Genomic DNA, 179,701 nt, shown 5'->3' with positions numbered 1-179,701 from the left:
CTCGTCAGGCTCATAACCTGAAGGTCACAGGTTCAAATCCTGTCCCCGCAACCACATACTAAGCCCGCCAGTCCAACAGGACGGCGGGCTTTTTGATTCTGGAGCCCGCCGCGGAAACCATCGCCGCGACCTCGCAGACAAGCTCGAGTTCGAACCCGCCGCCCTCGCGGGGGTGCACCACCGCGCGCTCGATGAGCCCGCGCAGAATCCCGAGCGCCTCGGCGCCCGTCTCCTCCCGCTCCAGGGCCTGATAAAGCGCGGCGGCGCGCTCAGGGTAGAGCTCTGCCAGGTTGGGATGCAGCCGGACAGGGGAGGGCGGGGGCGCGGAAAGCTTGCGCGCAAGATCCGCTTTCTCCTGCTCCAGGGCGTCGAGGCGGGCCGGCAGGCCGGCGGAACGCAGGCCGCTGGCGATGGCGCGCGTCGAGGCGCCGTTGGCGAGGCATCGCGTTGCTGGTCGGATGAATACCGCGCGTAGATCGCAGCGCGGAGGGAGGAAGGGGAGGCCAGCATGGACGCAGGATGCCGCGGACAGCGCGGGAACGGAAGGGGAACGCCGGGTCAGGCATGGCCAGCATGGACCGCAGTTGACCCGAAAGAGGCGTTCACAATGGCTGCTTCGCACCGGCGGAAGGGTCCCAGGCGCGCAGCGAAGGCCGCGCGCCGGGACAGCTCTCGCATGCCCCCGATGGAAGGGAGAGAGGCACGGCACTGTCAAGGATGGAGGTAGAACACCTTGCTCACCACCTGCCAACGCCCATCGAACTTGAGCAGGTTGAAGAACCCGGTGAAGCGGTGACCGGTCCAGTTGTCCTCGTCGAGACGGACGTTGGCGCAGGTGCCCACGACATCGATGGAGCTCAGGCGGACTTGGATGTCTTTTGCGGGGCCGTTCTGGTCGTTCCAGTCGAACAGGCCCTGGATTGGGCCGCCGAAAAGGTCGGAGCCGACGTAGCCATAGATGGTCGCACCATCGTGGAAGGTCGGCTTCATCGCGGCCCCGCTCCCGGTGCGTGCCCCTTCGATGTAGGGCTTGAGGGTTGCGGTGATGGCATCGACTTCGTTGACGTAGGTGAGCTCGGTCATTGGAACGTCCTCTATTGGATTGCAGCGAGGTCCCTGCCTCGCCGGCGGCCGTCCTCTGAAACGCCGCAGGACGTGGGTACCAAGGGATCGAGTGGCCGTACTTAAGGGATCCAAATTCTTCCAAAGGCGCCCAGTGCAGCAGCAAAGCTACCCTTACGCAGCCGCGCACTAGGACTACGGGCTCGTTCTGACCGGTGGGTTGGTGCCCCCCGGAGAGCCTATCCGGGGAGGCCGACAGCACGCAGGGAGTGTAGATCGGCAGCGAGAGAGGTCTGGTCCTGGCGGAACTGCGTTTCCAGCCATGCCGCGATCCGGAAGTCGGGAAGAGCTGCAAGGAGCTTGGCGGCCCAGGCGTTTGCCACTGCGAGGTCGCCGCGCTGGTGGTGGATCGCGATCAGGTCCGTCACCCCTCGGCCGGCATTGACTGCCTGGTAGTTCGTGAAGGCGGCGATTGCCTCAGGGATGAGCCCCGCCTGGCGATAAGCTAGACCCATGTGGCCCCAGTAGAAGGGAGGAAACATCGGACAGAGCCGGATAGCTCGCTCGATCTGCACGACCGCCTCTTTGCCGAAGCCGGCGTTGGCCAGGACGAAGGCGGCGAAGGCGGCCACATCGGCTGATTGGGGACCGAGCTCAATGGACCGTCGCGTGGCCTGCACTGCGTCCCGATAGCGACGCTGCAGGAGAAGCAGAAGGCTCTGGACCATGTGGGCGTCAGCGCTTTCACCGTCGAGGGAGAGGGCCTGCTCCACTTGGGCGCTGCCCTTGTGCAGCGCCGTTTCCCTGTCGTTCCAGAACCCAAATCGTGCATCGAGGTAGTACAGCATGCTCAGCATGGCCGGGATCGATGCAGATGCCGGATCGAGCGCCCTGGCCTTCTGCCAAGCCATCAAGGCCGGGGTCATTCCCTCGCGCGACAGCACTGCCCGCCGATAGCACGAGAGTCCCCGCACCCAGTACGTCCATGCCTCGATGGATCGGACGGACGAGTATCGCAAGCGGGCTTGCTCACCCTCGGTGAGTTGCACCTGCAGTTCCGTGACCAGCACGTGCGTCAGTTCGTCCTGAAGAGCGAAGATGTCGCCCATGGGTCTGTCGTAGCGTTCGCCCCAGATTTGAGCGCCCGTTCCGGCGTCAACAAGCCGGAATGAGACGCGCACGCGGTCCGCGTTGTTGCGGACACTGCCTTCGAGCACATGGCCGACGGCCAAATCGCGGCCGACCTGCCGGACATCCACGACGCGTCCCTTGTACGCAAAGCTTGAAGCCCTCGCGATGACCGCCAGCCCTGACACCTTGGAGAGCGTCGTGATGATGTCCTCGACCAGGCCGTCGCCGAACACGTCCTGTTCGGGATCTCCACTCAGGTTGACGAGCGGCAGCACCACGAGCGATGGCGTCGTTGGTCGCGGCACCACCTCTTGGGGGTCAGGCGCACTTGTTTGCGCCACCTCCGCGGGCGCAACAAACCTGTAGCCACGGCCCGGAACGGTGGACAGGCACTCCGGGCCCAGCGCCTTTCGCAGTGCGGCCACGTGTACGGAGAGGTTAGCCTCTTCAACTGCGATGCCAGGCCAGACCTGATCGAGCAGTTCGTCCTTGCCTACCACGCGGTCGCGATGCTGTACGAGGTGGGTGAGCAGGTCGAAGGCCCGCGAACCCACGCGGATTGTTTCACCCCGGAAGGTCAGGCGGCGCTCGTTGACGCGCAGTTCGAACTCGCCAATCCGGACATTCTGCAAGCGACGAGCTCCGTTGGTGCTTGGGATTGCTTCCTCAGAAGGGTGGTCCGCTGGCCAACTGCGCCAGAACGATCCGGGCCTCGTCCACGATTTCTTTGAAGAAGGTGTTCGCCATGCGTGGCTCCCGGGAGGACCCGCATCGGCATTAAGCCGCGGCGAAGGCTCGGCAGCAAGGTCCACGGCAGGTTAGGATGTCATGGCTGGAGGGCGCCGTGGATCTAACGCCTGAACTCGTAGCTCTCTGCGAGAGAAAAGAGCCGGACCGTGGGATGGACCCGCGGCTGACCCCGATAACGCCGGCGCATGTCGAGGCCGTCACCAGCAGGCTTCTCGCGACAGGCCCCGGCGGACCGCTTTGGCTATTCGCCTATGGCTCGCTGATCTGGAACAGGCCGATTGATGTCGCCGAGCAGCAGGAGGGAGTGGCCGTGGGATGGCACCGTTCGTTCTGCCTGGAGATGCCATGGTGGCGAGGGTCACCGGAGCAGCCCGGCCTGATGATGGCGCTGGACACTGGCGGGCGTTGTCGTGGAATTGTCTATCGATTGGAAGATGGCAACCCTCAAGATTTAATAAGATGCCTCGTCCGCCGCGAGATCGATGCGCTTGAAGACATGGGAATGGCACGGTGGATCACGGTCACAACGTCCCGAAAATCTGTGCGGGCACTCGCGTTCTATGCTGCACCAAGAGGACTCTACGCTGTTCGCGGTCTGCCGCTTGAGACGGTAGCCTGGACGCTGGCGAGAGCCTGCGGCCCGGCAGGGTCCAGTGCCGCATACCTGTACAACACAGTGCTGCACCTGGAACAACACGGCATTCGCGACAAAAATCTGTGGAGGTTGCAGCAGCTTGTTGCCGCTGAGATCCGGAAGATTCACCTCGACAGGCGAGGCTAATGGCGGCAACTGGACTGAACGCGAATAGCTGACACTGAACAGACGTCAACAGGGTGTGCTTCAGCATCAGACGAATGGTTCTCGGACGAGTGGGCCATTTTATGAATCGGGCGCGTGCATGCGCTCAAGCCGCAGAGCCAGTTCTACGCCCTCGCGCAAGTGCTCCAGGTCCCTCACATGCTCGCATTCTATGCTATTCGCAGCGCCGAGCGGATCAAAGATTAAGTCTGAAACTCTCATGCGGCGAATATGTGTGGCTGCTTCGAGCTGCCTGCCCCCATGGCCGCCGCGGCAGCCTGCCTCAAGAGGTAAGAGGCTCTCGCCAGCGGTAGGCGAACCCCAAACATCGACCGACCCACCGTATCGCTTGGCAGCGTACAAGGCAGCAGCGCGATTGAAGTGAAACCAGTCCGGATGAAGGCGATTCAGGCGAATTGCTCGATCGATCGACATTAAGCCCTTCTCTGGCCAGCCTCGTATCGCATTCAGGTACCCGAACTGGACTAGGGTACGAGATTTGCATCGACGCCGCAGCCGCTCTGGCGCTCGCAGCTTCATGGAATCGATGTCCTCACAAACCTGGCGCATCGGCGTCCTCTTTTCGAAAACCGGTGTGACCGCCGGCATCGAGCGGACGCAACTGAACGCAACTCTTCTTGCCATCGACGAGATCAACGCCGCAGGTGGCGTCCTCGGCCGGCCGATCGAGCCGATCGCCTATGATCCGGCCTCAAACCCGAAAACCGCCCGTGCGCTGGCTGAGCGGCTTTTGAGCCTCGACAAGGTCCGCCTTGTCTTCGGCTGCTACATGTCGAGCACACGCAAGGCGGTGTTGCCCGTCGTGGAGGCGATGCGCGGGCTTCTTTTCTACCCGACGCTCTACGAGGGTTTCGAGTACTCCCCGAATTGCATCTACACGGGCGCCGCCCCGAACCAGAACTCGATCCAGCTCGCCAAGTACCTGCTACGCTTCCACGGCAGGCGCTTCCTGATGGTGGGCTCGAACTACATCTATCCCTACGAATCAAACCGCATCATGTCGGACTTCGTCACGCAGTCGCGGGGCGAGGTGGTGGACGAGCTCTATGTGCCACTGGAGGCTCGGGCCGCCGACTTCGACAAGGTGCTCCGCCGTATCGAGAAACACCGACCTGACGTCATCTTCTCCACGGTGGTCGGCCAGTCGACGGGCACCTTCTATACGGTTTACCGCGAGGCGGGCTTCGACCCCTCGACCATGCCGATCGCGAGCCTCACCACGTCGGAGGCCGAGGTCGCGGAGATGCCGCCGGGTGTGGCGGAGGGCCACATCACGGCCGCGCCCTTCTTCGAAGTCCTCGCCACCCCGGCGGCGCGACGCTTCGTTGCGGCCTTCAAGGCGCGCTGGGGAGCGGGCTCGCCCGTCACGGCCGGCGCGGAAGCTGCCTATTTCCAGGTCTTCCTCGCCGCTGCCGCACTGGGCCGCTCGGGCACGGATGATCCCGAGCGCCTCGGCCCCGCCCTGCGGGACGCTGAGTTCGACGCGCCGCAGGGCCGAGTGCGGGTCGACCCCGAGAACAACCACACGTTCCTGTGGCCACGGGTCGGGCGGATCGACGCTGCCGGGCAGTTCCAGATCGTCTGGAACCCGGGCGTGAGGGTAAAGCCTGATCCCTACTGCGTCGTGCAGCGGCTGGACGACTGGTCGGCCGAGGGCATCGCGCCGGATGACGGGCGATAGGGGCGCATGGCGATGGCTCTCCAGGTTCTCAAGGATCTGCGTGGCCTGAAGGTGCAGGTCATTCACCCGTCCGATGCGGAAGGGGTGAGCCTCATCGAGCATCTCAAGCGCATCGGTTGCGCGGTCGAGGCGGTGTGGCCGATCCCTGACGGCTTTGCCCCGGGCGCAGACATCGTCATGCTTGCGATCGAGCATGACTGCCGCGAAAAGACGCAGCGTCTGCTCAAGACCGCGGGCGAGCTGGCGCCGACTCTCATTGCCATCGTCGGCTACGAGGACCCGACCACGCTGCAGCTCGTGCTGGAATCCGGCGCGCTGGCGGTTATCGAGCGGCCGATCAGGCCCTTCGGCCTGCTCACCAACCTCACCATCGCCCGCAGCCTGTGGCTGGAGCGCGAGAGCGCGCGAAAGCGCATGCGCAAGCTGGAGAGGAAGGTGTCGGGTATGCAGAAAGTGCAGCGCGCCAAGGAAATTCTGATGTCTAATCATGGCATTAGCGAGAGCGTCGCCTACCAGACGCTCAGGGAGCAGGCGATGGCGAAGCGGGTGCCCATGGAAGAGATGGCGAACGCCATCATCAACGCAAACGAGCTCTTGAGCTTCCGTATGAAATGTGATTAGTATCTCCACGTAGCGAGAGCGGGGCCGACAGTCTCGTTTGCTATTTCCCTGCCCCACCAGTGACGTTGGGGCGGACAGGCTGAGCAGCCCGGTAGGTTCCACGCGAACCTGTCGGGCTTTTTTCGTTCTCACGCCCTTCGCCGGGACAGGGTTGTCGCGGCGAATACATCCAGAGATGACGTGCGAGCCCGCCGGTTCGCCGAATAGTTGAACTTTGCTTGCGCTGGCAGATCGGCCTTGTCGATCGCGGCGGCCGAGGGTCCGTGCCTTCGCAAATGATGCCTGCAGGAACGATGCCAGAGAGGGGAGCATCCATGACGATCGACCGCAGAACATTCCTCAAGACGAGCGCGCTCGGCGCGAGCGCCATCGTCACGCCGACCTTTTTCACGCGCACCGCCCAGGCGGCCGACACGATCGACGTGGGTGTGCTGTTCTCCCTGACGGGCGGCCTCTCCATCGTCGAGAAGTCGCTCTCCGACGCCACCCTGATGGCGATTTCGGAGATCAACGCCAAGGGCGGCGTGCTCGGCAAGCAGATCAAGCCGATCCTGGAGGACGGCGCCTCCGACCCGAAGACCTACAACGAGAAGGCGTCCAAGCTCGTCGTGCAGAACCGCCTGCCGACGGTGTTCGGCTCCTACACGTCCGCCAGCCGCAAGGCCGTGCTTCCCGTCTTCGAGAAGCGCAACAGCATGTACTTCTACCCGACCTATTACGAAGGGTACGAGTGCTCGAAGAACGTCGTCTATACGGGCTCGGTGCCGAACCAGCAGCTCTCGAATTTCATTCCCTGGATCATCAAGACGCTGGGCAAGAAGAAGTTCTTCATCGTCGGGTCCAACTACATCTACCCGCGCGAGATGGCGAAGGTCTGCAAGATCCTGATCGAGCAGAACGGGGCCGAGTGGGTGGCCGACGAGTACCTCGAGCTCGGTCACTCCGAGTGGGGCGCCATGGTCAACAAGATCAAGTCGTCCGGCTGCGACGTGGTGCTGTCCAACGTCGTCGGCGACTCTGTCGTCGCCTTCTACCGCGAGTTCAAGAACCAGGGCCTGACCCACGACAAGCTGCCGATTTGCGCCACAGTGACCTCGGAAATCGAGATCGCCGCCATGGGCGCCGAATACGCCGTCGGCAGCTTCACCTCCTTCCCCTACTTCCAGGCCATCGACACCGACATCAACAAGGCCTTCGTCGAGCGCTACCGCGCCTATGTGAAGGATCCGAAGGCGGTGACTCACCACGCGCTCGAGTCCTCTTACTTCCAGGTCTATCTCTGGGCGCAGGCGGTGGAGAAGGCCAAGCAGGTCACTCCCGACGCGATCCGCGAGGCGGTGCGCGGGCAGGAGTTCGACGCCCCCAACGGCCATGTGAAGATCGAGCCCAACAATCTGCACACCTGGCTGACGCCGCGCATCGCGCAGTGGCAGGCGGACGGTCAGGGCAAGATCGTCGACGCCTACAAGGCGCCGATCTTCCCGCTGCCCTACGCGGCCTATGGCGAAACGGAGACGAACCTCTTCTGTACGCCAAAGGGTCTCGATTCCAGCAAGCTCAAGGGCTGACCAGACGAAACGCGGCCGTCGCCCGGAGCGGCGGCCGCACCTTCGCGGCGGGCTACTCCATGATCGACACGCTGTTCATCGGGCTGAGCCTCGGCTCGATCCTTCTCCTCGTCGCGCTCGGTCTCGCCATCACCTACGGGGCGATGGGCGTCATCAATATGGCGCACGGCGAGATGGTCATGCTCGGCGCCTATGTGACCGTGTTGTGCGGGATCTGGCTGAACCTCGGCATCCTCGCCGCCATCCCGCTCGCCTTTATCGTCTCCGCCGCCATGGGTCTGCTCATCGAGCGCGTGGTGGTCCGCCGGCTCTACGGGCGGCTCCTCGACACGTTGCTCGCGACCTGGGGCGTCGCGATCCTCATCCAGCAGGCGGTGCGCCTGGAACTCGGCCTGTCCTTTTTCGGCATCCGCATCCAGGGCCTCGGCCCGGGCCTGCAAAAGGTCGACGTGCCCGAATGGCTCACCGGCACGGTCATGCTCGGCGGGGTCGAGATCCCCGTGTTCCGCTCCTTCATCATCGGCGTTACCGCCGCGCTGACTATCCTCACCTGGTTCCTGATGTACCGCACCACCATCGGGATGCAGGTGCGCGCCATCATGCGCAACCCGAAGATGGCGGCCGCGTGCGGCATCGACGTGCAGCGCGTCAACGCCCTCACCTTCGCCTACGGCTCGGGCCTCGCGGGCGTCGCCGGCGTCATGATGTCGGGCTTCAAGACCGTGTTCCCCGCCATGGGCACGTCGCTCGTCGTCGACGGCTTCCTCGTCGTTGTGGTCGGCGGCGTCGGCAGCCTCGTGGGATCGGTCCTCTCCGCCGCCGTTCTCGGGCAGATCAACGGCGCGGTCGCCGTGGTCACCAACGACATCCTCGCCCGTGCTGTCGTCTTCGGCGTCGTCATCCTGATCATCGTGATCAGGCCGCAGGGCCTGTTCTCCTACAAGGGGCGCTGAGCGATGACGAAGCGCCGTCTCGACTACGCGGCCTACGCGGCCTTCATCATCGTCATCATGTTCGCGCCGCTGGTGCTGGACGTCTTCTGGCTGAACCGGATCGCCAAGTACCTCGTCTTCGGCATGGTCGGCGTCGCGGTGGCGCTGTCCTGGGGCTATGCGGGCATCCTCAACCTCGGGCAGGGCCTCTTCTTCGGTCTCGGCGCCTACATGCTCGCCATGTCGCTCAAGCTCGCCAGCGCGACCAGCCTGCAGCAGGGCTCCGACAAGCCGGTTCCGGACTTCATGCTGTGGAACGCCGAGCCCGGCGCCAAGACCGACCTGTGCTGCATCAACAAGGCGTCCTTCCTCTGGATCCCGTTCCAGTCGCAGGGCTTCGGCATCGCCATGGGGATCCTCTTTCCCGTTGTCGTCGCCGCGCTGCTCGGCATGATCGTCTTCCGCAAGCGCATCGCCGGCGTCTTCGTGTCGATCATCACGCTGGCGCTTGTGCTGCTGGTGCGGCTGCTGATCATCGATGCGCAGCCGGTGACGAACGGCTTCAACGGTCTCACCGACCTCGGCTGGCTGACGATCGGCGGCTTCGAGTTCGACCCCTACGTGGTGCCGACCTACTACCTCGTCGCCATCACGCTCTCGCTCGTCCTGATCGGCACGCGTGTCCTGGTGGAGACAAGGGCGGGCCTGATCCTGCAGGCCATCCGCGACGACCAGAACCGGGTCCGCTATCTCGGCTTCGACGTCCCGCTTTACCAGATCTTCTTCTTCACCGTGTCGGCCGCCATCGCGGGGCTGGCCGGCATGCTCTACGTCGTCGTTTCCGAGTTCGCCTCGCCGACCTTCATGGACCTCGCCTTCTCCATCACCATGGTGGTGTGGGCGGCGGTCGGCGGCCGCAACTCGCTGCTGGGTGCCTGCATCGGCGCCATCCTCATCAACATCATCGAGGCAACGGTCTCCGAGACCGAGGGGCTGGTCGAGGCCTGGAAGGCCATCATCGGCCTGATCTTCATCCTCGTCGTCCTTTACCTGCCGCGCGGCCTCGCCGGCTTCGCGAGCGACGTGGCCGACCGGATCCTGGAGAAGGCCGGCCGCTCCAAGCCCACCAGCTTCACACCGGCTCGGGTCGAACCCGCGCCCGGCGCGGAATAGGAGGCGGCCATGGTGGCAGCGCTGACCGTGGACGGCATCGGCGTTAGCTTCTCCGGCTTCAAGGCCGTGGACGGCGTCTCGATGATCGTCGAGGAGGGCGAACTGCGTGTCCTGCTGGGCGCCAACGGCGCCGGCAAGACCACGCTGATGGACCTCATCTCCGGCAAGACGAGGAGCACGCAGGGGCGCGTCTTCGTCTACGACACCGACATCACCAACAGGGAAGAGCACGTCATCGCCCGCGCCGGGATCGGGCGGAAGTTCCAGATCCCCAGCGTGTTCCGGGACCTCACCGTCCGCCGCAACCTGGAGGTGGCGAGCTGCCGCGACGTGCGCGTGCTGCACAATCTCGGCCTCGGCTTCTCCCGCGAGTCGCGCCGCCGCGTCGACGAGGTGCTGGACCTCGTTGGTCTCACAGACAGCACCGAGACCGTCGCCGCCAATCTCAGCCACGGTCAGACGCAGTGGCTCGAGCTCGGTATCCTCATGGTGCAGAACCCGAAGGTACTGCTGCTGGACGAGCCGACGGCCGGCATGACGCAGGGCGAGACCCGCAAGACGGCCGCCATCATCAACGCGCTCAAGGGCAAGCACACAATCGTCGTCGTCGAGCACGACATGGCCTTCGTCCGCGAGATCGCCGAGCGGATCACGGTCATGCATCTGGGACAGGTGCTGGCGGAGGGCGGCATCGCGGAGATCGAGAACGATCCGCGGGTGCGCGAGGCCTATCTCGGCTCGGGGGGTATCCACTGATGCTAAACCTCTCCGGCGTCGACAGCTTCTACGGCCGCAGCCACGTGCTGCACGGGGTGTCGCTCGATATCCCCGAGCGCGAGATCACCGCCGTGCTCGGCCGCAACGGCACGGGCAAGACGACCCTCCTCAAGACGCTGATGGGGCTCACCGACCGCATGGCCGGCGTCATCCGGCTGGACGGCGAGGACCTCGGCACCCAGCCGACCTATCGCCGTGCCCGCGCCGGTATCGCCTATGTGCCGCAGGGCCGCGAGATCATCCCGGACTTCACCATCCGCGAGAACATCCTGATGGGGGCCTTCGCGGACCCGCAGCGCCGCCTCGCCATTCCCGAGCTGGTGCAGTCACTGTTCCCCTACCTGATGGCGAACCTCGACAGGCCCGGCGGAGTGCTCTCGGGCGGCCAACAGCAGCAGCTCGCCATTGCCCGGGCGCTGGCCGCGCGGCCGAGCGTGCTGCTGCTCGATGAACCGAACGAAGGCATCCAGCCCAACATCGTGGAGGAGATCGAGAACATCATCCTGCGCCTCAACCGCGAGGAGGGCCTCACGGTCGTCCTCGTCGAGCAGAACGTTCAGTTCGCACGCCGCGCTGCCCAGCGCTTCGCCATGATGGAGAAGGGCCAGGTGGTCGCCGCCGGCCCGATCTCAGACCTCACTGACGAGCTCGTTCACCGCCACATGGCGCTGTGACCGTGCCCGCGAACCTGCGGACGGGCGACGCCCCGCCCGCCACACAGCAGTAGGACGCAAATCCGATCCAAGGAGAGAGACATGTTGCACGGTGACATTACGAGCAGCAAGGACACCGTCGGCGTTGCCGTCGTGAACTACAAGATGCCGCGGCTCCACACCAAGGCAGAGGTGCTGACCAATGCCAAGAAGATCGCGGACATGATCGAGGGCATGAAGCTCGGCCTCCCCGGGCTCGACCTCGTCATCTTCCCCGAATACTCCACGCACGGGATCATGTACGACTCCAAGGAGATGTACGAGACGGCCTCGACCGTACCCGGCGACGAGACCGAGATCTTCGCCGAGGCGTGCCGCAAGGCGAAGGTGTGGGGCGTGTTCTCGCTCACCGGCGAGCGCCACGAGGAACACCCCAAGAAGGCGCCCTACAACACGCTCATCCTGATGAACGAGAAGGGCGAGATCGTCCAGAAGTACCGCAAGATCATGCCATGGGTGCCGATCGAGGGCTGGTATCCCGGCAATTGCACCTATGTGTCGGAAGGCCCGAAGGGCCTGAAGATCAGCCTCATCATCTGCGACGACGGCAACTACCCCGAGATCTGGCGCGACTGCGCCATGAAGGGCGCCGAGCTCATCGTCCGCTGCCAGGGCTACATGTACCCGGCCAAGGACCAGCAGGTGATCATGGCCAAGGCCATGGCGTGGGCGAACAACGTCTATGTCGCGGTGGCCAACGCGGCCGGCTTCGACGGCGTCTACTCCTATTTCGGCCACTCGGCGATCGTCGGCTTCGACGGCCGCACGCTCGGCGAGTGCGGCGAGGAGGAGTACGGCATCCAGTACGCCCAGCTCTCCGTCTCGCTGATCCGCGACGCCCGGCGCAACGGCCAGTCGCAGAACCACCTCTTCAAGCTCGTCCACCGCGGCTACACGGGCAAGATCAATTCGGGCGAGGACGTCAGGGGCGAGGCCGTGTGCCCCTACGACTTCTACAAGCAGTGGATCACGGACCCCGAGGGCACCCGCGAGATGGTCGAGGCCATGACGCGCACCACCGTCGGCACTGAAGAATGCCCGATCGAGGGAATTCCCAACAAGAAAGTCGCGCACCGCTAAGCGGGCCACGCCACCCAGGATGCCCGCGCTCCGGCGCGGGCCTTTCGCCGCCCTGTCAGGCAACGGACAGGGCAACCCCCGAAGCATGCCATCGCGAGGGACAGGACGATGAGCACCGCAACGACGCAGGTCGAAGCTGCCGAAACCGCAGTCGACCACATTCTTGGAGACGAGTACGAGCATTCCCCGGTGCCGATGTCGGCGCGCCGGAGCATGTTTTCCGTGGCGCTCGTCTGGGCCGGGTTCCCGATGATCATCACGGGCGCCATGACCGGATCGATCCTCGTGCTCGGCATGGGGTTCAAGAACGCCCTGACCGCCATGATCATCGGCAACCTGATCATGCTCGGATATGTCGGCGCGCTCGGCCTTCTCGGCACGCGAAAGGGCATCAACTTCGCCCTCCTCGCCAGCATCGTCTTCGGCCGGAAGGGCTACGTGCTCGCGTCCGGCCTGCTCTCGACGCTTCTCCTCGGCTGGTACGCGGTGCAGACCGGCATCACCGGCGCGCTGGTGAGCTCGACCTACGGGCTCAACTACGTGGCGATGACCATCATCGCAGGGCTGCTCTACATCGCCATCACCTTCGTCGGCGTCCGGGGTTTGCACTGGATCGGCATGATCTCCGTTCCGGCCTTCCTGATCCTCGGCCTGTGGGTTGCGCTCGAGTCTGCCTCGCATGCCGGCTGGGACGCGGTATTCGCCTTCCCGGGCGCCAACGGCGCGGCGACCATGTCGATGGGCGTCGGGCTCACCGTCGTCATCGCGCTCTTCATCGATGCGGGAACGGTGACGGCCGACTTTAACCGGTGGGCGAAGGACTCGACGTCGTCGCTCGTCGCCACCTTCAGCGCGTTCCCGGTCGCCAACCTCATCGCCATGCTGGTCGGCGGCGTGATGACGGCCGCGCTGGCGACGCCGAACGCCAATCCGTTCGGCAACGACAACATGTTCGGCTATCTCAACGCCAAGCAGATCGGCTTCGTGAGCGTCCTGGCCTTCCTGTTCCTCTACGTGAACCTGGGCTCGGTCTGCTCGCACTGCCTGTACAACTCCGCGACCGGCTGGTCGCGCATCGTCGGCGGCCACATGCGCATCGCCGCCGTCGTGCTGGGCGTGATTGGCATCGCCGTCGCGGCAGGCAACATCTGGGCGTTCTTCATCCAGTGGCTGTCGCTGCTCGGCATTCTCGTGCCGCCGATCGGCGCCATCATCCTGGTCGACCAGTACGTGACCCGTCCGGGTTCGGAGATCGACCGCGACTGGCGGCCCGACGCCTTCATCGCCTGGGCCATCGGCTCGGTCGTGGCCTGGGTGGTCGAGCACTACTCCTCGCAGTACTCGACCGCGATCTCGGCCGCGGTCGTCGCCGGCGTGGCTTACTTTATCCTCGCCAAGGTGCGGGCGCCGGAACTGCGCACCGCCTGACACCCGGCGGCGGCGGGCGATCCCCGCCGCCGCCCCACCGGACTTTCTGAGGAACACGCCATGGGCACCGACTACAACATCTTCGAGGCCGGCGACGTCACGCTGCAGCGCGGCGCCACCATCCGCGGCTGCAAGCTCGCCTACAAGACCTTCGGCACGCTGAACGCCGCCAAGACGAACGCCATCGTCTATCCCACCTGGTATTCAGGCCAGCACTACGACAATGAGTGGCTGGTCGGAAAAGGCATGGCGCTCGACCCCGAGAAGTACTTCATCATCATCCCTAACATGCTGGGCAACGGGCTCTCCTCATCGCCCAGCAACACGCCAGAGCCCTACAATGCCAGCCGCTTTCCGCTGGTGACGGCCTGCGACAATGTCAGGCTGCAGCACAGGCTGGTCACCGAGGTCTTCGGCATCGAGACGCTGCCGCTCGTCGTCGGCTGGTCGATGGGCGCCCTGCAGACCTTCCACTGGGGCGCGCTCTACCCCGACATGGTCCAGCGCATCGCGCCGTTCTGCGGCTCGGCGAAGTGCTCGCGCCACAACTTCGTGTTCCTCGAGGGCGTGAAGGCGGCGCTCACCGCGGACGCGGCCTTCGAGAACGGCTGGTACAAGACCAAGCCGGAGAAGGGCCTGCGCGCCATGGCCCGCGTCTATGCCGGATGGGGTTTCAGCCAGGCCTTCTACCGCGAAGAGCTCGACATCAAGACGCTCGGCTTCTCGTCGCTCGAGGATTTCCTCGTCGCTTTCTGGGAGGGATTCTTCCTGCCCAAGGACGCCAACAACCTGCTGACCATGCTGTGGACCTGGCAGAACGGCGACATCTCCGACAACGAGATCTTCAAGGGTGACTTCAAGAAGGCGCTGGGCGCGATCAAGGCCAAGGCCTACGTCATGCCGGGCTCGACCGACCTGTACTTCCCGCCGGAAGACAGCCAGTTCGAGGTGGCGCACATGCCCAACGCGAAGTTCGAGCCGATCCCCTCGATCTGGGGCCACTTCGCCGGCGGCCCGGGGACGAACCCGGTGGACGTGAAGTACCTCGACGACAAGCTTAAGGAGCTGCTGGCCAGCTGATGCGACGGACCGGGGCGGCTCCGGCCGCCCCCCACGAAACCAGCGGGATCGCGAACCATGCTGAGAATCGAAAGGGTGCTCGGGAGCCGTCTCGAGCCCGAACTGTCCGCGCGTCTGCACGATCTCGACCACGAGGGGCTCGTCGACGTGCTGCCAGTGCCGCCGACCGACATCGCGCGGCGGCGCATGGTGGCTTCGACCCGCCGCGGCGTCGAGGTCGCTATTGCCCTGCCGCGCGACCAGAAGCTGTTCGACGGTGCCGTCCTGCTGATGGAGGACGACCGCGCCATCGTGGTGAGGGTCGACGAGGAGACGTGGCTGCGCCTGTCGCCGCGCAACATCGCCGACGCGCTTGAACTCGGCTACCACGCCGGCAACCTGCACTGGCGCGTCCGCTTCGAGGGCGAGGCGATCCTGATCGCGCTCGAGGCACCGGTCGACGACTATCTCGCGCGCCTCGGCTCGCTCGCCTCGCCGGGCCGCGTTCCCTTCACGGTTGTGCGGGGAGACGGCCGGCCGTGCTGACCCTGCTGCGCGCGATCTGGCAGGCCGACCCCACCTTTCCCAGCGGCGGGTTCGCGTTCTCGAACGGGATCGAGGGAGCGCTCGCCTCCGAGGGGGATGCAGGCGGCGCGACGCTGGAGCGCCACGTGCGCGCCACACTCCTGCATCGCTGGGCCTGCGCCGACAGGGTCGCGGTCGTCCGCGCGTGGCGGTCGGCCGGCGACATCGGCTCGCTGTGTGCCATCGACGCGGAGTGGGAGGTGCTGGCGACGCCCGAGCCGCTCCGGACGGGGTCCCGCCGCAACGGCGTCGCGCTTGTCACCTCGCATCTGCGCCTGGAGACGCCGGGAGCGCGCATGCTGTCCGACGCCATCCGCGGCAAGTCAATGCAAGGGCATCTTCCGGTAGTGCAGGGCGCACTGTGGAGCGGCGCGGGCCTCGACGAACGAGGCGCCGTCGCAGCCTCCGCCTACGCCGCCGTGAATGGCATGGTGGCGGCCGCCATCCGGCTCGGCCGGGTGGGCGCGGTCGAGGCGCAGGCGGTGATCGCGGCCTGTCTTCCCTTGATCGGCGAGCTTGCCGAAGCACCCGTTTCCAACGGCACGCTCATGACCGCGACCACCCCCTTTCTCGACATCGCGGCGATGCGCCAGGCGCACGCAGAGCTCCGGCTCTTCGCCAATTGAACCGGAGGACACCATGCTCCTGACGCCCACCGAACTCGAACGGCTGACGATCTTCACGGCCGCCGAACTGGCCCGGAAGCGCCGCGCCAAGGGCCTGCGCCTCAACCACCCAGAGGCGGTCGCCATCATCACGGACGAGATCCTTGAGGGCGCGCGCGAAGGGCGCAGCGTTGCCGAGCTGATGGGCTTCGGCTCTACCATCCTGACCACGGACGACGTCATGCCCGGGGTTGCGGCCATGGTGCCCATCCTGCAGGTCGAGGGCATGTTTCCCGACGGCACCAAGCTCGTCACAGTGCACGAGCCCATCCGTCCCGCCGCGGGCGCCGAGGCCGACACGCTGGAGCCCGGCGAGACCTTCGCGGTCGACGGCGACCTGGAGCTGAATGCGGGGCGTGACAAGGCCACGCTCCTCGTCGTCAACACCGGCGACCGGCCGGTGCAGATCGGCTCCCACTTTCACTTCTTCGAGGTCAACAAGGCGCTCGACTTCGACCGGGCGGCCGCGTTCGGCATGCGCCTCGACATCCCCGCCGGCACGGCCGTGCGGTTCGAGCCCGGCCAGCGCAAGGAAGTGACGCTGGTGCGCTTCGGCGGCCAGCGCCGCGTCACCGGTCTCAACGCGCTCGCCAATGGCGGCACCGGCGACGACGCGAAGGCCGCCGCGCTCGTCCGCGCCAGGGCGGCCGGCTTCAAGGGCGCCTGAGGAGGACGACATGGCCATCATCCGGCGCCGGGACTACGCAGCGCTCTACGGTCCGACAGTTGGCGACGGGGTGCGCCTCGGCGACACCTCGCTCGTCGCCGTCGTCGAGAAGGATCACGCGGTCTACGGGGAGGAATGCCTGCACGGCGGCGGCAAGACGCTGCGCGACGGCATCGGCATGGTCTCCGGCGTCACCAGCGCGGGCGGCGCGCTCGACATGCTGCTGTGCAACGTACTCGTCATCGACCCCGTCGTCGGCATCGTGAAGGGCGACCTCGGCATCAAGGACGGGCGCATCGTCGGCATCGGCAAGGCCGGCAACCCCGCCATCATGGACGGGGTGGACCCGCGCCTGATCGTGTCGTCCGCCACCACGGTGCGCGACTGCGAGGGCCTGATCGCCACGGCCGGCGCCATCGACGTGCACGTCCACTTCGACAGCGCAGGCCTGTGCGAGCACGCGATTTCCAGCGGCATCACCACCATGATCGGCGGATCGCTCGGCCCAATCACGGTCGGCATCGATTCCGGCGGCCCCTTCAACGTGGGCAAGATGCTGCAGGCGAGCGAGGCGTGGCCGATCAATTTCGGCTTTCTCGGGCGCGGCAACTCGCACGTCGCGGCGCCGCTGGTGGAGCAGCTGGAGACGGGCTGCCTCGGCCTCAAGATCCACGAGGACTGGGGCTCGATGCCCGCCACCATCGATGCCTGCCTGGCGGTCGCGGACGACCTCGACTTCCAGGTCCAGCTGCACACGGACACGCTGAACGAGTCCGGCTTCGTCGAGGACACGCTTGCCGCCATCGGCGGGCGGACGATCCACATGTACCACACGGAGGGTGCCGGTGGCGGCCATGCGCCGGACATCATCCGCGTGGCGGGGGAGGGGCACTGCCTGCCGTCGTCCACCAATCCCACCAACCCCTACACGGTGAACACCTTCGACGAACACCTCGACATGACGATGGTGTGCCACCACCTCAACCCGGCGATTCCGGAGGACGTGGCCTTCGCCGAGAGCCGCATCCGGGCCCAGACCATCGCCGCCGAGGACGTGCTGCACGACATCGGCGCGATTTCGATGCTTGGATCCGACAGCCAGGGCATGGGCCGCATCCACGAGGTGGTCTGCCGGACGTGGCAGCTCGCCTCCAAGATGAAGGACCAGCGCGGGCCGCTGCCGGAGGACCAGCCGGGCCTCGGCGACAATGCCCGCATCAAGCGCTACATCGCCAAGTACACGATCAACGCCGCCCGCACCTTCGGCATCGCCGACCATGTCGGCTCGCTGGAAGACGGCAAGATGGCCGACATCGTCGTCTGGCGCCCGGCCTTCTTCGGCATCAAGCCCGAGCTCGTCGTGAAGGGCGGCTTCATCGCCTGGGGCGCCATGGGCGATTCCGCCGCCTCGCTGATGACCTGCGAGCCGCTGCTGCTGCGCCCGCAATGGGGCGCCTTCGGCAAGGCCGCCCCGGCGCTGTCGGCCTGCTTCGTCCACCCGATGGCGATCGAGCGTGACCTCTCGGGCTCGCTCGGTCTCTCCAAGAGCCTGCTGCCCGCCCGGGGCACGCGCAAGCTGACCAAGGTCGACATGCACCTCAACACGGCGCTGCCGAAGATCACGGTGGATCCGCAGACCTTCGACGTCTTCGTCGATGGCGTCCTGGCCACCTGCGAGCCGGCCTGCGAGCTGCCACTGGCGCAGCGCTACATGCTGAGGTGACCGCCATGAAGCCCATCGCCTTGGAAGGCGGGCTCGCCCCGCCCAGCCGCACGGCCGCGCGCATCGGCATCGGCGGTCCCGTCGGGTCGGGCAAGACGGCGCTGATCGAGGCGCTCATCCCCGTGCTGAAGGCACGCGGGATCAACTTCGCCGTGGTGACCAACGACCTCGTCACCAAGGAGGACGCAGAGCGTCTGCGCCGCTCCGGCCTCATCGACCCCGCCCGCGTCTCCGCCGTCGAGGCGGGCGCCTGCCCGCACACGGTGATCCGCGAGGACCCCACCCTGAACATGGCGGCGGGCGACGAGCTGGAAGACGCTTTCCCGGGCCTCGAGCTCATTGTCTACGAATCCGGCGGGGACAACCTCGCTTCCACCTTCTCGCTCGACCTTGTCGACTGGTGGATGTTCGTGATCGACGTCGCCGGCGGCGACGACATCCCGCGTAAGAAGGGGCCGGGCGTGCTGCGCTCGGACCTCCTCGTCGTCAACAAGGTCGACCTCGCGCCCCATGTCGGCGTCGACCTCGGCCGCATGCTGGAGGAGGCGCGGGCGGTTCGCGGCGGGCGTGCGGTCACCGCGACGAATGCCCGCTCGGGCGCCGGCATCGCCGAGGTGGCGGACCGGATCGCCGCGGCCGTGCTGTTCCGATGATGAACGCGCCCGTCGTCTCAGCAACCATCCCCGGTCTGCCGGCAAGGACGGCGCGGGCCCGTCTCGCCTTCGAAAGCCGTGGCGGCCTGACGGTACTGGCGCGCCAGTTCGTGCCCTATCCCTTCCACGTCACGCGCCCTTTCCACCTCGACACCGGGCGGCGGGACCTCGCAACGCTCTATCTTCAATCCTCCTCGGGCGGACTGTTCCGGGGTGACGACCTCGCTTTGTCGATCACGGCCTGCGCGGGAGCTGCAGCCTGGGTCACCACCCAGGCGGCGACCATCGTGCACGACACGCGTGGCGAGCCCGCCCGCCAGTCCATCACGGTGGAGGCGGGGCCGCAGGCCCTGCTGGTCCTCGCATGCGATCCGCTCGTGTTGTTTCCCGGCGCCGAGCTGGAGACGTCCACGCGGGTGACGCTCGCGCCGGGCGCGCGGATCGTCGTCGCGGAGGGGATGACCTGGTACGATCCCGGTGCCACCGGCCGGGTGTTCGAGAGCTATCGCGGCGAGACAACGGTGACGACGGGGCTCGGGCGGGTCGTCGTCATGGACCGCCAGGCGCTCGCGGGCGCTGAGGCCGCCGGCCCCTTCTCTCCGCTCGGCCCCTACCGGGCGATGGGGAGCGTTCTTCTTCTGGGCGAGGGGCCCTGGCCGGACCCGGCCGGGCTGGAGAGCCTGCTCGACGGCCTGCGTTGCTGGGCGGGAGCCTCGGCGCTGCCGGGCCGGGCCGGGCTCGGCCTGCGCGTACTTGCGCCGGACGGCGGCGCGCTGGCCGCGGGGCTCGACGCGGTGGTCATGGCCGCGATGGAACAGGTTCTCGGCGTCCCGGCGGCCCGCCGCCGCAAATAGCTCAGCGCCGCGCCAGCCTGAAATAGAGGTCCGAGAGCCGGCGCGGAAGGTCCTCAAGCCGGCGCGCAGGCATGTGGTTTGCGCGCCCGAAGACGACAGGTCCCGATCCCACGCCCTGCGGGTCGAGCGTCACGCCGAAAGCGTCGATGCCCTGCCCGCGCAGCTCCAGCACCGCCCGTCGCGCATCCTCCACGAGGTCCGCGGGATCGGGGACGTCGACGTCGCTCGGCTCCCCGTCGGTCAGGGCGATCACGAGCTTGCGGTGCGAACGGATGGGCGCCAAAGCCGCGCCAGCATGGCGCAGGGCGGCGCCGAGGCGCGTCGACGCATCCGGCGTGAGGCCGACGAGCCGCGCCTTGCAGGCAGGACCATAGGCCTCGCCGATGCCTTTGACGGTCGTCACCCGCACGTCCTCCCGCCCATCGGACGAGAAAGCCATCAGGCAGAAGCGCTCGCCCAGCGCGGCCATGGCCTCGGCCAGCACGGCGACGGCCGTGCGCTCCACGTCGAGGATGCTGGGACCGTCCGGTTCGATCCGGTCGGCCGTCGACATCGACACATCGATCAGCACGGCCACCGCGATGTCGCGCTCCAGAGGTGCCGAGGAGCGGTGCACCTTGTCGTCCGGCATGATTCCGGCGCGCATCATCACCCCGGCCTCGATCAGGGCATCGAGGTCGAAGTCATGCCCCTCCGCTTGCCGCCGCAGCCGCGTGGCCCTTCCTATGCGGGCGCTGCGCACAAGCCGGTTCACGCGGCCGAGCAGGGCGCTCTCGCGCTCCATCAGTGCCTCGATCAGCCGCGGCTCGCCCAATCGGGGCGCGACCTCGCGCACGCTCGTCCAGTCCGGCCGCAATACCCCGGCGGCGCGATCCCATTCCGGATAGGTCGCGACCATATGGCCGCGCGCGTCCGCGTCGCGCTGGCGCGCCTTGCCGCGACGCTCGGCATTCGGCGGCTGCGTGTGGTCGGCGCGGGCGTCCTCCCTGTCCTCCTCGCGCCGTTCGATGCGCGCCGCCTCCACCGCCATTTCGATCTCCTCGGGCGGCGTGTCCGGTGGATCGGGATGGTCCCACAGGCCTAGCCCGTCGTCGCGATAGGCAGGCTCGACGACATAGGTGCGCGCGTTGAACTGAACCCGCATCTGGCCGAGGTCGTTGCCCAGCAGGCCGCCGATGCGCCGGCTCAGCGCCGGATCCTCCAGCCCTTCCCCCTGCGCGTGGAAAAGGGCGACGCCCTTGGCCACCCAGCCGTCGGGATCCTCGAAGCCCGGATCGAACAGCGCGCGGGCGAGGCGAGCCATGAGCGCGGGGGCTGTTGCCGAGGCAGAGCTGGCCTGCGCCACGTGGAAGGGCGCCCAAAGCCGCCGGAGCCCCGGATAGCGGCGCATCGCGAGCCCCTCCACGCGTGCGTCCTCGACGAGGCCGATGAGGGCGAGCTGCAGCGGCTTCAGCTGCCCCACCGCGAAACGCGGGCCGCCGAAAGCCAGGTGCGCCGTGGCGTGCGCAAGCGCGGCGCGGTAGAGCCGCGGCGCCTGGGCGGCGGGAATGCCGGGCCATGAGTGCGGCATGCGGATGAGCCGCCCGGCCAGCGACACGCGCCGCGGCGGCGGCTGGCCCGGCACGGGATCAATGCCGCGCAGGGACGGCGCGAACCCCCACAGGGCCCGGCCGAAAAGCCGTAGGCGGCGCTCCTCGTTCGCGAGGCCCTCGCCGGCCTGCGCCAGCACGCGCAGTGCTGCCGGATCCTCCAGCGAGAAGAAGCCCTGCCGCCGCGCCTTGTCGCCGCCACCATGCTTGAGCCCTGCCGCGACGAAGGTGGCGAAGAGGCCCGGCCCGCCCTCCTCGAGGATGCGCCGGGTCAGTCCCACCGCGTGAGGCAGGCTTTCCCGCCCCCGCTGCGCCAGAAGGAGGAGCGCCCGCCACCACGGGCCGGGCGCGCCGTCAGCGAGGCGATGCGCCTGCGGCCATGCATCGAAGCACAGTCGCGCGGCGGCCGCGCCAGCATGCCGGCAGACATCCGCGCCCGCGTGCAGCCCCTCGGCGAGTGCCCGGCCGTTCCCGCCCGCTTCGGCGATCGCGGCGGAGGCTGTCCAGCAGGCCTTCAGGCATTCGGCACCGGCGTTCACATGCACGAGCGCGAGCGCCGCATCGCTCCACGCCTCCTGGTCCGCCGCGTCGAGGTGGCGGGCCAGCACGTCCCAGGCGGGACGGAAGGCGTCCCGCAGCGCCTCGCGCTGGCGCACCAGCAGGTGCAGCCGCGTCACCGCGCTGGACGGATCGGTTTCGAGGAGGGCGAGCCGGGCCATCGCGCCCGTCAGGGCAGGCAGGCGGCGACGGCGTCCGAAAGTGCCTCGCGCACCTCGCGGTCGTCGGTGATGGGCAAGATGATGCTGGACTGGACGGCCTGCGACAGCGAGACCCCGTGCCCCACCAGCCGGGCCACGTGGATGAGCATCCGGGTCGAGGCTCCCTCGTCGAGGCCCTGGCCGCGCAGGGCACGCGAGCGCTCGGCGATGTCGACTAGCAGCGCCGCCATCGTGCTGTCAGCGCCGCCTTCTCGCATGACGATCTCCGCCTCGATCGCGGCCGGCGGATAGCCGAACTCGATGGCGACGAAGCGCTGCTTGGTCGATTCCTTCAGGTCCTTCACGGCGCTCTGGTAGCCAGGGTTGTAGGAGATCGTCATCTGGAAGTCGGGATGCGCCGCGACCATCTCGTCGCGCTTGTCGAGCGGCAGCACACGCCGGGCATCCGTCAGCGGATGAATGACCACCGTTGTGTCCTGGCGGGCCTCGACGATCTCGTCGAGATAGCAGATCGCGCCATGGCGCACCGCCTGGGTCAGCGGGCCGTCATGCCACTGCGTGCCCTCCGGCGAGAGCAGGAACCGTCCGGCGAGGTCGGCCGCCGTCATGTCCTCGTGGCAGGCGACGGTGATGAGAGGGCGCTCCAGCCGCCACGCCATGTGCTCGACGAAACGGGTCTTTCCGCATCCCGTCGGTCCCTTCAGCATCACCGGCAGCCGGCTGGCATAGGCGGCGGCGAAGACTTGCACCTCGTCGGCCACGGGCCGAAAATATGGCTCATCGACGATACGGGATGAGTCGAGCGTGATCCGCCTGTCGGGGCTGCGCGTCATGGGTGCTCTGGCTGCTGCTGAGGACTAAACCGGCGCATCCGCCCTGTGAGCGGATGGCCACGGTCTGGCTTCTCTGCCAGGGCATCGACGCCTCTGTCGCATGCCAATGCGCAACTACGCTACGAAAATGAACCACAGCCGCCGCGCCATGGCTAGACCAAACAATGAGCAAAACCTCTGGTGTGCTCAAGCGCGTCCAGCCCCTCCCTCTCCGCGACATAGCCGGCCCGCGGTCCCCGTTGGATCGAGAACGCGCCGACTGGTTGAAGCCCGCTACGGGCGAGCCTCGATAGCCCCTCGAACGCTTCGCATGTGGGCGAGGTGCCGCGCATTGTTGTCGAGGAGCCCCCGCATCTCCGCACGGGCCTTGGACGGCCTGCGTTGCAGGACGGCTTCCGCCACCCGCCGATGCTCTGCCAGGTAGAGGAGCGTGTCCTCCTTCACCTGGATGGCAAGCGCAAAGTTCGCCCGCAGCACGGCCGTGACCGTCCGGACGAGGCTCATCAGCAGCTTGTTGTGGCTCGCCTCGAACAGGCGCTGGTGGAACATGATGTCGGCTTCCACGCCCGCCGGAGATCCTTTCGCCGCCTCCATGCGTTCAAGGGCCTCGAAGATCCTGGCGATTTCCGCCCCGGTGGCATGAACGGCGGCCAGCGCCGCGACCTCCGGCTCGATCAGCACCCGCAATGCACTGAGCTCGTCGACGAGCGCGTCACGCGTAGCTTCGTTCTCCAGGCTCCAGAGCATGATGTCCTGGTCCAGGTGGTTCCATTCCGGCGTGGGAAGGACGGAGATGCCCGTCCGCCGCTCCTGCCGGATGAGACGCTTCTCGGCGAGGATCTTGATCGCTTCGCGGACGGCATTGCGGCCCACGCCGAATGCCACGGCGAGGTCCGATTCCTTGGGCAGGGCGGAGCCTGGCGGGTGGACGCCTGTGACGATCGCGTGGCCGAGCTGGTCCACCATGATCCTCACGAGGGAGCGTCCCGCGGTCGCGTGCGCGGCCGCCATTCGTGTCCCGAGCATTTCTTCGTTCATCTCGCCTCGTCCTGCCCGAAGACGCATACCGCCAGCTGACCGCCGTGCTTTCAGCCCCGGGTGCCGGTGGAGGGCAGCGTCGCGGGAGTGGTCGTCTCGCCCATGATGATCGCCACGGCCTTGTCGCCCATGGCCAGGGCGGGCGCGTTGGTGTTTCCCGAGGGGATCAGCGGCATGGCGGAGCAATCGATGACGCGCAGGCCCTCGACGCCGCGGACCTTCAGCCTGGTGTCGAGCACTGCCAGGGGATCACCGTCCCTGCCCATCCGCGCCGTGCCCACGGGATGATAATTGGTCTTGACGGTCTTCTTGCAGAAGGCCGCGAGCTCTTCGTCGGTGGAGGCGGCATCACCGGGCAGCATCTCGCCGGCGACAAGGGCAGCCGCGGGATCCGTGGCCAGCAGCTTCCGGGCGAACCGCATCGAGGCGATGGTCAGGCGCAGATCGTCGGGCTCGCCGAAGAAGTTGGAGTCGACAAGGGGCTTGGCGAAAGGGTCGTCGGAGGCCAGCCGCACTGAGCCGCGCGCCTTGGGCCGCAGCAGACAGGACGTCAGGGTCACGCCATGGGTGGCCTTCATGTCCGTGATGTCGCGGTCGAGGTACACGATGGGGGCGCAGTAGAGCTGGATGGTCGGGCGCTCGCCGCCGTCGGGATCAAAGAAGGCGCAGCAGTCCACGCCGATTGTGGTCACGGGTCCCGTGCCGAAGGCGAGGTATTGCAGGCCGTTGCGCACCATGCGCCAGCCGCGGTCCTCGCCGAAATAACCCACCGCGCCGTGCGTCCTTGCGATGACGGGCACCTCGTGGTGGTCCTGCAGGTTCTGGCCGACACCGGGAAGGTCGGCGCGGACGGCGATCCCGTGCCGGCCCAGGTCCTCCGCCGGACCGAGCCCCGACAGCATCAGCAGCTTCGCGGTGTTGTAGGTTCCAGTCGCGACCAGTACCTCCGCATCGGCCCGCGCCTCGACGCGCTGGCCGCCAGCGACGTACTCGACCCCGATGGCCCGCGTGCCCTCGAAGAGGACGCGTGTGACGGTAGCATCCGTCACGATGGTCAGCTTCGGATCGCCATCGACCTGCGAGAGGAACGCCCGGACGGCATCGCAGCGCTCCAGCCGCCCCGAAGGGCCGGGGCCGAACGTGTTCTGCATCGGCCCGACGCCGGCCTGTCGCTCGCCGTTGAAGTCCGGGTTGTATGCGATCCCGCACCCCTGGGCGGCGAGCAGGAAGGCTTTCGTCATCTCGGCCATGTAGCCGGGATCTGACACCTGGAGGGGACCGCCTATGCCGTGGAAGACGTTGTTCAGCCTGGAGTTGCGCTCCATTCCGGTGAAGTGGGGGAGCATGTCGGCGTAGGACCAGCCGGTGCCGCCGCCGAGAAGGGCGTCCCATGCGTCGTAGTCCTCGCGCTGGCCACGCATGTAGACCATGGCGTTCACCGAGCTGCCGCCGCCGAGGACGCGGGCCTGCGGCACGATCGGAGCCCGGCCGTCGAGCTGCTTCTGCGGCACTGCCTTGTGCATTTCGAGGAAGTCGTCGCGGCCGAGATACTTCATGTAGCCGGCCGGCATGCGCATCAGCCGCGCATAACGTGCCGGCCCGCGCTCGATCAGCAGGACCCTGCAGCCATGATCGCGGACCAGACGGGTCGCCGCGACGCAGGCCGAGGAACCACCGCCGGCAATGATGTAGTCGTAGGCCATGGAACGCCCTTGTCAGAACCGAAGCCGGATCTCGGTGGATGCATCGAAGAGGAAGCAGTTCTCGACGGGAAACCGTAATCCGACCTCTTCGTCGAAGCTCGGCCGGTGGGCAAGCCCCGACATTGCCGTGACGAGGCCCCCGGCGGTCGCGACTGTCACCTGTACCGCCGAGCCGGTGTACTCGACCGAGAAGACCCGCCCGGACAGGATGCCCTCAACCGGGACCGCAAGCGTGACGAGATCCGGCCTGATCGCCGCGACGACCTCGCCTCCGATGCCCAGCGGGAAGCCGGGGATGCGCGACGCGCCGGCCTGCAGGACGCCGTCGACCAGCCGGCCGCGGATCTGGTTGATGGGTGGCGAACCAATGAAACCCGCGACGAAGAGGGTAGCGGGGTCACCGTAGATGGTCTCGGGCGACCCCAGCTGCACAAGTTCGCCCCTGTTCATGACGGCGACACGCGTGGCCAGCGTCATGGCCTCGATCTGGTCGTGCGTGACGTAGATGACGGTTGCCTGCAACTCGTGGTGCAGGTGCTTGAGTTCGGCCCGCATCGATACGCGGAGCGTCGCGTCGAGATTGGACAGCGGCTCGTCCATCAGAAACAGGTTTGGCGAGCGCACGATGGCCCGCGCCAGTGCGACGCGCTGCCTTTGACCACCCGACAGCTGCTTCGGACGCCGCTCGAGCAGGCCATCCAGATGGACCTTCGCGGCGGCAGCCTCGACGAGGCGGCTCCGCTGCGGTTCCGGCACGCGCCGCAACCGAAGGGGATAGGCGATATTGCCGGCGACCGTGAGGTGGGGGTACAGCCCGTAGTTCTGGAACACCATGGCGATGTCGCGGTCCCGCGCGGGACGGTCGTTGACGCGCTGTCCGTCGATCAGGATGTCGCCCGCGGTGACGGTCTCCAGGCCGGCAATCATACGCATCGTAGTAGTCTTGCCGCAGCCGGACGGCCCCAGAAGAACGAGGAAGTCCCGGTCGGCGACATCGAGATCCAGATTTCGCACGGCAGCGAGAGATCCCCACCGCTTTTCGACACCCCGCAACGCCACTTCGGCCACGCCGTCCCTCCTTGTCCGGGGCTACCGTCCACTGCGCCGGCACGCCTTGACTTCCTGATGGATAAAGTCCCATCCTGCCCTCCGTCAAATCCTACATGTGCCCGGTCCATAAGGGGCAAGTGAGTGGTTTGGCGGGGAGAGGATTTGGCCGTCCGGCAACGGACCCAGGGAGGACGACATGAAGAGGGGTTTCGGATCGGGTGCAGGCCGCGGGCTCCATCTGAGAATCGATCGAAGAAGCCTTCTTCGATCATCGGCCATCCTGGCCGGGGCGGGCCTGATCGGCGCCAGCGGAACGCCGGTGTGGTCGGCCGAGGCCTTCGACGACCTCAAGGGGCAGTGGACCAAGGCGGCCATCGACTGGCAGCAGCAAAAGGGCAAATCGATCGTCCTGGCGGGCGTCCAGCATCCCTGGATGAACGCCATCGTCCCGCTCATTCCGCACTTCACACGCCTCACCGGGATCGAGGTGAAGGTGCAGACCCAGGCCGAGACCGAGTACACAGCCGAGCTTCCAGTCAAGCTGGGCGCCAAGAGCGCCACGCCGGACCTCTACATGGTGTGGGCCATCGGGCAGGCGATCCAGGCCGGCTGGCTCGAGCCGCTCGATCCCTTCGTCGCCAACAAGGCGATGTTCGATCCGGCATGGTGGGACGCTGACGACGTGTTTTCGTCCGCCCGCGAGTTCCAGAAATGGTCGGACGGCAAGCAGTATCTGATGGCGATTACGGCCGAGTCCCAGATCCTGTTCATGAACAAGACCATGCTGGACGCCAAGGGCCTCAAGGCTCCGTCCACCATGGCGGACCTGCTGGAGACTGCGAAGGCGCTGAAGTCCGCTGACGCAGCAGGCATCGCCATGCGCGCCAAGTCGACCGGCGACAGCACGTGGCCTGTCGGCGGCTTCGTCTTCAGCTATGGCGGAGCCATCATCGACCTCGACGGCAAAGTCGCGATGAACAAGCCGGAGGCAGTGGCGGCGGTCGACATGTACGGAAAGCTCCTGCGGGAGGCCGGGCCGGTCGGCATCAGCAGCTACCAGTGGGCCGAGTGCCTCAACGACTTCATGGCGGGTGCAACCGCGATGGGCTGCGACAGCAGCAACTTTGCCACCGACATCGCGGATCCCAAGAAGAGCACCGTCGCGGGTAAGGTCGTCTACGCGATGCTGCCCAAGGCCGACGACAAGCCGATCAAGCCGAACATGTGGCACTGGACCGCCGGCATCAATTCGCGCTCCGCCAACAAGGAAGCGGCGTTCCTGTTCCTCGCCTGGGCGAACTCGAAGCCCACGGCGATGCTTGCCGCGGCCGCGGGTCTGGCCACCCCGCGCGCCTCCGCATGGGCGTCCAGCGCCTTCCGCGACCGCTTTGGGGCGGATGCGGCCGACGCGGCCATGAACAGCCTGAAGGCCGGCGACGGTGCGCTCTTCAAGGCGACATGGTTCCATCCCAAGGGGCCGCAGATCCTCGATCCGCTGGCGGTCGCCGTCAACGAAGTCGCCACGGGCGCCAAGGACGCGCAGAAGGCGCTCGACGACGCCGCGGCCAAGGTCCAGAAGGCGCTGGGTTGAACCTCGATCCTAAGGTGCCGGCTCCCTTGCGGGAGCCGGCTGCCCCACCGGCGCGGCGCGGATCCGCCATGCCGTCGACCGCGATGGGCGACCGGCGCAGGTTCATCGCGCTGATGCTGGCGCCGGCGACCATCCTCATCGCGGGCCTCACCGTGGCGCCGTTCGTAACAAGCGTCATCTTCTCGTTCACGGACTATTCCCTGACGGCACCGGACGCGATCGACTTCGTCGGGCTGGACAACTACGTCCGGCTGTTCACGAGCGAGGAGTTCTGGACAGCTTTGCGCATCACCGCGGTCTTCACGTTCGTGGCCGTTGGCGTGGAACTCGTGCTTGGCGTCGGTATCGCCATCCTCCTGCACCATGAAGTGCGGGCCGTGCCGATCCTGCGGCTCGTCTACCTCGTGCCTCTCGCCGTGACGCCGGTCGCCGCCGTGTTCACGTTCAGAATCATGCTCAACCCCACGCTGGGCGTCTTCAACCACCTGCTGCGCACGGTCGGTCTTCCGCCTCAGGACTGGCTCGGCTCACCCAGCATGGCGCTCGCTTCGCTCGTCATGGTCGACGCGTGGCAGTGGACCCCCTTCGTCATGCTGGTCGCAATGGGCGGCCTCGCCGCCATGGACGAGGAGCCGCTCGAAGCCGCCAAGATGGACGGTGCCGGTCCTTTCGCGATCGTGTTCCACCACATGCTGCCGATGCTGTTTCCTTATCTCGCCATCGCGCTCGTGTTCCGCGCCATCGACGCCTTCAAGACGTTCGACATCATTTTCGTCCTGACGGGAGGCGGGCCGGGCATCAGCACCCGGACCTTGAACCTGCTCGCCTACAAGCAGGGGATCGAGTTTCTCTCGATGGGCTACGCGGCCGCGCTTGCCATCGTGATGCTGGTGTTCATTCTTTCCCTGAGCCAGGCCTTCCTGCGCCGCATCGACCTTTTCAGGCCCAAGGCGGCGTTGTGATGAGCGCCCCGGCACTTCCGGCAACACCGCAAAGCCGGACCGGACGCCTCCGCCCGGTCTCGCCCGCGACCCGCACGTGGCGGCTCGTCGCTCCCTGGATCCGCCGCCTGGTGCTGTGGATCTTTGCGCTCTGGTGCGCCTTCCCGGTCTACTGGCTGGCGACCATGAGCCTGAAGCAGCAGGTCGATGCCATCGCACGGCGTCCCCGTTTCATCTTCACGCCGGTCTGGGACAATTACGTCGCCGTGCTCGGAAGCGCCGAGGTGTGGGGCTACTTCAAGTCGTCCGCAATCGTGGCCGGCGCGTCGACCGCGGCGGCTCTCATCCTCGGAGTGCCTGCCGCCTATGTGCTCGCGCGCTACCGCTTCCGCGGCAATGCCGATTTCGGTTTCTGGATCCTGTCCACGCGCATGACGCCCCCGGTGGCGATGCTGATCCCGTTCTTCGTGCTCTACGTCTCGACGGGCCTGATCGACACCTATGTGGGCCTCGTGATCGCCCATGTGGCGATCAACATCTCGATCGTGGTCTGGCTCATGAAGAGCTTCTTCGAGGATCTGCCCGGCGAGCTCGAGGAGGCCGCCTTCATAGACGGCGCCACCCCGTTCCAGGCGTTCCGGCAGATCTGCCTCCCCGTCGCTCTGCCCGGCATGGCCGCCGTCGCGATCCTGTCGTTCCTGTTCTCCTGGAACGAGTTTCTGTTCACGCTGGTGCTCGCCGACGATATCCGCACGGTCCCGGTGGGGCTGTACTCCTTCGTCGGTTACCAGCAGATCGACTGGGGCAAGCTATCTGCTTCAGCGGTGGTGATGCTGGCGCCCGTCCTCGCCTTCGTGCTGGTGTTCCAGCGGCAGCTCATCCGCGGCCTGACCCTGGGCGCGACAAAGTAACGGAGGGAGACTGGCCGTGAGCGATCCTGGGGTCCATGCCATCCTCTACGCCTTCTTCGATGCGCAGGAGCGGCTCGATCGCGACGCCATGCGCCTCCAGACGCAGCTCTGCGCGGACGCTGGCCTGGCGGGGGTCGCCGTTCTGGGTCTCGCGACGGAAGCCTCCAAGTTGACGCTGCGGGAGAAGGTCACGCTCGTCGAGTGGACGGCCGAGGACCTCGCGGGACGCCTGCCGCTCGGCGTGACGGTGTCGGGAAGCTCGGTCGCCGAACAGGTCGATCTCCTGCGCGCGGCCGAGCGTGCCGGAGCGTCCTGGATCATCCTGCAGCCCCCCATGGTGGGTGTCTTCGCGCCGGCCGAATACATCTCCTTCTTCGGGCGCGTCGCAGACGCTACGAGCCTTCCCGTCGCCATCCAGAACGCGCCGGCCTATATGGGCCGGGGACTGTCCGCGGCCGAGATTGCGGAGCTCGTGGCGAGGCACGGCAACATTCGCCTGCTCAAGGGCGAGATGGCGGCCGTCGATATCGAGAGGGTCATCGCCCACAATGAGGGGCGCATTCGCGTGTTCAATGGCCGCGGCGGCCTCGAGCTCATCGACAATCTCCGTGCCGGGGTCGAGGGCTTCGTGCTCGCCCCCGACATCGCTGACCATGCTGCGACGGCCATGGCGCTTTATCGCGGCGGTGCAATCGGCGAGGCCGAGAAGGCCTATGCGGAAATCCTGCCCGCGATCACCTTCGCAATGCAGTCGCTCGAAATGCTGATCTGCTACGGCAAGCGGCTATTCGCGGCGCGAGCGGGGATCGACGTCCACGACCGGGCGCCGGCCCTGCGCCCGACGCCTTTCGGGCTCGACTGTATCGCCCGCTATGCCGCCGCTCTCGGCCCGTTCCCGGCGGCGTCTGCGCATCAGGAGCGCGTACCATGACCCGCAAGCTGCGATCCCAGGCCTGGTTCGGCGGGCACGACAAGGACGCCTTTATCCACCGCAGCTGGATGAAGAACCAGGGCTATCCCGACGATCTTTTCGACGGCCGTCCGGTGATAGGGATCTGCAACACGTTCTCCGATCTCAACCCGTGCAACGCGCATTTCCGGCAGCTCGCCGAGTGGATCAAGCGCGGGGTCTGGGAAGCCGGCGGCTTTCCGGTCGAATTTCCCGTCTTCTCCTGCGGCGAGTCGAACCTGCGCCCGACGGCGATGATCTTCCGGAACCTGGCATCCATGGATGTCGAGGAGGCCATCCGTGGCAACCCGATCGACGGGGTCGTGCTGATGGCCGGGTGCGACAAGACAACGCCGTCGCTTTTGATGGGCGCGGCGAGCTGCGACCTGCCTGCTCTTGTGGTCTCGGGCGGCCCGATGCTGAACGGGCGCCACCGCGGCAGAACTCTGGGGTCGGGCACCGACGTCTGGAAGTTCTCCGAAGACGTTCGCGCCGGCCTCATCGACGAGGTTGAGTTCATGCAGGCTGAGAGCGGGATGTCGCGCTCCCCCGGCCACTGCATGACCATGGGCACCGCCTCCACCATGGCTTCCATGGTCGAGGCGCTGGGCGTGACCCTCACCGGCAACGCAAGCTGGCCCGCCGTTGACGCGCGCCGCAATCGCCTGGCGCAGCTATCCGGCCGGCGCATCGTGCAGATGGTGCACGAGGATCTCAGGCTTTCGAAGGTGCTCACCAAGGAGGCGTTCGAGAACGCCATCCGCGTCAACGGAGCCATCGGCGGCTCCACGAATGCCGTCATCCACCTGATCGCTATCGCAGGCCGGATCGGCGTCGACCTCACACTCGACGACTGGGATCGATGCGGCCGCGACGTTCCGACACTCGTCGATCTCATGCCCTCCGGCCGGTTTCTCATGGAGGATTTCTGCTACGCCGGCGGGGTGCCAGCGCTCATGGACGAGATCTCGGACCTGTTGCACCTCGACGCTTTCACAGTCACCGGCCGCAGCATGGGCGACAACATCGCCGGAGCGGTCGTTTATGACCGAGAGGTCATTCGGCCACGCAGTGATCCGCTCACTTCGCACGGGGGCATCGCCGTGCTGCGCGGCAATCTCGCTCCCCACGGCGCCGTGCTGAAGCCATCCGCCGCCAGCCCGCATCTGATGAAGCACCGCGGTCGCGCCGTCGTTTTCGAGGACATCGACGACTACAAGGCCCGCGTCGACGATCCCGGCCTCGACATCGACGAGACCTGCGTCATGGTGCTGAAGAACTGCGGCCCCAAGGGTTATCCCGGCATGGCCGAGGTGGGGAACATGGCGCTCCCGCGCAAGATCCTCGCAACAGGCGTGCGGGACATGGTGAGGGTTTCAGACGCCCGCATGTCCGGCACTGCATTCGGCACCGTCGTCCTGCATGTCGCGCCTGAGGCTGCCGCCGGAGGACCGCTCGCCCTTGTCAGGTCGGGCGACATGATCAGCCTGGATGTGGAGAAACGCTCGCTCACGCTGGACGTGCCACACGGCGAACTCGCGGCTCGCCAGTCCCAATGGATCACGCCCATTCCGCCAGCCTCGGGCGGCTATCAATCCCTCTACGTCGAGCGCGTCCTGCAGGCTGACCGTGGCGCTGATTTGGACTTTCTTGTCGGATGCCGGGGAGCCGCCGTTCCGCGTGAAAGCCACTAGAAACGGGCGGAGTTGGACTGTGGTGCTGCAGACAGCCGAGCTGCGTCATTGCGGGCGAGAACAACCGGGGAGCCGCTCCGCTGTGCCGGAGTTCTGGTTTCACTGGTGTACAGGACATTTGCAGAATGCTGTCCGGACTCGAGGTGTGAAATGGGCCGGTTCGCGGGAAAATCGGTCGTGATCACCGGAGCGGCGTCCGGGCTCGGGGCCGAAGCGGCCCGCCAGTTCGCCGCGGAGAAGGCGTCGCTTGTCCTCGTCGATCTCGATGCTGCGGCCCTGCGTGTTACGGCTGATCGCCTCGCCGCCGGTGGCACGGCCGTCGAGACGGTGGCGGGGAGTGTTGCGGAGGCCGCTGTCGCCGAGGACGCCGTGCGGCGCGCCGTGGCCCGTTTCGGCCGGGTGGACGTCTTGTTCGCCAATGCCGGGATCGACCCGCTCGGCGCGCGCTCCGTGACGGAGACGACCGAGCAGCAATGGGACGCCGTCATGGCGGTGAACGTGAAGGGCGTGTTTCTCTTCGCCCGTGCTGTGATCCCCGTGATGGTGGCCGAGGGCGGCGGGGCCATCGTCTGCACGGCGTCTGTGGCGGGCCTGAAGCCGAGCGGCCAGGAAACGGCCTACAACGTCTCGAAGGCCGCCCTCGTATCCCTCACCCAGAGCATTGCGCTGGACTATGCCGGCCGCGGCATAAGGGCCAACTGCATCTGCCCCGGCTTTCTGGAGGCGGTCATGACCGACCGGCGGCAGGAGCTCTCGCCCGAACGCCTGGCCGAACGGTCCGCCAGCGCCGCCCGGCTCGTGCCCATGGGCCGGGAGGGGCGGTATGCCGAGATCGCCCGGTCCGTCCTCTTCCTTTCCGACCCGTCCGAGTCCGCCTACATCACCGGAGCCGCCCTGTCCGTCGATGGCGGGATTGTTCTGGCATGAGCGCCCGCTCCATTGCCAAAAGCGTGGTCAAACCGCGAGCGATGGCGCTCGGGTCTGACGAACGCGAACGGTCGTGTCTCATGACCACCCGCGGTGATCCGGCGACGTTTGCCATGAGGCCGGAAACCGGCAACATTCGTGGCGCAAGCGGCCGATCCATCGGTCTTTGAAAGCAGTCGACCTTGCCCCGGGATGACGCTGCGCTCCGCGGAGGTGCTCCGATGAAGGTCCCACTCAGCCCCCTCGCATATGCCGGCCGCGCCCGGAGGCTTTATCCGGACCGCCTCGCCGTCGTCGACGGAGACCTGCGGCTCACCTATCGCGAGTTCATGGACCGATGTGACCGGTGGTCGTCCGTCCTGCAGCGGCTCGGCGTGAAGCCTGGGGACCGCGTGGCCACGATCGCCCCCAACACGCACGCGCAACTCGAGGCTTTCTACGCGATCCCCCAGATCGGTGCGGTGGCCGTGCCGGTAAACTACCGCCTCACGGCAGCTGACTTCGCCTACATCGTCCAGCACTCGGGCGCCCGCGTCCTCTGTGTGCATTCCGACTACATCGACGCAGTCGACGGCATTCGCGGCGATCTTCCAGGCGTCGAGCACTTCGTCGCCTTCGAAGGCGCTCGGGAGGGCTGGCTCGACTACGAGTCCGAACTGGCGGCGGCGCCGGCGGCGTTCAGCCCCGCCGACATCGACGAGGATGACCTCGTCTCCATCAACTACACGAGCGGTACGACGGCGAAGCCCAAGGGGGTGATGATCACGCACCGCAACGCCGCCCTGAACGTGCTGAACACGCTCGTCCACTTCCCCATGTCACCCGCCGACGCCTATCTCTGGACCCTGCCGATGTTCCACGCCAATGGCTGGACTTTCGTCTGGAACGTCACGGCCCGCGGTGCGACGCATGTCTGCCTGCGCAAGGTTGATCCGGTTACGATTTTTCAGCTGATCGGGCGGGAAAAGGTGACGACGCTCTGCGCCGCTCCGACTGTCCTGATCGGCATCGCCAACGCGCCGGAGGAAAGCCGCGCGCCCGCCAGGGGGCAGGTCGTCCGGCTGCTGACGGCAGGCGCTCCGCCCGCGGCCGTCACGATCGAGCGTGTGGAGAAGGGGCTGGGGTGGCAAGTGACGCATGTCTACGGGCTGACCGAGACATCACCCCTGATCCTCGTGTCCGAGGAGTGGCCGGAGCATAGCGGCCTCGACCGCGGTGACCTCAGCACGGTCAAGGCGCGGCAGGGCGTGGAACTCGTCGCCTCGGGGGAAATCCGGGTCGTGGGCGATGGCGGCGTCGACGTCCCGCACGACGGCAAGAGCCTTGGCGAGATCATCGTTCGGGGCAACGTGGTCATGGCGGGCTACTTCAACGACCCCGAGGCGACGGAGCGGGCGATCGTCGATGGCTGGTTCCACACCGGCGACGCCGCCGTGGTGCACCCGGACGGGTTTGTGGAGATCCGGGACCGCTTCAAGGACGTCATCATCAGCGGCGGCGAGAACATCTCCTCGGTCGAGGTGGAGGGAGTCCTCCTTCGCCACGAGGCGGTCCAGGAAGTCTCCGTGGTCGGCATGCCGCATCCCAAATGGGGCGAGGCGCCTCACGCGTTCGTCGTCCTCAGGCCGGGTGCCTCCGTGACCGAAGCTGAACTGAAGCAATATGCGCGTGACAACATGGCCCACTTCAAGGCGCCGCAATGGTTCAGCTTTCTGAGCGAGTTGCCGAAGACGGCGACGGGCAAAATCCAGAAGTACATCCTCCGCGGCGGCTCATCGTCCATCGCGCGACAATAGTAGCGGGATCCGGGGGGTAGCCGGGATCGGCGATCAGGCAGTCTCCGGGCCGGCGGATGGCATGCTTCGGGGCCTGGCTGGCGTTCAATAGGGCGGGGCCTTTCGGGCCTTCTGCTCACGGCAGGCTTCCGTCCACCAGGCGAGATCGTCTGCAAAGCGGGGAAAGGCGCGTTCCAGCGCCTTCGCGGCGCTCCCCGCAGCGTTGCCTTCCGCGTCGAGCGTGTCTGAGATGGGCCCCACGGCGATCGTGCTCGAGATCACGACCATGCCCATTTCGGAGAGGATTCCGTGCCAGGAGGTGCCGGAGCGGGCTCCGGCGATCCGTCCGGCGGAGTAGCTCGCAATGGCTGCGGGCCGCCAGAACCACTCCTCGAGGAAGTGGTCCGTCAGGTTCTTGAGGCCAGGCTGGACGCCCCAATTATACTCGCCCACGACGAACACGAACGCGTCGGCAGCGCGGATCTTCCCGGCGAGTTCCTCCATCGCCGCAGGGGCCTCGCCCTTCGGGAATTCCTTGTACATGCGGTCGAGCATGGGCAGCCCAACTGCCTTCGCGTCGATAAGCTCGGCATCCTCGCCGCGCGCTCTCAACTCGCGAACGAGATAGTTGGCGAGCCTGATCCCGGCACGGTCAGACCTGTAAGATCCGTAGAGGACGAGTATCCTGCTTGGCATGTGGGGCTCCCCGAAAGGTTGGGAGATGGATGTCAAAGCTGCGGAAACGCTACGACAGGATCTTCCGGTAGACGATCTTGTCTTCCCCGGCCTTGTAGAAGTCCCTGATCCTGGCTTCCTCTGAAAAGCCCAGGCTACGGTAGAAGTTCCGGGTGCCTTCGAACTCGCCGAGGCCGGACGTCTCGACCAGCAGCATGCGGCCGCCATTCGCGAACAGCCTGCGTTCCAGTTCCTGGAAGAGCTTGCGCCCAACACCCTGTTGCTGCCGGTCGGGATCGACGGCGATCAACAGCAGGTTGTACGTCCCGTCTGTGAGCTTCTCCGGTGCGCAAAACAGGATGGCCACAGGCCCTCCCTCGTCGCAGGTGAGCCAGATCTCGTCCGTGTCTTTCCCCCCCAGATGGTCCGCCGCCATGCCGCCCAGCAGATTGGGGGGAAACAGCCCGGTCCGACCGATGATCGCCGTCAGGCGAGGCAGATCGGGTGAGCCAATGACGCGTATCATGTCCCCGCTCCTGCCGTGTCCCTTGCATCTTCGTCTGCTGGAGCCGTCCCGTTACGCCAGCCCGCCGCGCCGGATCGGGTGAGTTCGGCAGCGAAGGAGAGAGACACCAACAGGTGCGGCGCAAGTGTCATAGCCACTTCATGCACCGCACCGATAGCAGCGTCTCCGGTTTTCAATCAGGAGGCACACATGTCCGCCATCGACCGCCGTACTGTTCTCAAGGGCGCCCTTGCCGCAGCCGTCGCCGCGCCGGCGGTGCTTCGCGCCCATGATGCACTTGCATCTTCCGGCAGCGTCAACGTCGCTGCCTGGGGCGATTATTTCGACAAGAACACGCTGATCCCGGATTTCGAGAAGGCGAGCGGCATCAAGGTCAACCTCACCACCTATGGCAGCAACGAGGAGATCGAGAACAAGCTGCGCGCAGCCGGCGGGAAGGGGTTTGACATCTTTTTCCCCTCGATCGACACGGGACCGAATTACTACAAGGACAATCTTGTCCGCGAGATCGACGAGAAGAAGTTCGACGCCTCGCGCGTGATCCCGGCAATCTACCGCAACTCCCTCACGCTCGGCGCCGCCAACCGCGGCAAGCGTTACCTCGTGCCGTTCGACTGGGGCACCGAGGCGGTCACCTATGATTCTTCCGTGATCAAGAAGGGCTACGGTGAACTCTCCTACGCCGACCTCTGGATGCCCAATCTGGACAAGAAGGTTGCGCTGCGCCCGAAGTCGATCCTCGCAGGTCTGTCGATCCTGCTCGACGCCGAGGGCAAGGTGAAGACCGACAGGGGCCTCGCACCCTACAAGAGCGAGGAAGAGGCGCGCCGCGTGTTCGACGCCTGCGTCTCCTTCCTGGAGCAGAACCGCAAGAATGTCGGCGCCTTCTGGAACAACGCGAACGAGGCGACGGCCGCCTTCAAGGACGCCGGCTGCGTCATCGGCCAGACCTGGGACACCACGGGCCTCCTGCTGAACCGCGACCTCGACAAGAAGTGGCGCTACACGATGCCGAAAGAGGGCGGCCTCGCCTGGACCGACACGTTCGGCATCCCTTCGGGGGCCGAGAACGTCGACCAGGCCTATGCCCTGGTGGCCTTCCTGTACAAGCCGGAGAACGGCGGCATATTCGCCAACGCCAGCGGCTACAACTCGTGCGCCGTCGATGCCGACAAGCACCTCAACGACGCGCACAAGACGGCCTTCGCCGCCATGGCCTATCCGGGTGACGCGATCGACAAGCTGTGGTGGTGGCCGATGATGCCCGCCTACTTCAGCAAGGTCCGGGGCGAGTACGTCGAGAAGATCACCAACCTCGTGAAAGCCTGAGCTTTCGCCAGAAGCTCGCAGACGGGTCCGGCGGTATCCCCCGCCGGGCCCATCTCCATTTCAGACGCTTGCCTCGGAGCAGGACATGATCGGCCAGGAGGTCCGCCTCGAACGGGTCGGCGTGCGGTTCGGCGATACCGCTGCACTGCATCCCACGGATCTGGTGGTCCCCGCCGGCCGTTTCTTCTCCATCCTTGGACCGTCTGGATGCGGCAAGACCACGATCCTGCGTGTCGTCGCGGGCTTCCAGGGATCGAGCGAGGGACGCGTCCTGATCGGCGGGCGCGATGTCACCTCCCTCGGTCCGACCGCGCGCTCGACAGGAATGATCTTCCAGACCCTGGCGCTCTTTCCGCACATGAGCGTGTGGGAGAACGTCGCGTTCGGCCTCGAGGCGAGGGGCGTCGGCCGCGCCGAGCGCCGCCGTCACGCGGAGAAGCTGCTCGACCTTGTGGCGCTCTCCGAGCACTCCGAGAAAAAGCCCGGCGCACTCTCGGGCGGCCAGCGCCAGCGCGTCGCCATCGCCCGCGCGCTCGCCGTCGAGCCGTCGGTGCTGCTGCTCGACGAGCCGCTGTCGGCGCTCGACCTCAAGCTGCGCCAGCACATGCGCGCCGAGCTGAAGGGCATCCAGCAGCGCACCGGGATCACCTTCCTATACATCACCCACGACCAGGGCGAGGCGCTGGCGATGTCCGACCTCGTCGCGGTCATGAGCCGCGGGCGGATCGAGCAGGTCGGCACACCGGACGAGCTCTACCGCGCGCCGCGTACACCCTTCGTCGCGACCTTCGTCGGCGAGCAGAACGTGCTGCGAGGACGCGTGTCCCGCACGGAAGGCGGCGTCGCGGAACTCGACACGCCGCTCGGCGCGCTGCGCGGCGTCGCCGTCGGGCCCGTCGTCGCCGGGGGCGAGGCGGAGCTGATGGTGCGGCCCGAGCGTCTGGTCGCCGGCCCGGACGTGGGCGACGGCATCCGGGCGAGCGCCATCCGGCGAGCCTTCGAGGGCGCCTACGAGATCCTGACGTTCGACGCGGCTGGAACCTCTCTCGTGGTCCAGCGCATGACCGATGCCCAGAAGCTGCCTGAGGGCGATTGCCGCCTGACCTTCCGGCCGGAAGACGCGCTGGTGTTTCCCGCGGGCGCGGCGGCATGAGCCCGCTCGCGCGCACCTATGGCCGTGGCGCGGCCGTGCTGTGCTGGACCATGGTGGCGGGATGGCTGCTGCTGCTCGTCCTGTTCCCGCAGGCGCTGATGGTCGTCCAGTCGCTGTGGCGGTGGGAGCAGCCCAAGGCCGCGAGCGAACTGACGATCGAGATCGACCGCGGGTACAACGACCTCTCTGTCCTCAGGCTCGACCGCCAGGCGGCCACCGGAGCCGTGGCAGCGGATCTCGACGGTAAGATCGCCGAGCTCGAGACGCGCCTGCGAGAGATGGAGAGCGGCGAGGTCAAGCCGGTGAAGGTCTGGGGCCTGCAGAACTACACGCGCATGAGCGAGACCCATGTCGCGATCTTCGCGAAGACGCTGCTCTCGGCCGCCATCGTGACGCTGCTCGCCCTCATCGTCTGCTACCCCGTGGCCTGGGCGGCTGCGACTGCCAAGCGGGAATGGGTAACCGCGGCGCTCCTCTTCGCCCTCACCATTCCCTACGCGATCAACGAACTGCTGCGCATCTACGCCTGGATGATGATCCTCGACTACAAGGGCGTGCTGAACACGATCCTCGATTGGCTTGGCCTGCTCGACCTGTCGAAAAATCAGGGCATTCCCTTCCTGGAAAGTCAGGCATCCGTCTTCGCCGGCCTCGTCTACACCTACATCCTGTTCATGGTGTTCCCCCTCTTCAATGCCATGCAGTCGCTGGACAGGAGCCAGATCGAGGCAGCCCGCGGGCTGGGAGCGAACACGCTGCGCATCCACCGGCGCATCGTCATCCCGCACGCCAGGCCTGGCATGGCGGTGGGCTGCATCATGGTGTTCATGCTGGCGGCAGGCTCGTTCGCAGTGCCCCGGATCCTGTCGCGCGGGCTCGGCGGAGACTGGTTCACCACGCTCATCTACCGCCAGTTCTTCGAGGCGGAGAACTGGAACATCGGCTCGGCCTATGCGGTGGTGCTGCTCGTCGTTTGCCTCGCCATCGTCGGCGCCGCGATGCGGCTGACGGGTGTCTCCGTGCGGGACATGATCCGATGAAACCGCGCGACGACAGCCGAACGGCGGGCTTCGTCCTGGCCGTCTACATGACGGTGTTCCTCGTCTACCTGTTCCTGCCCCTGGTGGTGATGGTGGCCGCGGCCTTCAACAGCTTCCCTTATCCGGCCCTCACTCCCTGGAAGGGGTTTACCCTTGAGTGGTTCGGCAAGCTTGCTGCCGATGACCGCATGATCGGCGGCCTGATCAACTCCGTCCTGCTCGGTGCCGGCGTCACCGCCGTCTCCGTCCCGCTCGGAGTCGCCGGGGCGCTCGTCGTTGCCAGGGGCGCGGGCAAGGCTGCAGGCCTCGCCTACAGCCTGCTCGTCTCGCCGATCCTCATTCCGGGCGTGGTGCTCGGACTGTCGACGCTCGTCTTCTGGCGGCAGGTCGGCATTCCCGGCGGCCTTTTCGTCGCCGGTGCGGCTCAGGTGAGCTTCATCGCGAGCTACTGCATGCTCTTGGTGCTGGCACGGCTCGCCCGGCAGGACACGAGCCTCGAGGAGGCGGCGCTCGGCCTCGGTGCCGGGCCATGGCTGCTGTTCCGCCGGGTGACGCTGCCTTACCTCGCGCCGTCCCTGGCTGCGGCTGCCGTCGTGGCGTTCCTGCAGTCCTTCGAGAACTACAACACGACCATCTTCGCGGTGGGCGGCGGGTATACGCTGGTCACCGAAATCGGCTCGCGGCTTCGCTTCGGCCTGACGCCGGCGCTGAACGCGCTGGGCGTCATCTTCATCGCCTTCACGCTTGTCACGTCTTTTGCCTTCGCAGTTCTTTCCCGGCGCGGCAAGACGGCCTGATGCATGCAACCTGACTGTGCGTGGCGAGCCGGGAGGCTGGCTCCCTCCCGGCTCGCCCGGACCGGATGCGCCGGTCAGTCCTTGAACTGCTCGCCTGCGGCCTTGATCATCGCCTTCGCCGCCTCGGGAGTGTCGAAGCCCTTCACCTCGACCACCTTGCTGCCAGCAGGAAGCTGCTTGTAGACACGGAAGAACGCCTGCAGCCGATCCTGTTCGGCCGCAGGCAGATCCTCGATCTTCGCAATGGCGCCGTAGGTGGGATCGAGCTTGGTGACGGGGACGGCGATCACCTTGTCGTCGATGTCGCCTCCGTCGATCATCTTCAGGAGGCCGATCGGGCGCACGCGCATCGTCGCGCCCGGCTGCACCGGCTGGCGCGTGAAGACGAGCACGTCGAGCGGGTCGCCGTCGGCAGCCTTGGTGCGTGTGATCGAGCCGTAATTGGCGGGATAAGCCATGGGCATCGACAGGAAACGGTCGACGAAGAGCTGGCCGGTGTCCGTGTCGGTCTCGTACTTGACGCTCCCGCCCGCAGGGATCTCGACCACCATCGTGATCTCGTCGGGGAAGGCGGAAGGCTGCTTCGAGGACAGCACGTTCGGCGCGGCGATGGCCGGAACCGTCAGGAATGACAGGGCGGCGGCATAGGCAAGCTTCATCGGGGTTCTCCACGAATTTGACAGCCGCGCTTCTCAACTCGACGCGACGAGCCGATGACAACGTCCACATGCACACTGCACCGGGTGCAGCGCCCCGTTGCATCGGCATCCCCGGGGTCCAGCCTTTCGTCATCCGCCTGTCATGGGCGGCACGCACTCCAGAGCCTTGGCCAGCTCCGGAGGTTTCCACGATGAAGTCATTGCGCGTTGCCACGGCCGTTGCGGCTGCCCTCCTGTGCGGCGTCGTCTCCGCTCGCGCCGCGGGCCCGAACACGTTCGAGTTCGTGGCCCTGGGAGACATGCCCTATACCATTCCCGGCGATTACGAGCGCTTCGAGCGCCTGATCGGCGCCATCAACTCAAGCGCGCCCGCCTTCTCGATCCATGTCGGTGACATCAAGTCCGGGTCGACGCCGTGCACCGACGAGGCGTTCCAGAAGGTGAAGGACGAGTTTGGCACCTTCGAGCAGCCGCTCGTCTATACGATCGGCGACAATGAGTGGACGGACTGCCACCGGGAGAAGGCAGGCAAGTTCGACCCGCTGGAACGCCTCGCCAGGGTGCGCGCGATGTTCTTTGCCGACCCCGCCAAGTCGCAGGGCAAGGCACCGATGGCAGTCGAGAGCCAGTCGAAGGCGATGGCCGACAAGTTCGGCACCTATGTCGAGAATGCGCGCTGGACAAAGAACGGCGTCATGTTCGCCACTGTCCACGTGGTCGGCTCCAACAACAATTTCGAGGCCGGCAACCTGAAAACCGTCACGGAGTTCTTTGACCGTGACCCCGCCAACGTCGCCTGGATCGATGATACCTTCGCCAAGGCCAAGGAGACGGGCGCCAAGGCCGTCGTGCTGGCCTGGCAGGCCGACACGCAGGACATCGCACAGTCGGAAACCGACGTTCCCCGCGCCTCCGGGTTCGTGAACACGATCAAGGCCGTCGAGCGCGGCTCCAAGGCCTTCGGCAGGCCAGTCCTGGTGATCTCCGGCGACGTGCATTCGCTGGACATCTCGCCCTTCAAGGACACGTCGCGAAAGCCGATGAAGAACGTCATGCGGCTGCAGGTGATGGGCGACAAGGAGGTGCACGCCGTGCGGGTGACCGTCGATCCCGACAGCGCCGGCGTGTTCGGCTACACGCCGCTGATCGTCCCCGACAACCTGGCCAACTGAAAACAGGGGTAAGAGCCGTACACCGGAAGCTCCGCCCGGCCGGCCCGGGCGGGGCTTTCAGGACCGCACGATCTGATACTCGTCGATCGGTTCGGCATAGCCGAGCCTGTCTCCGCTGGCATGGTCGAAAAGGTGCAGACCCGAGGCGGGAACCGAGATGTGGACCCGGCCGGGAACGGCGATGCTGACGGCAGCGGGCACCTCGGCGGAGAACGCCTCGCCCGTGAGGACACCATGCAGCAGGCGGGATGAGCCGAGATTCTCTGAGATGGTCACATCGAAGGGGAGGCCGCGACCTGCCGGTGCGCAGAGCACCGCGTCCTCGGGCCTCAGCCCGACATCGACTGCCGCTCCCGGCGCGAGGCCGTCGGCACGTCCGACGACGAGGCCGCCGACACTGATGGCACCCTTCTCCCCGACAAGACCCGGCAGGATGTTCATGGGCGGTGAGCCCATGAACGTCGCCACGAAGCGCGTGGCGGGCCGTGCGTAGATTTCGTCCGGCGTACCCGCCTGCTCGATGCGCCCTGCGTTGAGTACGACGAGGAGGTCGGACAGCGTCATGGCCTCGACCTGGTCGTGCGTGACGTAGACCGAGGTGATGCCCAGGGTGCGCTGCAGATTGCGGATCTCGACCCGCATCTGGACGCGCAGCTTCGCGTCAAGGTTCGACAGCGGCTCGTCGAAGAGAAAGGCCCGGGGATGCCGGACGATGGCCCGTCCCATCGCCACGCGCTGGCGTTGCCCTCCCGACAATGCCCGCGGCCGCCGGTCGAGCAGCATCTCGATGTCGAGCGTCCGGGCAGCCTGCCGCACCAGCCTGTCGACGTCGGCGCGCACCACGCCCCGGTTCCGGAGGCCATAGGCCATGTTGTCGTAGACGGTCATGTGGGGGTAGAGCGCGTAGTTCTGGAACACCATCGCGATGTCCCTGTCCGCCGGCTCGATATCGTTGACGACGGATCCCCCGATGGCGATCTCGCCGGAGCTGAGCGTTTCCAGCCCGGCGATCATGCGCAGGAGCGTCGACTTCCCGCAGCCTGAAGGGCCGACGAGCACGCAAAAGCTGCCGTCGGGTACGGAAAGGCTGACGCCTTTCACCGCCTCGACGCCACCGGCGTAGATCTTGCGGACCTCGCGCAGGTCGATCGCCGCCACTCTACTTCTCCGTATCGACGAGGCCGCGCACGAACAGCCTCTGCATGCCGACCACCACCGCGACCGGGGGAAGCAGGGCGAGCACAGCCGTCGCCATGGCAAGCTGCCACTCGGTCAGCGCGTCCTGCGTTGCGAGAATGGTCCGGATGCCGATGACGATGGTCTGCATGGAAGCCTGTGTCGTGACCAGCAGGGGCCAGAGATACTGGTTCCAGCCATAGATGAACTGGATGACGAACATGGCGGCGATGGTCGTGCGCGAGAGCGGCAGTGCGATGTCGCGCAGGAACCGGAGAGGCCCCGCTTTGTCGAGCTTCGCCGCCTCGACGAGTTCGCCCGGCAGGGTCAGGAAGAACTGGCGAAACAGCAGCGTTGCCGTCGCCGACGCGATGAGCGGCAGCGCGAGGCCGGCATAGCTGTCGAGCAGACCCAGTCCTGCGACGACGGAGTACGTCGGATAGATGCGCACTTCCACGGGCAGCATCAGCGTGACGAAGACGATCCAGAACGCCGCCATCCGGAACGGGAAGCGGAAATACACCACCGAGAAGGCGGTGAGAATGGAGATCGCGATTTTCCCCGCCGCGATCAGAATGGCGACGACGAAGCTGTTCAGCAGCATGCGCGCCACCGGCACGCCGCCGGAGCTCGATCCCCGCGTGAGCGCCCGCCCGTAGTTCTCGACGAGATGGGGCCCGGGCAGCAGGCCCAGCTGACCGTTTGCGATGGTCCCTGCGTCCAGCGTGGACCCGACGAAGGCGATCCAGACGGGAAACGCCATCACGAACACGCCCGCCAGCAGGATCAGGTGCGGAACGAGATCACCGAGGGGACGTCGGCGCGTCACCATTAGTAGACGACCTTGCGCTCGACGTAGCGGAACTGCACCGCCGTGAGCCCGATGACGAGGATCATCAGGATCACCGATTGCGCGGCCGAGCCGCCGAGGTCGCCGCCGAGCCGTCCATCGGCGAAGACCTTGAAGACGAGCGTCTCCGTGGCCTTGGCCGGGCCGCCATGGGTGATGGCGTCGATGATGCCGAACGTGTCGAAGAAGACGTAGACGATGTTGATGACGAGCAGGAAAAACGTCGTGGGCGACAGCAGCGGAAAGACGATCGTCCAAAAGCGGCGCACCGGCCGGGCCCCGTCGATGGCGGCAGCCTCGATCAGGCTCGGCGGGATCGACTGCAGCCCCGCGAGGAAGAACAGGAAGTTGTAGCTCACCTGCTTCCACGCAGCCGCGAGGATGACGAGGACCATGGCGTCCGTGCCGTCGAGCAGCGGGTTCCAGTTCACGCCGAGGTCGCGCAGGCCCCGGCCGAGAAGCCCGAGGGACGGCTGGAACATAAACAGCCAGAGCACGCCGGCAATGGCGGGCGCCACGGCGTAGGGCCAGATCAGCAGGGTACGATACCACGTGGCGCCGCGCAGCGGCTTGTCGGCCATGACGGCGAGAAGCAGGGCCGACGACATGGAGAGGACGGTGACGGAGACCGAGAAGATCGCCGTCGTCTGGAAGGCGCCGAACCAGGCGGGGTCGCGCAGCAGCGTGCCGTAGTTCTCGAAGCCAACGAACTCCGTCGTCGTGCCGAAGGCGTCCTCGATGCGAAACGACATCCAGCCGGCCTGGAGAGCAGGCCAATAGAAGAAGATCAGTGTGACGGCGAGTTGCGGCGCGAGCAGCAGCCACGGCAGCACCCGACCGGCGAAGACCGGGCGCCGCTCCTCCGCCGCCGCCATGCCCGTCGCTCCGTCAGCGGTTCGCGGTCCGCTCGAACTGCCTCAGCGCCGCATTGCCGCGCGCCACCGCGTCGTCGAGGGCCTGCTGGGGTGACTTGCGGCCGGCGAGCGTCGCCTCGAGTTCCTCGGCGATCATGTCGCGGATCTGGACCATGCCACCAAAGCGCAGGCCGCGGGAGTTCTCGGTCGGCTCCTTGTTGGTCAGCTCGCGCAGCGGCGTCTCGCGGTCCGGATACTGCGTGTAGAAGCCTGCCGCCTTCACCTTCTCGTAGGCGGCCTTTGTGATCGGAAGATAGCCCGACTCCATGTGGAGCTTCGCCTGGCGGTCGGTGTCGGAGAGGAAGGCGAAGAACTTCGCCACGCCCTTGTACTCGGCGTCGGTCTTGCCTCCCATCACCCAGAGTGAGGCTCCGCCGATGATGGAGTTCTGCGGCGCGCCGGCGACGTCGGGGTAGTAGGGCATCGGCGCGGAGGTGAAGGCGAACTTGGCGTTGGCCTTGACGTTTCCGTAGAAGGCCGAGGAGGTCAGCATGATCGGGCATTCGCCCGAGGTGAAGCGGCCCTCATTCTCGTTGCCGCGGCCGGAATAGTCGTAGGTCCGGTCCTTCTGCAACGCCGCGAGGTCGGTCCAGAGCCGGACGTGGAGCGGGCTGTTGAACTTCAGCTCCGTGTCGAAGCCGTCGAGGCCGTTGGCCTTGGTGCCGATCGGCACGTTGTGCCACGCCGAGAACTGCTCCACCAAGGCCCAGCTAGACCAGGCCGCCGTAAATCCGCACTTGTCCCAGCCGGCCGCCTTGAGCTTCTTCCCCGCCTCGAACACCTCCGGCCAGGTCTTCGGAATCTCGGCGACGCCAGCCTTGGCCAGCGCGTCCTTGTTGATCCACATGACCATGGAAGACGAGTTGAACGGGAAGGACAGCATCTCGCCCTTCGCGGTCGAGTAGTAGCCGGTGATGGCGGGAAGATAGGCCTGCGGGTCGAAGGGCTCGCCGGCATCCTTCATCAGCTGCTGCACCGGCTTGATGGCGCCCTTGGCGGCCATCATCGTCGCAGTGCCCACCTCGAACACCTGCAGGATGTGCGGAGCACTGCCGGCGCGGAAAGCGGCAATGCCTGCGTTCAACGTGTCGGCATACGACCCTTTGTAGGTGACAACGACCTTGTAGTCGGACTGCGAGGCGTTGAAGTCGGAGGCGAGCCTGTTCACCACCTCGTTGTTGGCGCCGGTCATGGCATGCCACCACTGGATCTCGGTCTGAGCGGCTGCGGCACCGGGCAGGACAGCGAGTGCCGCCATTCCGAAAAGAAGCGATCGACAGGTCATGCGAAATCCTCCCGGTGGACAACGCCCGGACCATTTTTCGTTTCCATGTCGCTGGCGTGACGAGGGCCTTCCGCCAAGCCCGCGTCAGGCAGCCAGCTTTGCCGCCGCATAGCTGCGGAAGGTGGGCATCACGTCATGCGCCAGCTTTCGCATGGAGGCCTGCCACATGGCCTTGCGGTCCCATTCGTGGAAGGCGAGCATCAGGCCGCCGAACGGGCCGACGTCGTCGTGGAAGGCGGCGAGCTTGTCCATCACCGTCTTCTGGCTGCCGGCGATGACCATGCTGTCCATCACGCCCTGGAGCGTCAGCGTCTCCGGCGCGACGTCCTTCGCGGTGAGGAAGATCTTGATGGCTCCGGCGCGCGTGAGCTGGGTGAAGAGGTAGTTATAGTAGCTGCGGATCGTGTTGGAGGGATCGGCGAGATAGTCGGCGGCCTCCTGGTCCGTTTCGGTGACGAGGATGCTGCGCGCGATCCTCCAGGTCGAGCGGTCGGCACGGCGGCCTGCGGCCTCCGCCCCCTCGCAGTATTTCTCCCAGTGGCTGCGCACGATCCAGGGGGCGTTGAAGTTGGCCGAAATCAGCTCCCATCCGCGCGAGCCGGCGAGCTTCGCCGTTCCCGAATAGGGGCTCATGGCGGAGGTGACGAGCTGCGGGAAGGGGTTCTTCTGGAAGGGCTTTGGGATCGGGCCGATGCCCATGTCGGGCTGCACCGAGTCCTTCACCTTCACCGTCCAGTACTTGCCCTCCAGGTCATAGGGAGGGTCCTGCGACCAGATGGCGTGCACCATGTCGATGCACTCCACCATCATCGCCTGCCTGTCCTTGTCTGTGGTTCCAAAAAGCTCGAAATCGGATGCCAGGCCGCCCGGGCCGATGCCCATGATGAAGCGGCCCTTGGACATGTGGTCGAACAGCGCCACGTCGGCGGCCACCTTCGCCGGGTGGTGCTGCGGCAGGTTGAGGACACCCGTGCACAGCTTGATCCGCTTGGTTTGCGGGATCAGCCACGACATGAACTGGAGCGTGTTGGAAACGGGCTCCACCTTCGCGGAATAGTGCTCGCCCATCCAGAGCTCGTCATATCCCATCGTCTCCGCGTAGAGCGCCGCCTCCATGTCCATGTCGTACATGTCGACATAGGACAGGTTGAGCGAGTGCAGCGGCATCATGAAGAAGCCCAGTTTCATGTCTCTCTCCCTTGCCTTTGTTGTGTGTGTTTCGCCTTTTCGATCGCGGCAGGCTGGCCAGCGCTCCGCCCGTCCGCGCTGAACGGGTCCGTCCACTGCATGTGTGTCGAGGTTGAGCGCGCGGCGGGTTGCTTGCAGCTGATCCAGCAGGGGGAGCGTGCCGCCGTGCCTTGCGCCCGCCGCCTTGGGCCTGCCTGAGCATAGCCTGGTCCCCCCGCCCGCACGGTCTTGCGCCGTTGGCACGAGACGGGCCGAGCTTGTGTCCGGTCTTCGTGCCCTGAGACGCTAGCCCAGCCATGCCGATGCGCAAAGCGTTCACCGCAGCGGTTCACCCGCCGTGCATGAACCGGACTGCCCTGTCGTGATCGCGTACCTGAAAGCGGGATGGACGAGGCCCCGGCTTCGCGGGCTCTTCGCCCTTGCTGCCGAACCACGAAAACATCGACAGCTGAAGCCCCGCTAATGTTTCGGGCGAAACGGCGGCATTTGGCTGACGGGACACTGACCGGGCGGGTCAGGCAACTGACCCGCGCCTGCAGGCAATCTCCTCCCCGTCGGCTTGGACCGACGGCACAACCAGGAGGAAGCCATGCGCCAGTTCCCAATCATCACACTCGCTGCACTCATGTCGGCGGGGCTCGCTTTCGGCGCCCACGCGGGATCTCAAAAAGCAACAAGCAACATCGTCATCGCCAAAAAGGGCGCGGATGACGGCGCCGGACACAACGCCCGCGACAGGCGCGGCAAGGCTGCCGACGGCGTCAACCACACCGCGCTCGAGACCGCGCCCGTCGTGGTCGCCAGGAGGGGCGCCGACGATCCCGCCGGTCATGACGCCAATGACGATCGCGGCGGTGGACGCCACGGTGCGGACGACGGCGCGAATCACGGCTGATCCCAGCCCCGCGTTACGCTGGAGCGGTCCGGTGTTCACCCCGGGCCGCGTATTGTCGGACGTCCGCCGCCGGCATCGACCGGCGCCGGAGGGCGGCGATCAGGAGCCGTCACCCGCAGCCAGAACCACCACTCCGCTGTGCTTGGCCTTGCGTTCGGGCTCGACGTGGATGGTCACGCGTGCGCCGGGAACATCGGCCTTGAGGGCCTGCTCGATCCTGTCGCAGATGTCGTGAGACGCCTCCACGCTCATGCCGCCGGGCACGACGAGGTGGAATTCGATGAAGGTGGCGTTGCCGGCGTGCCGAGTTCGCAAATCGTGAGCCTCTATGGCTCCCGTCGCGTGGGCGGAGATGATCGACTGGTAGGCGGCGATCTCCTTCGGGCTCGCTGCCGCATCCATGAGGCCGGCCGCACTCTCCTTGATCAGCCCCCAGCCCGACCAGAGGATGTTCACGGCCACGAGGGCGGCGAGGGCAGGGTCGAGAATGGCCCAGCCGGTCACCGCCGCCAGCCCGACGCCCAGCACGACGGCGCCGGACGAGATGACGTCGCTGAGCAGATGCTTGCCGTCCGCGACCAGGGCCGGCGACCGCAGGCTGCGCCCCTTGTGGATCAGCACCCAGCACCACACGGCATTGATGGCGCTCGCTGAGCCGTTGACGAGCAGGCCCTGCAGCGGCGCGTCAATTGCGCGGGGAGCGACGAACCCGGCATAGGCCTCCCGGCCGATGGCTACCGCGGCCAGGACGATCAGCACGCCCTCGGCAACGGCCGAGAAGTACTCGGCCTTGTGATGCCCGAACGGATGGTCGGCATCGGCCGGCTTGGCCGAGTACCACACCGCCACGAGTGCGGCAGCGGCGGCCGCCACGTTGATGATGCTCTCCACCGCGTCCGAGAACAGGGCGACGCTGCCGGTCAGGCGGTAGGCCCAGTACTTCAGGCCGAGGACCACGACGCCGACGACAATGCTCCCGATCGCGAGCTTCAGCCGTGTTTCCATCCGCCTACATCCACCTCGCCCCGCCGCCGCCGCTTCTAGGCTGAGGTACCGCCGGGATCAACGACGGACCGGGGAACGGGCGCGCAAAGGGAAAGGGACCGTGTCCCGAGCACAGTCCCGGCGGAGCTAGGCTGCGCCGGCGGACGCATCGAAATGGGTCAAACCAATAACGCAAGTGTGACCGTTTGCTCATTCACGGTTCAGCTTAACTGGCGCAAGACGGTAGCGACCCGACCGGGTCTCAGGGGAAGAAGCCATGAACCGTCTTGCTCTCATCATTCCTGCCTTTGCCGCCGTCGGGGCCTTGGCCGCCGCAGCTCCTGCGCAGGCTCTCACCATGAAAGAATGCAGCGCCAAGTATCAGGAGGCCCAGAAGGGGGGCACCCTGAACGGCATGAAGTGGAACGACTTCCGCAAAGCCCAGTGCGGAAGCGATGCCACACCGGATGCCGCTGCTGCAGCTCCCGCGGCGGCCGCGCCGGCGGCCAAGACCGCGGCGGCGCCTGCCGCCAAGCCTGCGGCTCCCGCAGCGTCCGGCTCGGCCGTTTTCCCGACCGCGGTGTCCTCGAAATACTCCAGCGAGAGTGCCGGCAAGGCGCGCATGCACACCTGCCTCGACCAGTACAACGCCAACAAGGCTGGCGGAGCCTCGGGCAATGGCGGGCTCAACTGGATCGAGAAGGGCGGTGGCTACTACAGCCAGTGTAACAAGCGTCTGAAGGGCGCCTGACACCTTACGGGGCTGGTCCGGCCTCGCCCCAGGGCGGGGCCGGTTCGCCAAGGGGCCGGACGCCCCGCGCGCATTGCGGCCTCAATGCAAAAGACCCCGCAGGGCGGGGCGCCCGGCGGGGTCAGTCGAGGGTAGTTCTGCCGCAGCTGCGGCATCCTGATTTAGCACGCCGTGAGCTTGACCGTTCCTCCGCAGCGCAAGCTCAACTGCGACAATGGCGCGCGGCAGAGCAGCCGTGTGCGACTGCGTGCGGCGATTTCAGATCAAGCCGCCTTGCTCGACATGTTGTTCTTGATGGCACCGATGATGGCCGTGACGATCGCACCCGCGACGCCGCCGCCCACCGCATTCCCGAGAATGCTGCCGATATCGAGGCCGCCGCCCGCGGCGCCCGCGAGCATCGGGATCAAAGACTGCAGGATCTGGCCGCCGACGCCGCCGCCTATCGCGCCGCCGATGGTGTTGCCGATGGGTCCGAGGTTGAAACTGGGGGATGCCTTGCCTGCCGCATTCCCCCCGATGATGCCCGCTATGATCTGGATGATGAGATTCACAAGCATGGAGCCCTCCCGGGGTTCGCATTGACGTCCAAGCGAGACGACCCGGGCACACTGCCTGACAAACATGTCAAGGCATAGCTCATGGTTAGCAAATGGTTAATTTGCTCGAATTAATTTGAGCGATTGCGCGACTGGGAGGTTCATTCAAGCGACCTGGCCGAGACGCTCCGGCCCGGGCCCAGGCCGCCTCACCAGCAGGTGAAGCCCGCATCGGCGACCACCGTCGTGCCGGTCATCAGGCTCGACGCATCGGATGCGAGGAAGTGCACGACGGACGCGATCTCGTCCGGCTTGCCGAGGCGATGCATGGGGGTGTCCCGCAGCCAAACGTCGATCATCCCGTCATTGTCATGCCGGTACATCGTCATCTCGGTCTCGATGTAGGTCGGCGCAACCGCATTCACCCTGACGCCGCGGTCGGCCCATTCGGCAGCCAGGGACGAGGTCATCTGGTGCACGGCCGCCTTCGAGGCGTTGTAGTAGGTCTGCTTCTGCGGGCGGTTCGAGATGAAGCCCGACATGGAGCCGATGTTGACGATGGCGCCACTGCCCGCCTTCAGCATGTGGCGGGCGAAGGCCCGGTTGCACCAGAAAACGCCGTTGTAGTTGACGTCGTTGACATGCAGCCAGTGCTCGTCGGTCACGTCCTCGGCGGCGACGCCCGAGCGCGCGATGCCGGCATTGGCGACCAGGATGTCGATGCGCCCGTGATCGCGCATGACGGCGTCCGCCAGAGCGTCCACCTCGGCGGACTTCGTGACGTCGACCGTGCGGGCTTCGACGCGGTACCCCTTCGCGGTCAGCGTGGCGCGCGCCTGATCCGCGAGAGCGGGGTCGATGTCGGCGATCACCACCGTGGCGCCGTGCTCGGCCAGCGCATCGGCACAGCAAAGGCCGATGCCCCGGCCGCCACCCGTGACAACGGCTACCCGCCCGTCGAGCCTGAATTTGTTCGCGTACATGGTTCTCTCCCCGTGTGCTTTGTCCTGCGCCGATCAGCCGGCCGGCCGGTCGAGAAACGGGTGCCGGCCCGGCGAAGCGAAGCGGGTCCGCCGGATCTCCAGCAGCTTCTCCACCTGCTCGGCATTGAACTCCCTGGCGCCGCCATAGCCGGCGGCGAGGTAGAGAACCTTGGCGTAGTAGTCGAGCGCCTCCATTTTGAAGTAGGCGCTGGTCAGGTCATGGCCGTAGGTCAGCGCGCCGTGGTTCTCCAGCAGCAGCGCGTCGTGCCTGTCGAGATAGGGGGCGATGGCGTCCGACAACTCCGGCGTCGATGGCGTGCCGTAGGGGGTGAGAGGCACCTCGCCGAGGAACATCGTGGATTCCGGCATGATTTGCGCCGTCAGAGGCTTGCCGCAGATGGCGTGGACCGTGGCGTAGAGCGGATGCGCGTGCACCACGGCTCGCACGTCGTCGCGACGGTCATAGACGGTGAGATGCATCCTGAACTCGGAGGAGGGCCGGTAGCCGCGGTCGTCGACCAGCGCGCCCGTCCTGTCCACCCTGCAGATCATGTCGGGCTTCATGAAACCCTTGGAGACCGCGGTGGGCGTGCACAGCAAAGTACCATCGTCGAGCAGTACGGAGATGTTGCCGTCATTGGCGGCACCCATCTCGCGGGCATAGGCCCGCCGGCCGATTTCACAGATGTACTCGCGCAGTTCCTGCTCGTCCGGCATGCGTTTCTCCAGAGGTTCCGTTCCGGTCCGCGTGCCGGATCCGCGCGTCCCTAGCGGACCCGCAGCGACAGGCGGAGCCCATCCGCTCCGGCCTCCACCGAGGCTTCCGAATAGCCGGCGATGGTCGCCGCCGCTCCCACCGCGGCACCGCCATAGGCGGAACTGATCCGGACGACATTCGCTCCTGCCGCGAGACCCGCGCGGACACCCGCATCTGCATCCTCGAAAACGAGGCACTCCGATGCCGCGATCCCGAGCTTGGCGGCACCCTTCAGGTAGCCCTCGGGGTCCGGCTTGCCCGCCTTCACGTCTTCGGAGGAGACGAGCACGGCGGGAAGAGGCAGCCCGGCCGTCGCGATGCGCATGTGAGCCAGGTCGCGATTGGCGGACGTGACCACCGCCCAGCGCTCGGGCGGCAAGGCGGCCAGGAACTCCGCCGCTCCCGGGATGGGAGCGATGCCGCCGGCGTCCTCGAGCTCCCGGGCGTCCAGCCACGCGGCTTCGGCGGCGGTGTCCGCGCCAAGCGGGGCGAAGCGCTTGATCACGTCGATCGAGCGGCGTCCGTGCATGAAGTCCAGCAGTTCGAGCGGGGGAACCCCCGCACGCTCCGCCCATGCCGTCCACGCCCGCTCGGTCGCGGCGATGGAGGTCAGGATCGTGCCGTCCATGTCGAACAGGAAGGCGCCGTAGGGGCCGAGGGCCAGTGTGTCGGATTTCATCGTGGCTGCACGCGCGCCGGTTCGATCACAGGCGCTGGCCGGTGGAACGGTCGAAGACATGGGCGCGGCGCGTATCGATGCGGAACGGCATGGTCTTGCCCGGCTCGCCCTCGATCCGCTCGCGGATGAGCGCGTCGATCGGTTCGCCCCCGAGGCGACCGAAGATCAGCGTCTCCGACCCCGTCGGCTCGAACACGGAGACATCCACGGGTACGCCGCCCTCACCGATCGTGATGTGCTCGGGCCGGATGCCGTAGGTGACGGGACGGCCCTCCTCGGCGTTGACGCCATCGAGGGGCAGCGCGATGCCGTGGTCCGTCAGCACCACCTGCTTGCCGTCGCGGCTGGTGATCTTGCCCTGCAGGAAATTCATCGCGGGGCTGCCGATGAAACCGGCGACGAAGATGTTGACGGGACGGTCGTAGATCTCGAGGGGCCTGCCAAGCTGCTCGACCTTGCCGTCGCGCATCACGACGATCTTGCTGGCCATCGTCATCGCCTCGATCTGGTCGTGCGTGACGTAGACCGTCGTGGTCTTCAGGCGCTGGTGCAGCTCCTTGATCTCCACGCGCATGCTGACGCGCAGCTTGGCATCGAGATTGGAGAGGGGCTCGTCGAAGAGGAACACCTGCGGGTCGCGGACGATGGCGCGGCCCATGGCGACGCGCTGGCGCTGGCCGCCGGACAGCTGCTTCGGATAGCGGTCGAGGTATCGGCCAAGGTCGAGGATCTCCGCCGCCTTGCGCACCTTGTCGTCGATCTCGGCCCTGGGCCGCTTCGCCATCTTGAGCGGGAAGCCCATGTTCTCGGCGACGGTCTTGTGCGGGTAGAGCGCATAGGACTGGAACACCATGGCGATGTCGCGATCCTTCGGCGGCATGTCGTTGACGACCTTGCCGCCGATCCTGATCTCACCGCCGCTAATCTCCTCCAGGCCCGCGATCATCCGCAGCAGCGTGGACTTGCCGCAGCCCGAGGGCCCGACGAGGACGACGAATTCGCCGTCCTCGATGGCCACGTCGACACCCTTGATGATGCGGACGGAGCCGAAATTCTTGGTGACGCCAATCACCTGCACGTTCGCCAAGACCAGCCCTCCTATTGCGGCAGTTCGATCTGCATCTTGACGTCGCCGGCCGGGGCAGACGCGGCGATCTCGAAAGCCCGCACGCTCTCGGCGAACTCGAACTTGCGGGTCAGCAGCGGCTTCACGTCGATCGCGCCGGAGGCGAGCATCGCCACGCAGCGGGGGAAGACGTGCGCGTAGCGGAAGATGTTTTCCACCCGCGCCTCGCGGACCATCGCGGCGCCGGCGTCGTATGCGATCGGGTCCGGCTGGCCGCCGATCATCACGACGCAGCCACCGGGGCACAGCGCCTCGAAGACCGAGGCGGCGGCCTTTGAATTGCCGGTGGCCTCGAAGACGACCTCGACGCCCCAGCCATCCGTCTCCTTGCGAATGCGCTCGGCGACGTTCTCCTTCGTCACGTTGATCGGCGTGATCGGGCCGAGGCTCGCGGCGATGGCCAACTTGCTGTCGTCGATGTCGGTGACGTAGACGCGGGCGCATCCCGCGGCGAGCGCCGACAGCGCGGTGACGAGGCCGATGGGACCCGCGCCGAGAACGAGGCCGACGTCACCGGGCTTGATGCGAGCCTTCGTGGCCGCGTGCACGCCGACGGCCAGCGGTTCGACCATGGCGCCCTCGGCGAAGGACACGTTGTCGGGCAGCTTGAAGGTGAAGGCTTCGGGATGCACGCAGGTCGGGCGCAGAATGCCGTGGATCGGCGGCGTCGCCCAGAAGCGCACGGCGGGATCGACGTTGTACATGCCCATCCGCGTGGCGCGGCTGTTGGGATCCGGGATGCCGGGCTCCATGCACACGCGGTCGCCGACCTTCAGGGTCTTCACCTCGGACCCGGTCTCCACCACCGTTCCGGAGGCCTCGTGGCCCAGGATCATCGGGGCGTTGACGACGAAATGCCCGATCTTGCCGTGCGTGTAGTAGTGCACGTCGGAGCCGCAGATGCCCACGGTGTGCAGCTTGATGCGCACGTCGCGCGGGCCCACCGCCTCCTCGGCCTCGATAGGGAAGTCGCGCATCGACAGTTCGAGTTTGCGCTCCAGCACCAGTGCCTTCATGGCCTAGCCCTTTCTGATGAGGATGGCCGCGATCACGACCGAGATCACGGTGCAGATCCAGATGGAAAGCCCCAGCGGCTCGAGAAACCGCAGCCAGAGCAGCGACAGCGCGACCCAGATCACCACGCCGATGAAGAGGCGGTCGAACCAGTTCGTCTCGATGGGCAGGAAGCCCGGCTTGGCGACCTCGATTTCAGGATCGTCGGTCATCGGCTTATCCCTTCACCGCGCCGAAGGTGAGGCCCGCCACGATGTGACGCTGCACCATTCCGAAGACGATCAGCGCCGGTATGAGGGTGAACACCGAAATCGTCGCCATGATGCCCCACTCGGTGCCCGTCGTCGTCACGTATTCCGAAAGGCCGGTGGTGAGTGTCCGGGCGTTGAAGTTGGTGAGCGTCGCGGCCAGCAGATACTCGTTCCACGCGAAGACCCAGGTCAAAATCAGGGTCACCGCGATGCCCGGGCGGGCGAGCGGGAAGACGACCTCGCTCATCACCTTCCACAGGCTCGCGCCGTCGACATAGGCGGCCTCGTCGAGCTCCTTCGGAATCGCGTCCAGCGTCGGGCGCAGTGTCCATATGGCGAAGGGCAGGTTGAAGGTGCAGTACACGAGGATCATGCCGGTCTTGGTGTCAGCCAGCTTGAAGTCACCGATCCTGTAGACCTGCGTGAGCAGCAGGAAGAGCGGCAGCAGGAACACGGCCGGGGGCGCCATGCGGTTCGTGATCGTCCAGAAGAAGATGCTCTCCTTGCCCGCGAAGTTGAAGCGGGTGAGCGCGTAGCAGGCCAGAAAACCGAGGGTCGTCACCAGCACCGCGTTGCCCGACGAGATGATCAGGGAATTGATCATGTATCCGCGGATCGTGCTGTTGTTGATGACCTTGATGTAGTTGTCCCAGATCACCGTATCGAGAATGACGTCTGGCGTCGTGAACAGCTCAACCGCCGGCTTCACGGAGATGACGAAGAGCCAGTAGATCGGGAACAGCGTCAGAAGGCTGAAGGCCGTCCAGAGCGAGACGGCAAGCCAGGGTTTGCGCCGCTTCATTGGCTCTCTTCCTTCGTGTTCCGGGGCGCGATCAGGCTGACATAGAGGAGCCAGCACACGACGATGGTGAGGTAGAGCACGATCACCGAGATCGCCGAGCCGTAGCCGTAGTTCGTGCGCGGGAAGACTTCCTTGAAGATATGGACGCCGACATAGCGCGTCGCCGAGCCCGGCCCCCCGCCGGTGAGCATCAACACCTCATCGACGGTCCGCAGTGCGTCCATCAGCCTGATGAAGATGGTGGCGATGAGGGCCGGCCGGATCATCGGCAGGGTGATGTGCCAGAAGATCTGCGTCTTGCTCGCCCCGTCGATCTGCGCCTGCTCGAACGGGTCGGAAGGCAGCGAGACCAGGGCGGCGATGAGCGTCAGGGTAACCAGCGGCGTCCAGTGCCAGACATCCATAATCACCGTGATCGTGAAGGCGGCCAAGGCGCTGCGGCCGATATTGAGGTCGAAGCCGAACCACGTGTCGAGCAGATGCGGGATGACGCCGATCGAGGGGGTCGTCATCAGCTTCCAGATCGAGCCGACGATGATCGGCGCCATGATCAGCGGGAGCGTGTGGATGGTGCGGAAGAAGGACTTGCCGGGGAAGTCCTTCATGAACGCCTGGGCCAGGAAGTAGCCGAGGATCACCTCGGTCGTCACGGCGAAGAAGACAAAGGCCGTGGTGACGCCGAGTGACGCCAGGAACTGCGCGTCGAAGACCACCTGGCGGTAGTTTTTGGCCCAGCTGAAGATCTTCGCCGGATTGGCGGCAAAGGGGTTCCAGTCGTGGAAGGAAACCCAGACGACGTAGATGAAGGGGAAGACGCCGAAAAGGCCGAGGATCAGGAGCGTCGGCGCGAGAAGGAGCAGTCCCAATCTCGTCGAATGCATTGAACGGCCTCTTCCGTCACGGGGGCCGGCGCGCCGTTCCTGGGGCCGGGAAAGATGGGCGGGCCGCCGGCGAAGGCGGCCCGCTGATTGGCGGAGAGCTTACTTGCGGTAGCCCAGGGTCTTGAGTTCCTGCTCGGCCTTCTCGGCCATGGCGTCGAGGCCGGCGTCCGGAGCGATCTTGCCGGTCAGGATGTCATAGAAGATCGGCGCCGTCGCCTCGCGGACCTGCGCGTGGAACGGATAGGGAGGTGCGCCGGCGAACAGCTTGCCCTGGTCGCGGAGCATGTCGTAGTAGCCGCCGAGCTTGCCGTTCATCTCCTTCACTTCAGGAGAGTCGTAGGTCGCCTTATTGGTGATGCGCGGCGCTGCGACGGCCCACTTCGGCTGGACTTCATCCTGGCCGATGTACTGCAGGAAGAGGACGGCGGCTTCCTTGTTCTTGGAGGTGACGGGCACGCCGAAGGCGCCGCCGTCATAGTAGCCGATATAGCCCTTGCCGGATTCGGCATCGGCCATCACGCCCTGCGAGAGCGGCGGCAGGGCGATGCCGACCTTGCCAGTGACCTTCGACTTGGTGGCGTCGGAGGCGATCCAGGCGGCGTTCTCGCCATAGACGAGGCCCTGGGCGGCGCGGCCGGCGGCGAAGGTCGTGGCGACCTCGGTCCAGGTCGACTGAGGCGACTCCGGCGGGGCGATGTCGCGCAGGTGCAGCCACCACTTCAGCGCGGCCTTGGCCTTGTCGCTGTTCATGGTGCCGCCATTGGCCACCGTCGCAGCGTAGTTCTTGCTGGCGTCGATGCCCCAGTTGTAGACGCCAAAGGTCGGCGCGACGGACTCGAAGTACTCGTACCAGGAAGCCGGATGACCCGTGTGCGCCTGCGCCGTCGAGCCCCAGATCTTTTCGCCGCTGTCCTTGCCCCACTGGGTGAAGAACTCGGCGATCTCGGTGTACTCTTCATGCGTCGTGGCGGGCTTGAGGTCCTTCCCGGTCTTCTTCTTGAAGGCGTCCTTCACCTTCGGGTCGTTGAAGAGGTCGAGCCGGTAAAGGTAGAGCTTGAGGAACGCCTCCATCGGCACGCCGTAGAGGTCGCCATTGGCGCCCTTGAAGTAGTCGGCGAATGTCGTGAACTTGGCCTCGTCGAAGGTCGGCGCCTTCAGGCTGGGGTCGCTCTTGAGGGTTCCTGTGATGTCGACCAGGAAGTTGCGCGCCAGGTAGGCGTAGATGATGTCCTGCTCGATATACACCATGTCATAGATGCCGGTGCCGGCTTCCATGTCCTTGATGCCCTTGTCGTACATCTGGTCCCAGGAGGTCGTCTCGATCTCGACCTTGATGCCGGTCTTCTTCTCGAACTCGGGGGCGAGCACGTCCTTGATGTAGTTGGACGGCGGGGTGCTTTCGGTGACGCCATGCAGGGTCACGCCCTTGAACTTGGCACCGGCGTCGGACCAGAAGTCCGCCCACGCGGGCGACGCGGAGACGATGCCGATCGTCAGCGCGATCGCGCTGACCTTTGACATGAAGGTCATGTTTTTCCTCCCCATGGTCGGCGCGCTTCAAGCCGCCGTACCAGCGCTTCTACACCACAGCGAAATGTGACGCAAGGTTTGTTGTCAAACCCAACAAAAATGCTATGAGGCCGCGGGCGGCATCACCCAAAGCGCACCACTATTGGTGCAATGCAATATCTTTGACGTCGTGCTCTAGCCCGTTTTTCGCAGACGCGAAGATTGACGCTTTTTTTCAAATAACCATCTGACGTGCATCGATAGAATATATTTGTTGCTCTAACCTGCAAATGTGCCTAGCCTGAGGTGAGATTGGCCTCGGACCGGAGACATCACCATGCGGCGCCTCGGCATTCATTCATTCGTCTGGACAGGTGGTCAGACCCAGGACGGCCTCGAAATGGCGCTGCGAAAGACGGCCGAGCACGGCTACCGCACCATCGAGTTCGCCTATCTCCGCCCCGAGAAGTTCGACCTCGACCGGCTCGCGAAGCTGGCCCAGTCGCTGGACGTCGAGATCGGCGTCACGATGGGGCTTCCCGTTGACCGCGACGTCTCGAGCGAGGATCCCGCGGTCGTCGCGGCCGGCAAAGCCATGCTGGCCGACGCGGTTCGCGCCGTCCGGGACATCGGCGGCAACAAGCTCGGCGGAATCCTGTACTCGGCCCATACCAAGTACAACCGGCAGCCAACGAAGCGCGGCTGGGACAACAGTGTCGCGGCGATCGCGGAGACGGGCGAACTGGCGAGGCAGTGCAAGGTCGATCTCGTGCTGGAGGTCGTGAACCGGTTCGAGACGAACCTGCTGAACACGACCGCACAGGGTCTCAAGTTCCTGGCGGACACCGGGTCCGACCATGTCCGCCTGCACCTCGACACGTTCCACATGAACATCGAGGAGGCCAATCCCGCCGCCGCCATCCGGCTCGCCGGCGACAAGCTCGGCTATTTCCATATCGGCGAGAGCAATCGCGGCTTTCTTGGTGACGGTGTCATCAATTTCGACCTGATGTTCGACGCGCTTCTGGACATCGACTACAAGCGCGACATCGTCTTCGAGAGCTTCTCGACTGCCGTGGTCGACGAGGGCCTGTCGCTCGCCTGCGCGATCTGGCGCGACACGTGGACCGACAACGATCCGCTTGCCGCACACGCCAAGACCTACATTGAGCTCAAGATGGCGGAGGCCAAGCGGCGGCGCGCCACCAACGCGCGACCCTGAATTCCGTCCCCCCTTGCTGCCGAGGGCGACAGCCTCGTCCGGGAGGAAACCGTGCACGCCATGGGCTCGCTTGGAAGCTCGCCGAGGCGGATCCGCCAGAAGAACGTGGTCGCCGCGCTGCAGCGCATCCACGCCTGCGGGCAATTGAGCAGGGCGGAGCTGGCCCGGCAACTGGGCCTCAACCGGTCGTCCTCCGGCCAGATCATCGCCGAGCTGAAGGAGAGCGGGCTGGTCCGCGAGGTGGAAGGATCCGACACCCGCCGTGAAGGCCCGCACCTGCGCGCCGGGCGGCCGGGCATCATGCTGGAGCTGATTTCCGATGCCGTCTTCTTCCTGGGCGTGGAGATCGGTGTCGAGCATCTCGCTTCTGTCGCAATCGACCTGAGCGGTCAGGTCTGCGATCGCCGGACCCTGCCTTTCGACACGCCTGCCTTCAGCATCGAAGCCGCCGTCGAGCGGGCCATCGCGCTCGCCCTGGAAGGCTTCGGCCCTGAGCGGCTGGCACGCTGCCACGGCCTCGGCGTGTCCGTTCCTGCCCATGTCAGGACGCCCGGCGAGGTCTCCATCGCCCCCATCATCGGATGGCGCGACGTTCCCTTTGCAGCCTTTGTCAAGGCGGCCTTTCCCGCCGACGTTCCGGTCGTCATCGAGAACGACGCCAACGCCTTCGCCATCGGCGACGCCTACAAGCACGGGCGCTCCGGCGTGACCCTCGTCCTCGTCATCGAGACGGGCGTGGGCGGTGGCATTCTCATCGACGGGCAGCTCTTTCGCGGCGGCCACGGCCTCGCCGGCGAAATCGGGCACACGCTGGTTCCCGGCAGCAACGGCCGCAAGCTCGAACACCTGATCGGGCGCGAGACGCTGGTGTCGCAGTACCGGGCGGTGCGCGGCGATGCCTCGGCGGGGATCGAGGAGTTCCTCGATGGTGTCCGGGACCGGGTCCCGGAAGCGGTCACCATCGCCGAGGACTGGTCACGCCATCTCGCCTATGCGCTGATGCAGGCCTGCCGGCTGATCGATCCCAATCGCATCGTGCTGGCCGGCTCGGTGGCGCCGCTTTTTCGGCTCGTCGCGGCAAGGGTCAAGTTCCACATGGCGCAGGATCCGAAGGTGCCGTTTCCGAGCCCCGACATCGATGTCGACGAGGATGCGGAATTCGGCTCCGCCTTCGGCGCGGCCTGCCTCCTCCACCAGCAGTTCATGTCGCTGGACCATGACGCGGGCGTGCTGGAGCCCGCACTGCTGGCATCGCAAACGACCCGGTCGCTCGGCCCGGCGGTGCAGTCCAACGGAGGCGTCTCATGACCACGGGTCCGCTGTCTCCCGACGATCTGGGTCCCACGGTCTGCGTCGGCGAAATACTCGTCGAGATCGTCGCGACCACCGTGGGCGACGGTTTCACCCAGGCGCAGCCGCTCGTCGGGCCTTATCCGAGTGGCGCGCCGGCCATCTTCATCGACCAGTGCGCCCGGATCGGGGGCGCAGCCGCCATGATCGGCGCCGTGGGAAACGACGACTTCGGGCTCGTCAACACCGGTCGCCTGAGCCGGGATGGCGTCGACGTGTCGGCGATCATGGTCGATCCGGACTTCCCGACAGGCAGCGCCTTCGTGCGCTACCGGGAGAACGGTTCGCGGGACTTCGTGTTCAACATCGCCAAATCGGCCGCGGCGCGCTTCGGCTGGAGCCCGGCCGTCGAGCAGCTCATCCGGCGCGCCGGCCACCTGCATGTAATGGGGACCGCGCTCTCCATGCCGAGCGCGTGCGAGGTCATCGACCGCGCCGTCGGCATCGTGAAGGCACGGGGCGGCTCGCTGTCGGTCGATCCCAACGTCCGCAAGGAGCTCAAACTCGACGACGCCACCGAGCGCCGCTTCGCCGCACTCGTGTCGGCCGCCGACCTGCTCCTGCCGTCGGGGGAGGAGCTGGAGCGGGCTGCCGGCGTGGACGGGGAAGCCCCGGCGATTGCGCGCCTCTTCGAGAGGGGTGTCAGGGAGATCGTACTCAAGCGCGGCCATGCCGGCGCCAGCCTGTTCGCGCCGGACGGGAGCCGCCTGGACGCGCCGGCCTTCATTGTCGACGAGGTCGACCCCACCGGCGCCGGTGACTGCTTCGGCGGAGCCTATGTGGCCTGCCGGCGCCTCGGCATGCAGCCGCAGGACGCGCTGACCTATGCCTGCGCGGCGGGCGCCCGCAACGTCACGATCCGTGGCCCCATGGAGGGTGCGGGCACGCGGGCCGAGCTGGACGACTTCATCGCGCGCAAGCCAAAGCGGAGCTGACCACGCCCGCCGCGTACCGGAATGGCGGCCTCGGGCCGCGCAAGCTCATGGGAGAACAGACATGTCGAACGCGCTGAGCGGAAAGATCGCCGCCGTCACGGGAGCCGCCTCAGGCATCGGGCTGGCGTCGACCGAGGCCATGCTGGCGGAGGGCGCCACCGTCGTGCTGGTCGACCGCGACCAGGAGGCACTGGAGGCGCATTGCGCGCGGCTCGGCAAGGGAGCCATCCCTCTGGTCATCGACCTCCTCGATGCCGAAAGCTGCGCCTCGCTGCTCGATGGCGTGCTCAAGGTTGCAGGAGGTCTCGACATCCTGCACGCCAATGCCGGCAGCTACATCGGCGGCGATCTGGTTGAGGCCGACCTCGACGCCATCGACCGGATGCTGAACCTGAACGTCAATGCCGTCATCAAGAACGTCAGGACGGTCGCGCCCCATATGATCGAGCGCAAGACGGGCGACATCATCGTCACCAGTTCGGTCGCGGGCCATTTCCCCGTGCCGTGGGAGCCGGTCTACTCCTCATCGAAATGGGCGATGACCTGCTTCGTCCAGACCATGCGACGGCAGCTTCTGAAGCACGGCGTGCGCATGGGGTCGGTGTCGCCCGGTCCGGTGATCAGCGCTCTCCTGAAGGACTGGCCGGAAGAGAACCTGCGGAAGGCGAAGGAGAACGGCGCGCTGATCGAGCCGAAGGAGGTCGCCGACGCCGTGATCTTCATGCTGACACGGCCGCGCACCGTCACGATCCGCGACGTCGTGGTTCTGCCGAGCGCCTTCGACATCTGAGCAAGCTGCAGGTCGCTCTAGGGCGGCCCAACCTCACGGAGAGAGACGATGGCGAGAGACGGGGCTGGTGAGTTCGCGGGCAAGTCGGTCCTCGTGACGGGAGCCGGCAAGGGGATCGGCCGGGCTACGGCGAAGCTGCTCGTCGGCTACGGCGCCGAGGTGATCGCGCTCAGCCGGTCGGCGGACGACCTCGCCAGCCTCGCGGCCGAGATCGGCTCGCGCTCCGTGCCGGTCGATCTGGCGGATGCCGAGGCGACCCGGGCGGCCGTGCGCGCCGCGCTGCCGTTCGACCTGCTGGTGAACTGCGCCGGGACGACGTCCCTCGATCCGTTCGTTGATCTGACCGATGCCACCTTCGACCACATCATGGCGGTCAACACCAAGGCGCCCATGATCATCGCGCAGGAGTATGCGCGACACCTCATCGCCGCCGGCAGGCCCGGGGCCATCGTCAACGTGTCGAGCGATGCCGCCTTTCTCGGCGTCATCGACCATGCCGCCTATTGCGCCTCGAAGGCGGCACTCGACGGGTTGAGCCGGGTGATGGCGAACGAACTCGGCAAGCACGGCATCCGGGTGAATTGCGTGAACCCCAACATCACGCTCACCGACATGGCGAAGAAGGCATGGAGCGACCCGGTACGGTCCGGCCCGCGCCTGAGCCGGATGCCCATTGGCCGGTTCCTTGAGCCGGACGAGGTGGGCGAGGCGATCGCCTACCTGCTGTCGCCGCGGGCCGGCGCCATCACCGGCATCTCCATGCGGGTCGATGGCGGGTTCTCCGTCACCTGAGACACAGGGGTCAGGAGGCCGAAGCCTCCTGGCTCTCGCGCGCCGGCTTCAGCTCGATGCTGGGCACCAGCAAGGTGAGCACCACGATCAGCAGCGCGATGACGAGCATGGCGAGGAAGGTGAGCTGCAGGGCATCGCCGAGGGCCGCATAGAGCGTCGCGTCCTGCGGCGGCCCGCCGGCGGGCGCGTCGAGGATGTGCCGCAGCCGCTCGGACGTGATCGTGCCCGTTGCCGCCGACCTGTTGAGGCCGAAGTTCAGGACCGCACCCAGCACCGTGGCCCCGAGCGTGCTGCCGAGATTGCGGGCGAAGAGGTTCGACGCCGTCGCGACACCCCTCTGGGACGGATCCACGATCTCCTGGATGAGCACCAGCGACGCCACGCTGAGCAGGCCCATCCCGAACCCCATGACGAGCGACCCCGCCGCGGCGAGCGCGGTCGAGCCCGTGGCGGGCAGGGCGAGAAACGCGGCGGCGCCGACCGGCAGCAGCGCGCTGCCGGCGACCATCACCTGACGCAGCCCGAAGATGGGAAAGATGCGTGCCGAGATGGTGGCGCCCGCCGGCCAGCCCAGCACCATCATCGTCAGGGAGAAGCCCGCAACGACGGGCGAGGTGTGCAGGATGCCCTGCATGTACATGGGCAGGAAGGTTGTGAGCCCCATCAGTGCCATCGCCGCGAGCACCGTCGCGCCGTTCGCCATGGCGATGGGCCGGCGCCGCCAGAGAGAGAACGACACCATCGGGTCGGGCGTCCTGCCCTCCTGCCAGACGAAGAGGGCGCAGGCGACGACGAACACGGCCGCCCAGGCGAGGGCGCCCGTCGTCCCGGCGTTTCCCGCCAGGGTGAGCGCCATCATCAAGGCCGTCACCGCCACCGTGAAGAGCACGGCCCCGGCGACGTCGATGGGCTGCGACTTCGCTGCCCTGTCCTCGCGCAGGAACAGGACGAAGCCTGCCGCGGCCAGCACGCCGATCGGCAGGTTGATCCAGAAAATCCAGGCCCAGGAAAGGTGGTCGATGATGACGCCGCCCGCCAGCGGCCCGACCACGGCCGACGTCGCCCAGACACTCGCCAGGTAGCCCTGCACCTTGCCGCGTTCCCGCGCCGGGAAGAGGTCCGCGATGATCGTCATGGCCACCGGCTGCATGGCGCCGGCGCCGACGCCCTGCACGAGGCGAAAGACGATCATCGACGGCATCGACCAGGCAAAACCCGCCAGCAGCGAACCGACCATGAAAATGGCGATGCCGGCCAGCATCACGGGCTTGCGGCCATACACGTCCGAAAGCTTGCCGAAGACGACCGTCATGGCCGTCTGCGTCAGCAGAAAGGACGAAAAGACCCAGCTGTAGAGGTCGAGCCCGCCGAGCTGCGAGACGATCTGCGGCATGGCGGTCGAAACGATCGTGGCCTCGAGCGCGACCATAACCATGGAGGCCATGATGGAGGCGACGACCAGCGGCCGGGATGACCCTGAGGATTGCGACATGCGGATCTGCTGGAAACGAAGCGAAACGGTTGAGAAGGCCGAGGCACGCCAGTGCGGCCGGTGAAACGTCAACATGCCGCGGAAGCGCCGGCGATCAACCCGCCCGGCCGCGCGGCTGCATTGCGCCGCGCGTCAGCGCTGCATCTGCATCATCTGGTCCATGGGCATCATGTTGTGGTTGAGGTTGGCCATGATCCAGAGCGTCCCGCCGAGCACCAGCACCACGATGAGCACGCCGAAGGCGAGCGCCAGCACGTTGTTGGTGTTGTCCGGCGACGTCGTGAGGTGGAGGAAGAAGACGAGGTGAACGCCCATCTGGGCGATGGCGAAGACGATGAGCGCCACGGGGATCGCCGGCGCCCAGACGAGGTGCGGGGTGGGCAGCAGGAACGACGCGACGGTCAGCAGGGTGGCGAGCGCGAGTCCCAGCAGATATCCCCGGAAGCCGCTCGCAACCCCGGCCTCGTGGAACTCGTCGCCCGGCGCGCTGTCGGCGTCGCGGTAGCCGTCTTCACCGTGGCTCATCGTCCGGCTCCCAGCAGGTATACGACGGTGAAGAGCGCGACCCAGACGATGTCCAGCGCGTGCCAGAACAGGCTGAAGCACATGAACCGGCGCAGGATGTCGGGCCGGAACCCCTTGGCGTAGATCTGCGCCATCATCGTCAGGAGCCAGAGCAGCCCGATCGAGACGTGCAGCCCGTGGCATCCCACCAGCGTGAAGAAGGCCGAGAGGAAGGCGCTGCGCGTCGGGCCGGCGCCCTGGCTGATGAAACCCGCGAACTCCCACAGCTCCAGAGCGACGAAGGCGGCGCCGAAGACGAAGGTGGCTGCCATCGCGAGCTGGAACAGCCCATGCCGCCGGACATCCGCAGCGAGGCTCGCCATGCCGCACAGGAAGCTGGAGGTCAGCAGGAAGGCCGTCTCGAGCGCGGTGATCCTGAGGTCGAAGAGCTCGGCACCCGTCGGGCCACCCGCCGTCTGCCCCTGCAGCACGGCGTAGGCGGCGAAGAACGCCGAGAACATCACGATGTCGCTCAGCAGGAAGATCCAGAAGCCGTAGCCGGCGATGATGCGCCTGGGTGCTGGCCCTCCTTCCCCGTGGCCCTGTGCGCGGCTGGTTTCCCCGTGGCCGCGGCCGACGCGGTAGGGGTCGCTGCCTGGCATCTCCGCGGCGGTCACGGCTGAGCTCCCGCGGCTGCCGCTAGCGCATCCCGGCGCGCACTGCGGTTCTCGCGATCAAGCCTCGCCACGTCGGAAGCCGGGATTACGTAGTCGGGCACGTCGCGCCAGGCGAAAACGACGAAGGTCGCGTAGGCGCCGACAAAGCCGAGCACCACGAGCCACCAGATATGCCAGATCAGGGCAAAGCCCATGAGCGTGGCGAAGAAAGCGCAGACGAACCCGGTCGGGCTGTTGCGCGGCATCTCGATGTCCTCGTATTCCGGCTCGGGGCGAAGCTGGTTCTGCTCGCGGGCGTGCTGCTTGATCGCCCAGTAGGGCTCCTCGCCGCCGACGTCGGGAAGCACCGCGAAGTTGAAGGCGGGAGGCGGCGAGGCCGTCGCCCATTCGAGGGAGCGGCCGTCCCAGGGATCACCCGTGGGATCGCGAAGGGCCTCGCGCCGGCGGATGCTGACGACGAGTTGCACGATTTGGCAGACCACCCCGGCGGCGAGCAGCACCACGCCGGCGGCCGCGACCAGCATCCAGGGATGCCAGGCCTCGACGTCGTAGCGCTGGAGGCGCCGCGTCATGCCGAGCAGGCCGGCGACGTAGAGCGGCACGAAGGTGACGTAGAAGCCTGACAGCGAAAACCAGAACGCCGCCTTGCCCCAGCCCTCATGCAGCGTGAAACCGAAGGCCTTCGGAAACCAGAATGTCAGCCCCGCGAAGGCGGCGAACAGAACGCCGCCAATGATGACGTTGTGGAAGTGGGCGACGAGAAACATGCTGTTGTGCAGCACGAAGTCGGCCGGCGGCACGGCCAGCAGGACGCCCGTCATGCCGCCGATGACGAAGGTCACCATGAAGCCGACGGACCACAGCATCGGCGTCGCGTAGCGGATGCGGCCGCCATACATCGTGAAGAGCCAGTTGTAGATCTTCACGCCGGTTCCCACCGCAATGATGCTGGTGGCGATGCCGAAGGCCGCGTTGACGTCCGCTCCCGCGCCCATCGTGAAAAAGTGGTGCAGCCACACCATGAAGGACACGACGCAGATGAAGAGCGTCGCCACGACCATGGAGCGATAGCCGAAGAGCGGCTTGCCCGAGAAGGTCGAGATCACCTCCGAGAACACGCCGAAGGCGGGCAGCACGAGGATGTAGACCTCCGGATGACCCCACGCCCAGATGAGGTTCATGAACAACATCATGTTGCCGCCGGCTTCGTTGGTGAAGAAGTGGAAGCCGAGGTAACGGTCGAGCGTGAGCATCGCGAGCGTCGCGGTGAGCACGGGGAACGCGGCGACGATGAGCAGGTTCGCGGCCAGGGCGGTCCAGCAGAACATCGGCATGCGCAGATAGCCCATGCCGGGAGCCCGCATCTTCAGGATGGTCGTGACGAGGTTGACGCCTGTCAGCAGCGTGCCGACGCCTGAGATCTGGATGGCCCAGAGGTAGTAGTCGACGCCGACCCCGGGCGAGTAGGTGGCCTCGCTGAGCGGCGGATAAGGCAGCCAGCCCGTCCGGGCGAACTCGCCCAGCACGAGCGAGAGGTTGACGAGCAGCGCGCCCGTCGCCGTGAGCCAGAAGCCGACGGAGTTGAGCGTGGGGAAGGCGACGTCGCGTACGCCGAGTTGCAGCGGCACCACGAAGTTCATGAGCCCGATCACGAACGGCATGGCGCCGAAGAAGATCATGATCGTGCCGTGGGCGGAGAAGATCTGGTTGTAGTGCTCCGGCGGCAGGTAGCCGTCGGCCCGGAAGGCGACCGCCTGCTGCGAGCGCATCATGATGGCGTCGACGAAGCCGCGCAGCAGCATGGCGAGCGCGAGCAGGATGTACATGACGCCGATGCGCTTGTGGTCGACGCTGGTGATCCACTCGCGCCAGAGGTAGGGCAGGTGCCCGCCGAACACGACCCAGGCGATCAGGCCGACGAGCACCACCCCGACGGTCCCGGAGGCGATCAACGGAATGGGCTGGTCGATCGGGATCGCGGCCCAGGTGAGCTTGCCCAGCATGTCAGTTCCCGTCCCGGCCTGTCGGCATCACCCCCGGCCCACCGCGGCCGCTGTCCGGTCCGGCGGACGGGGCGATCGCCTGCGTCACAACGTCGTGAAAAAGGGTCTTGTCCACCGCACCGTAGGTGGCGGGCGGCACGTTGACGCTTTGGCGCGCCAGCGCTTCGTAGGCCGGCCTGTCGAGTGCGGGTCCCGCTGACTTCGTCTCCGCGACCCAGTTTTCGAACTCCGCCTCCGGGACGGCCCGGACCGCGAAGCGCATGCCGGGAAAGCCATCGCCGCTGAACATCGCCGAGAGCCCCTCGAATTCGCCTTCGCGGTCGGCCTGGAGGTGCAGCGTCGTGGCCATGCCGTTCATCGTGTAGATCATGCTGCCGAGCTGCGGCACGAAGAACGCGTTCATCACGCTTGCCGAGGTGAGGTTGAAGCGGATCGGCACGCCAGCCGGAACGACCAGCCGGTTCACGCTGGCGACACCCTGGTCCGGGTAGATGAACAGCCACTTCCAGTCGAGGGAGACCACCTGCACCGGCAGTGTCTTCGCCTGCGAGGGCAGGGGGCGGGCGGGGTCGAGCTGGTGCGAGCCGATCCAGATCACGCCGCCGAGAAAGAGGATCACGAGCGTCGGGATCGACCAGACGATGAGTTCGATCCGGCCGGAATAGACGAAGCCGGGCTGGTAGCGCGCCCGGGTGTTGGAGGCGCGAAACCACCAGGCGAAGGCCAGCGTCGCCACGATGGTGGGGATGACGATGGCCAGCATGATCGCCAGCGAATTGAACAGGATCGTACGCTGGGCCGTTCCCACAGGTCCCTGCGGGTCGAGCACGCCCTCGCGGCATCCGGCTACACCGAGGGCCAGGGTCGCACACCCAATGGCCTTGGCGAACAATCGCAGGTGGCGCATGAGTAAATTCACTCGCAACGCGCGCGTGCCTCCCTGCCGCCAGCCCGCTCGGACGCCGTCCACCCGACAAGAACCGGGAGCGCCGGCGAGGAGTTCCTGCAGCTCGTACGAGCGTGCCGTAGCGGCCGTAGCGCGCGTCCGGCAACCCGCTCGCCGCCGGTTGCCACGGGCGAGCGGCAGGCAGTTCGGCCAGCGCGATCACCTTGTGCCGCACAGACGAGATATATCGCGGGCGGGCCGGGCCGCAAAACTTGACTGGCGCACACGCACAGCCTAGACCGGATGCCGTTCGTATCGTGCACGATAAAATCGAGCGCGATGGAAAACAGGAGATGACGATGCCGGTCGATGCTAAGTACACCACCACCGCCACGGCCAGCGGCGGCGGCCGCGATGGTCACACCGCTTTGGCCGACGGCACCATGGCCTTCGACCTTGTCGTGCCGAAGGAACTCGGCGGCCCCGGTGGCGCCGGTGCCAATCCCGAGAAGCTCTTCGCGCTCGGCTACTCGGCCTGTTATCTCGGCGCCATGCGGGTTGCCTCGCAGCAGACCAAGATCCCGGTGCCCGAAGGCACGACCGTCACCGCGACGGTCGGTATCGGCCCGCGCTCCGAGGGCGGCTTCGGCATCACCGCGGCGCTCGACGTCTATCTTCCCGGCCTGCCCGATGCGGACGCTGCGAAGCTCACCGAGGTGACTCACACGATCTGCCCCTACTCGAACGCCATTCGGCCAAACGTCGACGTCAAGACGACGACACGCGCCTGACGCGCTGGATGGAGCGCGGCGCGGACGGGTCAACCGGCCGCGTCGCTTTCCGCGTTGGCGCCGTTCGGCACCCATTTCAGGATGTGCTCGCCGACCGCGACAAGGTCGCCATGCTGGTTGCGAGCCTCGATCGTGCTGCGCGTTCTTTGGCGCGGTAGATCGATATCGGAGATGGCGTAGGTCACCGTCACCGTGTCTCCGAAGAACACCGGCTTCAGGAAGCGGATCCGGTCATAACCGAGTGAGACCGGGGTCGAAGCGACGCCGCGGGCGAGGCTGCGCTCGGTGATCATGGTCGAGGCGGTGGAGAAGAACCCGACGACCAGCGCCCCATGGGCGATCCGCCGGCCAAAGGGCGAGCGGCGCATCACCTCGTCATTGACGTGGTTGCTCGAGAAGTCGCCGGTGATGCCGGCGTAGAGATACACGTCCGACTCCGAGACGGTCTTGGCGAAGCGGACGCTGTCGCCGACTTTCACGTCGATGATCGCCATGCTGGTTTCTCCCGAACGAAGCCGCGCCAGAGTTCAGCTCGGCAGCAGCGTGGAACAAAGCTGGTAGCTGCCCCGTTTCTGCTGTCGACCCAGACACAGATCCGTGGAGTGTCCGATGCGTCTTCTTATGCGTGCCCTCGTTCCTGCCCTTGCCCTCGCCGCTATGGTCGCGGCGGCGCCTTCTCCCGCTTCCGCCGGCGCCAGCACCGGGACATGGCGCGAGTGCCGTCCCTATTGCGGTCCGGGATACTATCGCCACCGCGTCTATCCCAACCGCTCCTATCGCCACCACGACAACTGGCGCTCGCGCCAGGCGCATCGCCGCGACTGGGGCCGGCACTACGGGCATCGCTACCGCTGGTGAGCAGCAGGAGCGGTTAGTATCCCAACGCGATGCCGTCCTTCCGGTGGTCAGACCCTCCGAATAGAACGCCGCGGTCCCAGTCGATGTGAATGGCCTGGGAGCCACCGATAGCCCATCTCGGTGGCTGCACCCGGTAACCGCGGCGCTCCAGTTCGGGGCCCGCGGTTGCGCGGACGGCCTCTTCCGCCTCGACCGTGGCCGTGCCGGGAAGCGGAAAGAGCCGCGGCATGTCCATGGCGGCCTGCAGGTCAAGGCCATGATCGAAGACCCGTGACAGGAAATGGGCGTGTCCCATGGCCTGGTAGTGCCCGCCCATCACTCCGAACGGCATTGTCACCCTGCCACCCTCGGCCACCATGCCGGGGATGATGGTGTGCATCGGCCGCTTGCGCGGGCCCACGGCGTTGGGATGGCCCGGCTCGAGGGAGAAGCTCTGTCCGCGATTGTGGAACAGGACACTCGAGCGCGGCGCCATGATCCCGCTGCCGTACGACGCGAAGATCGAGTTGATGAAACTCACCGCGTTGCGGTCCTTGTCCACCACGCAGATGTAGACCGTGTCCGAATGCTCCACCTCGGCGGCGAGCACCGGCTGGGGCGTTGCCTTCTCCGGGTCGATCAGCGCCGCGAGCCGGTCCGCATAGGCCGGAGAGAGAAGATGCTCGGCCTGATGAGGGTCGCCGACATGGGCGTCCCGCGCCGCATAGGCGATCCGGGTTGCCTCGACGATGAGGGCAAGCCATGCCGGATCCGAGGCGCTCTTGGGGGCCGCGAAGCGCGACAGGATGTTGAGGATCAGAAGGGCCACGATGCCTTGGCCATTCGGGGGTATCTCGTAGACGACACGGTCCCTGTAGCGCGTGCTGATCGGCGTGACGTACTCCCCACCTGCCGCTGCGAAATCCTCCAGCGCGTGGGCGCCGCCGAGAGCGGCGAGCGTTTCGGTCATCTCGCGTGCGATCTCGCCGCGATAGAACACGTCCCGCCCCTCGCGGCCGATGGCTTCGAGCGTATCGGCGAGGCGGGGCTGGCGCTGGACGTCGCCGATCGCCGGAACCTGGCCGTCGGTCAGAAAGACATCCCGCGCCGCCGGGCTGGCGCTCAGAAGAGCAGCCTGGTTGGTGATGTCGGCGACGACCCGCGGCGTCAGGGGGTAGCCCTGGCGGGCGAGCGCGATGGCCGGCTGCAGCAGTTCTCGCATCGGCAGTCGGCCGAAGTCGGCGACGAGGCGGCACCAGGCATCGACCGCGCCGGGGATGGTGACCGAATGCGGGGACGTCCTGCCAATCTCGGTGACACCTTCGCCCAGGAGCCGATCGAGTGTCAGGCCGGCGGGCGTTCGCCCGGATCCGTTATAGGCGCGGATGTCCGTCGAGCCGCCGGACGAAACCATGGCGAAGCAATCGCCACCGATGCCGGTCGATCCCGCTTCCACAACGCACTGCACTGCGCAGGCAGCGACGGCCGCATCCATTGCGGTGCCGCCAGCCTTCAGGATCTCGATGGCCGTGAGCGTCGAGGCCGGGTGCGAGGTCGCGGCCATCCCGTTGCGGGCTGCGGCAAGCGAGCGGCCGGGCTTCTCGAAATCGCGCATGGTGTCCCTCAATGCAGGGTGATGATCCCCTGGCTCTTCAGCGCCTCGATCACGCCGTCGAAAATCAGCCCGACACCGATCGCCGAAACAAAAAAGCCGACGATGCGCGTCGCAGCATCCAGCCCGAGGCGCCCGATCCGTTTGGTCAGGGCACCGGCATAAACCAGACAGGCACAGGTCACCAGCATCGTTGCGAAGATCGCGGCCGCCACGGCCAGGAACGATGCCAGCTCCGAGGGCGACTGCTTGATTGTCGAGGTCATGCCCAGGATGGTGGCGATGGCCCCTGGCCCGAACATCAGCGGCATGGCCAGCGGCACGAACGCGATGCCGGCATCCGGGTCCGGCGGTCCGGCGATGGTGCCGCCGGGCGATGGCGAGAACAGCTCGAAGCCGATCTTCATCAGGATGATGCCGCCGACGATCCGCACCATGCTGAGGGGCACATCGAACAGCCACAGCAGGAGAGTGCCGAAGATCAGGAAGAAGAAGCAGAGCAGCAGGGCATAGAGGCAGGCCTTGATGGCCACCGACCGGCGGGTTTGCTCGTCGGAATCCGCCGTCAGCCTCACATAGACCGGGAGAACCTCGAACGGGTTGATGATGGCCAGCAGCGTCGTGAACGTGCCGATGAACAGGGACAGTTCACGCGTCATGCCGCCTCTCCCGAATCGGGGGTCACCGCCGGCACAGTCCGACAGCTGCGATGTCCGCTCAAGGACGGTCGCTGGGTGGGCGCCGCAAACCCCTTCCATCCCGCCGGTTGCGATCCCTGCTGATGCAAACGTGTGGCTGCAGGATTTTAACTCGAACTTGACCGGAGCCGTGCAAATTCAGGCCGAGCGGGTGTGTTCCGGCCAATTTCGGACGACGAACCCAGCCCGCCGTGCGGAAAAGCCCCCGAACTTCCGGACGGAGAAACCGATTGAGCATCACCTTTCGCATCGGGCAGAAGCTCGCGATCCAGGCTGCAGTGGGCGTTGTGCTCGTGGCTGCACTGGTCACGCTGAACCAGCTGTCGAACTCGTCCATCAAGCAGCTCCTGGCGGAGTCGAACCAGCAGGGTGAGCTTGCCGATAGCACCCGCACGCTGTCCGGCACGACAACGAGGGCGCAGGTCCTGAACCGCGACCTCAGGCTCGCACACGCGCTCGGGCGGGTGGACTCGCTTGCCAGCCAGCTTCCCGACCTTTTGAAGGAAGGCGTTGCGGAAGCGGACCGGGCTCTCGCCCTCGCGACGTCCGACGATTTTCGCGAGCGGCTCACCAAGGCGAAGGACCTCTACAGCCAGTACATCGGGGCTGCCGGTGAAATCGCCTCGGCGCAGCGCGAGCGCATGATCGCCCGCGTCACCCAGAATGAACTCGGAGCCAAGTGGGACACCGGCATCGCCGTGCTGCTGAGGCAGCCGGGCGTGCAGGATGATCCGGAGATGAAGACCACGGTCTTCGCCCTGTCCGACGCGGTCAACAAGGCGCGGGTGAAGATGTGGCGGCTGGACGCCACCGGCGACGAGAGCATGCGTGCCACCGTCCTGTCCTCGCTCGACGATGCGCAGCGCCGGGCCAACGGCATTGCATCGCGCCTGCAGAACCCGGACGCCAAGAAGGCGATCGATGGTCTCAACGTCCTGCTGCCGCAGGTGCGCGAAGCCATGATGGCGATCTGCGACCGTGTCGTGCAGCAGGACAAGCTGTTCCGCGAGAAGTCGACGCCGTTGCGCGACCAGATCGACGCCACGCTGACCAGCGTGCAGGAGGATGTCCGCACGGCGGACACGCAAATGGGCGAGAAGCTTGCCGTGCAGTTGCGGTGGGTGACGCTGCTGGGCCTTGTGCTGGGCCTGTCGATCGTGGCCGTCCTCGTAGGTGCCGCCATCCTCACAACGCGCAGTGTCGCCACGCCCATCCGCCGCATTGGCCAGACCCTCTCCGCCCTGGTGGCCGGCGACACGTCGATCCAGGTGCCCTATGCCGGGCGCAACGACGAGGTGGGCGAGGCAGCAAAGGCCGCGGCCGCCTTCAAGGACAACCTCGTCCGCACCGCATCCCTCGAGGCCGAGGAGCGAGCCCGCATCCAGCAGCAGGCCGCGCTTGCCCAGGAGATGCAGGACGTTGTCCGCGAGGTGGCGACCGTCGTCGATGCGGCGGCAGGAGGAGACTTCAGCAAGCGCGCCAGCGTCTCCACCAGCCAGCCGGAGCTCGGCAAGCTCGTGGAAAGCGTCAACGCCATCAATGCCGTGGTGGACCGCGCCACGGTGGACTTCGTCGACGTGCTCTCGGCCGTGTCCCAGGGCGACCTGACCGCGACCGTGACGGCGCGGTATGCCGGCCGTCTGGACGAGCTCAAGGTGGCCATCAACACGACAGTCGAGCGCCTGGCAGACACCGTCAGCACCATCCAGTCCACGACCATGGACGTGAACAGCGCAGCGCGCGAGATCACGCAAGGCGCAGGAGATCTCTCGCGGCGAACGGAAGGGCAGGCGGCCTCACTCGAAGAGACGGCGGCCACGACCGAGCAGCTCGCGGCCTCGGTCAAGGCGAGCGCCAGCGCGTCGAGGCAGGCCGTCGCCGTGGCGGAGGAGGCGCGTGGCGTTGCCGAAACCGGCGGCTCCATCGCCCGGCAGGCCGTCGAGGCCATGACCCGGATCGAGGCGGCCTCCCACAAGATCTCCGACATCACCGGAGTGATCGACGAGATCGCCTTCCAGACCAACCTCCTCGCCCTCAACGCGGCCGTCGAGGCGGCCCGGGCGGGAGACGCCGGGAAGGGCTTCGCCGTCGTCGCGGCGGAAGTCCGGACCTTGGCGCAGCGTTCGTCGGAGGCCGCCAAGGACATCACCGGGCTGATCCAGACTTCCTCCTCGCAGGTGGCAGACGGCGTGAGCCTCGTGCGTTCGGCGGGCGAGGCGCTGGGGCGCATCGTCGATGCCTCTCGCCGAGTCTCGGCGACGGTCAACGAGATCTCGGCCGCAGCGGGCGAGCAGGCCAACGGCATCGACGAGATGAGCCAGACGGTCGCCCAGATGGACGAGATGACACAGCAGAACGCCGCGCTGGCGGAACAGAGCGCCGCCTCGGCCGCAACGCTGACCAGCCAGATCGAGCGGCTCGACGAGTTGGTCGCGAGCTTCCGCACCAAGGCGTCGCGGACCATGCCGGTGGCAGCCGCCGCGCGCCCTGCCGCCCCCTCGCAAAGGCCGCCCGCGAAGGCTTCTCCCAAGCCAGCCGCACGGGTCACCGGCCAGGCCAGGCCGGCGCCTGCCCTGCGAGAGACGGAGCGTCTGCGGGACCTCGCCGAAGCTGCTTTCTCGGGCCGCGACACGGCCGAACCGGCGGCACGAAAAGTCGCTGCAGCGGGCGGTGGCTGGGAGGAGTTCTAGAAGCGCCGGTGGGCAACTCAAGAAATGAGCGGTGACGTACACGCCGCGCACAAGATGCGGCTTTTCACTCCAAGCAACGCCGAAAAGCGGTCGAAGGTCTAATTGCTAAATCTCAATATTCAAGAAAAAGAAAGATATTAGTGCATAGCGTTGAGTTTGAGTTCTGATGTGCTCAACGCGAAGAAGGCTTCATGCGTCCGGCAATCATCGTTTTCGTGCTTCTCGTGGTCGCCTTTCCAGTGCTTGCCCAGGGGCAGGACCGCAGCTGGCGCGTCGTGAAGTGGTCGGGTGACGTGACGATCACCGCCCCTGACGGCAACGCTGTACCGCTTGGCGACGGTGCTCTGGTTCACCCCGGCGGCAAGCTGGCCACGGGCCCTGGAAGCCGTGCCATGCTGGCCCGCGGCGCCGACACCGTCGTGGTGTCGGAGAGCACCGCGATCGAAATCCCGGTCGACGAAACGGAAGGGTCTACCCCTACCCTCCTCCAATCGACGGGTGAAAGCACGTTCGATGTTGAGTCCAAGCCGGTGCAGCACTTCATCGTGGAAACGCCGCATCTCGCGGCCGTGGTGAAGGGCACGCAGTTCGTCGTGCAGGTGCGGCCTTTCCAGAGCCGGGTCGATGTCACTCGGGGCATTGTCGAGGTGTCCGACCTGCGGTCCGGCCAGTATGCTCCGGTCGAGGCGGATCACTTCGCCATGTCGGCCGACGGCCCCACGCCGGGGCTCATGGTCGGCGGCAAGGGGCTTCTGCCCACCATCCGGCAGGGCGACGTCCGGGTCCCCACGATCAAGGGTGCGAGCTACGAGCCACCGCCCGCCATCCAATTGCGCGGCAGCAAGGATCCACTCCCGATCGCGCTCGAACCGCCGCCGCGCAGGACGTTCATGCAGTCGGTGGGCGGAGCCGTGCAGGATGCGGGAGCACGCCTGGGCATCACCGACCTGAAAGGCGGCCTGACGCAGGCCGCGGTCTTTGCCGGCCTCATTCTCGGAAGCTGCGTCCTGCTCGCCGGGACGATCTTCTCTGACGGAGGGCCCCGCACGAAGCGGCGCAAGCGCAAGGACGAGGACGCCGCGTAGCTCGCGGATCGTGTGCCCGATAGCGTACCGTATCTGGTGAGTGGCGTCGTGTACGCGATAGGACTAACGCGGATTGCCTGGGATATAGCCAGTTCCGGCGCGGTGGCAGCGTCGGACATGGGGTGTGCCGGGCTCAACGGGCTCCCCCGGCCCGTGCCCGGGATTGCGTGGCCAGGCCGGCCTGCGCAAGTCTCCGCTCGCGCGAGGACGGGATGTACAGCATCGCGACGGTTTGCCGGCTGGCCGGTATCAACGCCTCGACCCTGCGCTCGTGGGAGCGGCGCTATGGTCTGTTCGCCGGTGGCCGCGATGCCCACGAGCGCCGGCGCTACTCGCCCGAACAGGCTCTCCAGGTGTCCCGCCTCGCGCGCCTCGTGGCCCGCGGCCACGCCATCGGCTCGCTCGTGCAACTCGCGGACGACGAGCTCGACGGCTTGGAGGGCATTGACCGCCAGGTGGAGAGTGTCGCCGCGGGGCGGCCTTACCTGACCCGCCTGGTCGATGCCGTCGCAAATTGGAAGGTCGACGTTGTCCGGGAGACGCTCGGCCATACCCTCGCCTTCCTGCCCCCGATCGTGGCGGTTTCGGAGGTGCTGTCGCCTTTCCTGGCTCATGTCGGGGCGGCCTGGGTGGCGGGACATATTCCCGTCCATCTCGAGCACCTCGTCGTCGCCATGACACGCGAGGCGATCCTGATATCCGGTGGCCTTCAGGCGCGCAGTTCGCGCTCGGGCCGGATGATCTTCGCCACCATGCCGGGCGAGCATCACGAGATGGGGCTGCTGCTCGGCTGGCGTCTCGCCCTGTCCGAGGGCTGGGATGCGCTCATGCTGGGGCCCGAGCTGCCAGTCGCGGACATCGCCGAGGCAGCCCGCATCTACGACGCGCAGGTGGTGACGCTCTCCATCGTTCACCGCGGCAAGGCGGAGAGCACGATCGCGGCTGTGAGCCAGCTGCGGGCCCTGCTGCCGGAAAAAATCGCGCTATGGTTCGGGGCGCCCGCCGAACACCCCGTTCATGCCATTGCATCCGCCCCGGGTCTCATCGGCTTTACCGAGTACCGGGCCTACCAGCGCCAGCTTCTCGCGCTCCAGCCTTGGGCGCTGCGCGGAGCTTGATGCGCCCGCCTCGCGACGCATCACCTGGGGTCTTCTCCGGAGTTCTCCCGCCCTTGTGAACGCCGTGCCCTGAAACGCCCGGCGGCGGGTGCTATGTGTTGCCCGTCCCGGAGATCCCCCCATGCGCTACAACACCCTCGGCCAGACCGGCCTCCTCGTCTCAGAGCTGTGCCTCGGCACGATGACATTCGGAGGTGGTGAAGGGATCTGGAGCCATATCGGCCGGGTGCAGCAGGACGAGGCGGACGCGCTGCTGCGGGCGGCGCTCGATGCCGGCGTCAACTTCCTCGACACGGCCAATGTCTACTCGAACGGGCTGTCCGAGGAGATCACGGGACAGGCCATCCGCAATCTCGGCGTGCCGCGGGACGACATCGTCGTCACCACCAAGGTTTTCGGCCGGGTCGGGGAGGGGCCGAATGCCACGGGGGCGTCGCGCAGCCACATCCTCGCCCAGGTGAAGCAGAGCCTGAAGCGGCTGCAGATGGACCATATCGACCTCTATCTCATCCACGGCTTCGACCGGCTGACGCCGATGGAGGAGACGCTGGAGGCGCTGGACCTGCTCGTCCGCCATGGGCACGTCCGCTATGTCGGCGTGTCCAACTGGTCGGCGTGGCACGTCGCCAAGGCGCTCGGCATCTGCGCACGGCTGCAACTCGCGCCGCCCCGCATGCTGCAGGCCTACTACACGATCGCCGGTCGCGACCTCGAGCGCGAGATCGTGCCGATGCTGGAATCCGAGAGGGTCGGGCTGATGGTCTGGAGCCCGCTCGCCGGAGGATTGCTGTCCGGCAAGTACGACCGTTCCAACTCCGGTGACGGGCGCCGGGCGACGTTCGACTTCCCGCCGGTGCAGCGCGACCGCGCCATGGATGTCATCGATGCCATGCGCCCCCTCGCCCAGTCCCGAGGCGTCAGCGTCGCCCGCATCGCGCTGGCGTGGCTGCTTCACCGGCCCGTGGTGACCAGCGTCATCATCGGCGCAAAACGGGTGGAGCAACTGCAGGACAATCTCGGCGCCGTCGACGTGCGCCTCACCCCCGACGAGATCGCCGCCCTCGACGCGGCCAGTGCCCTGCCTCCGGAATATCCCGGCTGGATGCTGGAAAGGCAGGGCGCATACCGGAACCGTTAGGAAGAGGAAGGCGCGCCCGGCACGTCCCGCGCGACATCGTGCCGGCGCCACGCGTGCCACTTGACCTGCGCGGCAAGGCGGGGGAAGCCAGGCTCGCACCGGAAGGTGGCGGAATGGGAGACGGCCATGGCAGCGCTGGATGGGCAAATCGCTTGGGTGACAGGTGCCGGCAGCGGTATCGGCGAAGCCGTGGCGCTGCGGCTGGCGGAAGCGGGCGCGACGGTGGTGCTCACCGGCCGGCGCGAAGATGCGCTGGCGGCGGTCGCGGAGCGCGTCATGGCTGCGGGTGGAATGGCCCATGTCGCCCCGGGAGACCTTGCCGATCCCACGACCGCGGGGCGGATCGTCGCCGAGATCGAGACGCACTTCGGCCGCCTCGACATCCTCGTCAACAACGCCGGCCTGAACGTGCAGAAGCGGGCGTGGAAGGACATCACCACGGAGGGCATCGATACTCTGGTCAACGGCAATTTGCTGTCGGCCATCTACTGCTCCGCCGCGGCGATGCATCCCATGCGCCGGCAGGGCGCCGGACTGCTCATTCACACCGCCTCCTGGGCCGGCAAGTACATCCACCCGGTGAGCGGACCCATCTACACGGCGGCAAAGCACGCGGTGGTGGCGATGAGCCAGAGCATCAACATGGAGGAGTACGTCAACGGCATCCGGTCGACGGCGATCCTGCCGGCGGAGGTTGCGACGCCGATCCTCGACAAGCGTCCCCAGCCGCCGCCTCCCGAGGTCCGCGCCACGATGCTGCAGCCGGCGGATCTCGCCGCCCTCGTGCTGTTCGTTGCAACGCAGCCGCCGCATGTCTGCCTCAACGAGGTGACGATCAGCCCGACGAAGAACCGCATGTATTCGCTCTGACCCGGCCCCGCAGGCGGGTCAAGGCCGCTTCGGGGTTCCGTCGAGCCGGCCGATCACGGCGGGCGTGAGCAGGCCCTGCACCAGAAGGCCCCGCTAGCCCGCCTTCTGTACCGTCGCCAGGAAGGCGTGAATGTCGCTGTCGAGCCGCTGCGCTGTGCGGCGGAGCTCCGCCGAGCCTGTCTCGATGGTGGAGGCGGTATCGCTGCTGGCGCCTACGACCTCGGCGATGTTGGCGACGGCAAAGTCCACCATGGAGGTGCCGTTGGCCGCTTCCTGGAGGCTGGAGGCGATCTCCTCGGTGGCGCGCGACTGCTCGGCAACCGCATTGGAGATGATCGAGGAGAGGTTGTTCATGCGCTCGATGACCTCCCCGATCTGCACGAAGGAGGCCTCGACGTGGTCGGACGCGCCCGCGACCGACATCAGCTGCCTGGTGATGGCGTCCGCTGCGGCGGACACCTGGGACGACAACACCTTGACCTCCTGGGCGACGACGGCGAAACCGCGGCCCGCTTCTCCGGCGCGCGCCGCCTCGATGGTGGCGTTGAGCGCCAGCAGGTTCGTCTGCGCCGCGATCGACGAGATGAGCTGCGTCGTGGCCAGCACCGAGGAGATCGAGCTGGCGAGGCGCTCCACCTCCTTGCGGGAGGAGGAGGCTACCTCGACCGCCCTGGTGGAGGTTCGCGCGGACTGGACGACGTGCTCGTTGATTTCGGTGATGGACGCCGTCAGCTCCTCGACCGTGGCAGCGATAATGGTGACGCCCTCTGTGGCGACCTTGCTCGCCGCGCTGGCGTCGCGCGCTTCATCCGTGGAGCGCTCCAGCATCTCGGTGACGCGTGCCGCTGTCTGCTCGAACGCTTCTGCGGCACTGGAGACGCGGGCCAGCGACGCGCCCACCGAGGCACCGAACCTGTCGATCTCGCGCTCGATGAAGGCCTGCCGTTCGGCTTTCGCGTGCGCCTCCTCCTGGATCGTGTTCGCGAGTTCGTCCCGGGCAAGCACTGTGCGGCGGAACGTGTCGATAGCACGCGCGAGAATGCCGACCTCGTTGCGCCGGTCGAGAAACGGCGTCGGCGCGTCGAGCTGTCCGGAGGCGTAGCGGTCGACGATGTTGGCGAGGGAGCGCACCGGCCGCACGACGGCGAGGAAGACGAGCCCGGCCCCCGTCACGAGCATGGCGAGGATGATCGCCTGAACCGCGTATTCCTTCGTGCGGGCCCAATCGGCCTGCGCGCGAGCCAGCGCGGACTGGTCGTGGACGGCCGCGAGCCGCTCGTCGAGCAGCTGCCGCGAGATCGCGTAGGTGCGCCGGAAGCTCGCCTCCATGTCGCCGTCGAAGACGGCGCGCGCCTCGGCGAAACGCCCGCTTGTGGCGAGGACCGTCATGGCGAGCGCATGCCTGAGGTAGGTGTCGTGCTCGTTCTGCAGGTCGTCGATGGTGATGTTGGACACCGTGTCGTCCGGCAGGGTGAGCTTGAAGGCTTCGAAGGCCTGGCTCCAGCGCAGGGCCACCCCATTGGCACGCCGGGCGGCGTCGTTGCGCTGGTACTCGGCATCGGCGAGCAGGACCCGTCCCTGGATCGTCCGGATCTCGAACAGGGCCTCGTTCATCCGGTTCACGGCGAGAAGCCCGTTCAGGTCGTTGTCGACGATGTTTCCGATGCGGGAACCCAGGGCGTCGATCGTGCGAACCGACATCCATGCCCCCGCCGCGCTCACGGCCAGCAGCAGCAGTGCAGTAAATCCGAGTATTCGCAACAGGGATTGGTGGACGATCATGCGGGGGCCATCAACGTTCCTCACTGGTCTTATGCGTCAATTCCTAAGATTCTCCTGTTCCAGAAGACGTCGCCAGGGCTTCGTGCAAAGGTTGTGTCCGGCGGCTAACGCTGGATCGCCGGTTGTCTCGTGCGGGTCCGTGAGACTACGACCCCGTCTGGCGGAGCGTCCGGCAGGAGCGTAAGCCTGCTCCCGACATACCGGGAGCGTGACCGCATGAGCCGCCTCGACTGTTTGGCCCTTTCTCTCGCCGCCATGGCAGCCGCCGGTTGCGTGCTGCCGGCCCGGGCGCAGCAGCCGGCCCCCGTCACCGTGGAGGCCTGCGCGCCCTGCCACGGAATGGACGGCATCGCCAGGGAAGCCGACGTGCCGCATCTCGCCGGGCAGAACCTCGTCTACCTCTACAACCAGCTCCAGGCCTTCCGCTCGGGCAAGCGCCCGCACAAGGAAATGCGCTACATGGCCCGCCACCTGACGGAGCAGGAAATGGAGGCGCTGGCGGCCTATTTCTCGGCGCAGCCCAGATCGTGAGAGCGGAGCCCGGCGAGAGACGGTCGCTGCATCGCGAAGCGGGAGACGTCGTACGCCGGAGCGCGCCCCGTGGCGAGGTCGGCCAAGATCTCGCCCAGCACCGGGCCGAACTTGAACCCGTGCCCGGAGCAGGGTGAGGCCACCACGATCCGTTCGTCTCCGGGCAGCCTGTCCAGCACGAAGTCCTCGTCGGGGGTTCGCGTGTAGATGCACTCCTGCATGCGCAGGAGGTCGCCCGAAGCTGCGGGCAGGTAGCGGTCGAGGATCGTCCGCAGCCGCGCCTCGTCGTTCGCGCCCGGCGCGGTGTCGCGACGGTCGGCATGGTCCAGTACGCCGCTGGCGTGGTGCGAGGCACATTTCATCCCGGTGCCGGCGAAATCCGGGAAGCCGTAGACGATGTCTTCGGGGGCATCGAGGATGAAGACCGGGAAGCGGTCTGGTGCAAACAGGGCAGGCTGGCGGGGCGCGAACCAGCCCAGCACCTGCCGGGTCAGCGTCAGGTTTGCCGCGAGTTCCGGGACGAGGTCGCCGATCCATGGCCCGGCCGCGATCACCACGGCTCCTGCGTCCACCGGGCCCTGATCCGTGACCAGCCGGACGTGGGTGCTCCTGGGCTCGACGGTGAGCACGCGGACGCCGGTGCGCAGTTCCGCGCCTTCAGCCTGCGCGAGGCGGCACATGGCCGAGACGGCCGCCTCCGCCCGCAGGAAACCACCGTCGGGCTGCCACACGGCGGTCCAGTCCGCTGGGAGCCGAAACGCCGGATAACGCTCCCCGACCTCGTGAGCCGAAAGATGCTCGTGCGGTATGCCGTGCTGGCGCGATGCCGACAGCGAGCCGTCGACGATCACCGATCCCGGTTGTCCCGCTTCCAGGATGCCGGTGATGGTGAGGAGCGTTTCGCCAACCCGGTCTTCGAGGTCGCGCCAGCCCTCATACGCCGCCCGGACCAGCGGGACATAGGACGGGTGCTCGAAATAGGAGAGGCGGATGGCGCGGCTCTCGCCATGCGACGAGCCGCGGTCGTGCCCCGGCGCGAAGCGGTCGAGCGCGACCACGTCCAGCCCGCGCCTGGCCAGTGCACGGGCCGTGCTGGCGCCCGTCAGGCCGAGCCCGACCACCGCTACGTCGACCATGTCTCCCGCCTCTCACGAATTGCCCCGTCGCGATAACCGATCCGGCTTCCCTCGTCAGGAGTGATCGCGCGGAGGGAACGCCTGACACGGCGGCGGTGTTGCCTAGCGCTCGCCTTTGTCGCGCGCTTGCGGACACCCCCGGCATGATCTTCCGGCCCCTGACGGCCTCCGTTTTCCATGCGGCGCCCGCCGGCCCCGCGCGTCTGGTGACGCTCGCGGTCGCGGCTCTCGTCGCGCTTGCCGTGACGCCGGCCCTGGCCGCCAGCGGCGGCCATGCCAGCGAAGCGGTGTTCATCGCGCAGATCCTCGTCCTCGTCGTCGTCGGGAGACTGGCGGGGGAGGCCATGCAGCGCATCGGCCAGCCGGCGGTCATGGGCCAGCTGCTCGCCGGCATCGCCCTTGGCCCGTCTCTGTTCGGCCTTCTCGCGCCCCACTGGCAGCATGCGCTGTTCCCGACCGAGCCGGCGCAGAAGAGCATGATCGATGCCGTGTCCCAGGTCGGCATCCTGCTCCTGCTTCTTCTGGCCGGCATGGAGACGGACCTCGCCCTCGTGCGGAAAGTCCGCCGGGCGGCGGCCAGCGTCTCGCTCACCGGCATCGCGGTGCCCTTCGCCTGCGGCTTCCTGCTCGGCGAGTTCCTGCCGGAGAGCATGATCGCGGACCCTGCGAAGCGCCTCGTCACCTCGCTCTTCCTCGGCACGGCGCTCTCGATCTCGTCAGTAAAGATCGTGGCGATCGTCGTGCGCGACATGAACTTCATGCGGCGCGACGTGGGGCAGGTGATCGTCGCGTCCGCCATCATCGACGACACGATCGGCTGGCTCATCATTGCGGTCACCTTCGGCATCGCCTCGACGGGTACTCTCGCGGTATGGCCGGTGCTCGGCAGCCTGGCCGGGGCGGTGATCTTCATCGGAGTGAGCCTGACGCTCGGCCGCAGGCTGGTGGCCGCCGCCATCCGGCTGACCAACGATCACTTCGTGGGCGAACTTCCGGTCGTCTCCGCCGTGCTGGCAATCATGGCCGCGATGGCGCTCACGACGCAGGCGCTGGGCCTGCATACCGTGCTCGGCGCCTTCGTGGCGGGCGTGCTCGTCGGCGAGTCGCCCATCCTCACGCGACAGATCGAGGAGCAGATCCGGGGACTCACGACTGCGCTCTTCATGCCGGTGTTCTTCGGCTTGTCCGGGCTCAGCGCCGACCTGACGGCGCTCGCAGATCCCGCCCTTCTGGCGACAAGCGTCGCCCTGATCGCCATCGCCAGCCTTGGCAAGTTCGGCGGCGCCTTCGTCGGCGGCAAGCTGGGTGGGCTGGGACCGCGCGAAAGCCTGGCGCTGGGCTGCGGCATGAATGCACGCGGTTCCACCGAGGTCATCGTGGCCTCGATCGGCCTGTCGATGGGAGCCCTGACGGAAACCCTGTTCACGATGATCGTGGTCATGGCCGTGGTCACCACCATGGCGATGCCGCCGACTCTTCGCTGGGCGCTGGCCCGCCTGCCGCTCAAGCCGGAGGAGGCGGAGCGGCTCGCCCGCGAGGAGGTGGAGGCGCAAGGCTTCGTCTCGCGCTTCGAGCGTTTGCTGGTGGCCGGAGGTGTATCGCCCGGCTCGCGCTTCGCGGCGCGGCTGGCCGGCCTCGTGGCCGGACCGCGCGGCCTTCCCGTGACGACGCTCCGCCTCGAAGCGGACGAGCCGACGGAAAAGGTCACTGCGTCCGAGACGGCCATTCTCTCCGGCGCACAGGAGAGCCGGGAGCGGGCGGAGGACGGCGCGGAGGGCCGGGAGGTCGCCGTTGTCGCGCGCACGGCCGCTGGCCGGCCGGAGGATGAGATCGCGACGGAGGCGCAGCGCGGCTACGACATCCTGTTCCTCGGCATCGCCGCCAGCGAGATCGCCGCTGGCGCGCCGGCGCCGCTCGTCGCCATGGCGGAAGCGTTCGAGGGCCCCCTCGCCATCGCGGTCTCGCGCGGCGATGCGCTCGCCGATCCGCCGGTCGGCCCGCGGCGCATCCTCGTCGCCGTCAACGGGACCCCGATGTCACAACGTGGGCTCGAGACGGCCCTTGCTTTGGCGCGCGCGACCCAGTCCCCTGTCGAGGCGCTGTACGTGGCCCCGCAGGGTGAGCCCGCGACACGCAGGCGCCGCTTCGGCCTTGGACGCCGCAAGGAGACCGCGGTCCTGCGCGAGGCCGTGCGGCATGCCGAGCGCCTCGGTGTGCCCCTGCGGGCGCGGATCCGCCGGCGCGAGGAGCCGGTCAAGGCCATCGCCCGCGAGGCTGTGCGCAGGCGCCATGACCTGATCGTCCTGGGCGTGTCCCGCCGTCCGGGGGAGGGGCTCGCCTTCGGCACGGTGGCGGACGCCCTCGTCGCGGATGCTCCCGTCTCGGTGCTGCTCGTGGCCGGCTGAGCCGCCATGCGCCGCCGCCCGTTGCGGCCGCGCCTTCGCCCGTGCTGTCATGCTTCTCCGCCGGCGCGCCCGCGCCGCACGCGCAACCGCATCGCCCCGAGAAGGCGAGCGCTTTTCCGAGGAACGCCCGTGAGGATGGTGAACGTCCTGAAGCAGCGGCTCGACCGCGGCGACAACCTGTTCGGCTGCTGGATCGAGACCGGCAGCCCGGTGATCGTGGAAATCCTGGGGTTGCAGGGCTTCGACTTCCTCGTCCTCGACCTCGAGCATGGCCAGGGTGACCTGAAGGACCTCGTCGACATGCTGCGGGCGGCGAAATCCGTCGGCTGCGCCTGCATCGTGCGCGTCCCCTGGAACGACCCGGTGATGCTGAAGCGCGTGCTCGATTGCGGGGCCGACAGCCTCATGATCCCGTGCGTCGAAACGGCGGCCGAGGCCGAGGCCGCCGTGCGGGCCTGCCTCTACCCGCCGCGCGGGACGCGGGGCTACGCCGCGTCGGCCGTGCGCGCCTCGAACTATGGCGCCGACGCTGACTACATGCGCCTCGCGCACGAGCAGATGCTGATCATCCTGCAGGTTGAGTCCGCCACGGCAGCGGCGAATGCCGGCGCAATCGGCAGGGTCGACGGCGTCGACATGGTGTTCATCGGCATCAACGACATGGCGGGCTCGATCGGACTGCTCGAACAGCTCGACCGGCCGGAGGTGCGCAAGCTCGTGGCCCAGGCCGAGGAGGGTATCCGCGCCTCCGGGAAGCCGATGGGAACGGTGCCGAGCGCCGGCGCGGACTGGCGCGCCCTCTTTGACCAGGGCTACCGGCTGGTGCCGATGACGGGCGACGTCGGCCTGCTGCGCGACGCCGCGAAAGCCGCATCCGCAGCAGTGCGCGAGGCGCTCGGCCGCGCCGGCTGACGGTTTCGGGCGGGGCTCAGAGACCCTTTCTTTCGCCCCAGCTGACGAAGAGGCCGATGTCGCCGGGAAGCCCGCCTGGCCAGTCGATCACCATGGCGCGCAGCCTGTAGCCGTTGGCCTGCATGAACTCGCGCCAGAACTCGAAGGCCTGAAGCGGCCTGCCCGTCAGCGTCTCCGGCCAGCCTTCCTCCGAGTTGTTGATCGCGCGACCCTTGTCCGTGCACAGCACATTCGGGAAGCGCATGATCATGACCTCGGTCTCGCCCCTCTGCGCCGCGCTCCTGAGGCTGGACTGCACACGCCTCGAGACTTCGGCAATCTTCTCCGGCGTCACTTTCACCGGCTCGGAGAGGGTCCGGATCAGCTCCTCCCGCGCCTTCTCGGCCTTGTCCATCGCGCCAAGCGCGTCGGAGGCGTGGGCCATGTTCATCTCGGCCATGTAGGTGCGCAGGGCATCCGCCGACATGAAGGTCTCGTCGGCGAGAGACGAGTGGGCGGCTGGCGTTTCTGACATCTCGGACCTCCTGGTGTGCCACACGAATGCTACCAGAGGCTGTGCCGTTGCGATGACATTCCTCAAACGGAAGGGGCTTTCCCCCTACCGCGGCCCGCCATGATGGTGCGGCGCGGTACCTCCCGCGCCGCGCTTGCGGATCAGGCGGCGCCTGCCGCCTGCTGGCGCGCCAGGCTGCGCGCCTCCGCGCTCGCCATCGCCAGCGCCCGCTGGCGGCGCCTCTGCAGCTGCTGGTCGGCCAGCACGCCGAGCAGGATGACGGCGCCCATCACGGCGAAGTTGAGCGAACTCGGGATGCCCAGCAGGTTCACGAGGTTCTGCAACACCTGCAGCAGCACGGTGCCGAGCACGATGCCAATGATCGAACCTTCGCCGCCGCGCAGCGAACAGCCGCCGAGCACCGCCGCGGCGATGGCATAGAGCTCGTAGAAGTTGCCGTGCGCCGAGGGCGAGACCGACTGCGTGTAGAACACCAGGAACACGGCCGACAGGCCCGCCAGCAGGCCGCAGATCATGTAGGCCGCGCAGATCACCTTGCTGGTGGGAATGCCGGAGAAGCGTGCCGCCTCTTCGTTCTTGCCGACGGCGAAGAGGTAGCGCCCGAAAACGGACTTGTGCAGCACGAAGCCCATGATGATGGCGATGACGATCAGGAAGATGAAGGTGTGCGGCACGCCGGCCGTGCGGCCCGACATCAGCCATTCCAGCGTCTCATAGCCCGATCCGTAGCCGAAGCCCTGCGTCGAGTCGGCCGTGTACCAGCGCGCGATGCCACGATAGAGCAGCAGCCCGCACAGGGTGACGACGAAGGGCTGCATCTTGAGCCGCGTCACCAGCAATCCGTGGATCGTACCGAGGATCAGGCCCCCGACGCAGCAGGCGAGGAAGGCCAGCGGCCATGGGATCTCATAGTTGATGAGCAGGTCGAGGAAGATGATCCCGAGCAGGGCGAACATCGACCCGACCGACAGCTCGATGCCACCGGTGATGATCACCAGCCCCTGGCCGATGGCGAAGATGCCGAACAGGCCGATCTGGTTCGCCAGGTTCATCAGGTTCACCTGCGAGATGAACTGGGGATTGATCGCCGCCGTGACGGCACCAATCACCAGGATCAGCAGGAACAGGCCGAGCTCTTTCTTAAACATGGCGGTTCCGTTCAGACATGGCCCGTGGCGGCCTGGTTCCCGGCAGGCGTCGCGTCGCCCCTGGCGGCGTCCATCGCCGCGGCGTTGCCGACCGCGAGCATCAGGACATTGTGTTCGGAGAAGTCCGTGCGGTCGAGGAAGCCGCTGATCGTGCCTTCGTGCATCACCGCGATGCGGTCGCTGACCCCGATCACCTCCTCCATGTCGCTGGAGATCATCAGGATGGCGACGCCCTCGTCGGCGAGGTTGCGCATCAGCGTGTAGATTTCGCTCTTGGCGCCGACATCGATGCCGCGCGTCGGTTCGTCGAAGATGATGACCTTCGGGCGCATCGAGAGCCACTTGCCCAGCACGACCTTCTGCTGGTTTCCGCCAGACAGCGTCACGACCTCGATCTCGATTGACGGCGTCTTGATGTTGAGCTTGCGGCGCTGCTCCTCGGCGACCTTGTCCTCCCGCGAGGCGTCCACCACGCCCAGCCGGGCGTAGCGGGGCAGGTCGGCCAGCGAGATGTTGTTGACGATCGGCATGTCGAGAAGCAGGCCCGAGCGCTTGCGATCCTCCGGGATGAGGTAGACGCCCTCGGCAATGGCATCGTGCGCGGCGGTGACCGCGATCGGCCGCCCGTCGAGCGAAACACGCCCGCCGAGCGAGGGCTGCACGCCGAAGACCGTCTGGGCCAGCGAGGTGCGGCCTGAGCCGACCAGACCGGCGAGCCCCAGGATCTCGCCGCGCTTGACGGACAGGGTCACCGACTTCTCGGGAAAGGCGGTCGTGACGAGCGCGTCGATCTGCAGGCCGCCGTCGCGTGGACCGGCCTTGGGCGGGATGTAGAGGGACTTCAGGTCGCGCCCGATCATCAGCCGGATCATGGCGCCGTGCGTGATCTCGTCCTTCGCCAGTTCCGCGACGCGCTTTCCGTCGCGCAGCACGACGACGCGGTCGGCGCAGGTCTTCACCTCTGCCAGGCGGTGGGAGATGTAGATGATGCTCACCCCGTCGCGCCTGAGGTCGTCGATGACCTGGAGCAGGCGGTCCGTCTCTGTGAGGGTGAGGCTGGACGTCGGCTCGTCCATGATGATGACGCGTGCGTCCAGCGAGAGAGCCTTGGCGATCTCCACCATCTGGCGTTGCGCGATGGAGAGGTTCTCGACCGGTTCGTCCGGCGTGAAGTCGACGCCCAGCCGCTTCAAAAGCGGCGCGACGCGCTCGTGCAGGGCCTTCTCGTCGATGACGTTGAGGAACCCGCCCTTGCGCGGCTCCCGCCCGATGAAGACGTTGGCAGCGACGTCGAGGTTCTCGAAGAGGTTGAGCTCCTGGTGCACGAAGGCGATGCCGGCCTTTGTCGCGTCCTTCACCGTGAGCGCGGAATGCTCGACGCCCTCGATGGCGATGACGCCGGAGGAGGGCGAGACCACGCCGCCCAGGATCTTCATGAGGGTCGACTTGCCCGCGCCGTTCTCGCCGATCAGGCCCAGCACCTCGCCGCGGCCGACGGACAGGCTCACGTCGTCCAGAGCCCGCACGCCGGGATAGGTCTTGCTGATCGAGCGCAGTTCGAGGAGCGGAGCAATCATCGGGTCATCCGGCACGGTCCGTCATTGCGGGACGAACGCGAAGCAACCCGGGACCTGTCGTCCCGGGCTGCCTCGCCGTCCGCGCTCCTCGCCGATGCGGGAGCGCTCGTCCTTACTTCTTCAGGAGGTCGCGGATCTTCTCGGCGAACTCCTTGACATTCGACTTGTCGACGATCTGGGTCGGGACGATGTCCAGCTTGTTGGCCGGCACGACCGACTTGTCGCCCTCGATGTACTTGGCGAGCTTCATCATCGACTGGTAGCCGAACTCGTAGGGCTGCTGCACGACGGTGCCGTCGATGGCGCCTTCGGCGATGCCCTTGAGGGTCTGCTGGTCCTCGTCGAAGCCGACGATCTTGACCTTGCCGGTCTTACCTGCGGCCTTGGCCGCGTTGTAGATCTGCGGGGTGTTGTAGGCCCACAGCCCGACCAGCAGGTCGATGTCGGGGTACTTGGTCAGCGTGTCCTCGACATTGGCCTTGGCCTTGGCCTGGTCGCCGCCGTCGGTGCGGATGTCGATGATCTCGATCTTCGTCCCGGCGATCGCCTCCTTGATGCCCTGGGTGCGTTCGCGGGCATTGGCGGCGTCCATCGTGCCGACGAAGAGCATCGCCTTGCCGCCGTTCGGCAGAGCCTTCTTCATCAGCTCGCCCGCCTGGCGGCCGGCGGCGACGTTGTCGGTGCCGATATACATCACGCGGTTGGAGTTGGGCGCGTCGGCGTCCTGCGTGAACAGCACGGCCTTCTCGGCCACGCGGTTCAGGATCTCGGTCGAGTTGTCCGGGTTCACCGGGCTGATCGAGACGCCGGCCACGCCCTTGGCGAGCAGGTCCTCGAGGATGCGCTTCTGCGCCGCCGCCGACATCTCGCCGGGGATGTACATCTCGATGTTGTAGTTCGGCAGTTCCTTCTGCGCCTTCTCGGTGCCGCGGCGGGCGATCGTCCAGAAGTCGGCGGGGACGTTGACGACGAAGGCGAGAGTCTTCTTCTCGGCTGCGGCGCCGGGCTGCACGAAGGCGGCGCCGAGGGCCAGCGCCGAGGCGAGGCCGAGCAGGGTGCGTTTGGTGACGAGAGCCATTTTGCGTTTCCTCATCGTGGGTCCTTGAAGGTCCGGCCGCACCGGCGCGGGGGGCGCCGGGTGGTGCGGCCCCACTACCGCACCGGCCGTGTCGGATCGCCACCGGAACCCGCCTGCGGGTTACCGGCGACGGCGAAGCTCACACCCAGCCGCCGTCCACGACGTAGCTCTGGTTGGTGCAGCCCGAGGCCTCGTCGGAGGACAGGAAAAGCACCATCCGCGCGATGTCGTCGGGTACGAGGCGTCGTGGGATGCACTGGGACTTGCGGCGGATTTCCTCGTTCTCCGGTGTCATCCAGAGGGAGAGCTGCCGGTCCGTCATGATCCACCCGGGGGCGATCGAGTTGACCCGGATATTGTGGGGGCCGTAGTCGCGGGCCAGCGAACGGGTGAGGCCGAGGACGGCCGACTTGCAGGCCGTGTAGACGGCCATGCCGCCCATGCCGGCCATCCAGGAAATCGAGCCGAAGCAGATGATCGACCCGCCGCCGGCGGCCTTCATGTCTGGCAGCACCGCCTGCGAGGCGAAGAACTGGTGGCGCAGGTTCACCGCGATCCGGTCGTCGAAGTACTCCGGCGTCACTTCCTCGGTGGCATGCCGGTCGTCGTGCGCGGCGTTGTTGACGAGGATGGTGACGGGGCCGTTGACCTCTCGGATGCGCCCGATGGCTGCCTTGAGCGTCGGAATGTCGCGGACGTCGGCCTGTTCGAAATGGACGGTCCCGCCCGCATCGCGCACCGAGCCGACCACGCGCGCGGAGGCTTCCGCATTGATGTCGACGAAGCCGACCTTCGCGCCCTGCTTCGCGAAAGCCCTGACAATGCTCTCGCCGATGCCGGACCCGCCACCCGTAACAAGCACGGATTGGCCCTTCAGGTCCGGGTAGATAGCTCCGGCCATCGCGTTTCTCTCCCCATGGGCACGCTTTTCGCGCGCTCTCGAAATGCGGACCCCAGGTTGAGGTCCGCACCTCAGGGTCTGATTGCCAGACCGCATAAAGAGGTTGCAGAGATTGAGGCTTGCCGCAAGTGGCTGTGTGACCGGCCGTCAGAAATCCATGCGCGGGACGCGCACGGCCTCGGTCAGCCCTGCGATGGGCGGGAGGCCCCTCAGGTCAGGCTGCAGCGGCGGCGAGGCGGTCCCAGACCGTTCCGAGATGAGGCATCAGGACGCCTCGCTCGCTGGCCAGCACGAGGGTGAGAGCCGGTTCCGCTGCTCCTGCGTCCTCGTCCGACCCCGGTCCGGCAGAGATCCTGGACAGGAAGCCGGGAACGTCGATCGCACCCTCGTTCGCCAGGTGCCAGATCCCGCCGCTGCCGTCGATGACGAGGTCGAGCAAGGCATGCACGAGGTCCGGGATGTAGGCGGGCGAAAGCACCATCGTCTCGCCCTCTTTCAGGCCCGCCGCCCGCGCCATCTCCTGCACGCTGCGATGAGCGTGGTCGGCCGGGCCTGCGCCAAACAGCGGGCCGGCCCTGGCGATCACGGCGCCGGGATGGGCAGCCAGCATGGCCTGCTCGGCTTCCGCCTTGGTCCGGCCGAACAGCCCCAGGGGGCACACGGGGTCGCTCTCCGTGTAGGGTACCCCGCGCGTTCCGTCGAAGACCTGGTCTGTGGAAGTGGCCGCAAACGCAATGCCCGCAGACGCTGCGGCCCTGGCCAGCGTCTCCGCTCCCGCGACATTGTCGCGCCAGACCCGGCGCGGGTCCTCGTCCGCCACGAGCGTGCCCGGGTAGCCCGCGCAGTGCAGCACGGCCCAGGGCTTCGTCTCGCCGATCGCCGCGTGCACCGAGTTGGGTATGGCCGGGTCCAGCCTGTCCCGGCCGGCGATGGTAAAGGCGAGGCCCCGCGCTTCGCAGGCCTGGGCCATGGCCTGGCCCAGGCGGCCATCCCCGGCGATGAGGACTGTTCTGGCTTGCACGAGCGCTGGTGCCGGCAGGGTGGCTGCCGGCGGCGGGTGGTAGAAGCGCCCGGGCTGCCGCCACCATGGCAGGCCGTCAACGGCGGGGTGATCGAAGCGCCCGTCCCGGGCCAGGCTTGCCGCCGCCTTCGCCAGGGCCGTGGGCCGGGGAGGCCCGCCGCGGGTGCGGACGTCGAAGGCGCCGGGCTCGTAGAAGCCCTCGGCGCGCGTCAGCAGGGAGTTCCAGTCGACCGCGCCGAAGAGGGACCAGACCGTCACGGCGCGGATGTCGGCACCTTCCCCCCTGACCGCCGATGCGGCCGCCCACACCTCTGCCAGCCAGCGCAACTGCTCCTCGCGGGTGCAGCCGAGATGCGCTTCGGTTACCGCAACGGGCAGGCCGTAGCGCTCCCATGCTTCCCGCAGGCGCGCGGCCGGGCCGGTGTCGCCGCCGGGCAGGTCTACCCGCACGGCCTCGACGTCGGCATAGGTGTGGAACGCGTTGCCTCCCCAGGAAAAGGCCGGGTAGCGCTCCCGGTCGTCATCGAGGAAGCGATCGCTGGTGAGATAGTGGTTGATGCCGACGATGCCGGGCGGGCAGGGAGCCTCGAGGAGCGCGTCGAGGTCGGCCTCGGGCACCCCGTTCGACACCAGCTCCGGCCACATCGGGTGATGGCGGTCCAGGCGGCCGCACAGCAGGTCGAAGGTCAGCCAGCGCCTCTCGTTCTCGTAGTCGGCCTGGTAGGAGAGGGGAAGGGTCGCGAACACCTTGCCCATATCCTCGGTCTGGACGAGCCGCGCATCCGGCCGCACCTCGCGAACCGCGCGCATCGCCGCGACAACGGCAAGGCACTCGTTCACGAGGATGCGGAAGAACACGTCCATGCCACGCCCGTGGGGGTACCAGTGGCCGTAGAGCCCGCTGAAGCGCGCGGTGGTCAGCGGCTCGTTGACGGGCGTCCAGAGGTCCAGGTGAGGGTAGCGCTCCGCAACGCGCCGGGCGTGGGCGGCCAGGAGGCCGGGCATCGCGGGGTCGAGCAGGTTCGTGTAACGCGGCCCGCTGCCGTGGTGCAGAAGGCCCGCGATCGGCCGGATGCCGAGGTCGGCAAGCTGGCGCATGCGCCCGTCATGACGCTCCCACCGGCATTCGTCCGGGTTTTCCGGCGAAACGTGCTCCCAAAGAACGGGATAGCGAAGCGTGCGGATGCCGAGCGCGGCGACCCGGGCGAGGTCGTCATCGCGCCCGTCGTGACCGGTATCCGCGAGCTGGTCGCGAAACCGATCCCCGACCCGCGCAACGGTGCACTCCAGCCCGCCCCACAGCTCCAGACGTCCGGGCCGGGCCAGCCGCTCGGTCTCGATCATGCTCGTCCTCCGGCACGCGGCGCCGGAGCGCCGAACGAGGGTGAACGGCTGCGAGGAAACGGAGGTTCCTGCTCGGCGGGGCAAACGACCAAAGCGTGGCGCGGAAGACCGGTGTCTCAGCGCAACCTTCGGCAGGCTTCAGGGCCGGGGCAGAGTATCGCCCGCCGTCGCCCTCGATTTTTGGCGGACGATCGTGGAAGGATGCTGAAAACACGCGGGAGGACACCATGGTTTTGGGAATCGGAGTGATCGGGGCGGGCGTCATGGGCGGCGACCATGCGCGCGTGCTCGCCGGCTCCGTCAGGGGCGCAGAGGTGCGTGCCGTCGCCGATGCCGACACGGCCCGCGCCGGTGCCGTGGCCAAGGCCGCCGGTGCGTCCCGCACCCACACCGATGCGCTCGCGCTCATCGCCGATCCCGCCATCGACGCCGTGCTGATCGCATCGCCGGACGACACGCACGTTCCCTACACGCTCGCCTGCATCGCAGCGGGAAAGCCCGTGCTGTGCGAGAAGCCGCTCGCTCCGGACGCCGAGGGTTGCCTTGCCGTCATGGCGGCCGAGCAGAATGCGGGCCGGCGTCTCGTGCAGGTGGGCTTCATGCGACGCTTCGATCCCGGCTACACCGCCATGCGCCGCCAGCGCGAGGCGGGAGGGCTCGGCTCTCCGGTGATGCTGCATTGCGCCCACCGGAATGCCGAGGCGCCGCCCTGGTTCACCTCCGAGATGGTGATCACGAACTCCGCCGTGCACGAGATCGACATCGTCCGCTGGCTGCTCGACGACGAGTACGCGTCAGTCACGGCCTTCATGCGTGCCGCACACGGCAAGCCACCTCCGTCCGACCGGCAGTTCCTGGTGTTCGAAACCCGTCGCGGAACGGTGGTGGATGTCGAGCTCTACATGAACGCGCGCTACGGCTACGACGTGACGGCCGAACTCGTGTGCGAGAGCGGCACGGTCTCGCTCGCCCAGCACGCACCGGTCGAAACACGGTCGTCGCTCGCCCAATCCCGTGCCTACGCGCCCGACTGGCGGGCGCACTTCGCCGATGCCTACCGGATCCAGGCTCAGGCCTGGGTCGACGGGATCCGCTCCGGCGAGCCGACCGGAGCCAGCGCCTATGACGGTTATGTCGCGACCGCCGTCGCAGGCATCTGCCTGCGGGCGGCGGAGACGGGGGCCCGCACGCCCGTCGAGCTGATGGAACGGCCGGCCTTCTACGCCTAAGCCGCCCTCACGGGCCGGTGGCGTCCAGCGTGCGCATCGCCTCCGGCGAGAGCTTCAGACGGGTGGCGCCGAAGAGGTCGTCGAGTTGCCCGATGCGGGTGGCACTGGCGATCGGCGCGGTGATGCCGGGACGCGCCATGAGCCATGCGAGGGCGACCTGCGCCTGCGTGGCCTCGTGTTCCCGCGCCACGTCGTCCAGCGCCTGCAGAATGCGTTGGCCACGCTCGTCCAGGTATTTCGCCACGCCCTCGCCCCGCTTGCTCTGCGCGAGGTCCGATTTCGAGCGATACTTGCCGGTGAGAAAGCCGCTGGCCAGCGAGAAATAGGTGATCACGCCGAGGCCTTCGCGCACGCAGAGGTCCTGCAGAGCGCCTTCGAAGCCAGCCCGCTCGTAGAGATTGTAGTGGGGCTGCAGCGTCTCGTAGCGCGGCAGACCGGTCCGTGCGCTTACCTCCAGCGCCCCGCCGAGCCTTGCCGCGTCGAGGTTGGATGCGCCAATGGCCCTGACCTTCCCGGCCTTCAGCAGCGTTTCGTAGGCCGACAGTGTCTCCTCGAACGGGGTGCCGGGGTCGTCCCAGTGCGACTGGTAGAGGTCGATGTAGTCGGTCTGCAGCCGGCGCAGTGAATCCTCGACCGCCTGCATGATCCAGGCCTTGCTCAGGCCCTTCTTCCCCGGCCCCATTTCGGAGCCCACCTTGGAGGCAAGCACCACGCGATCGCGCCCACCGCGCGCCTTGAGCCAGCGTCCGATGATGGTCTCCGATTCGCCGCCCGTGTTGCCCGGCGCCCACGAGGAATAGAAGTCCGCCGTGTCGATGAAGGTGAAACCTTCCTCCCTCAACCGGTCGAGCAGGGCAAAGGAGCCGGCCTCGTCGACCGTCCAGCCGAAGACATTGCCGCCGAAGCAGAGCGGGGGAACTTGAAGGCCTGTGCGGCCCAGCGGGCGCGTGGCGACGGTCATGGTGCTCTCCAGGGATCGGGGGATGCTTCAGGATAGGCGCTTCGCCATGGCCGGCAAGCCGGGTCGCCGGACCAGGGCCGGGGAGACCCGCAATCGCGGCTCGATTCTTGCCCCCTCAAGCTCAGGCCTTGCCGAGCGTGAAGACTGCCATTCTGATGGAGCGCTTGCAGGCCGGTGTTTGCCGGGCCAGCCTTGCGCCATGCCGGGTTCGCCGGAAAAGGGAGAATTGAATGCCCCGTCTACGCGTCGCGGTCGACATCGGTGGGACTTTCACCGACTTCTGCATCCTCGACCAGGATTCCGGCACCATCCGGATTGCCAAGACCTCCTCCACGCCCGACCCGATCGACGGCGTCATGACGGGGCTGGACAACGCCAAAGTCGATCTGTCGGAGGTCGTGCTGTTCTCGCACGGCACGACGGTGGCGACGAACGCCCTGATCACGCGAAAGCTGCCTCGCACCGCCATGGTGTGCACGAAGGGCTTCCGTGACGTGATCGAGATCCGCCGGGCGAACAAGGAAGATCTCTGGGACACCTACAAGGACGTGGCGCCGCCCTACGTGCCGCGCCGCGACCGCCTCACCGTGACAGAGCGCATCGACGCCACCGGCAAGGTCGTCGAGCCGCTGGACGAGGCGGAAGCGCGCGAGGTTGCCCGTGTCCTGCGCAAGCGCGGCGTCGCAGCCGTCGCCGTGTGCTTCATGAACGCATTCATCAACGGCGACAACGAGAAGCGGATGAAGGACATCCTGGTCGAGGAGTTGCCGGGCATCCCGATTTCCACCTCCTCGGAGGTGCTGCCCGAGATCTTCGAGCACGAGCGCTTCTCGACCACCGTCGTCAATGCGGCGCTGAGCCCCGTCCTCGTCGACTACACCACGCGCCTCGGCGACCGCCTCTCCAACGCCGGCTACAAGAGCGACCTGCTGCTGCTGCACACCGGCGGCGGCGTCATGACGGCGCGCGGCGTCAGGGACTTCGCCGGCCGCCTCGCGGGCTCCGGCATCGCGGCGGGTGCCATCGCCAGCCGGCACATCGCCGCGCAGTGCGGCTATCCCAACTCCATCGGCCTCGACATGGGCGGCACCAGCTGCGACGTGTCGCTCGCCTATGAGGGCCAGTCCCGCGTCACCAAGGACTGGTACATCGAGTTCGGCTATCCCATCCGCTTCCCCTCGATCGAGGTCATGACCATCGGGGCCGGGGGCGGCTCTCTGGCCTGGATCGACGAGGCCGGCGGCCTGCGCAACGGGCCCCAATCGGCGGGCGCCCGGCCCGGGCCGGCCTGCTACGGCAATGGCAACATGGTGCCCACCAACACGGACGCCAATGTCACGCTCGGCCGGCTCGGCACCAACCTCGCCGGTGGCAGCGTCAAGCTCGACGGGAACCTCGCCCGCGAGGCGGTGCGCACCGGCGTGGCGGAACCTTTCGGCCTGGGGCTGGAGGAGGCGGCCGATGCCATCATCCGCGTCGCCAACGCCAACATGGCGGATGCCGTGCGCCTGATCTCGATCAGCCGCGGCTATGACCCCCGCGACTTCGCCCTCGTCGCATTCGGCGGTGCGGGAGCGCTGCACGGAGCGGCCATCGCGAAGGAGCTGTCGATCCCCACCGTCATCGTGCCGCCGAACCCCGGCATCACCTCGGCGATGGGATGCCTGCTCGTGGACGTGCAGCACGATCTCGCGCAGACCTACCTGAAGGGGGCGTCGGAGGCCAACCCGGCCGACATCGAGGCGGCCTTCCTCGCACTCGAGAAGGACGCCGCCGAACGCCTCTCGCACGAGAACGTCACCCCGGACCAGATCGTGATGCAGCGCACGATCGACATGATGTACCAGGGCCAGTGGCGCTCGCTGGCGGTGAACGTCGGCAATCCCGTGGGCAAGATCGAGGATCTCGTCGAGGCGTTCCACACCCAGCACAAGCGCGAGTACAATTTCCGCCGCGACGAGGCGCCCGTCGGCCTGTTCAGGCTCAACCTGCGCGCCATCGGCCTCGTGCCGAAGGCCGACCTCAAGGTCAACGAGATGACCGGCAAGGTGCCCGCGCCGATGGAAAAGCGCCGCGTGTGGTTCGCTGAGACGGGTCCCGTCGATGCGCCGGTCTACTGGCGACCCGACATCGGAGCCGGGGGCAAGTTCACCGGCCCCGCCATCGTCGAGCAGTTCGACTCCACCACCGTCGTGCCGCCCGGCATGCAGGCGGAAGTCGATCAGTACCTCAACCTCATCCTGCGCGTGGAGGCGTGATCATGGCCGCCGAGAACAAGAGCGCCGCGCTCGACCCCGTCACCTTCGAGGTGCTGAAGAACTCCTTCATCACCGCCGTCGACCAGATGGCCGAGCAGATCCTGCGCACCTGCTACTCCTTCGTCATCTACAACCGCGACTTCTCGAGCGCGCTGAACGACGCCAAGGGCGACAGCTTCGCCCAGGGCAACCAAGACATCGCGGTCCACGTCGGCACGCTGCACTACACCTGCAAGGACGTGATCCGTTTCTTCGGCAACGACATGGCGCCGGGCGACGTCTTCGCCGTCAACGACCCCTATGCCGGCGGCACGCATTTCAGCGACGTGCGCCTGATCCGGCCGGTGTTCGTGAAGGACGAGATCATCGGCTATGCCCAGTCCAACGGGCACTGGTCCGACGTGGGCGGCTCGGTGCCGGGCTCCTTCGACGTCTCGGCCCGCGAGATGTTCAAGGAAGGCCTGCGCATCACGCCGGTCCGGCTCTTCAAGGAAGGAAAGATCTGCCGCGACATCGCGCACCTGATCGCGTCCAACACGCGTGATCCCGTGTCGATCATCGGCGACATGGAGGCACAGTCGGAGGCCACCAACGTCGCCGCCCGCGAACTGCTGCGCCTCGTCGACAAGTATGGCCGCGACACGGTCGTCAACGGCATGGCGGCCGTGCAGGACTATGTCGAGCGCGCCGTGCGCCAGCGCCTCTCGGCCTTGCCCGACGGCACGTGGGAGACGGTCGACTACATCGATCGTGATCCGTCCTCGGGAGAGGGGATGATCCCGATCCGCACGAAGATGACGATCAAGGGCGACCGGGTCATCTACGACTTCACCGGCAGCCACCCGACCATCGCCTCGATCTACAATTCCGCGTTCGGTGCCACCTTCTCCGCGGTGGTGGCGGGGATGAAGACCTTCTTCCCCGACCTTCCCCTGAACTCCGGCTTCTACAGGGTGATCGAGATCATCGCGCCCGAGGACACCGTCGTCAGCGCCAAGTGGCCGGTGGCGGTGACGGGCTTCCTGATGCCCTTCGAGAAGATCATGAACTCGATCTACGAGATGTGGTCGCAGATCATGCCGGAGAGGGCGATCTCCTGCGCCTTCAACCTCGAGTACCTGCTCACGGGCGGCACCGACCTGCGCACGCCGGGCAAGCCGATCTTCATGTTCTACGACTGGCTGCCCGGCGGCTGGGGCGGCCGCAACGGCAAGGACGGGTGCAACGTCACGACGGCCTGCTTCGGCACCGGCCTGATGGCACAGCCCGTTGAAGGACAGGAGCGCGGCAACCCGATCCTGACGACCGAGTTCGAGGTCCTCACCGACTCCCCCGGGCCCGGCAAGTGGCGCGGCGGCGCCGGCGTACGCAAGACCTCGGTCCTGCGCGAGGCCGACAAGACGGTCATCTCCTACATCTGCGACCGCGAACGCGCCGTCGTGTGGGGCACTGAAGGCGGCCTTCCCTCCATGCCGCATGGCCTTCACCTGCGCCGGGCCGGCGACGACCACGACACCTGGCTGGGCTCCGTCTTCTCCGACGTTCCGCTCAACTCCGGCGACGTGTTCAGCCGGCCGACGGGCGGTGGCGGCGGCTACGGCGACCCGCTGGAGCGCGACCCGGCGAAGGTGCGCGAGGACGTCGCCGACGGCTATGTCTCGCTGGAGCGCGCGGCCAAGGACTACGGCGTGGTGCTGAAGGTGGTCGACGTCGATCTGTGCGACTACGAGATCGACGAGGCTGCGACCAAGTCCGAACGGGAGAAGATCCGGGCAGCCCGGAAGGGCTGGCTGGGCGAGGATCCCGCGGCGGTGGCCGAGCGCTTCCGCAAGGGCGAACTCGACCAGCTCGACCTGGTGCGCCGCTACGCCGTGATCCTCGACTGGGGCACGGGGGAGCTGCTGCCCAAGAGCACTGAGCAGTTCCGTGAGATGTTCAAGCGGCGCTCGGCAGCCCACTGGTAACGGAACAAGACCGGATCGGCCGGCGCGGCGGGTTTCCGCCCGCCTGCCGTTTTTCGTCACGCGAGGCTTGGGCGCGCAACAGTTCTCAAGCCCTGCCGACGCGGCCTAGGCCGGGCGTGCAGACATTCCCCAATTGCCGCGCCAAAGCTGTCCGCGCTACTACGCATGTGTCTGTAACTTAACGGCTTCTTCAGCCGGACGAGCGTCAGCTCGGCGGGTTCACCCCGTCGTTGGAACGCTTCATGTTCTCCTCGCTCAGCATCGGCCGCAAGCTCGGCCTCCAGGCCACCCTCGGCGTCGCCCTCGTGGCCGGCCTGGTCGCCAACCAGCTCTGGCAGTCGTCCGTCACCAGCCGCCTGAAGCAATTGTCGTCGCGCGCAGAAGCGGTGCTGGAGGACGTGCTCGGCTTCGAGGTCGCTCTCGGGGCAGCCCAGATCGCCAACCGCGACATCCTGCTCAGCACCAGCCCCACGCTGCTCTCCTTCGCCGAAGCCAGGCTGCCTGACATCCGCAAGGAGATGGACGAAAGGTTATCCGAGGCACAGGCCACGGCGGCGATAGAGGCCAACCGGCAGCGCCTGGGCCAAGCGCGCGAGCTTGCCGCCCAGTACCTCGACGCCGTCACCGAGAACGCCAAGCTCCGCGGCCAGCGCCTTTCGGTGCAGGCGGACCAGATCGGCCTGGCGAAGGAGTGGGACACGACGCTGGCCGACCTGCTGGGCCGGCTCAAGACCCTGGACGCTTCGGCCCGCGGCGAGATCGAGCGGACCGTCCTCATGGCCTCCGACGACATGCGGGCCGCGCGCTCGTCCCTCTGGCGGATGCAGACGACCGGCGAGGACGACCTCGCCGGGCGTGTCGTCCAGCTCGTGTCTTCCGCGCGGGCGAAGCTCTCGGACGCGTCGTCCTATGCTGCGGACGCTGAGGTGACCCAGTCTTTGGCCGCCCTGTCCCGGCACGCGGGAAAGCTCAACGATGTCATGACGCGAGCCGGCGAGGCGGCGTCCGAGCAGGAGAAGCTGTTCCGTGAGCGCAGCACGCCGCTGCGCGACCAGCTGGTGCAACTCGGCGCAGCGACCCGCGAGGCGGCGGCGGCCCTGCGCAACCGCTCCCGGGCGGAGACGGAAAACGCCGTCTGGAAAGCCAACGCCGTCGCCATCGCTTTCGGCATCGTGACCCTCCTCGTTCTGGTCGGCGTCGCCCTGTCGACCACCTACACCGTGGCCCGGCCGGTGCGCCGCATCGCCGAAGTTCTGGGCCGTCTCGTCGGAGGCGACACGGGCGTGGACGTGCCGTTCACCGCGCGTGGCGACGAGGTGGGCGAGGCCGCCCGCGCCGCGCTCGCGTTCCGCGACAGCCTCGTCCAGACGGCTGCGCTGGAGCAGCAGGAGCGCGCCAACGCCCAAAAGCAGGCGGAGCTTGCCCGCGAGATGGCGCAGATCGTGGCCGAGGTGGGCTCGGTCGTCGGCGCGGCCGCCAACGGCGATTTCGGCCGCCGCGTCGAGGCCCGCAGCACGCAGGTCGGACTGACCCGGCTCGTCGACGGCGTCAACGAAATCAACGAGGTCGTCGACCGTGCCACGCGCGAGTTCGCCGGCACGCTGGAAGCCGTCGCCGCCGGCGACCTCACCCGCTCGATCGAAACGCCCTATGCCGGCCGCTTCGACGCGCTGAAGCGCGCCATCAACGAGACCGTGGAACGGCTGGCCCGAACCGTCGGAACGATCAAGGCCACGACCGGCGACGTGGCTGTGGCGGCTCAGGAAATAACCACCGGGGCGGACGACCTGTCCCGACGCACCGAGGGCCAGGCGGCATCCCTGGAGGAGACCGCGGCAACAACCGAGGAACTGGCGGCATCCGTGAAGGCGAGCGCCAGTGCGTCGCGCCAGGCGGTGCAGCTTGCCGAGGAGGCGCGCTCCGTGGCCGAGCGCGGCGGCACCATCGTTCAGGAAGCCGTGGCAGCGATGGCGCGCATCGAGGGTGCCGCCAAGCGCATCTCCGACATCACTTCGGTCATCGACGACATCGCCTTCCAGACCAACCTCCTCGCCCTCAACGCGGCGGTCGAGGCGGCTCGCGCCGGCGATGCGGGCAAGGGCTTCGCCGTTGTCGCTTCGGAGGTTCGCACCCTGGCGCAGCGCTCCAGCGAAGCGGCCAAGGACATCACCGGCCTGATCGACACGTCGGGCATCGAGGTGGCGGAAGGCGTCCGGCTCGTGCAGGCGGCGGGTGCATCCCTGGCCGAGATCGTCGGCGCTTCCCAGCGCGTCTCGGCGACAGTCGCCGACATCTCCACCGCGGCGGGCGAGCAGGCCAACGGCATCGACGAAATGAGCCAGACCATCGCGCACATGGACGAGATGACCCAGCAGAACGCCGCGCTCGCCGAGCAGAGCGCTGCCTCGGCCACGTCCCTCAGTGCCCAGATCGCGCGGCTGGACGAGCTCGTCGCGACATTCCGCGTCGGTGCCACCCAGTCAGGCAGCGGTGCCGGCCTGGCTCGACCGGCGGCGCGCAGGGCGGCCTAGCCCCGGTCAGGGCAGGCGGGCCAACCGCCCGGTGAGGAGGGCGTAGAAGCCCTCCGCATCGGCGTTGCGGAGATAATGGACGTTTCGCGGGCGGTCGGTGATCTGCCACCAGTCCGCAACCGTCATTCCCGCGGTGAGCTGGCTGCTCGTCTCGATCTCGACGTTGATCGTGCGGCCCGAGAAGAGCGCCGGCTCCAGCAGCCATGCGATGACGCAGGGATCGTGCAGCGGCGCGCCGTCCCAGCCGTATTTCCTGCGGTCGAAGGCCTCGGAAAACGAGAGCATGCCGTCGACCGCCTTGCCGCAGCGATTGCCGATCGCGGCGATGGCGTCCAGCCGCGGGCGCGTCGACAGCACCTGGTGGGTCACGTCGAGCGGGACCATCGTGATCGGCGCGCCGCTCTTCAGCACGATGTCGGCCGCCTCGGGATCGACGTGGATGTTGAACTCCGCCGCGGGCGTGATGTTGCCGACCTCGAAGTAGGCGCCTCCCATCATGACGATCTCCCGCAGGCCACGCACGATGCGGGGGTCCTTGACGAGCGCCAGCGCGACGTCCGTCAGCGGGCCGAGGGTGCACAGCGTCACGGAGGCCGGTTCGGCTGCCAGAAGCGTCTCGACGATGAAGTCCACGCCATGCCTCGGCTGGACGGGCATGGTCGGCTCGGGGAAGACGTGGCCGTCGATGCCGCCGGGGCCGTGAACGTGCTCGGCCGTCACCTGCTGCCGGCGCAGGGGCCGGGTCGCTCCGGCAAATACGGGGATGTCCGTGCGGCCGGCAAGCTCGAGGATGCGACGGGCGTTGCCGAGCGTGTGGGAGATCGGCACATTGCCCGCGACGGCCACGACGCCCAGCACCTCCAGCTCCTCGGGAGAGGCCAGGGCGAGGAGAATGGCCACGGCATCGTCCTGGCCGGGATCTGTATCGATAATGATCTTGCGCGGCACTGGCTCGTCCGGGTTGATGAAGGCTTCGGAGGGCGCAGTGTCCGGGCTGGCGCCCCGTCCCGCAAGCCCGCTTGACGCCGCCGGCGCGTGTGATCGACTGGCGGCCGGGTGACCGGCAGCAGGGAGTGCGTTCATGGCCGATATGCTTCCCATCATCGAGCGCCGGCGCATCGAGGCGGAGCTGATCAAGGAGCTCTACGAAACGCTGGTGGAGCGGTTCGGCGTGCCGGTCGCGCGCAGCGTCGTGGCCGAGACCGTCAGGCGTTCCTCGATCACCCAGGGCCGCCGCTTTGCTGCCGCGGAGCCCGAGGGAACGAGCCTCGACTCGTTCGCCGCCATCCAGAAGCACTGGACGGCGAACGACGCGCTGCGGATCGAGCCGGTCGCGCGCGACGAGACGCGGCTCGACTTCAATGTCGTGCGCTGCCGCTATGCCGAGATGTACCGCGAGATGGGTCTCGCCGAGATCGGGCCGCTGCTCTCCTGCAACCGCGACGGCTCTTTCTGCGAGGGCTACGATCCCAACCTCAAGCTCACCCGGACGCAGACGATCATGGAAGGCGCGAGCCATTGCGACTTCCGCTACCGCTATGATCCGGCAACGGAGGACAAGGCATGACAGCGCTTCCGGGCGGGATCTCCAGCACGATCCGCCGCCTGCCGGATCTCGACGGTGTGCCGTTCCGCGTGGCGCGCTCGCACGGGCCCTGGCTGGAGGGGGAGGATGGCCGGCGCTATGTCGACCATGCGCTGGCAATGGGTGCGACCGTGCTGGGCCATGCCCACCCGGCCGTGATGGAGGCCTGCCGCAAGGCGCTGTCTGACGGGCCGATGCCGGGCTTCACCCATGATCGCGAGGCACGGGCTGCCGAGGCGCTCGCTGCTCTTTCTCCCGGGCTCGAGCGAGCCACTTTCGTCACCACGGGGAGCGAGGCGGTGCATCTCGCCTGCCGCATCGCGCGCAGGAGCACGGGGAAGACCGTGATCGCCAAGATCGCGGGTGGATTCGACGGCTGGTACGACGATCTCGCGCTGGGCTGGAGCGGCTCGGCCGAAGCCGACCTCGGCGCCGGGCGTCCGCTCGTCAACGGCATGACGCTGGTGCGCTTCAACGACCTCGACGATCTCGCCGCGCTGTTGGCGGAACGAAACGACGTGGCGGCCGTGCTCGTCGAGCCGATGCTTGCCAATGCCGGCAGCCTGCGCGCGCCGCCCTCCTATTTCCATGGCCTGCGGGAGATCGCGCGGCGGCACGGCGCCATGGTTATCTCCGACGAGGTGCTGATGGGCTTTCGCCTGCGGCCCGGGCCGAGCTGCGGGGAGGTGGGGCTCGAGCCCGACCTGCTCACGCTCGGCAAGGCGGTCGGCAGCGGCATCCCGGTTGCCGCCGTGCTGGGGACGAAGGACGCCTTCCAGGCCGTCGAGGACGGCAGGGCCAACCGCGCGGGTACCTATCACGGCAACCCGCTGGCGACCGCGGCCGTGCTGGCCACGCTGGAGGAACTGAAGAAGCAGGACTATCCGGCCCTGCTGGCGCGCGGGGAACGGCTGCGGGCGGCCATCGTCGAGGCTTTCGCCGCGTCGGGCGTGATTGCGTCCACGGGCGGCTATGGCAGCGTATTCAGCCTCTGGTTCTCGCCGGAAGCTCCGACGCGCTACGAGCAGGCCAAAAATTTGCTGCGGCCGGAGGCATCGGCAGCGCTGCACCTGGCCCTGCGACGTCTGGGAGTCGTCACGATCCCCGGCGGCTGGGGCAGGATCTTCCTGTCCTTCGCACATGACGACCGGGCACTCGACGTCACCGCCGAGTCGTTCCGCACCGTCGCACCCGAAATCGCGGCCATCCTCGGGAAACACTGAGCTCAATGAATACGGGGCGGGCCGGCGTGTGCCGGCCCGCCCTTCAATCCTGTCCCGCCTTCAGCGGGGCAAGCGCTCTTCTCAGAGCTTGCGGTTGATGGCGTCGGCCGCCCTGTCGGCGGTGTCCTTCACCGTATCCTTGGTGTCGGCGATCGCCTGCTGGCCTTCGCCCTTGACCTCCTGGGCCTTGCCCTCGGCCTTCAGCTTGGCGTCGCCGATGACCTCGCCGATGCCCTGCTTGGTGTTGCCCATGGCCTCATTCGCAAGACCCTTGATGCGGTCGGTCGTGCTGCCCATTGCCATTCTCCTGTGTGTCGATTGCAAAGACGCAGAAGAACGCCCGGCGCACCGCCCAGTTCCGGGTGCCGGTGCGGCCAAACGACAGACAGTTTTCGTGGAACTCCAAGGCTCCGCTTGCGTTATGTCGCGTGGAGTCAAAGAGGGCGGTGATGATCGAGCGTGAGACGCGGGCGGACTCTTCCCCCGCGACGGCCACGATTCTTCTGGTCGAGGACGAGGCGCTGATCCGCACGGTCGTGGCCGAGGGCTTCCGTGACGAAGGCTTCACCGTCATCGAGGCTGCCGATGCGGCGGAGGCACTGGCCGTGCTCGCGGCTGGGTTGCAGGTGGACGTGCTCTTCACGGATGTGCGCATGCCGGGCACCATGGATGGCCTGACCCTGGCCAGGGTCGTTTCGCGCACCCGGCCCGACATCGGCATCATCGTGACGTCCGGCCATTTCGTCGAACGTCCGTCAGAGGTCCCGGAGCCGATCCTGCCCAAGCCGTACATGATCCCAGAGGCGGTGCGCCGGGTCCATCGCGTGCTGGACCGCAGGCCGTGAGCGAAGGCGGAACGGCAAAGGCGGATGCCACGATCCTGCTGGTCGATGGCGAAGTGCTCGTCCGGCATGCGCTGGCCGAGTATCTTCGGGAATGCGGCTACCGAGTCATCGAGGCTGCCACGTCCGACGATGCCCTGACCTTCGTCGCCGATGAGACCGTCGGAATCGACATTGTTCTGGCGGATGCGGAGTGTCCCGGCACCTTGGACGGTTTTTCCCTGGCGCGCCGGATCCGGGAGACCGGGCCCGGAGTGGAGGTCATTCTCGCCGGATCTCCTGCCAAGGCAGCCAAGGAAGCGGCCGACCTCTGCGACAAGGGTCCCGACCTCGCCCGACCCTATGATCATCAACTTGTTCTTGACCGGATTAGCCGTCTTATTGCCGCGGGCCGGCGTTCGTCGGAGGATTGAGCCGGTCCAGGCGGGCACCCCTGCGCCGGCCGTGCGTTTGGCTTCAGCCGCAGACCGGGAGCAAGACAGATGGTTCCTCCAGCCGCCGCATCCGTGCTCGACCTCATCGGCAACACGCCGCTGGTCGAGATCAAGCATTTCGACACGGGACCCTGCCGCCTCTTCCTGAAGCTCGAGAGCCAGAACCCGGGAGGCTCCATCAAGGACAGGATCGCGCTCGCGATGATCGCCGCTGCCGAGCGCGACGGCACGCTCTCGCCCGGCGGCACGATCATCGAGGCGACGGCCGGCAATACGGGGCTGGGCCTTGCACTGGTCGGAAAGATCAAGGGCTACAACGTCGTGCTCGTCGTCCCCGACAAGATGGCGCGCGAAAAGATCCTGCACCTGCGCGCGCTGGGAGCCGACGTCCGCATCACCCGCACGGACGTCGTCAAGGGCGACCCCGCCTACTACCAGGACATGGCCGAGCGGATCGCGGCGGAGACGCCGAACTCCCTCTACGTCAACCAGTTCGGCAACCCGGCAAACCCGCTGGCGCACGAAACGACGACGGGGCCCGAGATCCTCGAGCAGATGCAGGGCGACCTCGACGCCTTTGTCGTCGGTGTCGGCTCGGGAGGCACGCTCACCGGGCTCGGGCGGTACTTCCGGAAGGCGTCGCCCAAGACGCAGATGGTCCTGGCCGATCCGGCCGGCTCGATCCTCGCGCCGCTGGTCGAGACCGGGACGCATGACGAGCCCGGGAGCTGGGCCGTCGAGGGTATCGGCGAGGATTTCGTGCCGCCCAATGCGGACCTGTCGCTCATCTCCAAGGCCTACACGATCCCCGATTCGGAGAGCTTCGCGGCCTCCCGCGACCTGCTGCTCAAGGAGGGAATCCTGGCCGGCTCGTCCTCCGGCACGCTGCTCGCGACGGCCCTGCGCTGGTGCCGCGAACAGACCAGCCCGAAGCGGGTCGCCACCTTCGTCTGCGACACCGGCGCCAAGTACCTGTCCAAGGTCTACAACGACAGCTGGATGATCCAGGAGGGGCTGCTCGAACGCGTCCGCTCCGGCACGGTTTCCGACCTCATCGTCCGCGACCTCGACTCGGGAGAGGTCGTCTCCGTTGGACCGGGCGACAGCCTGCAGACAGCGGTCGGGCGCATGCGGGCGGCGGACGTGTCGCAGGTTCCTGTGCTGGAAGGCGACAGGGTCGTCGGTATGGTCGACGAGAGCGACGTGCTGCGGGCTCTCGTCGCGCCGGACTCTGGCCTGCGCTTCGACAGCCCCGTTTCCACCGTGATGAGCACGGCCCTGAGGACCGTCGAGGCCGATGCCCCTCTCGACAGCCTTCTGCCGCTGTTCTCCGAGAATCTTGTCCCCATCGTGCTGGACAAGAACCGCTTCCTCGGCCTCGTCACGCGGGTCGACCTGATCAACCATCTGAGGCGCGCATGAGCGACCATCACGGCCATCCCAACCGGCTCGGCTTCGACACCCGCGTGATCCATGGCGGGCAGTCGCCCGATCCCACGACCGGCGCGGTGATGGTGCCGATCTACGCCACGTCGACCTATGTCCAGCAGAGCCCGGGCGTGCACAAGGGCTTCGAATATGCCCGCTCGCAGAACCCGACCCGCTTCGCGCTGGAGCGCTGCATCGCCGACCTGGAGAGCGGGACGCGGGCCTTCGCGTTCGCGTCCGGGCTCGCTGCCATCGCCACCATCCTTGACGGCCTCGATTCCGGATCGCATATCGTCGCGTCCGACGACCTCTATGGTGGCAGCTACAGGCTTTTCGAGCGCGTGCGCAGCCGCTCGGCCGGTCTCAAGGCCACCTATGCCGACCTGTCCCGGCTCGACGCGGTTGAAGCCGCCATCACGCCGCAGACCCGGCTGATCTGGATCGAGACCCCCACCAACCCGCTCCTGAAGCTCGCCGACCTCGAGGGTATCGCCAGGCTGGCGAAGTCGCGCGGCATCGTCACGGTGGCCGACAACACCTTCGCGAGCCCATGGGTGCAGCGTCCCATCGAGCACGGCATCGATCTCGTGGTCCACTCGACCACGAAGTACCTGAACGGCCATTCCGACATGGTGGGCGGCATCGTCGTCGTCGGCCAGAACACGGAGTGGGCGGAGAAGCTCGCTTTCCTGCAGAACGCCGTGGGCGCCATCCAGGGGCCGTTCGACTCCTTCCTCGCCCTGCGCGGGCTGAAGACGCTGGCGCTGCGGATGGAGCGCCACTGCGCGAACGCGCTGGCTGTGGCGCAGTACCTCGACCAGCACGCCGGCGTCGAACGGGTCATCTATCCCGGCCTTCCCAGCCATGGGCAGCACGATCTCGCGCGGCGGCAGATGCGCGCATTCGGCGGCATCGTGGCGGCCGAGATCGCTGGCGGCGAAGCGGCGGCGCGGCGCTTCCTGGAGCGCGTGCAGATCTTCACGCTGGCGGAAAGCCTCGGCGGGGTCGAAAGCCTGATCGAGCATCCCGCGATCATGACCCACGCGTCCATTCCCCGGGAGCAACGGCTCGCAGTCGGGATCACGGACGGGTTGGTCCGCCTGTCCTGCGGGATCGAAGATCCGCGTGATCTCGTCGCCGACCTCGGCCAAGCCTTGGGTGGGTAGATGGCTGTTATCCCTTTATTCTATCAGCGCGCGTGATTATCTGGATCGTCGGGAGATCCCCTTTCCCGCGAGACCTGCGGCAATGCTCACCAACAAGGCCAAGTACGGACTGAAGGCGCTGGTCCACCTCGCTGGCGCGCCGCAGGGAAAGCCCGTGCTGGTGAGCGACATCGCCGAGATCAACGCCATCCCCAAGAAGTTCCTCGACGCGATTCTCGGCGAACTCAGGAACGCCGGTTTCGTGCACAGCCGGAAGGGGCCGGGCGGTGGCTACACGCTGGCGCGCCCGGCCGCGGACATCCGGGTTGGCCATGTCATCCGCGTCCTGGACGGTCCGCTCGCACCTATCCAGTGCGCCAGCCGCACGGCGTTCCGCCCCTGTGACGACTGCGACGACATCGAGCGCTGCGGCGTGCGGCAGATCATGGTGCAGGTCCGAGATGCCATGTCCGCGGTGCTGGACCAGCGCACCCTCGCCGAGATGCGGGCGCTGACGGAGAGGGACGCCGGGTCCCTGATGTTCCACATCTGAGCCTCGCCGCTCAGCTTGCCCGGTCGAGCAGAGGAGGGGCAGAGTGCCCCGCCGGACGGTCCGGCCAAGGGAGGAACAGGATGGCAGACGATCCGGTCGCCGAGCTCAAGGCCATGAACGCCCGCTTCTCCGCCCTGTCGAAAGCGGCGCCGGGCCCGCTGGGCGGCTTCCGCACCATGATGATCGAGGCGGGCAAGGACGGGGCGCTTCCGGCGAGGATCAAGGAACTGATCGCTCTCGCCATCGCGGTGAATGAGGGTTGCACGGACTGTATCCTCTTCCACGTCTCCAATGCGCGTCAGCACGGCGCGTCACGCGAGGAACTGGCGGAAGCACTGGCGGTGTGCGTGGAGATGGGCGGTGGGCCCGGCTCGGTCTATGCTGGCAAGGCGCTGGCCGCGTGGGACTCGCTGCCCGGCTGACGACGCCGCTCCGCTTCGGCTTGCGGCCACCTGTCCTTCTCGTATCCTTCGCCCCACGGCGGCCTGCAAGGCCGGCACGAACCGGCACACCGGAACGGCCGCACGGAGGAGACGCCATGACCGCATTGCTGCTGCGAAACGTCGTCGTCTGGGACGGCGTCAACGACGAGCCCTATCCGGGCGAGGTTCTGGTCCAGGGCAACCGGATCAAGGCGGTCGCGTGCGGCCCCGGGCAGATTCCGCGCGAGGCGGCGGCGGAGACGATCGACGGCGGCGGCATGTTTCTGATGCCCGGCATGGTCGAGGGACACTGCCACCTCTCCTTCGTCGGCATCGCGCGCAACCAGGACCTTGGCGAGATCCCCATCGAGGAGCATCTGCTGCGGACCTGCCGCAATGCGACGTTCATCCTCGACCATGGCTTCACCAGTGCCTACTCCGCCGCGTCCGCCAAGATGCGGCTCGACGTGGTGGTGCGCCAGGAGATCGAGGACGGTCACCTCGCCGGCCCGCGCTACAAGGCCGCAGGCCCCGAGATCACGGTGACCGGCGGGCTTGGCGACGAGCGCAAGCTGCACATGCATGCGGAGAGCTTCGGTGCCATCGCAGACGGGCCGGACGAGATCAGGCGTGTGGTGCGGACCTGCATCCGGGAGGGCGTCGACAACATCAAGATCAACATCTCCGGCGACGAGTTCGTCGGGCACGCGCGTGCCGAGGTGACCTCGATGAGCGAGATCGAGGTCGCCACGGCCGTCGAGGTCGCCCACGAGTGGGGCAAACGGGTCGCCTGCCACTCCCGTGCGGCGGAATCAGTGAAGCGGGCGGTGCGCAACGGCGTCGACTGCATCTACCACTGCGACTTCGCCGACGAGGAAGCGCTGGACATGCTGGAGGGGGTCAAGGACCGGATCTTCGTCGGCCCGGCCTTCGGCCTCGTCCACAACGCCGTCTTTGAACACGACCGGGTCGGCATGTCGCGCGAGGTGGTGGAGCGCATGGGCTTGCCGCGCAAGCTGGAAGCGACCTGCCGCGTCTACGAGCAGATGCGAAAGCGCGGGCTTCGTGTCGTGGTGGGCGGAGACTACGGCTTCACCCTCACTCCGATGGGCCAGAACGCCCGGGACATCGGGCACTTCGTCAAGTTCTTCGGCTACACGCCAGCGGAAGCGTTACGTTGTGCCACTGCTGTCGGCGGCGCCCTGATGGGGCATGAAGGCGAACTCGGCGTCATCAGGGAGGGCGCCCTGGCCGATCTGCTGCTCGTCGACATGAATCCGCTGAAGGACCTGTCCGTTCTCGTCGGACCCGGCCATTTCGCCATAATCATGAAGGACGGGAAGCTGCATCGCGACCCGCGCATGGCTCGCGGAGGCCAGCGGATCGCGGCCGAATAGACCCGCGACAACCGCTCCCTTGGCCTATGGCGGAGGGCTGCCCGGAACCGGCCCCGGGATCCCTCCACCCAAAATTTCCTTGCCGCGCATGGCGTCCAGTCCTGTATTTCAAGGTTTCTTCTCGTTAATCTTTTGTTAATTTAACATAAAGCCGGAGATTAATACTTCGGCTTCCTGCTGCTAAACCGCTGTTCTCTCACAAATTAACCATGTCGCCGCAATTTTGACCCGGTTCAGGTAAGTATTTGTTAGTCATGTTGCGTAGCGAATTTGCTGGAGTGCGTGATGGTCGATCTGAGGCGGGATGCAAAGCCGGCGGCGGACAATTTGCGTGTCCTGACGATCGGAAGCCTCGCCGCGAAACCCGGTTCGCTCGGTTTCTCAGAGAACGAGCTGTCTGAAATCGACGTCGGCATGCAGCCTGGCACACACACGCTGTGGGCCTTCATCCGCAGCAAGGCGGAGTCGCATTTCAGCCCGTTGCTCCTGCGGGAGATTACCGAACTCCGCCGCCTGGTGACACGGCATCTGCTGGCCTGCCCGGAAGAACAGCGGGCCCGGTTCTGGGTGTTGGGATCGCGCATCCCCGGTGTCTTTAACCTCGGGGGAGACCTGAACTACTTTGCGGAGCTGATCCGGCTCGGAAACCGCGACAGGCTCCGCCAGTACGCGCATGCCTGCATCGAGGCTATCCACCTCAATCTCGCGCAGGATCCTCCGATCGTCTCGATCGCCCTCGTACAAGGGGACGCGCTCGGCGGGGGGTTCGAGGCCGCGTTGTCATTCGACGTCGTTATCGCCGAGCGGCAGGCGCGATTCGGCCTCCCCGAGATCCTGTTCAACCTGTTCCCGGGAATGGGCGCCTACAGCCTTCTCTCGCGGCGCGTGGGTCCGCGTATTGCGGAAAAGATGATCCTCAGCGGCAAAATCTATACTGCCGAGGAGCTGCTTGATCTGGGAGTCATCGACAGGGTGGTGGATGAAGGCACCGGGCAGGTCGCGGTCGAATCCTACATCTCCGCACACGAACGCACCTTCCGCGCGCAGCAGGCAGTATACGGGGTTCGCAAGTTCGTTTCGAACATCACCTGGGACGAGCTGGAGTACATCGCCGACCGCTGGGTCGATACCGCGCTGAAGCTCGAGGACAACGACCTGCGCCGCATGCAGCACCTTGCGATGGCGCAGAAGCGCCGCAGGGCGAGGGAAGTGTGGCGCGGTGCCTGAGGGGAGGCCGTCAGCTCACCGCCCGTAGGGCGACCACGCGGATGGCGTGCTCCTCGCGGAAGGCGGCCAACTCCCTCGCTATCTCATTGACCAGCCGCCGGGCCTCCTGCTGGTCGTGGGTCGGGATGTTGAGCCAAGCTTCGCAAATGCGGTAGATCCGCTCGGCGCCGACATTGCCGGCCGAGCTCGACAGCGAATGGGTGGCACGCCGGATTCCGGGCTGGTCATCGCTCTCGGTGAGCGCACGCAATTCGTGCGCAGTCGTCGTCGCCGAGGAGACGAAGTCGACCAGCAACATGCGCAGGAATTCCTCGCCACCGAGATCGACAATTGCCGCCTGCGTTTCCGCGTTGGTGATTTGATAGCTCGACATGTCGATCGGAACTCGCTCCGCCGGGGCCTCGACCTCGAGTCGCCCGGTCCTGGCGAAGGTGTCGATCGTGTGCAGGAGTTCCGCCCTGTTGATCGGCTTTGTCACGCGGGCCAACATGCCGGCTTCCGCGCACTTTTCTTCCATCTCCGGGGTTGCGTCTGCCGTCAGTGCCACGATGGGTACGAGGGTCGACGGGTCACCGGAGAACCGATACAGCCGCGCGGCGTCGAGACCGTTCATCACGGGCATGTTCACGTCGAGGAGAGCGATGTCGAAGCTCTCGTCGGCCAGCGCGTGGAGAGCCTCTTCGCCGTTCGAGACCGTGACGACCCTGTGGTTCGCCACCTCAAGCATTCTCGCCACCAGCTTCTTGTTGACGAGGTTATCCTCCGCCACAAGGATGCGCAGGGACCGGCCCGAGGTCGCCGCCCCTGAAGCCGAGCTGCTGCGGGCCGTGGCAGGCGCGGCAATGGCGAACGCCGCCGACAAGCTTTGCTCCGAGAGCGGCAGCGACAGTGTCGTGACAAAGCGGGATCGTTCGGCAGATGCGATCGCGTCGGGACCGGCGCCGAGCAAAACCAGGGGCGGCTGGTCAACCGTAAGGACCGATCCGGCCTCCAGAGCGAATTCCTCCCAACCCGGCTCACGTGCGTCGATGATGACGACCTGACGCAGCCCTTCTACATGCGGGATCTCATACGGCTGCGTGATGACGGTCGGAGCGAGCGACAGGCCGCGAAGGCTCTCGACCAGCGAGCGGTCGCCGGTCCTTACAAGCACCATGCTCGGCGGCGGGGAGATCTCGGCAGATGTAGCAGGCCTTGCGAGTGCCAGCTCGAACCAAAAGGTCGACCCCTTCCCGACCTCGGAGCGCACCGAGATGCGCCCGCCATTCCGCGCCACGAGCTGCTGGACGATGCTGAGCCCGAGTCCGGTCCCGCCGAAACGGTCGACGATGGTCTCGTCCGCTTGGGTGAAACGCTCGAAAATGCGCTGCTGTGCCTCGGGCGCGATACCTATGCCGGTGTCCTCGATCTCGAACAGAAGCTTGTCCCCGGAGAAGCGGACCGACAGGCTGACGTGCCCTCGCGCGGTGAACTTCAGCGCATTGCCCGCCAGGTTCGTGAGGATCTCGCGCAGGTCGCGCTCGGGGCCGACCCATTCTGCGGGAATGTCGGAGGCCACGAAGACTGCGACGCGCACACCCTTTTCGCGCGCGCCGACGAAGATCATGCGCCGCACCTCGCGCAGAAGCGCATGCAGATCGAACTGCGCCGTCTGCAGCGGCATCTGCCCGGCTTCGATGCGCGCAAAGTCGAGCAGCGTGTTGATGAGGCCGAGCAGCGAGCGTCCGGCGGCACCGATGGTTCTGATCATCTCCAGCTGCGAGGGCGCTGGGCCCGTATCCTCCAGCAACTCGCTGAATCCGATGACGGCATTCAGCGGCGTGCGCAGCTCATGGCTGACGCTGGCAAGAAAGAGGCTCTTGGCACGGCTGGCCTCCTCGGCCTGTCGAAGGGCGTCGTTCAATTTGCGAATGAGGACGGACACGTAGGCGGGCAGGATGATCAGTGCCAGCAGCAGCCCGCCCGACAGGGCGGGGTGGTCCCGCCAGAAGGGCGTGATGACGATGGCCACGGTGAAGCCCACCACGCCGCACCCGGCGCAGATGAACAGGTATGTCGTGCCGAACCGGAAGCCGTTTCCGAAGATCGCCCAGAGATAGATGGGATAGAGAAGGGCGGTCGATCCATCGCCAGCCGCGAGGCCAAACGACAGGATGCCCATGTCGAGAACGATGCCGCAGACACGCCGTATCGGCGAAACACCTGGATAGACCAACAGGTGGCTGAGAAGCAGAACGGTAGCGACGTAGTAGAAGACAATTCCGGCGGCGGTCCACTGCAGAACCTGCCGGTCGAACTCGAACCCGAGCAGCGTGGCGATAACCAGGTAGAGAGTCACCACGGATGAGAAGACGAGCCGGTTGATGTGGATCTCGTGCTCGAAGTCCGGCCGTCCCCGGAGGCGCTCCAAGAGCGCCTTCCCGGGCGAGGCAAGTTTCGACATTGCACCCATCAAAGTCCGCTCCGCATTCGGGCGAAACTAGCAGGCGAAATTTCCAGAAACGTAAATCTCGTCCCTCAGAAATGAGTAACGTTACTGAGTGTTGACTTGGAACGCGGGCCGAAATCGATGCCAGCCAGGCCACGCGTTTGAATAGGAACCGGGACCGTCCCGATACCACCCGAGCGTGACCGTTGACGATGACGCCATGTTCGGAAAACTCGTGGAACTCACGGTTTGGGACCTGTGACACCGACGCGGCCGGCGCGGCGGCCCGGTGTTTTGTGCTTTGCCTTGCTCCGCGTTCCCCACGAAGTCCGTGAACTGGCGACGGATGCTCTACCAGATGCCAACCGTTGAAAGACGCGAGCACAACTGGGCGCTGAGCACTACAGCGCTAACCCGTGCCGGGCGAAACCGGACAGGTTCCGGCATGAGCGCTCGAGGATGTACCGCGCCTAACATTCGCTAAGCGTCGAACAATTGTCGCAAATCTTCTCACTTGATATATCGCTATTACTCTCACTTAACTTTTTCGAGTTATCTCTCGTCGAAGGCCCGAAAACTTTGTGCAGCGGGCGCGTCGTGGGAGGACGACCTTGAAGCTGCGTCGGATGAATCTGTGTACCGTTCCAGCGGTGACCGCGCTCGGGGTATCTCTTCTCGCCTCGACAGCAATTGCAGGCGGCTTCGCCCTGCGCGAGCAGAGCACGACGGGTCTCGGCCAGGCGTTCGGCGGCGTTGCCGCGGGTTCGGCCGGCGTCAGCTCGATGTTCTGGAACCCGGCCACCATGACGGGTATCCCTGGAATCCAGACCGATTTGGATTTCGCGCTCATCGCGCCCTCGTCCAAGATCACGCCCGGCGCCGGGTCCAGCCCGCTCTTCCTGAACACGACCAGCGGCGAGCTGCTGGAGACCGTGGTGCTGCCCTCCTTCTACGGCAGCTACCAGGTCAACGACCAGCTCTGGCTCGGCCTGTCGATGAACGTGCCCTACGGCCTGACGACGAAGCCGAACGCGGATTGGACCGGGCGCCTTTACGGCTCCACGACGCATGTTTCCTCGCTCGAGGTCACGCCGACGGTTGCCTACAAGATCAACGACTGGCTGTCCGTCGGCGCCGGGCTGCAGGTCGAGTACTTCAAGGCTCGTTACACCGCAGCCGTCCCAAACCCGTTCGCGCCTTCGGCCAACCCTGTGGATTGGTACACGGCCGGGCCTGACGGAGACAGCTGGGGAGTCGGCTACACCCTCGGTGCCACCGTGACCCCCGTGGCAGGAACGACGATCGGCCTCGGTTTCCGGTCCGCTGTCCAGCAGGATATCCGTGGCTCCTTCAACGGGTTGCCTGGTCCCCTTGCGTTGGCTGTACCGACGCGCCCGGTTCGTATGAACGTGATGCTTCCGGAAACCGCGACGCTCGGCGTGTCGCAGAAGCTCGGCGAACAGTTCACACTCAATGCGGGCGTCGAGTGGACGAACTGGAGCCGCCTCAAATATCCGCGCGTCATCGACGAGACGACCGGCCAGCCTTACGCTGCCCAGCCGGTGCTGAATCTGGACTATCGCGACAGCTGGTTCTTCTCAGTCGGTGGCGAGTACGCGATCGACCCGCAATGGACCGTCCGCGCAGGCGTCGGCTACGAGATCTCGCCGGTCCGCACGGCCGTGCGGACTACGCGCCTACCTGACAACAACCGCATCTGGACCACGCTCGGCGTCAGCTACAAGTGGAACGAGAAGCTCACGCTCGACCTTGCCTATGCGCACCTGTTCTCCGGCGACACACCGATCAGGCTGGTCTCAGGGAACCCCTCGGCTAGCCCGCTCATCCCTCCGATGGTCGCCAACGCAGACAACAGCGTAAACATCGTTTCGGCCTCGCTGCGCTATCGTTGGGACGATCCGGCCAAGCCGGTCCCGGTGGCCATGCCGATCGTGCGCAAGCCCTGACCTGATCGGGACGCGCGGGTATCCAGACCCGCGCTTCTTCGCCATCCTGCTCGCGTGGCGCGCCTTGAAGCCGCATGCGCGCTTGCGGTTCGTCCCGGCCACTTCCAAAGAGAGCGTCCCAAGACGCGTTTGCTCGCCCCGCGGTCAGGCCGCCCGTGACTTCCGGGTCAGCGGGATCAGCAGCAGACTGAAGAAGAAGGGCGCGGCCATGGCCACCAGCGCGTCGGAGAACGCCATGGTGAGCGCCTCCCGCTGAACTGCACTGTCGAGGATCTTCGTGGCGGCGATGGCTGCCCGGTCGGGATCGACGATGAGTGTCCCGATATGCTGGCTCAGCCGGTCCATCACGTCGGCCCTCGCGCCGGGGTCTGCGACGGCCTCCATGAAGCGGGCCGCGTGCAGCCGCTCCTGGTCCTGCAGGATGATGCCGATCGTGGCGATGCCCACGGCTCCGCCGAGATTGCGCATCAGATTGTAGAGGCCGCTCGCCACGGGCACCCGGTCGGGCGCAAGCGCGCCGAGCGCGATGTTGGTGATCGGGATGATGATGAACATCGATCCCACGCCGCGCGTCGCCAGCGGCCAGAAGAACTGCTCGGCTCCCCATTCCGGCGTGACGCGGGACATCGCGGCCAGCGCCATGCCGTAGAGGAAGAGGCCGAGCGCGAGCAGCAGGCGCTGGTCGAACCGCCTCGCCAGGACGGCGACGAGGGGCGTCGTCAGCACCTGGAAGACGCCGGTGACGAAGACGGTCTCGCCGATCTGCAGCGCGTCCCACCCGCGCACGCGGGCGAGGAAGGCCGGGACGATGTAGATCGAGCCGTACAGGCCGATGCCGCACACGAAGGAAAAGAGGCAGCCAAGCGTGAAGTTGCGGTTGCCGAAGGCGCGCAGGTCGAGGACCGGCTGCGCGTGCGTGAGGCCGCGCCAGACGACCACCACGAGGGCCACGACCGCCAGCGCGCTCAGCAGCGTGATCAGGCTGCTGTCGAACCACTCCTTGCGCGAGCCTTCTTCCAGCACGAACTGCAGCGAGCCCACGCACGCCATCACGGCGATGACGGACACGACGTCGAAACGCTTCAGGAGCGTCAGCTGCGGCTGGTCCCGAGCAACGAAGGCCGGGACGAGGATCGCCACGATCACGCCCGGCACGACGTTGAGGAAGAACAGCCAGTGCCACGACCAGGTCTGCGTGATCCAGCCGCCGACGGTGGGGCCCAGCGTCGGCGCCAGCGTGGCCGTCGCGCCCAGCACCGCCGTGCTCACCACGCTGCTGCGTCCCGGTCCGGTCGTCATTCCCGCCGCAAAGGCCAGCGGGATCATGGCGCCGCCGGTGATGCCCTGGATGGCGCGGAACACCACCATGGATTCGAGGTCCCAGGCCAGTCCGCAGGCCACGCTGCTGATCGTGAACAGGACCGCCGAGGTCGTGAACACCCAGCGCATCGTGAAGACGCGCGCCAGGAAGCCCGAGATCGGGATGATGGCGATCTCGGCAACGAGGTAGGACGTCTGGATCCACGTGATCTCGTCATGCGTGGCGCCGAGACCGGCCCGGATCTCCGAGAGGGAGGCGGCCACGATCTGGATGTCGAGGAGCGCCATGAACATGCCGAGGCTCATGGCGAGGAAGCCGATCATGGCTCCCCTGTCGGCCCCTGTCGCGGAGGACGGGCGAGCGGAGGAGGCGCGCGCCGTCCGGGCTGCATTGCGGAGGCGCTCCCCGGGCAGGGCCAGGGCCGTCAGGAGGCTCGCCGCCAGTCCCGGCATTCCCGTCAGTTCTGCCCTGTTCCGGCGCCGGCCGATGCCATGGACGAGCGCGCCTTGGCGCGTGCCGTGCCGGTGGCGGTTCCGGGATGCTTGGTGTCGACGGAAACGACGGCAGAGAGGCCTGGCATGATGGCGGGCCGAGCATCGGCCGGGCTCACCAGCCGGATGCGAACCGGCACGCGCTGCACGATCTTGGTGAAGTTGCCCGTGGCGTTCTCCGTGGGGAGCAGGGCAAACTTGGAACCCGTCCCCGGAGCGAAGCTCTCGATCTCGCCGTCGAGCGTCTGGCCCGGGAAGGCGTCGATCTTGATCTCGACCGGCTGGCCGACCCGCATGCCCTCGAGCTGCGTCTCCTTGAAGTTGGCAGTGACGTAGACCTGCGGCAGCGGCACCACGGTCAGAAGCTGCGTCCCAGGGCGGACATATTGTCCGACCTGCACCAGCCTGTTGCCGACCACACCGTCGATCGGAGCGCGGATGATCGTCTTCTCGACGTTGAGTTGAGCGAGGTCGCGGGCGGCCTGTGCCTGCGCAAGGTCGGCGCGTGCCCGCGCGGCGTTTGCCGTCGCCTGGCGCTTGGCGCTCTCGATGACCGGCAACTTGTTTGTTTCGGACTCCAGCGCGGCAGCTGCGCGCTCCACCGCCGCGACCGCCTTTCGATTGTCCGCGTCCGCCGTCTCGAAGCGCTGGCGGCTCACCCAGGCGCTGCCGGCGAGGGACTTATAGCGGGCAAAGTCCAGCTTGGCCCGCTGCAGGTCGGCGTTGGTGCTGTCCAGGCTCGCGCGGGCCTGCGTGACGAGGTTCTGCTGCTGCGTGAACTGCGCGTCGAGATTGGCGATGGCGGCTTCGGCGGCCGTGACCGCCGCCTGGGCCGAGGCAACGGCGCTTTCGGCCTGTTCCAGCTTCGCCCTGTAGCTGCGCTCGTCGACGACGACCAGCGGATCGCCCTGCCTCACGGCCTCGTGGTCGGCGACGCGGACCATCTCGACATAGCCCTCGATCTCGGGGGCCACGACCGAGGAGTCAGCCTCGACATAGGCGTTGTCGGTGCTCTCGACATAGCGGCCATAGATCAGCCAGTGCAGGCCGAAGCCCGCGACCAACACGGCCGCGGCGAGCACGCCGTAGCCGACCAGGCGATTCCTGTTCATCCCGTTCCGTCTCTCGAGCCAGGACGTCAAGGCCGCGCCTCCCCGGCACACGTCCGCCTCGCGGCGCCCCAACCCCGCAGGATTGCGCCGCTGGCAGTCTGGCCGATGGAAGATGTCCCTGCTCCCGCAGCACCAGAATAGGCGCGGCGTGGGTCAACAACCGGTTGATGGGATGAACCGATTTGTCGTGAAACGCCGAACCCGGCGAGCGCAATGCACTCCCGTCCTGCTGGCCCGCTGGCCGGCACGGCAGACACGTCCGCAACCACGGACGAACCGCGCAGTGACCCTACTCGACGCATCACGCACTGGCTCCCTCGGAGAGCAATGGGCGACCACTACCTTCCGACCCATGCAGGGTACACCTAAAGGGTCAATTCGACTAGAATTTGCAAGAAGCAATTTGATTGGATCCGTTATCGACGATTCACACCTCCAACCGCCGGGGGACCCGACGGTGCCGATCAAGCCTGCTTTCCTTGCTGCAACCGTGTGCCCCGCCTATAACTAACCGGATAGTGCGTTAGGTGTGCAGGGTCCGGCCGGGCCGGAACCGGCGGGGGCGTCGGATGCCAGTAAAGCGAGAGGCCGGGCAGCAAATGCCGCAGCGCGGCAGGGCAGGAGAAGCCGGAAAACCCGCGACCGGGAGCAGCGCATCGCGGCGGAGTGTCGCTTCCCGCGCTGCCCAGCCTCAGGCGCGCCAGCGCGATGCAGACGCCACGCGGGCGCGCATCCTGGAGGCGGCCCGGGCCGAGTTCGCCCGTCTTGGCCTCGGCGGTGCCCGCGTCGACGAGATCGCGGAGCGTGCCCGCGCCAACAAGCGCATGATCTACCACTACTTTCGCGACAAGGACGACCTGTTCCGGGCCGTGCTGGAAGAGGCCTATGCCGACATTCGCACGGCAGAGCGCAACCTGGACCTCGACGCTCTGCCGCCGGACGAGGCGCTCCGGCGCCTGATCTCATTCACCTGGACCTACTATCTCGAGAACCCGGAGTTCGTGGCGCTCGTCAACAGCGCCAACCTGCACAAGGCACGGCACCTGGAGGATTCCGCGCGGTTCCACGAGCTGCATGCCGATTTTCCCGATCTGATGGCCAGGATCCTGGAGCGCGGCGAGGCGGCGGGGCTGTTCCGGCGAGGCATCGACCCGATCCAGCTCACCATCACCGTCGCTGCGATCGGCTACTACTACCTCACCAACCGCTACACGGGCTCGCTGATCTACGGGCGCGATCTCGCGGTTAAGGACGCCCTGGACGAGCGGCTCGCCTTCAACATCGACACTGTTCTGCGCATCGTCCGCCGCAATCAGGACTGACCTCAGCCGAGCGGCATCGCCCGCACGTCGCCGACGATGGGCTGGAAACCCATGCGCGAAACGACGTCGCGCTGGACCTCGATGCCCGGCGCGACCTCCATCAGCTCGATCCCCTCCGGCGCCAGGCGGAACACGGCCCGCTCCGTCACGTAGAGCACCTCCTGCCCGCGCTCGCGGGCCCGCGCCCCGCTGAACGTGATGTGCCGGACCTTCGAAACGAGCTTGGGGACCGAGCCCGGGGTGCGCACCTCGATGCGTCCGCCGGTCTCCACCACGTCCAGCCCTTTGGCCTCGAAGGTCCCGCAGAAGACGAGCTTGCGCGCCCCCTGGGTGATGTCCACGAACCCGCCCGGCCCGACCACCGTGGGGCCGAGCATCGAAACGTTGACGTTGCCCTCGCCGTCGAGCTCGCCCATGCCGAGGAAGGCCACGTCGACGCCGCCGCCACTGTAGAAGTCGAACTGGTCCACCGAGGACAGGATCGCCTGCGGAAAGCGCGCAGCCCCGAACATCGGCCCGTCCAGCATATGGCCGTTGTGGATGCCCTGCTCGACGGAGCCCCAGAAGGTGCCGTGCTCGCCACGCTCGGCGACGAGCCCGGGGATGCCGCCGGGCATACCGTATCCGAAATTAACGGATAGGCCGGGTTTCAGCTCGCGCGCCGCGCGGGCGGCCACGATGCGGCGGATGCCCGTCGGAGGCGCGGGATCCGGCGCCTCCTCGCCCGGGATCTCGCCGCTGATGGCGGGGTCGAAGTCGGCGATCTGGCACTGCCTCTGGGCGGGATCCACGACGATGCTGTCGACGAGGATGCCCGGAATGCGCGCCAGCCGGGCCGGCACGATGTTGCCGTCGGCGAGACCCTTCACCTGCACGATCACCTGCCCGCCGCTGTTGCGGCCGGCGAGCGCCACGGCGTAGGCGTCGATGTCCACGGGTTCGTGCCGCAGGCTGATGTTGCCGTGGGGGTCGGCAAGCGAGCCGCGCAGGATGGCGACATCCACCTTGAACGGCTTGTAGCGGAGCCAGTCCTGCCCGTCGAAGCTGACGCGCTCAACGATATCGTCGGTAGCGCGGGCATTGATGCGGCCGCCGCCGTTGCGCGGGTCGGCAAATGTGCCGAGGCCGATATGGGTGATGACGCCCGGCCTGCCCGCGCCGATCTCGCGCAACAGGGTCATGATCACGCCGGCCGGCAGCGAGTAGGCCTCGATGAGGTTGTCCGCGGCGAGCTTCTGCATGGCCGGGGACCACGACCAGTGCCCGCCGATGACCCGCTTCACCAGCCCTTCATGCGCCAGCCTCCCGATGCCGGACCCGGCGCCGTCGCCGATCCCGAGTGCGTGGACGAGCGTGATGCCGCGTGGATGGCCCGTCTCAAGAAACCGCCTGCCGATGGCTGCGAGGACGGTGTCGGCCTCGATCATGCCGCCGCCATTGCCGGAAACGGCGATAGTAGCGCCGTCGGGGATCCCGGCCGCTGCCTCCTCGGCGCTGCGGATCCGCTTGGAGACATCGAAGGGGCCCATGGTCGCGAGACTTTCCGCAGGGCCGCCCGGCCGCGCCGCGCTTGACCGGGCGGGTGGGGCGACTTATGGAATAACTAGATAGTTACTTAGCCTGTCCGCGCTTCACCGGCAAGCCGCCGGACCGCCTGGCGCGGCGGCAGGAGACCGCGATGAAGCTCTCCGAGACGCACGAGGACATCCGCAACGCCGCCCGCCGCTTCGCCGAAGAGGTGGTGCGTCCACGGGCCGAGGAACTCGATCGCGAGGAGACCTTCCCGGCCGACATCTACGCGCAGATGGCGGAGCTGGGGCTTTTCGGCATCACGGTTCCGGCCGAACTCGGCGGCGCGGGGATGGATGCGCTCGCCTATGCCGTCGTCATGGAGGAGTTGTCGCGCGGCTACGCCTCGGTGGCCGACCAGTGCGGGCTCTACGAGCTCGCCGGCACTTTGCTGACCGTGCACGGCACGAAGTCGCAGCAGGACCGCTGGATGGCGCCGATGCTCGCCTTTCGCCACCGCCCGGCCTACTGCATCACGGAATCGGAGGCCGGCACCGACGTTTCCGGCATCCGGACCACCGCCGAGAAGACGGCCGGTGGCTGGCGCCTGTCCGGCTCCAAGCTGTGGATCCACAACGCCCCCGTCGCCGATGTCGGCTTCGTCCTCGCCCGCACCGACAAGGAAGCCGGCAAGCGGGGCATGAGCATCTTCATCGTCGAGCTCGACAGGCCAGGCGTGAGCCGCGGGCCGAAGGAGCACAAGATGGGCCAGCGCGCCTCGCAGGTGGGTGCGCTGCATTTCGACGGCGTGGAACTGCCGCCCGAGGCCCTGCTCGGAGAGGAAGGCAAGGGCTTTCCCATCATGATGAGCGTGCTCGACAAGGGCCGCATCGGCATCGCCGCACTTGCGGTGGGCATCGCTCAGGCGGGCCTGGACGAGGCGCTCGACTACGCCAAGACCCGCAAGCAGTTCGGCCGCGCCATCGCCGAATTCCAGGGGCTGCAGTGGATGATTGCCGACATGGCGAAGGACATCACTGCCGCGCGGCTTCTCGTGCATCATGCCGCCGAGACGTTCGACAGCGGCGGGCCCGCCACCATGGCCTGCTCGATGGCCAAGTGCTTCGCCGGAGACGTCGCGGTGGCGCGCACGGCCGATGCGGTGCAGATCTTCGGGGGGAGCGGGTACATCAGGGGCTTCGCCGTGGAGCGGCTTTACCGGGACGCCAAGATCACCCAGATCTACGAAGGCACCAACCAGATCCAGCGTTCGATCATCGCCCGCGAGCTGCTGGCGGGGAGGGTGGCGTGAGCGGCCGTCCGGTCGCCCTCGTCACCGGCGCACGGCGCGGCATCGGCCGGGCCATCGCGACGCTGTTCGCTGCCAGCGGCTTCGACGTCGCCTTGGCCGACCTCGAACGGGGGGACGACCTGGTCTCGGCCGCGCAGGAGTGCAGGTCGCATGGGGCGCAGGCGGAAGCGTTCGCCTTCGACCTCGCCGATATCGAGAGCCATATTGAATGCCTGGCCCGGGTGAGCGGGACGCTCGGTCCCGTCGACTGCCTCGTCAACAATGCCGGCGTGTCGGTGCTGTCGCGGGGCGACCTGCTGGACGTGACGCCGGAGAGCTACGACCGCTGCCTCGCGGTGAATACGCGGGGCACATTCTTTCTGACGCAGGCCGTCGCCCGGGCCATGCTGGCCGCACCGGCGCGGGAGGCTATCCACCGCTCCATCGTCACGGTGACCTCCTCCAACGCCGTCGCCGCCTCGATCCTGCGGGGCGAGTATTGCGTGTCGAAGGCAGGGCTCTCCATGGCGAGCCGCCTCTTCGCGCTCCGCCTCGCCGACCACGGCATCGGTGTCTACGAAATCCAGCCCGGCCTCATCGCCACCGAGATGACTGCGCCCTCCCGCGCCCGCTATGACGGCCTGATCGAGGGCGGCGGCCTTGCCGAGCGGCGCTGGGGCGAGCCCGGGGACGTGGCCCGCGTGGCGCTGACGGCAGCGCAGGGATTGCTGCCCTACACGGTCGGCCTGCCCATCCCGGTCGATGGCGGCCTGCTGCAGCAGAAGTTCTGACCCGCATGCGCAATCTCGCCGGCCGGCTCGACCTCTGCTCAATCAACACCGCCACGCTCGGCCATCGCGAGCCGATCGAGGCCATCGTCGAGCGCGTGGCACGGCACGGCTATGGCGGGATCGCCCCGTGGCGGCGGGAGGTGGAGGGGCATGACGTTGCCGCCATCGCCAAGCGCATTCGCGACGCAGGGCTCTCCGTCACGGGCTACTGCCGCAGCACCTACTTTCCAGCCGCAGACGCCGCCGGTGCGGCTGCGGCGGTCGAGGACAATCGCCGGGCCCTGCGGGACGCAGCGAACCTTGGCGCGTCCTGCTACGTGCTCGTGGTCGGCGGGCTGCCTGCCGGCTCGCGGGACCTCCCGGCCGCCCGCCGGCAGGTGGAGGAGGGCATCGCGGCGCTCCTGGACGCCGCGCGCACTCTGGGCGTGACGCTGGCGGTGGAACCGCTGCACCCCGTCTACGCCGCCGAGCGTTCCTGCGTGACGACCCTGGCCGAGGCGCTCGACATCTGCGACCGGCTGGATCCGGATGGGGCAGGGGGCATCGGCGTTGCCGCCGACGTCTACCATGTCTGGTGGGACCCGGCCCTCGCGGCCGGGATCGCACGCGCCGGGGCCGGAGGGCGCATCGCCGCCTTCCATGTCTGCGACTGGCTTTCGCCCACGGCAGAAGTGCTGCTCGACCGCGGCATGATGGGCGACGGCGTCATCGACATCCCTGCTATCCGGGGAATGGTCGAGACGGCTGGCTACTCAGGCCGCACCGAAGTCGAGATCTTCTCCGCCGCGAACTGGTGGAAACGGGATCCCGAGGAGGTGCTGGCCGTCTGCGGCGAGCGGTTGCAGGGCATGTGCTGAGCGCGGCAGGCCCACTCGCTTGCCCGGGACCTATGGTGTCGGGGCGTCCTGCCGCAGCAGGCCTTCGGCCTTCAACTCGTCCCAGAGCGCCTGGGGCACGGGCGTCCTGAACATCGCGACGTTTTCCTCCAGCTGCGCCACGGTGCGCGTGCCGGGGATGTGCGTGACAACGCTGGGATGGCCCAGCACGAATTGCGAGGCGGCAGCCTTCAGCGGCACGTTGTGGCGCTCGCAGACGGCCTCCATGCGGCGGACACGATCCATGATGTGGTCGGGAGCCGGGGCGTAATTGTACTTTGCGCCGGGCGTGGCGCCCGTGGCGAGGATGCCGCCGTTGAAGCCGCCGCCGAGCACGATGGCGACGTCGCGCTTCTCGCAAAGCGGCAGGAACTCGTCGAGGGATTCCTGCTCGAGGAGGGTGTAGCGCCCGGCCAGAAGAAAGCAGTCGACGTCGCGGCGCTTCAGTGCCTCGTGGCAGACCTGCCATTCGTTGACGCCGAAGCCGATGGCCTTGACCAGCCCTTCGGCGCGAAGGCGCGAGAGGGCCCGCCAGCCGCCTTCCATCGCCTCCTCGAACAGCCCCGGCTGCCGGTGCGGACCGTGCGAGAACACGTCGGCGTCGTGGACGAAGAGGATGTCTACATATTGCAGCCCGAGGCGCTGCAGGCTGTCCTCGAAGGAGCGCATCACGCCGTCATAGGAATAGTCGAGCTGCAGCTGGAACGGCAGGCCGTCGACCCAGGGCTTGAAGTCGATCTCGGAGCGGCGGGCCGGCTTCAGGACGCGACCGACCTTGGTGGAGACGACGAACTCCTCGCGCGGATACCAGCGGAGCGCGGCGCCGAGGCGCGCCTCGCTCAGCCCGTGGCCGTAGAGCGGCGCGGTGTCGAAATAGCGCAGGCCGGAATTCCAGGCCGCATCGACCATGGCGGCGCTTTCTTCCTCGCTGATCGGCTTGAGAAAATTGCCGATCGGCGCGGCGCCGAACCCCATTTGCGTGACATCGAGTGGAGCACGCCCGAAGCGGACCTTGGCTGCCGGATCCATGGATCTCCTCCCCCGCTCGCAGTCTCGTTTTTCTGATTGCGCCGCTCGGCCGCGGCCACGCCGGAGCGCCCGCAAGGGCCATGTCCGTTGCAAAGAACTAACTAGATGGTTACAAGCGAGTCAAGCCGACGGGGGCCCCGCCACGGGAGCCTCTTCCCCCCAAATGACAGGCGGTTCTGGAGCCCGGGACGGCATGGACGTCGCAACGATCGGTCTCGCGCTGCAGGGTGACGTGGCGCGCATCCGGGTGGCTCATCCGCGCCGCCGGAACGCGCTGACCGCGGCCATGCTGGACGAGCTAGATGCGGCGCTGGCGCGGATCGAGCGTGAGGGCGGCATTCGCGCCGTGCTGATCGAGGCCGAGACGGCCGGCGCGTTCTCCTCGGGCGCCGACATCCGCGACTGGAGCGCGTTGTCTCCCACCGACATGGGCCGGCGCTGGATCCGCGACGGCAACCGCGTCTTCTCACGCCTCGCCGCGCTCGACGCGGTGACCATCGCCGTCCTCGGCGAGAACGCCTTCGGGGGCGGGCTCGAGCTGGCGCTGGCCGCGGATTTTCGTGTTGCCGCTGATCACGTCAGGCTCGGCTTTCTCGAAACCGGCATCGGTGCCATTCCGGGCTGGCTCGGAGCCGCCCGCCTGGTGCCGTTGGCGGGGCTCGCCCGGGCTCGCCGCATGATCCTGCTGGGCGAGACGATCGATGCCGCCACGGCGCTCGACTGGGGCATCGTCGACGCCGTCGTGCACGCCGACGGGCTGCCGGCCGAGGCGGACCGCATGGTGCAGGCGGCGCGTGCCCGCTCCCCCGTCGCGACAGGTGCCGCGAAGAGACTGCTGGCGGCGGTCTCGCCGGTGCGCGAAACTGAGGGCCTGCACGAGCTGGCCGCAGCCGCCTGCCGCGCCAGCCCCGATGGCGCGGAGGGTATCGCGGCCTTCCGCGAGAAACGAAGCCCGTCCTTCCCCGGCGACGCCTCGGCGTCGGCCGGCACGGACGGAAACAAGAAGAACTAGGGAGAAGGCCATGCCCGATTACATCGTCGTGGGCGGCGGCTCGGCCGGGTGCGCCATCGCCGCGCGCCTGACCGAGGACAGGGACGTCACGGTGACCCTGCTGGAGGCCGGCCCGGTCGACCGCGACCCCTACATCCACATGCCCGTCGGCTTCTTCAAGATGACGGGCGGCCCGCTGACCTGGGGCTATCAGACGACGCCGAACCGCAACGTCGAAGGCCGGGTGATGATCTATCCGCAGGCCCGGGTGCTGGGCGGCGGCAGTTCCATCAACGCGCAGGTCTATACGCGCGGCTGCCCGGAGGACTATGACCGCTGGGCCAATGACGAGGGCTGCCCCGGCTGGACGTTCCGCGACGTGCTGCCCTACTTCGTCCGGTCGGAGGACAACGACCTCCTCTCCGGCCCGTATCATGGCAATGGCGGGCCGCTCGGCGTCACCACGCCGAACCCGGCGCTGCTGACGCGTGTCTTCGTGCAGGCCTGCCAGCAGGTCGGGATGCCGTACAATCCCGACTTCAACGGCCAAAGGCAGGAGGGCTGCGCCGTCTACCAGACGACGACGCGCAACGGCCGGCGCTGCAGCGCGGCCGTGGGCTATCTCGGACCGGCGAAGAACCGTCGCAACCTGACGGTCCGCACGGACGCGCTGATCACCCGCATCGTGCTCGACGGCAAGCGTGCCGTTGGCGTCGAACTCTCGGGTTCGCAGGGCAAGGAGATCCTGCGGGCGGACCGCGAGGTCATCGTCACCGCCGGCGCCATCGGTTCGCCGAAGCTGCTGATGCTGTCGGGCATCGGCCCGGCCGACCATCTGAAAGCGGTCGGCGTCACGCCGCTGCACGACCTGCCAGGCGTCGGGCAGAACCTGCAGGACCACATGGCGACCGACGTCGTCTACGAGCTCACCGGCCCCTACTCCTTCGACAAGTACAAGAAGAAGCACTGGATGCTGTGGGCCGGCATCGAGTGGAAAGCCTTCAACAAGGGCCCGGTGGTGTCCAACATCGTGGAAGGCGGCGCCTTCTGGTGGAGCGACCGGACGGCGCCGACGCCGGACCTGCAGTTCCATTTCCTGGCCGGGGCCGGGGTCGAGAAGGGCATTGGCGATGTCCCCTCGGGCAATGGCGTGACGTTGAATTCCTACCATCTGCGCCCGCGCTCGCGCGGCTCGGTCACGCTGCTATCCGCCGACCCGCGCGCGGCACCGCTGATAGATCCCAATTCGTTCGCCGACCCCTACGATCTCGAGCGCGCCATCGACGGTGTGAAGGTGAGCCAGGACATCATGACCGCGGCGGCCTTCTCGAAATACGTGAAGGCGGCCTTCATCCCCGACGCCGGCGTCAGGACGCATGCGGACTACGAAAAGTTCGTGCGCGCCAACGCCCGCTCTGCCTATCACCCGGTCGGGACGTGCAAGATGGGGTCGGACCCGATGGCCGTGGTCGACCCGCAGCTGAGGGTCATCGGCATCGACGGGCTGCGCGTCTGCGACAGTTCGGTCATGCCGAGTCTCGTCTCCTCCAACACCAATGCACCGTCCATCATGATCGGCGAGAAAGCCTCGGACATGATCCGCGGAAACCGTGCAGCGGCCCCCGCGCTCGCCGCTGTCGGAGCCTAGGGAATCCGCCGGGCGCATCGCCCGGCGCGAGACGGCGCCCAACCTGCCCGTCCTTGACAGGCAGGTTCGTGCGTCGGAGTATGAACTAACTGGTTACTTACAAAACGGCCGGACGAACCGGCTGCACGTCGACGGGCCTCGCGCCCAACCAGTGGGAGAAACGCCAATGTCCAAGATCGTTACATCCGGCATCAGCCGCCGCTCGCTCATCAAGGCGAGCGCCGGCCTCGTAGGCGCCGCCGCGCTGCCCATGCCCTTCATCTCGAAGGGCTTCGCAGCCGACAAGGTGCAGCTCGCAATCTCGCTGCGCTCGCTCACCAACCCCTATCACGCCAACTTCGCCAAGGGCGGCCAGGAGTTCGCCAAGTCGGTCGGCATGCCGATCGAGGTGCTGGTCACCGAGGGCAACAGCGAGAAGGGCATCGCCGACATCCGCGCCCTCATCGCCAAGAGCGGCGGCAACCTCGCGCTTTGCGTCGACCCGAACGACAGCCCGGACGCCCGCATCATCGTCGAGGAGATCGCCAAGGCGAAGGGTACCGTCACCACCATCTGGAACAAGCCGGCCGACCTGCATCCGTGGGACTTCAACCCGTCCTACGTGGCGCACATCTCCTTCGACGGCGTCCAGTACGGCAAGCTGATGGCCGAGACGCTGATCAAGGCCATGGGCGGTTCAGGCGGCATCGTCGGGCTGGGCGGCATCTTCAACAACGTCCCCGCCATCGAGCGCAAGGCCGGCATGGAGCAGGCGGTCAAGGCCAGCGGCGGCAAGGTCGAATTGATGGACTTCCAGGTCGCCAACTGGACCTCGACCGAAGCGTTCAAGATCACGCAGGCCTGGCTCACCCGGTTCGGCGACAAGATCAAGGGCATCTGGGCGGCCAATGACGAGATGGCGATCGGCGCCATTGAGGCGCTGCGCGCCGAGGGCCTCAACGGCAAGATCCCGATCACCGGCATCGACGGCACGGCGCCCGCGGTTCAGGCGGTCGCCGCCGGCGACATGGTCGGCACGGTGGACTGGGATCCGATCTGGGTCGGAGCCATGGGCCTCTCGCTCGCCTACAACACCAAGATCGGCAAGATCGACATCGCCAAGGAGCCGCAGAGCCATCGCGAGTTCTACGGCACCGGCGTGCCGGTGACGACGGACAGCGTGAAGGCCTTCATGGAGGCCCAGAAGACCCCGCCCAAGCTGAACTACGACGACTTCTGGGGCCGGGTGCAGGGCCAGATCCGCTATCTCTGACGGCCGCCAGCCGTCCTGACGCCTTCGAGGGGCGGACCGGGCTGCGTGCCTCTCCGCCCCGTGCTTGAATGGGTCCGCGCCGTGACACGGCGCGGACCTTCGTTCCCCCGCCTGCGAGGAGTTCCATGTCGTCGATCGCCGATCCCAGCCGGACCCGGAAGAGAGCGACGGACTGGCGGGCCTTCGCGCCGCTCGCCGTGCTCATCCTCATCTGCATCGCGATCACGACGCAGTCGTCGAACTTCATGTCGATCGCGAACTTCATCCGCATCGGCACGGCGGCGAGCATCCCCATGATCCTCGCCTGCGGCATGACCTTCATCATTCTGATGGGCTCGATCGACCTCTCGACGGAGGGCACGGTCGCTGTCACCGCGACGATGCTGAGCCTGCTCGTCGCCAACGTCGCCAACATCGCCCCGCAGTTCGACCTCGGCCTCTGGGCCGTGCCGCTGGCCATTGCCGCCGGCGCGCTGATCGGGCTGCTCAACGGCGCCATCCACGTGAAGCTGCGCATCCCGTCGCTGATCGCCAGCCTCGGCATCGGCTTCGCCGGCATCGGGCTCGCCACGCTGATCCTCGGCGGCATCACGGTGCGCATCAGCGACAACACCATCCGCGGCATGGCGCTCTACCGGGTCGCCAACATTCCCGTCGCCATCCTCGTCGCGATCGCCGCCGTCCTTGTGGCGCTCTTCGTGCAGAACTACACGCGGCTCGGCCGCTGGGCCTATGTGCTCGGCGGCGGCGAGGACATCGCCAAGCTCTCGGGCGTGCCGATCGAGCGGGTGCGCATGGGTCTCTTCACGCTGGCGGGAGCCTTCTACGGGCTCGGCGGTGCGCTGGCGGTGGCCCAGTACGGGCAGGGCCAGGCGCTGATCGCGCAGGGCTACCTCTTCACCGTCATCACCTCGGTCGTCGTCGGCGGCACGGCGCTGACGGGGGGCGTCGGCGGCATCCTCAACAGCGTCGTCGGGGTGCTGCTCGTCATGGTGCTGCAGAACGGCATGGTGCTCGTCGGCGTGCCGTCCTACGGCCAGCAGGGCGTGCAGGGCCTGCTCATCATCACCGCGGTGGCGCTGTCGCTCGACCGCACGCGCGCGAAGATTGTGAAATGACCGCCCCTCTCCTGCAGCTCAAGGGCATCTCCAAGACCTTCGGCGCCGTGAAGGCGCTGAAGGACATGGACATCGAGATCTATCCCAACGAGGTGATCGGCCTCGTCGGCGAGAACGGCGCCGGCAAGTCGACGCTGATGAAGATCCTGAGCGGGGTTTACCAGCCGGACTCGGGCCAGATCCTGCGCAACGGCAAGCCGGTGACGCTGCGCTCGCCGGTGGACGCGGCCGCCGCGGGCATCGCCATGGTGCACCAGGAGCAGTCGCTGCTGCTCAACATCTCGGTCGCCGAGAACATCTATCTCGGCCGCGAGGACGCGTTCCTGCGCCGCCGCGTGATCGACTGGAAGGCGATGCGGGACGCCACCGCCCGCCAGCTCGACAAGGTCCAGGTGCGCGTCGACCCGATGAAGCGCACGGAGCTGCTGAGCTTCGCCGAGCGCCAGATGGTGGAACTCGCCAAGGCGCTGACGCTGGAGGAAGACGGGCGCGACGACCTCGTCGTGTTCCTCGACGAGCCCACCTCCGTGCTCGAGCAGGCGGAGATCCACATCCTCTTCGACCGTGTGAGGGCGCTGCGCTCGCGTGCCTCCTTCGTTTTCGTTTCGCACCGGCTGGACGAGATCCTCGACCTCTCCGACCGCATCTACGTGCTGCGCGACGGCGAGGTCGTTGCGCACATGCCGACGAGCGAGGCGAGTGTTCACCGCCTGCACGAGCTCATGGTCGGCCAGGAGCAGCACACCGAGTATTACCGCGAGGACCGGCAGAAACCGCCGGCCGCCAAGGTGGCCCTGAAGGTCGACCGGCTCACCTCCGCGGGCCACTATTCCGACATCGGCTTCGAGCTGCACGAGGGGGAGGTGCTGGGCATCGCCGGCGTCATCGGCTCGGGCCGCGAGGAGCTGTCGCGCACCCTCGCAGGGCTGATGCAGCCCACGTCAGGTGCCGTCGAACTCTTCGGCAGGCCGGTGAACATCCGCTCTCCGAGCGAGGCCGTGCGGCTCGGCATCGGCTACGTTCCGCAGGAGCGGCGGACGGAGGGCCTCGTCCTTCCGATGACGATGGCCGACAACATGACGCTTCCGGCGCTCGGCAAGTTCTCCAAGGGCGGTTTCCTCTTCGGCGGCAACGAGCGCGGGACCGCCGAGAAATGGGTCAAGCGCCTCACCATCCGGCCGCCCAATCCCATGCTGCCCTGCTCGAGCCTTTCAGGCGGCAACCAGCAGAAGGTGGTGCTCGCCAAATGGATCGAGGCCGGTGTCCGCGTCCTGATCCTCGACCATCCCACCCGCGGCCTGGACGTCGGCGCCAAGCAGGACGTCTACGCGCTCGTAAGGGATCTCTGCGAGCAGGGCGTCGCCGTGCTCCTCACCGCCGATACGCTGGAGGAGACGATCGGCCTGTCCCACAGCATCCTCGTCATGCGCGACGGCCGCATCACCGAGCGTTTCCAGGCCGTGCCGGGGCACAAGCCCCAGCAGGTCGAACTCATCCAGCACATGGTGTAACCCGTGACGCTCCCGGCCCGCCTGCGCTCCCTCGCCCCGACGATCACGCTGGTCATCCTCGTCATCGTCGTCGGCTCTCTCTCGCCCACCTTCCTGCAGCCCAACACGCTGCTGCTGCTGCTCGCCGACACGGCGACCCTGTTCGTCATGGCGGCCGGCATCACCTTCGTCGTGATGCTGGGGGGCATCGACCTGTCCGTTCAGTCGGTCGCGTCGCTGGCGAGCGTCGTCATGGCGGTGACGCTGGCGCAGTGGGGCGGCTTCTCCATCGTCTTCGCGCTTCTCACCGGGGTGCTGTGCGGCATCCTCAGCGGCCTCGCCCAGACACGCCTGCGCATCCCCTCCTTCATCGCGACGCTGGCCGTGTCGGGCATCGCGGCTGCGGCGGCGCTGATCCTGTCGGGCACGCGCTCGATCCCGATTCCTCCCGACACGCGGGAGACGACGTTCTCGCTCTTCGTCGGGACGACGGGCGGTGTGCCGAACGAGGTCTGGACAGGTCTCGTCGTGCTCGTGCTCTGCCTCTTCGTCGAGCGCTTCACGGTGTTCGGACGCTGGAGCATTGCGGTGGGCTCGGGCGAGCCGGCCGCGCTCGTAGCCGGCGTGCCCGTCGAGAAGGTGAAGGTGCTGGCCTTGATCATCTCCGGCGCGCTCGCGGCGCTCGCCGGCGCGGTCATGGGCGCCAGGCTGTCGGCCGGGTCGCCCACCCTCGCCAACGAGTTCCTGCTGCCGGCGGTCGCGGCCGTCTGCGTCGGCGGGACGGCGCTGACGGGCGGCGTGGGCAGCGTTCTCAACACGCTCGTCGGGGCGCTGATCGTCTCGGTCGTGCGCATCGGCATGACCTTCGTGGGCGTCGACGTCTTCGCCCAGCAGATCGTCTTCGGCGCGGTGCTCATCGGAGCAGTGGCCGTCACCATCGACCGGACCAAGATCCCGGTCGTGAAATAGCAACACAGAAAAGCAAGGGACCCGCGGCGCCCTCGGCCGTGGATCCCTATCGCTCGTCCAGCGTCATGCCGCTCAGGCGAACTGCGTCAGCTTCCCGTAGTGCTCGGCAAGCAGGTAGTAGACGGTGAGGCGGGACTTCGTCCTGTCGCCCTTCATCTTCTCGGCAACGGCCTTGATGGCACCGTCGAGCTCCGCGTCCGTCGCGGTCAGGCCGAGCTTCTTCTTGAGGAAGTTTTCGCGCACGCGCTTGGTCTCGTCGGGATCCGACATGGCGACCAGCGCGGAATCCTTGTTGCGAAGCGCGATTCCGAGATACTTCTCGAGCCCCTTCACCGCCGCCTCGTCCGGCTTGGCCGTGTATTTCTTCACATCCGCGAGATAGTCCGTCATCGAAACGCTCCCAAGGATCAGGTAGCCGGCGTCATCGCCGTGATGCGCCGAAGCCGATTCAGCAGCAAGCGTGAGCGTTCCATTGCACATGAACTAAATCAAGAGGCGAAACCTCCCGTGCACAACAACGGGAGGTTGTGCCTTAGCCTTCAGTCCGCCATGCGCCAATGCGGGCAAGTGCTCTCGATGCGGTTGAGAAGCTGCGCCGCGTTGAAGGGCTTGCGGAGCCAGTCCAGCATCGAGCCGATATCCCGCGCCGCGCGCTCGGGTTCGCCGGTGATGATGATGGAGGGCGTTTCGCCGTCGCGAGGGCCGGCGGCCAGCGAGGCCAGGATCTCCTGGCCCGTGCTGTCGCCGAGATAGTGGTCCAGGATCAAAAGGTCGTAGTCGCGGTGTTGCAAGGCGGCCAGCGCCTGACGGGTGCCCCCCGCCACGTCGACGTCGGTCAGGCCAATCTCGGCGAGCTGTGCCCGCAGGATCTTCAGCATCGGCGGAAAGTCGTCGACAATCAGAATTGCGGGTGTCCGCAAGCTGCCGTCCACCGACCAGCGGGGCCTTGCCGGCGCCGCTGCCTTCGCCTCGACGGATCGTTTCAATGCACGTCCTCCCACATCATGGCCGGCATAGCCGGGCCGTCCGCGGTCCCCACTGACCGGGTTAAGCCGAAGTTGCTTACATTCCGTCAAGATGATCGTCGACACGCGCCATCTTTCGAAGGCCCAGCTGACGCAGCCGCGTTCGCCAGTTGCGCTCACGGGAATTTGCATTCGCAACCTGTGTCGGACCGCGACCGCGAAGCGGCTTTCCTTCCGGATCCGAAAGTCGGACCATGGCGCAAACACCGGCGGCAGGGGCCGCACCGGAGGACCCGCTGATGAACACGCATGCCCGGCCGCAGGCCGATGCTCCCCTCACCCACGAAGCCCGCCTCGACAGGCTCGCTGAAACAGCAGTGCGGGTCGGCCTTGGCCTTCAGAAGGGACAGGAGGTCGTGATGACGGCTCCCGTCGAGGCGATCCCGCTCGTGCGCCGCATCACCGAGCACGCCTACAGGGCCGGCGCATCGCTGGTGACGACCCTGATCGGCGACGACGTCGCCACGCTGATGCGCTACCGGCATGCGCCGGACGAGAGCTTTGACAAGGCGAGCGGCTGGCTGTTCGAGGGCATGGCCAAGGCCTTCCAGAACGGCGCAGCCCGCCTCGCCGTCGTCGGCGACGATCCCAATCTCCTGTCCGGGCAGGACCCGGACAAGGTCGCGCGTGCGAATCGCGCCCGCTCGATCGCCTACCAGCCGGCGCTCGAACTGATCGCCGGATTTGCGACCAACTGGAGCATTCTTTCCTGCTCCACGCCGGCCTGGGCCCGCACGGTTTTCCCCGGCGAGGAGGAGAGCGTCGCCGTCGCCAAGCTGTGGGACGCCATCTTCCGTTCGTCGCGCGTCGATGGAGCCGACCCGATCTCCGACTGGGCCCAGCACAACCGCAACCTCGCGGCACGCACCGCGCTGCTCAACGGCAAGCGCTACGCCGCGCTCCGCTTCACCGGACCCGGCACGGACCTCGAGGTCGGCCTGGCCGATGGCCATGAGTGGAACGGCGGCGCGACGACGGCGCAGAACGGCATCGTCTGCAACGCCAATATTCCGACTGAGGAGGTTTTCACCACTCCCCACAAGGATCGCGTGCACGGAACGGTGCGATCGACCAAGCCGCTGTCCTACCAGGGCACGCTGATCGACGACATCGAGGTACGTTTCGAGGGCGGCCGCATCGTCGATGCAAAGGCCAGCAAGGGCGAAAACGTGCTCAGGCAGGTGCTGGACATCGACGACGGCGCGCGCCGGCTCGGCGAGGTGGCGCTCGTACCCTTCACATCGCCCATCTCGGACAGCGGGCTTCTCTTCTACAACACGCTCTACGACGAGAACGCAGCGAGCCACATCGCGCTCGGGCAGTCCTACAGCAAGTGCCTGCTTGGCGGCACCAAGCTGTCGAAGGACGAGATTTCGGCCCGCGGCGGTAATGCGAGCCTGATCCACATCGACTGGATGATCGGGTCCAACAGGATCGACGTCGACGGCATCACGGCGGCCGGGGAACGGGAGCCGGTGATGCGGGGAGGCGAGTGGGTGTCCTGAGCGGCCGCTTCACACGGCCCTGGGTTTGCTCCGTGTGATGGAGAGCTGCTCGACACGGCGGCGCAGATCGATGATCTCCTGCGCCTGCCGCTCCAGAAGGCGGTTCATCAGCAGAAGCTGCTGGACGATGGTGGCGGTCTGCTCGCCCTGAGCAACCTGAACGTGAGACACACGCGCAACCAGCGCGATGAGGTCCGGCACGGGACTCGGCGCCTCACCGGCCGGTTCTGCTTGCGGCTCTGGCTCCGGCTCCGGCAGCACCTGACCCGGCTCGACCCGGAAGTCGACCCTGATCACCTTCGTCGGCTCACTGTCGGACATGTCGCACTTCCCTCTCGATGCCATGATTTACCCGGCCCGCATTTGACCGCGTAAACGCTCAGCACTTAATTTGAGAGGTTTGCATTTGACATATTACGAAAAGGTCAATGCTCCATTCACCAACACCCGGAAGCCGGTGCCTTGAGGGCGCAGCCCCGGCATGGTTCATTCGCTCCGGGGCGGCAGGGGCGTACAGACCCAGCGTCAGGAACGCCCGGTGGGAGGACAGCGTGCCGGATTTCGCCATCGTCGACAGCCACGTCCATCTCTACGACGTGGCGCGCCTGCGCTACGACTGGCTGGCGCAGGTGCCGAAGATCAACCGGACCTACGTCACGTCGGATTTCGATGAGGCGCGGGGCCCCGTGAATGTCGACGGCATCGTCTTTGTCGAGGTGGACGTGGCGCCGGGCCAGCATCTCGCGGAAGCCGACTTCGTCCAGGATCTCGCCGCCCGCGATCCCCGCATCCAGGCCATCGTCGCCCATGCGCCCCTGCAGAAGGGGCCGCGGGTCGAACAGGACCTGGAAGCGCTTGCGCAGCGGCCGCTCGTGCGCGGCGTTCGGAAGCTGATCCAGGGTGCGGTCGACCCTTCCTTCTGCATCGAACCGTCGTTCCTCGAGGCTGTGCGCCTGCTGCCGCGCTACGGCATGACGTTCGACATCTGCGTGAAGAACTGGGCCATGACCTACGCGCTGGAGCTCGCCCGGCGATGCCCCGACGTGACCTTCGTGCTCGACCATATCGGCAAGCCCGACATCCGCTTCGGCATCAGGGAGCCGTGGTGGACGCAGATCCGCGAGATGGCGGCGCTTCCCAACGTCGTCTGCAAGCTGTCCGGGGTCATCACCGAGGCGGATCACACGCACTGGTCGCGCGAGGAGGTGAAGCCGTACGCGGCCCACTGCATCGAGAGCTTCGGCTTCGACCGGGTGATGTATGGCAGCGACTGGACCGTCTCGGAGCTCACCCATCCCTACCCGGTCTGGGTCGAGATCCTCGACGAGATCGTCGCTGGTGCGTCGCAGCACGAAAAGCAGATGCTGTATCGCGACACGGCACGTCGCATTTATCGCCTCGACTGAGGGGAGAAGGTCGGCTGCAGGACAAGGTTGGCCGCATACAGTGGCAAACCAGCCCGCGCTACGGCTAACGTGCCCGCCATGAGTGCTGCTCTCTCTCCGGCTTACGACACGGCGACCGGCTTTTCGGGCGACCGCACGCTCGTCATGGGCGTGCTGAACGTGACGCCGGACTCCTTCTCAGACGGCGGATTGTTCGCCGAGCACGGCCGCGCCATCGCGCATGGGAAGACCATGGTCGCGGAGGGAGCGGACATCGTCGATGTCGGCGGCGAGTCGACCCGGCCCGGGTCGGAGCCTGTCGACGCGGACGAGGAGGCGCGCCGGGTCATTCCCGTGGTGCGCGCCCTGGCCGCGGAGCTTCCCGTCCCGGTGTCCATCGACACCTACAAGGCATCGGTCGCCCGCCTTGCCGTTGCCGCCGGCGCGACCATCGTCAACGACGTCTGGGGACTTCAGCACGATCCCGCCATGGCCGACGCGGTCGCCGAAACTGGCGCCGGTCTCGTCGTCATGCACAATCGCAGGACGATCGATCCCTCCACCGACATGCTGGAGGAGGTCGTTTCCTTCCTGCACCGCTCACTCGAGCTGGCCGATGCCGCAGGCATTGCCCGCCATCGCATCGCGGTGGATCCGGGCATCGGCTTCGGCAAGACGCTGGAGCAGAACGTCATGTTGGTCGCCCATGTCGGAGAGATCCGGCGCCGGCTCGGCTGCCCGGTTCTGCTCGGCTGCTCGCGCAAGTCGATGATCGACAAGATCGTGCCGGCGCCCCAGGGCCAGCGCCTTCCGGGAACGATCGCGCTCCACACGGCCGGCATCCTCGCGGGCGCGTCGATCATCCGGGCCCACGACGTGGCGGAAGCCGTGCAGGCGGCGCGGATCACCGACAGGCTCCGGGGCGTCTGGCCCTGCGAGGGATCGCCGTTGGAGAAAATGCGGGAGACGCGTGCCGCATGAGCAAGGTCGTCTTCCGGATCATGGGCATTGCGGCCTTCGCCCGCCATGGGGTTCACGTCGCGGAGCGCCAGCTGGGCCAGCGTTTCACGATGGACCTCGTGGTCACGGCCGACCCTAACGGCTCGCTTGAAAGCGACCGGTATGCCGACAGCACCTGTTACGGCGAACTGACCGAGACCGCGCTGCAGACATTCACCGGTCGGGACTTCAACCTCATCGAAGCCGCGGCAGCTTCGGTCGCGGACGCGATCCTGGCGCGCTTTCCGAAGGTGGAGGCCGTGGCCGTCACCGTTCACAAGCCGTCTGCGCCCGTCGCAGCTGTCCTTGCCGACATCGAGGCCACGGTGGAGCGGCGCCGTGCCCTCTGACGCATTTCTCGCACTCGGCAGCAATCTCGGGGACCGCAAGGCGCTGGTCGATGCTGCCGTGAAGCTGCTCGCCGCCCTGCCGGACACGTCCTTGACGGCGCGCTCGTCCTACTACCGCACCGAGCCGGTGGGGCCCGTGCCGCAGGACTGGTTCCTGAACCTGGTTGTGTGGCTTCGAACGGACCTGCAACCCGAAGCGGTTCTCGATGCGGCCCACCTGATCGAGGCCGAGTTGGGCCGGGACCGCAGCCGGGAGGTCCGCTGGGGACCGCGCACGCTGGACATCGATCTCATCGCCCATGGTGATGCGTCGCGTTCGGGGCCCGGCCTGCTGCTGCCGCATCCGCGCTTTGCCGAGCGCGCGTTCGTGCTGGTTCCGCTGGCCGAGATAGCTCCGCACGCCGTCATTGCCGGCCGTAGCGTGGCCGAGCACCTTGGCGCGGTCGGATCTGAAGGAGTCGAGCGCCTGGAGTGGTCAGTGCCGCCCGCCGCTCGGGGATCCGTGGCGCTGGCTGCGCAAAACTGAACGTCAGGAGGCCTTGCGGCCAGCCGAGGCGGCATCGTCGACCAGCGGCGCCACTTCCTGCTCGTCGGACACCCTGGTGCTGACCTTCTCGGCCGGCGTCTGCTTGTCGGGTGCGCCGGCAACCGATGCACCGCCCATGTAGGAGGGTGGATCGGAAGCGGGAAAGGACATGGCGGAGGCCGCGTCCACCAGCACTTCGCGCCTGGAGATGCTGTCGAAACTCGTGCTGTAGGCGTCGTACAATGCCTTCCGCTCAGCGTCGGCCAAGTGCGCGCCGCCCAGCAGGTCCATGAAGGCATCTTCGTCGCGCTTGCACAGGCCCGCTCCGGCATCTCCGGACCCGTGCCGCATGGCCTCCTTGCGCAGGCGGTCTTCCGCTCCAGTCCCGGCTGTTTCGGCCATCATCGCTCACCTTCCATCGCCCAGGCTCGCGGGGGCGGCGCATGCCGCCTCCGGGCTTTCTCGCGTTTTGCGCGCGCGGCCGGACCTCCTCAGAAGGAGGCGATCTCGCGTTCGCCGACGAGCCGTTCAAAGCCTTCGCTCTCGCCCTTGACGCGATAGGAAGGCTCCCCGGTCGGGGTTTCCGGCAGCTGCCTCAGCACCCTGAAGCGTTCGCGCTTCACGGCCTGCCTCAGATCCGTCGAGACGACGATGCGCACGGCCTCGCCGACCTTGAACTTGTGCTGGCTCACGTCCGACCTCCCGAGTGTGCTGTTGACCTCTCGACCAACGTTCATCGGAAGAACAGCCAAAGAAGAACGATGATGGGAATTGGAACTCCCAGGAGCCATAGCAAGGCGGAACGTCCCAGACCCATGGTCGTATCTCCCGATGGTCGCTTCGATATGTACGAAAACTCACAATCAGGAGAGGAGTTCCGTCGCCGCGGCGGATCCGCTCGAGGGCGAACCCGCCGCGCGAGGAATCAGAAGATCGCCTCGCCCGCCATCAGGCCGAGAACGAGGAAGATCACGAAGACGATCAGCGCGAGGACGAAGAGGATCTTCGCGATCCGCGACGCCGCGGCCGATATGCCGGTGAAGCCGAGGAAGCCGGCGACGATCGAGATCACGAGGAAGATGAGGGCCCATTTCAGCATGGGAATGGTCTCCCGAAGGAAGCTGCGGTGCGCGCGGGCCTCGGCCGGGCCGCCGCCGGCGCGCACGACAACCTTCGGAGACGGCCCGGGTTCCGCTTGCAGCGAACCGGGGCAGTTTCGGTCAGCCCTGGGACCTGCCCACCGTATCGGCCATGTTGGCGCCCCGGGCTCCAAGAGGCTGCGTCGGACCGGTCGTGGAATCGGCTGCGGTCTGGTGTTCCGTCTCGGCGTTCAGCTCGGCTCCCAGCAGCATGACGATGGCCGAGATCCAGATCCAGGTCATGAAGCCGATGACAGCGCCGAGCGAGCCATAGGTGGCGTTGTAGCTGCCGAAGCTCGCCGCATACCAGGAGAAGAGCGCGGATGCGACGATCCACGCGACGGAGGCGAAGCCGCTGCCCCACGTGATCCAGCGCCATTTCGGCGTGTCGCGGCTGGGGCCGTAGCGGTAGAGCACCGCCAGCGCCACGGCGATCGCGACGAGCAGGATTGGCCAGCGGGCGAGGCGGATCAGGATTTCGGCCGCAGGGCCGAGGCCGACGAAGTTCAGCACGATCGGAACAACGACGACCGCAATCGCGGCGGCGATGAGCAGAAGGATGGCCCCGACGGTGAACAACAGCGACACCGCGTTGAGCTTGATGAAGCTGCGCTTCTCCTCCTCGTCATAGACGACGTTGAGGGCGTCGAAGACCGCTTTCATGCCGGCGTTCGCGCTCCACAGCGAGATGGCGAGACCGAGGGCGAAGGAGAAACCGAGCGATTCGCGTGGCTGGCTGGAGATTCGCGTGACCTGATCGCCGACCACCTCCAGCGCGCCTCCGGGAAGGACCCCCTGCATGGATTGAAGGTGGGTGGAGATGCTGGCCGGGTCGGCAAACAGACCGTAGAGCGAGACCAGCGCGGCGATGGCCGGGAAGATCGCAAGCAGGGCGTAGAAGGTGACCCCGGCGGCCACTGACACCAGGCGGTCCTTCGACGCCTCTTTCCAGACCCGCAGCAGGATGTCTTTCCAGCCTGCCGCAGGGATGTGCTGGGGCGCCTCGGCATAACGTCCCCGGCTGTCGCCCTCGGCAGCGGCGCGCCCGGCTCCGGTGCCAGGCGGTTCGCGTCCCTGCAGGCGCGGATCACCGGAGGGATCCTCGCGGCTGCGTTCCACGGGACGCCTGGCCGGGGGCGGGCGGCGCGAGGCGGCAACGGCGCCAACCACGGCGAGGAGCGCCAGGAAGACCCGGTCGCTGCCCGGCATGGTCCTGCGTTTCTGGTGGGTGTGACCCCGGACGGTATCGGTCATGGCGGGAGGCCTCGTCGTCAGCCTGCCGGCCTGGAAGGCCCTGCCGTACAGGCTGGCTCAAACGCCGTCCGCGCGCCGCTTGTTCCACACCCCTCAGGTGGCGTTTCGAATCGCGTGCTCCGCCGCGTAGAAGGCGCGGTAGCGCCTCAGCCTCGGCGTCGCGGCCTCGTGGGCGCCTGCATTGGGCTCGAACCGTTCGCGGATCGGCGGGCGGGCACAGATCTCCGCTTCCGAACCCGCACCTGCCGCCAGCATGCCGAGGCGGGCGGCGCCGAAAGCGGCTCCTGTCTCCGCACCCTGCGGCAGATCGAGGGCGAGGCCGGTGACGTCCGCCAGCATCTGCGCCCAGAAGCGGCTGCGCGCCCCGCCGCCGACCAGCATGCAGCTCGTCGGCCGCGCTCCCGCGTCCTCGAGCACCGACAGGCCGTCGGCGAAGGAGAAGGCAACACCCTCAAGCGTCGAGTAGGCGAGGGCGGCGCGGCCGTGCTGGGCGCGCAAGCCCGCGAACAGCGCGGAAGCCTCGGCGTCGTTGTGTGGCGTCCGCTCCCCCGACAGGTAGGGCAGGAAGAGCGGCGCCGTTGCCCGCGCCTCGGGATCGGCCGCGAAGGCCTCGGCCTCCTCGACAAGGCCGCCTATGTGCCCACCCTTGCCGACGAGCTCGGCGGTCCAGGTGAGTGCGGCCGCGGCCGACAGCATCACAGCCATGCCGTGCCAGCGCCCCGGCAGGGCGTGGCAGAAGGCGTGGAGCGTGCGCTCGGGCTTGGCGGCGAGACGATCCGTGACCGAGAAGATGACGCCCGACGTACCGACCGACAGAAAGCCGTCGCCGGCGGCGACTGCGCCGATGCCCACCGCGGAAGCGGCATTGTCGCCCGCGCCTCCTGCTACGGGCACGGGCCCGGGCAGGCCCCAGAGGGCCTGCATGTCCTTGGACAGATGGCCCGAGACGGCGCTGCCCTCGACGAGGTCCGGCATGTTGGCGAGGCCGAGGCCGGTTGCCGCGAGCAGCGTCTCGTCCCAGCGGCGGCCGGCGACGTCGAGCCAGAGCGTCCCGGCCGCGTCCGACATGTCGCTCGCATAGACGCCGGTCAGCCGCCAGCGCACGTAGTCCTTTGGCAGCAGCACCGTCCGCGTCGCCGCGAAGACCTCCGGCTCGTGGTGCTTCACCCACAAGAGCTTCGGCGCGGTGAAGCCGGGCATGGCGATGTTCGCCGCGCGCTGCGTCAGGTCAGGCACCAGCCGGTGCAGCTCGGCGCATTCCGCATAGCTTCGCCCGTCGTTCCAGAGGATGGCGGGCCGCAGGACGCGGCCGGCCTCGTCGAGGAGCGTGGCGCCGTGCATCTGTCCGGAGAGGCCTACTCCCGCGAGCTGCCGGAAGGCGTCGGGGGCCGCCTGCCTCACCTCTTCGGCAGCGGCGAGCGTCGCCGTCCACCAGTCCTCGGGATCCTGCTCGGACCAGAGCGGGTGGGGGCGCGATACGGTGAGAGGGGCGGAGGCCTCGGCCAGCGTGCGCTGGCTCTCGTCCAGCAGCACCGCCTTCACGGAGGAGGTGCCGATATCCAGACCCAGAAACGACGCCATGCGCTCCACTCCCCTTCAACCCGGCGTCTCGACGTGCCGGTGTTGCATGACCTTAATCGGCATGCTGAAGCAGAGCCAAGCATGGGCGGCGCATGGGTGCCCGTCCTGACGCAGTCGGCGGGAGTGCGAGGCATGGCGGCCACGGATGGGATGCTGGCAAGGCTCGCCGCCATCGTCGGTGACGCGCACGTGGTGGTGGAGCCGGCCGACCTCGCGCCCTACCTCGTCGACTGGCGCGGCCAGTGGAAGGGTGCCGCGATGGCGGCCGTCCGGCCGCGCACGAGCGCAGAAGTGGCCTCGGTCGTGCGTGCATGCCGGGAGGCAGGCGTCGCCATCGTGCCGCAGGGCGGCAATACCGGGCTTGCGGCCGGCGGCGTTCCGGCGGTGTCCGGCCCCGCTGCCGAACGGCCATGCATCGTCCTGTCCCTGTCGCGGATGAACGCCGTGCGCTCGGTCGACCCCGTCGGCCTGACGCTGGAGGCGGAGGCGGGATGCGTTCTGAAGGCGGCGCAGGATGCTGCCGCCGCGCAAGGCAGGCTGCTGCCGGTCAGCATCGCGGCCGAGGGCTCCGCCCAGATCGGCGGGATCATCGCGGCCAATGCCGGCGGCATCAATGTGCTGCGCTACGGCATGACGCGGAACCTCGTGCTCGGGCTGGAGGCGGTGCTCGCTGACGGCACGCGGCTTGAAGGGCTGCGCCGGCTGCGCAAGGATAATGCGGGTTATGACTGGAAGCAGCTGCTGATCGGCAGCGAGGGAACCCTGGGCATCGTGACGGTTGCTGTCCTGCGCCTCGTGCCCCGCCCCCGCGAGACCGTCACGGCACTCCTCGCCGTAGCCGATCCGGCTGCCGCGATGGCCCTGCTGAAGCGCGCGCAGGACGGGCTCGGCGACACGGTCAGCGCCTTCGAGCTGATCAGCGGCTTTTCCCTGGCGATCGTCGAACGGCATTTCGGGCTCGCCTGCCCGTGCCCCGGCGGGGACTGGTACGTGCTGCTGGAGGCGGGATCCAGCCTCTCCGGCCTGCGCGAGGCGGCGGAGGAGGTGCTGGCCGGCGCGCTGGACGCGGGCGAGGCGCTGGATGGTGTCGTTGCCGAATCGGGCGCGCAGGCTGCGCAGATCTGGGCCCTCAGGGAACACATCACCGAGGCGGAGCTCAAGGAGGGCGCCGGCCTCAAGCACGACGTCTCCGTTCCAGTCTCGGGGATTCCCGATTTTCTCGCCGAGGCGGCGGCGATGCTGGAAGAGCGTTTTCCCGGCATGAGGCTCAACGCCTTCGGCCATGCGGGCGACGGCAACATTCACTTCAACGTCCTGCTCCTGCCCGGGCAAGACAGGGCCGCCATCACCCGCGCCGTCCACGACGTGGTGGTCGCGCATGGCGGCAGCATCTCGGCGGAGCACGGGGTGGGCCAGTACCGGCTCGCGGAACTCGCGCGGACGAAGAGCCCGGCAGAACTCGCGCTGATGCGGCGGGTGAAGTTGGCGCTGGATCCCGACGGACTCCTGAACCCCGGCAAGGTGGTGCAGTAGGCGTTCAAGCTTCCGCGCGGTGGCGGGCGGGCTGTTGCAGTCCTGCCGTGAAAGCGCGATAGGGGGGCCCCGGACCGGCGCACCGCCCCGCGCGGTCCGCCGATTGCATCCCCTGAATAGGCCCGTCCTCGCGCGGGCCAGGCGGCGGAAAGGAAGAGGGACATGACGGCGCGCACCATCACGGTCGATCCCTTCGACATGGTCGTGTTCGGCGCGACCGGCGATCTGGCCGCCCGCAAGCTGATGCCGGCTCTCTTCCAGCGCGACAGGGCGGGGCAGATCCCGCCCGACGCCCGCGTGGCCGGTGTGTCCCGCCGCGGGATGACCGGTGCCGACTATGTCGGGTGGGTCCGCGAGTCGCTGGAGAAGTACGTCGCGCAGGGCGACCGCGACCCCGCTGCGATGGACCGCTTCCTGTCGCGGATCAGCCACGTCACGCTCGATGCAACGAGCGACGAGGGCTGGTCCGAGCTGAAGCATTGGCTCGACCAGGCGCCGGACCGGATCCGTGCCTTCTACCTTGCGGTCACGCCGGACCTGTTCGGCCCGATCTGCGAGCGCATCGGGGCCAATGGGCTGGTGACGGAGAATGCCCGTGTCGTCGTCGAGAAGCCGATCGGCAAGAACGGCGATGGCGCGAGAGCCATCAACGACGCGGTCGGAAAGGTTTTCCAGGAGCGGCAGATCTTCCGCATCGACCACTATCTCGGCAAGGAGACGGTCCAGAACCTGATGGCGCTGCGCTTCGCCAACGCCCTGTTCGAGCCCATCTGGAACGCCGCGCACATCGACCACGTGCAGATCACGGTCGCCGAGACGCTCGGGGTCGAGGGCCGTGCCGGCTACTACGACACGTCCGGCGCCCTGCGCGACATGGTGCAGAACCACATCCTGCAGCTGCTCTGCCTCGTTGCCATGGAGCCGCCGACATCCGAGGACGCCGATGCCGTCCGCGACGAGAAGCTGAAGGTGCTGAAGGCGCTGAAGCTGATCCCGCCCGAGCTGATGGACCAGAACACGGTGCGCGGCCAGTACAAGGCCGGCGCATCCGCCGGCGGAGCGGTGCCGGGCTATCTGGAGGAGCTCGGCTCCGACAGCAGCCATACCGAGACCTTCGTTGCGATCAAGGCCGAGCTGCAGAACTGGCGCTGGGCGGGCGTGCCCTTCTACCTGCGGACCGGCAAGCGGCTGGCGACACGCGTCTCCGAGATCGTCGTCAACTTCCGCCCCATCCCGTTCTCGATCTTCGGACCGCAGGCGGGCTCCGTCGTCAACAACAGGCTGGTGCTCCGGCTGCAGCCCGACGAGGGAGTGAAGCTGTGGCTGATGATCAAGGATCCCGGCCCCGGCGGCATGCGCCTGCAATATGTGCCGCTCGACATGACCTTCGCGCAGGCCTTCAACGTGCGCGCCCCCGATGCTTATGAGCGGCTGCTGATGGACGTGGTGCGCGGCAAGCAGACGCTGTTCATGCGCCGCGACGAGGTGGATGCCGCCTGGGGGTGGGTCGACCCGATCCTGGAAGCGTGGAGGGGATCCGTGAACCCGCCGAAGGCTTACACTGCCGGCACCTGGGGTCCCTCCGCCGCCGTCGCCCTGATCGAGCGCGACGGACGCACCTGGCACGATGACGGGGAGTGAGATGACCCCCGCTCGACACGAGTTCGATGGTCCCGACGCGCTCGCCGAGGCGCTGGCCTCGACCGTCGAGCAACGGCTGGCGGCGCGTCTCGCCCAGGGCGGCCGGGCATCGCTCGCGCTGTCTGGCGGCCGCACCCCGGCCCGTTTTCTCCGGGTGCTGGCCCGGCGGAGGCTGGACTGGAGCAGGGTCGACGTGACGCTCGTGGACGAGCGCTGGGTCGAAGAGGACTCACCCCGCTCCAACGCGGCGCTGCTGCGCGACGGGTTGATCCGCGACGAGGCGGCGACCGCGACCTTCTACCCGCTCTACCGTGCCGGCGGCACTCCGGACGAGGAGCGCGGCGCCGTCGAGGCCATGGTGAAGGGGCTGCCGCATCCGTTTGCGTGTGTCGTCCTCGGCATGGGCGATGACGGCCATACCGCCTCGTTCTTCCCGGGAGGCGATACGCTCGCCGCCGCCATCGACCCGTCCTCGCCGCGTCTCGTGGAAGCGCTGCGCGCTCCTGCGGCCGGCGAGCCGCGCATCACCCTGACCCTGCCCGCGCTGCTCGCCAGCGACCTCGTCTGCGTGCATATCGAGGGCGCGAACAAGAAGGCCGTTCTCGACAAGGCGCTCGCCAACGGGCCGGTCGAGGACATGCCCGTACGTGCCGTGCTGCGGCAGGACAGGACGCCCGTGCGCGTCTACTGGTGCCCCTGAAGGAGCTCCCCCATGGACCTGAACCCCGCCATCGCCGCCGTCACCGACCGCATCGTCCAGCGCTCCCGACCGACGCGTCAGCGCTATCTCGACCGTGTCGCCCGCGCCGCGGAGTCGGGTCCGAAGCGCAAGAAGCTCGGCTGCGCCAACCTCGCGCACGGCTTCGCGGCTTGCGGCCCGGGCGACAAGTCAGCCCTGCGCGACGGGGATGCGCCGAACCTGGCCATCATCACCGCCTATAACGACATGCTCTCGGCCCACCAGCCGTACGAGACCTTCCCGGCCCTCATCAAGCAGGCGGCACGCGAGGCCGGCGGCGTTGCACAGGTCGCGGGCGGCGTGCCGGCCATGTGCGACGGCGTCACCCAGGGCGAGGCCGGCATGGAGCTGTCGCTCTTCTCGCGCGACGTGATCGCGCTCGCCACGGGCGTGGCGCTCTCCCACCAGATGTTTGACGCGGCGCTCTATCTCGGCGTCTGCGACAAGATCGTGCCCGGCCTCATCATCGGCGCGCTGGCCTTCGGGCACCTGCCGGCGATCTTCGTTCCGGCCGGGCCGATGACATCCGGCCTGCCCAACGACGAGAAGGCGCGCATCCGCCAGCTCTATGCCGAGGGCAAGGTGGACCGCGAGGCGCTGCTGGAGGCGGAGTCGAGTTCCTATCACGGGCCGGGGACCTGCACCTTCTACGGCACCGCCAACACCAACCAGATGCTCATGGAGATCATGGGCCTGCACGCGCCCGGCGCCTCCTTCGTCAATCCCGGCACGCCCCTGCGCGAGGCGCTCACCAAGGCTGCCGCCAAGCGCGCGCTGGAGATCACCGCCTTCGGCAACGACTACACGCCTGTCGCGCATGTGCTGGACGAGCGGGCCTTTGTGAACGGCATCGTCGGTCTCAACGCCACGGGCGGCTCGACGAACCTCGCCATCCACCTCATCGCCATGGCCGCCGCGGGCGGCATCGCGATCGGCCTCGACGACCTCGCCGAGATCTCCGCCGTGACGCCGCTGCTGACGCGCGTCTACCCGAACGGCAAGGCCGATGTGAACCACTTCCACGCGGCCGGCGGGATGGGCTTCCTGATCCGCGAGCTGACCGGAGCGGGCTATCTCCACCGCGACGTGACCACCAGCTGGGGCCGTAGCCTCGACGCCTATGCCACGGAGCCGCGCATCGACGAGCGGGGCGAGCTGGTCTGGAGTGCAGGCGCGACGGTGTCCGGCGACACGGCCGTGCTGCGCGGGGCGGCGGAGCCGTTCCAGTCCACCGGCGGCCTCGTGATGCTCGACGGATCGCTCGGGCGGGCTGTGGTGAAGACCTCGGCCGTCGCACCGGAGCGTCATGTGATCGAGGCACCTGCCCGTGTCTTCCACAGCCAGGAGGATGTGCAGAAGGCGTTCAGGGCGGGCGAGCTCGACGGCGACGTCGTCGTCGTCGTCCGCTTCCAGGGGCCGAAGGCGAACGGCATGCCCGAGCTTCACAAGCTGATGCCGCCCCTGACCGTGCTGCAGGAGCGTGGCCACCGCGTGGCTCTCGTGACCGACGGGCGTTTGTCCGGCGCGTCCGGCAAGGTTCCGGCCGCCCTGCACGTGACGCCGGAGGCGGTCGACGGCGGTCCCATCGCGCTCCTCCGCGACGGGGATTTGGTGCGGCTCGACGCCGTGACGGGACGGCTGGAGGCCCTGGTCGAGCCGGCTGTCTGGGCCGCGCGTACGGTTGCGGTCGCGGATCTCGCGCCTTCGCACGAAGGCGTGGGCCGCGAGCTCTTCGCCCCGTTCAGGTCGGCGGCGGGAACCGCAGACCGCGGCGCCTCGATATTCGGCAGCTTCGGGCTCTAGCGGACGATCATCGATCGTTCAACTCTCGCGTGAAATCCGTTCGCAGCACAGCTACGCTCGTGCCGCGGCGCTGGAGCGCGGGACATGGCGAAGGCACTGCGAAGGGTGGGCGAGTGGATCGGCGCCCTTGCGAAACGTGAGTTCTGGACCGCGCGCACCATCAATGCGGTCCTCGGCGCCACGCTGACCATCGGTGCAGGCCTCGCCTCGGTCGGCGTGGGTGACGGGCTGCGCAAGCAGATCGCCGACATCGACGAGGACATCCGCTCCACGAACAGCCACATCGACATGATCGAGCGGGCGATGTTCGAGTTCCAGCTCTTCGAGTCCACCGGCACGCTGATCCAGGTTCTGTCGCTGAACCAGAGCATTCCGGACCAGGCGCGGTCTGCCTTTCGCGAGCTGATGTATATCGACCGGCGGCACGCCTATCTCGTGATCCTGTCCGAGATCTATCCCCAGGTCGAGCGCTGGCGCGCGCGCAAGGAGGAGTACGACATGGTCACCGAGGGTGCCCGGGCCGGCGATCGCGAGCAGGCGGACAAGGTCATCCTGATGGAGCGCGATGACACCATCGCGGCGCGCCGCCTGCAGGGCGAGATGATCGACAAGCGCTACACGCTCGTCGAGCGGAAGGACCACGTCCAGCAGAGGCTGAACTTCTTCACGATGCTGGGCTTCACCGTGCAGCAGGTCGGCTTCGTGCTGGTGCTCTTCGCGGGCCTCGTGTCGCAGCATCTGTCGGAACGGAAGAAGGATCCGACGCTGCCGAAGTCCGAGCCGGTGGCCGCGGAATGACCCGGCCTATCGCGTCCGCCACACTGTGACGGCGAACACCGCCAGCCAGGCCAGCGCGACGGGGGGAAGGGCCGTCTGCAAAACGCCGAGCGAGGGAACCAGGGTCCGCAGCGCGCAGGCCACGAAAGCCGCTCCGATCGCCAGGGACGCCCAGCCATTCAGCCGCAGGCCGGTTCGCCCGAGGACGAGGCCAAGAGAGATCATCCACAGGCCGGAGACGAGCTGCACGCCCAGCAATTCCCCGACGCTTCCGGCATAGCCGTTCAGGCCCTCATACGTGGCTCCGATGGCGGTGCGGAGCGCGGGATCGGACGTTCTTGCATAAACGGCGGCGAGTTTGGGCATCGCGACGAGCCAGCGGACGATGCCGAGCGACTTCAGGACGGCCGCGGCAAGGCCGAAGGCGGTCATGCAGTCGACCGCGAGCGACCGTACACCGACGGCATGAGCATGGCGGCGCAGGGCCAGAACCAGCGGGACCATGGCAAGGACGGTTGCCAGGTAGCCCCAATAGCCGACCTGCACGGCCAGGGCCTGGCTTTCGACCAGGGGCAGGATCTCCCCGGCGGGCAGACGGAGGCTGGCGGGCCAGCCGATCGCCTGTCCCAGGACGATCAGCGGAACCATGAATAGCACCACCTGGGCCAGGATCAGGAGGGCAAGCAAGCGGATTTCGGCGCGCGGGACCGGCGCCGCGGGGGTCGCGGTCGACATGGTGTCTCCGTGGGTAGAGGGATGGGGAGCTAGGCGTGCAGCGACGCCTTCACGGCGTCGTCGAGCGGTGTATGCGGTTCGTCGCCGATCAGGGACCGGAGCCGGCTATTGTCCAGCGCGAGGCTCTTCTTCCAGAGCCACATCATCTCGATCGCTTCCCGCAGGAAGGCCGAGAACGGGGCTCCCAGCCAGACGATGATCCAGGGGAAGGGCTTCACCGGGAGGTCCGGTCGTCCGGTAGCCCGGCGCACGGCATCCGCAAGCTCTCTACCGGTGGCGTCGTAGTGGCCGGCGAAGTGCACGAGCGAGAAGGCCGGGATCGCGGTGCCGCGGTCGACGAGCCTGGCGAAGGTTTCCGCCAGGTCGGGAACGTAGGCCCAGGTGTGCCCCGTGCCGGCCGGCGCCAGCGTCTGCACGGCTTTGAGCGACGGGCCACCTTTGGCGAAAGCCTGCGAAAACCAGGAGCCGACGACGCCCGGACCGAAGAAGTCGCCCGCCCGCACCGCGATCACGCGAATCCCGTGGTCCCGGTTGGCTCGCTCGAGCATCTGTTCCATCTCGATCCGGACACGCCCCTTCCGGGTCTCCGGACTGCGGGGCGCCGTCTCGTCGACGGTCTCCGGCGAGGACCGCGAGTAGACGTAGACATTCGCCGGGAAGAGGATCGTCGCACCCGCCACGCGTGCGGCCTCGATGGTGTTGGCCAGCATGGGCAGGCCGTCCTCGCGCCAGCGGCGGTAGCCCGGCGGGTTGACGGCATGCACGATGAGCGATGCTCCGACTGCGGCCGAACGGACGGAGCCGGCATTCAGCACATCGCCTTCCAGCCACTCGACCGGGAAGGCAAACGACGGCCTCCCGCTGGCTGGTCGCTTCGTCAAGGCGCGAATGGTCCAGCCCCGTCCCGCCAGGGCGGTGGCGATCGCCGACCCGATTCCGCCCGTGATGCCGAGGACCAGTGCGGTTTTCCCGGATTGATTGTCGCTGCTCATGGCAACCTCCTGTGGCCGGGACAATGGGCCAGGGGTGCCGCTACGGGAATTGCCTATCTCCGTTGGGTCGCTATAGATTTTCGTATGATCGAGTTCACCGACTGGTCGCTGGTCCGGACGCTGCTGGCGGTGGTCCGGCGCGGCAGCCTCTCAGCGGCCGCGCGATCGCTGGGGCTCACGCAGCCCTCCGTCGGCCGCCATATCGACGAGCTGGAAGCCGGGCTTGGCGTCGCCCTGTTCACGCGCTCGGCCAGCGGCCTGGTTCCCACACAGATCGCGCAGAGCTTGGTCCCGCACGCGGAGGTGATGGAGACGTCCTTCGCGGCTCTCCTGCGCGCCGCGGATACGGGCGGAGACGTCGAGCAGCCGACGGGCACCGTGCGTATCTCCGCCAGCGAGATCATGGGCACCTTCGTCCTGCCGGGCATCCTCGCGGGACTGCGCGAGCGGCTGCCAGGTATCGTGCTCGAACTCGCCCTCAACAACCGGAACGAAGACCTGCTGCGCCGGGACGCCGACATCGCCGTACGCATGACCCGGCCGAAGCAGGACGGGCTCGTGGCGCGCAAGGTCGGCACCGTGCCTCTCGGCCTCTTCGCCCATCGGCACTACGTGGACCGCATGGGACTGCCGGGATCCCTGGACGAACTCACGGCCCACCACATCGTCGGTTTCGACCGCGATGATCACTCGGCGCGTTCAGTGGCCGGGGGTGTCCTGCCGATTTCACGGGCGATCTTCTCGTTTCGCGTCGACTCCGATGTCGCGCAGGTCATGGCGATCCGCGCCGGTCTGGGGATCGGCATGATGCAGAAGGCCATGGCCGGCGGGGACCCGGATCTGATCCCCGTCCTGCAGAAGCAGATCGCTCTGGATCTGGACTGCTGGCTCGCCGTGCATGGGGACCAGAAAAGCCTTCCGCCGATCAGGGCCGTGTTCGACGCCCTGGCCGATGGCCTCGATGGCTGGATCTCGGCCGGACGCTGAGCGGCTGAATCTCGGTCGGCTAGGGTCGAGCCGGCATCTCCTGCGCCTCGGCCTTGCCGGTCCGCTTGCCGTAGAGGCAGGCGAACCGCGCCTTCGCGTTCTTCATGTGAGGCTGCGGCCAGCGTCCGTCGACGATGACGAGGACGCTGTCCTGAAAGTCGATGGGATTGCCGGCGACTTTCGCCTCCTTCAGATCGGAGGCCTTCCGGCAGGCCTCTCCAGCCTTTCTGAACAGGGCATCCCAGGCGTCCGGCGACGAGGCAAGTGCCGTGCCTGAAGCCATGACCAAAAGGACTATAAGCACTTTCCGCAAGACTATTGTCCTTTCCTTCGACTCAGGATCCAGTATCGCGCGAAACGTTGCCCGACACATGCCGGAGTTGCCGCATGCCCCCGATCCGCCGTGCCCTGCGTTTGCGCCCAGGGACGCGGGCGAACAGAGGCGGCACCGGTGATCTGCCGACCATCGGCTGGTCCCGGGGGATGGGGCTGACCGCCTTCTCGGTATGGTGCACGCGCTGCAAGCACGCGGCGCGCTTCACCTTCGACGCGCTGGGGCTTCCGGACGACCTCGTCTTTCTCGACATTCCCAGCGCCCGGCGCTTCGTATGCACGGGATGCGGCGCGCGAAGCCCCGCCGTCATGCCGGACTGGCGGGGCTACGTGGCAAGCGGTACGGGGAGCCTGTGAGCGTTCAGCGCGCCGGCGTGTCCAGCAGAGCGACCTGCGTGTTGGTCAGGTAGCCCTTGTCGTTGGTCTCGCCCGGGAAGGGATCGTCGAAACCGCGCTTGTAGAAGGCGAGCACGGTGCGCGTGTACTTCGCCGTCTTCGGTCCGTGCAGCCGGGTGTTGGGGCCGCCATGATAGCGGGCCACGGCCCAGCGCGCGCCGCCCTCGTCCAGGCCCTCCTTGAGGTACTTCACGCCGAGGGGCACGTTCACGCTGGCGTCGAGGAGCCCGACGTCGGGTCCGGCATAACCCATCAGGCGCGCCGTGGCGGGCATCACCTGCATCACGCCCATCGCCCCCACGGGGGACTTTGCGAGCGGATTGAAGCCCGATTCAACCTGCGCGACAGCCAGCGCGAGGGAGGTCGGCACACCCTGCGCCTTGGCCTCCTTGCGGACGAGCTCGCGCACTTTCTCCCTCGGGAGAGGCTGCGGGATGCTGGCCGTCTTGTCGGCATTAGCGCATGCGGCTACCGCCAAAGGCATAGCCAGGACGAGGCTCAGGCTTCGCAGGCGAGGAGATACGTTCATACTCAGTCCCCACTCTCTTGGATCCAGTTGCCCTGGCCTCTATCGCCGGATACCGCCGCTGCAAACATCGGTAAGACCCCGCATGAGCTGGGCCTTTGCTGAAACCCGACGGCCCCTTATGCCGTTGTTAACCGTTTTTACGATGCAGAAGCTTTGGAGAACAAGGCCTGCCTGCATTTTGGGCGGGTGGTTCGGACGGGTTGAGCGGGCTGAATCGTGCTATTTAGATGTGGATGTGTCTTTGATGTTACATCCATAAAGCCCTGTGCAGCGCGAATCACTGATCCAGAGTGTCCGGGGACGCTTTTGGAGCAGAAAGCGGGGGGCGCCACTGGTGGGTCTGTGCGCTCCTGACACGGCGTGCGCTGGCCCTGCCGCACAGGGCAACCGTGCTGCGGCGATGAAGCCTCTCCTCCTCAATCCGAGGCGCGGGCAGCTTCAATCCGGGTTTCTGGGAACAGCGACTGCAGTCCTTCAGCGCTGGCCTCGCACAGCCCCCTGTCCGTGATCAGGGCAGTCACCAAGTGGGCCGGGGTGACGTCGAACGCATAGTTGGCGGCGGGGCTGCCGGGGGCGATGATCTCGACCGTCGCGATGCTGCCGTCGGGCAGCCGGCCGGTCATGTGCGTGAGCTCTGCCGGGTCACGCTCCTCGATCGGGATCTCGCGGACGCCGTCCTGGATGGTCCAGTCGATCGTGCTGTGGGGCAGGGCGACGTAGAACGGCACGTCGTTGGCACGGGCGGCCAGCGCCTTGAGGTAGGTGCCGATCTTGTTGCAGACGTCGCCGCGCGCGGTCGTGCGGTCGGTGCCGACGATGCAGAGGTCCACCCTGCCGTGCTGCATCAGGTGCCCGCCGGTGTTGTCGGCGATGACGGTGTGCGGCACGCCGTGAGCCCCGAGTTCGTAGGCGGTCAGCGATGCGCCCTGGTTGCGTGGCCTGGTCTCATCGACCCAGACATGCACCGGGATGCCGCGGTCATGCGCCATGTAGATCGGTGCCAGCGCCGTGCCCCAGTCCACGGTGGCCAGCCACCCGGCATTGCAGTGGGTCAGGATGTCGATGCGGCGGCCGAGCTTCGTGTGAGCCTGCGCGATGATCCCGGCGCCGGCCTCGCCGATCCTCCGGCATGTCTCGACGTCGTCGTCGGCGATCTCGGCCGCGCGCCGCCATGCGGCTGCCTCTCGCTCCACAGGCGGCAGCAATCGCAGGCGTCCGCGCACGTCGTCCAGAGCCCAGCGCAGGTTCACCGCCGTCGGACGCGTCCGGTAGAGGATGTCGTATGCGTCGGCAAGGTGCCCGTCCGATGGATCCCGGCCCATCGCGATCGCCATCCCGTAGGCCGCGGTCGCCCCGATCAGGGGCGCGCCGCGCACGAGCATCGCCCGGATGGCGTGGGCGACTTCATCCAGGGTCGTGAGCCGGACGGTTTCGAAGGCATGCGGCAGGCGGGTCTGGTCGATGATCCCGACGCTGTTCGCGCCGTCGACGGGCCAGATGGTTCGCCAGTGCTTGCCGTGGATGTTCACGAGGTCAGGGCTCCTTGCGCGCGGCCCGGGCAAGGCCGAGCGCAGAGGTCGATTTCTCCGCCCAAGGACCTGCCGGCGGCCCCGCTTTCATGGCTCGTCAGCTACCTTTGCGGCTGCGTCCGGCGCTCTTGGCTGCCTTCGCTGCAGCTTTGGGGGCGCTTTTCTTTTCGGCCTTGGTCACGGCCGCCTTGGGCGCAGCTGCGGACTTCGTAGCGGATTTAGCGGTTTTGGCGGCAGCCTTGGCGTTCACTGACTTGGCTTTGCCTGACGCCTTGCCCGCCGCCTTCGCGGAAGTGCCCTTCTCACCCTTCAGGCGCGGCGTGTCGGTGACGCCTGAGACATCCGGCATCTGGCCGTAGCTCATCAGGCGCATCTGCTCGATGACGCGCTCCATCTCGGCCCGCGAAAGGGCGGGCGGCTCGCCGATGGCGAGAGCATGCACGTACATCTTAGCCAGTGTCTCGACCTCGACGGCGCGCCAGATCGCCTTCTCGAACGTGTCGGCCAGCACGATGAGGCCGTGGTGGCCGAGCAGGCACGCGGTGCGGTCCTCGAGTGCCTCCAGCGCATGATCGGACAGCTCCTGCGTGCCGAAGCAGGCGTAGGGAGCGCAGCGGATGTCGATGCCGCCGGCGACGGCGACCATGTAGTGGAAGGAATTGATCGGCTTCTCGTGCACCGCGAGCGTCGTGCAATAGATCGAATGCGTGTGCAGCACGACGTTGATGTCTGGGCGGTTCTTCTGGATGTCGCGGTGAAAACGCCACTCCGAGGAAGGCCGGTGCCGGCCTTCGTAGGAGGCGTCCCAGGACAGGTCGACGATGTCTTCCGGCTTCATCATGTCGTAGGGCAGGCTCGTCGGCGTGATCAGGATTCCGTCCTCGGTCCGGTGCGAGACGTTGCCCGAAGTGCCCTGGTTGAGGCCGATCCTGTTGATCTCGACGCAGGTGCGGATGATACCCTCGCGCAGCTCGAGATGGGAGATGGCGGGGGACTTCGCGGCTTTCATGGATCGGTCCTCGTTCGTCGGGCGGGAGGTGAGGGTCGTCTTACACGCTCAGCGCGGCGGGGCAAGGGAATCGGCCTTCGCCTGCCACGTCCGGAAGGCTTCGGCCAGCCCGGCAATCCCGGCCGCCGGGACGGTATTGAGCTCGACCGTGGTCACGGGGGCCCTCCGTTCGAACCGGGCCCACAGCAGGGCGGCGCCCAGCGCCGTTCCGTCCTTGGTGCGGCTCATTTCGAGCTGGCCCTGCGGGCGGAGGTCCGCCAGCAACCGGCCGAAGGCCAGGTTGGTGGCGAAGCCGCCGTCGACCACGACCGGGGCCGAGGTGCCCAGCGCCTCGAGACAGAGATGGGCGGTGAAGGCGGCGTAGAGCGCGGCCAGCCCGCGCCGCTCCGCGGCGTTCACCGGGGGAGGGCCCTCGATGCGCCCACGCCCGCCCGCGCCGAGGAACGGACCATCGTCGGCGACGAAGGACGGCAGCGCCATCGTGCCCCGCGCCAGCAGGCCGGGAACGGCGGCCAGCGCTTCCGCGTCGGTGGCTGGTCCCTCGCCCGCGATGATGGCGTGCTCCCGCCCGGTCATGGTGAGCGTGGAGGCGACGGGCTCGCCATCGACGTCGATATTCGACACCATGGCCCGGCCTTCCACCAGGGTCGACAGGGGACGGCCGCGCACGAAGGCGATCATCCAGGTCCCCGTCGACAGGATGGCACGGTCCACGAAGCCGGCCGCCTTGTAGCGGAACAGGTTGGCGTTGCTGTCGTGCACGCCGCACAGGATCGCGGTGTCGCGCGCAAGTCCGGTGCGCGCCGCGAGGTCCGGCCGCAACTGGCCCAACACCTCGCCGGCCTTTGCGAAGGGTGGAAAGAGACGGTCCCAGCCATTCCGGCGGACGAAGCCGGAGGGCTGCCCTGCGACAGGGTCCCACAGGTGCCCCTGCGCCGCCATCTGCGAGATCTCGCTGGCCGGCAGGCCACCGAGCCGCCAGGCGAGGTACTGCGCGGTTGTCATGTAGCGCGTGCCGCGCGCGAAGCGCTCCGGCCACGCGGTCTTCTGCCAGAGCAGCTGCTTGGTCAGGCGAGATGCGCCGGGGCCCGTGGAGCAGAGAACCTCGCGATAGTCCGGCCCCTGCGCCGCATAGCCGGCATCGATCTCCGGCGGCGTCGGGCACTCGTAGTCCATCATGGGCAGGACGGGCCCGTCCTCGTCGCAGAGAATGGCGCCGCAGCCATGGGCAGTCGCGACGATGGCGCGAACGGGATGCCGCCGGCCGAGTTCGGCGAGGGCGCCGAGGAACCACTCCTCGACGGCGATGATGTCGATGGCGAGGTAGGGGTCGCGCAGGGCGAGGTCGTTCGGCCTCTGCAGGCTCTCGACCGGCCGGCCGTCAGCCGTGGCCACGAGCACCTTGAGGTTGGTCTTGCCGATGTCGAGGACCGCGACGAGCCCGCCCGGTGACTGCCCTGCCTCCGTCACGGCTAGATCCCCAGGCGCTGCCTGATAACGGGCACGGCAGTCACGGCGATGAGGATGCCGCCCCAGATCGCGAGCGTCAGAAACTGGCTGAAGCTCAGCAGGTTGAAGGCCGACGAGATGACCTGGAGGATGATCAGCGACAGCACGAGCCCGCCGACCTTGCCGAAGCCGCCCATCGGGTTGATGCCGCCGAGCACCGCAGCCAGGATCGTGACGAGCAGGTAGCTCTCGCCATAGGACGCGTTGGCGGAGTTGAAGCGGGCCATCATCACCACTGCCGCCACCGCCGCGTACAGGCTGGAGATGACGTAGACCTTCACGATCACCTTGCGCGTGTCGATGCCTGAAAACCGGGTGGCGCGCTCGTTGGAGCCGATCATGTAGATCGCCGCGCCCAGCGGCGATCGGCCGAGCATGATGGCCATCGGGATGGCAACCGCGGCAAACACGACCAGCGCAAAGGGCACCCCCCACACTGTCCCGTTGCCGATGAAGACCACGGGATCGGGAAAGCCGGAGAGCACGTTGCCCCGCGTCGTGCCGATGGCGATGCCCTTCACCAGCGTCATGGTGCCGAGCGTCGTCAGGATCGGCGAGACGCCGAGATAGGCGATGATGTAGCCGTTGACGATGCCGATGATCGCGGCGACCACGAACCCGGCGGCCAGGGCCGCCAACTGCCACAGCACCCAGGCCGCGCCCTCGCTGCCCGGCAGGAACCGGGTGAGCACGAAGGCCATGGTCAGCGCGCACAGGTTCGCCGTCGAGATCACAGCGAGGTTGATGCCGCCGGAGAGCAGCGTGATCATCATGGCGAGCGAGAGGATGCCGAGCTCCGGCATCTGGAAGGCCATGGACTGGAGCGCCGTGGTGGTGAAGAGCGCGTCGCCCAGCACCAGCGCGAAGCCGGCGAGCAGGGCGACCAGCAGCACGACCAGCCGCATGTTGGTGCCGTCATTGCCCAGTGCCAGCAGGCGCTGCCAGGGCGTCCGGCCGTCCCCCGCAGCGGGACGTGCGGCCTGATCGCTCATGTCACGACACTCCTGGCGGGACGCCGCCGCATGGCGAGGGCGGTGCTCGACACCGAGATGAGGATGACGAGCCCGACGAAGAACTGGGACCAGTAGGACGAGACGCCGAGCAGCACGAGCCCGTTCTGCATGACGGCGAGCAGGACGAGGCCAAGCACCGTGCCGAGCACGGTGCCGACGCCACCCGTCAGGCTGGCGCCGCCGAGCACGACTGCGGCGAGAACGTCGAGTTCCTTGCCCACCAGCACGGTCGGCGCGACGGACTGGGCGAGCTGGGCCTGCACCAGCGAGGCGACCCCCGCCATGACGCCCATGTAGCAGTAGACCAGCAGGTTGAGGCGGAAGACGTTGAAGCCCAGGCGCTGCGCGGCATCAGGATTGCCGCCCATCGCGTAAATCTGCCGGCCAATATTGGTGCGGTTCAGCAGCAGCCAGGTGACGATGAAGCAGACGACCAGCATCAGCATCTGCAGGTTGACGCCATAGGGCACCTGGTCGGCGTCGACGTATTCGAACCACCAGATGCCCTTCGCGAACCACTCCGCCAGCGAGTAGATATACTTGCCGCCCGTCGCAAAAATCAGCAGCCCGTAGAAGATGTTGAGCGTCGCCACCGTCACGATGATCGACGAGATGCGCAGGGTCTGGATGAAGACGGCGTTGACGGCGCCGCAGACGATGCCGACGGCGCAGGCGATGGCGAAAACGCTGATCCAGTCGAGCCCATAGGCGTTGGCCGCGGTCATCGCCACGTACTGCGCCACCGAAGCGGTGGCCGTGAAGGAGATGTCGATGCCTCCGGCGATCAGCACGACGAGCAGGCCCGCCGCCAGGATGCCGAGGAAGGCGTAGGAGGTGAGAAGGTCGAACAGGTTCTGCAGCGTCAGGAAGCTCGGCGTCGCGATGGTCAGTCCCGTTACGAGCACGAGGATGACGATGAGCAGCCGGAACTCGTGAGAGTGCCGGAAGCGTGCAAAGGCGTCACGCATTGACGGCCACCCTCAATTCTTCCTCTGACGTGCGGTGCGGCTTGAACTCGCCTGTCAACCGGCCGCTGCGCATGATCAGGATGCGATGGGAGTGGTAGAGCACTTCCGGGATCTCGTCGGAGATCATCAGGATGGCGACGCCCTCGGAGGCCAGGCGCTTGACGATCTCGTAGATGCCGTCCTTGGCCGAGATGTCGACGCCGACGGTGGGGCTGTCGAGGATCAGGAGCCGCGGCTTCGTGGCCATCCACTTGGCCAGCACGACGCGCTGCTGATTGCCGCCGGACAGCGTCTTCACCGGATTCTCGGGGTTCGAGACCTTGATCGTGAGGTCGCGAATCCAGTCCGTCACAGTCTGACGGCGGCGCGACGTGGGGATGAGGCCCAAGGTACCCGAGAGCTTGTCCAGCACGGTGACGATGACGTTGGAGGAGATCGGCTGCTCCAGCACGAGGCCCAGCGTCAGGCGGTCTTCCGAGACATAGGCGATGCCGTTCTCGATGGCCTCGGCATTGGACTTCAGCGCGACGGGACGGCCGTTGATCGTCACCGCGCCGCGATCCGACGGGTTCATGCCGAAGAGCGAGAGCGCCATTTCGGTGCGGCCGGAGCCGAGGAGGCCGGTAAGGCCGACGATTTCCCCGGCATGCACGTCGAAGCTGACGTCCTCGAACTGCCCTGCGCGGGTGAGATTCTTGACGCTGAGCACCACGTCCCGGGCGGACATGTCGACGTCCTTCAGGTCGTAGTGGAACTGCTTGCCCGTCATCAGCACGGCGAGCTTCTTGTCGTTCATCTCGCGGGCGTCGAAGGTGCCGACCTTCTTGCCGTCGCGCAGCACGGTGACGCGCTCGGCGACTTCCAGCACCTCGTCCAGCCTGTGGCTGACGAAGACGATGCAGATGCCCTTCTTCTTCAACTCGCGCACGAGCGAGAGCAGGGCGTCCACCTCGTGGCGGGTCAGCGACGCGGTGGGCTCGTCCATGATGACGAGCTTGGCTTCGGCCGCCATGGCCCGGCAGATGGCGACGAGCTGGCGGTTGGCGATGTTGAGGTCCTCGACCTTGGCGTCGAGGTCGAGCGCCACATCGATGCGCTTCATCGCGGCGACGGCGGTGTCGCGGATCGCGCCCCAGTCGACCGGGCGGAAACCGCCGAGGTGGCGTCCAACCGCGATGTTCTCGGCCACGGTGAGGTTCGGGAAGAGCGACAGGTCCTGGTAGATGACCTGAATGCCCGCGCGCGTGCTCTCAACCGGGTTCAGATGCGGATATTCGCGTCCGCCGATGACGATGCGCCCGCCCGGTTCGGGGGGCTGCACGCCCGAGATGATCTTGATCAGCGTCGACTTGCCCGAGCCGTTCTCACCCACGAGGCAGTGCACCTCGCCGGCTTCCAGGGTCATGTCGACATCCTGCAGCGCATGCACGCCGCCGAAGCGCTTGGAGATGTGCGCGAGTTCGATAAAGGGAGCCAATGCGGCCTCGGCACGCTCGAACTGGGGGACGGCCCGGCCTGAAGCGCCGGACGAAAAGGGCCGCGCGACGAAAGCCGCGCGGCCCGATGAACTCAGAGACCGCCGGCGATGAGGCCGTCGACCGTCTCCTTGTTGATCTTCATGATCTTGTCGACCTTGATCTGCTTGTTGGCGACGTCGACCGTGGCCTTGCCCAGGCCGGGGATCTCGATCCCGTCCTTGATCTCCTTGCCGTCGAGCACCAGCTTGCCGACCGCAACCATGGCGTAGCCGGCATCCGTCGGGTTCCAGAGGAAGCCCTCGCGGATCGTGCCGTCCATGATCAGCGGCTTGGCCTGCGACGGCAGCACCGTGCCGACGATGGCGATCTTCTTGCCGAGGCGCTTCTCGCGGACGGCGTTGCCGGCGCCGATCGGGCCGTTGGAGCCGAAGCCGAGGATGCCCTTGAGGTTCGGGTAGGCCTTGATGACGTCGAGCGTGGTGCGATAGCTCGTGTCGATCTCGTCGGCACCCGGGAAGCGGTCGGTGACCAGCTTCATCTTGGGATAGTGCTTCTTCTGGTACTCGATCGCGGCGTCGGCCCACTTGTTGTGGAGCGGCGTGGTGAGCGTGCCGACGTAGACGACGTAGTCGCCTTCCTCGCCCATCTCCTTGGCGAGCTTCTGCATCTGCACCTCGCCGAACACGACGGAGTCGATAAGTTCGACGTTCCAGTCGCGGCCTTCCTGCTCGGGCCCTTCGTGCGTGATGACCTTGATGCCGGCAGCCTGGGCACGCTTCAGAACGGGCTCGGTCACCTTCACGTCGAGCGGCACGAGGCCGATCACGTCGACCTTCTTGGCGATCAGGTCCTCGAGCAGCTTCACCTGCTGGGCCGGATCGACATTGGCCGGGCCGACCATGGTGGCATTGATCGAGAAGTCCTTGCCGCCCTTCTGCACGCCCTTTTCGAGCGCGTTGAACCACGGGATGCCGGCGATCTTCACCACCGTCACCATCGTCTTCTCCTGGGCGAAGGCGACGACCGGCAGGGTCGAGAGACCGGCGAGCGCCGTGGCGCCAAAGAGATTGAGCAGGACGCGTCTGTTCATCGGGTTTTCCTCCGTCGGCTCTGGGCCGTTGTTGTAGGATGGGCGAACGCGCCGGTGGCCGTCCGCTTGCTCGGCAGGTGTCGTCTTCCGGCACGCGGGCACACGCGTACCCGGCTCACGGCGCCGGAACCACCGCGAAGCTGGCGCATATTTGACGGGCCCGCGACATTCCGCAAGCGATACGGACGTTTGGCGACGGAATTCCCGCCAGAAGCGCACGACATGGGCAACGCACCCCGGTGCCAGCAGCCGGCTGTGCCTTGGCCCGGCGAAGCGGTGCGTTGACGCGGGGTTCAGTCCGGTCCACTCACCTCCGAGACGAACCCGCCGGAGACGCGACCATGCCAGCCGATCCCCGCAACGACATTCTGCTCTCCGTGCTGCGGAAGGTGACGGTCGTCCCCGTGCTCACCATCGACGAGCCGGACGAGGCCGTGCCGCTGGCGAGGGCACTGGTGGCCGGCGGCCTCAACGTGCTCGAGGTCACGCTGCGGACCAAGGGAGCGCTTGCCGCCATGGAGGCCATGGCGAAGGCGGTGCCGGACGCGGTGGTCGGGGCGGGAACCGTGCTGGACGCGGCACAAGTGGGAGACTGTGTCTCGGCCGGAGCGCAGTTCCTGGTGAGCCCCGGTTCGACGAGGGCGCTCGCCGAGGCGGCTGCGGCCATGAACGTGCCTTTCCTGCCCGGCGTTGCCACGGCCAGCGAGGCGCTCGCGATGGCCGAGATGGGGCACACCGTCCTGAAGTTCTTCCCGGCGGAGCCGGCGGGCGGAGTTCCCTACCTCAAGTCGCTCGCGGCGCCGCTGCCGCATCTCACCTTCTGTCCCACGGGCGGTATCGACGTGGAGAAGGCGAGGGGGTACCTGGCGCTGCCCAACGTCGTCTGTGTCGGCGGATCCTGGGTCACTCCCGCGGCTGCCCTGAAGGCGAGGGACTACGATACCGTGACGCGCCTGGCGGCAGCCTGCGCAGGGCTTCGACCCTGATCTGTCCTGCGGCGTTGCGCTCCTCAAGCGTTGCAGTGTCATTGTCGGAATGATGTGCTTAACTCCTGTCAACGATGCCAGGGGAGCACGCCCATGTTCGATGCCAAGAAGGTTCTCGACGCCCTCACCGCCGCCAGCCAGGTGCCCTCCAGCGGGGGACAGGGCAATATCGGCGACATTCTCTCGAGCGTGCTCGGCCCAATGACGGCCGGCCAGTCTGCCGCGGCGGGAGGCCGGATGGCCGCGGCCCCGAGCGGACAGGGAGGAATCGCAGACATACTCGGCGGCGTGCTCGGCCAGTTGCAGGGTGGCGGCCAGGGCGCAGCGGGGGCTGCCGCAGGCGGGCTCGGCGGGCTCGGGGGCATCCTCGGCGCGGTGCTCGGGCAGGCGACGCAGGGCCTGCAGGGCGCGGCCCAGCAGACCGGCGCCAGCTCGGCGCTCAACGACATCATCGGCCAGCTCACCGGCGGCCAGACGGCCGGCGGCCTTGCCCAGAGCGCGAAGGACACCATTTCCCGCAATCCCGGCACGTCGGCCGCGGTCGCGGGCACGCTCGGCTCGCTGTTCCTCGGCACCAAGGCAGGGCGCGGCTTCACGCTCGACGCCGCCAAGCTTGGCGGGCTCGCCATGATCGGCGGCCTCGCCTACCAGGCGTGGCAGAACTATCAGGCGGGAAAGCCGCCGGTTTCACTCAGCAAGGCGCCGCAGGTCCAGCCGCCGCCGGCTGAGTCCCTGTTCGGATCCGTGGGTGACGACCAGGAGGACAACACGACGGCGCAGGCCCTTCTCCGGGCGATGGTCGCCGCCGCCATGGCCGACGGGACGCTCGATCCTGCCGAGCGCGCCGCCATCACCGGCAACCTCCAGCAGATCGGCATGACCCAGGAGGCGGTGGACTTCCTGAACTCCGAGCTCGCGCATCCCGCCACCCCCGCCAAGCTGGCGGAACTTGCCACGGGGCCGGAGTCGGCGACGCAAATCTATGCCGCAGCGCGCCTCACCATCGAGCCTGACCAGCCGCGCGAGAAGGCGTTCCTGTCCAGCCTCGCCAAGGAGCTCGGTCTCGACCAGGGCCTCGTCGCCCAGATCGACGCGGCAGCATCGGCTTCGCGGGCTTCGGCCTGAGTTTTCGCTGCGCTCGCAAGGACGTTGCGTGTGCTGCGAGGGGCCTGAGGATCACTCCTCGGCGAAATCCTCGACGATCGTGTCCGGCGCGCTGGTATTGTGGCGCGACGGCACGATACGGCCGAGGCGGAAGCTCGTAGCGTAGGCACGCCGGAACTCGGGGAGCGCCCGCGTCCGCCATTCCTTCGCACGCTTTTCCTTCCAGGCCACGTGGGCCGCGTCGGCATTGCCTTCCGTGAGGTACATGGAGCGCAGGGCGGCGAAGGGTCCGCCGCGCGCGCCGTCTTCCAGCGTCACCTCGACGCGCGCTTCCTTCTCGTCGATGCCGGCGACGCGAACGGTGCCCGCGCTCTCGCGGCCGGCGAAGACCAGGTCGAAGCGCTTCACATCCGGAACATAGCGGATCGACTTCAGCTCGACATGCGGCCGCTTGCGATCGCCCTGGATCGGGCCGACGAGGAAGGACGTGCCGTAAGCCACCTCGTCGAGCCGCTGCGGCGCCAGGGTGCGCAGCCGCCAGTAGCCGTCCAGCGGGTATAGCACCAGGTACTCGTAGGGACCCTTCGGCGTCTTGGTGAACAGCTGGACGAGATGCAGCGCGCGCTCCTCCCTGTCCTTCACCGCGAGCGGGACGTCACCCTTTCGCCAGAACTCCGAGTGCCGGTAGCCGACCAGCATCGACGTGTCGTCCTCGTAGAGAACGATGCGCTCGACCTTGTCCTCGGGCCCGGGCGGCTGGTCCTGGATCGTGCAGTCGGTGAAGTCCGGCGCGCGGCTGTCGACGACGATGGTGTTCAGCACCGGGCTCGGTCGTGCCGACACCTGGAAATGCCGGATACGCGAGCCGGTGAAGGTGACGGTGACGTTGTCGTCCTCCGCGCAAAGCGTCGGCGCGACCTTCGCCGCGACGCTGACGGCCTTGGCGCCGACGTCGTCCTCCGCGGCGATGGCAGCCGGGGCGGCCATCATCAGGACGAGGGCAAGGACCGCAGAGCGGGGACGCCGCGCCGTGGCGCGCGGGCGGGGCTGAACTCGCGGAGCGTTCGTCACGGCGTTGTCCTGGCTGGAGCCGGGCCGGATCAGCCCGGACGCTCGCTATCGAGGAATTCCGCGATCCTGCCAAGTGCCTTTCGGATGTTCTCCGTCGAGTTGGCGTAGGAGAGCCGTATGAAGCCCTCACCGTGCACCCCGAAGTCGGGGCCGCCGATGGTGGCCACGCCAGCCTTCTCCAGCAGGGCGGAAGCCAGCGGCTTCGCCTTCCAGCCCGTCCGGGAGATGTTGGGGAAGGCGTAGAAGGCGCCCTTCGGCGTTGCGGCGGACACGTTCGGAAGCGCGTTCAATCCCTCCGTCACCACGCGGCGGCGCCGGTCGAACTCCGCCACCATGTCGTGCACGGCGTCCTGCGGCCCGGTGAGAGCGGCGAGGCCGGCATACTGGGCCGAGGCGTTGACGCAGGAGTAGGAGTTCACGGCGAGCTTGCGGGCGAGGTCCATCAGCGGCTTCGGCCACACCGAGTAGCCCATGCGCCAGCCCGTCATGGCGTAGGTCTTGGACCAGCCGTCGAGCAGGATCAGCCGGTCCCGGATCTCGGGATAGGCGAGCAGGGACTGGTGGGCGAGACCGTCATAGGTCATCTGCCCGTAGATCTCGTCCGACATGACCGCCACGTCGGGGAAGCGGGAGAGGCCTGCCACCAGCCTGTCGATCTCGTCCTTCGGCGTCACGCCGCCCGTCGGGTTGGCGGGGGAGTTCAGGATCAGGAGCCGCGTGCGCGGCGTGATCAGGGAGAGCGTCTCCTCCGCCGAGAAGGCGAAGGCATTCTCCTCGCGAATTGGGACGGGCACCGGCTTCGCACCGGTGAACTCGATCATCGAGCGGTAAATGGGGAAGCCGGGGTCGGGGTAGAGGATCTCCGCCCCGGGCTCGCCGAACATCAGGATCGCCATGAACATGGTGACCTTGCCGCCAGGGACAATGAGCACGAGGTCGGGATCCACCTCCACGCCGAGCCGCTTGTGCAGGTCCGCCGACACCGCTTCGCGCAGCGGCAGGATGCCGGTCGCCGGCGTGTAGCCGTGGTGGCCGTCCCGCAGGGCCTTGATCGCGGCCTCGACGATGTGGTCGGGCGTGCGGAAGTCGGGCTGGCCGATGCCGAGATTGATGATGTCGCGGCCCTGGCGGGCGAGGTCGGTGGCGCGGGCCAGGACGGAGAAGGCGTTCTCCTCGCCGATGCGGCCGAAGGACGGAACGGTATGCAGCATGGACGTCTCCCCGGCGCGGCGGCTCTGTGTGGTCGTAGCGCTCGCGCCGCGGCGACCCTATGGCCGAAAACCCCGCATGTGAACAGCACCTGCGCCTCGTGAACAGCACCTGCACAGGGCCGCGACGCTGTTTCCCGCCAGCGTCATGGATGGGGCGATTGATTTCCGCAGACTTTTGAGTCGATGCTGCCGCCCGACAATTCCGTTCGAATCCGCGCGGCGCTCGCACGCCTGCGCGCAAGCCAAAGATCCAGGGGGAGACTGACCATGGCCGGCAAGAAGGACAAGAAGGGCGTCAATGCCAAGGCGGCCAAGCCGGGCAAGGGGGCGAAGTCGGCCAAGGCCGCCGTCTCCGAGGCCGTGGTGAAGCCGAAGAAGGCGGACAAGGTTCCCGCCAAGGCGCGCAAGGGCAGTGTCGCCGCCGAGCCGGCAGCCGCCCCGCCGCATCACGCCACGTCCGGCCGGACGAGCAAGCTGCGGTCGCAGCTGTGGTTCGACAATCCCGACAACCCCGGCATGACCGCGCTCTACCTGGAGCGCTATCTCAATTTCGGCCTCACCCGCGAGGAGCTGCAGTCGGGCAAGCCGATCATCGGCATCGCCCAGACCGGCTCGGACCTCTCGCCCTGCAACCGCCACCATCTCGAACTCGCAAAGCGCGTGCGCGAGGGCATCACAGCGGCCGGGGGCGTGGCCTTCGAGTTCCCGGTCCATCCGATCCAGGAAACCGGCAAGCGCCCGACGGCCGCCCTGGACCGCAACCTCGCCTATCTCGGCCTCGTCGAGGTGCTCTACGGCTATCCGCTTGACGGCGTCGTCCTCACAACCGGCTGCGACAAGACCACGCCGGCGTGCATCATGGCGGCCGCCACCGTCAACATCCCGGCCATCGTGCTCTGCGGCGGGCCGATGTTGAACGGCTACTGGAAGGGCGAGCGCACCGGCTCGGGCACGATCGTCTGGTCGTCGCGCGAGCGCCTCGCGGCCGGCGAGATTGATTATGACGAGTTCATGGACATCGTCGCCTCCTCGGCCCCGTCGGTCGGCCACTGCAACACGATGGGCACGGCGTCGACGATGAACTCGCTTGCCGAGGCGCTGGGCATGACCCTGCCGGGCTGCGCGGCCATCCCCGCGCCCTACCGCGAGCGAGGCCAGATCGCCTACGAAACCGGCAAGCGCGCGGTCGAGATGGTGTGGGAAGACCTGAAGCCCTCCGACATCATGACCCGTGAGGCCTTCGAGAATGCCATCGTCATCAACTCGGCGATCGGCGGCTCGACCAATGCGCCCATCCATATCAACGCGATCGCCCGCCATATCGGGGTCAAGCTCGAGATCGAGGACTGGGAGACGATCGGCCACAAGGTGCCGCTGCTGGTGAACCTGCAGCCGGCCGGCAAGTATCTGGGCGAGGAGTATCACCGCGCCGGCGGCGTGCCTGCGGTCGTCAACGAGCTGATGAAGCGCAAGCTCATTCGCGAGAAGGCTCTCACCGCCAACGGCAAGACGATGGGCGAGAACTGCCGCGGCAAGGAGTCGATCGACCTCGACGTGATCATGCCCGTGGACAAGCCCCTGCGCGAGGACGCCGGCTTCATCGTGCTGAAGGGCAACCTCTTCGACAACGCCGTGATGAAGACCAGCGTGATCTCCGAGGAGTTCCGCAAGCGCTACCTCTCCAACCCCAGCGACCCCGATGCCTTCGAGGGACGGGCGGTCGTGTTCGACGGGCCGGAGGACTACCACCACCGCATCGACGACCCGAAGCTGAAGATCGACGAGAACACGCTTCTCTTCATGCGCGGCACCGGCCCGATCGGCTATCCCGGCGCGGCGGAGGTCGTGAACATGCAGCCGCCTGCCGCCCTCATCAAGAAAGGCATCCACGCGCTGCCCTGCATCGGCGACGGGCGCCAGTCGGGCACATCGGGCTCGCCGTCCATCCTGAACGCTTCTCCGGAGGCGGCGGCCGGCGGCGGGCTGGCCCTGCTGAAGACGGGCGACCGGGTCCGCATCGACCTGCGCAAGGGCACGGCCGACATCCTGATCTCGGACGGGGACCTCGCGGAGAGGCGCGCGGCGCTGGCCAAGAACGGCGGCTTCCACGTTCCTCCCAGCCAGACGCCCTGGCAGGAGATCCAGCGCAGCATGGTCGACCAACTCGGCAGCGGCATGGTTCTCAAGCCGGCCGTGAAGTACCAGAAGGTGGCGCAGAGCAAGGGCGTTCCGCGCGACAACCATTGAGGCTGACCGCGGGTCTTCAGGCCCGCGATTTCCATCGTGCGTGTCTGATGACGCGTGGTCGCATGGGCGTCATCCCGGGCGCGCCGCAACGCGAAGCGATGCGGTGCAGACCCGGGATCCAGGACCACGACGGACGGTGTTCCTGGTTCCCGGCCTTGCGCTTTGCGCCGGCCGGGATAGCCACGTGATCCGCCTTTACGAAAGGCTTCGGAATGACCGCCTCGACAGAGGATCTCCGTTCCGTTCCAGACCCGCTGACCGGCCTGCCCATCGGGCCTGAGGTGGCGGGACAGCCGGCTCCGCGTCCCGTGCGCCGGGTCCTCGAAGGCCGCTTCGTCCGGCTAGCGCCGCTGGATCCCGCCCGTCACGGGCAGGATCTCTGGGAGGAGTCGCATGGGCCGGACCGTGACGTGATCTGGCAGTACCTGTTCGAACCTCCCTTTGCTGATCAGGCGGCGTTCCAGGCCCATCTGGAGGCCAAGGCCGCCTCCTCCGATCCGCTCTTCTTCGCCGTAGTCCGCCAGGCCGACGGGCGGGCGCTCGGCTACCAGACGCTGATGAGGATCGAGCCGGTCCACCGCGTCATCGAGGTCGGCAACGTCATGTACGGCACCGGCCTGCAGCGCACGCCGGGATCGACCGAGGCGCAGTACCTGTTCATGCGCCATGTCTTCGACGATCTCGGCTACCGCCGCTTCGAGTGGAAGTGCAACGCCTGCAACGCGCCGTCGCGCCGGGCAGCGGAGCGCCTGGGCTTTACCTTCGAAGGCGTGTTCCGCCAGCACATGATCGTGCGCGGCCGCAACCGCGACACGGCGTGGTACTCGATCCTGGACGCCGAGTGGCCAGCGCGGCGGGCCGCCTTCGAGGCCTGGCTTGATCCCTTGAACTTCGACGCCGCGGGCAGCCAAAAGGCCAGTCTCTCCACGCTGGCGAAGCGCCCCGCGTGAGCACGGGGGACCTCACCTTCCGGCGCGCCGGTCCGGACGACCTCCAGGCGGTCGTCGCTCTCCAGCATGCCGCGTGGTCGCCGAACCGGGCGATCCTGGGTGTCGATCCCATCCCGCTGCGAGCCGACTACGGCGAGATCCTCGCCAGGGACGAAGTCTGGCTCGCCCATTTCGGCGAGACCCTGGCGGGCGTGCTCGTGCTTCAGCCCGGGGAGGACGACGACCTGCTGATCTGGAGCGTCGCGACCGATCCGGCAGCCCAGGGACGCGGCGTCGGCAACCGGCTGCTCGCGTTCGCGGAGGAGCAGGCCCGCGCGGCAGGCCGGTCCGTCATGCGGCTCTACACCGGACAGAAGCTCGCTCACAATGTCGACTGGTACGCCCGGCACGGCTATGAGGTGGAGCGTCTGGAGCAGCTTCCGGACCGCATACTCGTGCACATGAAGAAGAGCATCGGCTGACACAGGGGACGCACATGACAGGACGGCTCGAGGGCAAGGTGGCGGTCGTCACCGCCGCGGCGCAGGGCATCGGACGCGCCATCGCAGAGGCCTACCTCCGCGAGGGGGCCACGGTGTGGGCGACGGACCTTGCGGAAGACAAGCTGGCCGGCCTCGCCGGGGCGAAGGTCCGCAAGCTCGACGTGCTCTCCAACGATGCCGTCGCGGCATTGGCGAAGGAGACAGGGCCGATCGACATTCTCTGCAACGCCGCCGGCTTCGTGCACCACGGCACCGTGCTCGATTGCGACGACAAGGCCTGGGAGTTCTCCTTCGACATCAACGTCAAGTCGATGCACCGGACCATCAAGGCCTTCCTCCCCGGCATGCTCGAGAAGGGCAACGCCTCGATCGTCAACATCGCCTCGGGCGCGGGCTCCGTGCGCGGCATCCCCAACCGCTACGTCTACGGCGCAACGAAGGCGGCCGTGATCGGCCTTACGAAGGCTGTGGCGGCGGATTTCATCCGCAAGGGCGTACGCGCCAACGCCATCTGCCCTGGCACCATCGAGTCGCCCTCGCTGGACGATCGCATCGAGACGCTGGCGAAGAACACCGGGCAACCCGTCGAAACCGTCCGCCAGGCGTTCGTTGATCGCCAGCCGATCGGCCGTCTCGGAAAGCCCGAGGAGATCGCCGCCATGGCCGTCTACCTGGCCGGCAACGAGTCGGCCTATACGACCGGGCAGATCTTCCTCGTCGACGGTGGTTTCGCCCTTTGAGGCCTCAACCGGCGGTTGGTTGCTATCCGCGCCCGGTCTTTCGATGATCCAGCCTTGGCCGGGCCATCATTGCTTTGTGTCCGCCTGAATAAGCGAGGGCTCCCGCGGGAGCCCTCTTCCTTTTGGTCGTGGCGGGCTTCATGGATCGGTGCAGCGTGTTCGTCGACGCGGGATACCTGTTCGCGCAGGGGTCCGCCCTGCTGGCGGGTTCGCGACGCAGACGGGAAGACATCCGGCTCGACATCGCAGGCGTCAGGTCCGCGCTGCAGGACGCAGCGGCCATGGTGGCGCCGGGCGTCCCGGTGCTCCGGATCTACTGGTACGATGGCGCGCCGATGGGCCGCCTCAGCGCCCAGCAATATGCTCTGGCCGAGACCGACGGCATCAAGCTGCGGCTCGGCGCCCTGAACCTGGGCGGCGAGCAGAAGGGCGTCGACCCGCTCATCGTCAGCGATCTCGTGGAACTCGCGCGCAACCGGTCGATCTGCGACGCCGTGCTGGTGACCGGCGACGACGACGTGCGTCTCGGCGTCCTCGTCGCCCAGTCCTACGGCGTGCGCGTCCACGTGGTGGGCATCGAGCCCGCGCGCGCGACCCAGTCCCGGCTGCTCCGCATGGAGGCCGACAGCCTGATGGAGTGGGGCGCCGCCCGCGTCTCCGCCTTCCTCTCGATGCGCGACGAGCCGGCTGCCACTCCCCCGCCGACCCCTGTGGTGGACGGAGAGTCAGCCACCCCGTTGATGACCGTGGTGTCGGCTTTCGTGAGTGCGCTCAGCCCCGACCAGATGCAGGGTGCGCGATCCTTCGCCCAGGCAGCGGGAGGGCTGCCGCCGGATATCGACCGTCGCCTGCTCCCCGTTTGCCGAACCGCCATCGGCCGCAACCTCGACGCATCCGAGCGGCGTCACGTCCGTGCTATTGCCCGTGACATGCTGTTGGGTCTACCAACGCAGATTGCGGTGCAATGAACTCTGCGGGCGGAAACACATCATGCACATTCTGATCATCGGGGCGGCCGGCATGGTCGGGCGCAAGCTCACCGAACGGCTGGTCAAGGACGGCTCCCTGGGTGGGCGCCAGATCACCAAGGCCACGCTCCACGACGTCATCGAGCCGGCCGTGCCCGCCGGCGCGCCCTTTTCGGTGACGACGCTCGCGTCCGATTTTTCGCTTCCGGGCGAGGCCGAGAAGCTAGTCGCCGGGAACCCCGATGTGGTGTTCCACCTCGCCGCCATCGTGTCGGGAGAGGCGGAGCAGGAGTTCGACAAGGGCTACCGGATCAATCTCGACGGCAGCTGGAAGCTGTTCGAGGCAATCCGCCAGCTGAACATGGCGAGCGGCGGCACCTACAGGCCGCGGGTGGTGTTCACCTCGTCCATCGCAGTCTTCGGCGCTCCCTTCCCGGAAGCCATCGGCGACGAGTTCTTCCACACCCCGCTCACCTCCTACGGCACCCAGAAGGCAGTGGGTGAGCTGCTGCTGTCCGACTACACCCGCAAGGGTTTTCTCGACGGCATTGGCATCAGGCTGCCCACCATCTGCGTGCGTCCGGGCAAGCCGAACAAGGCAGCGTCGGGATTCTTCTCCAACATCATCCGCGAGCCTTTGGCCGGCCATGAGGCCGTGCTGCCCGTCGGCGAGGACGTGCGCCACTGGCACGCGTCGCCGCGCTCGGCAGTCGGGTTCCTGATCCACGCGGCGACGATCGACGGAGAAACCGTGGGCCCGCGCCGCAACCTCACCATGCCCGGCCTTGCCGTGACGGTGGGCGAGCAGATCGAGGCGCTCCGCAGGGTGGCGGGCGACAAAGTGGTCGCGCGCATCCGCCGCGAACCCGATCCGGCGATCATCAAGATCGTCGCGGGCTGGCCGCGCAACTTCGCTCCCAAGCGCTCGCCGGAGCTCGGCTTCAAGGCCGAATCCTCGTTCGAAGAGATCATCCGCATCCACATCGAAGACGAGCTCGGCGGCAAGATCGCCTGAGACGCCCAGGGGGCGCTGGCTTCAGCTGGCCAGCGCCGCCCCGCCGCGCGGATCGCCGGGCGCCGTTTCAAGGCTGAAGTCGGGAAGAACGGCGGCCCGCCATCCTGCCCTGTCGACGCGAAGGACGATCGCGCCCTGGGCCTCCAGGGTCGAGAGGAGGCGCTTCGCCCGACCGGGCGAGCGGCTGCCGAACACCCGCGCCACCTCCGGGTCCGCCGGGCAGGGCTCGCCGCACAGCGCCGCACGGGCCAGCAGCAGGTAGACGCTCCGTGCGTCGTCGTCGGCAAGGCACTCGGAGAAGGCGACGATCTCCGGCCAGCGGCCAGGTGCCTCCGTGCCGGGGTCGGGCTCGCGCCCGGCCCGCGCCACGGCGAGGCGTCGGCGGAATTCGCCCATGTCTGGTGCGGGTCCCGGGATGCGCAGGATCCGGCAACGGACCAGGAAGTCCTGGTAGAGCACTGCATGCGAGCGGAAAGGGGCCTCCGCATCCGCAAGTATGTCCGCCATCACCGATGACAGCGCTCCGTCGCGCTGGGCAAGATCCTCCGGCGTCGCGGGGGAGGGCGGTACTTCCCCGGTGCGCGCTTCTCCGGCGGCCTGCCTGTGTGCGGCAACCTGCGCCAGCAAATCGTGGGTCGAGGGCGGTGGGGCAATTGAGGGACGGGGGCGTGACGCCCGCATGGGCGCCTCAACCGGTTCCATGATCATGTCGAGCAGGCCCTCGGCCGGACGCTCGGGGAGCGGCAGCAGCTTCGGAGAGGTGGCGCGCGGCTGCGTCTCCACCGGCCCGATCCGGACCGGCAGCGGCCTGCGCGCGAGCGCCGGGCCGAGCGCCACGAAATGCCCGCGCTGCAGGTCGCGAAACATTTCGGCCTGGCGCCGCTCCATGCCGAGCAGGTCGGCGGCGCGCGCCATGTCGATGTCGAGGAAAGTGCGCCCCATCAGGAAGTTCGAGGCCTCGGCCGCGACGTTCTTGGCGAGCTTGGCGAGGCGCTGCGTTGCGATAACGCCGGCCAGGCCGCGCTTGCGTCCCCGGCACATCAGGTTGGTCATCGCCCCGAGGGAGACCTTGCGGGCCTCGTCCGACACCTCGCCGGCTGCCGCCGGGGCAAAAAGCTGCGCCTCGTCGACGACGACGAGCATCGGATACCACTGGTCGCGTTCGGCATCGAACAGGCCGCCGAGGAAGGCGGCCGCGCAACGCATCTGCCCTTCCGTGTCGAGCCCCTCGAGGTTCAGCACGACGGAGACGCGATGCTCGCGCACGCGCTGCGCGATCCGCACCAGCTCGACCTCGCTGCGGTCGCCATCGACCACCAGGTGTCCGAACCGGTCGGCCAGGGTGACGAAGTCGCCTTCAGGGTCCACGACGCATTGCTGCACCCAGGGCGCGCTCTGCTCCAGGAGCCGGCGCAGCAGGTGCGACTTTCCCGATCCTGAATTGCCCTGCACCAGGAGGCGCGTCGCCAGAAGTTCTTCGAGGTCCATGACGGCCCGGGCTCCGCCCTGGCCTTCGCCCATGTCGATGTCGGTCCGCATTCCCGCTCCGGCCACCTTCTCCCGCACGTCTTGTTACGACCCAGAGGGGGTAGCACGAAGCGCGGCGCGTGGGGGGCCCGAGGGCCCGCCCTCCACAGCGGCGGAATGTCCGAGGCCGGCTCCGGCGGCGCGGTGCCGCATTGTGCGGCATGCCGCATCCACCTTTTCTGGATACGGTCTGAATTTGCGTAAAACCGCGCCAGTGTGTGTGTCGTGCACCAGAAACAGGGCGGACTCGGCGTGTTTAACTTGGGCTAATCGCGATTCGCGGCACCCTGCCTATGGTGCCGCGACACGGTCTCGAGCATGGATTTGCCTTTGACGGGAAAAGGACCCCCGCCGCCGGGCGGCAGGGGAGCAGCGGCACTCTACTTCGATCCCGACGCCTTCACGACGAGCCGCCCCGACCTCCTCGGACGCGATTCGGCGGGTGAGGGATTCGTCCGTGCGCTCGCCCGCTATGGCAAGGCGAGCCCGTTGCTGTGCCTCTCCCACAGCCGCTCCAGCGCCGACACGCTGCGGACGATCGTCGAGCCCCTGCGCGGGCTCGATTCGGTGGAATGGATCCCCATGACGCAGCCGGAGAGGCTGGCCGATGTCGGCTGCCTGATGGTGCCGGATGCCAATCTTCCCGCCTTCGCGTGGCAGAGGCGCTCTGCCGGCCAGCGGACCTATGCGTTGTGCGGGCTTGTGCGCTCGCCGCTCAACGGAGCGGTCTCCCGCCGCATTGCCGACATGCTGCACGCGCCGGTCGAGGCGTGGGATGCGCTCGTCTGCGTTTCGTCCGGCGTGCAGAAGGCCGTCTCCTTCATCCTCGACGAGGAGGCACGCTACCTCGAGGACCGGTTCGACGCCGCACGGATCACGCGACCGATGCTGCCCGTCATCCCGCTCGGCCTGGATCCGGGCGAGTTCGCCCCCGATCCAGCGGCGCGGACAGCCTGGCGCAAGCGGCTCGGCATCGGGACCGGCGACTTTGCCGTGCTGTGCTTCGGCCGCCTGAGCGCGCAGTCCAAGGCCAACCCTCTGGCGCTGTTTCTGGCTCTCGAGGAAGTGGCGGCGCGCGTCCCGCAGCGCGTGCACCTCGTGCAGGCCGGATGGTTCGGCTCCGTGCCCGCCGAGACGGCCTACCGGGCCGAAGCTTCAAGCCTCGCGCCGTCGGTGAACGCCATCTATCTCGACGGGCGCGATCCCGCCGTCCGCCGTTCCATCTGGGGGGCCTGCGACAGCTTCGCGCTGCTCGGCGACAATGTGCAGGACACGTTCGCGCTGACCCCACTGGAAGCCATGGCGGCTGCGCTGCCGGTCGTCGTCTCGGACTGGAACGGCGCCAAGGACGTCGTCCGCCACGGGGTGGACGGGTTCCGCATCCCGACGCTGATGCCCCCGCCGGATTCCGGGCCGGACATCGCCTCGCGGTACGTCGCTGGGGTGGACGGCTACGACCAGTACATCGCCCACGCTGCGATGTTCGCCATGGTGGACATCCCCGCCACGGTCCAGGCACTGGAGACGCTCGCCCGGAACCCGGATCTCAGGCAGTCCATGGGCGAGACGGGGCGGAAGCGGGCGCGGGAGACCTATGCCTGGCCGGTGATCATCCGCCAGTTCGAGGAGCTGTGGGCCGAGCAGTCCGAGCGCCGCGGGCGGGGCGTCGAGGCGGGAGCGGTGGCGGCCGGCCGGCAGGTGAACCCGGCCATGCCTGATCCGTTCAGCGCCTACGCCGCCTATCCGACCCGGGCGCTGCGTCCGGATGACCAGATCGGCATGGTCGATGCCGACGGGATAGACATCTACGAACGGCTGCGGGTCTCTCCCCTCGTTCGCCATGCCCGGGCGGCGCTGCCATCCGACGCGCTGTGCAGGGCTCTTCTCGAGCAGCTGGAGAAGGGCGCGCAGTTTCGCGTGCGGGACGTGGTCGCCGTCCTGCCGCCGGAACAGAGACGGGCGGCGGTGCGGGCCTTGGTGTGGTTCGGGAAGATCGGCGTGGTGAGGATCGTCGCTGCGCCGTCGGGTCAAAGGTCCCGCTGACCCCGCCGGCGGGGTTCCCGCACGAAGTCGTACCGCCTTTGCGCCCCGCCTGGACGGGCCTCGATGCGGGCGTACGGCAGCGCTGTCGGGAAAAAGCGGGCAGCCAGCGTAACTTGGTTAACAAACGTAACCATACGCACCGCAATCAACCATTTTGCACGACGTTCAAAAGCCTAGGTTCCGGCACGCTAGGCATATCCTTAAAGTTGTGTTACTTCAAATTCGACAGTTCGAGACGACCCAAATTCCCCGCTCGCCCCGCCAATCGGGAAGCAGCCAAGCCGAGACCAACA

At 67.2% G+C, this 179,701-nt stretch carries 163 protein-coding genes and 1 pseudogene; 92 read left to right on the top strand and 72 right to left on the bottom strand.

What is annotated here, in order from left to right; all coding sequences use genetic code 11:
• Positions 1-711: 711 nt before the first annotated feature.
• Both AC5JCN_RS14845 and AC5JCN_RS14840 read right to left on the bottom strand, forming a co-directional pair.
• Positions 712-1,083 (bottom strand): nuclear transport factor 2 family protein, encoded by a 372-nt coding sequence (locus AC5JCN_RS14845; RefSeq protein ID WP_495755844.1) that lies wholly within the window; start codon positions 1,081-1,083, stop codon positions 712-714.
• A gap of 218 nt (positions 1,084-1,301) precedes the next feature.
• The gene (locus tag AC5JCN_RS14840; RefSeq protein WP_495755843.1) at positions 1,302-2,825 is read right to left on the bottom strand and encodes a winged helix-turn-helix domain-containing protein; all 1,524 of its coding nucleotides are present in this window, start codon (positions 2,823-2,825) and stop codon (positions 1,302-1,304) included.
• 269 nt (positions 2,826-3,094) lie between these two features.
• Between AC5JCN_RS14840 and AC5JCN_RS14835 the strand changes: the two genes are divergently transcribed.
• The 17 genes from AC5JCN_RS14835 (at position 3,095) to AC5JCN_RS14755 (ending at position 19,942) form a co-directional block, all read left to right on the top strand.
• Positions 3,095-3,724 (top strand): gamma-glutamylcyclotransferase, encoded by a 630-nt coding sequence (locus AC5JCN_RS14835; protein ID WP_495755842.1) that lies wholly within the window; start codon positions 3,095-3,097, stop codon positions 3,722-3,724.
• 556 nt (positions 3,725-4,280) lie between these two features.
• Positions 4,281-5,444, top strand: a complete 1,164-nt coding sequence (locus tag AC5JCN_RS14830; RefSeq protein WP_495755841.1) for a transporter substrate-binding domain-containing protein — start codon at positions 4,281-4,283, stop codon at positions 5,442-5,444.
• A gap of 12 nt (positions 5,445-5,456) precedes the next feature.
• A complete protein-coding gene (locus AC5JCN_RS14825; RefSeq protein WP_495755857.1) occupies positions 5,457-6,065 on the top strand; it encodes an ANTAR domain-containing response regulator in 609 nt (202 codons plus the stop codon).
• Positions 6,066-6,379: 314 nt separating this feature from the next.
• Positions 6,380-7,633, top strand: a complete 1,254-nt coding sequence (locus AC5JCN_RS14820) for an ABC transporter substrate-binding protein (protein ID WP_495755840.1) — start codon at positions 6,380-6,382, stop codon at positions 7,631-7,633.
• Positions 7,634-7,692: 59 nt separating this feature from the next.
• On the top strand, positions 7,693-8,586 hold the full coding sequence (gene urtB, locus AC5JCN_RS14815) for an urea ABC transporter permease subunit UrtB (protein WP_495755839.1): 894 nt from the start codon (positions 7,693-7,695) through the stop codon (positions 8,584-8,586).
• A gap of 3 nt (positions 8,587-8,589) precedes the next feature.
• Positions 8,590-9,738 carry an urea ABC transporter permease subunit UrtC gene (gene urtC, locus AC5JCN_RS14810; RefSeq protein ID WP_495755838.1) on the top strand — a complete coding sequence of 383 codons (1,149 nt, stop codon included), beginning with the start codon at positions 8,590-8,592 and terminating at the stop codon, positions 9,736-9,738.
• Between the two features lie 9 nt (positions 9,739-9,747).
• Positions 9,748-10,494, top strand: coding sequence for an urea ABC transporter ATP-binding protein UrtD (gene urtD / locus AC5JCN_RS14805; protein WP_495755837.1), 747 nt, complete (start codon positions 9,748-9,750; stop codon positions 10,492-10,494).
• The gene (urtE, locus tag AC5JCN_RS14800; protein WP_495755836.1) at positions 10,494-11,189 is read left to right on the top strand and encodes an urea ABC transporter ATP-binding subunit UrtE; all 696 of its coding nucleotides are present in this window, start codon (positions 10,494-10,496) and stop codon (positions 11,187-11,189) included. The genes urtD and urtE overlap by 1 nt, the downstream gene beginning before the upstream one ends.
• 81 nt (positions 11,190-11,270) lie before the next feature.
• Positions 11,271-12,308 carry an aliphatic amidase gene (locus AC5JCN_RS14795; protein WP_495755835.1) on the top strand — a complete coding sequence of 346 codons (1,038 nt, stop codon included), beginning with the start codon at positions 11,271-11,273 and terminating at the stop codon, positions 12,306-12,308.
• Between the two features lie 108 nt (positions 12,309-12,416).
• On the top strand, positions 12,417-13,736 hold the full coding sequence (locus AC5JCN_RS14790) for a purine-cytosine permease family protein (RefSeq protein WP_495755834.1): 1,320 nt from the start codon (positions 12,417-12,419) through the stop codon (positions 13,734-13,736).
• Positions 13,737-13,796: 60 nt separating this feature from the next.
• Positions 13,797-14,816, top strand: a complete 1,020-nt coding sequence (locus AC5JCN_RS14785) for an alpha/beta fold hydrolase (protein ID WP_495755833.1) — start codon at positions 13,797-13,799, stop codon at positions 14,814-14,816.
• Between the two features lie 57 nt (positions 14,817-14,873).
• Complete coding sequence (gene ureE, locus AC5JCN_RS14780) at positions 14,874-15,341, top strand: urease accessory protein UreE (protein ID WP_495755832.1); 468 nt, start codon at positions 14,874-14,876, stop codon at positions 15,339-15,341.
• Entirely contained in the window at positions 15,335-16,006 is a 672-nt protein-coding gene (locus AC5JCN_RS14775) for an urease accessory protein UreF (RefSeq protein WP_495755831.1), read from the top strand. Before ureE ends, AC5JCN_RS14775 begins: the two co-directional genes overlap by 7 nt.
• Positions 16,007-16,019: 13 nt before the next feature.
• Entirely contained in the window at positions 16,020-16,712 is a 693-nt protein-coding gene (locus AC5JCN_RS14770) for an urease subunit beta (protein WP_495755830.1), read from the top strand.
• 10 nt (positions 16,713-16,722) lie between these two features.
• Complete coding sequence (gene ureC, locus AC5JCN_RS14765; protein WP_495755829.1) at positions 16,723-18,435, top strand: urease subunit alpha; 1,713 nt, start codon at positions 16,723-16,725, stop codon at positions 18,433-18,435.
• A gap of 5 nt (positions 18,436-18,440) precedes the next feature.
• Positions 18,441-19,088 (top strand): urease accessory protein UreG, encoded by a 648-nt coding sequence (ureG, locus tag AC5JCN_RS14760; protein WP_495755828.1) that lies wholly within the window; start codon positions 18,441-18,443, stop codon positions 19,086-19,088.
• Positions 19,085-19,942, top strand: coding sequence for an urease accessory protein UreD (locus tag AC5JCN_RS14755; protein WP_495755827.1), 858 nt, complete (start codon positions 19,085-19,087; stop codon positions 19,940-19,942). Before ureG ends, AC5JCN_RS14755 begins: the two co-directional genes overlap by 4 nt.
• 1 nt (position 19,943) lies before the next feature.
• Here AC5JCN_RS14755 and AC5JCN_RS14750 read toward each other — a convergent pair whose 3' ends face one another.
• The 5 genes from AC5JCN_RS14750 to AC5JCN_RS14730 all read right to left on the bottom strand — a co-directional run bounded on the left by AC5JCN_RS14750 (position 19,944) and on the right by AC5JCN_RS14730 (position 26,892).
• Positions 19,944-22,250 (bottom strand): nitric oxide reductase activation protein NorD, encoded by a 2,307-nt coding sequence (locus AC5JCN_RS14750; RefSeq protein ID WP_495755826.1) that lies wholly within the window; start codon positions 22,248-22,250, stop codon positions 19,944-19,946.
• 8 nt (positions 22,251-22,258) lie between these two features.
• The gene (locus AC5JCN_RS14745) at positions 22,259-23,083 is read right to left on the bottom strand and encodes a CbbQ/NirQ/NorQ/GpvN family protein (RefSeq protein WP_495755825.1); all 825 of its coding nucleotides are present in this window, start codon (positions 23,081-23,083) and stop codon (positions 22,259-22,261) included.
• Between the two features lie 273 nt (positions 23,084-23,356).
• Positions 23,357-24,121: a FadR/GntR family transcriptional regulator gene (locus AC5JCN_RS14740; RefSeq protein WP_495755824.1), complete on the bottom strand. Its 765-nt coding sequence runs from the start codon at positions 24,119-24,121 to the stop codon at positions 23,357-23,359.
• A gap of 50 nt (positions 24,122-24,171) precedes the next feature.
• Positions 24,172-25,824 (bottom strand): GMC family oxidoreductase, encoded by a 1,653-nt coding sequence (locus AC5JCN_RS14735; RefSeq protein WP_495755823.1) that lies wholly within the window; start codon positions 25,822-25,824, stop codon positions 24,172-24,174.
• 12 nt (positions 25,825-25,836) lie between these two features.
• Positions 25,837-26,892, bottom strand: coding sequence for an ABC transporter ATP-binding protein (locus tag AC5JCN_RS14730; RefSeq protein WP_495755822.1), 1,056 nt, complete (start codon positions 26,890-26,892; stop codon positions 25,837-25,839).
• 178 nt (positions 26,893-27,070) lie between these two features.
• Between AC5JCN_RS14730 and AC5JCN_RS14725 the strand changes: the two genes are divergently transcribed.
• From AC5JCN_RS14725 to AC5JCN_RS14695, 7 genes are all read left to right on the top strand, one after another.
• A complete protein-coding gene (locus tag AC5JCN_RS14725; protein ID WP_495755821.1) occupies positions 27,071-28,465 on the top strand; it encodes an extracellular solute-binding protein in 1,395 nt (464 codons plus the stop codon).
• Positions 28,466-28,533: 68 nt separating this feature from the next.
• Positions 28,534-29,427, top strand: coding sequence for a carbohydrate ABC transporter permease (locus AC5JCN_RS14720; protein ID WP_495755820.1), 894 nt, complete (start codon positions 28,534-28,536; stop codon positions 29,425-29,427).
• Complete coding sequence (locus tag AC5JCN_RS14715) at positions 29,427-30,317, top strand: carbohydrate ABC transporter permease (RefSeq protein ID WP_495755819.1); 891 nt, start codon at positions 29,427-29,429, stop codon at positions 30,315-30,317. Before AC5JCN_RS14720 ends, AC5JCN_RS14715 begins: the two co-directional genes overlap by 1 nt.
• Before the next feature lie 16 nt (positions 30,318-30,333).
• A complete protein-coding gene (locus AC5JCN_RS14710) occupies positions 30,334-31,248 on the top strand; it encodes a dihydrodipicolinate synthase family protein (protein WP_495755818.1) in 915 nt (304 codons plus the stop codon).
• Positions 31,245-32,960 (top strand): L-arabinonate dehydratase, encoded by a 1,716-nt coding sequence (gene araD, locus AC5JCN_RS14705; RefSeq protein WP_495755817.1) that lies wholly within the window; start codon positions 31,245-31,247, stop codon positions 32,958-32,960. The genes AC5JCN_RS14710 and araD overlap by 4 nt, the downstream gene beginning before the upstream one ends.
• Before the next feature lie 150 nt (positions 32,961-33,110).
• The gene (locus AC5JCN_RS14700) at positions 33,111-33,887 is read left to right on the top strand and encodes an SDR family NAD(P)-dependent oxidoreductase (RefSeq protein WP_495755816.1); all 777 of its coding nucleotides are present in this window, start codon (positions 33,111-33,113) and stop codon (positions 33,885-33,887) included.
• A gap of 221 nt (positions 33,888-34,108) precedes the next feature.
• Complete coding sequence (locus AC5JCN_RS14695; RefSeq protein WP_495755815.1) at positions 34,109-35,683, top strand: long-chain-fatty-acid--CoA ligase; 1,575 nt, start codon at positions 34,109-34,111, stop codon at positions 35,681-35,683.
• Between the two features lie 84 nt (positions 35,684-35,767).
• On the opposite strand, the gene AC5JCN_RS14690 is transcribed toward AC5JCN_RS14695, so the two are convergent.
• The gene (locus tag AC5JCN_RS14690) at positions 35,768-36,358 is read right to left on the bottom strand and encodes an NADPH-dependent FMN reductase (RefSeq protein ID WP_495755814.1); all 591 of its coding nucleotides are present in this window, start codon (positions 36,356-36,358) and stop codon (positions 35,768-35,770) included.
• A gap of 49 nt (positions 36,359-36,407) precedes the next feature.
• Positions 36,408-36,863, bottom strand: a complete 456-nt coding sequence (locus AC5JCN_RS14685) for a GNAT family N-acetyltransferase (RefSeq protein ID WP_495755813.1) — start codon at positions 36,861-36,863, stop codon at positions 36,408-36,410.
• 189 nt (positions 36,864-37,052) lie between these two features.
• Between AC5JCN_RS14685 and AC5JCN_RS14680 the strand changes: the two genes are divergently transcribed.
• From AC5JCN_RS14680 to AC5JCN_RS14665, 4 genes are all read left to right on the top strand, one after another.
• Complete coding sequence (locus AC5JCN_RS14680; RefSeq protein WP_495755812.1) at positions 37,053-38,192, top strand: extracellular solute-binding protein; 1,140 nt, start codon at positions 37,053-37,055, stop codon at positions 38,190-38,192.
• A gap of 85 nt (positions 38,193-38,277) precedes the next feature.
• A complete protein-coding gene (locus tag AC5JCN_RS14675; RefSeq protein ID WP_495755811.1) occupies positions 38,278-39,345 on the top strand; it encodes an ABC transporter ATP-binding protein in 1,068 nt (355 codons plus the stop codon).
• Entirely contained in the window at positions 39,342-40,385 is a 1,044-nt protein-coding gene (locus tag AC5JCN_RS14670) for an ABC transporter permease (RefSeq protein ID WP_495755810.1), read from the top strand. Before AC5JCN_RS14675 ends, AC5JCN_RS14670 begins: the two co-directional genes overlap by 4 nt.
• Positions 40,382-41,182: an ABC transporter permease gene (locus AC5JCN_RS14665; protein ID WP_495755809.1), complete on the top strand. Its 801-nt coding sequence runs from the start codon at positions 40,382-40,384 to the stop codon at positions 41,180-41,182. Before AC5JCN_RS14670 ends, AC5JCN_RS14665 begins: the two co-directional genes overlap by 4 nt.
• Before the next feature lie 74 nt (positions 41,183-41,256).
• On the opposite strand, the gene AC5JCN_RS14660 is transcribed toward AC5JCN_RS14665, so the two are convergent.
• Positions 41,257-41,841: an inorganic diphosphatase gene (locus AC5JCN_RS14660; protein WP_495755808.1), complete on the bottom strand. Its 585-nt coding sequence runs from the start codon at positions 41,839-41,841 to the stop codon at positions 41,257-41,259.
• A gap of 191 nt (positions 41,842-42,032) precedes the next feature.
• On the opposite strand from AC5JCN_RS14660, the gene AC5JCN_RS14655 reads away from it, so the two are divergent.
• Entirely contained in the window at positions 42,033-43,013 is a 981-nt protein-coding gene (locus AC5JCN_RS14655) for a hypothetical protein (RefSeq protein ID WP_495755807.1), read from the top strand.
• A gap of 57 nt (positions 43,014-43,070) precedes the next feature.
• Here AC5JCN_RS14655 and ugpC read toward each other — a convergent pair whose 3' ends face one another.
• The 5 genes from ugpC to AC5JCN_RS14630 all read right to left on the bottom strand — a co-directional run bounded on the left by ugpC (position 43,071) and on the right by AC5JCN_RS14630 (position 48,426).
• Positions 43,071-44,171, bottom strand: coding sequence for a sn-glycerol-3-phosphate ABC transporter ATP-binding protein UgpC (gene ugpC, locus AC5JCN_RS14650; RefSeq protein ID WP_495755806.1), 1,101 nt, complete (start codon positions 44,169-44,171; stop codon positions 43,071-43,073).
• Position 44,172: 1 nt separating this feature from the next.
• On the bottom strand, positions 44,173-45,018 hold the full coding sequence (gene ugpE / locus AC5JCN_RS14645; RefSeq protein WP_495755856.1) for a sn-glycerol-3-phosphate ABC transporter permease UgpE: 846 nt from the start codon (positions 45,016-45,018) through the stop codon (positions 44,173-44,175).
• A 2-nt stretch (positions 45,019-45,020) separates the two neighbouring features.
• On the bottom strand, positions 45,021-45,914 hold the full coding sequence (ugpA, locus tag AC5JCN_RS14640) for a sn-glycerol-3-phosphate ABC transporter permease UgpA (protein WP_495755805.1): 894 nt from the start codon (positions 45,912-45,914) through the stop codon (positions 45,021-45,023).
• Between the two features lie 13 nt (positions 45,915-45,927).
• Entirely contained in the window at positions 45,928-47,238 is a 1,311-nt protein-coding gene (gene ugpB, locus AC5JCN_RS14635; RefSeq protein WP_495755804.1) for a sn-glycerol-3-phosphate ABC transporter substrate-binding protein UgpB, read from the bottom strand.
• An 84-nt stretch (positions 47,239-47,322) separates the two neighbouring features.
• Positions 47,323-48,426 (bottom strand): LLM class flavin-dependent oxidoreductase, encoded by a 1,104-nt coding sequence (locus AC5JCN_RS14630; RefSeq protein ID WP_495755803.1) that lies wholly within the window; start codon positions 48,424-48,426, stop codon positions 47,323-47,325.
• 589 nt (positions 48,427-49,015) lie between these two features.
• Here AC5JCN_RS14630 and AC5JCN_RS14625 point away from each other — a divergent pair.
• On the top strand, positions 49,016-49,321 hold the full coding sequence (locus AC5JCN_RS14625; protein ID WP_495755802.1) for a hypothetical protein: 306 nt from the start codon (positions 49,016-49,018) through the stop codon (positions 49,319-49,321).
• 99 nt (positions 49,322-49,420) lie between these two features.
• On the opposite strand, the gene AC5JCN_RS14620 is transcribed toward AC5JCN_RS14625, so the two are convergent.
• Complete coding sequence (locus AC5JCN_RS14620) at positions 49,421-50,326, bottom strand: cation diffusion facilitator family transporter (protein WP_495755801.1); 906 nt, start codon at positions 50,324-50,326, stop codon at positions 49,421-49,423.
• Positions 50,327-50,582: 256 nt separating this feature from the next.
• Here AC5JCN_RS14620 and AC5JCN_RS14615 point away from each other — a divergent pair, with 256 nt between their 5' ends.
• Entirely contained in the window at positions 50,583-51,056 is a 474-nt protein-coding gene (locus AC5JCN_RS14615; protein WP_495755800.1) for a hypothetical protein, read from the top strand.
• Positions 51,057-51,319: 263 nt separating this feature from the next.
• Here the strand turns inward: AC5JCN_RS14615 and AC5JCN_RS14610 are convergent, their stop codons facing one another.
• The 10 genes from AC5JCN_RS14610 to AC5JCN_RS14565 form a co-directional block, all read right to left on the bottom strand.
• Complete coding sequence (locus tag AC5JCN_RS14610; protein ID WP_495755799.1) at positions 51,320-51,616, bottom strand: hypothetical protein; 297 nt, start codon at positions 51,614-51,616, stop codon at positions 51,320-51,322.
• A 188-nt stretch (positions 51,617-51,804) separates the two neighbouring features.
• Positions 51,805-52,578, bottom strand: a complete 774-nt coding sequence (locus tag AC5JCN_RS14605; protein WP_495755798.1) for an SDR family NAD(P)-dependent oxidoreductase — start codon at positions 52,576-52,578, stop codon at positions 51,805-51,807.
• Positions 52,579-52,611: 33 nt separating this feature from the next.
• Positions 52,612-53,295 carry a class II aldolase/adducin family protein gene (locus AC5JCN_RS14600; RefSeq protein WP_495755797.1) on the bottom strand — a complete coding sequence of 228 codons (684 nt, stop codon included), beginning with the start codon at positions 53,293-53,295 and terminating at the stop codon, positions 52,612-52,614.
• Positions 53,296-53,345: 50 nt separating this feature from the next.
• On the bottom strand, positions 53,346-54,014 hold the full coding sequence (locus tag AC5JCN_RS14595; protein ID WP_495755796.1) for an HAD-IA family hydrolase: 669 nt from the start codon (positions 54,012-54,014) through the stop codon (positions 53,346-53,348).
• 25 nt (positions 54,015-54,039) lie between these two features.
• Positions 54,040-55,101 (bottom strand): ABC transporter ATP-binding protein, encoded by a 1,062-nt coding sequence (locus tag AC5JCN_RS14590; RefSeq protein ID WP_495755795.1) that lies wholly within the window; start codon positions 55,099-55,101, stop codon positions 54,040-54,042.
• 11 nt (positions 55,102-55,112) lie between these two features.
• Positions 55,113-56,156, bottom strand: a complete 1,044-nt coding sequence (locus tag AC5JCN_RS14585; protein ID WP_495755794.1) for an NAD(P)-dependent alcohol dehydrogenase — start codon at positions 56,154-56,156, stop codon at positions 55,113-55,115.
• Positions 56,157-56,159: 3 nt separating this feature from the next.
• Positions 56,160-56,366 carry a DUF2160 family membrane protein gene (locus AC5JCN_RS14580; protein WP_495755793.1) on the bottom strand — a complete coding sequence of 69 codons (207 nt, stop codon included), beginning with the start codon at positions 56,364-56,366 and terminating at the stop codon, positions 56,160-56,162.
• Between the two features lie 4 nt (positions 56,367-56,370).
• A complete protein-coding gene (locus AC5JCN_RS14575) occupies positions 56,371-57,207 on the bottom strand; it encodes a carbohydrate ABC transporter permease (RefSeq protein ID WP_495755792.1) in 837 nt (278 codons plus the stop codon).
• Positions 57,204-58,088 (bottom strand): carbohydrate ABC transporter permease, encoded by an 885-nt coding sequence (locus AC5JCN_RS14570; protein ID WP_495755791.1) that lies wholly within the window; start codon positions 58,086-58,088, stop codon positions 57,204-57,206. Before AC5JCN_RS14570 ends, AC5JCN_RS14575 begins: the two co-directional genes overlap by 4 nt.
• A gap of 99 nt (positions 58,089-58,187) precedes the next feature.
• A complete protein-coding gene (locus AC5JCN_RS14565; protein ID WP_495755790.1) occupies positions 58,188-59,618 on the bottom strand; it encodes an extracellular solute-binding protein in 1,431 nt (476 codons plus the stop codon).
• 316 nt (positions 59,619-59,934) lie between these two features.
• Between AC5JCN_RS14565 and AC5JCN_RS14560 the strand changes: the two genes are divergently transcribed.
• The 5 genes from AC5JCN_RS14560 to AC5JCN_RS14540 all read left to right on the top strand — a co-directional run bounded on the left by AC5JCN_RS14560 (position 59,935) and on the right by AC5JCN_RS14540 (position 64,686).
• Positions 59,935-60,819: a sugar phosphate isomerase/epimerase family protein gene (locus AC5JCN_RS14560; RefSeq protein ID WP_495755789.1), complete on the top strand. Its 885-nt coding sequence runs from the start codon at positions 59,935-59,937 to the stop codon at positions 60,817-60,819.
• A gap of 60 nt (positions 60,820-60,879) precedes the next feature.
• Positions 60,880-62,127, top strand: a complete 1,248-nt coding sequence (locus tag AC5JCN_RS14555; protein ID WP_495755855.1) for an ROK family transcriptional regulator — start codon at positions 60,880-60,882, stop codon at positions 62,125-62,127.
• Positions 62,124-63,104, top strand: a complete 981-nt coding sequence (locus AC5JCN_RS14550; RefSeq protein ID WP_495755788.1) for a tagatose kinase — start codon at positions 62,124-62,126, stop codon at positions 63,102-63,104. The genes AC5JCN_RS14555 and AC5JCN_RS14550 overlap by 4 nt, the downstream gene beginning before the upstream one ends.
• A gap of 61 nt (positions 63,105-63,165) precedes the next feature.
• Positions 63,166-63,894, top strand: a complete 729-nt coding sequence (locus tag AC5JCN_RS14545) for an SDR family oxidoreductase (protein WP_495755787.1) — start codon at positions 63,166-63,168, stop codon at positions 63,892-63,894.
• Positions 63,895-63,942: 48 nt separating this feature from the next.
• The gene (locus tag AC5JCN_RS14540; RefSeq protein ID WP_495755786.1) at positions 63,943-64,686 is read left to right on the top strand and encodes an SDR family oxidoreductase; all 744 of its coding nucleotides are present in this window, start codon (positions 63,943-63,945) and stop codon (positions 64,684-64,686) included.
• A 10-nt stretch (positions 64,687-64,696) separates the two neighbouring features.
• On the opposite strand, the gene AC5JCN_RS14535 is transcribed toward AC5JCN_RS14540, so the two are convergent.
• The 5 genes from AC5JCN_RS14535 to cyoA all read right to left on the bottom strand — a co-directional run bounded on the left by AC5JCN_RS14535 (position 64,697) and on the right by cyoA (position 70,269).
• On the bottom strand, positions 64,697-66,178 hold the full coding sequence (locus tag AC5JCN_RS14535) for an MDR family MFS transporter (protein WP_495755785.1): 1,482 nt from the start codon (positions 66,176-66,178) through the stop codon (positions 64,697-64,699).
• Positions 66,179-66,310: 132 nt separating this feature from the next.
• Positions 66,311-66,703 carry a cytochrome o ubiquinol oxidase subunit IV gene (gene cyoD / locus AC5JCN_RS14530; RefSeq protein ID WP_495755784.1) on the bottom strand — a complete coding sequence of 131 codons (393 nt, stop codon included), beginning with the start codon at positions 66,701-66,703 and terminating at the stop codon, positions 66,311-66,313.
• The gene (locus AC5JCN_RS14525) at positions 66,700-67,344 is read right to left on the bottom strand and encodes a cytochrome (ubi)quinol oxidase subunit III (RefSeq protein WP_495755854.1); all 645 of its coding nucleotides are present in this window, start codon (positions 67,342-67,344) and stop codon (positions 66,700-66,702) included. The genes cyoD and AC5JCN_RS14525 overlap by 4 nt, the downstream gene beginning before the upstream one ends.
• A gap of 11 nt (positions 67,345-67,355) precedes the next feature.
• A complete protein-coding gene (gene cyoB, locus AC5JCN_RS14520) occupies positions 67,356-69,362 on the bottom strand; it encodes a cytochrome o ubiquinol oxidase subunit I (RefSeq protein ID WP_495755783.1) in 2,007 nt (668 codons plus the stop codon).
• A gap of 1 nt (position 69,363) precedes the next feature.
• Positions 69,364-70,269: a ubiquinol oxidase subunit II gene (gene cyoA / locus AC5JCN_RS14515; protein ID WP_495755782.1), complete on the bottom strand. Its 906-nt coding sequence runs from the start codon at positions 70,267-70,269 to the stop codon at positions 69,364-69,366.
• 338 nt (positions 70,270-70,607) lie between these two features.
• Between cyoA and AC5JCN_RS14510 the strand changes: the two genes are divergently transcribed.
• Positions 70,608-71,039, top strand: coding sequence for an Ohr family peroxiredoxin (locus tag AC5JCN_RS14510; RefSeq protein ID WP_495755781.1), 432 nt, complete (start codon positions 70,608-70,610; stop codon positions 71,037-71,039).
• A 29-nt stretch (positions 71,040-71,068) separates the two neighbouring features.
• Here the strand turns inward: AC5JCN_RS14510 and AC5JCN_RS14505 are convergent, their stop codons facing one another.
• Entirely contained in the window at positions 71,069-71,533 is a 465-nt protein-coding gene (locus tag AC5JCN_RS14505) for a MaoC family dehydratase (RefSeq protein WP_495755780.1), read from the bottom strand.
• A gap of 115 nt (positions 71,534-71,648) precedes the next feature.
• Between AC5JCN_RS14505 and AC5JCN_RS14500 the strand changes: the two genes are divergently transcribed.
• On the top strand, positions 71,649-71,897 hold the full coding sequence (locus AC5JCN_RS14500; protein ID WP_495755779.1) for a hypothetical protein: 249 nt from the start codon (positions 71,649-71,651) through the stop codon (positions 71,895-71,897).
• 13 nt (positions 71,898-71,910) lie between these two features.
• Here AC5JCN_RS14500 and AC5JCN_RS14495 read toward each other — a convergent pair whose 3' ends face one another.
• Together AC5JCN_RS14495 and AC5JCN_RS14490 are read right to left on the bottom strand one after the other, a co-directional pair.
• Positions 71,911-73,491 (bottom strand): gamma-glutamyltransferase family protein, encoded by a 1,581-nt coding sequence (locus AC5JCN_RS14495; protein WP_495755778.1) that lies wholly within the window; start codon positions 73,489-73,491, stop codon positions 71,911-71,913.
• An 8-nt stretch (positions 73,492-73,499) separates the two neighbouring features.
• A complete protein-coding gene (locus AC5JCN_RS14490) occupies positions 73,500-74,147 on the bottom strand; it encodes a MarC family protein (RefSeq protein WP_495755777.1) in 648 nt (215 codons plus the stop codon).
• Positions 74,148-74,416: 269 nt separating this feature from the next.
• On the opposite strand from AC5JCN_RS14490, the gene AC5JCN_RS14485 reads away from it, so the two are divergent.
• The 5 genes from AC5JCN_RS14485 (at position 74,417) to AC5JCN_RS14465 (ending at position 81,087) form a co-directional block, all read left to right on the top strand.
• A complete protein-coding gene (locus AC5JCN_RS14485) occupies positions 74,417-76,876 on the top strand; it encodes a methyl-accepting chemotaxis protein (protein WP_495755776.1) in 2,460 nt (819 codons plus the stop codon).
• A gap of 191 nt (positions 76,877-77,067) precedes the next feature.
• Positions 77,068-77,961: a FecR domain-containing protein gene (locus tag AC5JCN_RS14480; protein ID WP_495755775.1), complete on the top strand. Its 894-nt coding sequence runs from the start codon at positions 77,068-77,070 to the stop codon at positions 77,959-77,961.
• Between the two features lie 212 nt (positions 77,962-78,173).
• On the top strand, positions 78,174-79,079 hold the full coding sequence (locus AC5JCN_RS14475; RefSeq protein WP_495755774.1) for a MerR family transcriptional regulator: 906 nt from the start codon (positions 78,174-78,176) through the stop codon (positions 79,077-79,079).
• A 121-nt stretch (positions 79,080-79,200) separates the two neighbouring features.
• Positions 79,201-80,217, top strand: a complete 1,017-nt coding sequence (locus tag AC5JCN_RS14470; protein ID WP_495755773.1) for an aldo/keto reductase — start codon at positions 79,201-79,203, stop codon at positions 80,215-80,217.
• Between the two features lie 126 nt (positions 80,218-80,343).
• Positions 80,344-81,087: an SDR family oxidoreductase gene (locus tag AC5JCN_RS14465; RefSeq protein ID WP_495755772.1), complete on the top strand. Its 744-nt coding sequence runs from the start codon at positions 80,344-80,346 to the stop codon at positions 81,085-81,087.
• A 93-nt stretch (positions 81,088-81,180) separates the two neighbouring features.
• Here the strand turns inward: AC5JCN_RS14465 and AC5JCN_RS14460 are convergent, their stop codons facing one another.
• The gene (locus AC5JCN_RS14460) at positions 81,181-82,788 is read right to left on the bottom strand and encodes a methyl-accepting chemotaxis protein (RefSeq protein WP_495755771.1); all 1,608 of its coding nucleotides are present in this window, start codon (positions 82,786-82,788) and stop codon (positions 81,181-81,183) included.
• 297 nt (positions 82,789-83,085) lie between these two features.
• Here AC5JCN_RS14460 and AC5JCN_RS14455 point away from each other — a divergent pair, with 297 nt between their 5' ends.
• Entirely contained in the window at positions 83,086-83,400 is a 315-nt protein-coding gene (locus tag AC5JCN_RS14455; RefSeq protein ID WP_495755770.1) for a c-type cytochrome, read from the top strand.
• On the opposite strand, the gene solA is transcribed toward AC5JCN_RS14455, so the two are convergent.
• Positions 83,373-84,536: an N-methyl-L-tryptophan oxidase gene (solA, locus tag AC5JCN_RS14450; protein ID WP_495755769.1), complete on the bottom strand. Its 1,164-nt coding sequence runs from the start codon at positions 84,534-84,536 to the stop codon at positions 83,373-83,375. The two genes, AC5JCN_RS14455 and solA, sit on opposite strands and share 28 nt — an antisense overlap.
• Positions 84,537-84,679: 143 nt before the next feature.
• Between solA and AC5JCN_RS14445 the strand changes: the two genes are divergently transcribed.
• Both AC5JCN_RS14445 and AC5JCN_RS14440 read left to right on the top strand, forming a co-directional pair.
• Entirely contained in the window at positions 84,680-86,941 is a 2,262-nt protein-coding gene (locus AC5JCN_RS14445) for a cation:proton antiporter domain-containing protein (protein WP_495755768.1), read from the top strand.
• Between the two features lie 135 nt (positions 86,942-87,076).
• Positions 87,077-87,853, top strand: a complete 777-nt coding sequence (locus AC5JCN_RS14440) for an HpcH/HpaI aldolase family protein (RefSeq protein ID WP_495755853.1) — start codon at positions 87,077-87,079, stop codon at positions 87,851-87,853.
• 16 nt (positions 87,854-87,869) lie between these two features.
• On the opposite strand, the gene AC5JCN_RS14435 is transcribed toward AC5JCN_RS14440, so the two are convergent.
• The 6 genes from AC5JCN_RS14435 to AC5JCN_RS14410 all read right to left on the bottom strand — a co-directional run bounded on the left by AC5JCN_RS14435 (position 87,870) and on the right by AC5JCN_RS14410 (position 95,436).
• Positions 87,870-88,367 carry a hypothetical protein gene (locus AC5JCN_RS14435; protein ID WP_495755767.1) on the bottom strand — a complete coding sequence of 166 codons (498 nt, stop codon included), beginning with the start codon at positions 88,365-88,367 and terminating at the stop codon, positions 87,870-87,872.
• A 140-nt stretch (positions 88,368-88,507) separates the two neighbouring features.
• A complete protein-coding gene (locus AC5JCN_RS14430; RefSeq protein ID WP_495755766.1) occupies positions 88,508-89,515 on the bottom strand; it encodes an ABC transporter permease in 1,008 nt (335 codons plus the stop codon).
• An 11-nt stretch (positions 89,516-89,526) separates the two neighbouring features.
• Entirely contained in the window at positions 89,527-91,092 is a 1,566-nt protein-coding gene (locus tag AC5JCN_RS14425) for a sugar ABC transporter ATP-binding protein (protein WP_495755765.1), read from the bottom strand.
• Positions 91,093-91,204: 112 nt separating this feature from the next.
• Positions 91,205-92,170 carry a sugar-binding protein gene (locus AC5JCN_RS14420; protein WP_495755764.1) on the bottom strand — a complete coding sequence of 322 codons (966 nt, stop codon included), beginning with the start codon at positions 92,168-92,170 and terminating at the stop codon, positions 91,205-91,207.
• A 139-nt stretch (positions 92,171-92,309) separates the two neighbouring features.
• Positions 92,310-93,071, bottom strand: coding sequence for an SDR family NAD(P)-dependent oxidoreductase (locus tag AC5JCN_RS14415; protein ID WP_495755763.1), 762 nt, complete (start codon positions 93,069-93,071; stop codon positions 92,310-92,312).
• Positions 93,072-93,285: 214 nt separating this feature from the next.
• A complete protein-coding gene (locus AC5JCN_RS14410; RefSeq protein ID WP_495755762.1) occupies positions 93,286-95,436 on the bottom strand; it encodes a sugar nucleotide-binding protein in 2,151 nt (716 codons plus the stop codon).
• A 227-nt stretch (positions 95,437-95,663) separates the two neighbouring features.
• Between AC5JCN_RS14410 and AC5JCN_RS14405 the strand changes: the two genes are divergently transcribed.
• The gene (locus tag AC5JCN_RS14405) at positions 95,664-96,665 is read left to right on the top strand and encodes a Gfo/Idh/MocA family oxidoreductase (protein ID WP_495755761.1); all 1,002 of its coding nucleotides are present in this window, start codon (positions 95,664-95,666) and stop codon (positions 96,663-96,665) included.
• Positions 96,666-96,672: 7 nt separating this feature from the next.
• Here the strand turns inward: AC5JCN_RS14405 and AC5JCN_RS14400 are convergent, their stop codons facing one another.
• Complete coding sequence (locus tag AC5JCN_RS14400) at positions 96,673-97,626, bottom strand: aldo/keto reductase (protein WP_495755760.1); 954 nt, start codon at positions 97,624-97,626, stop codon at positions 96,673-96,675.
• Between the two features lie 230 nt (positions 97,627-97,856).
• On the opposite strand from AC5JCN_RS14400, the gene AC5JCN_RS14395 reads away from it, so the two are divergent.
• The 3 genes from AC5JCN_RS14395 (at position 97,857) to AC5JCN_RS14385 (ending at position 104,379) form a co-directional block, all read left to right on the top strand.
• Positions 97,857-99,884 carry a hydantoinase/oxoprolinase family protein gene (locus AC5JCN_RS14395; RefSeq protein WP_495755759.1) on the top strand — a complete coding sequence of 676 codons (2,028 nt, stop codon included), beginning with the start codon at positions 97,857-97,859 and terminating at the stop codon, positions 99,882-99,884.
• Positions 99,885-99,886: 2 nt separating this feature from the next.
• Positions 99,887-101,848 (top strand): hydantoinase B/oxoprolinase family protein, encoded by a 1,962-nt coding sequence (locus AC5JCN_RS14390; protein ID WP_495755758.1) that lies wholly within the window; start codon positions 99,887-99,889, stop codon positions 101,846-101,848.
• Positions 101,849-102,090: 242 nt separating this feature from the next.
• Positions 102,091-104,379 carry a methyl-accepting chemotaxis protein gene (locus tag AC5JCN_RS14385; RefSeq protein ID WP_495755757.1) on the top strand — a complete coding sequence of 763 codons (2,289 nt, stop codon included), beginning with the start codon at positions 102,091-102,093 and terminating at the stop codon, positions 104,377-104,379.
• A 6-nt stretch (positions 104,380-104,385) separates the two neighbouring features.
• Here the strand turns inward: AC5JCN_RS14385 and AC5JCN_RS14380 are convergent, their stop codons facing one another.
• On the bottom strand, positions 104,386-105,327 hold the full coding sequence (locus AC5JCN_RS14380; RefSeq protein ID WP_495755756.1) for a nucleoside hydrolase: 942 nt from the start codon (positions 105,325-105,327) through the stop codon (positions 104,386-104,388).
• A 133-nt stretch (positions 105,328-105,460) separates the two neighbouring features.
• On the opposite strand from AC5JCN_RS14380, the gene AC5JCN_RS14375 reads away from it, so the two are divergent.
• On the top strand, positions 105,461-105,946 hold the full coding sequence (locus AC5JCN_RS14375; protein ID WP_495755755.1) for an L-2-amino-thiazoline-4-carboxylic acid hydrolase: 486 nt from the start codon (positions 105,461-105,463) through the stop codon (positions 105,944-105,946).
• A complete protein-coding gene (locus tag AC5JCN_RS14370) occupies positions 105,943-107,187 on the top strand; it encodes an aspartate aminotransferase family protein (RefSeq protein WP_495755754.1) in 1,245 nt (414 codons plus the stop codon). Before AC5JCN_RS14375 ends, AC5JCN_RS14370 begins: the two co-directional genes overlap by 4 nt.
• 81 nt (positions 107,188-107,268) lie before the next feature.
• Here the strand turns inward: AC5JCN_RS14370 and AC5JCN_RS14365 are convergent, their stop codons facing one another.
• Positions 107,269-107,484: a CsbD family protein gene (locus AC5JCN_RS14365; protein ID WP_495755753.1), complete on the bottom strand. Its 216-nt coding sequence runs from the start codon at positions 107,482-107,484 to the stop codon at positions 107,269-107,271.
• Between the two features lie 152 nt (positions 107,485-107,636).
• Between AC5JCN_RS14365 and AC5JCN_RS14360 the strand changes: the two genes are divergently transcribed.
• The 8 genes from AC5JCN_RS14360 (at position 107,637) to AC5JCN_RS14325 (ending at position 114,635) form a co-directional block, all read left to right on the top strand.
• Positions 107,637-108,032, top strand: a complete 396-nt coding sequence (locus AC5JCN_RS14360; protein ID WP_495755752.1) for a response regulator — start codon at positions 107,637-107,639, stop codon at positions 108,030-108,032.
• A complete protein-coding gene (locus tag AC5JCN_RS14355; protein WP_495755751.1) occupies positions 108,029-108,442 on the top strand; it encodes a response regulator in 414 nt (137 codons plus the stop codon). Before AC5JCN_RS14360 ends, AC5JCN_RS14355 begins: the two co-directional genes overlap by 4 nt.
• A gap of 69 nt (positions 108,443-108,511) precedes the next feature.
• A complete protein-coding gene (locus AC5JCN_RS14350) occupies positions 108,512-109,885 on the top strand; it encodes a pyridoxal-phosphate dependent enzyme (protein ID WP_495755750.1) in 1,374 nt (457 codons plus the stop codon).
• A complete protein-coding gene (locus AC5JCN_RS14345; RefSeq protein WP_495755749.1) occupies positions 109,882-111,057 on the top strand; it encodes a cystathionine gamma-synthase in 1,176 nt (391 codons plus the stop codon). Before AC5JCN_RS14350 ends, AC5JCN_RS14345 begins: the two co-directional genes overlap by 4 nt.
• Before the next feature lie 82 nt (positions 111,058-111,139).
• Positions 111,140-111,589 (top strand): RrF2 family transcriptional regulator, encoded by a 450-nt coding sequence (locus AC5JCN_RS14340; RefSeq protein WP_495755748.1) that lies wholly within the window; start codon positions 111,140-111,142, stop codon positions 111,587-111,589.
• An 80-nt stretch (positions 111,590-111,669) separates the two neighbouring features.
• Positions 111,670-112,011 carry a carboxymuconolactone decarboxylase family protein gene (locus tag AC5JCN_RS14335; RefSeq protein WP_495755747.1) on the top strand — a complete coding sequence of 114 codons (342 nt, stop codon included), beginning with the start codon at positions 111,670-111,672 and terminating at the stop codon, positions 112,009-112,011.
• A 116-nt stretch (positions 112,012-112,127) separates the two neighbouring features.
• Positions 112,128-113,408: a metal-dependent hydrolase family protein gene (locus AC5JCN_RS14330; protein ID WP_495755746.1), complete on the top strand. Its 1,281-nt coding sequence runs from the start codon at positions 112,128-112,130 to the stop codon at positions 113,406-113,408.
• 285 nt (positions 113,409-113,693) lie between these two features.
• A complete protein-coding gene (locus AC5JCN_RS14325) occupies positions 113,694-114,635 on the top strand; it encodes a crotonase/enoyl-CoA hydratase family protein (RefSeq protein ID WP_495755745.1) in 942 nt (313 codons plus the stop codon).
• A gap of 10 nt (positions 114,636-114,645) precedes the next feature.
• Here AC5JCN_RS14325 and AC5JCN_RS14320 read toward each other — a convergent pair whose 3' ends face one another.
• Positions 114,646-117,078, bottom strand: a complete 2,433-nt coding sequence (locus AC5JCN_RS14320) for an ATP-binding protein (protein WP_495755744.1) — start codon at positions 117,076-117,078, stop codon at positions 114,646-114,648.
• Between the two features lie 611 nt (positions 117,079-117,689).
• Between AC5JCN_RS14320 and AC5JCN_RS14315 the strand changes: the two genes are divergently transcribed.
• Positions 117,690-119,030, top strand: coding sequence for an OmpP1/FadL family transporter (locus AC5JCN_RS14315; protein WP_495755743.1), 1,341 nt, complete (start codon positions 117,690-117,692; stop codon positions 119,028-119,030).
• 144 nt (positions 119,031-119,174) lie between these two features.
• Here the strand turns inward: AC5JCN_RS14315 and AC5JCN_RS14310 are convergent, their stop codons facing one another.
• Positions 119,175-120,803, bottom strand: a complete 1,629-nt coding sequence (locus AC5JCN_RS14310) for a DHA2 family efflux MFS transporter permease subunit (RefSeq protein ID WP_495755742.1) — start codon at positions 120,801-120,803, stop codon at positions 119,175-119,177.
• Between the two features lie 5 nt (positions 120,804-120,808).
• Positions 120,809-121,954: an HlyD family secretion protein gene (locus tag AC5JCN_RS14305; RefSeq protein ID WP_495755741.1), complete on the bottom strand. Its 1,146-nt coding sequence runs from the start codon at positions 121,952-121,954 to the stop codon at positions 120,809-120,811.
• Between the two features lie 569 nt (positions 121,955-122,523).
• Here AC5JCN_RS14305 and AC5JCN_RS14300 point away from each other — a divergent pair.
• Entirely contained in the window at positions 122,524-123,276 is a 753-nt protein-coding gene (locus tag AC5JCN_RS14300; RefSeq protein ID WP_495755740.1) for a TetR/AcrR family transcriptional regulator, read from the top strand.
• A gap of 2 nt (positions 123,277-123,278) precedes the next feature.
• Here the strand turns inward: AC5JCN_RS14300 and AC5JCN_RS14295 are convergent, their stop codons facing one another.
• A complete protein-coding gene (locus AC5JCN_RS14295; protein WP_495755739.1) occupies positions 123,279-124,805 on the bottom strand; it encodes an acyl CoA:acetate/3-ketoacid CoA transferase in 1,527 nt (508 codons plus the stop codon).
• Between the two features lie 149 nt (positions 124,806-124,954).
• Between AC5JCN_RS14295 and AC5JCN_RS14290 the strand changes: the two genes are divergently transcribed.
• The 3 genes from AC5JCN_RS14290 to AC5JCN_RS14280 are packed head-to-tail and all read left to right on the top strand — an operon-like array spanning position 124,955 to position 127,724.
• Positions 124,955-126,097 (top strand): acyl-CoA dehydrogenase family protein, encoded by a 1,143-nt coding sequence (locus AC5JCN_RS14290; protein WP_495755738.1) that lies wholly within the window; start codon positions 124,955-124,957, stop codon positions 126,095-126,097.
• Entirely contained in the window at positions 126,094-126,867 is a 774-nt protein-coding gene (locus tag AC5JCN_RS14285; RefSeq protein WP_495755737.1) for a 3-ketoacyl-ACP reductase, read from the top strand. Before AC5JCN_RS14290 ends, AC5JCN_RS14285 begins: the two co-directional genes overlap by 4 nt.
• Positions 126,868-126,872: 5 nt before the next feature.
• A complete protein-coding gene (locus AC5JCN_RS14280; RefSeq protein WP_495755736.1) occupies positions 126,873-127,724 on the top strand; it encodes a sugar phosphate isomerase/epimerase family protein in 852 nt (283 codons plus the stop codon).
• A 30-nt stretch (positions 127,725-127,754) separates the two neighbouring features.
• On the opposite strand, the gene AC5JCN_RS14275 is transcribed toward AC5JCN_RS14280, so the two are convergent.
• Positions 127,755-128,771, bottom strand: coding sequence for an aldo/keto reductase (locus tag AC5JCN_RS14275; RefSeq protein ID WP_495755735.1), 1,017 nt, complete (start codon positions 128,769-128,771; stop codon positions 127,755-127,757).
• Positions 128,772-128,964: 193 nt separating this feature from the next.
• Here AC5JCN_RS14275 and AC5JCN_RS14270 point away from each other — a divergent pair, with 193 nt between their 5' ends.
• The 6 genes from AC5JCN_RS14270 to AC5JCN_RS14245 all read left to right on the top strand — a co-directional run bounded on the left by AC5JCN_RS14270 (position 128,965) and on the right by AC5JCN_RS14245 (position 136,239).
• Positions 128,965-129,783 (top strand): enoyl-CoA hydratase/isomerase family protein, encoded by an 819-nt coding sequence (locus tag AC5JCN_RS14270; protein ID WP_495755734.1) that lies wholly within the window; start codon positions 128,965-128,967, stop codon positions 129,781-129,783.
• Positions 129,784-129,793: 10 nt separating this feature from the next.
• Positions 129,794-131,410 (top strand): GMC family oxidoreductase, encoded by a 1,617-nt coding sequence (locus AC5JCN_RS14265; protein ID WP_495755733.1) that lies wholly within the window; start codon positions 129,794-129,796, stop codon positions 131,408-131,410.
• A 166-nt stretch (positions 131,411-131,576) separates the two neighbouring features.
• Positions 131,577-132,662, top strand: coding sequence for a sugar ABC transporter substrate-binding protein (locus AC5JCN_RS14260; protein WP_495755732.1), 1,086 nt, complete (start codon positions 131,577-131,579; stop codon positions 132,660-132,662).
• A 125-nt stretch (positions 132,663-132,787) separates the two neighbouring features.
• On the top strand, positions 132,788-133,780 hold the full coding sequence (locus AC5JCN_RS14255) for an ABC transporter permease (RefSeq protein WP_495755731.1): 993 nt from the start codon (positions 132,788-132,790) through the stop codon (positions 133,778-133,780).
• The gene (locus AC5JCN_RS14250; RefSeq protein WP_495755730.1) at positions 133,777-135,291 is read left to right on the top strand and encodes a sugar ABC transporter ATP-binding protein; all 1,515 of its coding nucleotides are present in this window, start codon (positions 133,777-133,779) and stop codon (positions 135,289-135,291) included. The genes AC5JCN_RS14255 and AC5JCN_RS14250 overlap by 4 nt, the downstream gene beginning before the upstream one ends.
• 3 nt (positions 135,292-135,294) lie before the next feature.
• Positions 135,295-136,239, top strand: coding sequence for an ABC transporter permease (locus AC5JCN_RS14245; RefSeq protein WP_495755729.1), 945 nt, complete (start codon positions 135,295-135,297; stop codon positions 136,237-136,239).
• Between the two features lie 72 nt (positions 136,240-136,311).
• Here the strand turns inward: AC5JCN_RS14245 and AC5JCN_RS14240 are convergent, their stop codons facing one another.
• Positions 136,312-136,629, bottom strand: coding sequence for a DUF2853 family protein (locus AC5JCN_RS14240; RefSeq protein WP_495755728.1), 318 nt, complete (start codon positions 136,627-136,629; stop codon positions 136,312-136,314).
• 149 nt (positions 136,630-136,778) lie between these two features.
• Positions 136,779-137,330 carry a response regulator gene (locus AC5JCN_RS14235; protein WP_495755727.1) on the bottom strand — a complete coding sequence of 184 codons (552 nt, stop codon included), beginning with the start codon at positions 137,328-137,330 and terminating at the stop codon, positions 136,779-136,781.
• Positions 137,331-137,503: 173 nt separating this feature from the next.
• Between AC5JCN_RS14235 and AC5JCN_RS14230 the strand changes: the two genes are divergently transcribed.
• On the top strand, positions 137,504-138,769 hold the full coding sequence (locus AC5JCN_RS14230; RefSeq protein WP_495755726.1) for an aminopeptidase: 1,266 nt from the start codon (positions 137,504-137,506) through the stop codon (positions 138,767-138,769).
• Between the two features lie 9 nt (positions 138,770-138,778).
• Here AC5JCN_RS14230 and AC5JCN_RS14225 read toward each other — a convergent pair whose 3' ends face one another.
• Positions 138,779-139,090: a hypothetical protein gene (locus tag AC5JCN_RS14225; protein ID WP_495755725.1), complete on the bottom strand. Its 312-nt coding sequence runs from the start codon at positions 139,088-139,090 to the stop codon at positions 138,779-138,781.
• A 230-nt stretch (positions 139,091-139,320) separates the two neighbouring features.
• Here AC5JCN_RS14225 and AC5JCN_RS14220 point away from each other — a divergent pair, with 230 nt between their 5' ends.
• From AC5JCN_RS14220 to folK, 4 genes are all read left to right on the top strand, one after another.
• The gene (locus tag AC5JCN_RS14220) at positions 139,321-140,175 is read left to right on the top strand and encodes an amidohydrolase family protein (protein ID WP_495755724.1); all 855 of its coding nucleotides are present in this window, start codon (positions 139,321-139,323) and stop codon (positions 140,173-140,175) included.
• A gap of 78 nt (positions 140,176-140,253) precedes the next feature.
• Positions 140,254-141,135 (top strand): dihydropteroate synthase, encoded by an 882-nt coding sequence (gene folP, locus AC5JCN_RS14215; RefSeq protein WP_495755723.1) that lies wholly within the window; start codon positions 140,254-140,256, stop codon positions 141,133-141,135.
• Entirely contained in the window at positions 141,132-141,503 is a 372-nt protein-coding gene (gene folB, locus AC5JCN_RS14210; protein ID WP_495755722.1) for a dihydroneopterin aldolase, read from the top strand. Before folP ends, folB begins: the two co-directional genes overlap by 4 nt.
• Positions 141,493-142,029 carry a 2-amino-4-hydroxy-6-hydroxymethyldihydropteridine diphosphokinase gene (gene folK, locus AC5JCN_RS14205; protein WP_495755721.1) on the top strand — a complete coding sequence of 179 codons (537 nt, stop codon included), beginning with the start codon at positions 141,493-141,495 and terminating at the stop codon, positions 142,027-142,029. Before folB ends, folK begins: the two co-directional genes overlap by 11 nt.
• A 3-nt stretch (positions 142,030-142,032) precedes the next feature.
• On the opposite strand, the gene AC5JCN_RS14200 is transcribed toward folK, so the two are convergent.
• The 5 genes from AC5JCN_RS14200 to xylB form a co-directional block, all read right to left on the bottom strand.
• A complete protein-coding gene (locus tag AC5JCN_RS14200) occupies positions 142,033-142,434 on the bottom strand; it encodes a hypothetical protein (RefSeq protein ID WP_495755720.1) in 402 nt (133 codons plus the stop codon).
• An 86-nt stretch (positions 142,435-142,520) separates the two neighbouring features.
• Complete coding sequence (locus AC5JCN_RS14195) at positions 142,521-142,721, bottom strand: hypothetical protein (RefSeq protein WP_495755719.1); 201 nt, start codon at positions 142,719-142,721, stop codon at positions 142,521-142,523.
• A 233-nt stretch (positions 142,722-142,954) separates the two neighbouring features.
• A complete protein-coding gene (locus AC5JCN_RS14190; RefSeq protein ID WP_495755718.1) occupies positions 142,955-143,128 on the bottom strand; it encodes a DUF1328 domain-containing protein in 174 nt (57 codons plus the stop codon).
• Positions 143,129-143,249: 121 nt separating this feature from the next.
• Entirely contained in the window at positions 143,250-144,422 is a 1,173-nt protein-coding gene (locus tag AC5JCN_RS14185; protein WP_495755717.1) for a YihY/virulence factor BrkB family protein, read from the bottom strand.
• A gap of 93 nt (positions 144,423-144,515) precedes the next feature.
• Positions 144,516-146,003 (bottom strand): xylulokinase, encoded by a 1,488-nt coding sequence (gene xylB, locus AC5JCN_RS14180; RefSeq protein WP_495755716.1) that lies wholly within the window; start codon positions 146,001-146,003, stop codon positions 144,516-144,518.
• Between the two features lie 132 nt (positions 146,004-146,135).
• Here xylB and AC5JCN_RS14175 point away from each other — a divergent pair, with 132 nt between their 5' ends.
• The 5 genes from AC5JCN_RS14175 to AC5JCN_RS14155 all read left to right on the top strand — a co-directional run bounded on the left by AC5JCN_RS14175 (position 146,136) and on the right by AC5JCN_RS14155 (position 152,517).
• Complete coding sequence (locus AC5JCN_RS14175; RefSeq protein ID WP_495755715.1) at positions 146,136-147,536, top strand: FAD-binding oxidoreductase; 1,401 nt, start codon at positions 146,136-146,138, stop codon at positions 147,534-147,536.
• A 162-nt stretch (positions 147,537-147,698) separates the two neighbouring features.
• On the top strand, positions 147,699-149,177 hold the full coding sequence (gene zwf, locus AC5JCN_RS14170; RefSeq protein WP_495755714.1) for a glucose-6-phosphate dehydrogenase: 1,479 nt from the start codon (positions 147,699-147,701) through the stop codon (positions 149,175-149,177).
• Between the two features lies 1 nt (position 149,178).
• On the top strand, positions 149,179-149,877 hold the full coding sequence (pgl, locus tag AC5JCN_RS14165) for a 6-phosphogluconolactonase (protein WP_495755713.1): 699 nt from the start codon (positions 149,179-149,181) through the stop codon (positions 149,875-149,877).
• Positions 149,878-149,889: 12 nt separating this feature from the next.
• Positions 149,890-151,719 carry a phosphogluconate dehydratase gene (edd, locus tag AC5JCN_RS14160; RefSeq protein WP_495755712.1) on the top strand — a complete coding sequence of 610 codons (1,830 nt, stop codon included), beginning with the start codon at positions 149,890-149,892 and terminating at the stop codon, positions 151,717-151,719.
• Between the two features lie 84 nt (positions 151,720-151,803).
• The gene (locus tag AC5JCN_RS14155) at positions 151,804-152,517 is read left to right on the top strand and encodes a hypothetical protein (protein ID WP_495755711.1); all 714 of its coding nucleotides are present in this window, start codon (positions 151,804-151,806) and stop codon (positions 152,515-152,517) included.
• A 6-nt stretch (positions 152,518-152,523) separates the two neighbouring features.
• Here the strand turns inward: AC5JCN_RS14155 and AC5JCN_RS14150 are convergent, their stop codons facing one another.
• Positions 152,524-153,231, bottom strand: a complete 708-nt coding sequence (locus AC5JCN_RS14150; RefSeq protein ID WP_495755710.1) for a hypothetical protein — start codon at positions 153,229-153,231, stop codon at positions 152,524-152,526.
• Between the two features lie 29 nt (positions 153,232-153,260).
• A complete protein-coding gene (locus AC5JCN_RS14145) occupies positions 153,261-154,223 on the bottom strand; it encodes an NAD-dependent epimerase/dehydratase family protein (protein ID WP_495755709.1) in 963 nt (320 codons plus the stop codon).
• 84 nt (positions 154,224-154,307) lie between these two features.
• Between AC5JCN_RS14145 and AC5JCN_RS14140 the strand changes: the two genes are divergently transcribed.
• Complete coding sequence (locus AC5JCN_RS14140) at positions 154,308-155,210, top strand: LysR family transcriptional regulator (protein WP_495755708.1); 903 nt, start codon at positions 154,308-154,310, stop codon at positions 155,208-155,210.
• Positions 155,211-155,229: 19 nt separating this feature from the next.
• Here the strand turns inward: AC5JCN_RS14140 and AC5JCN_RS14135 are convergent, their stop codons facing one another.
• Positions 155,230-155,523 carry a hypothetical protein gene (locus AC5JCN_RS14135; RefSeq protein WP_495755707.1) on the bottom strand — a complete coding sequence of 98 codons (294 nt, stop codon included), beginning with the start codon at positions 155,521-155,523 and terminating at the stop codon, positions 155,230-155,232.
• A 74-nt stretch (positions 155,524-155,597) separates the two neighbouring features.
• On the opposite strand from AC5JCN_RS14135, the gene AC5JCN_RS14130 reads away from it, so the two are divergent.
• Positions 155,598-155,900: a hypothetical protein gene (locus tag AC5JCN_RS14130; protein ID WP_495755706.1), complete on the top strand. Its 303-nt coding sequence runs from the start codon at positions 155,598-155,600 to the stop codon at positions 155,898-155,900.
• Positions 155,901-155,904: 4 nt separating this feature from the next.
• Here the strand turns inward: AC5JCN_RS14130 and AC5JCN_RS14125 are convergent, their stop codons facing one another.
• The 8 genes and pseudogenes from AC5JCN_RS14125 to AC5JCN_RS14090 form a co-directional block, all read right to left on the bottom strand.
• Positions 155,905-156,348, bottom strand: a complete 444-nt coding sequence (locus AC5JCN_RS14125) for a transglycosylase SLT domain-containing protein (RefSeq protein ID WP_495755705.1) — start codon at positions 156,346-156,348, stop codon at positions 155,905-155,907.
• Between the two features lie 536 nt (positions 156,349-156,884).
• On the bottom strand, positions 156,885-157,997 hold the full coding sequence (gene mtnA, locus AC5JCN_RS14120) for an S-methyl-5-thioribose-1-phosphate isomerase (protein ID WP_495755704.1): 1,113 nt from the start codon (positions 157,995-157,997) through the stop codon (positions 156,885-156,887).
• Between the two features lie 313 nt (positions 157,998-158,310).
• Positions 158,311-159,006 (bottom strand): annotated as a pseudogene (locus AC5JCN_RS14115) (class II aldolase/adducin family protein); the annotation flags it as partial.
• Positions 159,007-159,054: 48 nt separating this feature from the next.
• Positions 159,055-160,476, bottom strand: coding sequence for an FGGY-family carbohydrate kinase (locus tag AC5JCN_RS14110; RefSeq protein WP_495755703.1), 1,422 nt, complete (start codon positions 160,474-160,476; stop codon positions 159,055-159,057).
• A 2-nt stretch (positions 160,477-160,478) separates the two neighbouring features.
• Positions 160,479-161,507, bottom strand: a complete 1,029-nt coding sequence (locus AC5JCN_RS14105; protein WP_495755702.1) for an ABC transporter permease — start codon at positions 161,505-161,507, stop codon at positions 160,479-160,481.
• Entirely contained in the window at positions 161,504-162,496 is a 993-nt protein-coding gene (locus AC5JCN_RS14100) for an ABC transporter permease (protein WP_495755701.1), read from the bottom strand. Before AC5JCN_RS14100 ends, AC5JCN_RS14105 begins: the two co-directional genes overlap by 4 nt.
• Positions 162,489-163,973: a sugar ABC transporter ATP-binding protein gene (locus AC5JCN_RS14095; RefSeq protein WP_495755700.1), complete on the bottom strand. Its 1,485-nt coding sequence runs from the start codon at positions 163,971-163,973 to the stop codon at positions 162,489-162,491. The genes AC5JCN_RS14100 and AC5JCN_RS14095 overlap by 8 nt, the downstream gene beginning before the upstream one ends.
• Positions 163,974-164,065: 92 nt before the next feature.
• Positions 164,066-165,064, bottom strand: a complete 999-nt coding sequence (locus AC5JCN_RS14090) for an autoinducer 2 ABC transporter substrate-binding protein (RefSeq protein ID WP_495755699.1) — start codon at positions 165,062-165,064, stop codon at positions 164,066-164,068.
• 341 nt (positions 165,065-165,405) lie between these two features.
• Here AC5JCN_RS14090 and eda point away from each other — a divergent pair, with 341 nt between their 5' ends.
• Both eda and AC5JCN_RS14080 read left to right on the top strand, forming a co-directional pair.
• The gene (gene eda, locus AC5JCN_RS14085; RefSeq protein ID WP_495755698.1) at positions 165,406-166,050 is read left to right on the top strand and encodes a bifunctional 4-hydroxy-2-oxoglutarate aldolase/2-dehydro-3-deoxy-phosphogluconate aldolase; all 645 of its coding nucleotides are present in this window, start codon (positions 165,406-165,408) and stop codon (positions 166,048-166,050) included.
• Between the two features lie 93 nt (positions 166,051-166,143).
• Entirely contained in the window at positions 166,144-167,175 is a 1,032-nt protein-coding gene (locus AC5JCN_RS14080; protein WP_495755697.1) for a tellurite resistance TerB family protein, read from the top strand.
• Positions 167,176-167,226: 51 nt separating this feature from the next.
• Here AC5JCN_RS14080 and AC5JCN_RS14075 read toward each other — a convergent pair whose 3' ends face one another.
• Entirely contained in the window at positions 167,227-168,225 is a 999-nt protein-coding gene (locus tag AC5JCN_RS14075; RefSeq protein WP_495755696.1) for a hypothetical protein, read from the bottom strand.
• Between the two features lie 29 nt (positions 168,226-168,254).
• Positions 168,255-169,436: a pyridoxal phosphate-dependent aminotransferase gene (locus tag AC5JCN_RS14070; protein WP_495755695.1), complete on the bottom strand. Its 1,182-nt coding sequence runs from the start codon at positions 169,434-169,436 to the stop codon at positions 168,255-168,257.
• 267 nt (positions 169,437-169,703) lie between these two features.
• On the opposite strand from AC5JCN_RS14070, the gene AC5JCN_RS14065 reads away from it, so the two are divergent.
• From AC5JCN_RS14065 to denD, 6 genes are all read left to right on the top strand, one after another.
• Positions 169,704-171,683, top strand: a complete 1,980-nt coding sequence (locus AC5JCN_RS14065; RefSeq protein WP_495755694.1) for an IlvD/Edd family dehydratase — start codon at positions 169,704-169,706, stop codon at positions 171,681-171,683.
• A gap of 212 nt (positions 171,684-171,895) precedes the next feature.
• Entirely contained in the window at positions 171,896-172,633 is a 738-nt protein-coding gene (locus AC5JCN_RS14060; RefSeq protein WP_495755693.1) for a GNAT family N-acetyltransferase, read from the top strand.
• Positions 172,630-173,094 carry a GNAT family N-acetyltransferase gene (locus AC5JCN_RS14055; protein ID WP_495755692.1) on the top strand — a complete coding sequence of 155 codons (465 nt, stop codon included), beginning with the start codon at positions 172,630-172,632 and terminating at the stop codon, positions 173,092-173,094. Before AC5JCN_RS14060 ends, AC5JCN_RS14055 begins: the two co-directional genes overlap by 4 nt.
• A 14-nt stretch (positions 173,095-173,108) precedes the next feature.
• Entirely contained in the window at positions 173,109-173,855 is a 747-nt protein-coding gene (locus tag AC5JCN_RS14050; RefSeq protein ID WP_495755691.1) for an SDR family oxidoreductase, read from the top strand.
• A 140-nt stretch (positions 173,856-173,995) separates the two neighbouring features.
• A complete protein-coding gene (locus AC5JCN_RS14045; RefSeq protein ID WP_495755690.1) occupies positions 173,996-174,823 on the top strand; it encodes an NYN domain-containing protein in 828 nt (275 codons plus the stop codon).
• Positions 174,824-174,845: 22 nt separating this feature from the next.
• Positions 174,846-175,838: a D-erythronate dehydrogenase gene (gene denD, locus AC5JCN_RS14040; RefSeq protein WP_495755689.1), complete on the top strand. Its 993-nt coding sequence runs from the start codon at positions 174,846-174,848 to the stop codon at positions 175,836-175,838.
• 21 nt (positions 175,839-175,859) lie between these two features.
• On the opposite strand, the gene AC5JCN_RS14035 is transcribed toward denD, so the two are convergent.
• On the bottom strand, positions 175,860-177,377 hold the full coding sequence (locus AC5JCN_RS14035) for a helicase HerA domain-containing protein (RefSeq protein WP_495755688.1): 1,518 nt from the start codon (positions 177,375-177,377) through the stop codon (positions 175,860-175,862).
• Positions 177,378-177,695: 318 nt separating this feature from the next.
• Here AC5JCN_RS14035 and AC5JCN_RS14030 point away from each other — a divergent pair, with 318 nt between their 5' ends.
• Positions 177,696-179,408 (top strand): glycosyltransferase family 4 protein, encoded by a 1,713-nt coding sequence (locus tag AC5JCN_RS14030; RefSeq protein WP_495755687.1) that lies wholly within the window; start codon positions 177,696-177,698, stop codon positions 179,406-179,408.
• The last annotated feature ends 293 nt before the right edge of the window (positions 179,409-179,701 follow it).

It is taken from the genome of Alsobacter sp., from assembly GCF_059501845.1.
The sequence above is the reverse complement of the archived record's forward strand: the minus strand, read 5'-3'. Positions and strand labels throughout refer to the sequence as shown.

What these genes read in the sequence shown, in the direction of transcription:
- AC5JCN_RS14785 (WP_495755833.1), top strand. Translation starts at nt 13,797, where the DNA reads ATGGGCACCGACTACAACATCTTCGAGGCCGGCGACGTCACGCTGCAG.
- AC5JCN_RS14400 (WP_495755760.1), bottom strand. Translation starts at nt 97,626, where the DNA reads ATGACCGTCGCCACGCGCCCGCTGGGCCGCACAGGCCTTCAAGTTCCC.
- AC5JCN_RS14715 (WP_495755819.1), top strand. Translation starts at nt 29,427, where the DNA reads ATGAGCGCCCCGGCACTTCCGGCAACACCGCAAAGCCGGACCGGACGC.
- AC5JCN_RS14305 (WP_495755741.1), bottom strand. Translation starts at nt 121,954, where the DNA reads ATGAACAGGAATCGCCTGGTCGGCTACGGCGTGCTCGCCGCGGCCGTG.
- AC5JCN_RS14310 (WP_495755742.1), bottom strand. Translation starts at nt 120,803, where the DNA reads ATGCCGGGACTGGCGGCGAGCCTCCTGACGGCCCTGGCCCTGCCCGGG.
- AC5JCN_RS14790 (WP_495755834.1), top strand. Translation starts at nt 12,417, where the DNA reads ATGAGCACCGCAACGACGCAGGTCGAAGCTGCCGAAACCGCAGTCGAC.
- AC5JCN_RS14545 (WP_495755787.1), top strand. Translation starts at nt 63,166, where the DNA reads ATGTCGAACGCGCTGAGCGGAAAGATCGCCGCCGTCACGGGAGCCGCC.
- AC5JCN_RS14845 (WP_495755844.1), bottom strand. Translation starts at nt 1,083, where the DNA reads ATGACCGAGCTCACCTACGTCAACGAAGTCGATGCCATCACCGCAACC.
- AC5JCN_RS14065 (WP_495755694.1), top strand. Translation starts at nt 169,704, where the DNA reads ATGGCCGGCAAGAAGGACAAGAAGGGCGTCAATGCCAAGGCGGCCAAG.
- AC5JCN_RS14250 (WP_495755730.1), top strand. Translation starts at nt 133,777, where the DNA reads ATGACCGCCCCTCTCCTGCAGCTCAAGGGCATCTCCAAGACCTTCGGC.
- AC5JCN_RS14045 (WP_495755690.1), top strand. Translation starts at nt 173,996, where the DNA reads ATGGATCGGTGCAGCGTGTTCGTCGACGCGGGATACCTGTTCGCGCAG.
- xylB (WP_495755716.1), bottom strand. Translation starts at nt 146,003, where the DNA reads ATGGCGTCGTTTCTGGGTCTGGATATCGGCACCTCCTCCGTGAAGGCG.
- AC5JCN_RS14835 (WP_495755842.1), top strand. Translation starts at nt 3,095, where the DNA reads ATGGACCCGCGGCTGACCCCGATAACGCCGGCGCATGTCGAGGCCGTC.
- AC5JCN_RS14435 (WP_495755767.1), bottom strand. Translation starts at nt 88,367, where the DNA reads ATGTCAGAAACGCCAGCCGCCCACTCGTCTCTCGCCGACGAGACCTTC.
- AC5JCN_RS14675 (WP_495755811.1), top strand. Translation starts at nt 38,278, where the DNA reads ATGATCGGCCAGGAGGTCCGCCTCGAACGGGTCGGCGTGCGGTTCGGC.
- AC5JCN_RS14490 (WP_495755777.1), bottom strand. Translation starts at nt 74,147, where the DNA reads ATGACGCGTGAACTGTCCCTGTTCATCGGCACGTTCACGACGCTGCTG.
- AC5JCN_RS14335 (WP_495755747.1), top strand. Translation starts at nt 111,670, where the DNA reads ATGGCAGACGATCCGGTCGCCGAGCTCAAGGCCATGAACGCCCGCTTC.
- AC5JCN_RS14495 (WP_495755778.1), bottom strand. Translation starts at nt 73,491, where the DNA reads ATGCGCGATTTCGAGAAGCCCGGCCGCTCGCTTGCCGCAGCCCGCAAC.
- AC5JCN_RS14660 (WP_495755808.1), bottom strand. Translation starts at nt 41,841, where the DNA reads ATGAAGCTTGCCTATGCCGCCGCCCTGTCATTCCTGACGGTTCCGGCC.
- AC5JCN_RS14080 (WP_495755697.1), top strand. Translation starts at nt 166,144, where the DNA reads ATGTTCGATGCCAAGAAGGTTCTCGACGCCCTCACCGCCGCCAGCCAG.
- AC5JCN_RS14480 (WP_495755775.1), top strand. Translation starts at nt 77,068, where the DNA reads ATGCGTCCGGCAATCATCGTTTTCGTGCTTCTCGTGGTCGCCTTTCCA.
- AC5JCN_RS14175 (WP_495755715.1), top strand. Translation starts at nt 146,136, where the DNA reads ATGGCGGCCACGGATGGGATGCTGGCAAGGCTCGCCGCCATCGTCGGT.
- AC5JCN_RS14130 (WP_495755706.1), top strand. Translation starts at nt 155,598, where the DNA reads ATGCCCCCGATCCGCCGTGCCCTGCGTTTGCGCCCAGGGACGCGGGCG.
- AC5JCN_RS14340 (WP_495755748.1), top strand. Translation starts at nt 111,140, where the DNA reads ATGCTCACCAACAAGGCCAAGTACGGACTGAAGGCGCTGGTCCACCTC.
- AC5JCN_RS14440 (WP_495755853.1), top strand. Translation starts at nt 87,077, where the DNA reads ATGGTGAACGTCCTGAAGCAGCGGCTCGACCGCGGCGACAACCTGTTC.
- urtC (WP_495755838.1), top strand. Translation starts at nt 8,590, where the DNA reads ATGACGAAGCGCCGTCTCGACTACGCGGCCTACGCGGCCTTCATCATC.
- AC5JCN_RS14570 (WP_495755791.1), bottom strand. Translation starts at nt 58,088, where the DNA reads ATGCATTCGACGAGATTGGGACTGCTCCTTCTCGCGCCGACGCTCCTG.
- AC5JCN_RS14100 (WP_495755701.1), bottom strand. Translation starts at nt 162,496, where the DNA reads ATGCGTGACGCCTTTGCACGCTTCCGGCACTCTCACGAGTTCCGGCTG.
- AC5JCN_RS14260 (WP_495755732.1), top strand. Translation starts at nt 131,577, where the DNA reads ATGTCCAAGATCGTTACATCCGGCATCAGCCGCCGCTCGCTCATCAAG.
- AC5JCN_RS14585 (WP_495755794.1), bottom strand. Translation starts at nt 56,156, where the DNA reads ATGAAGGCACTGGTGCTGGAGCGCAAACTCGAACTGTCGATGCGCGAC.
- AC5JCN_RS14685 (WP_495755813.1), bottom strand. Translation starts at nt 36,863, where the DNA reads ATGATACGCGTCATTGGCTCACCCGATCTGCCTCGCCTGACGGCGATC.
- ugpB (WP_495755804.1), bottom strand. Translation starts at nt 47,238, where the DNA reads ATGACCTGTCGATCGCTTCTTTTCGGAATGGCGGCACTCGCTGTCCTG.
- AC5JCN_RS14755 (WP_495755827.1), top strand. Translation starts at nt 19,085, where the DNA reads ATGATGAACGCGCCCGTCGTCTCAGCAACCATCCCCGGTCTGCCGGCA.
- AC5JCN_RS14680 (WP_495755812.1), top strand. Translation starts at nt 37,053, where the DNA reads ATGTCCGCCATCGACCGCCGTACTGTTCTCAAGGGCGCCCTTGCCGCA.
- AC5JCN_RS14320 (WP_495755744.1), bottom strand. Translation starts at nt 117,078, where the DNA reads ATGTCGAAACTTGCCTCGCCCGGGAAGGCGCTCTTGGAGCGCCTCCGG.
- AC5JCN_RS14625 (WP_495755802.1), top strand. Translation starts at nt 49,016, where the DNA reads ATGCGCCAGTTCCCAATCATCACACTCGCTGCACTCATGTCGGCGGGG.
- AC5JCN_RS14795 (WP_495755835.1), top strand. Translation starts at nt 11,271, where the DNA reads ATGTTGCACGGTGACATTACGAGCAGCAAGGACACCGTCGGCGTTGCC.
- AC5JCN_RS14610 (WP_495755799.1), bottom strand. Translation starts at nt 51,616, where the DNA reads ATGCTTGTGAATCTCATCATCCAGATCATAGCGGGCATCATCGGGGGG.
- zwf (WP_495755714.1), top strand. Translation starts at nt 147,699, where the DNA reads ATGACGGCGCGCACCATCACGGTCGATCCCTTCGACATGGTCGTGTTC.
- AC5JCN_RS14600 (WP_495755797.1), bottom strand. Translation starts at nt 53,295, where the DNA reads ATGCCGGACGAGCAGGAACTGCGCGAGTACATCTGTGAAATCGGCCGG.
- AC5JCN_RS14425 (WP_495755765.1), bottom strand. Translation starts at nt 91,092, where the DNA reads ATGATTGCTCCGCTCCTCGAACTGCGCTCGATCAGCAAGACCTATCCC.
- edd (WP_495755712.1), top strand. Translation starts at nt 149,890, where the DNA reads ATGGACCTGAACCCCGCCATCGCCGCCGTCACCGACCGCATCGTCCAG.
- AC5JCN_RS14740 (WP_495755824.1), bottom strand. Translation starts at nt 24,121, where the DNA reads ATGAACGAAGAAATGCTCGGGACACGAATGGCGGCCGCGCACGCGACC.
- AC5JCN_RS14090 (WP_495755699.1), bottom strand. Translation starts at nt 165,064, where the DNA reads ATGAACAGACGCGTCCTGCTCAATCTCTTTGGCGCCACGGCGCTCGCC.
- cyoB (WP_495755783.1), bottom strand. Translation starts at nt 69,362, where the DNA reads ATGCTGGGCAAGCTCACCTGGGCCGCGATCCCGATCGACCAGCCCATT.
- AC5JCN_RS14140 (WP_495755708.1), top strand. Translation starts at nt 154,308, where the DNA reads ATGATCGAGTTCACCGACTGGTCGCTGGTCCGGACGCTGCTGGCGGTG.
- AC5JCN_RS14270 (WP_495755734.1), top strand. Translation starts at nt 128,965, where the DNA reads ATGGACGTCGCAACGATCGGTCTCGCGCTGCAGGGTGACGTGGCGCGC.
- AC5JCN_RS14500 (WP_495755779.1), top strand. Translation starts at nt 71,649, where the DNA reads ATGCGTCTTCTTATGCGTGCCCTCGTTCCTGCCCTTGCCCTCGCCGCT.
- cyoA (WP_495755782.1), bottom strand. Translation starts at nt 70,269, where the DNA reads ATGCGCCACCTGCGATTGTTCGCCAAGGCCATTGGGTGTGCGACCCTG.
- AC5JCN_RS14630 (WP_495755803.1), bottom strand. Translation starts at nt 48,426, where the DNA reads ATGAAACTGGGCTTCTTCATGATGCCGCTGCACTCGCTCAACCTGTCC.
- AC5JCN_RS14510 (WP_495755781.1), top strand. Translation starts at nt 70,608, where the DNA reads ATGCCGGTCGATGCTAAGTACACCACCACCGCCACGGCCAGCGGCGGC.
- AC5JCN_RS14035 (WP_495755688.1), bottom strand. Translation starts at nt 177,377, where the DNA reads ATGCGGACCGACATCGACATGGGCGAAGGCCAGGGCGGAGCCCGGGCC.
- AC5JCN_RS14695 (WP_495755815.1), top strand. Translation starts at nt 34,109, where the DNA reads ATGAAGGTCCCACTCAGCCCCCTCGCATATGCCGGCCGCGCCCGGAGG.
- cyoD (WP_495755784.1), bottom strand. Translation starts at nt 66,703, where the DNA reads ATGAGCCACGGTGAAGACGGCTACCGCGACGCCGACAGCGCGCCGGGC.
- pgl (WP_495755713.1), top strand. Translation starts at nt 149,179, where the DNA reads ATGACCCCCGCTCGACACGAGTTCGATGGTCCCGACGCGCTCGCCGAG.
- AC5JCN_RS14670 (WP_495755810.1), top strand. Translation starts at nt 39,342, where the DNA reads ATGAGCCCGCTCGCGCGCACCTATGGCCGTGGCGCGGCCGTGCTGTGC.
- AC5JCN_RS14240 (WP_495755728.1), bottom strand. Translation starts at nt 136,629, where the DNA reads ATGACGGACTATCTCGCGGATGTGAAGAAATACACGGCCAAGCCGGAC.
- AC5JCN_RS14560 (WP_495755789.1), top strand. Translation starts at nt 59,935, where the DNA reads ATGCGGCGCCTCGGCATTCATTCATTCGTCTGGACAGGTGGTCAGACC.
- AC5JCN_RS14470 (WP_495755773.1), top strand. Translation starts at nt 79,201, where the DNA reads ATGCGCTACAACACCCTCGGCCAGACCGGCCTCCTCGTCTCAGAGCTG.
- ureE (WP_495755832.1), top strand. Translation starts at nt 14,874, where the DNA reads ATGCTGAGAATCGAAAGGGTGCTCGGGAGCCGTCTCGAGCCCGAACTG.
- AC5JCN_RS14315 (WP_495755743.1), top strand. Translation starts at nt 117,690, where the DNA reads ATGAATCTGTGTACCGTTCCAGCGGTGACCGCGCTCGGGGTATCTCTT.
- AC5JCN_RS14830 (WP_495755841.1), top strand. Translation starts at nt 4,281, where the DNA reads ATGGAATCGATGTCCTCACAAACCTGGCGCATCGGCGTCCTCTTTTCG.
- AC5JCN_RS14050 (WP_495755691.1), top strand. Translation starts at nt 173,109, where the DNA reads ATGACAGGACGGCTCGAGGGCAAGGTGGCGGTCGTCACCGCCGCGGCG.
- AC5JCN_RS14105 (WP_495755702.1), bottom strand. Translation starts at nt 161,507, where the DNA reads ATGAGCGATCAGGCCGCACGTCCCGCTGCGGGGGACGGCCGGACGCCC.
- ureC (WP_495755829.1), top strand. Translation starts at nt 16,723, where the DNA reads ATGGCCATCATCCGGCGCCGGGACTACGCAGCGCTCTACGGTCCGACA.
- AC5JCN_RS14605 (WP_495755798.1), bottom strand. Translation starts at nt 52,578, where the DNA reads ATGTACGCGAACAAATTCAGGCTCGACGGGCGGGTAGCCGTTGTCACG.
- AC5JCN_RS14460 (WP_495755771.1), bottom strand. Translation starts at nt 82,788, where the DNA reads ATGTCGGTTCGCACGATCGACGCCCTGGGTTCCCGCATCGGAAACATC.
- AC5JCN_RS14540 (WP_495755786.1), top strand. Translation starts at nt 63,943, where the DNA reads ATGGCGAGAGACGGGGCTGGTGAGTTCGCGGGCAAGTCGGTCCTCGTG.
- AC5JCN_RS14300 (WP_495755740.1), top strand. Translation starts at nt 122,524, where the DNA reads ATGCCAGTAAAGCGAGAGGCCGGGCAGCAAATGCCGCAGCGCGGCAGG.
- folP (WP_495755723.1), top strand. Translation starts at nt 140,254, where the DNA reads ATGAGTGCTGCTCTCTCTCCGGCTTACGACACGGCGACCGGCTTTTCG.
- AC5JCN_RS14575 (WP_495755792.1), bottom strand. Translation starts at nt 57,207, where the DNA reads ATGAAGCGGCGCAAACCCTGGCTTGCCGTCTCGCTCTGGACGGCCTTC.
- AC5JCN_RS14720 (WP_495755820.1), top strand. Translation starts at nt 28,534, where the DNA reads ATGCCGTCGACCGCGATGGGCGACCGGCGCAGGTTCATCGCGCTGATG.
- AC5JCN_RS14325 (WP_495755745.1), top strand. Translation starts at nt 113,694, where the DNA reads ATGGTCGATCTGAGGCGGGATGCAAAGCCGGCGGCGGACAATTTGCGT.
- AC5JCN_RS14420 (WP_495755764.1), bottom strand. Translation starts at nt 92,170, where the DNA reads ATGGCTCTCGTCACCAAACGCACCCTGCTCGGCCTCGCCTCGGCGCTG.
- AC5JCN_RS14690 (WP_495755814.1), bottom strand. Translation starts at nt 36,358, where the DNA reads ATGCCAAGCAGGATACTCGTCCTCTACGGATCTTACAGGTCTGACCGT.
- AC5JCN_RS14150 (WP_495755710.1), bottom strand. Translation starts at nt 153,231, where the DNA reads ATGTCGACCGCGACCCCCGCGGCGCCGGTCCCGCGCGCCGAAATCCGC.
- AC5JCN_RS14735 (WP_495755823.1), bottom strand. Translation starts at nt 25,824, where the DNA reads ATGGCCTACGACTACATCATTGCCGGCGGTGGTTCCTCGGCCTGCGTC.
- AC5JCN_RS14580 (WP_495755793.1), bottom strand. Translation starts at nt 56,366, where the DNA reads ATGACCGACGATCCTGAAATCGAGGTCGCCAAGCCGGGCTTCCTGCCC.
- AC5JCN_RS14825 (WP_495755857.1), top strand. Translation starts at nt 5,457, where the DNA reads ATGGCTCTCCAGGTTCTCAAGGATCTGCGTGGCCTGAAGGTGCAGGTC.
- AC5JCN_RS14230 (WP_495755726.1), top strand. Translation starts at nt 137,504, where the DNA reads ATGAACACGCATGCCCGGCCGCAGGCCGATGCTCCCCTCACCCACGAA.
- AC5JCN_RS14370 (WP_495755754.1), top strand. Translation starts at nt 105,943, where the DNA reads ATGACAGCGCTTCCGGGCGGGATCTCCAGCACGATCCGCCGCCTGCCG.
- AC5JCN_RS14535 (WP_495755785.1), bottom strand. Translation starts at nt 66,178, where the DNA reads ATGTCGCAATCCTCAGGGTCATCCCGGCCGCTGGTCGTCGCCTCCATC.
- AC5JCN_RS14405 (WP_495755761.1), top strand. Translation starts at nt 95,664, where the DNA reads ATGGTTTTGGGAATCGGAGTGATCGGGGCGGGCGTCATGGGCGGCGAC.
- AC5JCN_RS14550 (WP_495755788.1), top strand. Translation starts at nt 62,124, where the DNA reads ATGACCACGGGTCCGCTGTCTCCCGACGATCTGGGTCCCACGGTCTGC.
- urtE (WP_495755836.1), top strand. Translation starts at nt 10,494, where the DNA reads ATGCTAAACCTCTCCGGCGTCGACAGCTTCTACGGCCGCAGCCACGTG.
- AC5JCN_RS14350 (WP_495755750.1), top strand. Translation starts at nt 108,512, where the DNA reads ATGGTTCCTCCAGCCGCCGCATCCGTGCTCGACCTCATCGGCAACACG.
- AC5JCN_RS14330 (WP_495755746.1), top strand. Translation starts at nt 112,128, where the DNA reads ATGACCGCATTGCTGCTGCGAAACGTCGTCGTCTGGGACGGCGTCAAC.
- araD (WP_495755817.1), top strand. Translation starts at nt 31,245, where the DNA reads ATGACCCGCAAGCTGCGATCCCAGGCCTGGTTCGGCGGGCACGACAAG.
- AC5JCN_RS14070 (WP_495755695.1), bottom strand. Translation starts at nt 169,436, where the DNA reads ATGCTGCATACCGTTCCGTCCTTCGGCCGCATCGGCGAGGAGAACGCC.
- ugpA (WP_495755805.1), bottom strand. Translation starts at nt 45,914, where the DNA reads ATGGCGGCGGCGGAGGAGCGGCGCCCGGTCTTCGCCGGTCGGGTGCTG.
- AC5JCN_RS14430 (WP_495755766.1), bottom strand. Translation starts at nt 89,515, where the DNA reads ATGTTTAAGAAAGAGCTCGGCCTGTTCCTGCTGATCCTGGTGATTGGT.
- AC5JCN_RS14410 (WP_495755762.1), bottom strand. Translation starts at nt 95,436, where the DNA reads ATGATCGAGACCGAGCGGCTGGCCCGGCCCGGACGTCTGGAGCTGTGG.
- AC5JCN_RS14375 (WP_495755755.1), top strand. Translation starts at nt 105,461, where the DNA reads ATGGCCGATATGCTTCCCATCATCGAGCGCCGGCGCATCGAGGCGGAG.
- AC5JCN_RS14295 (WP_495755739.1), bottom strand. Translation starts at nt 124,805, where the DNA reads ATGGGCCCCTTCGATGTCTCCAAGCGGATCCGCAGCGCCGAGGAGGCA.
- AC5JCN_RS14725 (WP_495755821.1), top strand. Translation starts at nt 27,071, where the DNA reads ATGAAGAGGGGTTTCGGATCGGGTGCAGGCCGCGGGCTCCATCTGAGA.
- AC5JCN_RS14700 (WP_495755816.1), top strand. Translation starts at nt 33,111, where the DNA reads ATGGGCCGGTTCGCGGGAAAATCGGTCGTGATCACCGGAGCGGCGTCC.
- AC5JCN_RS14225 (WP_495755725.1), bottom strand. Translation starts at nt 139,090, where the DNA reads ATGTCCGACAGTGAGCCGACGAAGGTGATCAGGGTCGACTTCCGGGTC.
- denD (WP_495755689.1), top strand. Translation starts at nt 174,846, where the DNA reads ATGCACATTCTGATCATCGGGGCGGCCGGCATGGTCGGGCGCAAGCTC.
- AC5JCN_RS14365 (WP_495755753.1), bottom strand. Translation starts at nt 107,484, where the DNA reads ATGGGCAGCACGACCGACCGCATCAAGGGTCTTGCGAATGAGGCCATG.
- folB (WP_495755722.1), top strand. Translation starts at nt 141,132, where the DNA reads ATGAGCAAGGTCGTCTTCCGGATCATGGGCATTGCGGCCTTCGCCCGC.
- AC5JCN_RS14505 (WP_495755780.1), bottom strand. Translation starts at nt 71,533, where the DNA reads ATGGCGATCATCGACGTGAAAGTCGGCGACAGCGTCCGCTTCGCCAAG.
- AC5JCN_RS14665 (WP_495755809.1), top strand. Translation starts at nt 40,382, where the DNA reads ATGAAACCGCGCGACGACAGCCGAACGGCGGGCTTCGTCCTGGCCGTC.
- AC5JCN_RS14475 (WP_495755774.1), top strand. Translation starts at nt 78,174, where the DNA reads ATGTACAGCATCGCGACGGTTTGCCGGCTGGCCGGTATCAACGCCTCG.
- AC5JCN_RS14455 (WP_495755770.1), top strand. Translation starts at nt 83,086, where the DNA reads ATGAGCCGCCTCGACTGTTTGGCCCTTTCTCTCGCCGCCATGGCAGCC.
- AC5JCN_RS14445 (WP_495755768.1), top strand. Translation starts at nt 84,680, where the DNA reads ATGATCTTCCGGCCCCTGACGGCCTCCGTTTTCCATGCGGCGCCCGCC.
- AC5JCN_RS14385 (WP_495755757.1), top strand. Translation starts at nt 102,091, where the DNA reads ATGTTCTCCTCGCTCAGCATCGGCCGCAAGCTCGGCCTCCAGGCCACC.
- AC5JCN_RS14615 (WP_495755800.1), top strand. Translation starts at nt 50,583, where the DNA reads ATGAACCGTCTTGCTCTCATCATTCCTGCCTTTGCCGCCGTCGGGGCC.
- AC5JCN_RS14190 (WP_495755718.1), bottom strand. Translation starts at nt 143,128, where the DNA reads ATGCTGAAATGGGCCCTCATCTTCCTCGTGATCTCGATCGTCGCCGGC.
- AC5JCN_RS14185 (WP_495755717.1), bottom strand. Translation starts at nt 144,422, where the DNA reads ATGACCGATACCGTCCGGGGTCACACCCACCAGAAACGCAGGACCATG.
- AC5JCN_RS14255 (WP_495755731.1), top strand. Translation starts at nt 132,788, where the DNA reads ATGTCGTCGATCGCCGATCCCAGCCGGACCCGGAAGAGAGCGACGGAC.
- AC5JCN_RS14290 (WP_495755738.1), top strand. Translation starts at nt 124,955, where the DNA reads ATGAAGCTCTCCGAGACGCACGAGGACATCCGCAACGCCGCCCGCCGC.
- AC5JCN_RS14565 (WP_495755790.1), bottom strand. Translation starts at nt 59,618, where the DNA reads ATGACCTTCATGTCAAAGGTCAGCGCGATCGCGCTGACGATCGGCATC.
- AC5JCN_RS14525 (WP_495755854.1), bottom strand. Translation starts at nt 67,344, where the DNA reads ATGCCAGGCAGCGACCCCTACCGCGTCGGCCGCGGCCACGGGGAAACC.
- AC5JCN_RS14750 (WP_495755826.1), bottom strand. Translation starts at nt 22,250, where the DNA reads ATGGCCCGGCTCGCCCTCCTCGAAACCGATCCGTCCAGCGCGGTGACG.
- AC5JCN_RS14595 (WP_495755796.1), bottom strand. Translation starts at nt 54,014, where the DNA reads ATGAAATCCGACACACTGGCCCTCGGCCCCTACGGCGCCTTCCTGTTC.
- AC5JCN_RS14145 (WP_495755709.1), bottom strand. Translation starts at nt 154,223, where the DNA reads ATGAGCAGCGACAATCAATCCGGGAAAACCGCACTGGTCCTCGGCATC.
- AC5JCN_RS14465 (WP_495755772.1), top strand. Translation starts at nt 80,344, where the DNA reads ATGGCAGCGCTGGATGGGCAAATCGCTTGGGTGACAGGTGCCGGCAGC.
- eda (WP_495755698.1), top strand. Translation starts at nt 165,406, where the DNA reads ATGCCAGCCGATCCCCGCAACGACATTCTGCTCTCCGTGCTGCGGAAG.
- urtD (WP_495755837.1), top strand. Translation starts at nt 9,748, where the DNA reads ATGGTGGCAGCGCTGACCGTGGACGGCATCGGCGTTAGCTTCTCCGGC.
- AC5JCN_RS14415 (WP_495755763.1), bottom strand. Translation starts at nt 93,071, where the DNA reads ATGGCCGGAGCTATCTACCCGGACCTGAAGGGCCAATCCGTGCTTGTT.
- AC5JCN_RS14655 (WP_495755807.1), top strand. Translation starts at nt 42,033, where the DNA reads ATGAAGTCATTGCGCGTTGCCACGGCCGTTGCGGCTGCCCTCCTGTGC.
- AC5JCN_RS14155 (WP_495755711.1), top strand. Translation starts at nt 151,804, where the DNA reads ATGGCGAAGGCACTGCGAAGGGTGGGCGAGTGGATCGGCGCCCTTGCG.
- AC5JCN_RS14390 (WP_495755758.1), top strand. Translation starts at nt 99,887, where the DNA reads ATGGCCGCCGAGAACAAGAGCGCCGCGCTCGACCCCGTCACCTTCGAG.
- AC5JCN_RS14200 (WP_495755720.1), bottom strand. Translation starts at nt 142,434, where the DNA reads ATGATGGCCGAAACAGCCGGGACTGGAGCGGAAGACCGCCTGCGCAAG.
- AC5JCN_RS14060 (WP_495755693.1), top strand. Translation starts at nt 171,896, where the DNA reads ATGACCGCCTCGACAGAGGATCTCCGTTCCGTTCCAGACCCGCTGACC.
- AC5JCN_RS14345 (WP_495755749.1), top strand. Translation starts at nt 109,882, where the DNA reads ATGAGCGACCATCACGGCCATCCCAACCGGCTCGGCTTCGACACCCGC.
- AC5JCN_RS14820 (WP_495755840.1), top strand. Translation starts at nt 6,380, where the DNA reads ATGACGATCGACCGCAGAACATTCCTCAAGACGAGCGCGCTCGGCGCG.
- AC5JCN_RS14265 (WP_495755733.1), top strand. Translation starts at nt 129,794, where the DNA reads ATGCCCGATTACATCGTCGTGGGCGGCGGCTCGGCCGGGTGCGCCATC.
- AC5JCN_RS14395 (WP_495755759.1), top strand. Translation starts at nt 97,857, where the DNA reads ATGCCCCGTCTACGCGTCGCGGTCGACATCGGTGGGACTTTCACCGAC.
- solA (WP_495755769.1), bottom strand. Translation starts at nt 84,536, where the DNA reads ATGGTCGACGTAGCGGTGGTCGGGCTCGGCCTGACGGGCGCCAGCACG.
- ureG (WP_495755828.1), top strand. Translation starts at nt 18,441, where the DNA reads ATGAAGCCCATCGCCTTGGAAGGCGGGCTCGCCCCGCCCAGCCGCACG.
- AC5JCN_RS14745 (WP_495755825.1), bottom strand. Translation starts at nt 23,083, where the DNA reads ATGACGCGCAGCCCCGACAGGCGGATCACGCTCGACTCATCCCGTATC.
- AC5JCN_RS14555 (WP_495755855.1), top strand. Translation starts at nt 60,880, where the DNA reads ATGGGCTCGCTTGGAAGCTCGCCGAGGCGGATCCGCCAGAAGAACGTG.
- AC5JCN_RS14275 (WP_495755735.1), bottom strand. Translation starts at nt 128,771, where the DNA reads ATGGATCCGGCAGCCAAGGTCCGCTTCGGGCGTGCTCCACTCGATGTC.
- AC5JCN_RS14770 (WP_495755830.1), top strand. Translation starts at nt 16,020, where the DNA reads ATGCTCCTGACGCCCACCGAACTCGAACGGCTGACGATCTTCACGGCC.
- urtB (WP_495755839.1), top strand. Translation starts at nt 7,693, where the DNA reads ATGATCGACACGCTGTTCATCGGGCTGAGCCTCGGCTCGATCCTTCTC.
- AC5JCN_RS14620 (WP_495755801.1), bottom strand. Translation starts at nt 50,326, where the DNA reads ATGGAAACACGGCTGAAGCTCGCGATCGGGAGCATTGTCGTCGGCGTC.
- AC5JCN_RS14360 (WP_495755752.1), top strand. Translation starts at nt 107,637, where the DNA reads ATGATCGAGCGTGAGACGCGGGCGGACTCTTCCCCCGCGACGGCCACG.
- AC5JCN_RS14280 (WP_495755736.1), top strand. Translation starts at nt 126,873, where the DNA reads ATGCGCAATCTCGCCGGCCGGCTCGACCTCTGCTCAATCAACACCGCC.